The organism is Cryptosporangium arvum DSM 44712, assembly GCF_000585375.1.
Taxonomy (GTDB): domain Bacteria; phylum Actinomycetota; class Actinomycetes; order Mycobacteriales; family Cryptosporangiaceae; genus Cryptosporangium; species Cryptosporangium arvum.
Genome location: NZ_KK073874.1, coordinates 2336263 through 2561673 on the forward strand (window position 1 = coordinate 2336263; position 225411 = coordinate 2561673).

Annotated in this window: 221 protein-coding genes and 5 pseudogenes (2 of these 226 cut by a window edge); 145 read left to right on the plus strand and 81 right to left on the minus strand. The window is 71.9% G+C overall.

Features of this window, described 5'->3' with window-relative positions:
• A protein-coding gene (locus tag CRYAR_RS10885; protein ID WP_035850299.1) for a DUF4331 domain-containing protein crosses the window boundary here: on the minus strand, positions 1-209 show its beginning. 1189 nt of this gene lie to the left of the window's left edge; only the first 209 of its 1398 coding nucleotides appear in the window; the start codon lies at positions 207-209; the stop codon falls past the left edge of the window.
• Positions 210-358: 149 nt separating this feature from the next.
• On the opposite strand from CRYAR_RS10885, the gene CRYAR_RS10890 reads away from it, so the two are divergent.
• Together CRYAR_RS10890 and CRYAR_RS10895 are read left to right on the plus strand one after the other, a co-directional pair.
• On the plus strand, positions 359-1675 hold the full coding sequence (locus CRYAR_RS10890; protein ID WP_035850300.1) for a tetratricopeptide repeat protein: 1317 nt from the start codon (positions 359-361) through the stop codon (positions 1673-1675).
• A complete protein-coding gene (locus CRYAR_RS10895) occupies positions 1672-3189 on the plus strand; it encodes a nickel/cobalt transporter (protein WP_035850301.1) in 1518 nt (505 codons plus the stop codon). The genes CRYAR_RS10890 and CRYAR_RS10895 overlap by 4 nt, the downstream gene beginning before the upstream one ends.
• Before the next feature lie 216 nt (positions 3190-3405).
• On the opposite strand, the gene CRYAR_RS10900 is transcribed toward CRYAR_RS10895, so the two are convergent.
• Both CRYAR_RS10900 and CRYAR_RS10905 read right to left on the minus strand, forming a co-directional pair.
• Positions 3406-4047 carry a fasciclin domain-containing protein gene (locus CRYAR_RS10900; RefSeq protein WP_035850303.1) on the minus strand — a complete coding sequence of 214 codons (642 nt, stop codon included), beginning with the start codon at positions 4045-4047 and terminating at the stop codon, positions 3406-3408.
• Positions 4048-4105: 58 nt separating this feature from the next.
• A complete protein-coding gene (locus CRYAR_RS10905; protein ID WP_157017580.1) occupies positions 4106-5773 on the minus strand; it encodes a molybdopterin-dependent oxidoreductase in 1668 nt (555 codons plus the stop codon).
• Positions 5774-6436: 663 nt separating this feature from the next.
• Here CRYAR_RS10905 and CRYAR_RS50645 point away from each other — a divergent pair.
• A pseudogene (locus tag CRYAR_RS50645) lies at positions 6437-6520 on the plus strand (Uma2 family endonuclease); the annotation flags it as partial.
• A gap of 60 nt (positions 6521-6580) precedes the next feature.
• Here the strand turns inward: CRYAR_RS50645 and CRYAR_RS10910 are convergent.
• Positions 6581-6892, minus strand: a pseudogene (locus CRYAR_RS10910) (alpha/beta hydrolase); the annotation flags it as partial.
• A 149-nt stretch (positions 6893-7041) separates the two neighbouring features.
• On the opposite strand from CRYAR_RS10910, the gene CRYAR_RS10915 reads away from it, so the two are divergent.
• On the plus strand, positions 7042-7431 hold the full coding sequence (locus CRYAR_RS10915) for a hypothetical protein (RefSeq protein WP_051570020.1): 390 nt from the start codon (positions 7042-7044) through the stop codon (positions 7429-7431).
• A gap of 70 nt (positions 7432-7501) precedes the next feature.
• On the opposite strand, the gene CRYAR_RS10920 is transcribed toward CRYAR_RS10915, so the two are convergent.
• The gene (locus CRYAR_RS10920) at positions 7502-7855 is read right to left on the minus strand and encodes an ArsR/SmtB family transcription factor (protein ID WP_035850307.1); all 354 of its coding nucleotides are present in this window, start codon (positions 7853-7855) and stop codon (positions 7502-7504) included.
• Between the two features lie 80 nt (positions 7856-7935).
• Here CRYAR_RS10920 and CRYAR_RS10925 point away from each other — a divergent pair, with 80 nt between their 5' ends.
• On the plus strand, positions 7936-9141 hold the full coding sequence (locus CRYAR_RS10925) for an MFS transporter (RefSeq protein WP_035850309.1): 1206 nt from the start codon (positions 7936-7938) through the stop codon (positions 9139-9141).
• Here CRYAR_RS10925 and CRYAR_RS10930 read toward each other — a convergent pair.
• Positions 9138-11504, minus strand: a complete 2367-nt coding sequence (locus tag CRYAR_RS10930; RefSeq protein ID WP_051570021.1) for a tetratricopeptide repeat protein — start codon at positions 11502-11504, stop codon at positions 9138-9140. The genes CRYAR_RS10925 and CRYAR_RS10930 overlap by 4 nt on opposite strands.
• Before the next feature lie 327 nt (positions 11505-11831).
• Between CRYAR_RS10930 and CRYAR_RS10935 the strand changes: the two genes are divergently transcribed.
• Positions 11832-13043: an MFS transporter gene (locus tag CRYAR_RS10935; protein ID WP_063725892.1), complete on the plus strand. Its 1212-nt coding sequence runs from the start codon at positions 11832-11834 to the stop codon at positions 13041-13043.
• A gap of 186 nt (positions 13044-13229) precedes the next feature.
• Here CRYAR_RS10935 and CRYAR_RS10940 read toward each other — a convergent pair whose 3' ends face one another.
• Positions 13230-13778 (minus strand): TetR/AcrR family transcriptional regulator, encoded by a 549-nt coding sequence (locus CRYAR_RS10940; RefSeq protein WP_035850311.1) that lies wholly within the window; start codon positions 13776-13778, stop codon positions 13230-13232.
• Between the two features lie 114 nt (positions 13779-13892).
• Here CRYAR_RS10940 and CRYAR_RS10945 point away from each other — a divergent pair, with 114 nt between their 5' ends.
• The 4 genes from CRYAR_RS10945 to CRYAR_RS10960 all read left to right on the plus strand — a co-directional run bounded on the left by CRYAR_RS10945 (position 13893) and on the right by CRYAR_RS10960 (position 17596).
• Complete coding sequence (locus tag CRYAR_RS10945; protein WP_035850313.1) at positions 13893-15359, plus strand: FAD-dependent monooxygenase; 1467 nt, start codon at positions 13893-13895, stop codon at positions 15357-15359.
• Positions 15360-15441: 82 nt separating this feature from the next.
• Positions 15442-15591, plus strand: a complete 150-nt coding sequence (locus CRYAR_RS10950) for a hypothetical protein (RefSeq protein ID WP_157017584.1) — start codon at positions 15442-15444, stop codon at positions 15589-15591.
• Positions 15588-16937 carry a YcaO-like family protein gene (locus tag CRYAR_RS10955; protein ID WP_211247386.1) on the plus strand — a complete coding sequence of 450 codons (1350 nt, stop codon included), beginning with the start codon at positions 15588-15590 and terminating at the stop codon, positions 16935-16937. Before CRYAR_RS10950 ends, CRYAR_RS10955 begins: the two co-directional genes overlap by 4 nt.
• On the plus strand, positions 16934-17596 hold the full coding sequence (locus tag CRYAR_RS10960; RefSeq protein ID WP_035850319.1) for a TfuA-like protein: 663 nt from the start codon (positions 16934-16936) through the stop codon (positions 17594-17596). The genes CRYAR_RS10955 and CRYAR_RS10960 overlap by 4 nt, the downstream gene beginning before the upstream one ends.
• Here CRYAR_RS10960 and CRYAR_RS42955 read toward each other — a convergent pair.
• Positions 17575-18333: a class I SAM-dependent methyltransferase gene (locus CRYAR_RS42955; protein WP_051570023.1), complete on the minus strand. Its 759-nt coding sequence runs from the start codon at positions 18331-18333 to the stop codon at positions 17575-17577. The two genes, CRYAR_RS10960 and CRYAR_RS42955, sit on opposite strands and share 22 nt — an antisense overlap.
• A 279-nt stretch (positions 18334-18612) precedes the next feature.
• Between CRYAR_RS42955 and CRYAR_RS50125 the strand changes: the two genes are divergently transcribed.
• The 4 genes from CRYAR_RS50125 (at position 18613) to CRYAR_RS10980 (ending at position 21728) form a co-directional block, all read left to right on the plus strand.
• On the plus strand, positions 18613-18735 hold the full coding sequence (locus CRYAR_RS50125) for a hypothetical protein (protein ID WP_281174564.1): 123 nt from the start codon (positions 18613-18615) through the stop codon (positions 18733-18735).
• A 145-nt stretch (positions 18736-18880) separates the two neighbouring features.
• The gene (locus CRYAR_RS50650) at positions 18881-19303 is read left to right on the plus strand and encodes a UTRA domain-containing protein (protein ID WP_169745018.1); all 423 of its coding nucleotides are present in this window, start codon (positions 18881-18883) and stop codon (positions 19301-19303) included.
• A 65-nt stretch (positions 19304-19368) separates the two neighbouring features.
• Complete coding sequence (locus CRYAR_RS10975) at positions 19369-20493, plus strand: HesA/MoeB/ThiF family protein (protein ID WP_051570024.1); 1125 nt, start codon at positions 19369-19371, stop codon at positions 20491-20493.
• Positions 20490-21728 (plus strand): hypothetical protein, encoded by a 1239-nt coding sequence (locus CRYAR_RS10980; RefSeq protein ID WP_035850323.1) that lies wholly within the window; start codon positions 20490-20492, stop codon positions 21726-21728. Before CRYAR_RS10975 ends, CRYAR_RS10980 begins: the two co-directional genes overlap by 4 nt.
• Before the next feature lie 176 nt (positions 21729-21904).
• Here the strand turns inward: CRYAR_RS10980 and CRYAR_RS10985 are convergent, their stop codons facing one another.
• Positions 21905-22468, minus strand: coding sequence for a TetR/AcrR family transcriptional regulator (locus tag CRYAR_RS10985; protein WP_035850325.1), 564 nt, complete (start codon positions 22466-22468; stop codon positions 21905-21907).
• A 76-nt stretch (positions 22469-22544) separates the two neighbouring features.
• Here CRYAR_RS10985 and CRYAR_RS10990 point away from each other — a divergent pair, with 76 nt between their 5' ends.
• Positions 22545-23240, plus strand: coding sequence for an alpha/beta hydrolase (locus CRYAR_RS10990; protein WP_035850327.1), 696 nt, complete (start codon positions 22545-22547; stop codon positions 23238-23240).
• Between the two features lie 29 nt (positions 23241-23269).
• Here CRYAR_RS10990 and CRYAR_RS10995 read toward each other — a convergent pair whose 3' ends face one another.
• Both CRYAR_RS10995 and lysA read right to left on the minus strand, forming a co-directional pair.
• Positions 23270-24520 (minus strand): MFS transporter, encoded by a 1251-nt coding sequence (locus CRYAR_RS10995; RefSeq protein WP_035850328.1) that lies wholly within the window; start codon positions 24518-24520, stop codon positions 23270-23272.
• Positions 24521-24555: 35 nt separating this feature from the next.
• The gene (gene lysA, locus CRYAR_RS11000) at positions 24556-25941 is read right to left on the minus strand and encodes a diaminopimelate decarboxylase (RefSeq protein ID WP_035850330.1); all 1386 of its coding nucleotides are present in this window, start codon (positions 25939-25941) and stop codon (positions 24556-24558) included.
• Between the two features lie 357 nt (positions 25942-26298).
• Here lysA and kdpF point away from each other — a divergent pair, with 357 nt between their 5' ends.
• The 7 genes and pseudogenes from kdpF to CRYAR_RS50655 form a co-directional block, all read left to right on the plus strand.
• A complete protein-coding gene (gene kdpF, locus CRYAR_RS44545) occupies positions 26299-26388 on the plus strand; it encodes a K(+)-transporting ATPase subunit F (RefSeq protein WP_035850332.1) in 90 nt (29 codons plus the stop codon).
• Positions 26388-28046, plus strand: a complete 1659-nt coding sequence (gene kdpA / locus CRYAR_RS11010; protein WP_035850334.1) for a potassium-transporting ATPase subunit KdpA — start codon at positions 26388-26390, stop codon at positions 28044-28046. The genes kdpF and kdpA overlap by 1 nt, the downstream gene beginning before the upstream one ends.
• Before the next feature lie 3 nt (positions 28047-28049).
• On the plus strand, positions 28050-30122 hold the full coding sequence (gene kdpB / locus CRYAR_RS11015; protein WP_035850336.1) for a potassium-transporting ATPase subunit KdpB: 2073 nt from the start codon (positions 28050-28052) through the stop codon (positions 30120-30122).
• A gap of 58 nt (positions 30123-30180) precedes the next feature.
• Positions 30181-30765, plus strand: coding sequence for a potassium-transporting ATPase subunit KdpC (kdpC, locus tag CRYAR_RS11020; protein ID WP_035850338.1), 585 nt, complete (start codon positions 30181-30183; stop codon positions 30763-30765).
• 35 nt (positions 30766-30800) lie between these two features.
• Complete coding sequence (locus tag CRYAR_RS11025) at positions 30801-33323, plus strand: ATP-binding protein (RefSeq protein WP_035850340.1); 2523 nt, start codon at positions 30801-30803, stop codon at positions 33321-33323.
• Positions 33320-34015 (plus strand): response regulator, encoded by a 696-nt coding sequence (locus CRYAR_RS11030; RefSeq protein WP_035850342.1) that lies wholly within the window; start codon positions 33320-33322, stop codon positions 34013-34015. Before CRYAR_RS11025 ends, CRYAR_RS11030 begins: the two co-directional genes overlap by 4 nt.
• Before the next feature lie 95 nt (positions 34016-34110).
• Positions 34111-34353: pseudogene (locus CRYAR_RS50655) on the plus strand (SDR family NAD(P)-dependent oxidoreductase); the annotation flags it as partial.
• A 28-nt stretch (positions 34354-34381) separates the two neighbouring features.
• Here CRYAR_RS50655 and car read toward each other — a convergent pair.
• Positions 34382-37840, minus strand: a complete 3459-nt coding sequence (car, locus tag CRYAR_RS11040; RefSeq protein WP_035850344.1) for a carboxylic acid reductase — start codon at positions 37838-37840, stop codon at positions 34382-34384.
• 202 nt (positions 37841-38042) lie between these two features.
• Positions 38043-40025: an ATP-binding protein gene (locus CRYAR_RS11045; RefSeq protein ID WP_035850346.1), complete on the minus strand. Its 1983-nt coding sequence runs from the start codon at positions 40023-40025 to the stop codon at positions 38043-38045.
• 131 nt (positions 40026-40156) lie between these two features.
• Here CRYAR_RS11045 and CRYAR_RS11050 point away from each other — a divergent pair, with 131 nt between their 5' ends.
• Positions 40157-41041: a cyclase family protein gene (locus CRYAR_RS11050; RefSeq protein WP_035850348.1), complete on the plus strand. Its 885-nt coding sequence runs from the start codon at positions 40157-40159 to the stop codon at positions 41039-41041.
• Positions 41042-41052: 11 nt separating this feature from the next.
• On the opposite strand, the gene CRYAR_RS11055 is transcribed toward CRYAR_RS11050, so the two are convergent.
• From CRYAR_RS11055 to CRYAR_RS11065, 3 genes are all read right to left on the minus strand, one after another.
• Positions 41053-41901: an AraC family transcriptional regulator gene (locus tag CRYAR_RS11055; RefSeq protein ID WP_157017586.1), complete on the minus strand. Its 849-nt coding sequence runs from the start codon at positions 41899-41901 to the stop codon at positions 41053-41055.
• Positions 41902-41915: 14 nt separating this feature from the next.
• Positions 41916-42842, minus strand: a complete 927-nt coding sequence (locus CRYAR_RS46945; RefSeq protein WP_035850350.1) for an alpha/beta hydrolase — start codon at positions 42840-42842, stop codon at positions 41916-41918.
• Positions 42843-42916: 74 nt separating this feature from the next.
• Positions 42917-43333 (minus strand): MarR family winged helix-turn-helix transcriptional regulator, encoded by a 417-nt coding sequence (locus CRYAR_RS11065; RefSeq protein ID WP_035850352.1) that lies wholly within the window; start codon positions 43331-43333, stop codon positions 42917-42919.
• A 55-nt stretch (positions 43334-43388) separates the two neighbouring features.
• Between CRYAR_RS11065 and CRYAR_RS11070 the strand changes: the two genes are divergently transcribed.
• Positions 43389-44072, plus strand: a complete 684-nt coding sequence (locus CRYAR_RS11070; RefSeq protein WP_157017588.1) for an MFS transporter — start codon at positions 43389-43391, stop codon at positions 44070-44072.
• A 10-nt stretch (positions 44073-44082) separates the two neighbouring features.
• The gene (locus tag CRYAR_RS11075; protein ID WP_035850356.1) at positions 44083-44877 is read left to right on the plus strand and encodes an alpha/beta fold hydrolase; all 795 of its coding nucleotides are present in this window, start codon (positions 44083-44085) and stop codon (positions 44875-44877) included.
• A 27-nt stretch (positions 44878-44904) separates the two neighbouring features.
• Here CRYAR_RS11075 and CRYAR_RS11080 read toward each other — a convergent pair whose 3' ends face one another.
• Together CRYAR_RS11080 and CRYAR_RS11085 are read right to left on the minus strand one after the other, a co-directional pair.
• Entirely contained in the window at positions 44905-46872 is a 1968-nt protein-coding gene (locus CRYAR_RS11080; RefSeq protein WP_035850357.1) for a hypothetical protein, read from the minus strand.
• A complete protein-coding gene (locus CRYAR_RS11085; RefSeq protein WP_035850358.1) occupies positions 46869-47201 on the minus strand; it encodes a PadR family transcriptional regulator in 333 nt (110 codons plus the stop codon). The genes CRYAR_RS11080 and CRYAR_RS11085 overlap by 4 nt, the downstream gene beginning before the upstream one ends.
• Before the next feature lie 140 nt (positions 47202-47341).
• On the opposite strand from CRYAR_RS11085, the gene CRYAR_RS11090 reads away from it, so the two are divergent.
• Positions 47342-47878, plus strand: coding sequence for a SigE family RNA polymerase sigma factor (locus CRYAR_RS11090; protein ID WP_035861765.1), 537 nt, complete (start codon positions 47342-47344; stop codon positions 47876-47878).
• Positions 47871-49133 carry a hypothetical protein gene (locus CRYAR_RS11095; RefSeq protein ID WP_035850360.1) on the plus strand — a complete coding sequence of 421 codons (1263 nt, stop codon included), beginning with the start codon at positions 47871-47873 and terminating at the stop codon, positions 49131-49133. Before CRYAR_RS11090 ends, CRYAR_RS11095 begins: the two co-directional genes overlap by 8 nt.
• A 68-nt stretch (positions 49134-49201) precedes the next feature.
• On the opposite strand, the gene CRYAR_RS11100 is transcribed toward CRYAR_RS11095, so the two are convergent.
• Positions 49202-50128 (minus strand): SRA domain-containing endonuclease, encoded by a 927-nt coding sequence (locus CRYAR_RS11100; protein ID WP_035850361.1) that lies wholly within the window; start codon positions 50126-50128, stop codon positions 49202-49204.
• 79 nt (positions 50129-50207) lie between these two features.
• Between CRYAR_RS11100 and CRYAR_RS11105 the strand changes: the two genes are divergently transcribed.
• The 5 genes from CRYAR_RS11105 (at position 50208) to CRYAR_RS50135 (ending at position 52452) form a co-directional block, all read left to right on the plus strand.
• The gene (locus CRYAR_RS11105; protein ID WP_035850362.1) at positions 50208-50531 is read left to right on the plus strand and encodes a winged helix-turn-helix transcriptional regulator; all 324 of its coding nucleotides are present in this window, start codon (positions 50208-50210) and stop codon (positions 50529-50531) included.
• Between the two features lie 75 nt (positions 50532-50606).
• A complete protein-coding gene (locus tag CRYAR_RS11110) occupies positions 50607-51182 on the plus strand; it encodes an SDR family oxidoreductase (protein ID WP_211247388.1) in 576 nt (191 codons plus the stop codon).
• Entirely contained in the window at positions 51089-51454 is a 366-nt protein-coding gene (locus CRYAR_RS48545; RefSeq protein WP_211247389.1) for a Rossmann-fold NAD(P)-binding domain-containing protein, read from the plus strand. The genes CRYAR_RS11110 and CRYAR_RS48545 overlap by 94 nt, the downstream gene beginning before the upstream one ends.
• A 178-nt stretch (positions 51455-51632) precedes the next feature.
• Complete coding sequence (locus tag CRYAR_RS48550) at positions 51633-52202, plus strand: hypothetical protein (RefSeq protein WP_211247390.1); 570 nt, start codon at positions 51633-51635, stop codon at positions 52200-52202.
• A 127-nt stretch (positions 52203-52329) separates the two neighbouring features.
• On the plus strand, positions 52330-52452 hold the full coding sequence (locus CRYAR_RS50135) for a hypothetical protein (RefSeq protein WP_281174558.1): 123 nt from the start codon (positions 52330-52332) through the stop codon (positions 52450-52452).
• Positions 52453-52716: 264 nt separating this feature from the next.
• On the opposite strand, the gene CRYAR_RS11120 is transcribed toward CRYAR_RS50135, so the two are convergent.
• Positions 52717-53706: a HEAT repeat domain-containing protein gene (locus CRYAR_RS11120; RefSeq protein ID WP_035850364.1), complete on the minus strand. Its 990-nt coding sequence runs from the start codon at positions 53704-53706 to the stop codon at positions 52717-52719.
• 50 nt (positions 53707-53756) lie between these two features.
• On the minus strand, positions 53757-54512 hold the full coding sequence (locus CRYAR_RS11125; RefSeq protein ID WP_035850365.1) for a phosphotransferase: 756 nt from the start codon (positions 54510-54512) through the stop codon (positions 53757-53759).
• A gap of 37 nt (positions 54513-54549) precedes the next feature.
• Between CRYAR_RS11125 and CRYAR_RS51240 the strand changes: the two are divergent.
• Positions 54550-54765, plus strand: a pseudogene (locus CRYAR_RS51240) (helix-turn-helix domain-containing protein); the annotation flags it as partial.
• A 78-nt stretch (positions 54766-54843) separates the two neighbouring features.
• The gene (locus tag CRYAR_RS11130) at positions 54844-55521 is read left to right on the plus strand and encodes an alpha/beta fold hydrolase (protein WP_035861767.1); all 678 of its coding nucleotides are present in this window, start codon (positions 54844-54846) and stop codon (positions 55519-55521) included.
• Positions 55522-55636: 115 nt separating this feature from the next.
• Here the strand turns inward: CRYAR_RS11130 and CRYAR_RS11135 are convergent, their stop codons facing one another.
• Positions 55637-56032, minus strand: a complete 396-nt coding sequence (locus tag CRYAR_RS11135) for a VOC family protein (protein ID WP_035850366.1) — start codon at positions 56030-56032, stop codon at positions 55637-55639.
• 329 nt (positions 56033-56361) lie between these two features.
• Here CRYAR_RS11135 and CRYAR_RS11140 point away from each other — a divergent pair, with 329 nt between their 5' ends.
• The gene (locus tag CRYAR_RS11140; protein ID WP_035850368.1) at positions 56362-58239 is read left to right on the plus strand and encodes a penicillin-binding transpeptidase domain-containing protein; all 1878 of its coding nucleotides are present in this window, start codon (positions 56362-56364) and stop codon (positions 58237-58239) included.
• Here CRYAR_RS11140 and CRYAR_RS11145 read toward each other — a convergent pair.
• On the minus strand, positions 58192-58668 hold the full coding sequence (locus CRYAR_RS11145) for an AAA family ATPase (RefSeq protein ID WP_051572003.1): 477 nt from the start codon (positions 58666-58668) through the stop codon (positions 58192-58194). The genes CRYAR_RS11140 and CRYAR_RS11145 overlap by 48 nt on opposite strands.
• A 63-nt stretch (positions 58669-58731) precedes the next feature.
• On the opposite strand from CRYAR_RS11145, the gene CRYAR_RS11150 reads away from it, so the two are divergent.
• Both CRYAR_RS11150 and CRYAR_RS11155 read left to right on the plus strand, forming a co-directional pair.
• On the plus strand, positions 58732-59304 hold the full coding sequence (locus tag CRYAR_RS11150) for a hypothetical protein (RefSeq protein WP_051572005.1): 573 nt from the start codon (positions 58732-58734) through the stop codon (positions 59302-59304).
• 1 nt (position 59305) lies between these two features.
• Positions 59306-60712 (plus strand): dihydrolipoyl dehydrogenase family protein, encoded by a 1407-nt coding sequence (locus CRYAR_RS11155; protein WP_035850372.1) that lies wholly within the window; start codon positions 59306-59308, stop codon positions 60710-60712.
• Here the strand turns inward: CRYAR_RS11155 and CRYAR_RS11160 are convergent.
• From CRYAR_RS11160 to CRYAR_RS11170, 3 genes are all read right to left on the minus strand, one after another.
• The gene (locus tag CRYAR_RS11160; RefSeq protein WP_035861769.1) at positions 60700-61329 is read right to left on the minus strand and encodes a VanZ family protein; all 630 of its coding nucleotides are present in this window, start codon (positions 61327-61329) and stop codon (positions 60700-60702) included. The genes CRYAR_RS11155 and CRYAR_RS11160 overlap by 13 nt on opposite strands.
• 70 nt (positions 61330-61399) lie before the next feature.
• A complete protein-coding gene (locus tag CRYAR_RS11165; protein WP_035850373.1) occupies positions 61400-62176 on the minus strand; it encodes an SDR family NAD(P)-dependent oxidoreductase in 777 nt (258 codons plus the stop codon).
• Between the two features lie 39 nt (positions 62177-62215).
• A complete protein-coding gene (locus tag CRYAR_RS11170; RefSeq protein WP_035850374.1) occupies positions 62216-63097 on the minus strand; it encodes an SDR family oxidoreductase in 882 nt (293 codons plus the stop codon).
• An 86-nt stretch (positions 63098-63183) separates the two neighbouring features.
• On the opposite strand from CRYAR_RS11170, the gene CRYAR_RS11175 reads away from it, so the two are divergent.
• From CRYAR_RS11175 to CRYAR_RS42960, 4 genes are read left to right on the plus strand one after another with little or no spacing between them, the layout of a single operon-like run.
• Positions 63184-63756, plus strand: a complete 573-nt coding sequence (locus CRYAR_RS11175) for a TetR/AcrR family transcriptional regulator (RefSeq protein ID WP_035850376.1) — start codon at positions 63184-63186, stop codon at positions 63754-63756.
• Positions 63757-63761: 5 nt separating this feature from the next.
• Positions 63762-64592, plus strand: a complete 831-nt coding sequence (locus CRYAR_RS11180) for a macro domain-containing protein (RefSeq protein ID WP_211247391.1) — start codon at positions 63762-63764, stop codon at positions 64590-64592.
• 10 nt (positions 64593-64602) lie between these two features.
• Positions 64603-64929 (plus strand): CATRA system-associated protein, encoded by a 327-nt coding sequence (locus tag CRYAR_RS11185; RefSeq protein WP_035850378.1) that lies wholly within the window; start codon positions 64603-64605, stop codon positions 64927-64929.
• Positions 64913-66337 (plus strand): CATRA conflict system CASPASE/TPR repeat-associated protein, encoded by a 1425-nt coding sequence (locus tag CRYAR_RS42960; protein WP_051570027.1) that lies wholly within the window; start codon positions 64913-64915, stop codon positions 66335-66337. The genes CRYAR_RS11185 and CRYAR_RS42960 overlap by 17 nt, the downstream gene beginning before the upstream one ends.
• Here CRYAR_RS42960 and CRYAR_RS11195 read toward each other — a convergent pair.
• On the minus strand, positions 66319-67623 hold the full coding sequence (locus CRYAR_RS11195) for an AfsR/SARP family transcriptional regulator (protein ID WP_084700350.1): 1305 nt from the start codon (positions 67621-67623) through the stop codon (positions 66319-66321). The genes CRYAR_RS42960 and CRYAR_RS11195 overlap by 19 nt on opposite strands.
• 180 nt (positions 67624-67803) lie before the next feature.
• Between CRYAR_RS11195 and CRYAR_RS11200 the strand changes: the two genes are divergently transcribed.
• The 3 genes from CRYAR_RS11200 (at position 67804) to CRYAR_RS11210 (ending at position 69507) form a co-directional block, all read left to right on the plus strand.
• Positions 67804-68781 carry a caspase family protein gene (locus tag CRYAR_RS11200; protein WP_035861774.1) on the plus strand — a complete coding sequence of 326 codons (978 nt, stop codon included), beginning with the start codon at positions 67804-67806 and terminating at the stop codon, positions 68779-68781.
• Positions 68778-69041 (plus strand): hypothetical protein, encoded by a 264-nt coding sequence (locus CRYAR_RS11205; protein ID WP_035850381.1) that lies wholly within the window; start codon positions 68778-68780, stop codon positions 69039-69041. The genes CRYAR_RS11200 and CRYAR_RS11205 overlap by 4 nt, the downstream gene beginning before the upstream one ends.
• 151 nt (positions 69042-69192) lie before the next feature.
• Positions 69193-69507: a DUF4142 domain-containing protein gene (locus CRYAR_RS11210; protein ID WP_051570028.1), complete on the plus strand. Its 315-nt coding sequence runs from the start codon at positions 69193-69195 to the stop codon at positions 69505-69507.
• Here the strand turns inward: CRYAR_RS11210 and CRYAR_RS11215 are convergent.
• Together CRYAR_RS11215 and CRYAR_RS11220 are read right to left on the minus strand one after the other, a co-directional pair.
• On the minus strand, positions 69456-69677 hold the full coding sequence (locus CRYAR_RS11215) for a hypothetical protein (RefSeq protein ID WP_157017590.1): 222 nt from the start codon (positions 69675-69677) through the stop codon (positions 69456-69458). The genes CRYAR_RS11210 and CRYAR_RS11215 overlap by 52 nt on opposite strands.
• Before the next feature lie 15 nt (positions 69678-69692).
• Positions 69693-70586 (minus strand): SDR family NAD(P)-dependent oxidoreductase, encoded by an 894-nt coding sequence (locus tag CRYAR_RS11220; RefSeq protein ID WP_035850386.1) that lies wholly within the window; start codon positions 70584-70586, stop codon positions 69693-69695.
• Positions 70587-70684: 98 nt separating this feature from the next.
• Here CRYAR_RS11220 and CRYAR_RS11225 point away from each other — a divergent pair, with 98 nt between their 5' ends.
• The 3 genes from CRYAR_RS11225 to CRYAR_RS11235 all read left to right on the plus strand — a co-directional run bounded on the left by CRYAR_RS11225 (position 70685) and on the right by CRYAR_RS11235 (position 73236).
• The gene (locus tag CRYAR_RS11225; RefSeq protein WP_035850387.1) at positions 70685-71347 is read left to right on the plus strand and encodes a TetR/AcrR family transcriptional regulator; all 663 of its coding nucleotides are present in this window, start codon (positions 70685-70687) and stop codon (positions 71345-71347) included.
• 82 nt (positions 71348-71429) lie between these two features.
• Positions 71430-72473 carry an NAD(P)-dependent alcohol dehydrogenase gene (locus tag CRYAR_RS11230; RefSeq protein ID WP_035850390.1) on the plus strand — a complete coding sequence of 348 codons (1044 nt, stop codon included), beginning with the start codon at positions 71430-71432 and terminating at the stop codon, positions 72471-72473.
• A 79-nt stretch (positions 72474-72552) separates the two neighbouring features.
• Complete coding sequence (locus tag CRYAR_RS11235; protein ID WP_084700352.1) at positions 72553-73236, plus strand: DUF4352 domain-containing protein; 684 nt, start codon at positions 72553-72555, stop codon at positions 73234-73236.
• On the opposite strand, the gene CRYAR_RS11240 is transcribed toward CRYAR_RS11235, so the two are convergent.
• A complete protein-coding gene (locus CRYAR_RS11240) occupies positions 73217-74272 on the minus strand; it encodes an epoxide hydrolase family protein (RefSeq protein ID WP_035861776.1) in 1056 nt (351 codons plus the stop codon). The genes CRYAR_RS11235 and CRYAR_RS11240 overlap by 20 nt on opposite strands.
• A 62-nt stretch (positions 74273-74334) precedes the next feature.
• Between CRYAR_RS11240 and CRYAR_RS11245 the strand changes: the two genes are divergently transcribed.
• From CRYAR_RS11245 to CRYAR_RS11265, 5 genes are read left to right on the plus strand one after another with little or no spacing between them, the layout of a single operon-like run.
• Positions 74335-74754 (plus strand): CGNR zinc finger domain-containing protein, encoded by a 420-nt coding sequence (locus CRYAR_RS11245; protein ID WP_211247392.1) that lies wholly within the window; start codon positions 74335-74337, stop codon positions 74752-74754.
• Positions 74755-74776: 22 nt separating this feature from the next.
• Positions 74777-76525, plus strand: a complete 1749-nt coding sequence (locus CRYAR_RS11250) for a hypothetical protein (RefSeq protein ID WP_035850397.1) — start codon at positions 74777-74779, stop codon at positions 76523-76525.
• Positions 76526-76534: 9 nt separating this feature from the next.
• Entirely contained in the window at positions 76535-77263 is a 729-nt protein-coding gene (locus CRYAR_RS11255; RefSeq protein WP_035850400.1) for an IclR family transcriptional regulator, read from the plus strand.
• Between the two features lie 59 nt (positions 77264-77322).
• On the plus strand, positions 77323-78156 hold the full coding sequence (locus CRYAR_RS11260) for a fumarylacetoacetate hydrolase family protein (RefSeq protein ID WP_035850402.1): 834 nt from the start codon (positions 77323-77325) through the stop codon (positions 78154-78156).
• 1 nt (position 78157) lies between these two features.
• Complete coding sequence (locus CRYAR_RS11265; protein WP_035850404.1) at positions 78158-78907, plus strand: SDR family NAD(P)-dependent oxidoreductase; 750 nt, start codon at positions 78158-78160, stop codon at positions 78905-78907.
• Between the two features lie 98 nt (positions 78908-79005).
• Here the strand turns inward: CRYAR_RS11265 and aztA are convergent, their stop codons facing one another.
• Complete coding sequence (gene aztA, locus CRYAR_RS11270; RefSeq protein ID WP_035850406.1) at positions 79006-79611, minus strand: zinc ABC transporter ATP-binding protein AztA; 606 nt, start codon at positions 79609-79611, stop codon at positions 79006-79008.
• 47 nt (positions 79612-79658) lie between these two features.
• Here aztA and aztB point away from each other — a divergent pair, with 47 nt between their 5' ends.
• From aztB to aztD, 4 genes are read left to right on the plus strand one after another with little or no spacing between them, the layout of a single operon-like run.
• Complete coding sequence (aztB, locus tag CRYAR_RS11275) at positions 79659-80492, plus strand: zinc ABC transporter permease AztB (protein ID WP_035850408.1); 834 nt, start codon at positions 79659-79661, stop codon at positions 80490-80492.
• Positions 80489-81676: a PQQ-binding-like beta-propeller repeat protein gene (locus CRYAR_RS11280; RefSeq protein WP_035850410.1), complete on the plus strand. Its 1188-nt coding sequence runs from the start codon at positions 80489-80491 to the stop codon at positions 81674-81676. The genes aztB and CRYAR_RS11280 overlap by 4 nt, the downstream gene beginning before the upstream one ends.
• A complete protein-coding gene (gene aztC, locus CRYAR_RS11285) occupies positions 81673-82566 on the plus strand; it encodes a zinc ABC transporter substrate-binding protein AztC (protein WP_035850414.1) in 894 nt (297 codons plus the stop codon). Before CRYAR_RS11280 ends, aztC begins: the two co-directional genes overlap by 4 nt.
• A gap of 13 nt (positions 82567-82579) precedes the next feature.
• The gene (gene aztD, locus CRYAR_RS11290; protein ID WP_035850417.1) at positions 82580-83743 is read left to right on the plus strand and encodes a zinc metallochaperone AztD; all 1164 of its coding nucleotides are present in this window, start codon (positions 82580-82582) and stop codon (positions 83741-83743) included.
• On the opposite strand, the gene CRYAR_RS11295 is transcribed toward aztD, so the two are convergent.
• The 3 genes from CRYAR_RS11295 to CRYAR_RS11305 all read right to left on the minus strand — a co-directional run bounded on the left by CRYAR_RS11295 (position 83732) and on the right by CRYAR_RS11305 (position 85975).
• On the minus strand, positions 83732-84316 hold the full coding sequence (locus tag CRYAR_RS11295) for a TetR/AcrR family transcriptional regulator (RefSeq protein WP_063725696.1): 585 nt from the start codon (positions 84314-84316) through the stop codon (positions 83732-83734). The genes aztD and CRYAR_RS11295 overlap by 12 nt on opposite strands.
• Positions 84297-85160 carry an alpha/beta fold hydrolase gene (locus CRYAR_RS11300; RefSeq protein WP_035850420.1) on the minus strand — a complete coding sequence of 288 codons (864 nt, stop codon included), beginning with the start codon at positions 85158-85160 and terminating at the stop codon, positions 84297-84299. The genes CRYAR_RS11295 and CRYAR_RS11300 overlap by 20 nt, the downstream gene beginning before the upstream one ends.
• A 62-nt stretch (positions 85161-85222) precedes the next feature.
• Positions 85223-85975: a FadR/GntR family transcriptional regulator gene (locus tag CRYAR_RS11305; protein WP_211247393.1), complete on the minus strand. Its 753-nt coding sequence runs from the start codon at positions 85973-85975 to the stop codon at positions 85223-85225.
• A 107-nt stretch (positions 85976-86082) separates the two neighbouring features.
• On the opposite strand from CRYAR_RS11305, the gene CRYAR_RS11310 reads away from it, so the two are divergent.
• Positions 86083-86892, plus strand: coding sequence for an amidohydrolase family protein (locus tag CRYAR_RS11310; protein WP_035850421.1), 810 nt, complete (start codon positions 86083-86085; stop codon positions 86890-86892).
• An 11-nt stretch (positions 86893-86903) separates the two neighbouring features.
• On the opposite strand, the gene CRYAR_RS11315 is transcribed toward CRYAR_RS11310, so the two are convergent.
• Both CRYAR_RS11315 and CRYAR_RS11320 read right to left on the minus strand, forming a co-directional pair.
• The gene (locus CRYAR_RS11315) at positions 86904-88412 is read right to left on the minus strand and encodes an acyl-CoA synthetase (protein WP_035861784.1); all 1509 of its coding nucleotides are present in this window, start codon (positions 88410-88412) and stop codon (positions 86904-86906) included.
• Positions 88413-88414: 2 nt separating this feature from the next.
• A complete protein-coding gene (locus CRYAR_RS11320) occupies positions 88415-89209 on the minus strand; it encodes an SDR family NAD(P)-dependent oxidoreductase (protein ID WP_035850422.1) in 795 nt (264 codons plus the stop codon).
• A 130-nt stretch (positions 89210-89339) separates the two neighbouring features.
• Here CRYAR_RS11320 and CRYAR_RS11325 point away from each other — a divergent pair, with 130 nt between their 5' ends.
• The 4 genes from CRYAR_RS11325 to CRYAR_RS11340 all read left to right on the plus strand — a co-directional run bounded on the left by CRYAR_RS11325 (position 89340) and on the right by CRYAR_RS11340 (position 93346).
• Positions 89340-89963: a TetR/AcrR family transcriptional regulator gene (locus CRYAR_RS11325; RefSeq protein WP_035850423.1), complete on the plus strand. Its 624-nt coding sequence runs from the start codon at positions 89340-89342 to the stop codon at positions 89961-89963.
• Positions 89964-90069: 106 nt separating this feature from the next.
• On the plus strand, positions 90070-91587 hold the full coding sequence (locus tag CRYAR_RS11330) for an alpha/beta hydrolase (RefSeq protein WP_084700354.1): 1518 nt from the start codon (positions 90070-90072) through the stop codon (positions 91585-91587).
• Between the two features lie 32 nt (positions 91588-91619).
• Entirely contained in the window at positions 91620-92717 is a 1098-nt protein-coding gene (locus tag CRYAR_RS11335) for a sensor histidine kinase (protein ID WP_169745019.1), read from the plus strand.
• Positions 92705-93346, plus strand: a complete 642-nt coding sequence (locus CRYAR_RS11340; RefSeq protein WP_035850424.1) for a response regulator transcription factor — start codon at positions 92705-92707, stop codon at positions 93344-93346. Before CRYAR_RS11335 ends, CRYAR_RS11340 begins: the two co-directional genes overlap by 13 nt.
• On the opposite strand, the gene CRYAR_RS11345 is transcribed toward CRYAR_RS11340, so the two are convergent.
• Complete coding sequence (locus CRYAR_RS11345; protein ID WP_211247394.1) at positions 93343-93786, minus strand: NUDIX domain-containing protein; 444 nt, start codon at positions 93784-93786, stop codon at positions 93343-93345. The genes CRYAR_RS11340 and CRYAR_RS11345 overlap by 4 nt on opposite strands.
• On the opposite strand from CRYAR_RS11345, the gene CRYAR_RS11350 reads away from it, so the two are divergent.
• Positions 93772-94560 carry a CocE/NonD family hydrolase gene (locus CRYAR_RS11350; RefSeq protein ID WP_211247395.1) on the plus strand — a complete coding sequence of 263 codons (789 nt, stop codon included), beginning with the start codon at positions 93772-93774 and terminating at the stop codon, positions 94558-94560. The genes CRYAR_RS11345 and CRYAR_RS11350 overlap by 15 nt on opposite strands.
• 33 nt (positions 94561-94593) lie before the next feature.
• Positions 94594-94659, plus strand: a pseudogene (locus tag CRYAR_RS51245) (CocE/NonD family hydrolase C-terminal non-catalytic domain-containing protein); the annotation flags it as partial.
• Positions 94660-94672: 13 nt separating this feature from the next.
• Here CRYAR_RS51245 and CRYAR_RS11355 read toward each other — a convergent pair.
• Positions 94673-95422: a YdcF family protein gene (locus CRYAR_RS11355; protein ID WP_035850428.1), complete on the minus strand. Its 750-nt coding sequence runs from the start codon at positions 95420-95422 to the stop codon at positions 94673-94675.
• 146 nt (positions 95423-95568) lie between these two features.
• Between CRYAR_RS11355 and CRYAR_RS11360 the strand changes: the two genes are divergently transcribed.
• Genes CRYAR_RS11360 through CRYAR_RS11370 form a run of 3 tightly spaced genes read left to right on the plus strand, consistent with a single transcriptional unit; the run spans position 95569 to position 98346 of the window.
• Positions 95569-96354 carry a tryptophan 2,3-dioxygenase gene (locus CRYAR_RS11360; RefSeq protein WP_425389390.1) on the plus strand — a complete coding sequence of 262 codons (786 nt, stop codon included), beginning with the start codon at positions 95569-95571 and terminating at the stop codon, positions 96352-96354.
• A 1-nt stretch (position 96355) separates the two neighbouring features.
• The gene (locus tag CRYAR_RS11365) at positions 96356-97552 is read left to right on the plus strand and encodes a kynureninase (RefSeq protein WP_035850432.1); all 1197 of its coding nucleotides are present in this window, start codon (positions 96356-96358) and stop codon (positions 97550-97552) included.
• Positions 97549-98346, plus strand: coding sequence for a PaaX family transcriptional regulator (locus CRYAR_RS11370; RefSeq protein WP_035850435.1), 798 nt, complete (start codon positions 97549-97551; stop codon positions 98344-98346). The genes CRYAR_RS11365 and CRYAR_RS11370 overlap by 4 nt, the downstream gene beginning before the upstream one ends.
• On the opposite strand, the gene CRYAR_RS11375 is transcribed toward CRYAR_RS11370, so the two are convergent.
• Positions 98322-99677 (minus strand): PQQ-dependent sugar dehydrogenase, encoded by a 1356-nt coding sequence (locus tag CRYAR_RS11375; RefSeq protein ID WP_035850436.1) that lies wholly within the window; start codon positions 99675-99677, stop codon positions 98322-98324. The genes CRYAR_RS11370 and CRYAR_RS11375 overlap by 25 nt on opposite strands.
• A gap of 109 nt (positions 99678-99786) precedes the next feature.
• On the opposite strand from CRYAR_RS11375, the gene CRYAR_RS11380 reads away from it, so the two are divergent.
• Positions 99787-100152 (plus strand): hypothetical protein, encoded by a 366-nt coding sequence (locus CRYAR_RS11380; RefSeq protein ID WP_051570035.1) that lies wholly within the window; start codon positions 99787-99789, stop codon positions 100150-100152.
• On the opposite strand, the gene CRYAR_RS11385 is transcribed toward CRYAR_RS11380, so the two are convergent.
• Positions 100132-100665: a TetR/AcrR family transcriptional regulator gene (locus CRYAR_RS11385; RefSeq protein WP_035850439.1), complete on the minus strand. Its 534-nt coding sequence runs from the start codon at positions 100663-100665 to the stop codon at positions 100132-100134. The genes CRYAR_RS11380 and CRYAR_RS11385 overlap by 21 nt on opposite strands.
• 85 nt (positions 100666-100750) lie before the next feature.
• Between CRYAR_RS11385 and CRYAR_RS11390 the strand changes: the two genes are divergently transcribed.
• Positions 100751-101602: an SDR family oxidoreductase gene (locus CRYAR_RS11390; protein WP_051570036.1), complete on the plus strand. Its 852-nt coding sequence runs from the start codon at positions 100751-100753 to the stop codon at positions 101600-101602.
• Between the two features lie 6 nt (positions 101603-101608).
• Here the strand turns inward: CRYAR_RS11390 and CRYAR_RS11395 are convergent, their stop codons facing one another.
• Together CRYAR_RS11395 and CRYAR_RS11400 are read right to left on the minus strand one after the other, a co-directional pair.
• Positions 101609-102211 (minus strand): response regulator transcription factor, encoded by a 603-nt coding sequence (locus CRYAR_RS11395; protein ID WP_035850447.1) that lies wholly within the window; start codon positions 102209-102211, stop codon positions 101609-101611.
• Complete coding sequence (locus tag CRYAR_RS11400) at positions 102208-103302, minus strand: sensor histidine kinase (RefSeq protein WP_051570037.1); 1095 nt, start codon at positions 103300-103302, stop codon at positions 102208-102210. Before CRYAR_RS11400 ends, CRYAR_RS11395 begins: the two co-directional genes overlap by 4 nt.
• A gap of 107 nt (positions 103303-103409) precedes the next feature.
• Between CRYAR_RS11400 and CRYAR_RS11405 the strand changes: the two genes are divergently transcribed.
• From CRYAR_RS11405 to CRYAR_RS11415, 3 genes are read left to right on the plus strand one after another with little or no spacing between them, the layout of a single operon-like run.
• Complete coding sequence (locus CRYAR_RS11405) at positions 103410-104282, plus strand: ABC transporter ATP-binding protein (RefSeq protein ID WP_035850448.1); 873 nt, start codon at positions 103410-103412, stop codon at positions 104280-104282.
• Between the two features lie 3 nt (positions 104283-104285).
• A complete protein-coding gene (locus tag CRYAR_RS11410; protein ID WP_035850449.1) occupies positions 104286-105005 on the plus strand; it encodes an ABC transporter permease in 720 nt (239 codons plus the stop codon).
• Between the two features lie 33 nt (positions 105006-105038).
• On the plus strand, positions 105039-108101 hold the full coding sequence (locus CRYAR_RS11415; RefSeq protein WP_035850450.1) for an ATP-binding protein: 3063 nt from the start codon (positions 105039-105041) through the stop codon (positions 108099-108101).
• On the opposite strand, the gene CRYAR_RS11420 is transcribed toward CRYAR_RS11415, so the two are convergent.
• Positions 108077-108685, minus strand: coding sequence for a DJ-1/PfpI family protein (locus CRYAR_RS11420; RefSeq protein WP_035850454.1), 609 nt, complete (start codon positions 108683-108685; stop codon positions 108077-108079). The two genes, CRYAR_RS11415 and CRYAR_RS11420, sit on opposite strands and share 25 nt — an antisense overlap.
• Before the next feature lie 35 nt (positions 108686-108720).
• Between CRYAR_RS11420 and CRYAR_RS11425 the strand changes: the two genes are divergently transcribed.
• From CRYAR_RS11425 to CRYAR_RS11435, 3 genes are read left to right on the plus strand one after another with little or no spacing between them, the layout of a single operon-like run.
• Positions 108721-110052 carry an aminotransferase-like domain-containing protein gene (locus CRYAR_RS11425; protein WP_035850456.1) on the plus strand — a complete coding sequence of 444 codons (1332 nt, stop codon included), beginning with the start codon at positions 108721-108723 and terminating at the stop codon, positions 110050-110052.
• Between the two features lie 4 nt (positions 110053-110056).
• Entirely contained in the window at positions 110057-110506 is a 450-nt protein-coding gene (locus CRYAR_RS11430; RefSeq protein WP_245620431.1) for a DinB family protein, read from the plus strand.
• A 2-nt stretch (positions 110507-110508) separates the two neighbouring features.
• Positions 110509-110988, plus strand: a complete 480-nt coding sequence (locus tag CRYAR_RS11435; RefSeq protein ID WP_035850463.1) for an SRPBCC family protein — start codon at positions 110509-110511, stop codon at positions 110986-110988.
• On the opposite strand, the gene CRYAR_RS11440 is transcribed toward CRYAR_RS11435, so the two are convergent.
• Positions 110978-111676, minus strand: coding sequence for a CTP synthase C-terminal region-related (seleno)protein (locus CRYAR_RS11440; RefSeq protein ID WP_035850464.1), 699 nt, complete (start codon positions 111674-111676; stop codon positions 110978-110980). The two genes, CRYAR_RS11435 and CRYAR_RS11440, sit on opposite strands and share 11 nt — an antisense overlap.
• Positions 111677-111755: 79 nt before the next feature.
• Between CRYAR_RS11440 and CRYAR_RS50140 the strand changes: the two genes are divergently transcribed.
• The 3 genes from CRYAR_RS50140 to CRYAR_RS11455 are packed head-to-tail and all read left to right on the plus strand — an operon-like array spanning position 111756 to position 114072.
• Positions 111756-112628, plus strand: a complete 873-nt coding sequence (locus CRYAR_RS50140; protein ID WP_035850470.1) for a LysR family transcriptional regulator — start codon at positions 111756-111758, stop codon at positions 112626-112628.
• A 20-nt stretch (positions 112629-112648) separates the two neighbouring features.
• Complete coding sequence (locus CRYAR_RS11450; RefSeq protein ID WP_051570038.1) at positions 112649-113071, plus strand: MarR family winged helix-turn-helix transcriptional regulator; 423 nt, start codon at positions 112649-112651, stop codon at positions 113069-113071.
• Between the two features lie 23 nt (positions 113072-113094).
• Complete coding sequence (locus CRYAR_RS11455; protein ID WP_051570039.1) at positions 113095-114072, plus strand: zinc-binding dehydrogenase; 978 nt, start codon at positions 113095-113097, stop codon at positions 114070-114072.
• Between the two features lie 286 nt (positions 114073-114358).
• On the opposite strand, the gene CRYAR_RS11460 is transcribed toward CRYAR_RS11455, so the two are convergent.
• The 3 genes from CRYAR_RS11460 to CRYAR_RS11470 form a co-directional block, all read right to left on the minus strand.
• Positions 114359-116716, minus strand: coding sequence for a hydantoinase B/oxoprolinase family protein (locus CRYAR_RS11460; protein WP_035850471.1), 2358 nt, complete (start codon positions 116714-116716; stop codon positions 114359-114361).
• The gene (locus tag CRYAR_RS11465) at positions 116713-118824 is read right to left on the minus strand and encodes a hydantoinase/oxoprolinase family protein (protein WP_035850474.1); all 2112 of its coding nucleotides are present in this window, start codon (positions 118822-118824) and stop codon (positions 116713-116715) included. The genes CRYAR_RS11460 and CRYAR_RS11465 overlap by 4 nt, the downstream gene beginning before the upstream one ends.
• Positions 118825-118989: 165 nt before the next feature.
• The gene (locus CRYAR_RS11470) at positions 118990-119736 is read right to left on the minus strand and encodes a TetR/AcrR family transcriptional regulator (RefSeq protein WP_035850475.1); all 747 of its coding nucleotides are present in this window, start codon (positions 119734-119736) and stop codon (positions 118990-118992) included.
• 94 nt (positions 119737-119830) lie between these two features.
• Between CRYAR_RS11470 and CRYAR_RS11475 the strand changes: the two genes are divergently transcribed.
• From CRYAR_RS11475 to CRYAR_RS11490, 4 genes are read left to right on the plus strand one after another with little or no spacing between them, the layout of a single operon-like run.
• On the plus strand, positions 119831-120583 hold the full coding sequence (locus CRYAR_RS11475; RefSeq protein ID WP_035850478.1) for a maleate cis-trans isomerase family protein: 753 nt from the start codon (positions 119831-119833) through the stop codon (positions 120581-120583).
• An 11-nt stretch (positions 120584-120594) separates the two neighbouring features.
• Positions 120595-121236 (plus strand): VOC family protein, encoded by a 642-nt coding sequence (locus CRYAR_RS11480; RefSeq protein ID WP_157017592.1) that lies wholly within the window; start codon positions 120595-120597, stop codon positions 121234-121236.
• The gene (locus CRYAR_RS11485; RefSeq protein WP_035850479.1) at positions 121233-121481 is read left to right on the plus strand and encodes a hypothetical protein; all 249 of its coding nucleotides are present in this window, start codon (positions 121233-121235) and stop codon (positions 121479-121481) included. The genes CRYAR_RS11480 and CRYAR_RS11485 overlap by 4 nt, the downstream gene beginning before the upstream one ends.
• Positions 121478-122704, plus strand: coding sequence for an alpha/beta hydrolase family protein (locus CRYAR_RS11490; protein ID WP_035850480.1), 1227 nt, complete (start codon positions 121478-121480; stop codon positions 122702-122704). Before CRYAR_RS11485 ends, CRYAR_RS11490 begins: the two co-directional genes overlap by 4 nt.
• Before the next feature lie 370 nt (positions 122705-123074).
• On the opposite strand, the gene CRYAR_RS11495 is transcribed toward CRYAR_RS11490, so the two are convergent.
• Together CRYAR_RS11495 and CRYAR_RS11500 are read right to left on the minus strand one after the other, a co-directional pair.
• Positions 123075-123515, minus strand: coding sequence for a MaoC/PaaZ C-terminal domain-containing protein (locus CRYAR_RS11495; RefSeq protein WP_035850481.1), 441 nt, complete (start codon positions 123513-123515; stop codon positions 123075-123077).
• 20 nt (positions 123516-123535) lie between these two features.
• Positions 123536-125074: an FAD-dependent monooxygenase gene (locus CRYAR_RS11500; RefSeq protein WP_035850486.1), complete on the minus strand. Its 1539-nt coding sequence runs from the start codon at positions 125072-125074 to the stop codon at positions 123536-123538.
• Between the two features lie 102 nt (positions 125075-125176).
• Here CRYAR_RS11500 and CRYAR_RS11505 point away from each other — a divergent pair, with 102 nt between their 5' ends.
• Positions 125177-126802, plus strand: a complete 1626-nt coding sequence (locus CRYAR_RS11505) for a (2,3-dihydroxybenzoyl)adenylate synthase (protein ID WP_035850487.1) — start codon at positions 125177-125179, stop codon at positions 126800-126802.
• Positions 126803-126957: 155 nt separating this feature from the next.
• Here the strand turns inward: CRYAR_RS11505 and CRYAR_RS11510 are convergent, their stop codons facing one another.
• Entirely contained in the window at positions 126958-127881 is a 924-nt protein-coding gene (locus tag CRYAR_RS11510; protein WP_035850489.1) for an alpha/beta hydrolase, read from the minus strand.
• A 36-nt stretch (positions 127882-127917) separates the two neighbouring features.
• On the opposite strand from CRYAR_RS11510, the gene CRYAR_RS11515 reads away from it, so the two are divergent.
• The 6 genes from CRYAR_RS11515 (at position 127918) to CRYAR_RS11540 (ending at position 133263) form a co-directional block, all read left to right on the plus strand.
• A complete protein-coding gene (locus CRYAR_RS11515) occupies positions 127918-128295 on the plus strand; it encodes a MerR family transcriptional regulator (protein WP_035850491.1) in 378 nt (125 codons plus the stop codon).
• A gap of 64 nt (positions 128296-128359) precedes the next feature.
• Positions 128360-128884: a SigE family RNA polymerase sigma factor gene (locus CRYAR_RS11520; protein ID WP_051570041.1), complete on the plus strand. Its 525-nt coding sequence runs from the start codon at positions 128360-128362 to the stop codon at positions 128882-128884.
• Positions 128877-130118: a hypothetical protein gene (locus tag CRYAR_RS11525; protein WP_035850493.1), complete on the plus strand. Its 1242-nt coding sequence runs from the start codon at positions 128877-128879 to the stop codon at positions 130116-130118. The genes CRYAR_RS11520 and CRYAR_RS11525 overlap by 8 nt, the downstream gene beginning before the upstream one ends.
• Before the next feature lie 94 nt (positions 130119-130212).
• Positions 130213-131391 (plus strand): fumarylacetoacetate hydrolase family protein, encoded by a 1179-nt coding sequence (locus CRYAR_RS11530; protein WP_035850494.1) that lies wholly within the window; start codon positions 130213-130215, stop codon positions 131389-131391.
• Positions 131388-132809: an aldehyde dehydrogenase (NADP(+)) gene (locus tag CRYAR_RS11535; protein WP_035850496.1), complete on the plus strand. Its 1422-nt coding sequence runs from the start codon at positions 131388-131390 to the stop codon at positions 132807-132809. The genes CRYAR_RS11530 and CRYAR_RS11535 overlap by 4 nt, the downstream gene beginning before the upstream one ends.
• 4 nt (positions 132810-132813) lie before the next feature.
• The gene (locus CRYAR_RS11540; protein ID WP_035850498.1) at positions 132814-133263 is read left to right on the plus strand and encodes a nuclear transport factor 2 family protein; all 450 of its coding nucleotides are present in this window, start codon (positions 132814-132816) and stop codon (positions 133261-133263) included.
• Here CRYAR_RS11540 and CRYAR_RS11545 read toward each other — a convergent pair.
• Genes CRYAR_RS11545 through CRYAR_RS11555 form a run of 3 tightly spaced genes read right to left on the minus strand, consistent with a single transcriptional unit; the run spans position 133214 to position 136259 of the window.
• Positions 133214-134728 carry a tripartite tricarboxylate transporter permease gene (locus CRYAR_RS11545; protein WP_051572014.1) on the minus strand — a complete coding sequence of 505 codons (1515 nt, stop codon included), beginning with the start codon at positions 134726-134728 and terminating at the stop codon, positions 133214-133216. The two genes, CRYAR_RS11540 and CRYAR_RS11545, sit on opposite strands and share 50 nt — an antisense overlap.
• Positions 134728-135261, minus strand: a complete 534-nt coding sequence (locus CRYAR_RS11550) for a tripartite tricarboxylate transporter TctB family protein (protein ID WP_035850500.1) — start codon at positions 135259-135261, stop codon at positions 134728-134730. The genes CRYAR_RS11545 and CRYAR_RS11550 overlap by 1 nt, the downstream gene beginning before the upstream one ends.
• On the minus strand, positions 135258-136259 hold the full coding sequence (locus CRYAR_RS11555; RefSeq protein ID WP_051570042.1) for a Bug family tripartite tricarboxylate transporter substrate binding protein: 1002 nt from the start codon (positions 136257-136259) through the stop codon (positions 135258-135260). Before CRYAR_RS11555 ends, CRYAR_RS11550 begins: the two co-directional genes overlap by 4 nt.
• Positions 136260-136357: 98 nt before the next feature.
• Here CRYAR_RS11555 and CRYAR_RS11560 point away from each other — a divergent pair, with 98 nt between their 5' ends.
• Both CRYAR_RS11560 and CRYAR_RS11565 read left to right on the plus strand, forming a co-directional pair.
• Complete coding sequence (locus tag CRYAR_RS11560) at positions 136358-137995, plus strand: sensor histidine kinase (RefSeq protein WP_035861818.1); 1638 nt, start codon at positions 136358-136360, stop codon at positions 137993-137995.
• The gene (locus tag CRYAR_RS11565; protein WP_035850505.1) at positions 137992-138660 is read left to right on the plus strand and encodes a response regulator; all 669 of its coding nucleotides are present in this window, start codon (positions 137992-137994) and stop codon (positions 138658-138660) included. The genes CRYAR_RS11560 and CRYAR_RS11565 overlap by 4 nt, the downstream gene beginning before the upstream one ends.
• Here CRYAR_RS11565 and CRYAR_RS11570 read toward each other — a convergent pair.
• Positions 138642-139334 (minus strand): TetR/AcrR family transcriptional regulator, encoded by a 693-nt coding sequence (locus CRYAR_RS11570; RefSeq protein WP_035850508.1) that lies wholly within the window; start codon positions 139332-139334, stop codon positions 138642-138644. The genes CRYAR_RS11565 and CRYAR_RS11570 overlap by 19 nt on opposite strands.
• A 93-nt stretch (positions 139335-139427) precedes the next feature.
• Here CRYAR_RS11570 and CRYAR_RS11575 point away from each other — a divergent pair, with 93 nt between their 5' ends.
• Positions 139428-140852 (plus strand): MFS transporter, encoded by a 1425-nt coding sequence (locus CRYAR_RS11575; RefSeq protein WP_035850511.1) that lies wholly within the window; start codon positions 139428-139430, stop codon positions 140850-140852.
• Positions 140853-140866: 14 nt separating this feature from the next.
• On the opposite strand, the gene CRYAR_RS11580 is transcribed toward CRYAR_RS11575, so the two are convergent.
• Both CRYAR_RS11580 and CRYAR_RS48555 read right to left on the minus strand, forming a co-directional pair.
• Positions 140867-141298: an MEKHLA domain-containing protein gene (locus CRYAR_RS11580; protein WP_035850513.1), complete on the minus strand. Its 432-nt coding sequence runs from the start codon at positions 141296-141298 to the stop codon at positions 140867-140869.
• A gap of 4 nt (positions 141299-141302) precedes the next feature.
• A complete protein-coding gene (locus CRYAR_RS48555; RefSeq protein ID WP_035850515.1) occupies positions 141303-141515 on the minus strand; it encodes a hypothetical protein in 213 nt (70 codons plus the stop codon).
• Between the two features lie 59 nt (positions 141516-141574).
• On the opposite strand from CRYAR_RS48555, the gene CRYAR_RS11590 reads away from it, so the two are divergent.
• The 8 genes from CRYAR_RS11590 to CRYAR_RS11625 all read left to right on the plus strand — a co-directional run bounded on the left by CRYAR_RS11590 (position 141575) and on the right by CRYAR_RS11625 (position 148859).
• Positions 141575-142249 (plus strand): TetR/AcrR family transcriptional regulator, encoded by a 675-nt coding sequence (locus CRYAR_RS11590; RefSeq protein ID WP_035850516.1) that lies wholly within the window; start codon positions 141575-141577, stop codon positions 142247-142249.
• Positions 142250-142311: 62 nt separating this feature from the next.
• A complete protein-coding gene (locus CRYAR_RS11595) occupies positions 142312-143412 on the plus strand; it encodes an FAD-dependent oxidoreductase (protein ID WP_035850517.1) in 1101 nt (366 codons plus the stop codon).
• Positions 143413-143458: 46 nt separating this feature from the next.
• Positions 143459-144388, plus strand: a complete 930-nt coding sequence (locus tag CRYAR_RS11600) for a GntR family transcriptional regulator (RefSeq protein ID WP_211247398.1) — start codon at positions 143459-143461, stop codon at positions 144386-144388.
• Positions 144385-145656: an aspartate aminotransferase family protein gene (locus tag CRYAR_RS11605; protein ID WP_035850519.1), complete on the plus strand. Its 1272-nt coding sequence runs from the start codon at positions 144385-144387 to the stop codon at positions 145654-145656. The genes CRYAR_RS11600 and CRYAR_RS11605 overlap by 4 nt, the downstream gene beginning before the upstream one ends.
• A 66-nt stretch (positions 145657-145722) precedes the next feature.
• Positions 145723-147558, plus strand: a complete 1836-nt coding sequence (gene recQ, locus CRYAR_RS11610; RefSeq protein WP_245620434.1) for a DNA helicase RecQ — start codon at positions 145723-145725, stop codon at positions 147556-147558.
• Positions 147559-147603: 45 nt separating this feature from the next.
• Positions 147604-148125 (plus strand): RNA polymerase sigma factor, encoded by a 522-nt coding sequence (locus CRYAR_RS11615; protein ID WP_035850520.1) that lies wholly within the window; start codon positions 147604-147606, stop codon positions 148123-148125.
• Positions 148122-148565, plus strand: a complete 444-nt coding sequence (locus CRYAR_RS11620) for a hypothetical protein (protein WP_035850523.1) — start codon at positions 148122-148124, stop codon at positions 148563-148565. Before CRYAR_RS11615 ends, CRYAR_RS11620 begins: the two co-directional genes overlap by 4 nt.
• 60 nt (positions 148566-148625) lie before the next feature.
• A complete protein-coding gene (locus CRYAR_RS11625) occupies positions 148626-148859 on the plus strand; it encodes a hypothetical protein (RefSeq protein ID WP_035850526.1) in 234 nt (77 codons plus the stop codon).
• Positions 148860-149884: 1025 nt separating this feature from the next.
• On the opposite strand, the gene CRYAR_RS11630 is transcribed toward CRYAR_RS11625, so the two are convergent.
• Positions 149885-150514 (minus strand): hypothetical protein, encoded by a 630-nt coding sequence (locus CRYAR_RS11630; RefSeq protein WP_051570044.1) that lies wholly within the window; start codon positions 150512-150514, stop codon positions 149885-149887.
• Positions 150515-151037: 523 nt separating this feature from the next.
• On the opposite strand from CRYAR_RS11630, the gene CRYAR_RS11640 reads away from it, so the two are divergent.
• The 7 genes from CRYAR_RS11640 (at position 151038) to CRYAR_RS11675 (ending at position 158111) form a co-directional block, all read left to right on the plus strand.
• On the plus strand, positions 151038-151946 hold the full coding sequence (locus tag CRYAR_RS11640; RefSeq protein WP_035850531.1) for an ABC transporter ATP-binding protein: 909 nt from the start codon (positions 151038-151040) through the stop codon (positions 151944-151946).
• Positions 151943-152677 carry an ABC transporter permease gene (locus CRYAR_RS11645; RefSeq protein ID WP_035850533.1) on the plus strand — a complete coding sequence of 245 codons (735 nt, stop codon included), beginning with the start codon at positions 151943-151945 and terminating at the stop codon, positions 152675-152677. The genes CRYAR_RS11640 and CRYAR_RS11645 overlap by 4 nt, the downstream gene beginning before the upstream one ends.
• Before the next feature lie 43 nt (positions 152678-152720).
• Positions 152721-153950 (plus strand): sensor histidine kinase, encoded by a 1230-nt coding sequence (locus CRYAR_RS11650; protein ID WP_157017594.1) that lies wholly within the window; start codon positions 152721-152723, stop codon positions 153948-153950.
• Positions 153947-154579 carry a response regulator gene (locus CRYAR_RS11655; protein WP_035850538.1) on the plus strand — a complete coding sequence of 211 codons (633 nt, stop codon included), beginning with the start codon at positions 153947-153949 and terminating at the stop codon, positions 154577-154579. Before CRYAR_RS11650 ends, CRYAR_RS11655 begins: the two co-directional genes overlap by 4 nt.
• A gap of 381 nt (positions 154580-154960) precedes the next feature.
• The gene (locus tag CRYAR_RS11665; RefSeq protein ID WP_051570046.1) at positions 154961-155500 is read left to right on the plus strand and encodes a DUF6879 family protein; all 540 of its coding nucleotides are present in this window, start codon (positions 154961-154963) and stop codon (positions 155498-155500) included.
• 34 nt (positions 155501-155534) lie between these two features.
• Entirely contained in the window at positions 155535-157688 is a 2154-nt protein-coding gene (locus tag CRYAR_RS11670; RefSeq protein WP_063725698.1) for an ATP-binding protein, read from the plus strand.
• A 45-nt stretch (positions 157689-157733) separates the two neighbouring features.
• Positions 157734-158111: a hypothetical protein gene (locus tag CRYAR_RS11675; RefSeq protein ID WP_035850539.1), complete on the plus strand. Its 378-nt coding sequence runs from the start codon at positions 157734-157736 to the stop codon at positions 158109-158111.
• Between the two features lie 12 nt (positions 158112-158123).
• On the opposite strand, the gene CRYAR_RS50660 is transcribed toward CRYAR_RS11675, so the two are convergent.
• Positions 158124-158333, minus strand: coding sequence for a DUF397 domain-containing protein (locus tag CRYAR_RS50660; RefSeq protein ID WP_084700360.1), 210 nt, complete (start codon positions 158331-158333; stop codon positions 158124-158126).
• Positions 158334-158672: 339 nt separating this feature from the next.
• Between CRYAR_RS50660 and CRYAR_RS11680 the strand changes: the two genes are divergently transcribed.
• Positions 158673-159224: a hypothetical protein gene (locus CRYAR_RS11680; RefSeq protein ID WP_157017598.1), complete on the plus strand. Its 552-nt coding sequence runs from the start codon at positions 158673-158675 to the stop codon at positions 159222-159224.
• Positions 159225-159362: 138 nt separating this feature from the next.
• On the opposite strand, the gene CRYAR_RS11685 is transcribed toward CRYAR_RS11680, so the two are convergent.
• Positions 159363-159788 (minus strand): VOC family protein, encoded by a 426-nt coding sequence (locus CRYAR_RS11685; protein ID WP_035850541.1) that lies wholly within the window; start codon positions 159786-159788, stop codon positions 159363-159365.
• A gap of 64 nt (positions 159789-159852) precedes the next feature.
• On the opposite strand from CRYAR_RS11685, the gene CRYAR_RS11690 reads away from it, so the two are divergent.
• Positions 159853-160791 (plus strand): helix-turn-helix transcriptional regulator, encoded by a 939-nt coding sequence (locus CRYAR_RS11690; protein WP_035850543.1) that lies wholly within the window; start codon positions 159853-159855, stop codon positions 160789-160791.
• Here the strand turns inward: CRYAR_RS11690 and CRYAR_RS11695 are convergent.
• The 6 genes from CRYAR_RS11695 to CRYAR_RS11720 form a co-directional block, all read right to left on the minus strand.
• A complete protein-coding gene (locus tag CRYAR_RS11695) occupies positions 160778-161668 on the minus strand; it encodes a 2-hydroxyacid dehydrogenase (RefSeq protein WP_084701838.1) in 891 nt (296 codons plus the stop codon). The two genes, CRYAR_RS11690 and CRYAR_RS11695, sit on opposite strands and share 14 nt — an antisense overlap.
• Before the next feature lie 34 nt (positions 161669-161702).
• Positions 161703-162992 (minus strand): enolase C-terminal domain-like protein, encoded by a 1290-nt coding sequence (locus tag CRYAR_RS11700; protein ID WP_035861842.1) that lies wholly within the window; start codon positions 162990-162992, stop codon positions 161703-161705.
• A 23-nt stretch (positions 162993-163015) separates the two neighbouring features.
• The gene (locus tag CRYAR_RS11705; RefSeq protein WP_035850545.1) at positions 163016-164575 is read right to left on the minus strand and encodes an aldehyde dehydrogenase (NADP(+)); all 1560 of its coding nucleotides are present in this window, start codon (positions 164573-164575) and stop codon (positions 163016-163018) included.
• Between the two features lie 582 nt (positions 164576-165157).
• Positions 165158-165583, minus strand: a complete 426-nt coding sequence (locus CRYAR_RS11710) for an Hsp20/alpha crystallin family protein (protein ID WP_035850546.1) — start codon at positions 165581-165583, stop codon at positions 165158-165160.
• An 83-nt stretch (positions 165584-165666) separates the two neighbouring features.
• Complete coding sequence (locus tag CRYAR_RS11715; RefSeq protein ID WP_051570049.1) at positions 165667-166443, minus strand: neutral zinc metallopeptidase; 777 nt, start codon at positions 166441-166443, stop codon at positions 165667-165669.
• 78 nt (positions 166444-166521) lie between these two features.
• Positions 166522-167205 carry a hypothetical protein gene (locus tag CRYAR_RS11720; protein ID WP_035850547.1) on the minus strand — a complete coding sequence of 228 codons (684 nt, stop codon included), beginning with the start codon at positions 167203-167205 and terminating at the stop codon, positions 166522-166524.
• A 262-nt stretch (positions 167206-167467) separates the two neighbouring features.
• On the opposite strand from CRYAR_RS11720, the gene CRYAR_RS11725 reads away from it, so the two are divergent.
• The gene (locus tag CRYAR_RS11725) at positions 167468-168349 is read left to right on the plus strand and encodes an alpha/beta fold hydrolase (protein ID WP_035850550.1); all 882 of its coding nucleotides are present in this window, start codon (positions 167468-167470) and stop codon (positions 168347-168349) included.
• Here the strand turns inward: CRYAR_RS11725 and CRYAR_RS11730 are convergent.
• The 3 genes from CRYAR_RS11730 to CRYAR_RS11740 all read right to left on the minus strand — a co-directional run bounded on the left by CRYAR_RS11730 (position 168346) and on the right by CRYAR_RS11740 (position 171590).
• Positions 168346-169488 carry a TFIIB-type zinc ribbon-containing protein gene (locus CRYAR_RS11730; RefSeq protein WP_245620436.1) on the minus strand — a complete coding sequence of 381 codons (1143 nt, stop codon included), beginning with the start codon at positions 169486-169488 and terminating at the stop codon, positions 168346-168348. The genes CRYAR_RS11725 and CRYAR_RS11730 overlap by 4 nt on opposite strands.
• Positions 169485-170582 (minus strand): SPFH domain-containing protein, encoded by a 1098-nt coding sequence (locus CRYAR_RS11735; protein ID WP_035850551.1) that lies wholly within the window; start codon positions 170580-170582, stop codon positions 169485-169487. Before CRYAR_RS11735 ends, CRYAR_RS11730 begins: the two co-directional genes overlap by 4 nt.
• A gap of 180 nt (positions 170583-170762) precedes the next feature.
• Positions 170763-171590, minus strand: coding sequence for a mycofactocin-coupled SDR family oxidoreductase (locus tag CRYAR_RS11740; protein ID WP_035850554.1), 828 nt, complete (start codon positions 171588-171590; stop codon positions 170763-170765).
• Positions 171591-171815: 225 nt separating this feature from the next.
• Here CRYAR_RS11740 and CRYAR_RS11745 point away from each other — a divergent pair, with 225 nt between their 5' ends.
• The gene (locus tag CRYAR_RS11745) at positions 171816-173372 is read left to right on the plus strand and encodes an LLM class flavin-dependent oxidoreductase (RefSeq protein WP_035850556.1); all 1557 of its coding nucleotides are present in this window, start codon (positions 171816-171818) and stop codon (positions 173370-173372) included.
• On the opposite strand, the gene CRYAR_RS11750 is transcribed toward CRYAR_RS11745, so the two are convergent.
• The 6 genes from CRYAR_RS11750 to CRYAR_RS11775 all read right to left on the minus strand — a co-directional run bounded on the left by CRYAR_RS11750 (position 173358) and on the right by CRYAR_RS11775 (position 178128).
• On the minus strand, positions 173358-173753 hold the full coding sequence (locus CRYAR_RS11750) for an STAS domain-containing protein (protein WP_035850559.1): 396 nt from the start codon (positions 173751-173753) through the stop codon (positions 173358-173360). The two genes, CRYAR_RS11745 and CRYAR_RS11750, sit on opposite strands and share 15 nt — an antisense overlap.
• Before the next feature lie 136 nt (positions 173754-173889).
• Positions 173890-175014 carry a DmpA family aminopeptidase gene (locus CRYAR_RS11755; protein ID WP_051570050.1) on the minus strand — a complete coding sequence of 375 codons (1125 nt, stop codon included), beginning with the start codon at positions 175012-175014 and terminating at the stop codon, positions 173890-173892.
• Positions 175015-175056: 42 nt separating this feature from the next.
• On the minus strand, positions 175057-176070 hold the full coding sequence (locus CRYAR_RS11760; protein WP_035850563.1) for an NAD(P)/FAD-dependent oxidoreductase: 1014 nt from the start codon (positions 176068-176070) through the stop codon (positions 175057-175059).
• A gap of 22 nt (positions 176071-176092) precedes the next feature.
• On the minus strand, positions 176093-176599 hold the full coding sequence (locus CRYAR_RS11765) for an isoprenylcysteine carboxyl methyltransferase family protein (RefSeq protein ID WP_035861853.1): 507 nt from the start codon (positions 176597-176599) through the stop codon (positions 176093-176095).
• Complete coding sequence (locus tag CRYAR_RS11770; RefSeq protein WP_035850568.1) at positions 176596-177645, minus strand: type III polyketide synthase; 1050 nt, start codon at positions 177643-177645, stop codon at positions 176596-176598. The genes CRYAR_RS11765 and CRYAR_RS11770 overlap by 4 nt, the downstream gene beginning before the upstream one ends.
• 63 nt (positions 177646-177708) lie before the next feature.
• Positions 177709-178128, minus strand: coding sequence for an organic hydroperoxide resistance protein (locus CRYAR_RS11775; RefSeq protein ID WP_035850571.1), 420 nt, complete (start codon positions 178126-178128; stop codon positions 177709-177711).
• Positions 178129-178211: 83 nt separating this feature from the next.
• Here CRYAR_RS11775 and CRYAR_RS11780 point away from each other — a divergent pair, with 83 nt between their 5' ends.
• Positions 178212-178805, plus strand: coding sequence for a TetR/AcrR family transcriptional regulator (locus CRYAR_RS11780; RefSeq protein ID WP_211247399.1), 594 nt, complete (start codon positions 178212-178214; stop codon positions 178803-178805).
• Between the two features lie 54 nt (positions 178806-178859).
• Here the strand turns inward: CRYAR_RS11780 and CRYAR_RS48560 are convergent, their stop codons facing one another.
• On the minus strand, positions 178860-179555 hold the full coding sequence (locus tag CRYAR_RS48560) for a hypothetical protein (RefSeq protein WP_063725699.1): 696 nt from the start codon (positions 179553-179555) through the stop codon (positions 178860-178862).
• 242 nt (positions 179556-179797) lie between these two features.
• Here CRYAR_RS48560 and thrS point away from each other — a divergent pair, with 242 nt between their 5' ends.
• Positions 179798-181834, plus strand: a complete 2037-nt coding sequence (thrS, locus tag CRYAR_RS11790) for a threonine--tRNA ligase (RefSeq protein WP_051570051.1) — start codon at positions 179798-179800, stop codon at positions 181832-181834.
• 37 nt (positions 181835-181871) lie between these two features.
• Here thrS and CRYAR_RS11795 read toward each other — a convergent pair whose 3' ends face one another.
• Positions 181872-182432: an HIT family protein gene (locus CRYAR_RS11795; protein WP_035850573.1), complete on the minus strand. Its 561-nt coding sequence runs from the start codon at positions 182430-182432 to the stop codon at positions 181872-181874.
• 10 nt (positions 182433-182442) lie between these two features.
• Entirely contained in the window at positions 182443-184665 is a 2223-nt protein-coding gene (locus tag CRYAR_RS11800; protein WP_035861862.1) for an elongation factor G-like protein EF-G2, read from the minus strand.
• Between the two features lie 280 nt (positions 184666-184945).
• On the opposite strand from CRYAR_RS11800, the gene pgsA reads away from it, so the two are divergent.
• The 16 genes from pgsA to CRYAR_RS46955 all read left to right on the plus strand — a co-directional run bounded on the left by pgsA (position 184946) and on the right by CRYAR_RS46955 (position 200455).
• The gene (pgsA, locus tag CRYAR_RS11805) at positions 184946-185623 is read left to right on the plus strand and encodes a phosphatidylinositol phosphate synthase (protein WP_051570052.1); all 678 of its coding nucleotides are present in this window, start codon (positions 184946-184948) and stop codon (positions 185621-185623) included.
• Entirely contained in the window at positions 185620-186528 is a 909-nt protein-coding gene (locus CRYAR_RS11810; RefSeq protein ID WP_035850576.1) for a phosphatidylinositol mannoside acyltransferase, read from the plus strand. Before pgsA ends, CRYAR_RS11810 begins: the two co-directional genes overlap by 4 nt.
• 2 nt (positions 186529-186530) lie before the next feature.
• Positions 186531-187727 carry a glycosyltransferase family 4 protein gene (locus CRYAR_RS11815; RefSeq protein WP_051570053.1) on the plus strand — a complete coding sequence of 399 codons (1197 nt, stop codon included), beginning with the start codon at positions 186531-186533 and terminating at the stop codon, positions 187725-187727.
• A 34-nt stretch (positions 187728-187761) separates the two neighbouring features.
• Positions 187762-188301 (plus strand): hypothetical protein, encoded by a 540-nt coding sequence (locus CRYAR_RS11820; RefSeq protein ID WP_051570054.1) that lies wholly within the window; start codon positions 187762-187764, stop codon positions 188299-188301.
• Positions 188302-188364: 63 nt separating this feature from the next.
• The gene (gene pdxS, locus CRYAR_RS11825) at positions 188365-189279 is read left to right on the plus strand and encodes a pyridoxal 5'-phosphate synthase lyase subunit PdxS (protein ID WP_051570055.1); all 915 of its coding nucleotides are present in this window, start codon (positions 188365-188367) and stop codon (positions 189277-189279) included.
• The gene (gene pdxT / locus CRYAR_RS11830; protein WP_035850581.1) at positions 189273-189899 is read left to right on the plus strand and encodes a pyridoxal 5'-phosphate synthase glutaminase subunit PdxT; all 627 of its coding nucleotides are present in this window, start codon (positions 189273-189275) and stop codon (positions 189897-189899) included. The genes pdxS and pdxT overlap by 7 nt, the downstream gene beginning before the upstream one ends.
• On the plus strand, positions 189896-190645 hold the full coding sequence (locus tag CRYAR_RS11835) for a YebC/PmpR family DNA-binding transcriptional regulator (protein ID WP_035850584.1): 750 nt from the start codon (positions 189896-189898) through the stop codon (positions 190643-190645). The genes pdxT and CRYAR_RS11835 overlap by 4 nt, the downstream gene beginning before the upstream one ends.
• Before the next feature lie 54 nt (positions 190646-190699).
• Entirely contained in the window at positions 190700-191230 is a 531-nt protein-coding gene (ruvC, locus tag CRYAR_RS11840) for a crossover junction endodeoxyribonuclease RuvC (protein ID WP_035850585.1), read from the plus strand.
• Positions 191227-191826 carry a Holliday junction branch migration protein RuvA gene (ruvA, locus tag CRYAR_RS11845; protein ID WP_035850586.1) on the plus strand — a complete coding sequence of 200 codons (600 nt, stop codon included), beginning with the start codon at positions 191227-191229 and terminating at the stop codon, positions 191824-191826. The genes ruvC and ruvA overlap by 4 nt, the downstream gene beginning before the upstream one ends.
• Positions 191823-192917, plus strand: coding sequence for a Holliday junction branch migration DNA helicase RuvB (gene ruvB / locus CRYAR_RS11850; RefSeq protein ID WP_084700362.1), 1095 nt, complete (start codon positions 191823-191825; stop codon positions 192915-192917). The genes ruvA and ruvB overlap by 4 nt, the downstream gene beginning before the upstream one ends.
• A gap of 213 nt (positions 192918-193130) precedes the next feature.
• Entirely contained in the window at positions 193131-193679 is a 549-nt protein-coding gene (gene yajC / locus CRYAR_RS44555; protein WP_084700364.1) for a preprotein translocase subunit YajC, read from the plus strand.
• Between the two features lie 215 nt (positions 193680-193894).
• Positions 193895-195880, plus strand: a complete 1986-nt coding sequence (gene secD, locus CRYAR_RS11860; protein WP_063725701.1) for a protein translocase subunit SecD — start codon at positions 193895-193897, stop codon at positions 195878-195880.
• A 1-nt stretch (position 195881) separates the two neighbouring features.
• Positions 195882-197075 carry a protein translocase subunit SecF gene (secF, locus tag CRYAR_RS11865; RefSeq protein ID WP_035850587.1) on the plus strand — a complete coding sequence of 398 codons (1194 nt, stop codon included), beginning with the start codon at positions 195882-195884 and terminating at the stop codon, positions 197073-197075.
• Positions 197072-197653: an adenine phosphoribosyltransferase gene (locus CRYAR_RS11870; protein ID WP_084700365.1), complete on the plus strand. Its 582-nt coding sequence runs from the start codon at positions 197072-197074 to the stop codon at positions 197651-197653. The genes secF and CRYAR_RS11870 overlap by 4 nt, the downstream gene beginning before the upstream one ends.
• A gap of 153 nt (positions 197654-197806) precedes the next feature.
• Entirely contained in the window at positions 197807-200257 is a 2451-nt protein-coding gene (locus CRYAR_RS11875) for a RelA/SpoT family protein (RefSeq protein WP_084701840.1), read from the plus strand.
• A gap of 12 nt (positions 200258-200269) precedes the next feature.
• Entirely contained in the window at positions 200270-200455 is a 186-nt protein-coding gene (locus CRYAR_RS46955; protein WP_157017600.1) for a hypothetical protein, read from the plus strand.
• Positions 200456-201318: 863 nt separating this feature from the next.
• On the opposite strand, the gene CRYAR_RS11880 is transcribed toward CRYAR_RS46955, so the two are convergent.
• Positions 201319-202083, minus strand: coding sequence for a peptidylprolyl isomerase (locus CRYAR_RS11880; protein WP_084701842.1), 765 nt, complete (start codon positions 202081-202083; stop codon positions 201319-201321).
• A gap of 252 nt (positions 202084-202335) precedes the next feature.
• Between CRYAR_RS11880 and CRYAR_RS11885 the strand changes: the two genes are divergently transcribed.
• The 3 genes from CRYAR_RS11885 to aspS are packed head-to-tail and all read left to right on the plus strand — an operon-like array spanning position 202336 to position 206044.
• The gene (locus tag CRYAR_RS11885) at positions 202336-203019 is read left to right on the plus strand and encodes an MBL fold metallo-hydrolase (protein WP_035850595.1); all 684 of its coding nucleotides are present in this window, start codon (positions 202336-202338) and stop codon (positions 203017-203019) included.
• Positions 203016-204275: a histidine--tRNA ligase gene (gene hisS / locus CRYAR_RS11890; protein ID WP_035850597.1), complete on the plus strand. Its 1260-nt coding sequence runs from the start codon at positions 203016-203018 to the stop codon at positions 204273-204275. The genes CRYAR_RS11885 and hisS overlap by 4 nt, the downstream gene beginning before the upstream one ends.
• Positions 204272-206044 (plus strand): aspartate--tRNA ligase, encoded by a 1773-nt coding sequence (aspS, locus tag CRYAR_RS11895; RefSeq protein WP_035850598.1) that lies wholly within the window; start codon positions 204272-204274, stop codon positions 206042-206044. Before hisS ends, aspS begins: the two co-directional genes overlap by 4 nt.
• Here aspS and CRYAR_RS11900 read toward each other — a convergent pair.
• Positions 205999-208158, minus strand: a complete 2160-nt coding sequence (locus CRYAR_RS11900; protein ID WP_051570056.1) for an MMPL family transporter — start codon at positions 208156-208158, stop codon at positions 205999-206001. The genes aspS and CRYAR_RS11900 overlap by 46 nt on opposite strands.
• A 146-nt stretch (positions 208159-208304) precedes the next feature.
• Here CRYAR_RS11900 and CRYAR_RS11905 point away from each other — a divergent pair, with 146 nt between their 5' ends.
• The 12 genes from CRYAR_RS11905 (at position 208305) to aroQ (ending at position 221525) form a co-directional block, all read left to right on the plus strand.
• Complete coding sequence (locus CRYAR_RS11905; RefSeq protein WP_035861885.1) at positions 208305-209705, plus strand: replication-associated recombination protein A; 1401 nt, start codon at positions 208305-208307, stop codon at positions 209703-209705.
• Between the two features lie 90 nt (positions 209706-209795).
• A complete protein-coding gene (locus CRYAR_RS11910; RefSeq protein WP_035850600.1) occupies positions 209796-210221 on the plus strand; it encodes a DUF948 domain-containing protein in 426 nt (141 codons plus the stop codon).
• Positions 210221-210472 carry a hypothetical protein gene (locus CRYAR_RS11915; protein WP_035850601.1) on the plus strand — a complete coding sequence of 84 codons (252 nt, stop codon included), beginning with the start codon at positions 210221-210223 and terminating at the stop codon, positions 210470-210472. The genes CRYAR_RS11910 and CRYAR_RS11915 overlap by 1 nt, the downstream gene beginning before the upstream one ends.
• A 79-nt stretch (positions 210473-210551) precedes the next feature.
• The gene (gene alaS, locus CRYAR_RS11920) at positions 210552-213242 is read left to right on the plus strand and encodes an alanine--tRNA ligase (RefSeq protein WP_035850602.1); all 2691 of its coding nucleotides are present in this window, start codon (positions 210552-210554) and stop codon (positions 213240-213242) included.
• 96 nt (positions 213243-213338) lie between these two features.
• A complete protein-coding gene (gene ruvX, locus CRYAR_RS11925; RefSeq protein WP_084701844.1) occupies positions 213339-213791 on the plus strand; it encodes a Holliday junction resolvase RuvX in 453 nt (150 codons plus the stop codon).
• Complete coding sequence (gene mltG, locus CRYAR_RS11930; protein WP_035850604.1) at positions 213788-214966, plus strand: endolytic transglycosylase MltG; 1179 nt, start codon at positions 213788-213790, stop codon at positions 214964-214966. Before ruvX ends, mltG begins: the two co-directional genes overlap by 4 nt.
• Before the next feature lie 91 nt (positions 214967-215057).
• Positions 215058-215906, plus strand: coding sequence for a shikimate dehydrogenase (locus CRYAR_RS11935; RefSeq protein ID WP_051572017.1), 849 nt, complete (start codon positions 215058-215060; stop codon positions 215904-215906).
• 4 nt (positions 215907-215910) lie between these two features.
• Positions 215911-216690: a prepilin peptidase gene (locus CRYAR_RS42965; RefSeq protein ID WP_051570057.1), complete on the plus strand. Its 780-nt coding sequence runs from the start codon at positions 215911-215913 to the stop codon at positions 216688-216690.
• 1616 nt (positions 216691-218306) lie between these two features.
• A complete protein-coding gene (gene aroC / locus CRYAR_RS11945) occupies positions 218307-219488 on the plus strand; it encodes a chorismate synthase (protein WP_035850605.1) in 1182 nt (393 codons plus the stop codon).
• Positions 219485-219997: a shikimate kinase gene (locus tag CRYAR_RS11950; RefSeq protein ID WP_035850607.1), complete on the plus strand. Its 513-nt coding sequence runs from the start codon at positions 219485-219487 to the stop codon at positions 219995-219997. The genes aroC and CRYAR_RS11950 overlap by 4 nt, the downstream gene beginning before the upstream one ends.
• Positions 219994-221100, plus strand: coding sequence for a 3-dehydroquinate synthase (gene aroB, locus CRYAR_RS11955; protein WP_051570058.1), 1107 nt, complete (start codon positions 219994-219996; stop codon positions 221098-221100). The genes CRYAR_RS11950 and aroB overlap by 4 nt, the downstream gene beginning before the upstream one ends.
• Positions 221097-221525 (plus strand): type II 3-dehydroquinate dehydratase, encoded by a 429-nt coding sequence (aroQ, locus tag CRYAR_RS11960; protein WP_211247402.1) that lies wholly within the window; start codon positions 221097-221099, stop codon positions 221523-221525. Before aroB ends, aroQ begins: the two co-directional genes overlap by 4 nt.
• A gap of 40 nt (positions 221526-221565) precedes the next feature.
• On the opposite strand, the gene CRYAR_RS11965 is transcribed toward aroQ, so the two are convergent.
• Entirely contained in the window at positions 221566-223497 is a 1932-nt protein-coding gene (locus tag CRYAR_RS11965; protein ID WP_051570059.1) for a glycoside hydrolase family 9 protein, read from the minus strand.
• A gap of 311 nt (positions 223498-223808) precedes the next feature.
• Here CRYAR_RS11965 and efp point away from each other — a divergent pair, with 311 nt between their 5' ends.
• Together efp and nusB are read left to right on the plus strand one after the other, a co-directional pair.
• A complete protein-coding gene (gene efp, locus CRYAR_RS11970; RefSeq protein ID WP_035850610.1) occupies positions 223809-224372 on the plus strand; it encodes an elongation factor P in 564 nt (187 codons plus the stop codon).
• Complete coding sequence (gene nusB, locus CRYAR_RS11975; RefSeq protein WP_035850612.1) at positions 224369-224806, plus strand: transcription antitermination factor NusB; 438 nt, start codon at positions 224369-224371, stop codon at positions 224804-224806. The genes efp and nusB overlap by 4 nt, the downstream gene beginning before the upstream one ends.
• A 196-nt stretch (positions 224807-225002) precedes the next feature.
• Here nusB and bldD read toward each other — a convergent pair whose 3' ends face one another.
• Positions 225003-225411, minus strand: the 3' portion of a protein-coding gene (gene bldD, locus CRYAR_RS11980) for a transcriptional regulator BldD (protein ID WP_035850614.1). 68 nt of this gene lie beyond the right edge of the window; the window shows 409 of its 477 coding nt (coding positions 69-477); the start codon falls outside the window, past its right edge — the gene reads right to left on this strand; its stop codon occupies positions 225003-225005.

A 225411-nucleotide genomic window follows, 5' to 3' on the forward strand; every position in this document is an offset into this window, starting at 1 on the left:
ACCACGGTCACGGTGTCGGATGCGTCCGGGCTGACGAAGGCGTAGAGGTCGGTGTTGTCCAGGCTGGGAGTGCTCGCGATCAGGGGTGCCTCCCGGTGCGAGGAAGCCGTGCTCGGGGCTGGTGCGAGCGTGGCCAGGCACATCGCCGAGATGCCGAGCGAGGCGGCGGAGAGCAGCCTTCGGTACGGATCGGACTGGGCAGATCTCATTCTTCCCCCGTAGGCAGATGGACGATAGCGGCGGCGTCGCCGCTATCGCCTCTCCTTCGTAGCCCCATTTAGAGGGGTTTGGTTGATAAACGGCTTTAAACCTTCGTGTCGTCTTTACCTGGATCGTCGGCTAGCGCACGATCGGAGTCATGCGACGACGGTGGACGCGGCCGCTGCTGGTCACCGTGTTGACCGCGGTGGTTCTGCTCGGTGCCGGCGTCGCCCTGGGGCCGTGGCACCGGCTTGCCCCTGAGCGCGCCGCACCGGCCACCGCCGTCAGATCGCCGACGCAGGAGCTGGACGCTTATGTGGGACGCGTGCAGGCGCACCTCGCCGCGGTGCCCGGCGACTGGCAGGGGTGGGCTGCGCTCGGCCTGGCCCGCATCCAGCTCGGCCGTATCACCTACGACCCGGCGCACTACCAAGCGGCCGAGACCGCGTTGCGCCGCTCGCGCCAGGTGCGCCCGCAGGACAACGCGGCCGCGCTGACCGGGCTCGGCGCACTCGCGGCGGCCCGGCACGACTTCCGCGCGGCGCTGCGCTACGCGCGACTGGCAGTCGCCGCCGACAGCTACTCCGCCGACGCGTACGGGGTGCTCACCGACGCGAACATCGAGCTCGGCCGCTACCCCGAGGCCACCGCGGCGGTCCAGCGGATGCTCGACCTCCGCCCGGACACCGGGTCGTTCGCTCGCGCCTCCTACCTGTTCGAGCTGCGCGGCGACCAACGCCGGGCGGTCGAGCTGATGACCCGGGCCCGCGAGGTCGCCACCACGCTCGACGAGATCACGTTCGCGCTGACCCACCTGGGCGAACTGGCCTTCGGGGCCGGGGACACGGACACGGCCGCGGCCTACTTCGCCGAAGGGCTGGCACGCGTGCCCGGGCAGCCTGCCCTGCTCGCCGATCGGGCCAAAGTGTCCGCCGCCCGCGGCGACCTGACCGCGGCGATCAGCGACCTCCGTGCCGCCACCGCAACGCTCCCGACGGTGGATCACCTGATGACGCTCGCCGACACGCTGAACGCGGCCGGTCAGGCGGGCGCGGCCGGTCAGACCGACGACCTCATCCGCCTCAGCGCCCGACTACCCGCCGCGACCCCGGCGACCACCGACATCGACCTGATCCTGTTCGCCGCCGACCACGGCGACGCGCGGATGGCAGTCACCCGGGGCAAGGCGCTGCTCGCCGCCCGGCCCGGCATCAAAGTCGAGACCGCGTACGCCTGGGCGCTGCACGCCGCCGGCGACGACCGTGCCGCCCTCCACCACGCCGACCGGGGCCTGCGGCTGGGCACCAGAGACGCTCAGGCGCACTACTACCGGGCCATGATCCGCCTGGCCCTGCACGACCGCGCCGGAGCCCGCGCCGACCTGAGCCGGGCGCTGAGCATCAACCCGCACTTCTCGCTCCGTTACGGCCCCAGCGCCCGCGCCACCCTCGCCGATCTCGGAGGCCCCGCATGATCGGCCGAATCCTCGCCGTCCTGGTCATTGCCCTGGTGGGCGTGCTGATGCCGGGCACCCCGGCACAAGCCCACCCCCTCGGCAACTTCACCACCAACCAGTACGCCGGGCTGCGGATCAGCAGCACCGGCGTGGACGTCGACTTCGTGCTCGATCTCGCCGAGCTGCCCGCCTACCAGGCACGCACCATCGACATCGACACCGACCGGGACGGAACCGCGTCCTCGGCCGAGAACGACACCTACGCCGAACACACCTGTGCAGCCGCGGCCGCGGCCGCGGCAGTGACCGTCGGCGGCCGGAACGTGCGCCTTACCGCAGAGCCCGCCGGGTTGACCTTTCCCGCCGGCGCAGGCGGGCTCACCACCCTCCGCCTGCACTGCACCCTGCGCGCCGACGCGAGGATCACCACCACAACGGCGATCGGCTACCGCACGACGCTCTTCGCCGACCGGATCGGCTGGCGCGAAATCACCGCCCTCGGGGACCGCTACACCATCACCCGCTCCGACGTGCCCGCCGCCAGCGTCAGCAAGCGACTCACGGCTTACCCCACCGGGGCGGTCTCCGACGTGCGCTCGGCCACGCTCGCCGTCCGCCCGGGCGGCCCGGCCGCCGTCGATTCGCTCGCCCCTACCGGCGCGACGCAGGCCCGCGGCGTCGACCGGTTCACCACCTGGTTCACCAGCCTGATCGGGCACCCGCAGCTCACCCTGGGCGTCGGCGTACTCGCCTTTCTGATCGCCCTGGTGCTCGGCGGAGCGCACGCCGTCGCCCCCGGGCACGGCAAGACGATCATGGCGGCGTACCTCGTCGGCTCTCGAGGACGCGCGCGAGAGGCGCTGACGGTGGCCGGCGCGGTGGCCGCCACCCACACCCTCGGGGTGCTCGCCTTGGGAGTCCTGTTCGCCACCTCCCTGCAACTCGCCCCCGACGCCACATACGGGTGGCTTCGGCTGATCAGCGGCATCCTCGTCACGCTTGTCGGCGCGCACTTGCTCCACCAAGCCCTCCGCCGGAGGCGCGTCGTCGCAGTCACGCACGATCACCACACCGACGAACTCGTGCCGGCAGGTCACCTCGCCGCGCACCCGCACTCGCATGCCCCGCACTCGCATGCCCCGCGCACGTCCCATGTGCACAGCCACGGCGGGAGTCCGCACACCCATCACCTGCCCGGGCCCGGCGAGTCGCCGAACGTGCGGAGCCTGCTGGCCATGGGCTTCGCCGGCGGCCTGTCGCCGAGCCCGTCCGCGGTAGTGGTCCTGCTCGGCGCCGCCGCACTGGGCCGGGCCTGGTACGGCGTGCTGCTGGTACTCGCCTACGGGATCGGCCTGGCGGCCACTCTCACCGGCATCGGCTTCGCACTGGCCCACTGGAGTGAACGTCTGTACCGGTTCGGCACCGGCCGCCGGGGGACCCTGCTGACCCGGCGGCTACCCACCGCCACCGCAACCCTCATCGTGCTCGTCGGCCTCGGCATGACGTTTCTGGCGGTACCACAGCTCTTTTAGACGGCGGGGTACCGGTCTCCGTCCAGGGGCTCACGGTGGCAACGATCACGGTGCCGCGAACGCAGCCTCCGGGAGACCAGCGGGCCGGCGCCCGGTCGAGGATCGCGTCGCGCAGAGTGGGTTCGCCGTCCAGGGCGCGCTGCCGTCGTCGTCGACCTCCCCGGATACGCGACGGTGGTGACCCTGAGGGGTCACCACCGTCGAATGGGAATGGGGTTACTTCGGCATCAGCACCGTGTCGATGAGGTAGACGGTGGCGTTGGCGGTCTGGACGTTGCCGCAGACGACCTTGGCGGTGCCGTTCACGGTGAAGTCTTCGCCGCTGCCGGTGGCGGTGACGTCCTGGCCCTGGAGCGACTTGAAGGGCCCGGCGGTGCCGAGCTGGTCGGGCGTGATCTTCTGGCCGACCACGTGGTAGGTCAGGATCTTGGTCAGCGTGGCCTTGTCGGCCAGCACCTTCTTCAGGTCGGCTTCCGGGATCTTGGCGAACGCGTCGTTGGTGGGCGCGAACACGGTGACGTCCTTGGCGCTGTTGAGCGTGTCGACGAGCCCCGCGGTCTTGACCGCGGTGACGAGTGTCGAGAGCACCGGGTTGTTGCTGGCCGCGGTGGCGACCGGGTCCTGAGCCATGCCGGAGAAGGACCCGGAGCCGGAGGCGGGAACCGCGGAGCAGGCGGCGCCGAAGGGCGCGTCAGCCGACATGGCCGATTCGGACGGAGAGGCCATCGCGGTAGCGCTGGTGCTGTCGCTGGAGGTGGTGGCGGTGTCGGAGGAATCGTCGCTGCTGCAGGCCGCCATCGACAGGGCGAGGAGAGCCGCGGTAGTGACACCGAGAAGGCGAGTGCGAACGCGAGTCATGACGAAGGTCCTTTCGTTGGATCAACCGTGGTGTGCGAAAACGGACATCGGGTGGTCGTCACTCGACGGTGACGACCACCGAGTGCCAGCCGGTGGCGCCGTCAGGGAACGGTTTGGCGCGTTGTTCGGGTTGGGTGGCTCCGGTTCGGTCGGTCGCGCGGACCGCGAGGGTGTGCTGGCCGGGTGCGACCTTCGTGGCGTCCCAGTCCCAGCGCCATTGCCGCCAGGTGTCCGCGGACGGAACCGGGGCCAGCGTCGCGACGTTCCACTCGCCGCCGTCGACGCGGACTTCCACCCGCTCGACGCCGCGGTGCTGCGCCCAGGCGACCCCGGCGACCGTGACCGTTCCGGCTTTGGAGTTGGCCAGCGGGCGTGGGGTGTCGATCCGGGAGAAGGTTTTGATCGGGGCCTGGGCTTTCCAGCCGCGCTTGACCCAGTAGGGGTCGAAGTCGGAGAAGGACGTGAGTTCGATGTCGACCAGCCACTTGGTGGCCGACACGTAGCCGTAGAGACCGGGGACGAGCATGCGGACGGGGTAACCGCGTTCGATCGGCAGCGGTTTGCCGTTCATGCCGACGACGATCAACGCGTCGCGACCGTCGCGGACCACGGAGGTCGGGGTTCCGCACGTCCAGCCGTCGACCGATCTGGTGACGATCTGGTCCGCCCCGCCCTCGGGTTGCACCTCGTCCAGGAGCGCCTTCAGGGGGACGCCGAGCCAGCGGGCGGTGCCGGCCAGCGTCCCACCGACCTCGTTGGAGACGCACGACAGCGTGATCACCCGTTCGACGAGCTCACGGTCGAGAAGGTCCTGGTAAGTGAGTGTCATCGGGCTGCGCACCCGGCCGTGGATCTTCAGGCGGTACTCGTCGGTGGACAACTGCGGCACCGCCAGAGCCGTGTCGACCCGGTAGAAGTCCTTCTCCGGCGTCACGAACGGTGTGAGGTCGGGCAGCTTCAAGTCCACACCGGCGGGCAACGGCGGAGCGGGGTCGGCGGCGGCCGGCAGGGCCAGCTTGAGCCGCTCAGCGGCAACGTCGCGCAGACTGCTCAGGTAACGTCCGGCCACACCGAGCCCGGCCGAGACCACCAGCGCCGAACCTGCGAGCGACAGAAACCTCCGCCGTGAGGTCGCCGTCACGCCGTTGGGGGTTTTGGTGCGCATGGCGTCGGCGGCGCCGCTCGCGCCCTCGTCGGTGCGCATGGCGTCGGCGCGGCCGCTCGTGCGTTCGTCGTCCGGCGTCGGTTCGGCCGGGATCTCGGGTTTCGGCGATCCGGCGGGCGGTTGGGCGGACACCACTGCGGCCGCGCGGGGGGCGAGGAACAGCAACACGCCGACGCCGATCGCGGCTCCCACCAGCGCGGGCAGCGACGCCACCGGGCCGGCGCCGGGCCGGGTGACCGCCGCGACGACTCCCGCCACGCCGAACAGAGCGACGCCGGCCGCACCCAGCAACCGGTGGCGCAGTGACACCACGCCGCACACCACCGCGAACACCGCGAGGATGACGAACACCCCGGCGAGCAGCGCGACCTTGTCGTTCTGCCCGAACGTCTCGATGCCGAAGTCCTTGATCGGCCGTGGCACCAGATCGATGAACGCCAGACCGACCGCGACGACGGGCGACGAACCGCGTCCGACCGCCGCGGCCACCGGCTCAGCTACCCCGAGGGCAGCGCCGGCGGCGGCGACCCCCGTCAGGGCTCCGAACCCCAGCGTTCTCATCCGTGTCATGTGAGGTATTCGGAATCCGGCGCCGCCGGGATGGGTGTCACTTCTAGGTCGCCTGATGAGAACGCCCAGAGAATCGGTTCATGAAAATGATCTAACAGGACGAAATGGGATTTAGCTTGATAAAAATTTCTTATCGGACGTGAGTCAGCGTGTCGCGCGCCGGTTCGCGCAGGTGTCCGCCCCCATCTCCGGGCAGGTACGCAGTTGTCCGATCCGACGCCGGTGAGCGGCTCGATCGTGAGGAGACGCACCCTTCCGGGCCTACGACACCTTCTCGGCCCTACCGAGACGCGCAGAGGGTGCGGCCGGAGGTGGTCGACGCTCCGGGGGCTCACGCAACCGGCGCCGGTGTCTCAGTTCCGCGATGCTGACGCTATCGACGGAGTGGCCTGTGCTCGGCTCGGAGCGTTACCAGGCGAGCGCCGTCCAGCCCGTCCGATGACGCCTACTGCCACGGATCGCCGGACGAGGTGCCGCTCGCGTCAGAACAGCGCATCCGGTGCGATTGGCTGCGGCGACCGGCCTGCGTTGACGAGCGTGCTGAACGCGTCGGCCACTGTCGGCACGCCGTCAGCGAAGGGACGCGACAGCCGCCGGGGAGGCTTGTTCCCCACCGGCAGGCGGCGACGTCGGAGTCCGGCCCTGTGGATCGCGACAACTGATCGGATCGTGAAGGCGGAGCAGTACGCGACGGCTGGGATCTTCTATTACTGGCGGGTAGAGCAACCTCCGGCCGGTGGCTGGTCGGACCCGGAGGTGTACTCGACGTCGATCGATCGCAGCGCCCACTCGTGGACGTCATTGCGCGGCCCGGTTGTGGGCGGCGACCTCGCGGACCGCGTCGGCGATGGCAGCGGAGTCCTTCTTCAGCACCGCGCCATGGTTGCTGGCGACCTTGGCGCTGATCCGGATGTGAGGGTTCCGTGCGACGACCGCGTCGAGGCCGGCGCGGATCCGTTCCTGCTCGTCGCCCTTGCTTCCGAGAGACGTCCCGGACGGGACGACGTACCGGACCGGCACGGTGAGGGAGTCCAGCACGGGGCCGAGTTCCCGTTCGCGGGAGAGCTTGCCGAGCTCGATGTTGCTGTCGGCCATCTGGTCAGGGGACAGTTCCACATCGTTCCGGCCGGGATCGCGGTACCTTACGTCGCGGCTCTCGGCGGCACGCGGCTCGGGGTGGGAATTGTGCTGGCGGCCACCGCGACGGGCGCTGGGCTGTCCATGGCCTTCCTCGGCCGGTAGGTCCACCCGGGCGAAGGTTGCGGCTGCTCCACCCGCTGGCGTTGCTGGCGGCGGCTCCGCTGGCGGCGTGCGCGTTCCGGCCCGGTCTTGCGGTCACCGCGTTGCTGTGGCTGGCCGCGGGCGCCGGCGCGGGATACCAGTTGATCGCCAATGTCGCCTTCACCAGTGCGGTGCCGGACCAGTGGCGTGCGCAAGCGTTCGGCGTCGTCGGCACCGGGCTGGTGACCGGGCAGAGCGTCGGCGTGATCGGTGGTGGCGCGCTGGCCGAGGTCGTCGCCCCGCACGTCGTGGTGGCGATCGCGGGGATGACCGGGCTGCTCGGCGCGGGCATCCTGTCGTGCTCGAATCGGCGCTCCGCGATCGGCTCCGCGGAGGGGCAGCGGAGTGACCTCCGCGGCGCGGCGTAGGCGGACGCAGCCGGCACGATTCTGTGGGACGCCCGGCCGTACCGCGACACCTGCGCCAGGTGAGACCTGCCTACAGCGGGGTCGGATCGGCGGGCGACGAGTCGCCCCCGGTGGCGGCCAGGACGGAGGCCAGCAGGCCCGGGAAGCGTGCTTCCAGCTCGTCGACGCGCAGGCTGACCAGGCGTTCCCGGCCGTGCGCCACGTTCCGGATGATGCCGGCCTCGCGCAGCGTCTTGAGGTAGTGCGAGCGCGTGGACTTCGGGATCTCCCCGCCGAGCGTCTGGCAGCCCACGGTCTCCACCGGCCCGTCGGCGAGCTGCCGGACGATCGCCAGCCGCGACGGGTCGCTCAACGCGAACAGCACGTCGGTGAGGACGAAGTCGGCCGGCTCCGGGTGCGCCAGCTCACGCGTGGACTCAGGCATGGTTCCAGGATACTTGAACAGTCGCCGAGTGCGGCGTACGGTTCGATTCGTTCGAGAAAAGTGGAACCGTTGGAGGAACCGTGCGTTCGACACGGCACACGCTGGGCTTCTGGCTGGTCGCCGCGACCCTGTTCATGATCATGGTCGCCGCCAGCGCTCCGTCGCCGCTGTACGTCGTCTACCAGGCACGATGGCATTTCTCGACGCTGATGCTGACGGTGGTCTTCGCCGTCTACGTGGGGGCGCTGCTGGCCGCTCTGATCACGGTCGGGCGGCTCTCCGACCACCTCGGGCGCCGACCGGTGCTGCTGGCGAGTCTGGTGGTCGAAGCAGTCGGGATGGCGGTGTTCCTCTCCGCCGACGGGCTCGGCGGCCTGGTGCTCGCGCGCGTGATCCAGGGCCTGGCCACCGGGGCCGCCACCGGGACGATCAGCGCCGCGCTCGTCGACCTGCTACCACCGGGTCGGGCCCGGCTCGGCGCGATCCTGAACAGCGCGGCGCCGCTCACCGGCTTGGCCTTCGGCGCGTTGGCCTCCGGGTTGCTGGTGCAGTACGTGTCCGCGCCGGAGACCGTGGTGTTCGCCGGGCTGACGATCGCGTTCGTCCTGCTGGCGGTCCTCGTCGTCGCGCTTCCGGAGACGATCGAACGGCGTCCGGGAGCGCTCACCGCCCTGCGGCCGCGGCTCGGTGTGCCGCGCGAGGCCAGGGCGACGTTCGTCGCGACCTCGCCGGTGCTGCTCGCGACCTGGGCGATGGGTGGCCTCTACCTCTCACTCGGAGCCTCGCTGACGTCGGGCGTCCTCGGGGTGGAGAACCACGTCGTCGCCGGACTCGTCGTCTCGGTGCTCGCGGGAGCGGGCGCGGTCGCGGGCGTCGTCGCCAGTGACCGTGCGCCCGCGCGGGTGATGACGGTCGGGGCCGCGCTGCTCGCGATCGGCACGATCGGCTCGCTGATCGCGCTGGTCGACGGGTCGACGGTCGGGTTCTTCGCCGGGTCCGCGGTCGCTGGGCTGGGCTTCGGCTCCGGCTTCCTGGGCGCGCTGCGGTCGCTGGCTCCGCTGGCGGCACCGGCCGAGCGCGGTGGCCTGTTCGGCGCGATCTACACCGTGTCGTACCTGGGGTTCAGCGTGCCCGCGGTGATCGCCGGTGTGCTCGTGCCCCGGGTCGGTCTGCGCGAGACCGCAGTCGGCTACGGCCTGGTCGTGATCGCGCTCGCCCTGAGCGTCGTCGTTCCCCGCGTGTTCCGGATCCGACGCCCGGTCCGCGCCACCCCGGCCGCCGACTAGGGCCCCGTCCCGCGGCTTCGACAGCCGCCGATCGGGTCGTGGTCCCCGGTCGTGACCAGGTGAGCCAGCGCGGTGGTCGCCCGCTGCTGTTCGTCCGGGTTGTCGATCTCGAGCGCCAGCGCCAGCGCGGCCCGGTGGCACTCGGCTGCCTCGTCGCCGCGCCGCAGGCCGGCGAGTGCCCGGCCGAGGCCGTTGAGGGCGCAGCACTCGCCGTAACGCTCGCCCAGGTCGCGGAAGATCGTGAGGGCCTGCCGGTACCACTCGACCGAGGTTTCGCACTCGTCCAGGGCGAGATGGCCGTCGCCGAGGTTGGTCAGCGCGGTGGCCTCCCCGCCGCGGTGCCGCAGGTCCCGGAAGAGGACCAGCCCTTGCCTGCTGTACTCGATCGCCTCGGCCGGGTGTCCCAGCTGGGCGTGCGCGGCGGCCAGATTCGTCACCGTGTTGGCCTCGCCGACCCGGTCGCCGACCTGCCGGAACACCTCGAGTGCTCGGCGCTGGTACTCGGCGGCGAGGTCGCCGCGTCCGCTCGTGCTGTAGACGACGCCCAGGTTGCCGAGCGCGCGGGCCTCCCCGCGGAGGTCACCGGCCGTTCGGTGCACGGCGAGGGCCTGCCGGAGGTGGGAGACCGCGGTGGCGTAGTCGCCGAGCTGCCACCACGCCATCCCCAGGTTCGTCAGCGCGACCGCTTCGGCGACGTCGTCGCCGAGCTGCCGCGCGGCGTCCCGGGCCCGGGTGTGGACGGTCACGGCGTCCGCCGGGTATCCGCCGTTGTCGAGATAGGTGTAGATCGTTCCGGCCATCCGCACGACGTACTCCGCGCGACCGGCGCCGGCGGCCTCCGCACAGGCCGCGATCAGCGTCGTGCGCTCGCCGTCCAGCCACGCCCGCGCGTCAGTGGCGTCGGTGAACTCGAGGTGGGTCGCGGACGGCTGCGGCAGCTCCGGACGGCGGTGCCGCTCCGCGGGCGACAACGTGTTCATCGCCGCGGCTGCGGCGTGCAGGAGGTGGTCGAGGAGACGTGTCAGCGCGTCGCGCCGGTCGGACGGGCGCTCGTCGTCGCGGGCCCGCTCGGCCGCGTACGCCCCGACGAGGTCGTGCAGCACGTACCGCTCGGCGTCGGACCGCTGCACCAGGTGCTCGTCGACGAGGCCACGCAGCGCCGCGCCGGCCTCGTCCGGGCCGACGCCGAGCAGCGCCGCGCAGGCGTGGACGTCGAAATCCGGTCCGGGGTGGGCGGCCAGGCGCCGCAGCAGCGTCTGCCGGGGCGTCGGAAGGTGTTGGTACGACAGGTGCAACGCGAGTTCGACGCCGGTCTCCAGCCGCCGGTCGCGGGACCGTTCGTCGAGCCGGTCGGCGTGATCGGTCACGGTCCAGCCGGGCCTCCCCACCAACTGCCCGGCGACGACGCTGAGCGCGAGCGGCAGCCGCCCGCACCGGGTCGTGAGCCGCCGGTACGCGGTGGCGTCGGCGCCGATCGCGAGGCCTGGTGCCGCCGCGACCAGCAGGGCTTCGGCTTCCCCGGCGCTGAGCACGTCGAGGTCGAGCCGGACGTCCGCGTCGAGCCGCGGGAGCGCACGCCGGGAGGTGACGACGGTGACGGCGTCGCCACCCGCGGGGAGCAGGGGGCGGAGCTGCTCCTCGTCGGCGGCGTTGTCGAGCACCAGCAGCGTCCGGGTGCCGGCGAGGAGCTCGGTGAAGAGCGCGACCTTCGCGGGCAGGCCAGGGGGGATGCGGTGGCCGGGGCGGCCGAGCAGGCGCAGGAACGCGTCGAGAACGGCCCCCGGGTCCGCCGGAGGCTGCGCCGGATCCGGGTGGAAACCACGGAGGTCGACGAAGAGCGTCGTCTCGAACCGCTGCTCCGCGGCGAGCAGGTGGCCGGCGTGGATCGCGAGCTGGGTCTTGCCGACCCCGGCCATTCCGGTGATCAGGGCGACGAGCGACCCGTGGGCGGTGAGCCGCGCCAGCTCGGCGTCTCGGCCGACGAAGCCCGGTACGTCGTCGGGTAGCCGGTCGAGGACCCGCACCTGCGCCGCTGCCCGCGCCCCCGCGACCGCGGCGCGCAACGCCTGCTGCCAGTGCACGAGGTAGCCGGGCTCCGCGTGCAGCGCCTCGACGACCTCGAGGACCAGTTCCTCGTCGACGCGGCGCCGGCCGGCCTTGAAGCAGTCCACGACGGTGCCGCGCCGGGCGCGCTCGTGCTCCGGACGCCCGGTGGTCCGCCGGCGGCCGTTGATCCGCCGGGTGATCGTCTCGTACGAGGGGTCCCCGGCCCAGACCTTGAGTGCGCGCAGACACCCCGCCAGATCGTCGAGGCTGCGGGCGCGCCCGGGGTCGGGCAGCCCGCCGGTTTCCGCGACGGCCATGTGTCCCCTCCCCTGTGGACGGTGCGACGCCACCACTCTGTACGGACTCGTTTGGATTCCGCCACCCGGACGGGTGAACCGGGTCGGATAGCTCCTGCCTGCCGATCGCACGGGAGGAGATCGCCATGCGCGGCACCGATTGGGAGTGACGTGTCCTTCGCACGCTTCACGGGAGGAGGTCTGGCATGCGGATCACCGAGTGGGACTGACCGGTAGTTCGTTCCGGCCCGGAAGGAGATCGCCCATGCACGGCACCGACTGGGACTGACACCGACCCGGGTGGCGGAGTGGCCTCCGCCGCCCGGCCATCACTCGCGAAAGGTGACGATGCCCGGCGACCGGCGGACCACGGTCCTGCGCGACCGGGAGTTCCGGGGCCTCTGGCTGGCCCAGACGCTCTCGCGCCTGGGCGACCAGCTCGCCCGCGTCGCGCTCACCGTGCTGGTGTTCCAGACGACCGGGTCCGCACCGGCGGCAGCCGCGGCCTACGCGGTGACGATGCTGCCCTGGCTGATCGGCGGCCCGTTGCTGGGCTGGATCGGCGACCGGTACCCGCGTCGCGCGGTGCTGATCACCTGCGATCTCGCCGGCGCCGCACTGATCGCGCTGATGGCACTGCCCGGCCTCCCGCTGCCCGCGCTCTACCTCCTGCTGTTCGTGGCCACGCTGCTCGGGGTGCCGTTCTCCGCGGCCCGCTCGGCGTTGGTGCGCGACGTCTTCCCGGACGACGACCGCTACGCGTCCGCGACCGCGATCGGCGCGGTGACCGGGCAGTTCGCCCAGGTAGCCGGCTTCGCGGCCGGCGGGCTCCTCGCCGCAGCGACCACGCCGCGCCAGGCCCTGCTGTTCGACGCGTTGACGTTCCTCGTCTCGGCCGTGCTCGTCCGCCGAACCGTGGCCGATCGGCCGGCTGCCGCCGCGGGCCCATCGCGACCGGGGGAGCGCCACGCGCTCGCCGGAGTCCGGCTGGTGTTCGGCGACCGGCGCCTGCGTCGGCTGACCGGCTACGCCTGGCTGGCGACGTTCCACACGGTGCCGGCCGGTGTCGTCGCCCCGTACGCCGCGGGCTTCGGCGGCGGTGCCCGCACGATCGGCTTCCTCCTCGCCTGTACCGCGTCGGGGACCGCGCTCGCGATGGTCGGGCTGAGCCGGTGGGTCTCCGCCGACCGTCGGCTACTGCTGCTGGAGCCGCTGGCGGTGCTGGCCGGGGTGCCCTTGGCGCTCTGCGTCCTCGCGCCGGGCCCGGTGCTCACCGGCTTTCTCTGGGCGGTCTCCGGTGCCGGCGCCGCCTACCAGCTCGCGGCGAACGTCGCTTTCGTCCGTACGGTGCCCGACGACTCCCGCGCACAGGCGTTCGCGCTCGTCGCCGCCGGTCTGGTCGCCGGTCAGGGCGCCGGGGTGCTGCTCGCCGGCGCCCTCACCGTGGTCGTGCCCAGCCACCTGGTGGTCGCCGGTGCCGGCCTGCTCGCGACGCTCGGGGCGCTGGCACTCTGGTCCGCGAAGCAGCCGGCCGGCGTGACGATTACGTCCGCGGCGTGATCGACAGCGATCCGACCTCGGTAGGTTCTGCTCGTGGAGCGCGTTCGGCCGGCCGAGTCGCCGGGCGCCGATCCGCCTGCGGGAGTAGCGGACGGTTGTCCCCTGGATCCGCACGCCGTTGTGCGATCCCGCAGACGGGGGCCGGACCGTGCTCACCCGCGACGAGCGGTGTCCGCCCGGCGGTGCTCAGGCCGTTAGGTAGCGCGCGATGGTCGGCCCGAGCCAGTCGGCGAGTGTCGCGTCGTCCATGTCGACGAGGGCAGGCAGCCCGATGATGTGTCGGGCGACGGCGACACCGACGACCTGGGAGCCGATCATCGCGGCCCGCTCCTCCGGGCGGTCCACGGCGAGGGCGCCCAGCGCGGGCGCCACGTACTCGGTGAACATCTCGACAAGCGTGTCGGCGGCCGCGCGGTTGGACGCCGCCGCGCGGAGCAACGGCAGCAGACGGCCGTCGGGCCCCCAGTCGGCGACGAAGAACGGCACGAGCACGGAGGCCAGCCGCTCGGGTGGCACCCCCGACAGGTCGGGGATCCGCACGTCCACGCGGGACGCCTCGGCGAACAGGCCCGCTTTGTTGCGGAAGTAGTGCATGACGAGCGCCGGATCCACGCCGGCCGCGGTGGCCACCGACCGGATCGTCGTCCGGTCGAAGCCCCGCTCTCCGAACTGGAGGCGTGCGACGCCGAGAATCGCGGCTCGGGTGGCTTCGGGGTCAGAGCTTCGTGCGGCCACCGAACGAGCTTAAGCCCCACCCGGTCCGGTCCGGGCAACGGCAGTTCAACGGTTGTTGACCACGAATGCTAACCTCAGATCAACACGCGTTGAACAGCGGGCGGGAGGCGAACCGTGCGACCCGACGACGTCGACGTGCTGGTCGTCGGCGGAGGACCGGTGGGGCTCACGGTCGCCGGAGACATGGCTCGGTCGGGTCGCTCGGTGACCCTGGTGGAGCGACGGCCCCGGAGCAGTTTCTCGCGCCCCGCCGTCGCAACCCAGGCCCGCACGCTGGAACTTCTGGACAGTCGCGGGCTTGCCGACGCGTTACTCGAGACGGGTGATCCGATGCCCGCGGTCACCTTGTTCCGCGACGCCAGGCTCGAGCTCTCGCGCCTGCGGTCGCGGTATCCGTTCGTCCTGATCACGTCGCAGACCGACGTCGATCGGGTCCTCGGCCGCTACGCGTTCGAGCACGGCGCGACCATCCTCAATCGCGCGGAGGTGATCGCGGCCGAACAGGACGACGAGGGTGTCACCGCCACCGTGCGGCCGACGGACGGCGGTGAAGCCCGGACGGTCCGCGCCCGCTATCTGGTCGCGGCCGACGGTGCGCACAGCACGATCCGCGACGTGCTCGGCGTCGGATTCCCAGGCCGTTCGGTTCTGTCGTCCCTCGTGTTGGCCGACGTCAAGCTGACCGACGGACCCACCGGCACCGGGTTGGTACTCGGGTCCGCCCCGGACTGCTTCGGCTTTCTGGTCCCGTACGGGCGCTGGGACGACGAGGGTGCCTGGTTCCGGGCGTCGACCTGGGATCGGAACCGTCAGCTGCCGGACTCCGCTCCGGTCGCGCGCGACGAGATCGCCTCGGTGCTCATCCGTGCGATGAAGCGCGACGTCGGTCTCGTCGACGTCGGCTGGCGGTCGCGTTTTCACTGCGACGAACGCCAGGTCGACGCGTATCGCGTCGGCCGGGTGTTCTTCGCCGGCGACGCCGCCCACGTGTGCTCGCCGATGGGTGGCCAGGGCATGAACACCGGCATCCAGGACGCGGCCAACCTGTCCTGGAAGCTCGACGCCGTCCTCGGTGGCGCCGAGGACGAGGTGCTGGACTCCTACCACGACGAGCGGTACCCGGTGGGAAAGAGCGCGCTCCGGCGGTCCGGGGTGATGATGCGCGGCGTCACGTTGGAACCCCGACTCGCTCGCGTTGCCCGCGATCTGATCGCGTCGCGACTACTCGGCCTGCGGCGCGTGAGCGACCTGCTGGCCGGGAACTTCGCCGGCACCGAGATCCGGTATGCGCGCCGCCGCGGTCAGCATCCGCTCGTCGGTACCCGCGCAACCGAGGTTCCGCTGGTCGGCAAACGCCTGACGGAGGTGCAGCGCAGGCCCGGGTTCGTCCTGATCAGGCCGCGGAACTCCGGTCCGGTGGCGGCGGCGGAGGTCGTGCGGGTCGAGCGCACCGACGACGGTCCCGCCCTGCTGGTACGGCCGGACGGCTACATCGCCTGGGCCGGGACGCCGACCGACGGCGGCTGGGTGGAGGAGTTGCGCTGGTGGACCGGCGTCCGCGCAGCCGTGGTACCGCGGTAAAAGCGGTGTTACTTCCCTTGTGGACAAGTGGGGTACGGCTGATGCTGGTATGGACCCGTCCCCGTCCGAGGAAGGAATCGCCATGTTCACGAAGACAGACGAGACACTGACCGCGGTCACGCCGGAATTGCTGCAGGAGCTCCTGGTGAACGGTGAAGGAGCGGCGACCGACGACGCGCTCGAGGGCGGGTTCGTTCCGATCTGCGTCCAGCCGCCGTCGGCCCGCCGTTGACGGCATCGATCGCCGGTGGCGCGCCCGACGGGGCGCGCCACCATCCGGCCGCGAACCTGCGGACGCGGGTCCCGAAACACGAGGGCCGCGGACCGCACCGGGAGGTGCCGCCCGAGACCACCTGGTCGCGGGTCGAGCCCCACCTGCGCCGCGCCGGGGTGACCCGGCTGGCCGACGTCACCGGCCTCGACCGGGTCGGCCTCCCGGTCTACACCGCGGTGGTGCCCCGTTCGAACGACACCATCTCGGTGTACGCGGGCAAGGGCCCGACGCGGCTGTCCGCGAAGGTCTCCGCGGTCATGGAGGCGATGGAGCGCTTCGCCGCGTGGCTCCCGGTGCGCCCGGCGGTCGTGGCGTCCTACGCCGAGCTCGACGCCGCCGGCCGGGTGGCGGTCGATCCGCGGTCGGTGTGCGTGGAGACGACCGCGAGCTACCGACCGGACGGCCCGTTGTCCTGGGTCACCGGCTGGGACCTGCTGGCCGGCGAGCCCGTGCTCGTGCCGCAGGATGCCGCGGTCTACCAGCGGCGTCTGCACGAGCCGCCGACCTACCGCATCGCCACGACCAACGGCCTGGCCTCGGGCAACAGCATCGAGGAAGCCGTCTGCCACGCGCTCTGCGAGGTGATCGAGCGGGACGCGCTGACGCTCGCCGACCTGGTCAGCGGCCGGCTGGTGCAGCTCGCCGGGCGGCGCGGCCTGGACGCCACGGCGCTCGAGGAGCGTCACCCGGTGGTCGGCACCGACTCGCTCACCGGGCGCGCCGCCGAGGTCGTCGCCGCCTACGAGCGGGCCGCGCTCCGCGTCCGGCTGATCGAGATCACCAGCGACCTGCGCGTGCCCACCTACGTGGCGACCACCGAGGAGGACCTGGGGCCCGGCACGTCGCGGTGCCACTCGGGGTGGGGAACCCACCCGGACGCGGAGGTCGCGATCGTCCGGGCGCTCACCGAGTGCGCGCAGAGCCGGGCGGTCGACGTCCAGGCGATGCGTGAGGACATCAGCGCGCCGGGGGAGGAGGTCTCCCGCTACGAGCGCCACACCCGCCGGGCCCAGGTGGTCCGGCGCGACGACTGGGTGCGCCGGACCACCGAACCGGTCTCCGCCGCCGCCCGGCCGTCGTATCCGAGCGGCGACGTCGCCGAGGACATCCGGCTGATGCTCGGCCGCCTGCGCGACGCGGGGCTGCCCCGGGTCGTCGTCGTGGACCTGTCGCCGCCGGAGATCCCGGTGAGCGTGGTGCGTGTGCTGGTGCCCGGCCTCGAGTCGTGGGCGGTCGACCATTCGAAGGTCGGCGCGCGTGCCGCCGCGGTGTGGAACGCCGGGCTCGCCGAGGTGACGTCGTGAGCGCGGTGGTGTTCCTCGGCCCGAGCGTCGACCGGCCCACCGCGGCGGGGGTGTGGGACGTCGAGTTCCGTCCGCCGATCGCCCGCGGTGACGTCGACGCGGTGCTCGCGCGTCCGGAGCCACCGGCCGCGATCGGGATCGTCGACGGGCGCTTCCTCTCCGCGTTCAGCATCTCGCCGAAGGAGGTGCTGCGCGCGCTCGACGCCGGTGTCGCGGTCTACGGCGCCTCCAGCATGGGTGCGCTCCGCGCGGCCGAGTGCGCTCCGTACGGGATGATCGGGGTCGGCGCGATCTACGCCGAGTACGCGTCCGGACGCCTGGACGCCGACGACGAGGTCGCGCTCACCTACGATCCGGACAGCGGTCGGGCCCTGTCCGAGCCGCTCGTCAACTGGCGGCTCGCGCTCGCGCCGGCGGTCACGTCCGGCCGGGTGGACGCGGAGCTCGCCGCGCGGTTCCTCGCGACGGCGAAGGCACTGTACTTCCCCGAGCGGACGCTCCCGGCGGTGCTGGCCCGGATGACCGGCGCCGACCCCACCGGGCTCGCGGCGCTCGCCCACTACTTGAAGACCGACGCTCCCGACGCCAAGCGCGACGACGCGCTCGCGCTGCTGCACCGGATGGCGGCGGACCTGGGTCAGGCGGCACGGGCCACGTAGACGATCTTCACGTGCTCGTCCTCGCTGGCCGGAGCGACGAGCCGCGCGTCACGCCGCGACCAGCCGAGCGCGACCGCCAGCTCGAACCCGGCCCGGCGCAGCGCGTCCGCGATCTCGTCGCCGGAGTAGTAGCGCTCGTGGACGACCGCCTCGGAACGCGTCCAGGCGGTGCCGTCGCGGACGAACCCGACGACGCGGAGCTGCGCCGGACCGTCGGTGCCGGCGTCCGCGGGGCGGCCGAGCAGCGTGAAGAACGAGTCGGGGTGCTCGACGACGATCGCACCGCCGAACAGCGCCCCGAACGTGCTCCGGCTGTTCGTGTCGATCACCAGCACGCCGCCGGGCCGCAGCCGCTCCCGGCTGCTGCGCAGCGCGGTGACCAGGTCGTCCGGGCCGAGCAGGTGGTTCGCGACGTCGTCGATCCAGGTGACGACGTCGAACTCGCCCAGCTCCGCGGGCAGCAGGCGCATGTCGGCGACGACGAACTCGACCGGCAGGTCCTTGGCCCTGGCAACGTCGATCATCTCCGGGGCGAGGTCGCAGCCGGTGACGTCGTAGCCCTGCTGCTGGAAGGCGGCGCTGCTCACACCGGTGCCGCAGCCGACGTCGAGCAGCCGGTTACCGCCGGTACCCCGGGCCTCGATCTGCTCGGCGAGAGCCGCGGCCCACGCGTCGTAGTTGTCGCCCGCTTTCAGGACGTCGTAGAAGCGGGCCATCGCCGCGTAGTCGCTCGCCACCAGGAAAGTCTAGAGTGGACCGGGCCTTGGCCGGGCCTCAGCGCTGCGGTGGTCCTGCCGGGCCGGCGATCGAGCGCCACAGCCACTAGCCGAACGTCGGGGGGACAAAAACTGCGGCCGCTCGCAGGTGTGGTGGCACGCGGTGGAGAGCACCCTGCGCGCGGAACTGGTCCCGCCCATGCGGGACGTCATTCTGCGGCTATCGTCACTGGGCGGACACGCCCCACTCGCCGGCGCAGGACGCGCCGGATGGCGGATCGTCGATGAGGTGCAGCGCGCGTGAGCAAGGCGGAGAGCGCGATGGCCGGCAAGGCGATGAAGTACGACGTCATCGCCCGGGATCTGTCCGCTCTGATCGACACCGAGAAGCCGGCGACAAGCTGCCCAGCGAGGTGGAACTAGCCGCCACCTACGGGGTGTCGGCCATGACCGTGCGGCGCGCCATCCAGATTCTCACCCAGAGCGGCCGCATCGAAGGCGACACCGTCCGCGCCTCCCCGAGCAGCAAGCTGCTGTCCGCGTCCCTCGGCTGGCCACCCCGGAGGAGTTGCGGGCCTTCGAACTGCCGGACGAGTCCTCCGTCCTGCACATACCGCGGGTGCGCTTCGGCGACGACGTCCCCCTGTGCGTCGAGCACGCCACGCTGCCCGCCGAACGATTCCCCGGGCTCCTCGGCCACGACCTGCTGGCCTCGCTCTACGGCATCCTGCGCGTCAAGTACGGCGTCGAGGTCACCTGGACCCGCTCCGAGGTGGAGGCCGCCACGACCCCGCCGGACGCCGCACGACACCTGGGCATCAGCAGCCGCACCCTGCCCGCGCACCCGCGACCAGGACGGCGTCGTCATCGAACGCACCACCTCGCTGTACCGCGGAGACTTCTACACGCCGACGCTGGAAGCCGGACAACGTCCCTGACGCCGGCGAATCAACCCCAATGGTTTACATCTGTACCAATCAGTCCGAAGTAGATTGACAGCGAAATAACTCTCCTTTCAGGATGGTGGCGCTAGTTGCCGGACTCCACGGGGGAGCCATGCAGCGTCCACGCATCAAGCCGGAGCATGCCGCGAACCGGATCTCCGACGGTCGGATCCGGCTCGGTGGTCACATCTACGGCGTCGCGGCCGAGGTGGACGACCCGAGCGGTGCGGTCTGGACCCTGCTGGAGAGCATGGACGGCCACCGTGACGTCGAGCAGATCGTCAGCCGGGTCCGGGCCGCGCACCCCACCGAGTCCGAGGAGTCGGTCCGGGCGGGACTCGGGACCTTCGTCGGATCCGGGTACGTGGAGGACCTCGGCGCGCCCGACCCGCCCGAGCTGACCGAGCTCGACAAGGATCGCTACTCCCGCAGCCGGGCCTATTTCCGCTGGCTGGACACCACTCCCCGGGTGCGTAGCTGGGAACCGCAGGTGGCGCTGAGCCGGGCCCGGATCACGCTGATCGGTCTGGGCGGTACCGGTGGCACGGCGGCCATGGCGCTGGCCGCCAGCGGAGTGGCCCAGCTCCGCTGCGTCGACCCGGACGTGGTGGAGCTGTCGAACCTCAACCGCCAGGTGCTCTACGGCGAGGCGGACATCGGCCGGCCCAAGGTGGAGGCGGCGGCCGACCGGCTCGCGCAGCTGAACTCGGCCGTCGACGTGGTCACGTTCCAGGAGCGCGTCACCGGCTCGGCCGACGTCGAGCGGCTCGTCGCGGACTGCGACGTGCTGGTGCTCTCGGCCGATCGGCCGACGGCCCTGCGCCGGTGGACGAACCGAGCCTGCCTGGCCACCGGAACCCCCTGGGTGGATGCCGGCTACCACGGTCCGATGGTGCAGGTGGGGCGTTACGTACCGGGCGTCGGCGCGTGTTGGGAGTGCATCCGAACCGTCGACAACGACCACTACCGCGAGATCGACGTCAACCTGCGGGATGCCGAACCGCGGAACGAGGCGGTGGCCGACGCGGTCGCTGCACCCACCGCGGGCATCTCCGGGTATCTCGCGGCCCATCACGCGATGGCGCTGATCACGGGCGTCCCCTCGCTCCCCGCCGGCCGGATCGACGCACTGAACCTGCTCGCGCCGGAGGCGACGTTCGTCCGGGACGATCCGCGGCGGCCGGACTGTCCCGCCTGCGGGACCACCGACGCCGCCCGGACCGGGACCGAAGGATGAGCGCGCCGTCGGTGGTGAGCAGCGCGTCGCGAGTCCGGCTGCACAGCCTCCACCTGCGTGAGGACGACGGATCGTGGATCGTCGGGCGGGTCGAGACCGGTGACTTCATCGCGATCCCGCCGGTCGGACGCCGCGCGCTGACGCTTCTTCCGGACCACACGGTCGCCGAGGTCCAGACCCGCCTCCGCGACGAGACCGGCGACGAGGTGGACGTCGTCGATTTTGTGTCGTCGCTGGTCGAGATCGGGTTCGTCGCCGAGGTCGACGGCCACGACGTGGAGTCGGGCCCGGTGCCCCGGTCGATGCTCGCCCGGCTGCGTCCGGAGCACGTCCGGTGGCTGCTGCACCCGGCGACGGCGCTGGCCTGCGCTTTCGTGGTCCTGGTCGCGCTGGCCGCACTCGCGTTCGATCCCGGTCTGGTACCCGAGCCGCACGACCTGCTCTGGAGCACCCTCGGCTTCGCGGTCCTGCTCGGCAACCTGGCCATCGTCTGGACGCTGATCCTGCTCCACGAACTCGCGCACCTGTTCGTCGCCCGCGCGGCCGGCGCACCCGGACGGATGAGCCTGGGAACCAGGTTGCAGTTCCTCGCGGCCCAGACCGACGTCAGCGGGGTGTGGGCCGCGCCGCGCCGGGCCCGCTTCAGCGTCTATCTGGCCGGCATCGTCACGAACCTGGTCGTCGCCGCGGTCGCCGTGCTGGTGCGCGCGGCCGGCGTCGGAGGTCGTCCCGGTGAGGTGCTCGCCGCGGTGGCGTTGCTGTCGCTCAGCCTGATCCCGGCCCAGTTCCTGGTGTTCATGCGCACCGACCTCTACTTCGTCCTCCAGGACGTCGCCGGGTGCGCGAACCTGTACGCCGACGGTTCCGCCTACGCCCGCTTCCTGGTCGGCCGGCTGGTACGCCGGAGGACCGCGGAGGACGACCCGAGCCGCCGGCTGTCCGGTCGGGAGCGCACCGCCGTCCGGTCGTACACCGTGGTGCTGGTGGTCGGCACGATCGCCTGCCTCGCCATCGAGGTCCTGGTGACGCTGCCGGTGGCGATCGCCCTCTTCACCGCGGCCGTCGATACGGCACTGACCGGAGGAACGGCCACCCAGCTCCTCGATGCAGGCGCGGTGGCCTTCACCACCGTCCTCTTTGTCGTCCTGTGGACCCGCGCCTGGTGGCGACAACACGGGTCCCAGGTCCGCCGAGGGATGAGCCGCGTCCGCGGCTCCGGCACCGGAGGGAGGTGAACGGCCATGAAGAAGACCGAGACGAACAAGGTCGAGACGGTCAAGCCGGGCAAGCTCGGCAAGATCGAGATCAGGAAGCTCGACAAGATCGAGACGACGTCAGTCAACAGCAATCCGTCCGGATGACCGACGCGGGCGCGGGTGCCATCGACCACCGGTACCCGCGCCCGCGCCGTTCAGGGCGTCGCCTTCTCGTCGGCGCCGAGCAGGGTGAGGAAGTCGTCGAAGGCCTGATCGGCGCGGGCCGTTTCGCCGGTGGACTCGAGGTCCATGATCAGGCCGCGGATGACCGCGAGGACGAGCGTGCCGAGGTCGGGGCGGCCGAGGGCGGCCAGGCCGTCCTCGAATGGTTGCCGCCAGTCGGTGGTGGACTCGCGCCGGAAGCCCGGCCACAGCCGCTGCTCGGTGTCCTCGCGGAGCCGGCCGAACAGGCTGAGGTAGGGGCGGCCGTCGGGGCCGGTCATCGCTCGCCAGGCGCGGCGCAGCGTGCACAGGTAGGGCTCGTCCGGCTGCGGCGTCATCAGCTCCCCGAAGTATGTCCGCTGACGCGCTCGTGCCCGGACGAGGGTCTCGCGCAGCAGTTCGTCGCGAGTGCCGAAGTGGTAGATGAGCATGCGCTTCGACGTGCCGGCGGCCGTCGCGAGCGGCTCCAGGCGGTTGGGCAGGCCGTGGGCCAGCGCGTGGTCGACGCAGGCGTCGAGGATGCGGTCGCGAATCGCCGGCTGCTTGTGACGTCCCACGCCGCGACTTTTTCACGTAACAAACGGTACGTCTACCGTGGGACGAGGACGACCGACACCGAACCGGGGAGCAGAGATGCGTGTGGTTTTTGTGCATGGGGCCTGCGTGCGCGATGGCGCGTGGTGGTGGCACCCGACCGCCGCTGCGCTGCGTGAACGCGGTATCCAGAGCGTGGCCCCGGCGTTGCCGAGCTGCGGCGAGGGTGACCGTCCGGCCGGTCCGCAGGGCCCCGGACTGGCCGAGGACGTCGCCTCGGTCCGGGCGGCGCTGACCGCGACCGACGAGCCGACCGTGCTCGTCGGGCACAGCTACGGCGGCATCGTCGCCGCCGAGGCCGCGGCCGGGGTCGCGTCGGTGCGTCACCTGGTCTTCGTGTCGAGCTACCTGGCCGAGCCGGGCGAGTCGCTCTCCACGTTCGGTTCCGAAACGCCCCCGCCGTTCCTGGACTTCGACCCGGACGGGGGCACGTTCGGCGCGGTGCCGGAGCTGTTCGGCGAGACGTTCGTGCCGGACTGCCCGCCGGAGATCGTCCGCGACGGCGCGACCCGCCTGGTCCGGCAGACGATCACCGTGCTCCAGCAGCCCGTGCGGGCAGCGGGGTGGCACGACGTCCCCACCACCTACGTCGTGTGCGCCGACGACCGGGGCACCCCGGCGTCCGCGCAGCGGGAGTTCGCCCGCCGGGCCGACAAGGTCGTCGAGCTGCCGACCGGCCACCACCCGTTCCTCTCCCGGCCGGAGCTCGTGGCGGACCTCGTCGCGAACCTGTAGCGACGGCCCGCAGCCCCGGGCTGCGGGCTTCAGGCCCGGCCGGTGCACTCCCGGAGCACCGGCGGGGCGAGCTCGTCCTCGACGAACGTGGGCCGGGCGAGCGTGAACGCCGGGACGATCGCCACCAGGGCGACCGCGAGCAGGAACAGCAGCGGCAGGGTCCAGCCGTCGCTCACGTCGTGCAGCAGCCCGACGATCAGCGGGCCGAGAGCGCCGAGGGCGTACGCGACGCCTTGAGCGAACCCGCTCAGCGCGACGGTGCCGCCGTGGGTGCGGGTGCGGTCGTTGATGAGCACGAGGCTGACCGGGAACAGGATCGAGCCCGCGCCGATGAGCAGCACCCAGAGCAGCGTGAGGGTGGCCGGCGCGAGCAGAAGGCCGAGGTAGCCGAGCACGAAGCTCGCGACACCCGCGGCGATCAGCCAGCCGACGTTGCGCAGCCGCGCGACGAGGAGCGGCCCGATCAGCGCGATGGGGGTGCTGACGAGGCCGGTGACGGCGAGCAGCACACCGGCCTCGGTCGGCGTCGAGCCGGCGACGTCGCCGAGGATCACGGGCAGCCACGCGAACGCCGCATAGGTGCAGATCGTGCTGGTCGAGAACACGACCGTGATCGACCGGACCGCGCGGGAGCGCCAGAGCCGCGTGATGCGTGCGGGAGCCGGGGGCGCGAGCGTGAGGTCGTCCGCGCGTCGCCGGCGGCGCTCGCGCGCGAGGAGGACGAGCCACGGAACGAGCGCGACGACCGAGGTCGCCGCCCAGACGCCGAGCGAGAACCGCCAGCCGATCCGCTCGGCGACCGGAGCGGCGAGCGCGGCGGGCACGGCCGTGCTCACGCCGACGATGCCGACGTAGACGGCGGTCAGCAGCGCTATCCGGTCGGGGAAGTAGCGCCGCACGATCGGCGGCAGCAGCACGTTCCCGACGCCCGTCCCGGCGAGCGCGACGACGCTGCCGACGAGCAGCGTCGCGAAGTCCGGGGCGAACGCGCGCACGAGATGGCCGAGGGTCATGAGCAGCAGCGCGAGCACGATGCCACCGTCGAGGCCGACACCACGGGCGACACGGGGCGTGATGAACCCGGAGACCGCGAGCAGGATCGGCGGCAGCGTGCCGAGCAGCCCGACGCCGATGTTCGAGATCGGGACGTCCACCCGGATGTCAGCGAGGATCGGCGATATCGCCGCGACCGCCTGCCGGAGGGTGAAGGCGACGAGCACGATGCCCAGCAGCGCGGCCACGCGCCCCGCCCACCAGGGAAGACGGCGCTGCTCGGACACGGCCCGAGCCTAGCGTCGAACGGGCTCCGGCGATCTCAGCGGCCGGTCTCCGGGCGGCAGCCGGCGTCCCGGAGCAGCAGATCGTCGATGGTCTCCCGGCGGATCGCCACGTGGGCCTCGCCGTCGCGTACGACGACGAGCGGTGGGCGTCCGACCATGTTGTAGTTGTTGGCCAGTGAATGGTGGTAGGCCCCGGTACCGGGTACGGCGAGCAGTTCCCCCGGACGCACGTCGTCGGGTAACGGCACGTCGCGGGCGATGACGTCGCCGGGTTCGCAGTAGCGGCCGACGACCGTGGCGGCGGTGGTCGGGGCGCTGCTGATCTGGCCGACGCGGCTCACGGTGTACCGGGCGCCGTAGAGGGACGTGCGGAGGTTGTCACCCATGCCGCCGTCGACGGCGACGAGGCGTTGCCCGGCGGCGGTCCGCTTGATCGTGATGACGCGGTACAGGGTGACGCCGGCGCGGGCGACGATCGCGCGGCCGGGCTCCACCGTCAGACGGGGGAGCGGCAGGCGGTGGCGTTCGCACTCCAGCGTGAGCACCTGGTGGATGCGGTGGGCGAAGCCCTCGATCGCGAAGTCGTCGTCGCCGTGCCGGTAGGGCACGGCGTGGCCGCCGCCGAGGTCGAGCTCGGCCGGCCCCTGCTCCGGCAGGCCCCTCGCGGCCCGCTCGTCGCGGATCCAGGCGAGGAACGTGACCAGCTGGCTCAACGCCCGCTCGTAGCCGCCGAACCGGCTGACCTGGGACCCGATGTGGCAGTGCACGCCGGTCAGCGCCAGTGCGTGCTGGCCCAGGACACGGCGGGCGGCGTCGGCGGCCGCGCCGGTGGTCAGCGACAGGCCGAACTTCTGTTCCTCGACGCCGGTGGTGAGCGCGGAGTGGGTGCCGGCGTCCACGCCCGGAATCACCCGGAGCAGGACGCGCTGCGGGGTGGTGGCGAGGGCGGCCAGCCGGGCGACCTCGCTCACCGAGTCGATGACCACCCGGCCCACCCGGTAGTCCAGCGCGGACCGCAGGTCCTCGGCGGTCTTGGCGTTGCCGTGCAGCACGACGCGCTCCGGGGGGAACCCGACGGCGCGGGCGACGGCCAGCTCGCCGGCCGAGCAGACGTCCAGCGCGAGCCCTTCCTCGGCGATCCAGCGCGCGACCGTGCCGCAGAGCAGCGCCTTGGACGCGTAGGCGACCTCCGTGTCGCCGGTCCCGAACGCCCTCGTGTACCGGCGGCAGCGGGTACGGACGTCGGCCTCGTCCAGCACGTAGGTGGGGGTGCCGAACTGCTCGGCGACGGCCCGCAGGGAGACGCCGCCCACGAGCAGGTCGCCGTGCCGCCCGGGCCGGGTCGTCAGCGGCCAGATCTCGGGGGCGAAGCGGGTGGACAGCGAGGTGCGCAGGGACGGCAGTAACTCGGGAAGCGTCATCGGGTACTCGCCGGGTCTGTGCTTGTCATGACTCGATGGTCAGCCCGGTGCGGCGGTTCCGGAACCACCGTTGACGGTCTCTTGACGCCGGGAACGCCGTTCCTGACGCCGCGTTGATACCGGTCGTCCGGCGGCCGGGTGTCAAGGAACCGTTAAGGACGGCCCCGCCGGCGTTAGGGGAGCGTCAGCGGGCGGCTCGCCGCCCCGAGAGCGCTGTTCACTCCGTGGTGCGGGCATCGAGACCGGTGCTCGAACCTTTGGTTCTGGAGTGTTCGCCATGCTTGACCTGGCCTTTGTGGCCCTCGTCGTCGCGTTCTTCGCGCTCGCGACGCTCGTCGCGCGAGGGGTGGAAAAGCTATGAGCGTCGAGAACATCGTCGGGCTCGTCGCCTCGGTTCTGCTGGTCGGCTACCTGCTGGTGGCGCTCGTGCTTCCGGAGAAGTTCTGATGAGCGACGTCGCAGCCGGGCTGCTCCAGCTCCTCGCGCTCGTCGTCGCGCTGGGTTTCGCCTGGAAGTACCTCGGTGACTACATGGCGCGGGTGTACGACTCGCCCCGGCACAGCCGGGTGGAGACGGTGGTCTACCGGCTGGTGGGCGTGGACGCGGACGCCGACCAGCGGTGGCCGGTGTATCTGCGCAGCGTGCTGGCGTTCTCCGCGATCAGCGTGCTCGGCCTCTACCTGCTCCAGCGGCTGCAGGGCCACCTGCCGCTCTCGCTCGGGTTCGCCGGCATCGACCCCGCGCTGGCGTTCAACACCGCGGCCAGCTTCGTCGCGAACACGAACTGGCAGGCCTACTCGGGTGAGGCCGTGATGGGCCACCTCGTGCAGATGGCCGGTCTGGCCGTGCAGAACTTCGTGTCCGCCGCGGTCGGCATGGCGGTGGCGGTGGCGCTGATCCGCGGTTTCACCCGCAAGGGCACCGACCGGCTCGGCAACTTCTGGGTCGACCTGTTCCGGGGCTCGTTCCGGATCCTGCTGCCGATCGCGGTGATCGGCACGATCGTGCTCGTCGCCTCCGGGGTGGTGCAGAACCTGGCCTCGCCGCACGAGGTGACGACGCTGGCCGGCAACACCCAGTCGGTCACCGGCGGCCCGGTCGCCTCCCAGGAGGTGATCAAGGAACTCGGTACCAACGGCGGTGGCTTCTACAACGCCAACTCCGCCCACCCGTTCGAGAACCCGAACGCGTTCAGCAACTGGTTCGAGATCTTCCTGATCCTGCTGATCCCGGTCGCGATCACCCGGACGTTCGGCCGGATGATCGGTGACCGCCGTCAGGGCCTGGCGATCCTCGGCGTGATGACGACGATCTTCGCCGGCATGCTGGCGATCGTCTGGTCGTTCGAGGCGCGCCACCCGGGGCTGGCCTCGCAGCTGGCCGGCTCCGCGATGGAGGGCAAGGAGACCCGCTTCGGCGTCCCCGGCTCGGCCCTGTTCGCGGTCGCGACGACCGGCACGTCCACCGGCGCGGTCAACTCGTTCCACGACTCGTACTCGGCGATCGGCGGCGGCGCGATCCTGCTGAACATGCTGCTGGGCGAGATCGCGCCCGGCGGCGTCGGCTCCGGCCTCTACGGCATCCTGATCATGGCGATCCTCGCGGTGTTCATCGCCGGGCTGATGGTCGGGCGCACCCCGGAGTACCTCGGCAAGAAGATCCAGAGCCGCGAGATCAAGCTCGTCTCGCTCTACATCCTGGCGACGCCGATGGCGGTGCTCGTCGGCACCGGGCTGGCGATGGCCTTCTCGTCGACCCGCGGATCGATGCTCAACGACGGCCCGCACGGGTTCTCCGAGGTCTTCTACGCGTTCGCCTCGGGCGGCAACAACAACGGCAGCGCGTTCGCCGGTCTGTCGGCCAACACGCCGTTCTACAACACCGCGATCGGCCTGGCGATGCTGATCGGACGCTTCCTGCCGATGATCTTCGTCCTCGCGCTCTCCGGTTCGCTCGCCCGGCAACAGCCGGTGCCGGTCACCGCGGGCACGCTACCCACCCACCGGACGCTGTTCGTCGGCCTGCTGGTCGGCGTGATCCTCATCGTCACCGGCCTGACCTACTTCCCCGCTCTTTCTCTCGGCCCGCTCGCGGAGGGGCTCTAAACCATGACTCTCATCCAGGAACCCCCGGTCCAGACCCCGCCGTCACCACCCCGCCGGGTCGCGAACGGTCTGCTCGACCCGAAGCTGCTGCTCACCTCCCTCCCGGACGCGGTCAAGAAACTCGACCCGCGGGTCATGGTCCGCACGCCGGTCATGTTCGTCGTCGAGATCGGCTCGGTCATCTCCACGGTCTTCGCGATCGTCGACCCGAGCGTCTTCTCGATCGTCGTCGCGGTCTGGCTGTGGTTGACCGTCGTGTTCGCGAACCTCGCCGAGGCCGTCGCCGAAGGGCGCGGCAAGGCCCAGGCCGAGACGCTGCGCCGCACCAAGACCGAGACGGTGGCGCGGCGGGTGACCGGCGAGGAGGTACCGGCCACCTCGCTGGTCCCCGGTGACCTGGTCGTCGTCGAGGCCGGGCAGCTCATCCCCGGCGACGGCGACGTCGTCGAGGGCGTCGCGAGCGTCGACGAGTCGGCGATCACCGGCGAGTCCGCGCCGGTGATCCGGGAGTCCGGCGGCGACCGCAGCGCGGTCACCGGCGGCACCCGGGTGCTCTCCGACCGGATCGTCGTCAAGATCACCGCGAAGGCCGGCGAGAGCTTCATCGACCGGATGATCGCGCTCGTCGAAGGCGCGTCCCGGCAGAAGACGCCGAACGAGATCGCGCTCAACATCCTGCTCGCGAGCCTCACGATCGTCTTCCTGCTCGCGGTCGCGACGCTCCAGCCGTTCGCCGCCTACGCCGGCGCGGAGCAGCCCCTGATCATTCTGGTGGCCCTGGTCGTCTGCCTCATCCCGACGACGATCGGCGCGCTGCTCTCCGCGATCGGCATCGCCGGCATGGACCGGCTCGTGCAGCGTAATGTGCTCGCGATGTCCGGCCGCGCGGTCGAGGCCGCCGGTGACGTCAACACGTTGCTGCTGGACAAGACCGGCACGATCACCCTGGGCAACCGGGAGGCGACCGAGTTCATCGGAGTCGGGGAGGTGGCGCCGATGGAGATCGCCGACGCCGCGCAGCTCTCCAGCCTCGCCGACGAGACGCCCGAGGGCCGCTCGATCGTGGTGCTGGCGAAGAACGAGTACGCGCTGCGGGAGCGCGAGGAGGGTCTGGTCGCCAGCGCCACGTTCGTGCCGTTCACGGCCGAGACCCGGATGTCCGGTGTCGATCTTCCCGATCGGATGATTCGCAAGGGCGCCGCGTCGGCCGTGCTGAAGTGGGTCCGCGACAACGGCGGGCAGCCGGGTTCCGAGGTCGGCTCGACGGTGGACGCGATCTCGGCGGAAGGCGGCACCCCGCTGGTCGTCGCCGAGAAGGTCGGCGACGAACCCGCCCGGGCGCTCGGCGTCATCCGGCTCAAGGACGTCGTCAAGAGCGGCATGAAGGAACGGTTCGACGAGCTGCGCCGGATGGGCATCCGCACGGTGATGATCACCGGCGACAACCCCCTCACCGCGAAGGCGATCGCCGAGGAGGCCGGCGTCGACGACTTCCTCGCCGAGGCCACGCCCGAGGACAAGATGCGGCTGATCAAGACCGAGCAGGAGGGCGGCAAGCTCGTCGCGATGACCGGCGACGGCACCAACGACGCCCCGGCGCTGGCGGCCGCGGACGTCGGTGTCGCGATGAACTCCGGGACGTCGGCCGCGAAGGAGGCCGGCAACATGGTCGACCTCGACTCCAACCCGACCAAGCTCATCGAGATCGTCGAGATCGGCAAGCAGCTGCTGATCACCCGGGGCGCGCTGACCACGTTCTCGATCGCCAACGACGTCGCGAAGTACTTCGCGATCATCCCGGCGATGTTCGTGGTCGCCTACCCGAGCCTCGACACGCTGAACATCATGCGGCTGCACTCACCGGAGTCGGCGATCGTCTCCGCGGTCATCTTCAACGCGCTCGTCATCATCGCGCTGATCCCGCTGGCGCTGCGCGGAGTGCGCTACACGCCGTCGTCCGCGTCGTCGATGCTCCGCCGCAACCTGCTGGTCTACGGGCTGGGTGGGCTGATCGTCCCGTTCATCGGGATCAAGCTCATCGACCTCGTCGTCCAGTTCATCCCCGGCCTCTCCTGACCCCGCCGCCCGGGGCCGCACGGCCCCGGGCACCACGCTCGAAAGAAGAAATCTCCTCATGGCATCACGAGCACCGGCCGCGGTCCGGCAGTACGGCGCGGCGGTCCGAGCCCTCCTCCTGTTCACGGTCGTCCTCGGCCTCGCCTACCCGCTGCTGATGACCGGCGTCTCCCAGGTCGTGTTCCACGACCAGGCCAACGGCTCGATGACCGCGCACGGCTCCAGCCTGCTCGGCCAGTCCTTCACCGACGCCGACGGCAACCCGCTGAAGCAGTGGTTCCAGCCGCGCCCGTCCGCCGGCAGCTACGACCCGCTGGCGTCCGGCGCGTCGAACCTCGGCCCCAACGCCGAGGACCAGGTCAAGGCCGTGGACGAGCGCCGGGCTGCGGTCGCCGAGTTCGACGGCGTGGCCCCGGCCGACGTCGCCCCGGACGCGCTGACCGCCTCGGGCAGCGGCCTCGACCCGCACATCAGCCCCGAGTACGCCCGCCAGCAGGTCAACCGGGTCGCCGACGCCCGCGGCCTGTCCGTCGACGAGGTGCGAAAGCTCGTCGACGAGCACACCCAGGGCCGCATCCTCGGCTTCCTCGGAGAGGACCGCGTCAACGTCCTCGAACTGAACATCGCCCTCGACCAGCTCTGACCACCACGGCGGCCCCGATCACGAAAGGAGACACCATGGGACGCGGAGTACTGCGGATCTACCTCGGGGCCGCCCCCGGAGTCGGCAAGACGTTCAAGATGCTCGAAGAAGGCCGGCGTCGTGCGGAGCGGGGAGCCGACGTCGTCGTCGGGTTCGTCGAGACGCACGGCCGGGCCGAGACCGCGGCCCAGATCCGGGACCTCGAGGTCGTGGCGCGCCGGAGCATCACCTACCGGGGTGCCCAGTTCGAGGAGATGGACCTCGACGCGGTCCTCGCCCGGCGCCCGGAGATCGTGCTGGTCGACGAACTCGCCCACACCAAGGCCCGGGGCGGCAAGCGGTGGCAGGACGTCGAGGCGCTGCTCGACGCCGGTATCGACGTCCTGTCCACGGTCAACGTCCAGCACCTGGAATCGGTCAACGACGTCGTCCAGACGATCACCGGCGTTCCGCAGCGCGAGACCGTCCCGGACGCCGTCGTGCGCGCCGCCGACCAGGTCGAACTCGTCGACATGGCGCCGGACGCCCTGCGCCGCCGGATGGCCCACGGCAACATCTACCAAGCCGACAAGATCGACGCCGCCCTCGGCAACTACTTCCGGGTCGGCAACCTCACCGCGCTGCGTGAGCTCGCGCTGCTCTGGACCGCCGACAAGGTCGACGAGGCGCTCCGGAGGTACCGCGACGAACACGACATCCACGGGGTGTGGGAAGCCCGGGAACGGATCGTCGTCGCGGTGACCGGAGGCCCCGAGGGCGACACGCTGATCCGCCGCGCCGCCCGCATCGCCGCGCGCAGCCAGACCGGCGACCTGCTCGCGGTCCACGTCTCACGCAGCGACGGCCTCGCCGACGTCGACCCCGCCCGCATCGAGCGGCAGCGCGACCTCGTCGAGGACCTCGGCGGCACCTTCCACGCCGTCGTCGGCGACGACGTCCCCAGCGCGCTGCTCGACTTCGCGCGCGGCGCGAACGCGACCCAGCTGGTGCTCGGCACCAGCCGCCGTCCGCGCTGGCAGCGAGCGCTGTCCGAGGGAATCGGGACGCAGGTGGTCGCCGCGTCCGGGCCGATCGACGTCCACATGGTCACGCACTCCCAGGCCGCCGGGGCGCGCCGGCCGCACCTGCCCCGGCTCACCGGCGGCCTGACCGCGCGCCGCCGCTGGTACGGGTTCGCGATCGCGGCCCTCGGTCTTCCGCTGCTGACGTTCGTCCTCACCCTCGCCGAAGGCCACCTCGACCTGTCCAGCGAGCTGCTGCTCTACCTCGGCGCCGTGGTCGCGGTCGCGCTCGTCGGCGGCGGCTACCCGGCCGTGTTCGCGGCCGCCGTCGGGACGTTGCTCGTCAACTTCTACTTCACCCCACCGGTGCGGACCTTCACGATCGCCGAGTTCGACAACCTCATCGCGCTCGCCGTGTTCATCCTGGTCGCCTTGGCCGTGGCGGCCGTCGTGGACCTCTCCGCGCGGCGCGCCCGGCAGGCCTCCCGGGCGCAGGCCGAAGCCGAGATGCTCTCCGCGCTCAGCCGGGGTGTGCTCAATGGCGAGCGCGCGCTCGACGCGTTGCTCACCCAGGTGCGCGACGCGTTCGGCCAGGACTCGGTCACGCTGCTCGAACGGGTCGACAGCCGCTGGAACGTGGTCGGGTGCGCCGGCGCGGTCCCGTGCGCGGACATCGACGAGGGCGACACCGACATGCCGGTCACCGACACCCTGCACCTCGTGCTGCGCGGGCGTCGGCTCGCCGCTTCCGACCGCCGGGTGCTCGCCGCCTTCGCGGCCCAGGCCGTCGTGGCGATGCGTCAGGCCCGTCTCTCGGCGCAGGCCGCCGAGGCCGCCGAGCTGGCCGAAGGAAACACGATGCGCACCGCTCTGCTCGCCGCGGTGAGCCACGACCTGCGGACACCGCTCGCCTCGATCAAAGCCGCCGCCACCGCCCTGCGCCTGCCGACCGTCACCCTCGACGCCGAGGACGTCGACGAGCTGCACGCGACGATCGACGAATCCGCCGACCAGCTCGGCGGCCTCATCGACAACCTGCTCGACATGAGCCGGCTGCAGACCGGCGGGATCAACCCCCTGCGCCGCACGGTCAGCCTGGAGGAGGTCGTGCCCGGCGCGATCGCCGGCGCGGACCGGCGCAACGGCTGGCCCGCACCGGAGATCCGGGTCGAGATCTCCGAGGCGCTACCTCCCGTCCGCACCGACCCCGGCCTGCTCGAGCGTGCGCTGGCCAACCTCGTCAGCAACGCCGTCCGGCACGGCGCCGGGGCGCCGGTGGCGATCCGTGCGAGTGCGCACGCCGATCGCGTCGAGATCCGGGTCGTGGACACCGGGCCCGGCATCCCCGAGCCGGACCGGGACCGGATCTTCGCCCCCTTCCAACGCCTCGGCGACCGTCCGACCGGGAACGGCGTCGGTCTGGGCCTCGCCGTCGCCCGGGGTTTCGTCGAGACCGTCGGCGGCACGCTCGAGCCCGAGGACACACCGGGCGGCGGCCTCACGATGGTGGTGTCCCTGCCGACCGCTCGGCCGGCCGTTCCCGTCACGGCCCCATGACCAAAATCCTGGTGGTCGACGACGAGCCGCAACTCCTGCGGGCCCTGCGCATCACGCTGCGCGCCCGGGGCTACGAGGTCGACACCGCACCCACCGGTGCGGCCGCACTCCAGACCGCGGCGCGGCGACACCCCGAGCTGATCCTGCTCGATCTCGGCCTGCCCGACCTCGACGGCATCGAAGTCATCGAGGGGCTGCGGCCCTGGTACGACGGCCCCATCGTGGTGCTCTCGGCACGCCACACGACCGACGACAAGGTGCTGGCACTCGACGCCGGCGCCGACGACTACGTCACCAAGCCGTTCGGCATGGAGGAGCTGCTCGCCCGCCTGCGCGCCGCACTGCGCCGCGCCACCCCCGCGCCGGACGCGCTGGTCGTGACGACCGACGCGTTCACCGTCGACCTGGCCGCCAAACGCGTCACGGCCGGCGACCACGACGTGCGGCTGACGCCCACCGAGTGGGGCCTGCTCGAGGTGCTCATCCGCAATCCCGGCCGGCTGGTCAGCCACAAACAGTTGCTGAACGACGTGTGGGGGAGCGCGTACAAACAGGAGTCGAACTATTTGCGGGTGTACGTGGCCCAGTTGCGCCGGAAGCTCGAACCCGACCCGGCGCGCCCGCGGTATCTGCTCACCGAAGCCGGCATGGGCTACCGCTTCGAACCCGACCGCCGCCGCTCCACGGGCTGAACAGTGGTCACTGCCTCGGGTGCGCGGCTCCGGCCGAGTCGGGCGCGAGACTTGCCTCTGACGTCAGCGGCGCGAACTTCTATGCCACCGCCCGCCGGCCGGAGCTCGACACCCACTTCTGGGGCACGCTCGGCATGATCCGGGCCTTCGCGCCGCAACTGGCCGGCGGGGCGATCCTCAACGTGCTGTCCGCGATGTCCTGGTTCAACTATCCCGGGCACACCGCCTACGGGGTCGCGAAAGCTGCCGAGTGGAACCTCACCAACGGCGTCCGGCTCGAGCTGGCCGCCCAGAGGACGCTCGTCACCGCCGTGCACCTCGCTTCCCTCGCCGCCGACCCGGCCGACTTCTACGGCTGACCGCCGGTCAGAGCAGGCCGAGTCGGGTCAGATCGGCCAGGTACTTCCGGATCAGCTCGGCGGTCACGGGCGGGACTTCTCCCTTCACCCCCGACCCGGCCTTCCGGACCGCGTCCCGGAAGTGGTCGGTGGAAACGGGCGGGGCGGCGACCGGCCCGGTGGTGACGGCGAACGCCGGCAGCAGGGGGAGCAGGGACTGCTGCCGGCGCGGCCGGGGCAGACCCCGCAACGCGGCCTCGAAGCGTTCGAGCCACTCGCCGTAGTCGTCGATCCGGGTGATCGGGTATCCGGCTCCGGCGAGCCAGTCGACGTAGGTGTCGAGCGACGACCCCGCCGGCTGAGGGCTCATCATGTTGTAGGTCTCGAACCCGGGCGCCGGGCCGGCGCCGAGGGCAGCGATGAACTCGGCCACGAAGTCCACGGGCAGACCGCCGTAGTGCGCGGGCGTGGCCAGCGGCGGGAACGATCGCGGGGCCAGCCCGGTCATCGCCACACTCAGCAGCAGACGGGTGAACATGTCGGGGACGTTCAGCTGCCCGGGATAGCGGCGGTGGGCCAGCACGAGCCCGGGCCGGAACGTCGCCACCGGCAGTCCGTACGTGTCGTGAGCCTCTCGGAGCAGCACTTCCCCGGCCCACTTGCTGGTGGTGTAGCCGTTCGCGTAGCCCTCGTCCAGCCGACGGACCGGATCGGTGACGCGGATGTCGGCGGATTCCGGCTCGGAGCCGGTCACCACGCCGACCGTGGACACGTACGTGACCGGCTTGAGCTTCCCGGTCACCGCGAGCCGGATCACCTCCGCCGTGCCCAGCACGTTCGGGGCGAACAGCTGGGAGTAGGGAAGCACGTGGTTGACGAGCGCGCCGGCGTGCACGACGACGTCGACGTTCTCGGCGAGCTCCCGCCAGGCGCCGGCTCCGAGCCCGAAACGGGGTTCGCCGAGATCGCCGGCCACGACCGTCAGCGTGGCGTCGGCGTACGTCCGGTACTGCCGGGACGCTTCGGTGTCGGCCGCGCCGAACGCCGCGTCCAGCCGGGCCCGCGCGGCCGCGTCGTCACCGGCCCGGATCACGCAGACGAGCTTTCCGCCGACCGGGTGGAGACGGCGGAGCCACTCGAGCGCGAGAAAGCGGCCGAGATAGCCGTTCGCGCCGGTCAGCAGCACGGTACGCGGGACGTCGGCCGGTGGTGCCGGGGTTCGCGTGACGTCCGGGCCGAGGAACTGGTCCAGGGTCAGGTCGCCGGCCCGCACCTCGGTGGCTCCCGCTCCGTGGACGGTGACGGCGGTCGGACGTCCGCCGCCCTCCCCGCGATGCCGCTCGATGGACGTCGCCAGCGCCTTCAGGTCGTTGACCGGGCTGATGATCTCGGCCACCGGGACGGCGAACCCGTACACCTCGCCCAGCAGGGCCGACAGCCGGACGGCCGACACCGAGTCACCGCCGAGGTCGGCGAACCGGGCCGCCGGGTCCAGGTCATCGGCCGGAGCGCTCAGGACCGCGCGGGCGGCGGTCAGCACGGTGTCGAGTGCCGGCTGCCGGGGACCGTCGCTGCGCAGCCGCCGGATCTCGTCGGACTCGTGCCGCGCGAGTTCCTCGTAGCGGCGCTCGAGCCGTCCGCCGTAGCGTTCCTGCAGCTTGGATCGCACGAGTTTGCGGACGCCGGACAGCAGTCCGTTCCCGGTGGTGAACGGCTCGGTCTCGAGCAGGAAGTCCCGGGGGATCTCGTACCCCTCGAGCCCTTCGACCCGGCCCGTCTCCCGTAACGAGTCACGCACCAGCGCGGCGACCCGCTCCGGGTCGCCTCCGGTCCGGGTCAGCACCTCGGCGGTCGGCACGACGACGGCGAGCAGGTACGAGCGCTCGCTGTTGCCGTAGAGATAGATCTGCTGGATCACCGGCCCGGCCGCGAACACCGCCTCCAGGTGGGCGATCGCGACGAACTCGCCCTGGGACAGCTTGAGCAGGTTCTTGCGGCGGTCCAGGTAGACCAGTTCGTCCGGCCCCACCTCGGCGACGATGTCGCCGGTGCGGAAGAATCCGTCCGCGGTGAAGACCTCCGCGGTCGCGTCGGGACGGTGGTAGTAGCCCGGGAAGAGCGTGGCCGACCGGATCAGCAGTTCCCCCCGCGGATGGGGGCGGTCGGTGCCGAAGTAGTGCAGGTCAGGCACGTCCTCGAGCCGGTAGTCGAGCACGTGCTCCCGCATCACCCGGCCGTCGAAGAGCACCGCGCCGGCCTCGGTCGAGGCGTACCCGTCGGACAGCTTCGTCCCGAGCACCGAGGAGACGAGCGCCGCCAGCTGCGCGGAGAGCGGGGCCGAACCGCAGACGGCCCACAGGACGCGCCCGCCGAGCACGTCCTCGCGGAGCACCCGCCCGGCCTCGCGCTCGTCGGCGCGGTCGTCGGCCAGGAGCTGGTACTGCTGCGAAATCGCCTCGCAGATGCGGGGGACGAGCAGGAGAACGGTCGGCCGGACGAGCGCGAAGTCGTCGAACAGCGTCGAGAGGTCGCTGCGGGCCACGAAGAACGTCGTTCCGCCCCGAGCCAGCGTGCTGAACAGCACGGCGCGGCCGGCGAGATGGCTCATCGGCAGGAAACCGACGTCGATCAGCGGGAGCCCGGGACGCTCCGGGAAGAAGCCGCGCCAGAGTTCGGCGATCAGCCGCGCGGTGTACATCGCGCCCTTGGGCGAACCGGTCGTCCCCGACGTGTAGATGACCAGGGCGAGCCGATCGTCGTCGGCCGGTGGTGACGGCGCCGGGGGGAGAGCGGCGCCGCGGCCGAGCACCTCCGGCAGCGTCTCCACGACGACGCCGTGACCGGCTACGCGCTCGCGGAGCGCGTCGATCCGCTCCCGTTCGTCGTCCACGTCGGCGTGGTGCGCGAAAACCACCAACCGCCGCACCGACGTACCGGACTCGACGATGTCCGCCGCGGTGCCCAGGTGTTCCACGTCGACGGCCAGGACCCGGGGCGCCGTCTCGTGGACGAGCGGCAGCAACTGCCCGGGGGCCGATCCCCCCGGCAACGGCACACCGACCGCGCCGACCCGGATGAGCGCGAGCTCGACGGTGGCGTAGTCACCGCCGGTGGAGCCCAGCGTCGCCACGAACTCGCCGGGCCGGATCGGCTCGTGCTCGTCGTGGTGCCAGGCCGCGGCCAGCGCACCGGCCCGCCGCCAGAGCTCGCCGTAGCTGACCGTGTCGAACCGGGGCAGCAGGCGCCGGGTGGTCCGGCCGGTCGCCGGATCGAGCACGGCTTCGGTCGCGCGCTCGCCGTAGGCCGGCCTCTGCGCATAACCCGCCATCACCGTGGCGACGACGGCTTCGAGCGACATCGTCGGTTGCCGGACGAGCGCCGTGACGTGGTCGTCCGGTACGGCCGAAGCGAACTGTTCGTCCTGCTCCAGCAGAAGGGCTCGTCGCTCGGCAACCGTTGTCACGTCGCCCTGGTCGGTGTGCGTCATCAGCTACCTCGACGGCCGATCGCCGTGGTCGGAGTGGACAGTGTGAAGGCTTGGTGCTCCTGACGGTACGTGTCCACGGTGCCTCACCGTCCGGCCGGACGCCTCGGCAACGTATGCCTACTTCTCCGACCCGGGCCGGGCGGACCCCGTGTTCGGGCGGGTGCGGGCCCGAGGCGGGAGACTGCGAGCGACGTCGCCGGGATCAGTGATTGCCGGTTTCGTGCTGCCACAGCGACGAAGCGAGCGAGGCGATCGCGCGGTCCCGGTGGCGGCGGTAGGTGTTGAACGACAGATGCAGCTCGGAGGCGAGACGGTCCTGGGCGACGGTCGGCCGCAGGAAGGTCCGGGTCATCAGCTCGCTCGCGTCGTCCGGCAAGGCTCCGATCCCCGCCTCGATCATCTCCACGAGCGTGTCGACCGGAGTCCGGCCGGCGCGTGTGTTCCGGCGGATCATGCGTGAGCGCAGCAGCGGGTTCCGGCGCAACTGGTCCGGGGCGTGCAAACCGCGCACGGCGGAGCGGACGGCGTCGGTGAACTCGGATCGGGTCAGCACCGGTTCGTCGATGCTCCGCGCGGCGGGGCGGGCCGGCGCGCCCAGCTGGCGGGCGTGGAGGACCTCGGTCCATTCCGTGACCCCGGCCCGTCGCCAATCGTGGGCGTACACCGGGTAGCGCGATCCGCCGACCGTGAAGTCAGCCTCGGGAGCGGACCAGAAGTCCAGGAAATCCATCGTGGGCGTCCACAGCTCGGCGTTCTCGAGCGCGGCGACGAACGTCCACGCCATGTCGTCGGGTAGCTGAATGATGTCCAGCATCTGGTAGGCGACGAACAGGGTCAGCGCCGGCGAGGGGCGTTGGCCCTGCTCACGATCGAGGAAGAACCGCCAGATCCGGACGCGTTCGCCGGCTCGGGGCGCGCCGGATTTCGACGCGTACAGCCACATCGCGTCCACGCCCGGGTCAGCGCCGAGGTCGGCCTCGGTCACGTCGAGGCAGGCGGTGTAGCCGCACAGTTCGCCGGTAGCGGTGCGGAACACCCGGAAATCCGCGGGACGACGTTCCATCCAGTACGCCGCCAGCCCGGCCTGCTCGGCACCGTGCCATTCAGCGGTCATCGCGACGATCGGTGCCCGGTCGTCCGGCGTCAGCGTGTCCGCGGAGACCTGCATCGGCGGCGCCAACGTGCTCAACGCCTCGAGCCCGGAGCGGACGCCGTTCAGAACGACCGTCCGCACGAGCAGTTGCACGCGTTCGCGTTCGCCGGTCAGCGCTCCGACCTGGCGCTGGAACGCGGCGAGCTTGCGACGGTGCAGGTCGGCGTACCGGTCGGGGTCCCGCCAGCGCAGGTCGGCGTCGAGAACCTCACGGACCACGTCGTGCGGATGCAGCCCGTGCGCGCTCTCCTCGACGAACGTCCGGCTCCGCAACCAGGCGAACAGTTCGCTGACGTCGCCGCCGATCATCATGCGCAGGAGGTCCTCGGTCGTGACCGGCGCGTGCGCGCACACCTCCAGCGCCATCCGGTGCCGCGGGCTCGGAGCCTCGCCGACGATCCGCTCGATCAGCGCGCCCACCACGTCGGGAACGTCGCCGAGGGCACGCGGGTCGGCTCCCCGGCGCACCGCGTCGATCAGCAGGGACAGCGTGAGCGGATGGCCGCGGCTGATCGTCAGCAGCCGGTCCTGCGTCTCGGCGGGTAACCCCTGAGCGGCCAGCCACACGCGCCCGTCCTCGCCGGGCAGGTTGCCCAGCGTGACGACACGCAGCAGCGCACGCCAGGCCGGGTCGGCACGCCAGCGGGGCCCGGGGCCCTCGCGCCCGGCGATCACCACGAGACAGTTCGACGGCAGCGCGGGCAGGTACGTTTCGCGGACCCAGTCGTCGACGGGGCTCAGCAGCTCGTAGGTGTCGATCAGCAGCACCGGGCGCTCTTCACCGCTCGGCGCGGGCAGAGACGCTGCTCCGAGCGCCAGGTGCCGGGCGTCGACCCGGATCGGGTGGTGGCCGTGCTCCGCCGCCAGACGCGCGAACGCGTCGAGCAGAGTGCTCTTCCCCACCCCGCCCTGGCCGTGTACGAAGATCACGCCCGGAGCGTCCAGCGCCGCCCGGAACACCGCGATCTCCGCGTCCCGGCCGACGAACGACTGCCGCCGCAGTTCCTCCAGTTCCGCACCGAGCGTCGCCATGCCGACGATCGTAGAACACCTGATTTCGCACGGTCCGATCCGCGAAACAGGTCAGCAGTTGGGCACCGGATGGGCAGGCGGCGACCGGCCTTCCCTCGCCACGATGGGGACTTCACCATCGAAGGAGACCCATGAACGGCACGACCGCACCCGACTTCCCCAGCAACTGGGGACGGTGGGGCGACGACGACGAGCTGGGCGCCGTCAACCTCATCACCGACGAGGCCAGGGCCCGGGGCGCCGCGGAGGCCAGGACCGGCGTGACCGTGTCGCTGGCCCGGGTGACCACGCCGTTCCCGTTGACCGGCGGTCCGATGGGCGCCACCACGGCGTCGACGACCGCGGTGCAGACCGCGATGCTGTTCACCGGGTTCGGGGCACCCGCCATGGCCGAGGTGATGATCGTGACCACCCACCACGCGGAGGTCACCCATCTGGACGGCATGAGTCACTGGGTCGCGGGCGGCAAGGTCTACCCCGGCGTCGACGTGGCCGACAGCTCCGGCCCCACGGGCGTCCGCCACGGCGCCGCGGACGTCTACGCCGACGGGATCCAGACCCGCGGCGTGCTGCTCGACCTGGCCCCCGGCGGCCGCCTGGACCCCGGCCATCCGGTGACCGGCGCCGACCTGGACGCGGCCGCGGCCCACGGGGGTTTCGAGGTGCTGCCGGGCGATGCCATCGTGGTCCGCGGCGGCTGGGACCGGGTCAACGGCAGCGCGGAGCCCGAGCCGGGAATGACCGCGGACGCGATCCGCTGGATGCACGATCACGGGGTCGCGGTCTACGCCGGTGACATCGGCGACGCGCGCCCGCCGCTCCCGGACGACGTCCCCGGTGCGCTGCATTTCCTGGCGCTGGGCCGGCTCGCGATCCCGCTCGTCGACTGCGCCGAGCCGGAGGCGCTGGCCGCGATGTGCCAACGCCTGGGGCGCTGGACGTTCCAGCTCGTGATCGCGGTCCCACGCATCGCCGGAACCACCGGCCTGCCGGTGAACCCGATCGCGGTGTTCTGACGCCGCGTCGGTCAGAAGTCCGCCGTCGGTGACGTGCCGAAGGCCCGGCGGTAGTCGCGCGTGAACTGGGACGGGCTCGCGTACCCCACCGCGGCCGCGATCCGCCCGACCGTGTCCGATCGTTCCACCACGCGGCGGCGGGCCTCCATCAGCCGCAGTCGCTTGTGGTACGAACCGGGGCTGGTGCCGGTCGCGGCCTTGAAGAGGCGGTAGAGCGACGTGACGCTCATGTTCGCGTGCGTCGCGGCGCGGCCGACGTCGAGCGGTTCGTGGAGGTGCTCGTGCATCCACTGCGTGAGCTCGTGCACGAGACCCAAGGCGGAGTGGGTTCTGGTCAGCTCGACGAACGCTCCTCCGTTCGGCCCGGTGAGGATGCGGTACCAGATCTCCCGCTTCACCCCGGCGGCGAGAACGCGTGCCGCGTCCGGGTCGTGGGCCAGCTCGAGCAGGCGCGACACCGGATCCAGCACGGATCGGGGGAGCGGGTTGACCGCGACCGATTCGGCCGGCGACGACGGCAGCTCTCCCAGTTCCGCGATGAGGGCGGTGACCAGCTGCTGGTCGAAGGGGATCTCGAGGGCCCGGTACGGGAAGCGGTCCGATGCGGCGACGACCTCGGCCAGGGCCGGGATGTGCGCGGCCGTGGTCACCAGCTCGCCCGGGCCGTACGAGATCTCCCGGTCGCTGAGGAGAATTCGCTTGGCGCCCTGGAACACCAGGTAGAGCATCGGCTCGAAGATGACCGGAGCCGGTGGGGCGACGTCGGTGGCGACGTGCACCCGGACGCCCAGCGCGGGGACGTCGGTGGTGGCGGTGGGCGCGATGTCCCCGAGCCGGCGGCTGATCTCATCCAGGCCCACGTGCGTACGGTAGTTCACTCCAGATGCGTCGCGAACCAGTCCAGGATGCGATCCGGGTGACGCTGGAACCACTTGTACCCGTCCCAGCGGCTGGGGGTGTCGTGGATCCAGAACATGTCCTTCACCGCGGCGCCGATCGCCTCGTACGTCTCCTCGAGGTCCGAGGGCTTGGTGATCACGTCGTCGTGAACACCGTAGGTCAGGGTCGGCACGAGCACCGAGGGCGCCCACGCGCGGGTGTAGCCGTCGGTCAGCCGGCCGCCGGTGATCAGGTGGTACCGGTGATCGACCTCGTCGGCGTACTCGGCCAGGCCGACGCTCTCGAGGCGGGTCTCCAGGTACACGCGCGGGGAGAGCAGCAGCGGCGCCACCAGGCACCGCACGTCGTCGAACTCGGCCGGGTCGGTGTGGAGGGCCCGGAACGTGGCGTTGGCCCCCATGCAGCGGGCGAAGATCCCCAGCGTCATCCCGGACAGCTCGGGGTGTGACCGGACGTAGCGCATGGTCCCGACGACGTCGCGGGCCTCGAAGAGGGTGCTCAGGGACAGCCGGCCGTTGGCCTCACCGCTGCGCCCCGAATTGCGGAAGTCGAAGGCGAGCACGTTGTACCCCGCCTCGTGGAGCAGCTGGTAGTCCCGGATGAAGTTGATCTCGGTGTCGTTCCCGGGGCCGAAGGCCGACTTCCACGGCTCGACGTGCGACGGGAAGCCGTAGCGGCTGAAGCCGAACGCGTGCATGGCCACGATCAGCTTGTCGGACCCCGCACAGGGGATGAACCAGGCCTCGAGCGGCACACCGTCGGCTGACGGGTAGGTCAGATCCTGGTACTCCAGGCCCTCGTCCGCAGGCGTACGGAGCACCGGCGATCGCGCGACGTACGCCAGGCCTTCGGCGTACGCGTCCAGGGTGGCGGCCAGATCGACGTCGGCGAGTGATGTCATGCGGTCGACGCTAGGGCCGGGACGGACGACCGGACAGGGCTCCGATTTCCACCTTCTTGCCTGATCCTGTCATTTCAGTCGTCGTCCAGCGCCTTGCTCAACAATTCGTAGAGCGTGGCCCGCTCCTCGGCGTCGAGCTTTCCGATCGAATCCGCGAAGACACCGTCGGCCACCTGATCGCCGGCCAGTCGCACCTCGTCACCGGCCGGAGTGAGCCGGTGTCGGACCTTGCGTCCGGGACCGGCGACGCGCTCGATGAGACCGCGATCCACCATCCGTTTTGCCAGCTCACCCATCGACTGGTCGGTCTGGAAGGTGAGCTCGGCCAGCTGGTGCAGCGACGCGCCCGGGTTGGCCTGCAGGTGGCGGAGCGTGTCCCACTGCACCAGCGACACGCCGAGCGGGGCCAGCCGCCGGTTCATCGCCCGGTGGTGCTTCCACTGGAGGCGCTTGACGGCCAGGCCGACCTGCTGCAACGGGATGTCGTCCATGGATCGATTCTATCCAAGGTTGCGTACCTAAGGACCCTGATCTAAGGTTCCTTATATGAGCGCTGACGCCGCGTTACGGAGGCGAACCACCGTCGGCTTCGCCGCAGCGGCGATGCTCGTCAGCTACCTGCCGTTCTCAGCGGTCAACGGCGCCCTCGGTGCGATCGGCCGAACGGCCGACGCCGGCACGTCGAGCCTGCAGTGGGTGACCGACGCCTTCACCGTCGCGCTGACCGGCGCGGTGCTGTCCGGCGGGTTCGACGGCGTGCAGCTTCTCCGGGTCGGTCAAGCCGTCGCGGGTGTCGGTGCCGGTCTGGTCATGGCGGCGTCGCTGTCGCTGATCGCGGCCACCGCGCCCGATCCGGCCGCCCGCACCCAGGCCATCGCGCTCTGGGCCGCGGCCAACGTCGCCGGGCTCGGCTCCGGTCCGTTCCTGGCCGCCGCCGTACCGTCCTGGCGATGGCTGTTCGTGCCGACCGCACTTCTCGCTGTCGGCGCCGCGGCCTACGGCCCGCTCCGGTCCCGCGAGATCGTCGACGACGAACCAGGGCGCCCTGACCACCTGGGGCAGGTCACCGGGACCATCGGCATCGTCGTCCTCGCCGCCGTCTTCGTCGTGGAACGTCGGGTGGTCAACCCGGTCCTGCCCCCGGCGCTGTTCTCCTCGCCCGGGTTCACCGCCGCCGGGGCCGCCGCGGCCGCCGCACTGTTCGCCATTCCCCGTACCACCATCCACTAGGGAGTTCCTCGTGACCGTCCACTCGCTCACCGTCCCCGGCGTCGGCACCGTCGAACTGACCGTCACCGAACGCGGCGAAGGCCACCCGTTCCTGCTGCTGCACGGCGGCGGCGGACCGATGACCGTCACGCCGTGGGCCGACCGGCTCTCCGACGCCGAACACGCCCGGGTGCTCACCCCGATCCACCCCGGCTTCAACGCCACCCCCCGCCCGGCCGCGCTCGCTTCGATCCCGGCGCTGGCCACGACGTACGTCGCGCTGCTCGACGAGCTGGCGCTCGAGGACGTGACGGTCGTCGGCAACTCGATCGGCGGCTGGATCACCGCCGAGATGATGCTGCTGCACTCGCCCCGGATCAGCAGCTACGTGCTCGTCGACGCGGTGGGCATCGAGGTGCCCGGTCACCCGGTCGCCGACTTCTTCTCGCTGACGATGTCCGAACTGGCCGAGCGCAGCTACCACGACCCGGCGAAGTACGGGATCGACCCGGCGACGCTGCCTCCGCGGGCCCGGGAGGCGATGGCCGGGAACCGCGTGGCCATCGAGCTGTACGCGGGCCGGGAGATGACCGACCCGACGCTGGCCGGCCGGCTCGGCGGGGCGGCGGCCCCCGCGCTCGTCGTCTGGGGTGACGCCGATCGGATCGGCGACCCCGACTTCGGCCGCGCGTACGCCGCGTCGATCCCCGGAGCGGGTTTCACCGTACTTCCGGAGACCGGCCACCTGCCGCAGATCGAAACCCCCGAGGCGCTGATCGAGGTCGTGTGGGCCTTCGCGGACGCGCACGCCACGATGAAGCCCTGACCTGTTCTCCGGTCGCCCCGGCGCGGGTCAGCCGGCGGCGCTCGGAAGGGGCCCCGATGCCTCCGGCCCCGGTGATTCCGGCCGGGACCGCGTCGGGGCCAGAGCGCGCGGCCGGGGCAGCGGCGGGCGAGCCCGGCGGACCAGCAGCCCCGCGGCGGCGGCCGCGCCCGAGATCGCCAGCACCGCGCAGCCGGGCACCAGGGAGATCCCGTCGGCCGGATAGCTCGTCCCGTTCCACCGGAACAGCGCCTCGGCCGGCCCGGACACGCCGCCGTAGACGAAAGCGGCGTAGAGCGCCGGGGTGACGAGCGTCAGACCGGCCCACCGCGCCACCGCGGTCCACCGGCGACTGCCTTCGCGATGCAGCAGGATCCAGGCGACGACCGGCAGGTAGAGGATCTCGAGCAGCAGGAAGACGTCCGGCTGCTCGTCGCCGTAGACGTGCTGAACCACGCCCGAGCCAACGCTCAGCGCCGCGGCGACCAGGGCGAACAGCGCCGTGGCGGCCCCGGATTCCCGGCCGCGGGCGGTCCGGGCCGCGAGCACCGCGACCACCCCGAACGCGAGCATCACCGCGGTGGTGAGGATCGGCAGCCCGAGCGGCAGGAACGGATGGTTCACCAGCGGCGTGGACTGCGCCCCGAGCAACGGCCAGCACACGGCGGCGGCGATGGCGGTGGCGGTGAGCCGTTGCCGTACCACCGCATGGGGGTACGACGGTCCGGCCAGTTTTGCGGCCGAGACCGCGGCCACCCCGCCCACCGCCAGCGCCAGCGCGAAGGCACCGAGCCCTTCCGCGCCGAGCCGCTCACCCAGTCCGTCGGCGCCGAGAAGCGCGACGCCCAGGACACCGGCCGACGCGACCGCACGCGGACGGTCGACGACCGCGAGGAACAGACACACCGCGGCCAGCAGGATCGACGCCCAGCGCAGTTCGGCGACCCAGAGGTAGAGCTCGCCGTCGCCTCCCGGCATGGGCGCCGCCGCGGCCGTCCCGGGCATCGCCGGGGTGAGGACGGTCAGGGTGTACGCCCAGGCCACGACCGCGAGCGCCAGCCCGGTGAGCCCGGCGGCCGCGGCCGGTCGCCCGATCCGGACCGGTGCCGGCGTCGTCTCCGGCGGCGTCGCGGGGATCCGTCGGCTCCGGGTGAGCCCGAAGCTCAGCACCAGCAGCGAGAACATCGGCAGCTGGGTCAGGACGTCGGACGCGTGCACCAGCAGGTACAGGGTCTCGTCGGCGTTCCCGGGCGTCGGCGCGGCGAACGTCGCCCGTCCCGGCAGCACCCCGACGAGATACCGCAGCGCCGCGGCCGGTCCGACGACCGTCGTGAGAACCAGCGGCAGCGCGACGGCCGCGGCCGCCAGCACGACGGCCACCACCGTTCCGGGCACCGCGTACGCCATCGCACGACGTCCCGGCGCCGCCGCGGCCCGGCGTGTCACCCAGACCATCAGCGGTGCCCAGACCAGCACCGCGACGACGGGGATCCACACCGGAACCGTCGCCGCGAGGCCCGCCGCCACGATCACCGTCGACGCCGGCCAGACCGCGTACGCCCGGTTGTCCGGCGTCGACGTCCGGCGGGCCAGCCACCAACCGGCGAAAACCGCGAACCCGAACGGCACCACCGAGGTGACCGGCAGCGCCCGCTCGTACACCGGGCTGGTCAGATCGAGGCCGAACAGCCCCATCGCCGCGCGGTACACCATGCTCGACAGGCCGCGCACGATGATCGTCGCCAGGCCGGCGAGGAACAGTGCCGCGAACGGGCTCAGCGCGCCCACCCGCCCCGGAACGTGTTCGCGCCACCCGCGAGGCACGCCGTTCTCGTCCGGAATCGGTGGGGAGAACGCCAGGCTGGCGACGAACGTCAGCCGGCGTAACCCGGCGGCCGGGCCGTCGATCGCCCCCATCTCGCCCCGCCACTCCCGCTCCATGTCGTCGCGGATGTCGGCCGGCCACCGCTGTGCGGCCCGGCGCAGCAGCCAGTTCATACGGTCCTCGGATTCGGCCGGACGGTGGCGCCGGAACCCCCGAGCTGCTGACGTAGCGCGGCCAGCTCGATGCGCGCGGTCTCCAGGCCCTCCGGGGTGAGCCGGTAGTACCGCCGGGCCGGGCGTCCGGCCGCAGCGGGATCGACGTCCTCCCAGGTCGCGGTCACCCATCCGGCTCGCTGGAGGCGCAGCAGGATCGGGTAGAGGGTGCCGCTCGGTTGGCCGGTCGCTCGCATGAGGTCCAGCCCGTAGCGGTCGGAGCTCGGGTCGTCGAGGAAGGCCGCGAGCACCCGAGCCATGCCGGTCGTCAGCCGAGGCGGGGAGTCCATGGCCGGAATCCTACATAGGGTCTCTAACGGTTCTCTACATAGGGTCTGGTTTTTTTGCGCGGGGACCGGCGTGCAACGGGTCGGCTCACGGCGGCGTTCAGGGGAACGACCAGGACGACAGCTCGACGGGGATGATGCGGATGGACCGGGACGCCGACGACGAGTTCGTGCGGTTCGTCAACGAACGCAGCCGATCGCTGTTGCGGTACGGCTACGTGTTGGCCGGCGATCCGCACACCGCCGCCGACCTGGTCCAGGAAGCACTGCTCCGGCTCCGCACCGCCTGGGCCCGCGGCAAGGGCCGGGAACATCCCGAGGCCTACGCGCGGGTCACCATGGCCCGGCTGCACATCAGCTGGTGGAGGCGCCGCCGCGGCGAGCAGCTCATCGCCCTGGTGCCCGACCGCACCACGTGGGATCCCGGCTTACGCCGGGTGGAGGACGACACCGGCCTCTGGTCGGCCCTGGAGGTGCTCGGCCGGCGGCAACGCGCCGTGATCGTCCTCCGTTACTACGAGGGCCTCGACGACGACGAGATCGCGGAGATCCTCGGCATCACCAGGGTCACCGTCCGCAGCCAGGCCCTCCGCGGTCTGCGCCGGCTACGCAGCCACTTGACCGACGACCGGGTCGCCGCGCTCGGCGTCGTCGACAACGAGAGGAGCAACCGTGCCTGACGCGTTCGAAGCCTCCCTCGCCGAGGTCCTCCACCGGGCCGCGGACGCGGCCCCGGAACCCGTCTCGGACGCCGGCGAAGCACTGCTGCGTGAAAGCGTCCGCCGAACCGGGCTTCCGCGCGCCCGGATGCTGACGCTCGCGGCCGCGATCACCGTGGTGATCGTCCTGGCCGCCGTCGTCACGGTGCTCAAGCTCGTCTCCGGGGACGAGGACATGCGTCCGGTCACCCCGCCGGTGCGGATCGTCCACTCCGACTACGAGGACGGCGCCCCGCTCGCCGACGTCTGGCCGGACGCCGTCCGGACTGTCCCGGCCACGATCCCGATCAACGGCCGGCCGAACCCGTTCAACGTCGAGGGCGTGCTCCCGGACGGCCAGTTGCTGCTCACCCCGGTCGGCGACGAACCCGGCATCGCGCATCTGTGGGCGCTGAACCCGTCGACCGGCGCGGCCCGGCCGGTCAGCGCGTCCGGCGAGTGGGTCGTGGTCGTCGGGCAGCAGATCGACGCGGGGGAGGCCCGCTGGATCGCCTGGATCAGCCAGCCCCCCGGTGCCGTGGAGCCCGACTCTCCGGTCTACCTCTGGTACGCGCCCGCGTCCGGCGGGAAGGCGCGCAAAGCGTCGAGCGCGCCGATCAGCACGTCGGGTGGGGTCGACCTGAGCGCGGTCCGGGTCTTGATCGACGGGGACACGCTCATCGTCACCCCGGCGTTGACGAAAGAGAAAGGCCAGGCCGAGAGCGCGGTCCGCACGGTTCGCATCGGGGAGAATCGGATCCGGACGGTGCCGGACGCGGCCGGGATGACCGTGGTGCAGTGGCCGTGGCTCAGCGACGCCCGCACGCCCGGTCATCGGACGATCCGCAACGCCGAAACCGGGCAGGTTCGGCCGGCCCGGCTGCCGGCGGACTGGACCGACGTCGACTGCTCGCTCTCGTGGTGCGTCGGGCGACGAGGGGACCGCCTCGTCGTCGCCCGGCGTGACGGCTCGGACGCCCGCCCGCTGGCGAACGGCGGACCCGCCCTCGGCGTCGTCCGCGATCGGTTCCTGTTCGTCGCCGGCCGCACCGTCTACGACCTGCAGACGAAGAAGACGCTGACGTTGCCGGCCGCCGCCGGCGGGCCGGACACGGTGTGGCAGCCGCTCGGCATCATCGGCGAAGGCGGCGGGACGCCGATGCTCGCCTGGGCGACGTCCGACGCGACCGGGCAGCTGGAGTCGTACCTCCTGATCGACACCCAGGCCATGGTCTGAGCGATTGCCGCGGGCCGGGGAGCACTGGCTTTCCGGCCCGCAGCCTCAGGTTGCCGGTAAGGCAGCGGTCATGAGTTCGCCGGCGTGCTCTCTCCGGGATCGACGCGCACGAAGACGCCGGGCGTCGTGGACTCGTAGATGCAGGCGATCTCGCTACCGTGAAGAAGCTCGACCAGGTCAGTGCCCGGGTCTGACGGTAGTAGGACCGCTCGTGATTTGTGGTCGACGTGTCGGGCATAGTCGAGAATCTGGCCCAGGGCCAGCCGTACGTGGTTGCGTGACGCCGAGCTCTTTGCCTCGACGAGCTCCGAGCGCCCGTGATCGAAGAGATCGGTGTAGAGAGCGTGGCCGAGATCCGGGAGCGTGATCTGTTTCCGCGTCACCTTCCACCCGGCAGCCTCGAGAAACGCCACGTAGCGCGAGACGAGGTCCGCCTCACGCCGTTCAGCGAGCGTCGGTTCCCGGTTGGGCTCGGTCTGGAAGGTTTCGGCGCGGTGTTCTTCCATCGGCACGTCTTTGACGGTCGGCTTGCTTGCCTCCGGCTCGACCGGCTCCGGTTCGGGTGCGTCCGCATCCAGGGGCAAGAGCCGAAACACGATAACTTTTCGCAGGTCACCGTGGCGGTCCGGTGCTTCCTCGGCATACCAGGGATGGCCCTCGTCGATACGGAACTCGCCGACGTAGCGCACGCGGGAACGGCCGGCTTCCTCGAAGAGCCGCGGCCGTAGCCCCAGCTCGGCGTGGTCGCGCAACTGGAGGTTGCCCCGCTTGAAGACCTGATCGCCTTGCTGGCCTTCACCGGTGTAGTGGTAGACCCCGTCGGCCTTCCAACCATCGAAGTTGTAGCCGTAACGGCTGCCGGTCGAGGATGAGAAGAGCAGGAGATTGTCACTGCCGCCGGCACGGGTCATGCCATTCTGGCGCGAGCCGCCCCCAACGACCTCATGGACCTCTCGTCGTGTCATTTCGGCTCCGGGGCCGAGATCCCAAGGCATGTATCGGACCGTAGAGCAGACCTATGACAATTCCGAGCTTTCTCCAGCGCCACGGAACTGGTTCCTGGAATGAGATGCCGTGACCGAGTACGACGTTCTGCTGGCTGACTGCCCGGCACGCACCGCGCTGGAGTTGATCTCGGGGACGTGGATGATCGTCGTCCTGGTGGGGCTCGCGCACGGCCCGCAGCGGTACTCCGATCTGCGGCGACGGTCGGGTGGGATCACCAAGAAGATGCTTTCCCAGACGCTGGCCAGGGCCGTCGACGGCGGCCTGGTCCGGCGGCCGGACCAGCGTGGTGGTGCCTACGCGCTGAGCGCGCTGGGCGAGTCCCTGCTCGTACCGGTGACCGCGCTCACCACCTGGGCCGAGACGCACGCCGACGAGCTCGCCGAACGCTGAGAACGCTGGGCACCTCGGGGTTCCCTCGCGCCTCCTACCGTTGACCACAGTGGCCGGATGGTGGGAGAGGAACTCATGACTCACGACGACGACGCTGTCCTGGTCGCCGGGGCGACGGGCAACGTGGGCGGCGCGCTCGCCCGGCAGTTGCTCGCCGCCGGGCGGCCGGTCCGCGCGCTGGTCCGTCCGGGTTCCACGCGCCCGGTGCCCGCCGGCGCCGTCGCGGTGGAGGCCGACCTCACCGACCGCGCCGGCCTGCGCCGGGCCTACGCCGGCGTCCGGGCGGCGTTCCTGCTCGCCGGTTACCCGGACATGCCGGGCATCCTGGCCGATCTGCGCGCCGCCGGCGTCGAACGTGTGGTGCTGCTCTCCAGCGGCTGCGTCCCCGGCGGCGACCTGGACAACGCGGTCGTCCGCTTCAACGTCGTCTCGGAAGCCGCGGTGCGCGACAGCGGACTGGCGTGGACGGTGCTGCGGCCCAGCGGCTTCATGTCCACACCCTGCAATGGGTGGATCAACTGCGGTCCGGCGACGTGGTGCGCGAACCCTTCGCCGACGTGCCGATCGCCGTCATCGACCCGGACGACATCGCCGCGGTCGCCGCCGCGGTGCTCCGGTCGCCGGGGCACGACCACCGCAGTTACCGCCTGACCGGGCCCGAGACGCTGCTGCCCGGCGAGCGGGCGGCGATCCTCGGCGCCGTGCTCGACCGTCCGATCCAGCTCCGGCCGGAGCCCGACGACCAGGCGCGGGCGCGGATGGCCGAATCGATGCCGCCGGAGATGGTCGACGCGTTCTTCCAGTTCTTCCGCCGCGGAGGCTACGACGACTCGCAGGTCGACGACGTCGCGCCGACGCTCATCGGCCGTCCGCTCCGGACCTTCCACGACTGGGCCGACGCCCACGCCGCCGCGTTCCGCTGACCAGCGTGCCGATCCGCCCCCGCGGCGCGCGCACGGCCCCCGCCCGAACTCGCGCCGTACCAGCGACGTTCGGCGGCGTGGACGACCCAGCGCGCACGAGGCAACAGTTCTCCGGCTGACGGCCTACCTCGACGTCCACCCATGGATCGGATATCCATGGGTGGACCGCGGAACTTGGATGGGAGACACGGTGTCGCTGCGGGACGTGCTCGACGACGCCCAGCGGCTTGCCTGGTCGTCGGGTCCGCTCCGCCGGGTCGGCCCGCTGAGGTTCGGGATGACCACCGACGACGTGCGCACCGCGCTGTCGGGCACGCTCAGCCTTGCGGCGTCGCAAGAGCGGATCCCGGGTGGCGGCGGCTGGGCCGAGTACGAACTTCGGGATCCGACGGCGTTCGGGCCGGCCGTGACCACCTACTACGACGAGTCGGACCGGCTGGCGGGTGTCGCGGTCAGCGCACTCTGCGGACCCCAGGTGGCAGTGGACGGCCTGCGGCTGGTCGGCCGCACACCGTCGCGGCTCGAGGACGAGTTCCGCGCCTATTTGGCCTCCCACGACCTGACGCTGCGTTACTCGCAGTTCGCCCATCCCTGGGCGCCGGAACTCGGGCTGGTCCTGCGGGTGCAGCGAGCCGGAGACCTCGTCCTGAGCCGACCCGTCTTCGTCGCCCCGAGTTGGGCCGAGCGGTGCGGCGACACCACCGAGGGCGCGATCCCGATCGAGGAGTGGCAGACCTTCGAGTGGTGATCGCCCTGCGAGTGTTGGGAACCGAACGTTCAGGACGTCACGCCGCCGATCGAGCACCGCTCGGATCCGCGCGAGAGTAACCACACCGCAGGGGGAACACACACAAACTTTCTGGAGGCTGGACGACATGAGCGACTGCTACGACTACAACCAGTGCAACGACTGGGACTACAACGAGTGCAAGCCGCGCCGTCGTCGCCACCACAAGAAGCGGTACAACGACTGCTGGGACTACAACCCCTGCAGCTGACGTCTTTCGCCATCGAAGCCCGGAGCGCACATCGCGCGCCGGGCTTCGTCGCGTCCGCCCTCGGAAGACGGACGGGTTCCGCGCGATGACGGGGCTGATGGACGACGTCGTGACGCCGATCGAGGTCGTGACCGACGGCCGGATCAACGCGCCGAACTCCGGCGCGTTCGGACCGCACGACGCTTGTCGTCGACGACGTTCCCGTCGGGCCCGACGGCGCGATCACGGCAATCGACCGGGCCGCGGTGACCGCCCTCGCCGCCGCTAGTACCTCCGGAGCGCTTCCCGGTCGGTGGGCAGCCCGACCTCGCCGAGTACGGCGTCGCGCTCGACGTCGCTGATCTGCCAGAAGTAGTCGTTCGCGGCGAGCACCTGGAGATAGGCGCGTTGAGGACCGCGGAGCGGTTCGGCGGGCGGCTGCGGAAACGCCGCGTGGAGCAGGCGGCCCCAGGTGCGGTCCGGGGAGCACGCGGGTGACGCCCGGCCGACGCTCAGCGCGATCGGCAGCAACTCAGCGAAGTCGTCGGTGCAGCGGGTCGCGGCCTCCACCAGCAGGGCGCTCATCTCGTCGCCGGCGTGCGGAGGCGCGGGGTGTCCGTCGATCCACGAGTCGCAGTCCGCCGGATCGGCCAGAGCCGCGGTGAGGACGGGCAGCGTGCGCGGATCCGTGGCCACCGCCGGCGAGAGCGCGGCGCACGCGCGGACCACCCGGGAGGGATCGGTCAGTAGTTCGGCGGTGTCGGCACCGGCTCCGGCGAGCCCCAAGACGCAGTGGACCCGCGCCTCGGCGCCGTGGTCGCGCGCGCCGGTCCACAGGTGGTGGAGCGCCTGATCCGGCACGCCGCCGCCGGCCAGCGCGGCCCAGGACGCCGTGGCGTACAGCGCGGCGCGGCGTTCGTGCGGGTCGGCCGCGTCCAGCCACGGCACGAGCGCCGGGAGCACGACACCGGCGCGGGCGGCGCACGCGGATCCGAGGCGGCTCACGACGACGTGGTCGGGCGCGTGGTCGGGTTCCCACACGACCTCGTAGAACGGCAGCTCGGGATCGTCGCGCCGCACGTAGTCGACGGTCAGCGGGTCGGCCTGGAAGGACGAAGCCCGGGCCGCGACGTGACCCAGAAATTCCAGGAGCGCAGTGCGCTCCGGGACCACCGGCAGCACTTCGACGATCCGTGCGACGAGCGGACCGGCCTCAGTGGACAGTGATCCCTGGTGCACGGCCCGATCGAGCTCTTGTCGGCCGACGTCGGTCATGGCATCGATGAATAGCGCCCGGCTCCCCGCTGGGGCAAGACCTCGTGCGGCTACCGGGTGAGAGCTCGGATCCAGTGGTCGACGTGGTGGTCGAGGTAGTCGGCAGTCGTCCGCCAGTGCTCGCCGTCCTCGCGCCAGAGACGAAGCCAGGGCTGTTCGCCGCGCGCGGCGCCGTGGCACAGCAGGTCGTACATGGCGCGGGCCCGCGGGCCCAGCATCCGGGCCAGCGCGGGCCGGTCGGCGTCGGCCAGACCGTACCCGTCGACCACGAGGGCCAGGCGTTCGGCGGCCCGGTCGACGGGTCGGTCCGGGCGGAGGCCGGCCAGGGTCTGCGCAGCGTAGGCCAGCTCCCAGAGCCGCGACCCCGGCGCCGCGGTGTCCCAGTCGATGAGCACCCAGCCGCGCGGCGAGCGGACCAGATTCCACGGGGCGACGTCGTGGTGGCACAGCAACTCGTCCCGGTCCGGCGGGATGACGCGGTTCCAGGACGCGTCGGCCGGTGGGACGAAATCCGCTACCGCCCGATGGAAGTCGGCGAGGAACGCGCCGATCGGCCGGAGCTCGGAGGGGGAGTACGTTCCGGCCGGATCGCCGGTTTCCCCCGGCACGTACTCCAGAACCTGCCGATTCCGCTCGTCCCGGCCGAGCGGGCGCGGTGCGCCACGGAACCCGACCTGCTCCAGGTGCCGGAGCAGCGCGTCCACGGCATCCGTCCACGGCCCGGCCGGGCGACGCACGGTGTCCCCGACCCGGACGACACCCGCGGTCACCCGCCCGCCCAGCGGAACCTCGGCCGTACCTCCCATACCGAAATTCTGACGCACGTCCGGCCGGGAGGCAGCGTTGCTCGCTCGCGGTGCACGCCATTCCCGGGATCACCCCGGGTTCGCGTCCCGCGCCGCCCGCGACGACGTCTGGGCCCCGGCGCTGACCCCGCAGGAAGCGGAGATCGCCGCCCTGGCGAGCGAAGGTCTGTCTCACCCGGAGATCGGCGCCCGGCTCTTCATCACCCGCCGCACCGTGCGGTACGCCCTGCGGAAAGTCGTCGCGAAGCTCGGGATCACCCGTCGGTTCACAAATCGTTCACCGCTTCGGGATCCACTGCGGTACCCCTCAGCGCCACCAACGGGAGTCCTGATGATTCGTAACGTCGTCCTCGTCCACGGAGCCTGGGCCGACGGCTCGGGCTGGCGAGCCGTCCACGACCTGCTGACCGCCGACGGCTACTCGGTGAGCGTCGTCCAGCACCCCACCGTCTCCCTGGCCGACGACGCCGCGATCACCCGGCGCGTCCTCGACCAGCAGGACGGCCCGACCGTCCTCGTCGGCCACTCCTACGGTGGCGCGGTGATCACCGAGGCCGGCACCCACGAGAAGGTGGCCGCGCTGGTCTACGTGGCGGCGTTCGCACCCGACCAGGGCGAGTCGGTGAACACGCTGATCGCCGACCCGCCGCCGGGAGCGCCGACGCCGCCGATCCTGCCCCCGGTGGACGGCTTCCTGCTGCTCGACCGGGAGAAGTTCCCGGCCGCGTTCGCCGCCGACCTGCCGGCCGACGACGCCCGCTTCCTGGCCGACTCCCAGCTGCCCTGGGGCCTGGAGGCCGTCGGCGGTCCGATCACCGAGCCGGCCTGGCGCTCCACCCCGAGCTGGTACCTGGTGGCGGGCGACGACCACATGATCCCGCCGGTCGCGCAGCGGGCGATGTCCGAGCGCATCGGGGCGACGGTGACCGAGGTGGCCAGCAGCCACGCGGTCTACGTCTCCCACCCGGAGAGCGTGGTCGCGCTCGTCCGCGCGGCCGCCGGCGCCTGAGCACCCCGGGCCCGGCGGTGCTGAGTACCCCGGGCCCGGCGGTGCTGAGTACCCCGGGCCCGGCGGTGCTGAGTTCCCCGGGCCCGGCGGCGAGCGGCCGCCGGGCCCTTCGGCGTCAGACGACGTTGTCGTACGGCTGGGTGATGACCTCCAGGTAGTGCCCGGACGGGTCGAGGAAGTAGACGCCCCGCCCGCCGTGGTCGTGGTTGATCTCGCCCGGTTTGGTGCGTGCCGGATCGGCCCAGTAGTCGATCCCGGCCGCGGTGATGCGTCCGAAGATCCCGTCGAACGACTCCTCGGGGACCAGGAACGCGTAGTGCTGCGGCGCGACCTCGAGGTGCGGCGGCATCGTCGCGAAGTCGAGCGTCACGCCGTTGCCGAGCGCGAGCGGCAGGAACGGCCCCCAGGCCGTACCGAGCTCGACGCCGAGCACGCCGGCGAGGAAGCGCGCCGACTCCTCGCGGTCGCGGGCGCCGACGATCGTGTGGTTGAACTGGATGGATGTGGACATGCTGCGGTTGCCTCCAGCGGCTGAGTGCGTGCCTTCGATGAATGGGCGAACGCACCCGCACGCCTCCACGGGTTCCGTGGAGTGCGGGAGGAAGTCAGGGGAGACGCGCAGGCGCCGAGAAGGTCAGCCGCGCCCTGTGAACGTAAACGTCACGTGATCATCCCCTTGGCGTCGCGGTGCCGGCGGCCCGACCGCCGATGGGACCGGCGGCGCGGCACGGCACCGAGCCATCAGTACACCGGAATACTTCGAGCGCGGTCAAGAACCGACGTTGCGGCCGCCCCATACCCTTCCGATCTGTCCACAACCGGACCGGAGACACGCCACCGATGAACGTTCTGAAAGGCCGTGCGGTTCTCGCTGCCCTCGGCGTCCTGGCCGCTGTCGCCCTCACGGCGTGCAGCGCGGACAACGACCCCGAGCCCGCGGTCGACGCCTTCCTCAAGAATTGGCGGCAGGGCCAGCTCGGCAAGACCAGCTTCGTGGACCCGGACGGCAAATCCGTCCCGGCCGCCGATGTCACGGCGCAGCTGACCAAGCTGACCGGCGAGCTCGCGGCGGCCCCGACGAAGCTCGAACGCGCCGGCGACGCGAAGGTGAAGGACGGGAGAGCAGTCAGCCCGGTCCAGGTGACCTGGACCCTGCCGGGTCCGGTGACCTGGACCTACCGGACCGACGTGCGGCTGCGCGAGCGCGACGACACCTGGGACGTCACCTGGGAGCCGGCGCTCGTCCACAAGAAACTGAAGGCGGGCGACACGCTCGGGACCAAGCGCGAGGAAGCACCGCGCAGCGGCATCCTCGACCACACCGGAGCCCCGATCGTGAGCCCGCGGCCGGTCGTCTCGGTGCTGCTCGACCCGGCCAAGGTCACCGACCCCGCCGCGGCCGTGAAGCAGCTGGGCGCTGCGTTCGCGACGATCGACACCGAGGTCGACCTGGCCGACCTGCCCGGGCGGCTGGCCAAGGCCAAGCCCGGCATCGCGGTCGACGTCGTCGTGCTGCGTCAGGAGGCGTACGACAAGATCGCGTCGCGGATCACCGCGATCACCGGCGCCACCGTCGTGAAGTCCACCCGCGACCTCGCGCCCACCCGGCAGTTCGCCCGGGCGCTGCTCGGCTCGGTCTCGGACGCGACCGAAGAGGACATCAAGGAGAAGCCCGGCCTCTACGCCGTGGGTGACCACGTCGGGCACGGCGGGCTGCAGTCCGCGTTCGACCAGCGTCTGCGGGGCGTCCCCGGGGTGACGGTCGTGGTGAACCCGGCCGGGACCGCGCTGTTCACCAGCGCACCGAAGCCCGGCGTGGCCGTCCGCACCACGCTCGACCAACGCGTCCAGACCGCCGCCGACGCCGCGCTGGCGGACCTTCCGCAGCAGAGCGCGCTGGTCGCGATCCGGATCAGCGACGGCTCGGTGATCGCGGCCGCCAACGGGCCGGACGGCGGGTCGTTCAACGCCGCGTTCGAGGCCAAGGTCCCGCCGGGTTCGACGTTCAAGATGGTCTCGACCCTCGGCCTGCTCGATCAGGGGGCGGTCACGGCCGACGCCACCGTCGCCTGCCCCAGCCACCTCGCCGCCGGCGGCCGGGAATTCAAGAACTTCGACGACTTCGAGCTGGGCGACGTGCCGTTCCGCACCGACTTCGCCAAGTCGTGCAACACGGCCTTCGTCGCGCTGGCGCCGAAGCTCGGGCCCGACGGACTGGCCGACGCCGGTCGTCTGCTCGGTCTGGAGTCGAAGTACGGGCTGGGCCTACCGGCCTTCTCCGGCAAGGTCTCCACCGGCGGCGACGCGGCCGAGCGCGCCGCGGCGGCGTTCGGCCAGGGCCGCACCGTGGTGAGCCCGCTGGCGATGGCCTCGGCCACCGCCGCGGTGGCGTCCGGCCGGTGGACGCCGCCGTCGCTCACCGGGAAGTCGGCCGTGGCCCCCGGGCCGCAGCTCAAGACCACCACGGTGGAGCCGCTGCGCGCGATGATGCGCCAGGTCGTCACCGACGGCACCGCGACGTCGCTGCGTGACGTGCCGGGCAGCCCGGTGTACGGCAAGACCGGAACCGCGGAGTTCGACAACGATCCCGAGCACGCGCACGCGTGGTGGGTGGGCTGGCAGGGCGACGTCGCGTTCGCGGTGTTCGTCGAGAACGGCGGTCACAGCAGTTCAGTCTCGGTGCCGGTCGCGGAGAAGTTCCTCCGTGGGTTGAAGTAGCCGTTCGATCTCCCCGACGACGTCGGCCAGCGGGCGCCGGGTGTCGAGTTCCCGCGTCGCCCCGCGCCGGAGGAGCGGTTCGACGGTGCTGACGTAACCCGCGATCTCGGCCCGCTGCGCCGCCGTCCGGCCGTAGGGGTTCGCGCGGCGTCGCCGGACGCGGTCGAGCAGTACCGGCAGCGGCGCGCTGAGCAGGACGACGTGGTCGAAACGGTCGTAGAACCGCCCCTGGTTGTCGACGGTGCCGGAGACGACCACGTCGTCGTTCGCCGCGAGGAGCCGCTCCATCCGGGGCTCGTCCCAGGTGCCGTCGGGCTGCGTCCACCCGTCGTAGTCGGTGTCGACCGCGTGGTGCCCCCGGGCCCGGAGCGCGTCGAGCACCGACGACTTGCCCGCCCCGGACATTCCGGTCACCAGGATTCGCGCCACGGTCACCAGTCTAGAGAGATAGAACGTTCGTTCTTGACGAACGCGGCTTCGCCGGTCATCGTGATGGAGACAGAACGTTCGTTCTCCTTTGGAAGGGCAGAAGTGACCACCCTCGCGCCATCCGCCGCCCCGGCCCTGCGCCGCCTGTACCTCGTCCGCTTCGGGTTCGCCGTGGTCTGGGCGATCCTGCTGACGTCGACCGGGGCGGACCTCAACCCGGTCAGCGTCGGCCTGCTCGTCCTCTACCCGGTGTTCGACGTCGCCGCGGCCGTCGTGGACCTGCGCTCGTCACGCACCTCCACGCTCGCGGTGAACGCCGCGGTCAGCGCGCTCGCGGCGGTCGGGCTGGCCGTCGCGGCCGCGGCCGGTGTCCCGGCGGTGCTGCGTGTCTGGGGTGCGTGGGCGATCGTCTCCGGGCTCGTCCAGCTCGTCGTCGGGGTCCGCCGGCGTGCGCTCGGCGGCCAGGTGCCGATGATGCTCGCCGGCGGGATCTCGGTGCTGGCCGGCGCGTCCTTCGCCGCGATGGCCGGCGCGGACGACCCCGCGGTCGCCGGGGTCGCCGGGTACGCCGCCGTCGGAGGCGTGTTCTTCCTCGTCTCGGCGCTGCGGCTGGGCCGCGCCGCCCGGGGGAACTGACATGTTCGACGTCATCGTGATCGGGGCCGGACCGGTCGGGGAGAACGTCGCCGATCGGGTCGCCCGGGGCGGACTGAGCGTCGCGGTCGTCGAGCGGGAGCTGGTCGGCGGCGAGTGCTCCTACTGGGCGTGCATGCCGACCAAGGCCCTGCTCCGCAGCACGGCCGCGCTCCGTGCGGTGAACCGGTTACCCGGAGCGCGCGAGGCGGTGACCGGGCCCGTGGACGCCGCCGCCGTGCTCGCCCGTCGCGACTCGTTCGCGTCGAACTGGGCCGACGACGGTCAGGCGGCCTGGCTCGACCAGGCCGGCGCCCGGCTGTTCCGCGGCCAGGGGCGGATCAGCGGAGCCCGCGCGGTCGAGGTCACCGCCGCGGACGGCACGGTCACGTCGCTGACGGCGCGGCACGCGGTCGTCGTCGCGACCGGCAGCAGCGCGCTCGTGCCGGACGTCGCCGGTCTGCGTGCGGCGGCGCCGTGGACCAGCCGGGAGGCCGCCGCGACCACCGTGGTGCCCGGCCGGCTGGCGATCGTCGGCGGCGGTGTCGTGGCGTCCGAGCTGGCGACGGCCTTCGCCGGCCTGGGCTCCGCGGTGACGATGCTGGCCCGTGACGGCGTACTCCCGGCCGCCGAGCCGTTCGCCGGCGAGCTGGTCACCGGGGCGCTGCGTGACGCCGGGGTGTCGGTGCGCCCGGGCGCCGAGCTGCGGTCGGCGGAGCGCGCCGCCGACGGGACCGTCCGGGCCGCGCTCACCACCGGTGAAACGGTCGAGGCCGACGAACTGCTGGTGGCGGTCGGCCGCACGCCGAACACGAGCGACCTCGGCCTCGACCGCGTCGGCCTCACGCCCGGTGGCTGGCTGCGGGTCGACGACGCGCTGCGTGTCGTCGGGGTGGACGGCTGGCTGTACGCGGCCGGGGACGTCAACCGGCGCGCGCTCCTCACCCACCAGGGCAAATACCAGGCTCGCGCGCTGGGCGACGCGATCGTGGCCCGCGCCGCCGGGGGAGCCGTCGACCACGGCCGGTGGGGACGGCACGCGGTCACGGCCGACGAGGCGGCGCCACAGGTGATCTTCACCGAGCCGGAGGTGGCGTCGGTGGGGCTGACCGCGGCCGCGGCGGAGGCGGCCGGGCTCCCGATCCGGGTCGTCGACCACGACCTCGGCGCGGTCGCCGGGGCCGCGGTGCACGCCGACGGCTACCGGGGCCGGGCGCGGATGGTCGTCGACCGGGACCGGAACGTGATCGTCGGCGTCACGCTGGTCGGGCCCGACGTCGCCGAACTGCTGCACGCGGCGACGATCGCCGTGGTCGGCGAGGTTCCGCTGGACCGGCTGTGGCACGCGGTCCCGGCGTTCCCGACGATCAGCGAGGTCTGGCTGCGCCTGCTCGAGGCCTACGGCCGCTGACGGTCCCGCCACCACGGACGGGAGACCAGCGCGGCCAGCGCGGCGCCGACCGCGTTGACGAGCACGTCGTCCACCGACGACACCCGGTCGAGCCGCAGCACGTACTGGGCGGTCTCGACCAGGGCCGAGCAGGCCGCGCCGAGGGCCAGCACCCGCGGCACGGACGCCAGCGCCGCGAACCGCATCGGGGCGAAGAACCCGAGCGCGGCGAAGATCAGCAGGTTGCCGGCGATCCCGAGCGGACCCATCGCGACCAGGTCCAGCAGCGGGACCAGGCTCACCCGGCCGGGAACGGTGCCTGCTCCCGGGCCGGGCATCAGCGCCAGCCAGAGGAACGGCACCGTCCCGTAGACCATCCCCACCTCGGCCACCGAGACGACCGTCGGCGCCCGGCGCGCACGGGCCAGCACCCACGCGACGAGCGCCGCCACCGGCACCCCGAGCAGCGTCATCAGCAGGACGCCGTTCTCGGTGTCGTAGCAGCCGTGCCAGTGCCCGGTCAGGCAGCGCGGGGCCGACATCGTCAGCGGCCGGCGCAGCACGACGACCAGACCGGCGATCGTCGCGACGAGGAGCACGACCCGGCGGCGTGCGGACAGGGTGGCGCTGTGGTTCACCACCCCATCCCAGTGCACGCACCGTATCGGCGGCGTATGCGGTTTCCGATACGCCGGCGATAGCCGGCCGCTACTTCGGAGGCATCCGGATGCCTCCGTCGACGCGGATGACCTCCGCGTTCATGTAGCTGTTGGTGATCAGCTCGACGACCATGCTGGCGAGCTCGTCGGCCACGCCGAGGCGCTTCGGGAAGAGCACGTTCTTGCCGAGGTTGGCCTTGAACGCCTCGGAGGCCTCGCCCTCGCCGTAGATCGGGGTGTCGATGAGCCCCGGGGCGATCGTGTTGAGCCGGACGCCGACCGCCGCCAGGTCCCGCGCGACCGGCAGTGTCATGCCGACGATCCCGCCCTTGGAGGCGGAGTACGACGCCTGGCCGATCTGCCCGTCGAACGCGGCCACCGAGGCCAGGTTGACGATCGCGCCGCGGCCGCCGTCGGCGTCGGGCTCGTTGCGGCTCATCGCGGTCGCGGCCAGCCGTACGACGTCGAAGGTGCCGATCAGGTTGATCGCGATCACCTTGCGGAAGGCGTCGAGGTCGTGGGCGGAGTCGAACTCGCCGTCGCGTCCGACGGTGCGCTGGGCCCAGCCGATACCGGCGGAGTTCACGACCGCGCGGAGCGGGCCGAGTTCGGTCGCGGCGTTCACGGCCGCCTTGATCTGGTCGGTGTCGGTGACGTCGACCGTGAGGAAGACGCCGCCGATCTCCTTCGCGAGGGCCTCGCCCTTCTCGGCCTGCAGGTCCGCGACCACGACGGTCGCACCCTTCGCAGCGAGCTGACGGGCCGCGGCGGCACCGATGCCTGACGCGCCACCGGTGACGATGGCGCTTGCGCCGTTGATGTCCATGGCACTCGACTGTAGTGAACCGCGGTTCTGGTTCCGGACCTATTCGGAAAGGTGTTCCAGGTCATCCAGCAGGCTCGGGTGCGTGGGCTCCCAGCCGAGCACCGCCCGGGTGTGGGCACTCGAGGACGGCTGGTCGGCGGCGAAGATCGGGCCGAGCGGGCCGTAGGTCTCCTCGGCGACCGGCTCGACCGGCAGCCCCAGCCGGCGGCCGATGACCGCCGCGATGTCCCGGACCTGATCGCCCTCGTCGGCCACGGCGTGCCAGGCGCTGCCCGCCGGTGCTTTCTCCAGCGCGAGCCGGAACAGGACCGCCGCGTCCAGGGCGTGCACGGCCGGCCAGCGCTGGGTCCCGTCGCCGGGATAGCCGGAGACTCCGGTGCGGCGCGCGATGTCGGTCAGCAGGCCGGCGAATCCGCCCTTGCCCTCGTGGTGGACGGTTCGGGGCAACCGCACCGCGCTGCTCCGGACCCCGCGCGACGCCAGCGCGAGCACGCCGTTGACCGAGCGGGCCCGCCCGCCGACCGGCCCGTCGAGCGGCAACGGGTCCTCCTCGGTGGACAGCCGGCCGGTCACCCACGGCGTGCCGGAGACCGTGACGTACGGGCGGTCGCTTCCGGCGAGCTCCTCGCCCAGCGTGGCCATCGCCGCGCTCTCCTCGGCGACCGCGCGGGCCAGGGCGTCGGGGCCGCTGAAGTCGTTGCGGAACGCCAGGTGGACGACGCCGTCGGCCCTGGCGGCGCCGGCGCGCACCGCGTCCAGGTCGGCGAGGTCGCCGAGGAGCGGCTCGGCTCCGGCCGCCTCGACGGCGCGCGCGGACGCTTCGGCGCGGGCCAGCGCGACGACGGAGTGACCGTGGCGCCGGAGCTCGGCGACGACGGCGGAACCGACCAGGCCGGTGCCGCCGGTGACGAATACGTGCATGGAACGCTCCCGGGTAGTGATGGGACTCTTGTCCCGTCACTGTACTCCGGTGATGGGACAATGGTCCCATCGCATAGAATGAATCCATGGCTCGTTGGGAACCGGGGGCGCGCGAGCGGCTCGTGCTGGCCGCCGTCGACCTGTTCACCGAGCAGGGCTACGACGCCACGACCGTCACGCAGATCGCCGAGCGGGCCGGCGTCACCAAGAGCACGTTCTTCCGGCACTTCCCCGACAAGCGCGAGCTCCTGGTCGCCGGGCAGGACGCGCTGAGCCGCCTGCTGGCCGAGGGCATCACCGAGGCTCCGGCCGGCGCGAGCCCGCTCCAGGCGGTCGCGGCCGGTCTCGAGCGGGCCTCGAGCATGATGGGCCCGATGAACCGCGAGCTCGGCCCCCGCCTGAAGGCCGCGGTCGCGGCCAGCGCGGAGCTGCAGGAACGGGACGTACTCAAGCAGGTCGGCCTGGCCACCGCGATGACCGAGGCCCTGGCCGCCCGGGGCGTTCCCGGCCCGACCGCCCAGCTCGCGGGCGAACTGGGCGCGCTCGCGTTCAAGCACGGCTACGCCCGGTGGTCCGAGGCCGACACCGAGAGCGGCCTGGCGTCGTACGCACTGGCGGCCCTGGACGAGTTGCGCGCGGCGAGCGCGTCGCTGGGCTAGCCGCGGTGACGCGCCTGCCGAGGCTGGTCCGGGGTGTCCTCGGGACACGGCGGGGCCTGCAGGCCTTCGCCGTGCACACGCTCGTCGCGTTCGGTCTGGTCTCGGCCGTGCTCCAGTTCGTCGGGCAGTTCACCAGCGGCCCGTTACCGCAGCCGGTCGGCCTCATCCTGGCCAGCCTCGTGGTCTGCCTGCTGTGGGGCTGGTGGCAGGCGCTCCCGCCGCGCCGCATCGTGCACGAGTTCCGCCGGCCCGACACCTCGGTCGTCATCGAGGTCGGCGACCTGCTCGACCAGGAGTGCGCGATCGTCGTCGGCTTCACCGACACGTTCGCCACCCGCGTCGGCCCCGGCGGTATCGCGGCCTCCAGCCTGCAGGGACAACTGCTGGAACGCCGGTACGACGGCGACGCCGACCGGCTGACCGCGGAACTCGGCGACGCGCTGCCCGAAGCCGGTCCGTCGGCGCGGTATCCGATCGGGACGGTCGCGGTGCTCGGCGGCGGGCCGTTCCCGGTGTACGCCGTCGCCTACAGCCGGTTGGACGGCTCCGGCATCGCCCGCGCCACGCTGCTGGGGTTGTGGCTGAGCCTCGGCCGGCTCTGGGAGAGCTTGGACCGCAACGCCGAGCGGGCACCGGTGGCGATGCCGATCATCGGGTCCGGGCTGGCCCGGGTCGACGCGCTCGACCAGGAGAGCCTGCTGAAGATGATCCTGCTGTCCTTCGTGGCCCGATCGCGTCAGGGCGTCGTCTCGCGTGAGCTGCGTGTCGTCATCGACCCCCGGTCACAGCACCGGGTCGACCTGCGGGAAGTCGCCGCGTTCCTCAAGACCCTCTAACATTCCGCGCATGCCCGGTTCGGAATCGGTCAGCACGCTCCCCGCCCACCTCGTCGACGAGTTCCGGCACGTGCTGGCCGACCTGTCCGGGCGCTGGCTGCTCCCGTCCGCCGACTGGGAGGCGGTCGAGTCCTGGGTGGGCCGAGGCGAGGACGCGTTGCGCACCGGCGACCGCGACGAGTTCACCCAGGTGGTCCGCGAGCTGGCGTTCTACGGTTCCGGGCGCGCCGTCGACGCGAGCCGGGGCTCCCGGGAGGGCCCGCCGCCGCGGCTGCGTGAACGGACGCGTCGCATCATCCACACCCTGCGACCGCCCGCGCATGACGAACCCCGCTGAGCCGGAGCTCGTCGTCCACGTCTTCGCGCCGGTCGACGGCCCGCGCGCGGCGGAGGGCTACGCCGCGGTGCGCGAGCTCTGGCGCCGGTGCCGCACCGAGCTGGGGATGACCTCGGCGCTGTCCGGGTCGGGGCCGAGCACGGATCTCCCCGCGACGCTCGACGAACTGCCCGACCTCACCGCGCAGAAGGCTCCGGACCGTCTCTACCAGGCGATCCTCCGCCGGTTTCCGACCTCGCTCAGCCTCTCGGTACTGCTCTCGCCGGGTGACGCCGGTGGATGGTCCGATCTCGAGCGGGAGTGGGCCGGGGTCGCCGGGTCGCCGTCGGACGCCCTGATCGGCGTCGCCTACCTGTATCTGGGCAAGGTGAGTGGCCTCGACGGCGTGGCGACCACGGAGCTCGACGGGCCCGAGGACCGGTCCGAGCGCCGGTTCCAGGTGCTGGCCGGCCCGGCCGACGACGAGCGGTTGAGCGCGTGGACCTGGTCCGACGGCACCACCGCGATGCCGCCGTTCGCGCGGTACCTGCGCCACGCCGCCTCGGTCCGCTACCAGCTGCGCGCCTGGCAGGCCGCCGACGAGATGCGCCGCGTCCAGGAGCGCCTGGACCGGGGTGCGCCGCTCGCGGAGGCCCGGGCGGACCTCGCGTTCTGGATGGCGGCCGTGCCGGACCTGGACCGCAACCTCGAGCACGCCGCCGCCGACATGCGCCAGGTGCCCGGCGTCGATCCGGCCGTGGCCGAGGACGACTTCGGCCTGATCGAGTGGTTCCGCCAGGGCCTCGCGGACGATCTCGCCCACCTGCGCGGCGTCGACGACCGGGCGCGCGCACTCTCCGCACTACCGTCGAAGGAGCCGGCCACGGTGACAAACGCACGCGATGTCTTCGTCATTCACGGACGCGACGAGGAGGCCAGGCGCGCGCTGTGGAGCTTCCTGCAGGCGATCGACCTGCACCCGCTGGACTGGGAGGACGTCGTGCGTCGCACCGGCAGCGCGGCGCCCTACATGGGGGAGGTGCTGGAGCAGGCGTTCCGCGACAACCAGGCCGCGATCGTGCTGCTCACGCCGGACGACGGCGCGTACCTGCACCCCGATCTGCAGGGCGCGCACGAACCGCACCACGAGCGGGTCGCCACCGGCCAGGCGCGGCCGAACGTCCTGCTGGAGGCGGGCATGGCGCTGGCGTTGCAGCGCGAGCGGACGATCGTCGTCGAGATCGGCGCGCTCCGGCCGGTGTCGGACATGGGTGGTCTCAACGTCATCAAGTTCGACGGAACCGTGCGCAGCCTGCAGAAGATCGCCGGGCGGCTGGCCGGCGCGGGGTGCGCGGTCAACACGGGCGGCACCGACTGGCTGGACGTCAGCCGGTTGGCGAACCTGGCCGCCTACTCGCGGTCGTTCTGAGCGCGCAGGAACGCGGCCACCTCGAGCAGGTCGACGCGGTCGAGATCCTCGACGCGCAGCACCAGACGCAACTCCCGGCTGACGACCTGCCGGCGCGAGTGACGCAGGAACGACTCGATCAGCAGCGTGACCAGCTCGGTGCGGTCCGTGCCGTCGAGGCGCGCGAGACCGGACCCGAGCAGCGGCACGGCCAGCGGCTCACGCTGGCCGTAGCGCACCGCGGCGTCCCAGAGCCGGTCGAGGCTCGCCCGGAAACTCTCCAGGTCCGAGCGCGCGACCAGGTCGTTGCCCATGACGCTGTACGCGACGCAGAAGAAGCGCCGGTCGTCGCGATGGAGCACGGCCACCGTCCCGAGCGGGTAGCGGGCCCGCTTGCCACGGCGTTTGTCCTCCCGGCGTTCGACCCGCTCGGGCCGGGCTCCCCGTAACGCCGACCGGAGGTCGCGGTTCAACCGGCCGGTGTCACCGTCGTAGGCCCAGTGCAGGAACTGCCCCTGCACGGTCGCGCGGCTGATCACGACGTTGCGGTCGGTGGACGTGTCGAACGTGTCGCAGAACCCGATCACGAGCTGGGCGTCGCGCTGGGCGAACAGGTCGTCGGCCCGGATCGTCACCCGGGTACCCAGGCCCGGGAAGTCGCGGTGCTCGACGCCGGGCCGCCGCTCGGCGACGCGCCGCCGGAGGCGGGCCACGGCGTCGGCCGCCCCGGGCAGGTCCGGACGCCGGTCGAGCAGCGCCGCGCCGGTGGACAGGGCCTTCTCCGGCTGCCCGATGTCCGCGTACGCCGTGACGAGGTCGAGCGTCGCGGTGTCCTGCAGTTCACGGAGGGCGCGGATGGCCGGCTGGGCGAACGGGTAGCGCTCGGTGTCGAACAGCGGCCGTCCGCGCCACAGCCCCAGCGCCTGCTCCAGCAGCGTGACCGCGTTGACCGGCGTCTCCCGGCGGGCCCGTTCGACCAGGTCGCGGAAGGCATGCACGTCGACGTCGGCGCGGGGGATCGTGAGCCGGTACGCCGACACCTGCCCCGCCTCGGTGACGAGCGCCGACGGGTCGGCCAGGATCTTGCGCAGCTCCAGGATGCGCTTCTGGACGCTGATGCGGTCGGCGCGGGTGAGGGCGCGCCGGTCACCCCAGACCGCGGTGAAGATCTCGTCGACGGTGAGCGGCTCGCGGTCGGCGAGGACCAGCCGGGTCAGCACCGCGGTGGTGAGCGGGGTCGGCCGCACCACCCGGTCGGAGACGCGGATCTCGGCCGGGCCGAGCAGGCTCACCGAGGGGCGTGACATCCGGCCCCCGGAAGCACATCGGAAGCACTTCGGAAGCGGCCGGGGCCTTGAGTCGCCAGCGGATTCACGGGTCTCATTCTAAATCGGAACGGTCGATGCTCACCGTCCTCGAGGAGGGGCGAGGACGGCGAGTGATCGGCGTACTCTCTGCGGTCACGGGTGGGGATCGGAGGGGACACCATGCGTAAGGCACTGATCGTCGGGATCGACAACTACCAGCGGCTCTCCCCGCTGTCCGGCTGTGTCCGGGACGCGCACGCGGTGGCCGGCGTCCTGCGGCGCAACGCCGACGGGTCGCCGAACTTCGTCGAGCCGCGGGTCGTCACCGCGCCCGCGCCCTCGGGCACGTTCTCGCGCGCGCGCCTGCGTGGGGCGGTGGAGAACCTGTTCGACGGCAAGCCGGAGATCGCGCTGTTCTACTTCGCCGGCCACGGCTGGATCGACGACACCGGCGGGTTCCTCTGCGCCAGCGACACCACGGCCGGCCACGACGGGCTGGCGCTGACCGACGTGATGACGTTCGCGCACCGGTCCGACGCGCAGAACAAGGTGATCATCCTGGACTGCTGCCACGCCGGTGTCGCCGGTGAACGTGCGCTGAGCCGGGGTCTGTCGGAGATCGCGACCGGCATGACCGTGCTGACCGCGTCGACCGCCGACCAGTACTCGGCCGAGACGCACAGCGGCGGCGTCTTCACCACACTGCTCGTCGACGCGCTGCAGGGCGCCGCCGCGAACCTGATCGGGGCGATCACGCCGGGCAGCATCTACGCCCACATCGACCAGTCGCTCGGCCCGTGGTCGCAGCGGCCGGTGTTCAAGACGAACGTCGACAACTTCGTGCCGTTACGAACGGTCGTGCCCCCGATCTCCGTCGCCGACCTGCAGGCGCTCACCACCCACTTCTTGACGCCCGACTACCGGTTCCCGCTGGACCCGAGCTACGAGCCGGAGCGCTCGACGGATCAGCACTCGCTCCCGGCGCCCGATCCGGCGCACACGGCCGTCTTCCCGGTACTGCAGAATTACGTGAAGGTCAACCTGGTCCGCCCCGTCGACGCGCCGCACATGTGGCACGCGGCGATGGGAGAGAAGTCGTGCGAGTTGACCGTGCTGGGCAAGCACTACTGGCGGCTCGTCGACAAAGGACTTCTGTGACGCTGCGTTCCGAACGCCTCCTCGAAGAGCTGGCCGCCGTCGAACACGAGCGGTGGGCGCATTGGCAGCGCTACCTGCACTCCCGGGGCGAACGGGCCGCCGACGGGTCGCTCGTTCTCCCGGCCGAACTGGTGGAGCGCTGGGAACGCCAGATCGCGACGCCGTACGCGGAACTGAGCGAGGCGGAGAAGACGAGCGATCGCGAACAGGTGCTCCGCTACCTACCGGTCATCGAGGCCGTGCTGAACGACACCGACTAACTATTTGCAGGGTTGAACGTAACCCTCCGCAGCCGCGTCCTCCTGGCCGCGGTCGCGACCGCGTGGATCTTTCGGGCCGACTTCGGGGGGATCGGCGGCGGCCGAGACCACCGACCGGGCCGGGAGCCACTCCGGACACACCGCCGCGCCGGTGGACGCGCTGCTCGCCCCCTCGTCCGGGCCCGTCGCCGAGCTCGACAAGCTGCTGCTCGTGAAGGTGCGCCAGGCCGACCTGTGGGAGCTCCCGGCCGGCCGGTTCGCCCCGGAGAACGGCTCGAAAGAGCAGGTCAAGCGGGCGGGCAAGCACCTCGTGGAAGGCCACTCCCGTCTCGACCAGATGGTGCGCGAGATCGCCGCGGCGCCGAACGTGCCGATCCCGGACGAGCCGATGGCCGATCAGCAGTCGTGGCTGCGTCACCTGGAGACGAGCAAGGGCGACTCCGTCGCCGACGACGTCCTGCCCTGATCGGCCTCGAGCCGGCGCCACCACTCCGCGTCCCGCAGTTCCCCGGCCGCGGCGACCAGGCCGTCGAGCGCGTTCGTGACGAGGTCGGGCCGGTCGACGGCGACCCGCGCGGTGAGCACCCGGCTCGCTCCCATCAGCGCGTCCACGAGCGCTGGTGCTGCTTCTGGCATCCGGGCTCCCTACTCCTACACCGGGAACGTTACGCCGGTGAGGTCTTCGGAGACCGACCACAGTCGCTGTTGGAGCGCCACGTCGTAGGACTGCGGGCTGGACGTGACCAGGTGGGGAGCGCCGCGGACCTCGCCGACGCCGTCGGGGCCGTAGTACTGCCCGCCGAGGACCGCGGGGTCGGCCGCGGCACGCAGCGAGGGGAGCGCTCCCTGCGGCGGCTTCTGCGTGACCACCGGAGCCAGCAGCGTCAGCGTTCCCCGGAAGAGCGCGGGGGAGTTGCGCAGCAGCTCGGTGCTGGACATGCCCGGATGCGCGGCCACGGCCGCGGTGGTGCCGTGGGTGGCGAGCCGCCGCTGCAGTTCGTAGGTGAACATCAGGTTGGCGAGCTTGGACTGCCCGTAGGCGGCGGCCCGTCCGTACGAGTGCTCCCACTGCAGGTCGTCGAAGTGGATCGCGGCGCGGATGCGGTGGCCGACGCTGCTGACCGTCACGACGCGGGAGCCGGGCACGGGCAGGAGCCGGTCCAGCAGTAAGCCGGTGAACGCGAAGTGGCCCAGGTGGTTGGTGCCGAACTGCAGCTCGAAGCCGTCCCGGGTGGTCTGTTTCGGGGTGTACATCACGCCGGCGTTGTTGATCAGCAGGTCGATGCGGGGGTATGCGGAGCGCAGGGAGTCCGCGGCCGTGCGGACGGACTCCAGCGACGAGAGGTCCAGCGCCTGCACGGTGACGTCACCGTGGATCCGGGCCGCAGCCTGCGCGCCCTTCGCGGTGTCCCGCACGGCCAGCACCACCGATGCGCCCCGCTCCGCCAGCGCCCGGGCGGTCTCGTAGCCCAGGCCCGTGTTGGCGCCGGTCACCACCGCGACGCGGCCGGTCTGATCAGGGATGTCACGCTCGGTCCAGGTCATGTCGTCCTCCTAAAGCACCGCCGGTCTGTTGGGTCCGACAGTAAGAGACCGGCGGTCTCCAGTCAAGAGACCGCCGGTCTGCAAGCTAGAGTGGGTGCATGACGTTCCAGCGAGCGCGCAGCGAGGAGCAGCGCGAGGCCCGCCGCCGCGCGATCCTCGACACCGCCGCGGCGATGCTCGACGAGATGCCGGTGGCCGAGCTGAGCCTCAACGAGCTGAGCCGGCGCGTCGGCCTCGCGAAGTCGAACGTCCTGCGCTACTTCGAGAGCCGCGAGGCGGTGCTGCTCGAACTGCTCGACCGTTACCTCGAGACCTGGCTGGTCGAGCTGGCCGACGAACTGGCCGCAGGCGTCGATCCGCGGGCGGGCGTCGAGGAGCGGTCGGCGCAACTGGCCGGTGTGCTCAGCCGGTCGCTCGCCCCGCGCGTGCGGATGTGCGAGCTGTTCGGCGCGCAGGGCTCGGTCCTCGAGCGCAACGTCTCGCTCGAGGTTGTGGTGCGTTACAAGCGGGCGTCACTGCAGCGGCTGACGACGATGACCGAGCTGGCGTCGCTGTACGTGCCCGAGCTCGGCGGCTCGGCGCAGCTGTTCTGCCTGAACACCATGGTCGTGGCGGGCGCACTGTCGGCCTACGCGTCGCCGCTGCCCGCGATCGTCGCCGCCTACGAGGCCGAGCCCGAGCTCGCGGTGATCGACCTCGACGTGCGCGAAGGCCTCCGCCTGGCGATCACGATGGCGCTGCTGGGCGCCGTGCCCCGCTGAGGGCCGGCGGTTCGGCGCGCGGTGGCCCGAACCGGCCTCCCGCTATCGTTGAGCTCGAACTTCGTGCTCAGGGGAGTAGCTCATTCGTACCGTCAATGCCATCGCCGCGACCTCCGCCACCGACCCGCTGGTCCGTACCACGATCGAGCGCCGTGACCTCGGTGCCCGAGATGTCCTCATCGAGATCCGCTACGCCGGCATCTGCCACTCCGACATCCACACCGTGCGGAGCGAGTGGGGTCCGGTGACCTACCCGCTGGCGGTCGGCCACGAGATCGTCGGCCGGATCGCCGAGGTCGGGGCAGACGTCAGCAGGCACGCCGTCGGCGACCGGGTCGGCGTCGGGTGCATGGTGAACTCGTGCCGCGAGTGCGAGCCCTGCCGGGACGGTCAGGAGCAGTACTGCCTCGGCGGCGCCACCATGACCTACGGCGGCGTCGACCGTGACGGCAGCGTCACCCAGGGTGGCTACTCGACGCACGTCGTCGTGGACGAGGACTTCGTCCTGCGGGTGCCCGAGTCGATTCCGTACGAGGCGGCGGCGCCGCTGCTCTGCGCGGGCATCACCACCTACTCGCCGCTGCGGCACTGGAAGGCCGGCCCCGGCTCGAAGGTCGCCGTGGTGGGACTGGGCGGCCTCGGCCACATGGCGGTCAAGATCGCCGCCGCGCTCGGCGCCGAGGTGACCGTGCTCTCGCAGACGCTGAACAAGAAGGACGACGGGCTGGCGTTCGGCGCGAAGCACTACTACGCCACCAGCGACCGGGACACGTTCAAGACGCTCCGGAACAGCTTCGACCTGATCATCAACACGGTCAGCGCCTCGATCCCGATGGGGTCCTACCTGCGCCTGCTGCGCCTGGACGGCACGTTCGTCAGCGTCGGCGCGCCGCCGGATCCGCTGGAGGTGCCCGCGTTCGCGCTGATCGGAGCGCGGCGCTCGTTCGCCGGCTCGAACATCGGCGGTATCGCCGAGACCCAGGAGATGCTCGACTTCTGCGCCGAGCAGGGCATCGCACCCGAGGTCGAGGTGATCGGCGCCGACGCGGTGAACGAGGCCTACGAGCGGGTGCTCTCCTCGGACGTGCGGTACCGCTTCGTGATCGACGTCGACACGCTGCGCTGAGCCGCATCGCGCCGCGGTAGCGGCCGGGTCGCACGCCGCCCTCGGGTGGGCGTGCGGCCCACCGCTACCGTTCGGGTCCATGTCGTACCCTCCCGATCCGTACGGTCAGCCCCAATACGGCCAGCCTCCGTACGGTCAGCCCCAGTACGGTCAGCCCCAATACCCGTACGGCAACCAGCCGCCGCCCGGCCCGGCCCCCTACGGGGCGCCGTCCGGGTACGGGCAGTTACCGCCGCCGAAGAAGTCGAGCGGCGGCGTGATCGCGATCGGTATCGGGGTCGCGCTGCTCGCGGTGTGCCTGGTCTGCGGCATCGCCGGCGCGATCTACCTCGCCAACGGCGGCGGGAACGAGGCCCGCGACACCGCCGGCCCCGGCGGCGAGCGGACCGGCCGGCTGAACGAGCCGGTCAAGGACGGCGACCTCGAGTGGACGGTGAAGTCCGGCGAGTGCGGGAAGACGGCGATCGACTACGTGAAGGCCGCCCAGCAGTTCTGCGTCTACCAGGTCACGGTGAAGAACACCGGGCGGGCGCCGGTGCCGCGCGGCCTCGGTTTCTACGAGGCCTACGACGCCGCCGGCCAGATGTACGAGTTCAACCTCCTCGCCTCCACGACGGCGACCGAGAACGACCCGCGGGAGTTCGCGCCCGGCGCCACCGCGAACCTCAGCCTGGTGTTCGAGGTCGCCACCGGCGCGACGCCCACGAAGATCCTGCTGCGTGACAGCACCGGCGCGGACGGCGTCACCGTGGCAGTGCGGTGAAGAACGCGGTGATGTCGTCGGCCAGCAGCGCCGGCTCCTCGTGCGCGGCGAAGTGGCCTCCGCGCGGCATCAGCGTGTAGCGGGCCACCGGGTAGGTGCGCTCGACCCAGCTGCGGGGCTTGCGCGCGCCGAGGTCGGCGGGGAAGCGCGCGTACGCGGTCGGCACGTCGACCCGCGACACCGTCGGAACGAGCTGGTGGGCCCGCTCGTAGTAGGGCCGGAACGACGTCGAGATCGAGTTCGTGAACCAGTACAGCGACGCCTGGGTGAGCACGAAGTCGTCGCTGAACGCCGCGAAGTCGTCGCTCCAGGCCCGGTACTTCTCGAGGATCCAGGCGAGCAGGCCCGACGGCGAGTCGGAGAGCCCCTGGGCCAGCGTCAGCGGACGGGTCTGCTGCTCGTGCGAGTACCCGCGCTCGGCCTCGGCCCAGGCGTTCTCGGCGTCGAGGTAGGCGCGCTCCTCGTCGGTCAGGCCGGCCGGGTCGTACGCGGCCGGGTTCGCGGTGTCGAGCAGGTGCAGGCCGGCCACCGCCTCCGGGTACGCCTGCGCGAGCCGGCTGGCGTCGCCGGCGCCGATGTCCGAGCCGTGCACGCCGTACCGGGAGAAGCCGAGCTCGTCGTGCATCAGCGTGTGCCAGAGGTCGTGGGTGTGCGGCGCCTCGGCCAGCGCGGCTCGCTGGGGCGCGGTGCCGTAGCCCGGCAGCGAGGGGACGATCACGGTGAACCCCGCCGCCGCGAGACGTTCCGCCACGTCGACGAGTTCGAGGAACGTGCTCGGCCAGCCGTTCGCGAGCAGGAGCGGGAAACCCTGGCCGAAGCGCAGGTACGGCACGGGGCCGACGTGGTGCGGCAGCGCGTTGATGGCCGCCTCGTGTTCGCGCCAGTCGTAGTCCGACGCCCAGTACTCCACCAGCCGGCGCAGGGTGCCGCCGTCGGTGCCCGCTTCCCACGGCGGGAGGGGCCACGGCGTCGCCCAGCGGGTGTTGCGTAGCCGGGTGCGGAGATCGGTCAGGTCAGCTTCCGGGATATTCAACACCACTGAAACCTATTGCCGGTGTCGCAATGTTGTCAACACCGCTATCCGGTTATAGTGGTGTCGTGCAGCGGGTCGTGGACTTCCTCAACACGCTCGACGAGCGGACGTTCAGCCGCCACGGCGAGCACCACGTCCCCTCCGACGCGCTCGAACCCGGCGACGCCGTCACCCTGCGCACCGCGCTCCGGCAGGCACTCTCCGGCGGGGAGCCGGATCTCACCGCTTTTCCCCTGCGTCTCACCGGCAACCTGCGCCTGACCGCCGACACCGGCACGCCGTGGCTCGACCCGGTCGTCGAGAGCGTCGCGGTGAGCGTCGCGACCGGAGACTGGAAGCGACTCAAGCTCTGCGCCGCTCCCGACTGCCGCTGGGCGTTCTACGACACCTCGCGCAACGGCCGCGGGCGCTGGTGCGACATGGAGGTGTGCGGCAATCGCCACAAGACCCGCACCTATCGCGAGCGCCGCCAGCGGGCCGGGTGATGTGGGGCGCCAGAATCAACACGTGGTTGCGAACACCGAGGACGACCTCCGCCTGCTGCGCGCCTACGAACCGGTGCTGCGGTTCACCCGGGGTGAGTACTTCTTTCCCATCTCGGTCGAGCACTACGTGGCCCAGGCCGGGCTCTGGCGCACCGAGGCCGGTGTCGGCCAGGTCGAGGAGATTCCGGCCGGCGGGCTGACGCTGGCCAAGCTGGCCGACGCGGGCGGGGCCGAGCAGGGCCTGCGGCTCTCGCTCTCGGGTATCGGGGGCAACGGCAAGGGACTCGACGTCTCGCACATCCCGCTCCGGGAGCGCCCGCCGCACCTCGCGCGGGCCAGCCGGCTGGCCTCGGTCGGGCTGACCGCCCGGCTGATCGACACCGCCAACCGGGCGTCGCTGCTGTTCCGGGGCAGCGTTCCGGGCGGCAGCGCGGCGCGCTCGTTCCTGCTCCAGCGCGAGCACCTGCGGCCCGACCTGCCGACGTACTACGGCCGCGTGTTCCGCGACGACCCCTGGATCGTCTGCCAGTACTGGTTCTTCTACAGCTTCAACAACTGGCGGTCGGCCTTCGGCGGGGTCAACGAGCACGAGGGCGACTGGGAACAGGTCACCGTCTACCTCGACGGCACCTCCTCCGACGAGCTGCCCCCGCCGCGCTGGGTGGTGTTCGCGGCGCACGACGAGGTCGGCGACGACCTGCGCCGCCGCTGGGACGATCCGGATCTGAGCCTGATCGACGGCCATCCGGTGGTGTTCGCCGGGGCCGGCTCGCACTCCGGGGCGTACCTGCCGGGGGACTACCTGATCACGGTGCGCCCCCCACGGCTCGGCGGTGTCGTCGACGCGCTGCGCTGGACCTCGCGCCACGTCGTGCCCTGGTCGCTCAAGGACCGGCACGGCGTCGGCATCCCGTACGTCGACTACGCCCGCGGTGACGGCCGGGCGATCGGCCCCGGTCAGCCCGAGTGGTGGCGCCCGGTCCTGATCGACGACGACACCGACTGGGTCCGCAACTACCGGGGGCTCTGGGGACGGGACACCCGCGACCGCCTCGGCGGTGAGCGCGGCCCGGCCGGTCCCCGCTATTCGCGCGACGGCAGCGTCCGGGCGTCCTGGGGCGACCCGGTCGGTTGGGCCGGCCTGGCCAAGGTCGCGCCCAGCCCGGCGTCGGAGCGGGAGCTCGTCGAGGTGCGCGCCCGGCGCAACGCCGACCGGGTGGCCGCGCTCGACCGCGAGATCGCCGAACTGCGTCAGGAGCTCTCGGTCGACGCCGCCGGGCTGCCGGTCGCGGCGCCCGAGGTGACCGCGCTGGCCGGGCGGGAGAAGAAGCTGCTGGGGCTGCGTATGGAGCGCATCCGGCTGGCCGACGAGCAGGTCCACATCGACGCCGCCCCGGCCCAGCATCCGCACGCCCACCTGCGTCACCGCCGGATGCCGATCGAGCCGATGTTCGGGCTCCGGGCCCGGTTCAGCTCCTGGTGGGCGGTGCTCAGCACGCCGCTGATGCTGCTCGCCGTCGCCGCCGTGTCGACGCCGCTGATCCGCCGGGGCCCCGACGCCGCGCTGGTGCTCCTGCTGGTGCTGGTGGCGGTCGAGGGTCTGGTCAAGAAGAAGCTGCTGGCCGTGCTGCTGCGCCTGCTCGTCGCGGTCGTCGCGGTCGCGGTGCTGGCCGTGCTGTGGTTCGAGGGGCGCTACGTGGTCACGTTCGTGTTCCTCGGCGCGGCCCTGCTCGTGCTCTCGGTCAACGTCCGCGAAGCCCTGCGTCGTTAGGCTGGGTGCATGACCCCGGCACCCGGCGCGCTCGATCGTGGGCTCGGCATCCTGCGGCTGGTCGCGCAGCACCGGCGGATGCCGGTGGCCGGCATCGCCGACGCGCTCGGGCTCAGCCGCGCCACCGCCTACCGCCTGGTGGAGCGCCTGCGTGACGAGGGTTGGCTGATCAGCGAGGGGCACGGTGGCCCGGTCCGGCTCGGCCCCACCGCGGCCCAGCTCGCCGCGGCCGCGCTCGAGTCGGTGAACCTGCGTGACGTCGCGATCCCGGTGCTGCGTGAACTCGTCGAGGCCACGGGGGAGACCGCGAACCTCGCGGTGCCGAACGGGGCCGAGATGGTGTTCGTCGCCCGCGAGCAGCCCGTGCGGACGGTGAGCGTCGTCGCGTACACCGGCTCCACCCGCCCCTTCCACACCACGTCGCTCGGGCGGGCGTACCTCATGGCTCTGCCGGCGCCCCGGCGGGCGGAGCTGGTCACCGACGCGGACCTGGAGCGCAAGCTCGACACGATGCGTGCCCGCGGCTGGTCCGAGGACCGGCGCGAGTTCGACCCCTCGAGCTGCTGCTGCGGCGCTCCGATCCGTGACCACACCGGCGAGCCGGTCGCCGCGCTGAGCGTCGCGGGGGTGGCCGAGCGGATGGATCCGGTGCTCGACGAGGTCGGGCCGCAGGTCAGGGACGCCGCCGCGCGAATTTCGGCCAGCCTCGGCTATCTCCCGCCGCTCTCGGCGGGCTAAGGTAATTCCAGATTAGTGAGATTTAGTCTCAATCACTGAGAATTCGGAGGGCCGCCCGCATGCGCCTCGCCCACGCCCGCACCGCCGACGGTGACCAGCCCGTCGTCCACCTCGACGACCGGTGGTACGACCTGCGCCCGCTGCACGCCGCCGTCACGCCCGCGGTGCTCGCGCCCGACGCGCTGGCCGCCATCCGGGCCGCGTCGCTCCCGGCGGTGGAGGAACCCACCGAGTTCGCCCCGCCGCTCGCCGGCATCGGCAAGATCCTCTGCATCGGGCTCAATTACACCGACCACGCCGAGGAGACCGGCGCGACGCCGCCGGCCGAGCCGATCCTGTTCATGAAGGCGCCCGACACCGTCAACGCCCCGAACGACGACGTGCTGATCCCGCGCACCTCGGTGAAGACCGACTACGAGGTCGAGCTCGCGATCGTCATCGGCAGCACGGCCCGCTACCTGGCCTCGCCGGACGAGGCGCTGGCGCACGTCGCCGGCTACGCGATCAGCAACGACGTCTCCGAGCGCACGTTCCAGATCGAGCGCGGCGGTCAGTGGGACAAGGGCAAGAACTGCGAGACGTTCAACCCGTTCGGCCCGTGGATCACCACGTCCGACGACATCGCCGACCCGCAGGACCTCGGCCTGAAGCTCTGGGTCAACGGTGACCTGCGCCAGAACGGCAACACCAGGAACCAGATCTTCGGCGTCGCGCACGTCGTCTGGTACCTGAGCCAGTTCATGACGCTCTACCCCGGCGACGTGATCAACACCGGCACGCCCGCCGGTGTCGCGATGGGCCGGTCCGACGGGCAGTTCCTGCGTGACGGCGACGTCGTGGAGGTCGAGATCACCGGCCTGGGCCGGCAGCGCCAGACCTTCCGGTCGGCCTGAGGTGGCCGAGCTCGACGGTGTCCGGGCGCTGGTCACCGGGGGAGCGTCAGGCATCGGGCTGGCCATCGCCACGGCTTTCCGGGACGAGGGCGCCCGCGTCGCGGTCCTCGACGTCGCCGACGCCGGTCCCGCCGATGTGGTGTACGTCCGGGCCGACCTCACCGACGACGACGCCGTGCGCGCCGCGGTGGCGTCGGTGGCGTCTCGGCTCGGTGGCCTGGACGTGCTCGTCAACAACGCGGGAACCGGGGCCCAGGGCTCGGTGGAGCAGAGCACCGACGCCGAGTGGCACCGGGTGCTCGACGTCAACGTGGTCGGTACCGCGCGGGTGTCCCGGGCGGCCTGGCCGCACCTGCGCGAGTCCGCGCGGGCGGCGATCGTCAACACCGCGTCGATCGCCTCGACGGCCGGGTTGCCGCAGCGTGCGGTGTACTCGGCCAGCAAGGGTGCGGTCTCGGCGCTCACCCGCGCGATGGCGGCCGACGGCATGCCCGACGGGATCCGCGTCAACGCGGTGAACCCCGGAACCGCGGACACCCCGTGGGTCGGCCGTCTGCTCGAGGGCGCACCGGACCCGGCGGCCGAGCGGGCCGCCCTGGAGGCGCGCCAGCCGCACGGGCGCCTGGTGAGCGCGGAGGAGATCGCCCGGGCCGTGGTGTATCTCGCGTCGCCGCGGTCGGGCTCGACGACCGGCGTCGAACTGGCGGTCGACGGCGGCATGCAGGGCCTGCGCCTGCGTCCCCGCACCTAGGTCGGCGCGAGCCCGTAGGTCGCGCGCTCGTCGGGAGTCGGCGTTGCCGGTGACGCCCGAGCGGTGTCTCGCTGCGAGCGGGATCCGCGGGGCACGGCCTAGCCGAGCGTCAGCAACTCGTCGGCCAGCGCCGATTCGGCCGCGTCGTGGCTGGCCAGCACCATCGCGGCCCCGGCGGCCCTGCGCTCGGCGAGCAGCTCGTGCACGCGCTGCCGGCTCGCCGCGTCGAGCGCGGCGGTGGGCTCGTCCAGCACGTACACCTCGGCGTCCTGGACCAGTGCCTGAGCCAGCAGCGTGCGCTGACGCTGCCCGCCGGAAAGCTCCCGGAGCCGCCGCCCGGCCAGGTCGGCGAGGCCGAGCCGGTCGAGCATCGTGTCGGCGGCGAGCCGGTCGGCCCGGCCCAGCCGCCGCAGCGGCCGGAACCGTCCGATCCGGACGCACTCGGCGACGGTCAGCGGTAACGCGTCGATGTCGCTGGTGCGCTGGGGCAACAACGACAGCCGGGCGCCACCGGCCCGGCGTACGCGCCCCTCGGTCGGCGACTCGACCCCCGCCAGCAGGTGCAGCAGCGTGCTCTTGCCGGACCCGTTCGGACCGGTCACGGCGAGCATCGACCCGGCCTCGACGCCGAGCGTCACCCCGCTCAGCACCGGCACCCCGCCGTAGCGGAAACCCACGCCCTCCGTACTGACGACCGCGCTCATCCGACCCCCTTAATGACAACGATTGTCATCTTCATTATAGTGGCCGCGTGACGTCATCCCTGCTCGAACCGTTCACGGTGCCGTTCGTGGTCCGCGCTCTCGTCGGCGGAGTGCTGCTGGCGGCGGTCTGCGCCCTCGTCGGCGTCTGGGTCATCGCCCGGGGAATGACGTTCCTCGGCGAGGCGATGAGTCACGGCATGCTGCCCGGCGTCGCGATCGCGTCGGTGCTCGGCGGCAGCCTCGTGGCCGGGGCGGCGGCCAGCGCGCTCGCGATGGCGATCGGCGTCAACGCGCTCCGGCACAGCCGCGAGTTCGGGCGCGACACGAGCATCGGGCTGCTGTTCGTCGGCATGCTCTCGGTCGGCGTCATCGTCGTCTCGCACTCGCGGTCGTTCGCGACCGACCTGACCGCGTTCCTGTTCGGCGACGTCCTCGCGATCCGGTCGGCCGACCTGGTGCTGCTCGCCGGGGCCGCGCTCGTCGTGGCCGCGGTGTCGGCCCTCGCCTACCGGCCGTTCCTGGCCCTCACGTTCGACCCCCGCAAGGCGCGGACGCTCGGCCTGCGGCCCGGGCTCGCGAACGCGGTGATGCTGGTGCTGCTCACGATCACGATGGCGGTGGCCTTCAGCGTCGTCGGAACGCTGCTCGCGTTCGGGTTGCTGATCGCGCCGTCGGCGGCGGCCCTGCTGATCGCCCGGCGGTTGCCCGCGGTGATGGCCACCGCGTTCCTGCTCGGCTCGGCTGCCGTCCTGATCGGTCTGTGGATCTCCTGGTTCGCCGCCACCGCCGCCGGAGCCACGATCGCCGCGGTCGCCGTCGCCCTGTTCTTCGTCGTGCTCACCGTGCGGCGGGTCGTTTCGGCAACGAAAGGACAACTGTGACCATCCACCGACTGCTCGCCGCGGCCGTCGCCACGCTTACGCTCGCGGCCTGCGCCGACGCGACGGAGCCGGCCGCGGAGGCGACGCCGGGAGCGGCCGCGGGAGCGACGCCGGGAGCCGCCGCCGAGGCGACGCCGCACGGTTACGTCGCCGGCGCCGAGGAGTTACCCGAGCCCCGGCCTGCGCTCGCGTACGCCACCCGCGGCGCCGACCGGCTGCACCTGCTCGACCTGACCGACGAGACCGAGAAGCACGTCGATCTCCGGATCGGCGCGCAGCGGCTCGTCGAGGACGGCCGCTTCGTCTACGTCGACGCCGGGGACGGGCGCCTGGAGATCGTCGACGCCGGGGTCTGGACCGTCGACCACTCCGACCACGTCCACTACTACCGGGCCCCGGCGCGCTCCCTCGGTGTGCTGACGCTCGACGCGCCGGTCACCACGATCGCCGGCGCCGGCGCCTCCACCGCGATCAGCACCACCGGCGGACGGGTCGTCGTGCTCGACCGCCGGAAGCTGGAGTCCGGCGAGATCGTCGAACGCACCACGCTCCCCACCGCCGCGCTGGCCGTCCCCTATGCCGACGCGCTGCTCGTCGCCACCGGCGGCCGCGTCGTCGCGACGGACGCCCGAGGCCGCCGGACCGGGGATCTCGCGGTGCCGTGCGCGGCGCCGCGCGGCTGGGCCGCCCTCCGCGGCGGCGTGGTCATCGCCTGCGAGAGGAGCGTGGTCCGGGTCAAGCAGCGGGGCGGGAAGCTCACCGCGACGACGCTGCCCGCGCCCGGCGCCCCGCTGCCCTCGAGTGGTTTCACCTACCGTCCCCGCGGCAACGAGGCCGCCACCACCGACGGCACCGGCATCTGGACCGTCGACGCGGCCAAGGCCACGCTGCGGCGCGTGCCGGGGCGGCGGGACCTGACGGCCGTCGCGCCGCCCGCGGACGGCGCCACCGTGCTCGCGCTCGCCACGAACGGCACGGTGACGAGCGTCGATCTGAACGACGGAACCGTGCTCGCGACGGCCGCCGTGCGCGGTGCGTCGCTGACGCTCGACGTCGACCGGGCGTACCTGACCGAGCCGCGTGCCCGCGCCGTCCACGAGCTCGACTACCGCGACGGGCTGCGGACCGCCAGGACCCTGCGCGTGCGCGAGCGGCCGGACCTCGCCGTGGAGGTCGGCCGATGAGAGCGCTGCTGGCCGTGTTCGTGCTGCTCGGCGTGGCCGCCTGCACGGCGCCCGACGACGGTGGGCCCCGGATCGTGGTGACGACGAACATCCTCGGCGACGTCGTGCGCGCGGTCGTCGGGGACGAGGCCGACGTCACCGTGCTGATGAAACCCGACGCCGATCCGCACTCGTTCGCGATCTCGGCCCGCGAGGCCCGGGCCATGCAGACGGCCGATCTGCTGATCCACAACGGACTCGGGCTCGAGGAGGGCATCGCCAGGCACGTGGCGGCCGCCGGTGTCCCCACCGTCGAGGTCGGCGCCCTCGTCGACCCGATCGAGTACCGGGACGGCGACGCCGCCGGGCTCCCCGACCCGCACTTCTGGACCGACCCGGTGCGGATGGTCGCCGCGGTGCGCCTGCTCACCGACGAGATCGTCGACCACGCCGACGTCGACGCGAGCGCCGTCCGCGCGCGGGCCGAGGACTACACGGCCGAACTCGACGCGCTGCACGCCGATCTGCGCCGGCGGTTCGCGGCGATCCCGGCCGCCCGCCGGGTCCTGGTCACCAACCACCACGTGTTCGGCTACCTCGCCGAGCGCTACGACCTGACCGTGGTCGGCGCGATCATCCCGAGCGGCACCACGCTCGCGTCCCCGAGCGCGTCCGACCTGGCTTCGCTGACCACGGCGATCACCCGGCACCGGGTGCCCGCGATCTTCGCCGACACCTCCCGGCCCGCCCGCCTCGCCGAGGTGCTGGCGTCCTCGGCCGGCCTCACCGTGCGCGTGGTCGCGCTCCACTCCGAATCCCTCAGCGGCCCCGACGGTGACGCCGCGACCTATCTGGCGCTGATGCGCTTCAACGCCGACGCGATCGTCGGCGGCCTGACCCGCACCAACTGAAGGAGAAAGACCAGTGAAACGACCCACGACCCTCGGCGCGGCCGCACTCACCGCCGCCGTCCTGGCGCTCAGCGCCTGCGGGGACGAACCCGAAGCGGCGGCGGCCGCGAAGCCGGTGAAGCAGCCGGTCACCGTCACCTACGACGGCGGCATCCTGGTGCTCGACGGCGAGTCGCTCGCCGTCGCGCACCGGATCGACCTCGACGGGTTCAATCGCGTCAACCCGGCCGGCGACGACGAGCACGTGTTCGTGTCCACGACCGACGGCTTCCGGGTGCTCGACGCGGTCGACGGCACGATGACCGGCATCAGCTATCCGGGCGCCAAGCCGGGGCACGTGGTGCGCCACGGTGACCGCACGATCCTGTTCACCGACGGCACCGGGGAGGTCAACAGCTTCGACCCGGCCGACCTGGCCCAGGGCAAACCCTCGGGGCGCACGTACCGGACCGCGACCCCGCACCACGGCGTGGCGGTGGAGCTGGCCGACGGGACGCTCGTCGTGACGCTCGGCACCGAGGAGTCGCGGCCCGGCGCGATCGCCCTCGACGCCACGGGGAAGGAGATCGCCCGCAACGAGGACTGCGACGGGGTCCACGGCGAGGCCGTCGCCAAGGACGACGTCGTCGCGCTCGGCTGCAACGACGGCGTGCTGCTCTACAAGGGCGGAAAGTTCGTCAAGGTCGACGGCGGCCGGGAGTACGCCCGCACCGGCAACCAGTCCGGCAGCGACGTCTCACCGGTCCTGCTCGGTGACTACAAGGTGGAGCCGGACGCCGAGCTCGAGCGTCCGACGCACTTCTCGCTCATCGACACCGCGGCGAACCGGCTCCGCGCGGTGCCGATGCCCGCCGGTGTCAGCTACACGTTCCGCTCGCTGGGCCGGGGTCCCGGGGGCGAGGCGCTGATCCTCGGCACCGACGGCAAGCTGCACGTCGTCGACCCGGTCTCGGGCCGGTTCACGCACGCGTGGCCGGTGGTGGCGCCGTGGCAGGAGCCGCTGGACTGGCAGCAGCCCCGCCCGGCGTACTTCGTGCGCGGCACCGACGCCTACGTCTCGGAGCCGGCGGCGAAGATGGTGCACCGGCTCGACCTGACCACCGGCGAGATCACCGGGTCGGTCACGCTCGACGGCGTGCCGAACGAGATCAGCGGGACGCTGCCGTCAGCGCGGTAGCAGGCCCGAGAGCAGTGCGGTGAGCACTTGCTCGGACCCGGCCCGGGCCCGGGCCGGGTCGGGGTGGTGGGCGATCAGGAGCGCCGCCTCGATCACCGCGCTCAGCACGAGCTGGGCCGCCGTGGACACGTCGTGCCGCACCCCGGCTGCACGCAACGCGTCGACGAGGACGCCGAGCCCGTGCGCGGCCTCGATCGCCCGCCAGCGTTCCCACCCGAGCACGGCCGGCGCGTCGGTCAACGCGATGCGGACGACGTCGGGCCGGGCGCAGAGGTCGAGGAACCTCGCCAGCCCGAGCCCGAGGGCCGCGCTCGGATCGGGCGCGGACCGCAGCGCGGCGACGACCTCGGCGGTGACCTCCGCCTCCAGGTTCTCGAAGACCGCCGCGAACAGCTCCTCCTTGCCGCCGTAGTGGTGGTAGAGCGCACCGCGGGTCAGCCCGGCGGCGGCGACGATCTCGTCGGCGCTGACGTGGGCGTAGCCGCGCTCGGCGAAGAGCGTGCGGCCGGCGGTGACCAGCTGGGTCCGGGTGGTCTGTGACCGGTCCTGCTGGCTACGGCGCGGGGGCGGCATGGGCGGTGGCGAACTCCACGATCAGGCGCGCGAGCGGCTCGGGCTGGTCTTCCGGGACAAGAGTGTAGGTGTCGGGGATCGCTACCAGCCGCGCGTGGCCGAACAGCGCGGCGAGCCGCCGCCCGAGCTCGAGCGGGAAGAGCCGGTCGTCGGCGGCCCACGCGAGCAGCACCGGGCCCGGGAAGTTCGCGAGCGCCGGAGCCGCCGCGAGCGTGTGCCTGCGGTGCACGTGACGCAGCGCCCGGCGCAGGTCGGCCCGGATCGCCGCGGACTCCCGGGCCGGGCCGAAGTACCCGGCCGCGACGTCGTCGGGGAACCGGCGACGGGCCAGCCGTCCGAACGCGATCGGCGAGTTCCGGACGGCGCGGACGCCGAGCAGCCGGGTCAGCAGCCAGGTGGCGGCCCGGCTGCGGGCGTAGACCGGCAGCAGCCCGAAGATCGCCGGCGGGAACACCTCGAGCGCGTCCGACGGCGTGAACACGACCCGCGCGATCCGGTCGTTCGCGCCCCCACCGGCCAGCAGGAGCTGGGTGTACGCGCCGCCGGTGTCGCTGGCGACGAGCGTGACCTCGCGCAGGTCCAGCCGCTCGAGGAACGCCCCGATCAGCGCCGCGACGCCGGGCGGGGAGAGGTCGGCGGCCGGTACCGGCGCGGTGTGCCCACCGAGCGGCCAGTCGGGCACCACGCAGCGGAAACCCGCCGCGGCGACGGCCGGGGCGACGGCCCGCCACAGCTCCCCGTTGACGAAGAGCCCGTGCACGAACACCACCGGGGGACCGGCGCCGGTGTCGCGGTACCGGATCCGCGCGCCCGCCACCGAGGTCTCGTCCACGGCCGCCTCCATTACATACATGGTGAATGTATGTTTCGACGATAGCAGTCGTTCCCGCTCCGCGGCGGCGGAATTCACCCCCGGCGCAGGGCTCCGTGCACCGCGGGGCGGCGGCGATTCCAGGAGCCGACGATGTGGGTACGCATCAGCGCGCCGGCCCGCTCGGCCTCACCGGCCCGGATCAGCGCCTCGATCTGCCGGTGTTCGCCCATCGACCGGTCGAGGCCCTCCACGGTCGGGGTGCCGTTGTAGCGGCTCGAGAGCCGGGCCTTGCCGTGGATGCTGTGGATGATCGCGTGCCCCAGCCGGTTGCCGGACGCGGCCATGATCAGCTCGTGGAACACCACGTCCTCGGCGGCGTACCGGTCGGGGTCGCCGAGGTGGGCGGCCAGCACCTCGATCTGGTCGGCCAGCGCCTGCTGCTGCTCCGCGGTGATCACCCGGGCCGCCACCGCGACCATGTCGCTCTCCAGCGCCGCGCGCACGCTGACCAGATCGTCGAGGATGCCGAGTTCCCGGTCGTGCCGGATCTGGGCCTCGAGCACGATCGGGTCGAGCAGGTTCCAGCCCGGCGCCTCCAGCACCCGGGTGCCGCGCCCCGGCGTCGCCCGGACCAGTCCTTTCTCCTCCAGGAGCTTGATCGACTCACGCACCACCGTGCGTGAGACGCCGAACTCCTCGCACAGTTCGGGCTCGGTCGGGAGCGCACTGTCCACCTCGTACCTACCGGCGACGATCCGGTCGACCAGGTAGGTGACGACGGTGTCGCCGAGGCGCCCCGAGCGGCGGGGCTGGATCGGCCCGAGCGGGCCACCGAAGTCGGTCACCACGACAGACTACCTCTTGCGGCATACGTTATTCATATGATGAAATTCTCCGCCGGAACGGATCAACCGTCCCGATTCCCGACGAGCTGTGGGCGGAGCTGGACTGAGTGCGGATCGATGCTCACCACCACCTGTGGGACCTCTCCCGGCGGCCGCAGGAGTGGCTCGAGCCGCTGGGCCCGATCCACCGGTCGTTCGGAGTGGACGATCTGCCGCCGGGCTTCGATCACACGGTGCTGGTGCAGGTGCTCGCCGACCTGGACGAGACCCGTGAGTTCCTGGCGCTGGCGGCGGCGTCGGACCGGATCGCCGGGGTCGTCGGCTGGGTCGACCTGACCGCGCCCGACGTCGGTGACGTGCTCGATTCCCTGCCCGCCGGCCTGGTCGGCGTGCGCCACCTGGTGCAGGCCGAGCCCGATCCGCGCTGGCTGCTCCGCCCCGACGTCCAGCGGGGCCTCCGGGCGGTCGGCGCCCGCGGCCTCGTCTACGACCTGCTCACGCTCCCCCCGCAGCTGCCCGCCGCGATCGAGCTCGTGACCACGCTGCCGGACGTGCGGTTCGTGCTCGACCACCTCTCGAAGCCTCCGCTGGCCACCGGTGACCTCGCGTCCTGGGCCGGCGAGCTGCGGAGGCTCGCGGCGGCGCCCAACGTGGTGGCCAAACTGTCCGGTCTGGTCACCGAGGCGAACTGGGCGTCCTGGTCGGTGGCGGACCTGCGACCGGCCGTCGAGGTGGCGGTGGAGTCGTTCGGCCCGGACCGGCTGATGTTCGGCTCCGACTGGCCCGTCTGCCTCCTGGCCGCCCCCTACGCCGACGTCGTGAAGGCCACCGAGGAGCTGGTCGCCGACCTCTCGGCGGACGAGCGCGCGGCGATCTTCGGCGGCACCGCGGCCGCGACGTACGGGCTCGTGCCCTAAGGCCGTCCCCGTCAGGCGAAGGTCTGCTTGATCTCGTTCTTGAGGATCTTGCCGACCTTGGAGCGGGGCAGGTCGGGCCACACCTCGATCTGCTTCGGCGCCTTCACGCTGCCGATGCGTCGTTTCACGAACGCGGCGAGCTCGACCGGGTCGATCTCCTGGCCCCGGCGCGGCTGGACCACCGCGGTGACCCGCTCGCCCCACTTCTCGTCGGGCAGCCCGATCACCGCGCAGTCCTGCACGGCCGGATGGGCCATCACCGCCTGCTCCACCTCGGTGGAGTAGACGTTGAAGCCGCCGGTGATCACCATGTCCTTGGCCCGGTCGACGATGAAGAGGAAGTTGTCCTCGTCGAGGTAGCCGATGTCACCGGTGTGGTGCCAGCCGTGCGTGCTCGCCCGTTCCGAGGCGGCCGGGTCCCGGTAGTAGCCGCGCATCACCAGCGAGCCGCGCACCACGATCTCGCCCCGCTCACCCCTCCGGAGCAGGGCGCCGTCCTCGGCCATGATCCCGACCGTCACCAGCGGGGTCGGGCGTCCGGCCGAGGAGAGCTTGTCGGTCGCGACCGAGCCGTCCGCGCGGAAGTGGTCGCGCGGAGCCAGCGTCGAGATCATCATCGGGGCCTCGGTCTGCCCGAAGAGCTGGCCCATCACCGGGCCGATCCGGCGCAGAGCCTCGGCGAGCCGTGCCGTCGACATCGGTGCCGCGCCGTACCAGAAGCACTGCAGCGAACTCAGGTCCGCCCGGTCCAGGTCGGCGTGGTCGAGCACCAGGTAGATCAGCGTCGGCGGCAGGAACGTGTGGGTCACGCGGTGGCGTTCCACCAGAGCCAGGAACGCGCCGACGTCGGGCGCGCGCATGACGACGATCTCGCCGCCGAGCGCGAGCACCGGGAAGCACAGCACCCCGGCCGCGTGGGTGAGCGGCGCGAGCGCGAGGTAGGTCGGGCGGCCCTCGAACGGGTAGCTCATCAGCGTCAGCGCGGTCATCGCCTCGAGGTTCGCGCCGGTGAGCATGACGCCCTTGGGGCGGCCGGTGGTGCCCCCGGTGCCGACGAGCATCGCGAGGTCGTCGACCGCGGGCCGGTCCGGCTCACCCCCGGCGACAAGGAACTCGTCCCAGGTGAGCGCACCCTCGACGTCGCCGTCCAGGCAGACGAGCGTCAGCGGGAGCTCGAGCCGGGTCACCAGCGGCGCGAACGAGGCCTGGAAGATCAGCACGCCGCACTCGAAGAGCTCGAGCAGCTCGCGGGTCTCCGCGGCCTCGTTGCGCGGGTTGATCGGGCACCAGACCGCGCCGGCCCGGCTGATCCCGAAGACGCAGGTGAACGCGATCGGATCGTTCGCCGACAGGATCGCGACCTTGTCACCGGGTGCGACGTTCTGCCGGGCCAGCGCCGCGGCGATGCGGAAGCTGAGCTCACGCACCTGCGCGTAGGTGCTGGACCGGCCGTCGGTCGTGAGGCAGGGTGCGTCGGGCCCCAGCGACGCACCCTTGTCGAGGTAGTCGACGAGCCGCACGGTCACATCCCCATGCCGCCGTCGACCGGCAGGCCGGCGCCGTTGACGAAACGGGACCCGTCGGAGGCGAGGAACACGACCGCGTCGGCCATGTCGGTGACCTCGCCGAGCCGGCCCGACGGAGTGAGCGCGACGACCGCGCCGACCGCCTCCTCGGGCGAGGCGAACAGGCCGAGCCGGGCGACGTCGTTGGCCAGACCGGCGCCCATCGCGGTGGGAACCAGGCCGGGGTAGATCGTGTTGACCCGGACGCCGTAGCCCATCCGGCCGGACTCCGCGGCGGCGACCCGGGTCAGCCGGTCCACTCCGGACTTCGTCGCCGAGTAGACCGCGATGCCGGGGAACGCGATCGTGGCGGCGACCGAGGCGACGTTGACGACCGAACCACCGTGACCGGCGACGCCGCCGGGGCGCATCGCGCGGAACGCGTGCTTGATGCCGAGCGTGGTGCCGAGGAGGTTGATCTCGAGCTGCCTGCGGATCTGGTCGGCCTCGACGTCGACGAGCAGGCTGGTGATCTCGACACCGGCGTTGTTGACGAGGATGTCCAGGCCGCCGAGGCGCTCGGCGGCGGTGGCGACCGCCGACTCCCAGTTGGCGTCGTCGGTGACGTCGAGGTGGACGAAGCCGTGGCCCTCGCCGAGCGACTCGGCGACCTTGGTGCCCAGCTCGTCCTGGAGATCGGCGACGATCACCTTCGCCCCGGCGGCGGCCAGCGCTAAGGCCATCCCCTCGCCGAGTCCCTGCGCTGCTCCGGTGACGAGAGCCTTGCGTCCGGTCAGGTCGAAAACGGTCATGAGGCGCTCCGTTGCGGTCATGAAGTGGCGGGATCCCAACTTACGGCTCGGTGCTTGACGGTTGTCAAGACTTCTTTGGTCAACTGTCAAGACATGCGTAGGATCGGGTCCTACGCACGGGGAGGGCAGGATGGCGGCGGCGCGCACGGCGCGGAAGGTCCCGGCGGACAAGTACGACGAGCGGCGCACGCAGCTCGCCGAGTCGGCCCTGCTCACGCTGGGAGAACTCGGGTACGCGCGGAGCAGCCTGCGCGAGATCGCGAACAACTCCGAGTTCAGCCACGGCGTCGTGCACTACTACTTCGCCGACAAGCTCGAGCTGATCATCTACTGCGTCCGCTACTACAAGGCGCGGTGCGTGACGCGCTACGACGCGGTCGTCGCGGAGTCGTCCACCCCCGAGCAGCTGATCGACGCGTTCGCCGCCAAGCTGGTCGAGACGATCGTCGACGAGGCCCCGATGCACCGGCTCTGGTACGACCTGCGCACCCAGAGCATGTTCGAGGAGGGGCTGCGCGAGGCGGTCCTGATGATCGACCAGACGCTCGAGGAGATGATCTGGCGGGTGGTCGCCCGCTACTCCGCACTGAGCGGCCGGGAGGTCCTGACCGGTCCGGACGCCGTCTACGGCCTGCTCGACGGCGTCTTCCAACGCGCCCTGCTCGGGCACCTCACCGACCGCCCCGGCGCCCTGGACGACCTGCGCGACCAGGTCCGCTCCCTGCTCCCGCTGCTGCTGGTCACCGGGAAGTAGCCGCCGGGGGTGGTGCCTGCACCACCCCCGGATGCACGCGCGGGCACCATCGTTCGGCGGCGCCGTTCTCCCTAGCGTTTTCCCTGGTCGATCCAGGGAGAGAGTCGTGAAGAAGCTGATGATCGCCGCGCTGGTGGCGCTCGCCGCGGTGGCGGGGTGCGCACCGCCCGGAGCCCGGCCCGAGCCGCGGGCCGCACCGCCGGCTCCGTCGGCGCCGCCGGCGATTCGCTGGGGCGCGTGCCCGGCGCCGGCCGCCGGTGTTCCGACGAGCCCGGCGCTGACCTGCGGCACGATCCGGGTGCCGCTCGACCACCGGCGCCCGGACGGGCCGCGGATCACGCTCGCGGTGTCGCGGCTCGCGGCCGGGGACCCGGCGAAACGGCGGGGTGCGCTGCTGCTCAACCCCGGCGGCCCGGGCACCGAGGGCCTGCACCTGCCGGCCACGTTCGCGCAGCTGACCAGCCCCCGGGTGCGCGCCGCGTACGACCTGATCGGGTTCGACCCGCGGGGCGTGGGACGCAGCACGCCGGTCACCTGCGGGCTCACCACCGCGGAGATGGTGCCGACGAGCCCCTACCCGGCCCCGGACGGCTCGATCGACGCGAACATCGCGTTCGCACGGTCGGCCGCCGCGCGCTGCCGGGCCCGCTCGGGGGCGCTGCTGCCGTACCTCACGACCGCGAACACGGCCCGCGACCTGGACCTGATCCGGCGCGCGCTGGGGGAGGAACGGGTCTCCTACTGGGGCGGGTCGTACGGCAGCTACCTCGGCGCGGTCTACGCGTCGCTGTTCGCCGGGCGCACCGACCGGATGGTGCTCGACAGCGCCGTCGACCCCGAGCGGATCTGGTACGACGAGTTCCGGCAGCAGAGCGCCGGGATGGCGGCCCGTTTCCCGGACGCCGCCCGTGCCGCGGGGCTGAGCGTCGCCGAGGCCACCGCGCTCTACCAGGGGGTCGCCGCGGCGCTGGACCGGGCACCGGCACGCGTACCCGGTTCGCCGGTCGTGTTCTCCGGGGACGTGTTCCGCTACCTGACGTTCAGCCTGCTCTACCAGGACGCCGCGCTCGGGCCGCTCGCCCAGGCCTGGCGGGCGGGCAGGCACCTGGCGGCCGGGGTGGCGTCCACCGAGGAGACGGCGCTGCTGGCCCAGATCCTCGCGAAGATCACGCCCAGCGCGACGACGTCACCGGGGGTGCCCGCCGACAACGCGATCGCGTCCGCGTACGCGGTGGCCTGCGGCGACGTCCGCTGGCCGACGACGCTCGACACGTACCGGCGCGCGGTGGCCCGCGACCGGGCGGCCTACCCGCTCAGCGCCGGTTTCCCGGCGAACCTGTGGCCGTGCGCGTTCTGGCCGACACCGCCGATCGAGGCGCCGGTGAGGATCGCCGACCACGGCCCGCGGATTCTCGTCCTGCAGAACGAGCGTGACCCCGCGACGCCGCTGGAGTCGGCCCGGGGAATGCGCCGGGCGCTGGGCGAGCGCTCCCGGCTGGTGACGGTCGCCGCCGGCGGACACGGGGTCTACGGCGTGCGCGGCCCCGACGCGTGCGAGAACGTCGTAGCCGACGCGTATCTTCTCGACGGGTCATGGCCGACGAAGGACGTGCGGTGCAGCTAGTCACGAGGTGGGCCCGCGACACCATCCGCTTGGTGGGCGCGGGTCTCGCCGCGTGCCTGCGCACGTTCGGCCTGGCGCTGAGCCTCGTCGGCGTCGGGCTGGTCTTCCTGGACGCGACGCTGGCCGCCACCGTGCGTGCCGCCGCGCGCCGGCAGGGGCGCACCGTCTCGGTGCCGCGTCTGCGGGCCAGGCTCGCCGATCCGGCCACCTGGCGCGCGGTCGGGTGGCAGGCCGGGCTCGGGCTCGTGCTGCTGCCCGCCGGGGTGGCCGCGCTGGTGCTCGCCCTCGGCGGTGTCGCCGGCGTGCTCGCCCCGGTGCTGGAGGCGGTGCCGCACCCGGGCGAGCTCTCCCTCAACGGCCGGGTGATCGCCGACCAGCGCACGGCGTGGGTGGTGTGCGCGCAGGGCGTCGTGCTGGGCGTCGCGGCGTACGGGCTCGGGCGGCTGCTGGTGGCCGCGGAGGCGGCGCTGGCGAGCGCACTGCTCCGCCCGTCGGTGGAGAACGCACGCATCGCCGAGCTCACCGAGAGCCGCGCGCAGAGCGTCCGCGCGGCCGAGCAGGAGCTGCGCCGCATCGAGCGTGATCTGCACGACGGCGCGCAGGCGCACCTGGTCGCGGTCGCGCTCGATCTCGGGCTGGTCGAGCAGCTGGTCGACGACGAGCGGGCCCGCCGCCTGGTCGCCGAGGCCAGGGCCGGCGCGGCGGCGGCGCTCGAAGGCCTGCGCGAGATCGTGCACGGCATCCATCCGCCGGTGCTCGCCGAACGTGGCCTGGCCGGCGGGGTGCAGGAGCTGGCGCTGGCCGCGGCGCTCCCGGTCGAGGTCGAGGTGGAGCTGCCCGGGCGGCCCCCGGCGCCGGTGGAGTCCGCGCTGTACTTCACGGTGGCGGAGCTGCTGACGAACGCGGCGCGTCACGCGGGGGCGCGCCGGGCGTCGGTGGTGCTGCGTCGCGACGGCGACGCGATCCGGCTGACCGTGCGCGACGACGGCCACGGCGGCGCGCGGCCCCGGCCGGACGGCGGGATCGCGGGGTTACGGCGGCGCCTGGCCGCGTTCGACGGGCAGCTGGCCGTGACGTCGCCGGTCGGCGGGCCCACGATCATCGAGGTGAGCGTGCCGTGCGAGTCGTGATCGCCGAGGATCTCGCGCTGCTGCGCGACGGGTTGGTGCGCCTGTTCACCGCGTACGACGACACGGTGGTCGCGGCCGTGAGCAGCGGGCCGGAACTGCTCGACGCGCTGGTGGAGCACCGGCCGGACGTCGCCGTGGTGGACGTCCGGCTGCCTCCGACGTTCACCGACGAGGGCCTGGTCGCCGCGATCGAGGCCCGCCGCCGGATTCCGGGGTTACCGGTGCTCGTCCTCTCGCAGTACGTGGCCCAGCTGTTCGCACGCGAGCTGCTCTCCGACGGCGCCGGTGCGGTCGGGTACCTGCTCAAGGACCGCGTCGGCGACGTCACCCGGTTCGTGGAGTCGGTGCGCGCGGTCGCGGCCGGCGGCACCGTGATGGACCCGCAGGTCATCGCCAAACTGCTGGCCCGCCCGACGCACGCGGGCGCGCTCGGCCGCCTGACGCCGCGCGAGCACGAGGTGCTCGCGCTGATGGCCCAGGGCCGCAACAACGCGGCGATCGCCGCGGCGCTCACCGTCACCGAGAAGGCGATCCAGAAGCACATCAACGCGATCTTCGCGAAGCTCGACCTCACCTCCGCCGACGAACACCGCCGGGTCCGCGCGGTGCTGACGTTCCTCGATTCCTAGCCGAGGATCTCGCCGTCCTGCAGGTACCGGGAGACGCCGAACCGGAGGGCCTCGCAGGCGGCGGAGAGACGCGGGCGGCCCTGCTCGGGGAGGAGCTCGCCGGCCTCACCGGGGTCGCAGAAGGCGGACTTGCGGGCGCGGATGGCTTCGGTCTGGGCGTCGGAGAGGGTGCCGGCGTCGAAGATCAACGTGAGGTGGTCGTCCACGTAGTCCACGACGAGCAGGCGGGTCGGCGGCCGGTCGAGCCCGAGTCCTTCGTGGAGGGCCCGCTGGGCGGCCGTCCAGGGCGACTCGTGCGCCGCGACGTCGCTGCCGGGCAGGTCGTCGTCGACGAGCAGGACGCGGCCCTGCTGGTCACGCACGAGTACGTCGGCGACGACGCGCTTGCCGGGCTGATCGGGGTTACGTTCCTGGAGGGGCAGTACTTGAGTCTGGGTCACAGGGAGCACGTTCCCGGGAGGACGCGGAATGAATCTCGTCAGCCGACCGCGCTCGTGCGCACCCCGTACGGGCGGGGCGGGGCGTTCGGCACCGGGATCGCCCGTCCGCTGGCCGAACGCGGGTACCAGGTCGTGATCCAGAGCACCCGCGGCGGGTTCGGCTCCGGCGGCACGTTCGACCCGATGCGCCAGGAGCGCGCCGACGGGATGTCGCTGGAGACGCCGGTCGGGTGGGGCGTGATGGTCAGCGTGCAGGAGCGCCGGTTCGCCGCGCTGCGGCAGTTCGCGCAGGAGCGCAGGACCGCCCGCGCGTTGCGGACGCTCCCGCTGGCCTCGGCCGACGTCGCCGCGAGCGGGGTGCGGTCGCAGTACGTGCAGGACGTGCTGGCGCACGACGCGACCGCGACGCGGTGGGCCGGGCTGGACCACACCCACCGGGTGGCCTCGGTGACCACGCCGGTCAGCTCGATCGCCGGCTGGTACGACATCTTCCTGCCCGGTCAGCTGCGTGACTTCCGGATCCTGCGCGAGGCCGGAAACCCGGCGCGGCTGACCGTCGGACCGTGGACCCACGTGGACTTCCACAGCACGCCGTCCACCGAGGCGATCGGCTTCGGGCTCGCGCACGCGCGCGGCGAGGAGCCGGAACCGCGGCCGGCGGCGTGCGCCTGGTCCGCGGCGGGGGAGCCGGGCGGGTCGACAACACCGCGCTCGAGGCCCGGCCGGACGTGCTCACGTACACCACACCGGTGCTCGAGAGCGACGTCGAGGTGATCGGGGAGGTCGGCGCCGGTGAGCCGCGCCGACGTGCGCCTGTGGCCCACCGCGTACCGGTTCCGCCGGGGTCACCGCATCCGGGTGCAGGTCTCGAGCGGCGCGAACGCCGCTAGGCCCAGCGCGGGTCGGCCGCCCGCGATTCGCCCACGCCGGCCGCGAGCAGCGCCGCGTGGGCCTCGCGGACGGGGGCCGGCACGTCGACGTGGGCGATGAAGCCGCGGCCGGCCGGGCCGTACCCGTGCTCGTCGTCGGTGAGGCGGGGAACTTCGCCCATCAGCAGCGTGAGGTACCGCTCGGGGCTCCACATCCCGAGCGGCGGGTTCACGATCCGCAGGTGCTCGTCCACTCTCGCCTGGTGCGCGGCGAAGTTCACGACCTCCAGGTCCGGCGCCAGCAGGCGGAAACACGCGTGCATCCGCAGCTGCATCGACGCGTCCTGGATGATCACGATCCGCCGGTGCGGCACCCGCTCGGCGGCCAGCAGCTCCAGCGCGTTCCGGACGTTGGTACCGCAGTTCGTCGACGCGGTCTCGAGCCGGTCGGCCTCCACGCCGTGCCGCTCGCGCAGGTACCGGTCGAAGAGCGCGGCCTCGCTGCGGCCGTCCACGTCGTCCCACCCGAGCACGTTCCGGCACGTGTCGCGCAGCGCGTCGGTGGAGTGCCCCTGGCCCCCGACGATCACGAAGTGCCCGGCCACGCGGTCCGCGATCGCCCGGGCGAACACGTCTCCACCGGCCAGGATGCTGCCGCCGAACAGGATCACGACGTCGACGGGCCCGAGCGCGTCCGGCGTCAGCTCCGCGACGTCCCGGCGGGCACAGAACTCCACCAGCGTGTTGACCGCGACCCCGGGTTGCACGGGCCCGATCCTAACGAGCCAACGGACGGCGTGGCATTTCACTAGTCTTACGCCCGTCACGATAGTGAGATATCGTGCCGGGGGTGAGCATCGAGCATGGGCAGCGACCGCTGGAGAGCGGCGTGCGAACCGACTTCCGCGACGCGATGAGCTACGGCTCCTATCTACGTCTGGACCTGGTGCTGGGGGCGCAGCAGCCGCTCAGCACCCACCACGACGAACTGCTGTTCATCGTCCAGCACCAGACCTCCGAGCTCTGGCTCAAGCTGATGCTGCACGAGCTGCGCTCCGCGCGTGACCTGCTCGACGCCGATCAGCTCTCCTGGTCGCTCAAGCGGCTCGCACGCGTCAAGCGCATCCTCGAGACGATGACCGAGCAGTGGGCCGTGCTGGCCACGATGACGCCGAGCGAGTACGGCGAGTTCCGCACGATCCTCGGCCCCTCGTCGGGGTTCCAGTCCCACCAGTACCGCGCGGTCGAGTTCCTGCTCGGCAACAAGAACGCCGACATGCTCGCGGTCTTCGAGTCCGACCCGCCGGCCTGGGAGACGCTGCACACGCTGCTCGAGGAGCCCAGCCTCTACGACGCGTTCCTGCGGCTGCTGGCCCGCCGGGGCTACCCGGTTCCGAAGCCGATCCTCGACCGGGACGTGCGTCGGGCCTGGGTCGAGGACCCGGAGCTGATCCCGGTCTTCGAAGGTGTCTACGACGACCCGGCCGCGGCCTGGGACGTCTACGAGGCCTGCGAAGACCTGGTCGACCTCGAGGACGCGTTCCAGTTCTGGCGCTTCCGGCACCTGAAGACCGTGCAGCGCATGATCGGCACCCAGCCCGGCACCGGCGGGTCGTCCGGCGTTCCGTTCCTGCGCCGCGCGCTCGACCTCACGTTCTTCCCCGAGCTCTACAGCGTCCGCGCCCGGATCGGAGGCTGACATGACGAACGCCACCGAGCACGACGCCGCCGACCCGCTGGCCCCCTACCGCGACCGGTTCGTACCGGCCGACGTCGTCGCCTACCTCGACGGCAACTCGCTCGGGCGTCCGCTGCGCGTCACCCGGGACAACCTGGTCCGGTTCGTCGACGAGGTCTGGGGCGAGCGGCTGATCCGCGCCTGGGGCGAGGGCTGGATGCAGACGCCGACCGACCTCGGCGACACGCTCGGCCGGGTCACGCTCGGTGCGGCCCCGGGCCAGACCGTCGTCGGCGACTCGACGACCGTGATGCTCTACAAGCTGGTCCGCGCCGCGCTCGACGCCCGCCCCGGCCGTACCGAGATCGTGCTCGACACCGACAACTTCCCGACCGACCGGTACGTCCTGGAGGGCATCGCCGCCGAACGCGGCGCGACGCTGCGCTGGATCACGGCCGACCCGGCAGCGGGGGTCACCGCCGACCAGGTGGCCGCGGTCGTCGGGCCCGGCACCGCGGTCGTGGTGCTCAGCCACGTCGCCTACCGCTCCGGCTACCTGGCCGACGTCCCGGGCATCACCGAGGTCGTCCACGACGCGGGGGCGCTCGTGGTCTGGGACGTCTGCCACTCGGTCGGCGTCGTCCCGCTGCAGTTCGACGCGTGGAACGTCGACCTCGCGGTCGGCTGCACGTACAAGTACCTCAACGGCGGCCCGGGGGCGCCGGCGTTCGCCTACGTGGCCACCGCGCTGCACGGCGTCGCGCGCCAGCCGATCCAGGGCTGGATGGGCGCGGCCGACCCGTTCGCGATGGGTCCCGGCTACCAGCCGGCGGCCGGGGTCCGGCAGTTCGTCAGCGGGACGCCTCCGGTGGTCGGCATGCTGCCGATGCGCGACATGCTCGACCTGATCGAGGAGGCCGGCCTCGGCGCGGTCCGCGCGAAGTCGATCGCGCTCACCGAGTTCGTGCTGGCGTTCACCGACGAGCACCTGGTCGGCAAGGGGGTCCGGGTCGCCACCCCGCGCGACGCCGAGCGGCGCGGCGGCCACGTGACCCTCGACCACCCGTCGTTCCGGGAGCTCGTGCCGCAGCTCTGGAAACGCGGCGTGATCCCCGATTTCCGCATGCCGGACGGCATGCGTATCGGGCTCTCCCCGCTCTCCACCAGCTTCGCCGAGGTCGAGCGCGGCCTGCGGATCGTGGCGGAAGCCCTGTCGTGATCCTCGACGACATGGAGTCGTCGCCGGGCAGTACGACGTCGCTGCTGCGCACGATCGTCGGCACGTCGCTGCGCCGGCTCGGGGGCTGGATCAGCGTCGCGCACCTGGTCGAGCTGGGGGCGGCGGTCGGCCTTCCGGACGCCCGCACCCGCACCGCGCTCGCCCGGATCAAGGCCAAGGGCCTGCTCGACGCCGAGCGCCGGGGCGGGGTGCCCGGCTACGCGATCGCCGCCGGCGCGATACCCATGCTCGAGCGCGGCGACCGGCGGATCTTCCGGCCCCGGTCGATGGGCGACGAGGACCGCTGGTGCCTGGTCTCGTACTCGGTGCCGGAGGAGAGCCGCGACCTGCGTCACCAGTTGCGTCGGCGGTTGACCTGGATCGGGTGCGGTGCGGTGTCGCCGGCGCTGTGGATCTGCCCGGAGTACCTCACCGACGAGGTCGAGCAGATCCTCGCCGACCTGGGGCTGGCCGGGAACGCGACGGTGTTCCGGGCCGAGGTGCGCGGTGCGGTGGACGCCGCCCGCTGGTGGGACCTGGACGCGATCCGGGCCCGGCACGAGGCGTTCCTGGTCGCGTGCGCGGCGCCGGTCGGCCACACCGCGGAGGAGGCCTTCCGGGCCTGGATCCACGGCCTCGACGCCTGGCGGATCATCCCGTACGTCGACCCCGGCCTGCCGGCCCGGTTACTCCCGGGCGACTGGCCCGGCCACCGCAGCGTCGCCGTGTTCCTCGAGCTGCGTGACCGGGTCCTGCCGCGAGCCCAGGCCTATGTGGACGGCGTGACGCGGTAGACCGCGCCGGCGGCGTCGTCGCTGACGTAGATCGCCTTGTCGGAGCCGGCGATCGCCATCACCGGGCGGCCCCAGCGGGAGCCGTCCTCCAGCTGGAAGCCGGTGAGCAGCGTCTGCTGGGCGTCGAGGGTGCCGTTGCGCCAGGGGAAGAACGACACCTCCGGCGGGCGCGGGGGCTTGCGGTTCCACGAGCCGTGGACGCCGACGAGCGCGCCCGGCCCGTAGTCACCGCCGACGTCGGCGAAGCTCAGCCCGAGCGGGGCCGAGTGGGCGCCCATGCCCTGCTCGGCCGGGGCGAGGCTCGCGCAGTCCAGCTTGCTGCCGTCCGGGTTCAGCTCGTCGTCGTTGACCAGCGGGCGCTTGGTGTAGCCGAGCGGGGAGTCCTTCTCGCCCGGCTTCAGGTCCGGGTCGGGGTTGCAGTACGGCCAGCCCAGGTCGCGGCCCTGGGTGAGCTTGGCCAGCGGCTCCAGCGGGTGGTCGTTGACGTACTCCTGGATGACGTCGCCGTTGTCGGGCGAGCCGTCGCCGTCGATGTCGGTCTTGTGCGGGTACTGGAGGTTGTCGCGGTGGTTGACCGCGGTCCAGACGCCGCCGTCCGGGTCGATCGCGAGCCCGGTGCCGTTGCGGACGCCCCGCGCGAACGTGGTGGGGTCCCCGCCGGCGGCCGGGGCGGTGAGGATCGTGGCGCGCTCCGGGTCGGAGTCGCGGTCCTCGGCCGAGATGTTGCCGGTCGAGCCGACCGAGATGTAGAGCTGCCGTCCGTCCTTGCTCACCGCGACGCTCTTCAGCGCGTGGGCGTAGGCGCCCTTGAGGTCGGAGCTCTTCGCGTCGGGCAGATCCTCGACCACGACCTTCTTGCCGGAGAGCTTCCCGTTCCCGTACGTGAAAGCGTCGATCTGGTCGCTCTCGGCGACGTAGAGCGTGGAGCCGTGGAACGCCAGTCCGTGGGGCTGGTTCAGGCCCTCGATCAACGGGCGCTGGGTCGGGGCGGCGTCGCCCTCGCCCGGCACCAGCTCGATGACGTCACCGAACTTCGGGCGCGAGACCAGGACGCGGTTGTCCGGCGTCCAGGCCAGCAGGCGGGCGCTGGGCACGCGGGCCCAGACCGAGACGGTCCAGCCGGGTGGGGCCTGTAACTCGCGGGGCTGGTCGAAGGGGGCCTCCTCGGTGCCCGGCAGCGCCTTCACGGTCGTCGTCTCCAGCTCGGGGCCGGCGGGCGTGGCCGGGGCGGCCGACGGCGGACTCTCCTCGGGATCCGCGTCGGAGGAGGTACAGGCGGCCAGCGTGAGCGCCAGCCCGCCGGCGATGACCGCTCGCGCGATCGACTTCATGAAAAATCTTCTCCCCGTATCGACTGCTGTCTCTGTCTCATCAGGAATGACCTTCTTGAACATGACTAATCCACTCGACCAAACGGTTGCCTTCGGATTCACTGTCCGGGTGGAAACGGACATCCGGGGTGCACTCGCGTCTGCGCTGAAGAGCGCGCTGAAGCAACGGGACCGGGAAGCGCTGTCGGTGTACCGCACCGCGCTCGCCGCGATCGCCAACGCCGAAGCCGTCTCCGCTGGTGAGGAGCACCGGGCCGGGGCGATCGAGGCGTCGGTGACGGGAGTGGGCGGCGCCGAGGTGGCGCGGCGTGAGCTCACCGAGGACGACGTGGTCACGATCGTCCGGAACGAGATCGCCGAGCGGCGGTCGGCGGCGTCGGCGGTACGGAGCGCGAACCCGGTCGCGGCCGAGCGTCTCGAACGCGACGCGTCCCTGCTGGAAGCCGTGGCCGGCTCAGGGGCGGATGCCGGTTAGCGCCAGCGTCGTCAGGCGCTCGGCCGTGTCCGGGTGGTTCTCGGTGGCCAGCGAGACCGCGTTGACGAGCGTCAGCAGGTCGCCGATCGTGACGCCGGGCCGCACCGCCCCGGCCGCCCGGGCCCGCTCCAGCAGGGTGGCGCCCGCGTCGGCGAGCATCGCCTCGCATCCGCTGCTCGACGGAACCGCCAACCCGCCGGCCAGCATCGACGCCGCCAGCCCGCGCGTCGTCGCACCGTAGACCGCGAGCGCGCGGAGCCAGTCGGCCAGCGCCACCCCTGGGTCGTCGGCGTCCACGAGCCCGGTGGCGCGTGCGCAGATGCCCTCGATGCGGTCGTGGAACACCGCGTCGAGCAGCGCCTGCCGGGACGGGAAGTGCCGGTGCAGGGTCGCCGAGCCGACGCCGGCCCGGCGCGCGATCTCCTCCAGCGAGGCGCCCGCGCCCGACCGGGCGATCTCGGCCTCGGCGGCGGCCAGGATCTGCTCGTAATTGCGTCGCGCGTCCGCTCGCATCGACCCCTCCGTTGACAACTGGGGTGACCCCCCGGTTATCGTAGCGGACGTAAACGGGGTGGTACCCCAGTTATGGAGGCACTAGATGCGTACAGTTCTCGTCACCGGCGCCAGCACCGGCTTCGGCCGGGTCACCGCGGAGGCACTCGCCCAGCGTGGCCACCACGTCTTCGCCGGTGTGCGTGACGTCGGTGGCCGCAACGAGAAGGTCGCGGCGGAGCTGCGTTCCGGCGGCGTCACCGTGGTCGAGCTCGACGTGCTCGACCAGGCGTCCGCCGACGCCGCCGTGGCCGCGGTCGTCGAGGCCGACGGCCGGCTCGACGCGGTGATCAACAACGCCGGGCGCATGTTCGCGGGCCCGGTCGAGGCCTTCACCGCAGCCGAGATCCAGACGATCCTCGACGTCAACGTGCTCGGCCCCGCGCGGGTGGCCCGGGCGGCGTTGCCGGTCCTGCGCCGGCAGGGCCGCGGGGTCCTGATCCAGAACGGCTCGCTGGCCGGGTGGGTCGCGATGCCCTACACCGGCCTTTACGCGGCCAGCAAGGCCGCGGTCAAGGCGCTCGTCGAAACGTGGCACCACGAGCTGGCGCCGTTCGGGGTCGAGTCGGTGACCGTCGATGCGGCGCCCTACCCCACCAACATCGGGGCCAACGCCGGTTCGCCGTCCGAGCTGGACCGGGTGGCACCGTACGGCACGAACTTCAACGGCTTCCTGTCCGACGTCATGCGGCGCGCCCGGTCGAGCGAGCCCGGTGACCCCCGCGAGGTGGCCGACGCGTTCGTCCGCCTGGTCGAGATGCCCGACGGCACCCGCCCGCGCCGCACGATCGTCGCGCCGGTCTCCGAGCGCGACGCGGTCACCGCGGCCGCCACCGCCGCCGACGCCGCCACCGGGGCCGTGGCCACCGGCATGGGCGTCGATTCCCACCTGGTCTGAGCGGGGTCAGAGCCAGTCGTGCTCGCGGGCGTAGCGGGCGGCGTCGTGGCGGGTCCTGGTCTGGGTCTTCTGCATGGCGTTGGAGAGGTAGTTGCGTACGGTGCCCGGGGCCAGGTCCAGCCGGGCGGCGATCGCGGCGACCGAGTAGCCCTCGCCGGTCACCCGCAGCACGTCGAGCTCGCGGTCGGTGAGCGGGCAGTCGTCGACGACCGCGAGCGCGGACACGTCCGGGTCGATCCAGCGCTTACCCGCGTGCAGGGCCGCGATGACCGACGCGATGTGCGACGGTTCGGCCGACTTGCTCACGAACCCCTGCACGCCGAGCTTCAACGCCTTGCGCAGCACACCGGGGCGGGCGTGCCGGGTGAGCATCAGGATCACCTGCTCCGGCCGGGTGCGCCGGATCTCCGCGACCGCGCCGAGCCCGTCCACCCCGGGCATCTCCAGGTCGATGACGAGCACGTCGGGCTCGTGACGCACGGTCTCCTCGACCGCCGACGAGCCGTCCGCGGCCTCGGCGAGCACGGTGATGTCGCCCTCCAGCGGCAGCAGCGCCGCCAGCGCCTTGCGCAGCAGCGCCTCGTCGTCCGCGAGCACCACGGTGGTCACCGGAAGCTCGCCTCCGTCGTGAACTCGCCGGCGTGCGCCCGGGCGGTGAGCGATCCGCCGTCCTCGGCGACCCGCCGGCGCAGCGCGGAGAGCCCGCGCAGCTCCGGGGGGCCCTCGGCCGCGCCGTCGTTGACGATCGTGATCGCGTGCGCGGCGAGCACGATACGCACCCGGGTGGCCTGGGCGTGCCGCAGGATGTTCGTCGTCGTCTCGCGCAGCACCTGGCCGAGCAGCTCGCTCACCCGGGCGTCGGCCTCGGCCTCCCGGGTCACCCGCACCCGGATCCCGGCCGCCTCGAACAGGTTCTTCGCGTTCTCCACCTCGGCGGCGAGGTTGAGCCGACGCTGCGCGTACGCCAGGTCCTTGGTCTGCTGGATCGTGTCGCTGACCAGCCCGTGGATCTCGCGCAGCTCCTCCTCGGCCCGCTCCGGGGCGTCACGCACGAGCTTCCGCGCGAGCGTCGCCTTCAGTTTCACCACGTGCAGCGTGTGGCCCTGGATGTCGTGCAGGTCGCCGGCGAAGCGCACCCGCTCCCGGATCACGGCCAGCTCGGCCTCCCGCGCCCGTGACGCCTCCAACTCGCGGACGACGTCGTAGAAGCGCTCGCCCGCGAGGCACAGCACACCCGAGACCGTGGTCAGCGCGGCCGGGACGACGACGAACGACACCAGCGCGTCGCCGCCGTCGACGAGCACCCGTAGCGCCCCGACCCCGGCGACGAAACCCAGCAGCCCGGCGAACGCGGCGAGCCGCCGCCGCGGCAGCTGCGGGACCGCGAGCGAGCCCACGGTCGCGGCGCCCCAGTAGGCGTTGGGACTGCCGATCACCAGCACCCCGAGCACCCAGACGACCCCGGCGACCGCCAGCAACGGCACCGCGAACCGCCGGAGATCGTTCGCGGTCCACCGCTCGAACGCCACGATCGCGGTCCCGACCCCGACCGCGAGCGGGATCGGGTGCCACCACGCGTGCGTGTCCAGCACGATGAGGACGGCCGCGGCCACCACCAGCGGCGGGAACGACGTCACGAGGTTGAGCCGCCGCAGCCGCCCCTGCGTCGGCTCGGTGAAGCTCAGCGTTCTCGTGCTCATCCCTCCAGTATTCGGGGATCCGGGAAACGCACGAGTGACACCACGTCACACGATGACGTGACACGGTGCCCCTGACCGCGCGGCCCGGATCCCGGTGCGATCGAGCCATGTCAGTCATCGAAGTCGAAGCGCTCAACCTCAGCTACGGCGACTTCCACGCCGTCAGGGACGTGTCGTTCGAGGTGCGCAGCGGGGAACTGTACGCGCTGCTCGGCACGAACGGAGCCGGCAAGACGTCGACGCTGGAGACGATCGAGGGCCACCGCGCCCCCACGTCCGGCACCGTGCGTGTCTTCGGGCACAGCCCGCGCGACCGGCGTGCCGTCCGGCCGCGGATGGGCGTCATGCTGCAGGAGAGCGGGTTCTCCCCGGACCTGACCGTGCGTGAATCGGTCGGTCTGATCGGCGCGCTCACCCACCGCACCGACGACGTCGGGCGCGTGCTCGACCTCGTCGGGCTCACCGGGAAGGCCGGGACGACGGTGTCCCAGCTCTCCGGGGGCGAGAAGCGGCGGCTGGACTTCGCCACCGCGGTCTTCGGCACCCCCGAGCTGATCTTCCTCGACGAGCCGACCACCGGGCTGGACATCCAGTCCCGGGACGGCCTGTGGGAGACCGTCGACCGGCTCCGCGAGAAGGGCGCCACGATCGTGCTCACCACCCACTACCTGGAGGAGGCCCAGCAGCGCGCCGACCGCATCGGCCTGATGCACCGGGGCGCGCTACGGCGCGAGGGCACGGTCTCCGAGCTGACCCGGACCCTGCCGTCGGTGATCCGCTTCCGGCTGCCGCCCGGCGTGGGCGTGCCACCGCTGCGTGCCTCCCGGCAGAGCGACGGGCGGTACCTGATCGAGACGCACGAGTTGTCGAAGGAGCTGTACCTGCTGCTCGGCTGGGCGCACGACGCCGGGGTCGAGCTGCACGACCTCGAAGCCGGGCCGACCCGGCTCGATGACGTCTTCCGAGCACTGGAGAGCTGAGCCATGTTCGCCATCGCACGCAGTGAGCTGATCCAGATCTTCCGCAACCGCCTGGTGCTGGTCAGCGGGTTCATCATGCCGGTGGCGGTCGGCGCGTTCTTCGTCTACCGCCACGAGGTGTTCGGCGAGCTCGCCAGCCTCGGCTACATCGCGGCGGTCGTCGCGTGCACGGTCGGGGCGTTCGGGCTCTACACCAGCCTGGTGACGACGCTCGCGTCACGTCGGCAGAATCTGTTCCTGAAGCGGTTGCGGTCCACCGCGGCCGGTGACGCCGGGATCCTGGTCGGGTTGGCGCTCCCGGCCACCGTGCTGGCGCTGGTCCAGGCCGTCGGCATGCTGATCGTGCTGGGCGCGGTGGCCGGTGGGCCGTCGAACCCCGTCGTCGTCGCGGTGGCGGTCGTCGCCACGTTCGCGATGATGCTCGGGCTGGGCCTGGCCACCGCGGGGCTGACCAACTCGCCGGAGCACGCCCAGGTGACGACGTTGCCGGTCAGCCTCGGCGTGATCGCGGTCGCCAGCTGGGTCGGGATCGCCGGTACCGAGTCGCTCACGCTGCTCAAGCGCCTGCTCCCCGGCGGAGCGGCCACCGAGCTGATCGTCGGGGCCTGGAACGGTGGGGTCGCGGTGGGCGAGTCGCTGCTCCTGCTGGCGCCGACGCTCGCCTGGGTGTTCGTGGCGCTCACGCTGGCGGCCCGGATGTTCCGCTGGGAGCCCCGCCGCTGAACCGCGCTCCCGCCGGACCGGCAGGATGGACGCGTGACGGCGTTACGGCTGGCGGTGCTCGGGCCATTGCGGATCTGGCGTGGTGACGTCGAACTCGATCCCGGCCCGCGCCAGCAGGTCTATCTCCTGACGCTGCTGCTGGCCCGGGCCGGCCGGCCGGTCAGCGCCACCGAGCTGATCGAGCTGATCTGGGACGACGACCCGCCGGCCACCGCGCTCAACACCGTCCAGAAGTACGTCGGCAGCCTGCGCCGCCTGCTCGATCCGTCGCTCCTGCGGCGGCGCGGGAACGGGTACGTGTTCGTGGCCGGCCCCGAGACGCTGGACCTGGTCGCGTTCCGGCAGCTGATCGCCGAGGCGCGGCGGTCGGGTGACCTGGACCGGTACGTGGCGGCGCTGAAGCTCTGGCGCGGCCCGGCGGGGGAGGGCCTCGACCACGGCCCGGCCGCGACCGCGGTGTTCGCCGCGCTGGACGCCGAGTTCTTCGACGCGTGCGTCGCGGCGGCCGAGCTCGCCGGGTCGCTCGGCCGGGCCGAGCGCGTACTCCAGCCGCTGCTGCTCGCCGCGCTGATGGCTCCGTTGCACGAGCCGGTGCAGGCGAGCCTCGTCGCGGTGCTGGCGGCAGCCGGGCAGCAGGCCGAGGCGCTCGCGGTGTACCGGGCCGTCCGCGACCGGCTCGTCGGTGAACTGGGCATCGAGCCCGGCCCGGCGCTGCGCGCGGCGCACGCGCGCGTGCTCGAACGATCCCCGGTGCCCACACCCGGCCGGGACGCGCCTGCGCTCGTCGGCCGGCGCGGCGAGCTCGCGGTGGTGCGTGACGCCCTCGACGCGGCGTTCGCCGACGAGGCCGGGCTCGTGCTGGTCGAGGGCGAGCCGGGGGTGGGTAAGACGTCGCTGCTGGAGGCGGCGGCCGCGGAGGCCGAGCGGCGCGGCGCCATGGTCGTCTGGGGACACTGCGTCGAGGGGGAGGGCGCGCCGTCGATGTGGCCGTGGGTGCAGGCGATCGGCGCGATCGTCGACGGCCGGCCCGACGCGGAGCGGGAGAAATGGCTCGCCGGTGAACTCGGGCGCCTGCTGGAGCCGCGTGACGACGTCCTCGGCGAGCCCCGGGGCGGCGTGCTCACGGTGCCGGTGCGCTCGGACACCGGCGCCCAGTTCCGGCTGTTCGAGCGGGTGCTCGCGCTGCTCGCCCAGGTGGCCGCCCGGCAACCGCTGTTGCTCGTGCTCGACGACCTGCAGTGGGCAGACGTCGCCTCGTTGCAGTTGTTCGGGCATCTGGCGGCGCGACCGCCGCGCCGCACGGTCGTCGTCGGCGCGCTCCGCGATCGCGCGCCCGTTCCCGGCGCCGAGCTGACCCGCGTGCTCGCCACCGCCAGCCGCAACCCGCGGCACCGCCGGACCCGGCTCGGCCCGCTCGGCCCCGGCGAGGTGGCCGAACTCGTCGTCCGGGAGACCGGCCGCCCGGTGAGCGCGGAGCTCGCGCGCCGGGTGCACGAGCGGACGGCGGGCAACCCGTTCTTCGTCCGGGAGCTCGCCCGGCTGCTGGCGTCGTCCGGTGCGGCCGCCGGGCTGCCCGCCGGTGTGCGTGACGTCGTCGTGGACCGGATGGCCGGGCTGGACGCGGTCTCCGGCGAGCTGCTGCGTATCGCCGCCCTGATCGGCCGGGACGTAGAGCTCGGGCTGCTCGCCCGGGCGGCCGGCCTCGGCGTCCCGGACTGTCTCGACCGCGTCGAGCCGATCGAAGCGCTCGGCCTGCTCGCCCCGGTACCGGGCGACTCGTTCGCGCTGCGGTTCCCGCACGACCTGATCCGCGAGTCGGTGCTCCGGACGACACCGGCGGCGATCGTGCCCCGGCTGCACCTGCGGGTCGCCGACGCACTGGACCGCGAGGACGACGTGGAGACGCTCGCGCACCACCTGGCGGCCGCCGGGCCGCTCGCCGACCCCGGGCGAACCGCGAAGGCGCTGGTGGGGGCGGGCCGTCGCGCGGCGGCCAAGTCGGCGCTGGCGACGGCCGAGCGGCAGCTGCGCTCGGCGGCGGGGGTCGCGCGCGCGGCCGGCCGGGACGAACTGGAGCTGTCCGCGCTCTCCCAGCTGATCGCCGTCGTCGGGATGCGGTCGGGGTACGCCGGATCGGCGCTCGACGAGCTCGACCGGGCCGAGCAACTGGCCCGGGGCCTCGGCCGGGAGCGGGACGCCACCGACTTCCTCTATTCGCGCTGTGCCACCTACTCGCAGACCCTGCAGTTCGAGCGGGCCCGGCCGCTCGCGCGCCGGCTGCTCGAGGACGGCGAGGCGTCCGCCGACCCGATCGTGCGCGGCTACGGGGTGCACGCCTGGGGCATCCACCAGTGGGACCTCGGCAACATCGGCGAGGCCTACCGGTACCTGCGCCGGCTGGACGTGGGGGGCCGGGCGGACCGCGAGACCCATCGGCTCCGCCACGACCTGCTGGGCTTGTCGCCGGCGATCCTGGCCCAGGTCACCGCGTTGCACGGAGAGGTCGACGCCGCGCGCGAAATGTTCGAGACGGTCGCGGCCGCCGCCGGGGACGATCCGCACGCGGTCACGCTGACCGCGAGCTTCACGTCGACGACCGCGATGTTCGTCGGTGACCCGGCCTGGGCGCTGAGTGCCGCGGAGCGCGGCATCGCGGCCGACCCCGGCTTCTCGTTCGTCTTCTACGGCGCCTACCTGCGGATGAACCGCTGGTGGGCGCACGCGGTCACCGGCCGGGACCCGGCCCGGGCCGCGGCCGAGATCGAGGCGCTGATCACCGCGACCGTGCTCGACCCACCGCTGACCGGGGTGTCCACCCGGTTCGGGCAGCTCGCCGAGGCCTGGCTGGCCGCCGGCGAACCGGACCACGCGGCCGCCGCACTCGACCGCGCCGAGGACCTCCTCACCACGTACGGGCAGCGCTACGCCGAGGGCCACATCCTGCTGCAGCGCGCCCGGCTGCTGCAGGCCAGGGGCGCCCCGGCCGACGCGGTCCGGGCGGCGGTCGAGCGGGCCCGCGCGGTCTCCACGCAGCGCGAGGCGCACCTGTTCGCGCGCCGCGCCGCCGCCGTTCAGGACACGGGCACCGGCAGGTAGGGGGCGATGGCGCGCCGGGCACGCTCGACGTACTCCTCCTTCTCGCCGACCGGGGCGACGTAGTGCAGCGCGTCCCGGGCGGCGTCCGCGCCGACGAGCCGGGTGACGACCCACCCGGCCAGGTACTGCGACGCGAGGCACCCACCGGCGGTGGCGACGTTGCCGTCGGCGTAGAACGGCTGGTCGAGCACCTCGACGCCGGCGGCGACCACCCACGGCTTGCTGGCGAGATCGGTGCACGCCGGAACACCGGAGAGCAGCCCCAGCCGGGCCAGCACGAGCGCCCCCGAGCACTGGGCGCCGACGAGCTGCCGGGCCGGGTCGAGCCGCGCGAGCGTGGCCATGATCGTGGGGTCCTCGACCACCTCGCGGGTGGCGATGCCGCTGCCGACGAGCACCGCGTCGGCGTCGCCGGCCTCGTCCAGCGTGGCCATCGACTCGATCACGACGCCGTTCATCGACCGCACGGTCGGGGTCGGGGCGGCGATCGTGGCCCGTAGCCCCGGTATGCGGTTGAGCACGCCGAGTGCGATGAGCGAATCGAGCTCGTTGTATCCGTCGAAGGTCAGGATCGCGATGTGCATGCAGTCACGGTATCCATGACAGTCCAATAATTGTCATGCATACAATTCCGTCCGTGTCCCGGTACAAAGCACTCGTCGACTCCTTCGCGGCGGACATCCGAAACGGCGAACTCGCGCCGGGCACCCGGCTGCCCACGCACCGCCGGCTCGCCGCCGACCACGGCATCGCGGTCGTGACCGCCACCCGCGTCTACGCCGAGCTCGAAGCGATCGGCCTGGTCAGCCGCGAACAGGGGCGGGGCACGTTCGTGCGTGACCTCGCCCTGCCCGCCGGGCTCGGCGTCGACCAGGAGGTGGTGGCCGCGGACGCGGTCGACCTCAACTTCAACTACCCGTCGCTGCCCGGGCAGACCGACCTCCTGCGCCGGGCGCTGCGCGATCTGGCGACGTCGGGCGACCTCGAGGCGCTGCTGCGCTATCAGCCGCACCGGGGCCGGCCGGCCGACCGCGCGGCGGTGGCGCACCATCTGCGCCGGCGCGGGCTCGAGGTCGATCCCGCCCGGGTGCTGATCGTCAGCGGGGCCCAGCACGGGCTGGCCGTGGTCGGGCTGGGCGCGTTGAAGCCGGGGGACCTGGTGGCCGTCGACCCGCTGACCTACCCGGGGTTCAAAGCCCTGGCGCAGTCGTTGTCGCTGGAACTGGTGCCGGTGGCCGGCCTGGACGCGCTCGCGCGGCTGTGTGCCCGCCGACCGGTGCGCGCGGTGTACACGATGCCCACGCTGCACAACCCGCTCGGCACGGTGATGCCGCTCTCGTCGCGGGCCGCTCTGGCCGATCTCGCTCACCGGCACGACCTCCTGCTCATCGAGGACGGGTCGTACGCGTACCTGGAACCCGATCCGCCGGCGCCGCTCGCGGCTCTGGCGCCGGAGCACACGGTGTACGTGTCGGGGCTCTCCAAGAGCGTGGCCACCGGGCTGCGGGTCGGGTTCGTCGTGGCCCCGCCGGTGCTGGGGCCCGCACTGGAGCGGGCGATCCGGCTGACGACCTGGAACACCCCCGCGCTCAGCACCGTGATCGCGTGCCGCTGGCTGGAGGACGGGACGGTCGACGACCTCGAGGTCCGCAAGCGCGCGGACGCGGCGGCGCGCCAGGACGTCGCACGGTCGGAGCTGGCCGGGCTGACGCTCGTCGGCCACCCGTCCTCGTACTTCACCTGGCTGCCGCTGCCCGACGACGCCCGCGCCGACCGGCTGGCCGTCACCCTCGGCCGGGCGCGGATCTCGGTGACGACCGCGGAGCCGTTCAGCGTGGCCTCACCCGCGCCGCGGGCCTTGCGCCTCGCGCTGGGCTCCACCGACCTGGAGAGCCTGCGGGTGAGCCTGCGGACCGTCCGCCGGGTGGTGCTCGAGGATGCGTTCCAATAGACCGATGTACGAGACCTTCCTCGATGAACACCGCGCCGAGATCGTCGCGTCGCTCGACGGCCTGACCGAGGAGCAGGCCCGCCGCCCGCTCGTGCGGTCACGGACCACGCTGCTCGGGCTGGTCAAGCACCTGATCTTCGTCGAGAAGGTGTGGTTCGACGAGGCGATCACCGGGCGGTCGCGGGCGGAGATCGGCATCGGCGCGTCGCCGGACGAGTCGTTCGTGCTCGAGGACGGGGACACGATCGCGAGCGTGGTGGCCGAGTACGAGCAGACCTGCGCGGAGTCGCGCCGGGCCGCCGCGGCGCTGTCGCCCGACGACGTGGTGACCGGCAACCGTCGCGGTCCGCTGCCGATGCAGTGGGTCTACCTGCACATGCTGCGCGAGACCGCCCAGCACTGCGGCCACGCCGACATCCTCCGGGAACAGATCCTCGCGGCCGAGGGGGCGTAGCGATGCCGGTGGTGGAGGCCTCGATCACCGTTCCGGTCCCGCCGGAGGTCGCGTTCGCCGTGTCGCAGACCACGGCCCCGATCCGGTACCGGTGGGATCCGTTCGTGCGCGAGCAGCACTTCGTCGACGGCGCCACCGCGCCCGGCAAAGGCGTGCGGACGTTCACCCGGTCGCGGCACGGCTTCACGATGGTCAGCGAGTACGTCTCGTTCGCGCCGCCGACGCACGTCGGGATGACGATGGTGCGCGGACCCTGGTTCTTCGAGCGGTTCGCCGGTGGGTGGCGGTTCGCGCCCGCCGCCGAACCCGGGCACACGGTGGCCACCTGGCGGTACAACTTCCAGTGCCGTCCCGGCTGGCTGCGGCCGGTGGCCCACCGGATCGGCAGTCGGCTGCTCGGCCGCGACATCCGGCACCGGATCGTCGGCTACGCGGCCGGCTGCGCCGACCCGGTGGTCCTCGCGGCGGCGGTCACACCCTGACGCCCGCCAGTGCCGCGTCGGTGAACGCGTGGATGAGCGGGTGGGCCCAGTGGAGGTCCGACGAGAGCTCGGGCTGGAACAGCGAAGCCAGGAAGAACGGGTGGCCGGGCAGCTCCACCATCCGGGCTGTGCCCTCGTCGTCCACCGCCGAGAACACCAGCCCCGCCGCCTCCAACCGGGCCCGGAACCGGTCGTCGAGGCCGTAGCTGCAGAAGAACCGCTCGACCCGGCGGCCGGCCCCGAGCACCTGCGCGGCCCGGGTGCCGGGTGCCACGATCACGTCCGCCTCCTCGCCGAGCAGCGAACAGTGCAACGCGACGATGAGCGGCTCCGCGCCGGCGTCGAGCGGCTGCTCGGCGTGCTCGACGTCGAGACCGCACACCGAGCGGGCGTACTCCAGCAGCACGTGCTGGAAGCCCCCGCACGTGCCCAGGAACGGCACCCCCGACGTCCGGGCCACGGTCACCGCGTGCAGCACCCCGTCCCGGTCGACGTAGGGGCCGCCGGGCACGGCCCAGATCCCGTCGAACCCGGCGAGCCCGGTCAGCCGGGCCGCGTCGGTCGAGGCGATCCAGTACACGTCGACCTCCCGTTCGCCCGCGGCCTGACGCAGTGCGTCCGGGATCCGCCCGTGCGCCAGGACGTGCGGGGAACGGTCGCCGATCAGAGCTATTCGCGCGGGTCTCATGGGTCCAGCGTCGGGGCCGGGCGAGATGGAGTCCAACGATGATTTGGCGCCCGGACATCACGATTCCTAATGTCGCGCCATGGACCTGCGTCACCTGCGGTCGTTCGCCACGGTCGCGCGTACCGGCTCGTTCACCGCGGCCGCCGCCGAGCTCGGCTTCACGCAGTCGGCGATCTCCCAGCACGTCGCCGCCCTCGAAGCCGACCTGGGACGACGGCTCCTGCACCGCCGCCCGGTGCGGCTGACCGAGGCGGGCACCCGCCTGCTGACCCACGCGCAGCACCTCCTGCTCCGCGCCGACGTCGCCCGCCAGGAGATCCTCCGCCGGAACGCCCACCGGCCGGCGACGATCGCGGTGACCCCGCTGGCGGCCGGCGATCGACTCCTCGGCGCGCTCGGCCTCGTCGACCTGGTGGAAGTGGTTCTCGGCTCGGCCGACGAGGCCGTGAGCCGGCTGGCCGCCGGCACCGTCGACGCGGCCGCCGTGGACGGTGTGACCGCCCCCAACGGTCCGCTGGGAGTGACCGAGCCCGGCGTTCTGACCCGCGCGTTGATCGCCGAGACGCGGCTGGAGGTGCTGCTGACCGCCGACCACCCGCTCGCGACCGCCGGCGGGGTCGACCTGGACTCGGTGCGTGACGCGCGCTGGATCGACGCGCCGGACCTGCGCTGCGACGTGCCCGGGGCGGCGGCCCCCACCACGACCGGCCGCCTGCGTTACCGCGGCACGGACCTCAGCCTGCTGGCCCGGTTGGTGGCCCGCGGGCACGGGCTGGCGTTGCTCCCCAGTGGACTGGCTCCGGAGACCGCCGGTGTCGCCCGGGTGCCGCTCGTCCGCCCGGACGTGGTGCACCGCACCGAACTGCTGGTTCCCCGCGGTCGGGCGGACCAGCTGAGCGCGCTGCTCGCCGGGGTGGTCGCGGGCGAATTCACGGAGAATCTCCACGAGTAGGCGCCGGTAAGCTTCGCCCTGTGGCGGTGGACGAAGTAGCGGCGTCGTTGCTGTACCAGGTGATGGCCGTGGCCGGTCAGGTCACCGGCCGGATGCAGGAGGGCCTCGAGCGGCTGGAGCTGACCGGGCCGACCGCGAACCTGCTGTGGGTGCTCGATCCCGAGGGTGACCCGCAGTCGCTGCGTAGGCTCGCCACCCTCCTGCACTGCGACCCGTCGAACATCTCGCTGCTCAGCGCGCAGCTGGAGGAGCGCGGGCTCGCCGAGCGACGCCCGCACCCCCGCGACGGCCGGGTGCGGACGCTGGTGCTGACCCCCGAGGGCCGGAAGGTCCGCCGGCGCCTGCTCGACGTCGTCGCCAAGCGCTCGCCGTTCGCCGAACTCGACGCCACGGAGCAGCGGGTGCTGCAGGGCCTGTTGGCCAAGGCGCTCAAATCTGCTTGAGAAACTCATGTACCTTCTCAGGTATGAACAGCGATCCTCGGCGGGTACGGCTGACCGCGGCCGGTGGCCCCGACGTGCTCCGGGTGGAGCCCATGTCGGTGCCGGAGCCCGGCCCGGGGCAGCTCCTGGTGGCGGCGGAAGCCGCCGGGGTGGCCTTCAACGACATCTCCACCCGGGAGGGGCTCAACCCCGGCCCGAGGCCCGACGTGCTGGGCTTCGACGTCGTCGGCCACGTCGAGAAGGTGGGGGCCGGCGTCGAGGACGTGGTCGTCGGCCAGCGGGTCGGCGCGCTGGTCGGCGTGGGCGGGTACGCGACCCACGTCGTGGTGGCCGCGGGACGGGCCGCGCCGCTCCCCGAGGGGCGGCCCGCCGAGGAACTCGACGCGCTCGTGCTCAACTACCTGACGGCCTGGCAGATGTTCCACCGCGTGGTCGAGCCGGCCCCGGGGCAGGCGGTGCTGGTGCTAGGCGCGGCCGGCGGCGTCGGGTCGGCGCTGTGCCAGATCGCCCGGGCCGCCGGGGTCGAGGTCTACGGCACCTCGAGCCCCGCCCGGCGGGCCCGGGTCGAGGCCAACGGCGCCACCTGGGTCGCGGACGCGGCGGTCGTGCCGGTGAAGGTCGCGGCCACCTTCGACCCGGTGGGCGGGCCGTCGCTCGCCCGTTCGCGCCGCGCCACGAGCCGTTCAGGCGTCGTCGTGTCCTACGGCTTCAGCTTCGCCACCGGGGCCGGGTACTCCCGGGTCGGCGCGATGGCGCGGACGGTCGGTGCGCTGGTCCGGGCAAAGCTCACGCCCGGCGCGCGGGTGGCGGTGCACACGGTGGAACGGGTCGTGGACAAGGATCCGGCGGGATTCCGGGCGGACGTGACCGCGCTGGTCGAGCAGTTGGAGGCCGGAGTTCTCCGGCCGGAGGTGACGGTGCTGCCGCTCGACCGGGCCGCGGAGGCACACCGCCGCCTCCAGAACCGTGAGGTGCAGGGAAAGCTAGTGCTCGTTCCCTGAGGGGGCGGGTGCGCGGTCTTGGTCCGGGGTGGGGGCGGGTCTTGGTCCGGGGTGGGGGCGGGTCTTAGTCCGGCGTGGGGCGTGGGTCTCGTCCGGAGTGGGGGCGGGTCTCGGTTCGGAGTCGGGGCGCGGGTTTTGGTCCGGGGTGGGGGGCGGGTCTTAGTCCGGCGTGGGGGCGCGCTTCTTGAGCCGGAGTGGGGCGCGTGTGTTGGGCCGGAGTGGGGCGCGTGTGTTGGGCCGGAGTGGGGCGCGGGCCGAACCCTCGGAGGGGCCGGCCCGCGCGGAATCACACGCCGGCGAAGCGGGCGATGTCGGTGCTGTGGTCGACGTGGACCTTGGGAACGACCCCCGAGTACACGGCGGTGTAGCAGCCAGGACAGGACAACTGCCGGAACACCACCTCGTCGTCGATGTAATCCCTCGGGTCGGAGACGATCTGCGGCCCGGCCTCGGTAACCGGACCGTCGTAGCGCAGCAGAGCCAGCTGCGTGTCGGTCGTGGTGTCGGCGAGCTTCTGACCACAGTGCGCACACCCGACCAGCGAACCCGACATGACGAGGTTGTCATCGATACGCCGCGCCGTGGCCAGGTCGACAGTCCCAGCCGGATCCGAAGCCTGATCCGAAGCCGGATCCGGAGCCGAAGTCGCAGCCGGATCCGGAGCCGGAGCCGCTCCGGATCGTGAGCCTCGGGCCTCGGCGAGCTCACGCCGCCGTTCCGCGGTGGCCTCCACATCCGCCGACCCGTCGGCGGCCAGCACGACACCGTAGACGTCCGCGGCCGCCCCGGGCGTGACCTTGAACTCGCGGACATCGGCCGCGACCGCCTCCGGGTCACGCCGCAGCGGGTCGCCGTACCCGCCACCGCCCTGCCAGTTCATGTAGAGCACCTCGCCGGGGGCCAGGTACGACTGGGCGTAACAGGGCGCGATCTCGGCCTCGCCGCCGAAGTCCTCCACGGACTGCGGGATCCTCCCCTCGGCCAGCGCCCGGTGGACGTCGGCGCCCCGCACGAGCACCTCGAGCCCGGTGTTGCCGGGATAGCCGCCGGCGAGCCCGTTGTTCTGGGCCACCGCCTTCCCGGCGGACGCGAACACCACGCCGGCCGGCACCTGCGAGCCGTGGAGCGCCACGGCGAGCGACGCGCTCACCCCACCGCGCTGACGGCCCGGACCACCGGAATCCGCCTCTTCCCGCCGCCACAGGGTCAGCAGCGGATAGAGGAACTCGGTCATCTCCACGTCGGGGATCCGACCCATCGGGATGCAGAACAGGCCACCGGTGTCCATGCCGTCGAGCTCGGGGCGGGCGCCGTACCCGCCGGCCATCGGCTCCATCATGATGTTCAGGAACGGCACCGGCGCCTCACCGCGCTGGTCGAGCCCGGCGACGACCGCCGTGTCCCAGGTGCCGCAGCAGGCCGCCTGGACGCTCTTGCCCAGATCGGGGGAGCAGTCGAGTAGCTGCGAGAGACACTCGGCGACCAGCGTTCCGGTCAGCCAGGCGGGCCCGATCGGACCCCGGCCGACCGCCGCCGGGAACGTGGCGTTGTTGATCGTGCCTTCCTCGGAGATCAGGTCGAAGCAACGCATCAACCCGCCCGCCGACCACGGGATGTCCTGCGCGAGCATCGGTAGCAGCGCCAGCATCACGCCGCCTCGCATGCCCGCGTAGGTGCAGTTGATGACGCCGGCCTGCGGATCGGTGCCGGTGAAGTCGAACGTCAGCCGGTCGTCCTGTTTGACCATCGCGACCGTGATCTTGTGGACGCCGCGGTCACCCTCGTGCGACTGGTCCTGGTAACCGGTGGCCTTCCAGGTGCCGTCGGGCAGCGAGCGCAGCTTGTCGCGCAGCCGGCTCTCGGCGTCGGACATCATCCGCTTCATCACGGCCTTGACGGTGTCGGCCCCGTACTGGTCGATGACCTCGTGCAGGCGCTTGCGGCCGACGGTGTTGGCGCCGATCTTGGCCCGCAGGTCGAGGCTGACCAGCATCGGCACCCGGGACCGGCGGATCCACAGGTCGGCGACGTCGTCCTGGAGCGCGAAGTCACGGACCACCTTCACCGGTGGCGTGGGCAGCGCCTCGGAGAACACGTCCTGTGCCGCCGGGCTGAACGAGCCGAGGCCGACGCCGCCCAGATCGGGCTCGTGGCAGATCGCGCTGGTCCAGGCGAAGAGCTTGCCGTCGTGGAAAACCGGCTGGTAGACGATGACGTCGTTCTGGTGCAGGCCGCCGCCGACCCAGGGGTCGTTGCAGAGGAACATGTCACCCTCGCGGATGCCGGGGTTGGTGGCCCGGTTGCGCAGCGTCCAGTAGATCGCCAGGTCGACGGCGCCGACCAGCATCGTGTTGTAGAGGCCTACCTGAACTTCTTGACCGACCTCGTCGCAGATCGCGAAGTCGAAGTCGTTGGCGTCGGTGACGATCGGGGACCCGGACATGCGCTGCAGCGCTTCGCCCATCTCCTCGGTGACCGACCAGAGCCGGTGGCGGATGACCTCGTAGGTGAGCGGGTCGAGGCCGTCGATCTGGTCCTGGGTGACGGAGTGGACGGGCAGGCTGTCCGGCAGTTCCGCGGCGAGTGCGTCGGGGTCGACGGGTCGGCTCGCGAAGCGCTCGGAACCGGGGATCGGCATGGTCATGAGCGGGTCTCCGTGGTGATCGTCAGGTTGCCGAGGTGGTCGACGGTGCCGCTCATGCCGGGCGGCACGACGACCGTGGTCGTCGGCACCTCGATGACGGCCGGCCCGGCGACGACGTGTCCGTGCCGCAGGGCGCGGTAGTCGTAGACGGGCGTGTCGACGTATCCCTGCCGCGGATCGAGGCAGATTTTGCGGACGTCGGACCGCGCGGCCGCCGGGTCGGGCGTATCGGCATCGGCGAGCTTCGGCAGCTGCGGGTTGAACGGCAGGATGCCGGTGGCTCGGACGCGGAACGTGATGGCCTGGATACCGGCGGCGCTGAAGCCGGTGCCCTCACCGAAGAGCTCGGCGTACCGGCGCTCGAAGTCTTTCGCCACCGTGGACATCGCGCCGTCGTCGAGCCTGCCCTCGGGCACCGTGACCGACACTTCGGCCAGCTGCGAGGTGTAGCGCAGATCGATCGAGCGGACGTACTCGATGCGGTTGTAGCGCAGGCCCTGCCGCTCGAGGTCAGCCGCCAGCGTCGCTTCCAACTCGTCGAAGTGACGCTGGACCTGGGCGGCGGGCAGCGGCATCTGACCGGGGTCGGACACCTCGCGGGCCAGCACGATGTCCGAGGAGGCCAGACCGTAGGCGGAGAACGCCGATGCGACCGGGCCGAGGGGCACGACGACCTCGCGGACGCCGACCTCGGCAGCGTACGAGGCACAGTACGCGGGGCCGGCCCCGCCGAACGCGTAGAGCACGAACTCGCGCGGGTCGTGCCCGGCCTCGACGACGGTCTTGCGCAACAGGTCGCCGGTCTGGGCGTTCTGGATCGCGTAGATCGCGGCGGCGGCGTCCTCGACGCTGAGTTTCAAGGGTTCGGCGATCTTCGTCCGGATGGCCTCGCAAGCGGCCTGGAGGTCGAGTGCCTTGCGCCCTCCGAGCAAGCCGGACTCGGGCAGGATGCCGAGAACCAGGTTGGCGTCGGTGTTCGTCGGTTCGGTGCCGCCGGCGCCGTAGCAGGCCGGGCCCGGCACCGACTGGGCGCTGCGCGGGCCTACGCGCAGGTTGCCGCCGGCGTCGATCCACGCGATCGCGCCGCCGCCGGAGCCGATCGCGTGCACCTCGAGCGTGGGGACGTTGATCGGGTGGTGGTTGATCACCGTGGTGCTCGTGCGCACCGGCTCGCCGTCGACCACGAGCCCGACCAGGAACGTGGTGCCGCCGACGTCGGTGGAGATGATGTTGCGATGGCCGAGCTGCTGACCCAGTGAGACCGCGCCGACGACACCGCCGGTCAGCACCGAGCCGACCGTGCTGATCGCGGCGCGGGGCGCCTCGGCCGCCGCGATCGCGCCGCCGTTGCTCTGCATGACCAGCAGCGGGCCGGTGAGGCCCTCGGCACGCAGCCGCTCCTCCAGCGTGCCGAGGTAGCTGCGCAGGCCCGGGCCGATCTGGGCGCTCATGATCGTCGTCGAGCTGCGGGCGAACTCGCGGATCCGCGGGCTGACCTCGCTGGAGAGCGCGACGAAGACGTCCGCGTCGATCTCGTGCACCAGCTCGCGGATGCGTTGCTCGTGGGTGGGGTTCTTGAACGACCAGAGCAGTGACACCGCGATCGAACGGATGCCTTGGTCGAGCAGGCCACGCACCGCGACACGCACCGATTGCTCGTCGAGCCCGACGATGACGGTGCCGTCGCGGTCGAGACGCTCGACGACCTCGACCGCGTGCCGCTTCGGGATCAGCGTGTGGCTCTTGGTCTGGCCCAGCACGTTCTGGAGCTGGTCGGGCGAGGAGCCGAGGTAACGACCTTCGACGTTCATGATGAAGATCGAGTCGCGGTGGCCCTGCGTCGTGATGAAGCCGACCGGCGGCACGTTGCCCATGACCAGAGCGTTCAGCGACGACGTGGTGCCGTGGGCGATGTGGTGGGTCTTCGCGAGCATCTGCTCGAGCGGCTCGCCGAGGTTCTCGGCCAGCACCGCGAGGACATCCATGACGCCCTGGGAGTAGTCCGGCGGCGTCGACGGAGCCTTGGCCGCGACCAGGTTGCCCGAATCGTCGTCGAGCACCGCGTCCGTGAAGGTCCCACCGACATCCACACCGATGACGTAAGCCATGTCAGTCCGCCTTGCGTTCTGTGTCTGGGCTCACACAACATAAGCAACCGCTGACGCCGCCGTCAATAGGTCGACGCAGGTGTAAATATTGCTGCTGGGTGGGGTGGTGGACGCATGCGTATGCCCCCCGGAGTGGTACTCCGGGGGTGGGGACGTGCCGCGGTGCTAGAGGAGCCGTTCGAGGCGGTCGAGGTCTTCCCGAACCGCGGACAGGGCTTCGGCGGTCGACTGGGGTGCGCGCCCGTCGTCGCGGCCGCGGAGGCCGGCGACCGCCATGTCGGCGAGCTCGTCGCACACCTTCACCAGGTCGTCACGGCCGCCGGGGCGGTACCACCACGCCACCCAGTTCGCCATGCCCAGGGCGCCGAGGGCGGCGACCCGCGGATCCACGGTGCGGAACACCCCGCTGTGCACACCCTCCTCGATCACGCCCGCGATCGATTTGAGCACCGAGCGGCGTCCGGCCTCGTGCGTGGTGGCGATCTCCACCGGCAGATCGGCCTCGGACCGGACCAGCAGCCGGAACCGGTCGGCGTGCTCGCCCTGCCGCCGGGCGGTGCTCGCGACGATCGAGTGGAGCTTCTCGGCCGGCCCGGTGTCGGTGCGCTCGGCCTCCGCCGCGATGTCGGTCGCCGCGTCCTGGGTGATCTCGGCGACCAGCTTGGCCAGCAACTCTTCCTTGCTGCTGACGTAGTGGTAGAGCGCCGGGCGGGTGAGGCCGACGGCGTCGGCGATGTCCTGGAAGTTGGTGCCGGCGAAGCCCCGCTCGGCGAAGAGCCGGGTGGCGTGGACGTAGATCTCCTGCTCGATCAGCCCCCGGCGGGTGTTCGTGCGGGCCTCGGCGGCCTTGAGGACGGTTCGGCGTGCGCGCTTCGCGGGCAGCTTCGCGGGGTCGCCCTGACTTCCGGTCATGAACGGTCACGTTATCAATTCGTCGGCCGTGTCCAACGCGGCGGTGCTGACGCAAGCGTTGACTTTTCGTCGGGCGCGTTGAAAAATCGTGTCCATGAAGCATGTGCGTGTAGGGCTCGTCGTCCCCAGCTCGAACGTCACCGTCGAGACCGAGATGCCGGCGGTACTCAGCCGTCACCCGGCCGCGACGTTCTCGTTCCACGCGAGCCGGATGCGGATGGCCCGCGTCTCCCCGGAAGGTCTCGCCGCGATGAACGCGCAGCGGGAGCGATGCGTCCTCGAGCTCGGCGACGCGGGCACCGACGTATTGCTCTACGCCTGCCTGGTCGCATTGATGGCCGCCGGGACGGGGGAGCACCAGCGCGTCGAAGGGCTGGTCGCCGAGCAGCTGGCGACCGGCGGTGCCGACACGCTCGTCCGGTCGAGCGCCGGTGCGCTCACCGAGGGGTTGCGTGCGCTCGGCGCCCGCCGCATCGCGCTGGTCACGCCGTACCTGCGTTCACTGGCCGAGAAGGTCGTCAGGTATCTGGAGGCCGAGGGTTTCGAGGTCGCCGACTGGCGTGCGCTCGAGGTCGAGGACAACGTCGCGGTCGGCTGCATCCCCGGTGACCGGGTGATGGACGCCGCGCGCTCCCTCGACCTCACCGGTGTCGACGCCCTGGTGATCTCCGCGTGCGTGCAGATGCCGTCGCTGGGGCTGATCGACGCGGCGGAGAAGGAGTTCGGGTTGCCGGTCCTGTCGGCCGCCACCGCCGGTGCCTACAGCATCCTGCGCGCCACCGATCTGCCGGTGGCGATCTCCGGCGCCGGTTCGCTGCTCCGCGCCGATGTCCCCGTCCCGGCCTGAGAGAGGTCCTCGTGGAACACCTCGTTCGCGGCGTCGATCACGCCGCTTTCCCGACGTTCGATCCGGCCGGCACGGTCAAGTTCTATCGCGACACCCTCGGCTTCCCGGTCGTGCACTCGATCTGTGCGGCCGGCTGGGGGCCGGAGGCCCACCCGGACTTCATCCACTTCTTCTTCGACATCGGCGGCGGGGACAGGCTCGCGTTCTTCTACTACTTCGGTCTCCCCGCGCCCGACACCAGCGGAGGCCAGGGCGATGTGTACGCCCGCTTCGGCGACGACACCCCGCTGTTCTTCGTGCGCTCCCGCCACCTGGCACTGCACGTCGACTCCGAGAAGCACCTGCTCGAGTACCGCCGACGGCTCGATGCCAGTGAGTGGCCGGTCGAGATGCAGATCCAGCACGAGACGATCGAGTCGATCTACACCCACGACCCGAACGGCTACATGGTCGAGATCACCCGCGCGATGCGCCCGGTGACGCCCCAGGAGGACCTCGACGCCAACCTGACGATCGACGCGCTCGTCGACGTCGTCGCGCGGCCGGGAGCCGGGATGGATGATCTGCTGGTGCGCAAGGCCGAACTGATCGTCGAGCGGGCCGCGCAGTGGCAGGAACAGCACGCCGCCCCGGAAGGGCCGGTGCGCTCATGACGAATCGGCTGTTCGTGCTCGACGTCCCGGAGAACATCCCGGTCGTGGCCGTCGCTGAGGCTTTGCCCCAGGTCACGATCGACCGGGTGGGGCCGTACTTCGTACTCGAGTCCGATACGCCGATCTCGATCGATCGGCGGAGCACCGGCGTGCGGCACGCGGTCTGGTACAGCTGCGTCGCCGGCCTGGCGGGCTGGCGGATCGCCCAGTGGGACAAGGACGCGCTCCGGACGGAAGACCGGTGACCCGGGGCCTCGGTGCCGGGCGGTACGCCGATCCGGTCCTCGCCGCGGACGCCCCCACCTCGGTGCACGAGCTCACCACCGTCGACGGCGCGCACGTCACCGGAGTGCTGAGGGTGCCGCCGGGCGCGCGGACCGTCGTGACGCTCATGCACCCGCGCCAGGACGTCACACACCACGCGCTCGTGCCTCACGTGCTCGCGTCCGGCCGCGCCGTCTGGACGCAGGGGTCACGCTCGCCGAACAACGACCTGAATCTGCTGCACGAACAGGCTGTTCTCGACTTCGCGGCCGGCCAGGTGTTCCTGCGTGAACGCGGGTTCGAACAGATCGTCACCCTCGGGCACTCCGGTGGTGCCACCCTGGCGGCGTTCTACTGCCAGCAGGCGGCGCTCGCTCCGGGTCAGCGTCTCGCGACCGCGCCGTCCGGCCGCCCGGTCGCGCTGAACGACGCGACGATGCCGCTACCCGACGGCGCCGTGTTCCTCGCGCCGCACCCCGGGCAGGGCGCCCTGCTCCAGAGGGTCATCGATCCCTCGGTCGTGGACGAGAACGACCCACTCGCCGTCGATCCCTCGCTGGATCCGTTCGCGGTAGCCAACGGCTTCCGCGAGGCACCCGTGTCGGCGGAGTACGAGCCGGAGTTCATCGCGCGCTACCGCGCGGCGCAGGCGGCTCGGGTGCGACGGATCGATGCCGCCGCTGCGGCCCTCGTCGCTGAAGGCCGGGCCGCCAACCGCGCGTTCAAGCGCTCGGGCGACGCGGGGGAGCGGCGCCGTGCTCTGGCGCCGCGAATCGTCACGGTGCACCGCACCGACGCCGACCTGCGCAATGTCGACCTCTCGATCGATCCGAACGCCCGCCCGTACGGCTCGCTGTTCGGCCGTCGGCCCGATCTCACCAACTTCGGGTTGGTCGGGTTCGGCCGGATGTCCACCGCCGAGGCGTGGATGTCGACGTGGAGCACCACCACCACGAACGCGGACTTCCTACGGTGCGCACCCGGCGTCACGGTGCCGACGCTGCTGCTGGAATTCACCGGCGACCAGGCGTCGTTCCCGTCCGACATCGCGGCGTTCGCGACGGCGCTCGGTGCCTCTGACCTCACCGTCGATGCGGTCCCGGGCACCCACTTCGGCCGCGAGCTGACCGCTGGCGCCCCGTCAGGCAACGAACTCGCCTCCGCGGTGATCCACCAGTGGCTGGCCGCCCGCTTCCCCGCCTGACCGCGCTCCTCCCCACAATGACCCCGTACTGCCCGCAGTGCCCGCGCCGCGCCGGCTCGGCCTCGGTGGCGCACGGCATCAGCGTCGCTGCGCGCACTTGCTCGGCTTGGCGAGGTCCGCGGTCTCTCGCGAAGCGACCACGTGCTGATCGGCCGGCCTGACCCGGGGGCCGAGTCGGACCGCGTGGGCGGCGGGCACGAGTACCGGAGCAGGTGCTCCACCGGCTTCCTCACGCCCAGAGGCTGGGCTGCTTCGAGTGGGCTGGGCTGCTTCGATTGGGCCGGGCTGCTTCGAGTGGGCCGGCGCAGTCTCCCCGTGCGATGAGGGCCGGGCCTTCGGGCGCGGGTGGTCTGCCGGTTCTCGGGTCCGCTTAGGCGGAGCGGCGGAGGTACATCTCGAAGACAGCGTCCAGGACCGGGCGGCGGTCGGACCCTACGAGCCGGCCGCGGACAGCCACCAGGGCTCGCTCCGGACCGCGAGGGGTGACCTCTTCGACCACCAACGAGCCGGTCAACGTCGAACCGTCGGTCACCGGAGCGGTCAGTTCGATCGAGCGGATCCGCCGCCCGGCGATGACGTCCCAATGCTGGTAGGCACCGAGCACCGCGAGGCGCTGCAACACCCCGAGCGTGTGCAACCCGCTCGCGATCACCTCGCCGAAATAGCTCTCGGCTGCGGCGGACGGGTCGACGTGGAAGCTCTGCGGATCCCACTGCCGGGCGAACTCCACGATCTCGTCCGCCGTGACGGTGTAGCTCCCGAGATCGATCTCGAGCCCGACCACGAGGTCCTCGGCCCGGAGCAGCGCCACCCCGCCTCCTCCGCCTCGAATCAGTCGATCAAGTCGACCCGGTCAACGCGCCCGCTCACGAGCGCCGCGGCCGCGAACTCGGACCAGCGCCGGTTGACCCGAGCAACCACGACGCTAGCAGTCTCCCGGCGGACACGTTCTCCCACGTCGAACAGCGTGAGGACCGCCTCCCGGTCATCATCGGCGACCAGCACGACCGGTCCCGAGGAGCCTCGGACGCGCGCGAACAACGCCTCGGCGGCCGGGCCCCACGCATCGGCACATCCCACGTGCAGCGGAGCGTTGTCCGGTGCGCTGCCGGCCGCGTCGGCGGTGGTGGGCACGCCTGCGGTGGTGGGTATGGCTGTGGAGCGGGCCCTCGGGTGGCGGCTCAGTACCCACGGGGCTCGATCGGAGTCGGGGACGTCGGCGGGGTCGCAACCGGCGTACTGCGCCAACCCGGCTCGCACGACGTCGGGGGCGAGTGCGCCGAACCGGTCGAGCGTGACCTTCCCGGCGCGCGTCATGTAGGCGATCAGCAACTCCTCGACCGGTAGGTCGAGCCGGTCGGGAAAGGACTCCCACCAGCGCATGCTGCGGTGCGCGGTGGCCTGCAGGTGCTCGACGGCGGGCCGGCGCTCCTGCTCGAACTGCCGCAGCGCGACCGGGAGGTCGTCGGCCTCGTCGAGCGCGCGGACCAGCGCGATGCCGTCTTCCATCGCGAGCTTCGTGCCGGACCCGATCGAATAGTGCGCGGTGTGCACCGCGTCGCCGAGGAGGACGACGTTGCCGTCGTGCCAACGGGCGCACGTGACCGTGCGGAACCGCAGCCAGCGGGTGCGGTTGCCGATGAGCGGATGGCCCTGCAACTCGTCGTGGAACGCCTTCGCGAGGTAGCCGAGAGAGTGCTCGTCGCTGGCGTCGAGCGCCGTCTGCTCGGTGGAGACGTCGAAGCCGGCGCGGCGCCAGGTGTCTTCGTCGGTCTCGACCAGGAACGTGCTGCGGTCGGCCCGGTAGGGGTAGGCGTGCGCGACGAACGTGCCGAACTCGGTGGTGACCGGCCGGAACACGGCGCTGGGCAGCGCGAAGTCGGTGCCGGCCCACAGGTACAGACCGCGGTGGGTGGAGATCTCCGGACCGAACCCGGCCGTGCGGGTCGCGCTGTTGACGCCGTCGGCGGCGATGACGAGGTCGGCGTCGAGATCGGCGGCCGACACGCGGGCCCCGGAGTGGATCCGCACGCCGGCCGCCTCGGCGTGCCGCCGGAGGATGTCGAGCAGGGTGGACCGGCCGATCGCGATCAGGTTGCCGACCGGCAGCGTCACTTTCCGGTCGCCGACGGCCATCGCCATGTCGTGCGCCCAGGCGTTGTCGACGATCTCGGCGAAGCTGGCCGGGTCGGCGGCGTCGAGGTTGCGCTGCGTACGGGTCGCGAGCCCGACGCCGAAGCCGAACGTCTGGCCGGGGGGACTCTGCTCGTAGACCTCGACCGAACACCCCGGACGGCTCAGCTTCAGGAGCCTGGCGACGTACAGACCGCCGGGGCCTCCGCCGAGTACGGCGACGGATCGCAGGTTCACGGCGACTCCTTGTCGGACGACTGATCCGACATCACTGTAAGTCCGTTCGACGTTTGCGTCAATCTTTTGACATCAGCGTTCGACAACGCTAAGTTGGGGACCATGAGCAGCACCGATGAGCTGGTTCGATACCCCGCCGAGGTCGGCGCGCGCTATCGAGCCGCGGGCGCGTGGGGCACACGGTCGCTCGCCGCGGAGTTCCGGGCCGTCGCGGACCGCGTTCCCGATCGGGAGGCCGTCGTGGCCCCCGACGGCCGGCTCTCGTATCGCGAACTCGACGAGCGGGCCGATCGGCTGGCGCTCGGTCTCGCCGAGCTGGGCCTGCGGCCGGGCGGCCGGGTCGTGCTGCAGATCGGCAACCGGCTGATGTCCGTCGTGGCTTGGTACGGCTTGCTCAAGGCCGGTCTGGTGCCGATCTGCTCGCTTCCGGCTCATCGCGAGCACGAGATCTCCGGCGTCAACCGGAAGACGGGCGCGGTGGCGCACCTGGTCGAGGCGGGCGGCCGGTTCGACCTGGTGGAGTTCGCGCGGCGGCAGCGCATCGGCGTGCCGCTGACGATCGGCGCGGCGGACGGGCCCAACCGCCTCGAAGACCTCATCGACCGCTCGGACCCCGCGGCCGCCCGAGCGGCGGTCGACCGGATCCAGGCCGAGATCCACCCCGACGACGTCGCGGTCTTCCAGCTCTCCGGCGGCACCACCGGCGTCCCGAAGATCATCCCGCGTCTGCACGCCGAGTACTGGTACAACGCACGGGCCTACGCGGAGGCGTCCGGGTGGGACGAAACCACCCGCAACGGTCACCTCATCCCCGTCATCCACAACGCGGGCATTGTGTGCGGGGTCCACGCACCGCACAGCGTGGGCGGCTGCACCCTGCTGACCTCGCCGGCGCTCGACCAGGCGCTGCCGATGCTGGCCGCCGAAGGGGTCACCGACGTCCTGTTCGGCCACGGCCACTACGGCGCGGTCGGCCACCCGGTCTTCCCACGGCTCGTGCCGAGCTTGCGGCGCGTCGTGCTCTCCGGTGCGAAGGTGCCGCTGCCGCTGTTCGAAGCCCTCGAAGCACACGGGCTGTGGGCCGGTCAGCTGTTCGGCATGGGGGAGGGGTTCTTCGCGCTCAGCAGTGCCGAGGCCCCGCGCGAGGCCCGCCTCACCACGGTCGGCACGCCGATCTCGCCCCTCGACGAGTTCCGGGTGCTCGACCCCTCCTCCGAGGACGAGGTTCCCGACGGTGAGGTGGGTGAACTCGCCTGCCGAGGGCCGTACACGCTGCGCGGTTACTTCGACGCACCTGACGTCAACAAGGTCGCATTCACCTCCGACGGTTTCTACCGCACCGGGGATCTAGTCGCCGTGCGGACGTTCGGTCGTGAACGTGCCCTGTCGGTGGAGGGACGGATCAAGGACGTCATCAACCGGGGTGGAGAGAAGATCAGCGCCGAGGAGGTGGAGGTGCTGCTGTTGCGGCACCCGGGGATCCGGGAAGCGGCGATCGTCGCGATGCCCGACGAGCGTCTCGGTGAGCGGGCCTGCGCCTACTTGGTGCCCACCGAGGGCCGGCTGACGCTGCCGGATCTGCAGGAGCACCTCGCCGCCCTCGGTGTGGCGAAGTTCAAGTGGCCCGAGCGGCTCGAATGGGTTCCGGCACTGCCGAAAACGGCGGTGGGCAAGCTCGACAAGAAACTCCTCCACCGCCAGATCGCGGCGAAACTACTCGAGAGCTAGCCCGGCCCGGCCCCAGAGCTACGGCCGGCCCGAGAGCTACGGCCGGCCCGAGAGCGACGGCCGGCCCGAGAGCGACGGCCGGCCCGCGAGCAATGGCCGGCCCGTTCGAGAGCCAGACCAGGCCCGCCCGACAGAACGAACCGCGACCACCCAACTCACCGAGCAACGGCACCGGACAACCCCGCTCGCACCGCCGCGGACACCTCGGCGAGGGCCGCGGCTGAATCGTCGAACGGATGCCGGAGAAATTCATGGATCATGCCGTCGTAGCGCGAAACCCGCACCGGCACCCCGGCCGCGGCCAACCGCTCGCCGTACAGCTCACCCTCGTCCCGGAGCGCGTCGTACTCCGCCGTGAGGATGAACGCCGGCGGCAACCCGCGAAGATCCTCCTCCAACACCGGCGACACTAGCGGATCGAGCTTGTCCTCCTCCCCGCGCAGATAATGATCCATGAACCACGACTGAGCCTCCCGGCTGACGTTGCCGTACTTCCCGGCGAACCGGGTGATCGAGTAGTTCGTGCGCCGGAAGTCCAGATCCGGATAGATCAGCAGCTGGAACGCGATGGGCAGCACACCCCGGGCCTTCAGCGTCACCACCGCGGCGAGGTTGCCGCCCGCGCTGTCGCCGGCCACCGCGAGCCGGGCCGGGTCGACGTCGAGTTCGCGGGCGTTGGTGGCGACCCACCGGGTCGCGGCGAAGCCCGCCTCGATCGCGGCCGGGAACCGGTGCTCGGGTGCGAGGGGATAGTCGACCGACACGACGACGCAGCCGGACCCGGTGGTCAGGGCGCGGGCGAGGCCGTCGTGGGAGTCGAGGTCGCCGAGCACGTAACCGCCGCCGTGGAAGAACACCACGACCGGGAGCGGGCCCGGACCGGCCGGGCGGTAGATCCGCACCGGGGTGCCGTCCGCCGTCACCCGGTCGCTGACGTCGGCGACGGGCTCCGCCGGGAGTGTCGACGCCAAGCGACGCGCACCGGCCCGCGCCTGCTCCGGTGTCACGGTGTGCAGACCGGCGAACCCGATACCGGCGAGCCGATCGAGATGATCCTGAACCTGTGGGTGCAAGGGCATGCCCCCACCCTCTGACTTGAACTACGCTTCAAGTCAATGACCAAAATGGATATCGCCGAAGTCGCCGCGAGCACCGGGCTGACCGCGTCGGCGCTGCGGTTCTACGAGCGGCAAGGGCTGATCGAGTCGAGCGGGCGCAACGGGCTGCGTCGCACGTTCGATCCCGGTGTGCTCGACCGGATCACGTTCATCGGCTGTGCCCGCGCGGCCGGTTTCACGCTGGCCCAGATCGGTCGCTTCCTCGTCGCGACGCCCGGCGACGACGAGTTGCGCGCACGGATGGCCGAGAAGGCGCGCGAGCTCGAACAGGACATCGACCGGCTGACCCGGATGCGCGACAGCCTGCGCCACGCCGCCACCTGTACCCACGCGCCCCTGGTGGAGTGTCCGGAGTTCAAATCCCGGATGACGTAGTGCAACAGTTCGTCGGCTCCCGTGCGTCCCGGTTGTGAACTCACGGGGAACGGGGACGGTGCCGATGGGCCGCGCGGCCGACGACGAAGCGTTCGAAGCCTTCGTCAACCAACGCAGCCGGGCGCTCCTGCGGTACGGCTTCCTGCTGGCCGGGGATCCCCACACCGCCGCCGACCTGGTGCAGGAAGCGCTGCTGCGCCTCCGGGACGCCTGGGAACACGGCCGCGGCCAGGAGCATCCCGACGCCTACGTCCGCACCACGATGTACCGGCTCCACATCAGCTGGTGGCGCCGGCTGCGCCGCGAACACGTCAGCGAACGGGTCCCGGACACCGCGGTGATCGACCCGGGTCTGCGCCGGGTCGAGGACGACACCGGCCTCTGGCCGGCCTTACGGACGCTCGGCCGGCGGCAGCGTGCCGTGCTCGTCCTGCGCTACTACGAAGGCCTGGACGACGACCGGATAGCCGAGTTGCTCGGCATCAGCAGGGTCACCGTCCGCACCCAGGCGATGCGCGGTCTGCGCACCCTGCGCGAGCAGCTGACCGAAGAAACCGTCCCCACCGGCCCGAGGAGGAATCGTGGCTGAGACCGTCGAGGCCGCCCTCGCCCGGTCGCTGGACCGGGCCGCCGAGGCCGCCCCCGAACCCGCGCCGGACCTGGCCGCCGCGCTGACCCGCCGCTACCACCAGCGCACGTCCCGGCGATCGAGCGGGCGCAGCCGGCTGATCGTCGTCGCGGCCGCGTTCGCCGTGGTGGTGGTGCTCGCGACCGCGATCACCGCGGTACGGACGATCCGTGATCAGCACCCACCGACCACCGTGGCCGACGCCCGGGCGCTGGCCTTCCTCGGGCCGGCGGCTCCGGTGGTGGAGCGCGCCGACTACCCCGACGGCGCGGCGATCGACCAGGTCTGGCCCACGGCGTGGGGCGAGGTGTCCGGCACGCCCCCGATCGCCCGGTTCCTGCCCGGCGGCCGGGTGCTGACCGCGGGCCCGGAGAGCCCGATCGTGTCCCTGGACGCCACGACCGGCGCGAAGCGAGCGATCAGCCCGGCCGGTCAGTCGTACTTCGCGATCGGCGAACCGGCGAACGCCGGCGCCGAGAAATGGATCGTCTGGGCGGTCCTGGCGGCGGGCGGACGAGCGGAGATCTGGCGGGCCCCGGTCGACGGGGGCGCGGCGGCCCGCGTCACGACGCTGGAGCCGATCACGAACGTCCGGCCGACCGAGCTCCGCCTGACGGTCGTCGACGACGTCGTGCTGATCGACCCGTATCCCGGCGTGACCGGACGCGGCAACGTCGGCGTGCTTTGGGTGCCGCTCGACGGCAGTTCCGCGCCGGCTCTCATCCCCGGCTCCCACGACTACCGGTACCTGCAGTGGCCGTGGTTCGGGTCGACCGCGGTCATGAACAACTCGACGATCTGGAACGCCGTCACCGGCGAACGGCTGACCACCCCGCTGAACTGGGAGTCGATGAGCTGCTCGAGGTCGTGGTGCGTCGGGCGCGAACAGAACGTCGTCCTCGTCGGCAGGCACGACGGTTCCGACGTGCGCAAGCTCGCGCTCGCCGCCGGCCGGAGCACCTACCGGATCGTCGCCGACCGCTTCGTGGTGGGCACCTTCGCCGCCAACGGCGGGTCGATGTACGACCTGGTCGCGCGCAAATATCTGACGCTGCCCCCGGCGGCCCGGTCGGAGCAGTGGGAGACCGCCCAGCTCAGCGGCGCGACCAGCACCAACCCGTTCTACGTCTGGACGGTGACCGCGCCCGGGCGGCCGACCTCGCTGCGCGTCCTCCAGGTGGGGAAGATGCGGTAGCCCGGCCCCCGAACGCGGTGCTGGACCGGCGCGGGATGATTGTCACGACGATCGCGGCCGAGCCGCCCGCCGCCGTCATTCACCGGAGGTAACGATGAACTGGCCTCCCACGGCCGCACTGCCCGCCGACGCCGACGCGGCCACGCTGGTCGGGCGGGTGTGGCGGCCGGGCCTCGGTCCGTCCGTCGTGGCCGTCCGCGGCGGGGAGCTGGTCGACGTCACCGGCGCGTTCCCGACCGTCCGGGAGCTCACCGAGAGCCCGGATCCGGCCACGGCGCTGGCCGACGCACCGGGCGAACCTCTCGGCCCGCTCGCGGAGATCCTCGCGAACACCCCGCCGGAGACCCGGGACGCCACCCGGCCGCACCTGCTCGCCCCGGTCGACCTCCACGTCGTCAAGGCCGCCGGCGTCACGTTCGCCGCCTCCATGCTCGAGCGGGTGATCGAGGAACGGGTCCGCGGCGACGCCGGTGCCGCCGCCGACGCCCGTGCCGACATCCACGCGCTCATCGGCACCACCACGCCCCGGCCCGGCTCGCCGGAGGCCGCGAAGCTGCGTGAGGTGCTCGTCGCCGAGGGCCGCTGGAGCCAGTACCTCGAGGTGGGCCTCGGCCCCGACGCCGAGATCTTCACCAAGGCGCCGGTGCTGGCCGCGGTCGGCACCGCCGTCGACGCCGGGGTGCGCCGCGACTCCACCTGGAACAACCCGGAGCCCGAGGTCGTGATCGTCGTCTCGTCGGCCGGCGCGGTCGTCGGCGCCACGTTGGGCAACGACGTCAACCTGCGTGACGTCGAAGGGCGTTCGGCATTGCTGTTGCCGCAGGCCAAGGACAACAACGCCTCGGCGGCGCTCGGCCCGTTCCTGCGTCTGTTCGACGCCGGCTTCGGGCTCGACGACGTCCGCGTCGCGACCGTGACGCTCACCGTCGACGGCGAGGACGGCTACCACCTCGACGGCGAGTCCTCGATGGCCGAGATCAGCCGCGACCCGGCCGAGCTCGCCGCCCAGCTGATGCGCAGCCACTGCTACCCCGACGGCGCCGTGCTGTACCTCGGCACGATGTTCGCGCCCACGGCCGACCGGCACACGCCCGGGCTCGGGTTCACCCACGACGAGGGCGACGTGGTGACGGTCGCGTCGCCCCGGCTGGGCACGCTGACCAACCGCATCCGCCCCGCCGACGCCTGCGAACCGTGGACGTTCGGGCTCGCGGACCTGATGCGGAGCCTGCGAGAGCGATACGTCCGGGAAGCACCTGAGGAGCGTTCATGAGCACCGTAGAGGCACTGACGTCGGCGGCCGCGGCGGCGGCGCCCGAGCTGGACGCGCTGGGGCGCGCCGGGCGGGCCCGGCTGTTGCGCGCGGCGGCCGACGAGATCGAGACCCGGCGGGACGCGCTGATCGCGACCGCCGCGCGCGAGACGCACCTGGGCGAGGCGCGGCTCAACGGTGAGGTGACGCGCACCGCGTACCAGCTGCGCGTGTTCGCCGACGTCCTCGACGAGGGCTCCTACCTCGAGGCCACGATCGACCACGCCGGCGACACCCCGATGGGCCCCGGCCCCGACCTGCGCCGCCTCCTGGTGCCGCTCGGCCCGGTCGCGGTGTTCGGGGCCTCGAACTTCCCGCTGGCGTTCTCGGTGCCGGGCGGCGACACGGCCTCGGCGCTCGCGGCCGGGTGCCCGGTCGTCCTGAAGGCCCACGAGTCGCACCCCGACACGTCGGTGTCGGCATTCGAGGCGCTGCAGGCGGCGGTGGCGGCCGTGGGCGCCCCGGCCGGGACCGTCGGGCTGGTCCACGGCCGCGAAGCGGGCGCGGAGCTCGTCACCGACCCGCGGATCACCGCGGTCGGCTTCACCGGCTCGCTCGGCGGTGGGCAGGCCCTCCGCGCGCTGATCGAGACGCGCCCGGAGCCGATCCCGTTCTACGGCGAGCTCGCCAGCCTCAACCCGCTCGTCGTGACCCCGGCCGCGGCCGCGGCCCGCGCCGAGTCGATCGCCGACGGGCTGGTCGCCGCGGTCACCGGCTCGCTCGGCCAGCTCTGCACGAAGCCGGGCCTGATCTTCGTCCCCGCCGACCCGGGAGGCGACGCGCTCGTCGCCCGGATGGCCGCCGCGCTCGCCGAGGTCCCGGCCGGGCCGCTGCTCAACGACCGGGTCGCGGAGGGCTTCGCCACGATCGGCACCGCGCTGCGCTCCCGGCCCGGGGTCGCCACCGCCGCCACCGGAACGGGGGAGGGCGCCCTCCCGGCGCTCCTCACCGTCGAGGCCACGCACTTCACCGCCGACCTGGCCGAGGAGTGCTTCGGCCCGCTCGCGCTGCTCGTGCGCTACGAGTCGGAGAAGGAGCTCGTCGAGGTGCTCTCGACGCTTCCCGGCTCGCTGACCGGCACGATCCACTCGGCCGACGGCGACGACCTGGCCCCGCTGCTGGCCGTGCTGCGGCCGCGCGCCGGGCGCCTGCTGTTCGACGCCTACCCGACCGGCGTCCTGGTCGCCTGGGCGCAGACGCACGGCGGCCCGTGGCCGTCGACGAACACCGTGCACACCTCGGTGGGCCCGACCGCGATCCGCCGTTTCCTGCGTCCGCTGACGTGGCAGAACGCGCCCGAGCACGTGCTGCCGGAGGAACTGCGCGACGGCTTCCGGGGCATTCCGCGCCGGGTGGACGGCGTGTTGCGGATAGGTTGAGGGGGTGCGCCCGCCCCTGCCGCCGTTCACCGCCGAGACCGCCGCCACCAAGGTCCAGGCGGCCGAGGACGCCTGGAACACCCGCGATCCCGAGCGGGTGTCCCTCGCTTACACCGAGGACTCGGTCTGGCGGAACCGGGACACGTTCCTCACCGGCCGGGCGGCGATCGTCGAGTTCCTCACCGCGAAATGGGAGCGGGAACTCGACTACGCCCTGCGCAAGTCACTGTGGGCGTTCGCTGGGAACCGGATCGCGGTGCGCTTCCAGTACGAGTGCCGCGACTCCTCGGGGCAGTGGTGGCGCAGCTACGGCAACGAGAACTGGGAATTCGACGAGCAGGGCCTGATGCGCCGCCGCGAGGCGAGCATCAACGACCTGCGCATCACCGAGGACGAGCGGCGCATCATCGGTCCGCGTGCTCCCGGTGACGAGTCCGAACTGCCGTTGCAGTGAGGCGTCGCAGCACCGGCCAGAGCAGGATCACCGCGATCGTCACGTAGATCACGTACGACAGCGCGCCGCCGAGCAGACCGGACGGGTCACCGCCGGAGAGCTGGAGCGCCATCCGGCCCTGCCGTTCGGCGATCGGGCCGAGGATCACCCCGACGATGAGCGGCAGGACCGGCAGCCCGAACCGGCGCATCCCGAAGCCGATCAGGCCGAGCACCAGCAGCAGGAGCAGGTCGAACGGCTGGGCGTTGACCGCGTACGCCCCCATCGAGGCGAAGAACAGGATCCCGGCGTACAGGTACGGGCGGGGCACGCGCAGCAGTTTGGCCCAGAGCGGGGCGAGCGGCAGGTTGAGCACCAGGAGCATCAGGTTGCCGATGAACAGGCTCGCGATCAGCGTCCAGACCAGCGACGACTCGCGTTCCAGCAGCAGCGGGCCGGGCTGGATGCCGTAGCTGGTGAGCGCGGCGATCATGACCGCGGCGGTGGCGTTGGTGGGCAGGCCCAGCGCGAGCAGCGGCACCAGCGTGCCGGCGGCCGACGCGTTGTTCGCGGCCTCCGGGCCGGCGACGCCCTCGATCGCGCCCCGGCCGAACTCCTCCGGGTGCCGGCTGAGCCGTTTCTCCAGTGTGTACGAGAGATAGGTCGGGATCTCGGCGCCGCCGGCCGGCATGACGCCGAACGGGAACCCCAGCCCGGTGCCGCGTAACCAGGGACGCCACGAGCGGCGCCAGTCCTCGCGGCCCAGCCACGGCCGACCGACCGGGATGACCTGCCCGATCGTGTGACGCAGGTGCGCGGCCACCCAGAGCGTCTCGCCGACCGCGAAGATACCGACGGCGACGACGATGACGTCGATGCCGTCGGCCAGCTGCGCCAGGTCGAGCGTCAGCCGCTGCTGCCCGGTGACCCGGTCGATCCCGATCAGCCCGATCGTGAGGCCGAGCAGCAGCGCGGCGAAGCCCCGGATCCGGGACGCGCCGAGCACCGCGCTGACCGCGATGAAGCCCAGCAGCATGATCGCCAGGTAGTCGGGCGCGCCGAGGCTGACCGCGAACGTGACCATCAGCGGGGTCACCAGCACCAGCAGCAGCGTGCCGATCGTGCCCGCGACGAACGAGCCGATCGCCGCGGTGGCCAGGGCCTGGGCCGCGCGGCCGGCCTTGGCCATCTTGTTGCCCTCGATCGCGGTGACCACCGACGACGACTCGCCCGGCGTGTTCAGCAGGATCGACGTCGTGGAACCGCCGTACATACCGCCGTAGAGGATGCCGGCGAACATGATGAACGCCTGTGTCGGCTCCAGCCCGTAGGTCAGCGGGAGCAGGAGCGCGACCGTCATGGCCGGTCCGATGCCGGGCAGGACGCCGACCGCGGTGCCCACCGTCACGCCCAGGAGCGCGAACAGCAGGTTCAGCGGCGTCACGACGCCGGCGAATCCGTCGAGCAGGCTGCTCAGATCGTCGATCACAGGATTCCCTGCAGTATCCCGGCGGGCAGGGCGACGCCCAGCCCGATCGCGAACCCGTAGAACGTGGCCAGCGCGAGCGTGACCGCGACCGCCAGCGACACCAGGTGCCGGCGCGCGCCGAGAGCGAACGCGGTGCCCCAGAACAGCAGGGAGCCGCTGATCACCCAGCCCAGCGGTTCGATCAGCACGGCGTTGAGAGCGAACGCGGCGAGCACCAGCACGACCGTCCGCCAGTCGATGGGCGAGCCCGGGTCGACGTCCTCGCCGCCCTCCGGCTCGCCCCGGCCGCCGCGGGCCACGTCGATCGCGTAGAGCACGGCGACGATCAGCAGCAGCACTCCGATCAGGATCGGCACCGGCCGGGGCCCGATCGGGTCGTTGCTGTTCGTCGCCGGATCGGTGCGTGCGGCGTCGATCAGCACGAGGACGCCGACGACGGCGAGGAAGGCGCACACCCCGTACTGGGCGCGGTCGGGCCGTTCCTCGGCCGGCGCCGCGGGCTCGGCGGGCGCCGCGGGCTCCGTGCTCACGTCAGGCCGAGGCTGGTCAGGATGTCGGCGACGGCCTTGTCCTGCTCGGTGAGGAACGTCGCGAACTCGGTCCCGGTCGCGAACGCGTCGGTCCAGCCGTGTTTGGCCAGCTCCGCCTTCCAGGCGTCGGTGCCGTGCATCCGGGTCAGCACGTCGATCCACCGCTGCTTGTCCGCATCGGAGATCCCGGGGGGTGCCACGATGCCCCGCCAGTTGGTGAAGACCAGGTCGATGCCCGACTCCTTCAGCGTCGGCGCGTCCTTCACCATGTCGAGACGGCTCTCGCTGGTCACCGCGAGCACGCGGACCTGACCGGCCTCGATCTGGTCGAGGAACTCGCCGACCCCGCTGGCTCCGAACGCGATCTTGCTGCCCAGCAACGCCGGGAGCAGTTCGCCGCCACCGTCGTAGGAGACGTAGTTGACCTGCCGCGGGTCGATACCGACGGCTTTCGCCAGCTGCATCGGCAGCAGGTGGTCCGGGCCGCCGGGCGAGGAACCGCCGCCGACCGCGATCTTCTTCGGGTTCGCCTTCCACGCGGCGACCAGGTCGTCGATCGTGCGGTACGGCGAGTTCTTGGGCACGACGATGGCGCCCGACTCCTCGATCAGCTTCGCGATCGGCGTCGTCTCGGTCAGCTTCGCCGGCGACTTCTGGGTGTAGGACGAGCCGACCACACCCAGGCCCATCTGCATGACCAGGTCGCCGTTGCCCTTCTCGTTGACGATGCGCTGCAGCCCGACCACCCCGCCGGCGCCGGAGAGGTTGAAGACCTCGACCCCGACGGCGATCCGGCTGTCCTCCATGACCTTCGCGAGGGTCCGCGCGGTCGTGTCGTAGCCGCCGCCGGGGCTGTTCGGCACCAGGATCCGCAGGCCGCTGACGGGTTTCCCGGACGTCCCGCCCGCGCCGTCCCGGTCGGCGGTCGCGCCGCACGCGGTCGTGGCCAGCAGGGTCATCGCGGCGAACGCGGCCAGCACCCTAGGCGTTCTTTTCATCGCGATTTCTCTTTCGTTTCGGGAGCGTCCGACGCGATGATGATGAGCCCCACCGATGCCGTCATTGCGTTGTGTAACCAGTGGAGGTTTTATTCATTGTGGTCGTGACGTCGCGGCGTTCCACGCTCGCGGGCCAGCTCCTGGCGCTCCAGCTCGTCGTCATCGTCGTGGTGCTGGTCGCCATCGCCGCGCTGTCGGTGGCGCAGTCCGCGGCCACGTTCGACCGGGTCGAGGGCCGGCGGGTCGCGGCACTGGCCGAGCAGCTCGCCGACAACCCGCTGGTGCGCACGCAACTCGGAGAGCCGGCGCCGGGCGAGACGCTGGCGCCGCTGGTGCAGACGATCCGGACCCAGTCCGGCGTCACCTCGGTCACGATCGCCGACGCGGACGGGATCGTGGTGAGTTCGACCGATCCGCTGCTGACGCGGGGGCGGTTGCCGCTGGGCAGCGCCGGGGTCGCCGACGGCCGGAGCTGGTCGGGCGAGCTGCGGCTCAACGGCTCCCTGGAACTGGTCGCGCAGGTGCCGGTGCTGGGCGCCGAACCGCAGAACCTCGGCCGGCAGCTCGGCGTCGTGGTGATCGGCGAGGCCTCGCCCACCCTGCAGCAGCGGGCCCTGGACGCGTCGTCGCACCTGGCGATCTACCTCGGGCTGGCCAGCGTCGTCGGGCTGCTCGGCTCCTGGTTGCTCGCCCGGCGCATCAAACGCCAGACGCTCGGGCTCGAGCCCCGCGAGATCGCCGGGCTGGCCGAACACCGCGAGGCGATGCTCTACGGCATCGCCGAGGGCGTCATCGCGCTCGATCCCCACGACCGCGTCACGCTCGTCAACGCGGTCGGTCTGCGCCTGCTCGACCTGCCGGAGGAGTGCGTCGGCGCGACGCTCACCGAGCTGGGCGTCGAGGGACGGCTGGGGGAGGTGCTCACCGGCGGCGCGCGCGACGAGGTCGTGCTGCGTCGCGGCCGCGTGCTGGTGCTGAACCGGATGAGCGTCACCAAGGACGGGCGTCGGCTCGGCTCGGTGACCACGCTGCGTGACCGCACTGAGCTCGCCCAGCTGGAGCGGGAGATGGGCTCGTTCCGCAGTTCGACGGAGTTGTTACGGGCGCAGGCCCACGAGTTCGCGAACCAGCTGCACACGATCTCGGGGCTCATCCAGATCGGCGAGTACGACGAGGTGGTGCAGTACGTCGAAGCGCTGGCGGACCACCGCGAGTCGCTGGACCTGACGCTGACCAGCCGGATCCACGACACCGCGGTCGCGGCGCTGCTGATGGCGAAGTCCGCGCAGGCGGCCGAGCGCCGGGTCCGGCTGCGCGTCTCTGAACGCACCGGGCTGGGCCGCCTCGAGGCCGAGGACGCCGCCGACATCGCCACCGTGGTGGGCAACCTCGTCGACAACGCGCTCGACGCCGCCGCGGTAGCCGACGCCGGGGACGACGCCTGGGTCGAGGTCGAGCTGCGTCACGACACCTCGACGGTGGAGATCGTCGTGCGTGACTCCGGTCCGGGGATCGCGCCCGAGCTCGCCCAGGAGGTCTTCACCCGGGGGTTCACCACGAAGGCCGCCGAGGGCGGCGAGCGGGGGATCGGCCTGGCCCTCACCCGGCTCGTCTGCAAGCGCCACGGCGGTGAGGTGTCGGTCGCGAACACCCCCGACGGCGCGATGTTCGTCGCTCGTCTGACCGTCGGGCGCCCGATGGAACCGGTCGACGCCCGCGAGCGCGTGGACGCATGATCACCGTGCTCGTCGTCGACGACGACTTCCGGGTGGCCCGGATCCACTGTGGTTTCGTGGAGCAGGTCGCGGGCTTCGCCGTGGTCGGTGTCGCGCACACCGGCCGCGAGGCCCTCGACGCGGTCGCGGCCCTGCGTCCCGATCTGGTGCTGCTCGACCTCTACCTGCCGGACGTCTTCGGCCTCGACGTGCTGGCCGAGTTGCGCACGTCGGCCCACGACTGCGACGTCCTCGTCATCTCCGCGGCCCGGGAAGCCGACGCCGTGCGCGGGGCCGTCCGCAACGGGATCGTCAACTACCTGCTCAAACCCTTCGGCTTCGACGATCTGCGCCGCCGGCTGCAGCAGTACGCCGCCCAGCGGGCCGGCCTCTACGCGACCGAGCTGGAGAACCAGGCCGACATCGACCGCGCGCTCTCGCAGGCCGCGCGCTCGGCGACGCAGGCGCTCCCCAAAGGACTGAGCGCGGAGACGGCCGCGCTCGTCGAGCGGACCGTGCGCGCCGCCGCCGTGACGCTGTCGGCCGCCGAGTGCGCGGACCGGGCCGGCATCTCCCGGGTCAGCGCCCGCCGCTACCTCGAGTTCCTCCGCGACACCGGCCGGGTCACGGTCACGCTTCGGTACGCACAGGGCCGCCCCGAACGACGCTACCGCTGGTCGGACTGACCCGGCTGCACCCCGCGCACACCCTCGATGAACAGGTCCAGGCCGAGCTCGAAGTAGGCCGGCTCGTTTCCGCAGTCGGTGAACGCGTCGGCCGAGGCCACCATGTTCGGGAACCGGTCCGGTGACAGCGCCTGCAGCGACGCCCGCTTCAGCCGGATGTGGTCCTCGCGCGCGGCCGGGTCCTCGCCGACCATCAGCCCCGGCTCCTGGGTCACCAGCGCCACGATCGTCTGCAGCGCGTGGCCGGAGAGCTGGGCCGACTGCTCGGGCGTGAACCCCGCGCCGCGCAGCAGGCCGAGGGCGCGCTCGGCCAGCTGCAGGCCCGGCTCGGAGAGCAGGAACCTCGTCTTCACCAGGTCGGCGACGGCCGGGTGGGCGCGCAACACGGTGAGCAGCTCGGACAACAGGTGACGCAACTGCTCGTGCCAGGGCCCGCCGGACCCGGCCGGCAGCGTCACGTCGGAGAGCACCTTCTCGGCGATGCCGTCGAGCAGCCGGTCCTTGTCCTTGAAGTGCCAGTACAACGCCATCGGCGTGACGCCCTGGTCCTGGGCCAGCCGGCGGATGGTCACCGCCTCGAGCCCTTCGGCGCCGGCGAGCGCGATCGCGCAGTCGACGATCCGCTCCCGCGTGAGCCGCTCCTTGACCGCCGCATCCGCCCGTTTTCTCGCCACGATTGACAACTATACGGCGTACATGTTTCGCTCTCAACCGTTCCTATACGACGTACATGTACGTCGTACGTGAGTAGACGAGGCGAATCAGCTATGCGACGTAGTCCGTGGGCCACCCTGGTGGTCCTGGCCCTGGCCCAGTTCATGGTGGTGTTGGACGTCACGATCGTGAACGTCGCGCTCCCCGACATCCAGGCCGACCTGGCCTTCACCCCCGACAACCTGCAGTGGGTGATCAGCGCGTACACGCTGGTCTTCGGCGGTTTCCTGTTACTCGGCGGGCGGGCCGCGGACCTGCTCGGCCGGCGGCGCCTCTTCGTCGCCGGGCTCGCGCTGTTCGGCGTCACCTCGTTGGTCGGTGGGCTCGCGCAGTCCCAGGAGGTGCTGATCGGCGTCCGCGCGCTGCAGGGTCTCGGCGGGGCGCTGCTCTCACCGGCCGCGCTGTCGATCCTCACGGTCACCTTCGCCCACGGCCGGGAACGCAACATCGCGCTCGGCATCTGGGGTGGCCTGGCCGGTCTCGGCGGCACCCTCGGCGTGATCGCCGGTGGGGTGCTCGTCGACAGCGCGGGCTGGGAGTGGGTGTTCTTCGTCAACGTGCCGATCGCGGCCGCGCTGGTGCTCGTCACGCCGGCGATCATCAGCGAGAGCCGGGTGCGGACCGGCGGGCCGCGGACGTTCGACGCCGCCGGCGCCGTGCTCGCGACCGGCGGTGTGCTGGCGCTGATCTACGGTGTGATCCGGGCCGAGCCGCTCGGCTGGAGCGCCGGTGAGGTCGTCGGCTCGCTGGTGGCGGCCGTCGTCCTGCTGGCCGCGTTCATCGTCGTCGAGCGCCGCTCCGCCGCACCGCTGGTGCCGATGCGGCTGTTCCGCTCCCGCGGGCTGAGCACCGCCACCGCCGCGCTGGCGCTCAACGGCGCCGCGTTCCTGGCGATGTTCTTCCTGACCGCGATCTTCCTGCAACAGGTGCGCGGCCTGTCGGCGCTCGAGACCGGGTTGCAGTTCCTGCCGATGGGCATCGCCGCGATCGTGGCCGCGGTCGGCGCCTCCCAGCTGGTGGCGCGGGTCGGCACCCGGCCGGTGATGTTCGTCGGCGCCGGGATCAGCGTCGCCGGGCTCTGGTTGCTCTCCCAGGTCGACGCCCGGGGCGACTACGCCACCGACCTGCTGCCCGGGTTGATCCTGTTCGGCGTCGGGATCATGGCGGTCGGTACGGCGGCGCAGATCGCGGCCGTCGCCGACGTGCGCCACGACGAGGCCGGCGCCGCGTCCGGCGTCGTCTCCTCCGGGTACCAGGTCGGTGGTGCGCTCGGGCTGGCGATCATCACCACACTGTCCACGTCGCACGTCACCGATCTGGTCTCGTCCGGTACCGCACCGGCGCAGGCGCTGGTGGAGGGCTTCCACCGCGGGCTGCTGGTGGCGGCCGTCTTCGCCGGCGTCAACCTGGTGATCGCGCTGGCGTCGCCGCAGCTCACCCCGGACGCCGAGCAGCTGGCCGAAGCTGTGGCGGTCTGACCGCGGGCCGCTCGCTACCCGTCCGACCAGCGGCGGATCAGAGCGGCCTGCCCCACCCGCTCGGAGCCGGGCGTGATCAGGTTCCAGACCGTCACGTCGTCGATCCAGAAGCGACGGCCCGACTTCGTGACGCGCGGCCCGCGGTAGTCGTCGGTGTAACCCTGGCGCCGCACCGCGTCCAGGAGCGCGGCCCGGGCGTTCCGGTCCTCCTCGCCGGCCGACAGCCGCGACGGCAGGCCGACGAACTCGTCCCAGCCGTACTCGAAGTGCTCCTGCGCGGTGCGGTTGGCGTACACGAAGACCGGGTCGGGCGAGGTGTCGTGGGCCAGCAGGCCGAACGGTGCGTCGTACAGCCACGCGGCCACGTCGGACACCTCGTCCGGCACCAGCCTGCCGCCCACAAGCGTGGCGTAACTGCTGGTGAGCAGTTCGGCTAAGTTGTCCATCCGGTCAGTGTCCCGGGCGGTCGATCCGTTCGAGCCAGCGGTCCAGCGGTGCGGTCTCGACCGGTTCGAGCGCCCCGGTCCCGGCCGGCGCCGGCCGCGCACGCAACTGGCGCGCCGCGGCCCGGCGGGCGTACCGCGCGAACCCGGCGTCGGCGAAGCGCGTCGAGCAGGCCGCGTTCGTCGCCGAAGAGCCGGTAGCGCACCGGCTGGGTGACACCGGCCTCCTCGCTGGGTCAACGGCCAGGTCGTGCGCGCTGACCCCTTGACGGAACGAACATGTTCGTTACGATCATGTTCATGCCACCGCGGAGGACACCCGTCAGCCGTCGCGACCGACCGGCCAAGCCGCCGCTCAGTCGCGACGGCGTGGTGGCGGTCGCGCTGGGCATCCTGCGCGAGGAAGGCCTGGAGCGGGTGACGATGCGGCGGCTGGCCGCGGAGCTCGACACCGGGCCGGCCTCGCTGTACGTCTACGTCCAGAACATGGCCGAACTGCACGGCGCCCTGCTCGACGCGTTGCTGGCCGACTTCCCGCTGACCGCGTCCGACCCGGTCGACCTGCTCGTCGACTACACGACGCTGCTCCTGGAGTACCCGAGCCTGGCGCGCTCGGTGCTCACGCTCTGGCCCTCCGGGCCCAACTACCTGCGTGTCATCGACGCACTGCTCGGCCGGTTGGCCGCGGCCGGCATCGCGCCGCGACCGGCCGCGTGGGGCGTCGACATCCTGCTCCAGCACGCCACCGCGAGCGCGGCCGAACACGGCACGCGTCGGGAATCGCCGGTGGCCGACGGTGAGTGGGAGGGGCTGCGTGCCGCGGTCCGGGACGCGCCGGACGCGACCTACCCGCACATCGCCGCGCACCGGGACGCACTGGTGTCCGGTGCGGGTGAACAGCGGCTGCGCTGGGCGTTCGCCGCGCTGGTGAACGGAATCGCCGCGACCGGGTGACGGTCGTGTGCCCATCACGAACATGTTCGTCACGAACACGTTCTTCAGATCGAGGAGAAATCATGCACATCGCGATCGTCGGAGCAGGTCTCGGTGGCCTCACGCTGGCCCGGGTCCTGCACGTCAACGGCATCGACGCCACCATCTACGAACTGGAGGCGTCCGCCGAGGCCCGCACCCAGGGCGGAATGCTGGACATCCACGAGGAGGACGGCCAGCGAGCCCTGCGCGACGCCGGCCTGCACGAGCGGTTCCGGGCCCGGGTGCACGGGGGCGGCGAGGCGACCCGGGTGCTCGACCGGCACAACACCGTGCGGCTCGACGAGCCCGACGACGGGCAGGGTGGCCGGCCCGAGATCGACCGCGGGCACCTGCGCCGGCTGCTGCTGGATTCGCTGCCCGAGGGCACGATCCGGTGGGGGAGCAAGCTGGTCGGGGCGGCACCGCTCGGGGACGGGCGCCACGAGCTGACGTTCGCGGACGGATCCACGGTGGTCAGCGACCTGCTCGTCGGTGCGGACGGCGCCTGGTCACGGATCCGGCCGCTGGTGTCGGCCGCGGCCCCGGCCTACACCGGGATCTCGTTCGCCGAGGTGGACCTGCTCGACGCCGACCGTCGTCACCCCGGCCCGGCCGCGGTCGTCGGCGGCGGAATGCTGTTCGCGCTCGGCCCCGACCGGGGGTTCCTCGCGCACCGGGAGGCCGACGGAAGCCTGCACGTCTACGTGGCGCTGCGGAAGCCGGCCGACTGGATCCGCGGAGCCGACCGGGCCGCGCTGCTGGACGAGTTCGCCGGGTGGGCGCCGGAGCTGCGGACACTGATCGCCGAGGCCGACGGTCCGATCACCCCGCGGACGATCCACGCGCTGCCGATCGGTCACCGGTGGGACCGGGTTCCCGGGGTCACGCTCATCGGTGACGCGGCGCACCTGATGTCCCCGTTCGCCGGCGCGGGCGCGAACCTCGCGATGTTCGACGGGTCGGAGCTGGCGCGGGCGATCGTCGCGAACCCCGGTGACGTCGAGGCCGCGCTCGCCGCCTACGAGGAGCCGATGTTCGTCCGCAGCGCGGAGATCGCCGCGGAGGCCGCCGGAACGCTGGAGATCTGTTTCCGCGCGGACGCTCCGCAGGGCCTGCTGGACCTGTTCGCCGGAGTGCAGTGACCTACTACAGTGCCACTATGACTAGGCCAAAAGCATGATCGCCGGGATGAGCGTCAGCCGGCACTCGGACGTGCCGGTCTACCGGCAGATCGTGTCCCAGCTGACGCTGATGATCGAGATGGGGCTGCTGACCGACGGCGAGCGGCTCCCCGGGTCGCGGCTGCTGGCCAGCAACCTCGGCATCAACCGCAACACGGTCGCCCACGCCTACGGCGAGCTGCGTGAGCTCGGGCTGGTCGAGCCGCGGGGCCGCAACGGCATGGTCGTGGTCGGGGGAAAGGGCGCGCGGACGTCGTCGGAGGCGCGCAACCGGGCGCGGGAGATCCTCGCGGCCGCGGCCCGCGAGTGCCTGCAGCTCGGGCTGAGCGCCCCCGAGATCCGCGACCTGATCGGCGGCCTGGCCGCCTGGGAGGCCGAGAAGGTACTCGCGGTGTCGTTCGTGGAGTGCAACCGCGAACGCGCGGAGTACTTCGCGGCCGAGCTGGCGGCCCGGCTCGCGGTGCCGGTGAAGCCGCTCGTGCTGGGCGAGTTCGACGCCGACGCCGAACGCCCCGACCTGGTCCTGACCACGTTCTTCCACCTGGCCGAGGTGCGCGGCCGGCTGCGCGGCCCGTCCACCGAGGTCGTGGCGATCGTGGCGGCGCCGCACATCCGGACGCTCGTGCAGATCGCCGAGGTGCCGAAGGACCGCACGGTGGGGGTGCTGTACTCGACGAACGACCAGGCCGTGAGCATCCGGGACTCGCTGGCCCAGGCCGGCGTCACGAACGTCGTGGTGCTCTCGGGCACCGGCGACGCCGAGCTGCGTGGCGTCGAGGCGGTGATCGTTCCGAGCGAGCTGCCGGAGCTGGCCCGGGCGCTGGCGGCGAAACGGGTGCGGGTGATCGAGTACGGCAACGTGCTGGACGCCGCGTCGGTGCGGATGGCCGCGGAGGTGATGCGTGAACTCCAGCTCGCGCGTAGTCTGCGGGAATGAGTGGCACAGATAGCTATGACACAAACCTCGTGCGGTACAGCCCCGGGTTCTCGCCGCGGGTGATTTCGCGGGCCGCGGGGTCGTACGTCTACGACGTGTCCGGCGCGCCGATCCTCGACTTCACGTCCGGGCAGATGAGCGCGGTGCTCGGCCACTCCCACCCCGACGTCGTCGCGGCCGTGACGGCGGCGGTCTCGAACCTCGACCACGTGTTCAGCGGGATGCTCACCACGCCGCTCCTCGAGTTCGCGTCCCGGCTGGCCGGCACTCTTCCCGCCGCCCTGTCGAAGGTGCTGCTGCTCACCACCGGGGCGGAGTCCAACGAGGCCGCGCTGAAGATGGCCAAGGTCTTCACCGGCAAGTACGAGGTGGTGTCGTTCGACCGGTCGTGGCACGGCATGACCGCGGGCGCCGCGTCGCTGACGTTCTCGGCCGGGCGCCGGAGCCTCGGGCCGGCGATGCCGGGCAGCCTCGTGCTGCCGACGCCGGATCCGGTGCGCTCGCCGTTCCGCGCCGCCGACGGGTCGCACGACTGGCGCACCGAGCTCGAGTACGGCTTCCAGCTGATCGACCGGCAGTCCAGCGGGAGCCTCGCCGCGTGCCTGATCGAGCCGATCCTCTCCTCGGGTGGGCTGATCGAGCTGCCGGTGGGCTACCTCGCGCGCCTCGCGGAGCTGTGCCGCGAGCGCGGGATGCTGATGATCCTCGACGAAGCGCAGACCGGGCTCGGCCGCACCGGGACGATGTACGCGTTCGAGCGCGACGGCGTCGTGCCCGACCTCCTCACGCTCTCGAAGACGCTCGGCGCGGGGCTGCCGGTCGCGGCGGTCGTGACCTCCGACGAGATCGAGCAGGTCTGTCATGCGCGGGGCTTCTTGTTCTTCACCACGCACGTCTCGGATCCGCTCGCGGCGTCCGTCGGGCTCGCGGTGCTCGACGTGATCGAGCGCGACGGCCTGGTCGCGCGGTCGGCGGCGCTCGGCGAGCACCTGCGCGAGCGCCTGCTCGGCCTGCGCGAGCGCCACGACGTCGTGGTGGACGTGCGCGGGCGCGGGCTGCTGCAGGGCATCGAGCTCGGCGGAGACTCCCCGGAGAAGCTGGCCGCCGCGGTCACCGACGAGTGCCTCCGGCGAGGCCTGCACGTCAACATCGTGCAGTTGCCGGGGATGGGCGGCGTCATGCGGATCGCCCCGCCGCTGACGATCAGCGACGCCGAACTCGACCACGGCACCGACGTCCTCGACGCCGCGATCGCCGCCGTCGGATGAGGCCTCTGTCCACAGGGAGGAAGCGCCGGGCCGAAGTTGTCGGCGGGGGCTCCTAGGATCGTTGCCGTGGACGCGCCGACTACCCCCCTGGACGTGCTGCGCCGAACCTTCGGCTACGACGCCTTCCGCGGCGAGCAGCAAGAGATCATCGACCACCTGGTCGGCGGTGGAGACGCACTCGTGCTGATGCCGACCGGCGGCGGCAAATCGCTCTGCTACCAGATCCCCGCGCTGGTGCGCGATGGCGTCGGCGTCGTCATCTCGCCGTTGATCGCGCTCATGCAGGACCAGGTCGACGCGCTGACCGCGCTCGGCGTGCGGGCCGGGTTCCTCAACTCGAGCCAGCAGCTGGAAGAGCGCCGCACGGTGGAGAAGGCGTTTCTCAGCGGCGATCTCGATCTGCTCTACCTCGCGCCGGAAGCGCTGGCCGGCGGCTCGTCGGCCACCATGCGCCTGCTGGAGCGCGGCTCCATCTCGCTCTTCGCCATCGACGAGGCACACTGCGTCGCGCAGTGGGGCCACGACTTCCGGCCCGATTACCTGGCCCTGTCGATGCTCCACGAGCGCTGGCCCGAGGTGCCCCGCATCGCGCTGACGGCCACGGCGACGTCGAACACCCGGGCCGAGATCGCCACCCGCCTCCAACTCGACGACGCCCGGCATTTCGTCGCGAGCTTCGACCGCCCCAACATCCGGTACCGCATCGCGCCCAAGGCCGAGCCGCGCAAGCAGTTGCTCGAACTGCTGCGCACCGAACACCAGGGCGACGCGGGCATCGTCTACTGCCTGTCCCGGGCCTCGGTGGAGAAGACCGCCGATTTCCTGGTCGCGCAGGGTATCCCGGCGCTGCCGTACCACGCCGGCCTCGACTCCCGTACCCGCTCCGAGAACCAGTCCCGCTTCCTCCGCGAGGACGGGCTGGTCATGGTCGCGACGATCGCGTTCGGCATGGGCATCGACAAGCCGGACGTGCGGTTCGTCGCACACCTCGACCTGCCGAAGTCGGTCGAGGGTTACTACCAGGAGACCGGCCGGGCCGGGCGGGACGGGCTGCCGTCCACGGCCTGGCTCGCCTACGGCCTGCAGGACGTCGTCCAGCAGCGCAAGATGATCGACGGCTCCGAGGGCGACCTGGCCCACCGCCGGATGCTGGCCCAGCACCTCGACGCGATGCTGGCACTGTGCGAGACCGTCGACTGCCGACGGTCGCGGCTGCTGGCCTATTTCGGTCAGGAGGGCACCGCCGAGTGCGGCAACTGCGACACCTGCCTGGAGCCACCCGAATCCTGGGACGGCACGGTGCCGGCGCAGAAGCTGCTCTCCACGATCGTCCGCCTCGACCGGGAGCGCGGGCAGAAGTTCGGCGCCGGTCAGTCGATCGACATCCTGCTCGGGCGGCAGACCGAGAAGACCACCCGCTTCAACCACGACGCGCTGAGCGTCTTCGGCATCGGCACCGAGCTGAGCGAGCCGCAGTGGCGCGGGGTCGTCCGGCAGCTGCTGGCGCAGGGTCTGCTCGCGGTCGAGGGCGAGTACGGCGTGCTCGGGCTCACCGAGAAGAGCGGGCCGGTGCTCGGCGGCCAGCGCAAGGTGATGATGCGGCGCGAACCCGAGCGGGTGAAGTCCCGCGGCGGCGGCACGAAGGTCGCCAAGGGCAAGCCCGCGGTGGATCTCGCGCCCGAAGCCCAGGGCGTCTTCGAGCGGCTGCGTACCTGGCGCGGGGCGGCGGCCAAGGAACAGGGCGTGCCCGCGTACGTCATCTTCCACGACGCGACGCTGCGCCAGATCGCCACCGATTCGCCGGCGTCGCTGAGCGCGCTGAGTCAGGTCAGTGGCGTCGGCGAGAACAAGCTGGCCAAGTACGGCGAGCAGATCCTGGAGGTCCTCGCGGAGAGCGCGTGAACCTGGCGTCCCGATCCTCCGACTGAACCGGGTGAGGAGGCCGGGATGACCGATGAACTGCTTGTGGTGCGCTCCCAGCTCGGCGAGCGCGACGCGTTCGCCGACCTGGTGCGCGCCTGGCACGACCCACTGACCAACTACGTCCGGCGCATGCTGGGGGCGGGGCGGTCGGACGACGTCGTGCAGGAGGTGTGGCTGGCCGTCGTGCGCGGCCTGCCCCGGCTGCGCGACCCGGTCCGCTTCCCGCCGTGGCTGTTCAGCATCGCCCGCCGCGCGGTGACGAACCGCCTCCGCGACGAGTACGCCCGCCCGGAACTCGGCGCCGAGGTCGAGGGCGTCGGACCCGACATCGACGATGCCGTGCTCGATCGGGCCGCGGTGGTGGCGAGTGTGGGCGCGTTACCCGTGCGTGAGCGGGAGGTCGTGGTCCTGTTCTACCTGCTCGACCTGTCCCTGGAGTCCTGCGCCGAGATCTGTGGGATCCCGGTCGGCACCGTCAAATCGCGCCTGTCCCGGGGCCGCCGGATGTTGCGCGACGAGTTCACTCAGAAAGGGTTCGCGCGATGAACGCCGAGGACGTCGTCTCCCGTCTCGACCGGCGGCTGTCGTTGCGCCGCCGCGTCGCCACCGTGGCCGTGGCGCTGGCCGGTGCCGCGGTCGCCGCGGTCGTTCTCGCCCTCTGGGCCACCGAACCGCACCTGCCCGCGCGCACCCAGGTGGCGTTCGGCGTGATCGCCGCCGGCGGGCTCGGGTGGGTCGGGTACGGCGCCTGGGTGCTGCGCCGCCGCACGCCGCTGCTGGCGCTCGACCGGGTCGTCGCCGGCTGGCTGGCGTTGGCGGTCACCATCGCGGTCGGGCTGACCGTCACGGCGATCGCGCTCTCCCGGGGGCGCGGCGAGTTCACGGTCCTCGCGGGGGCGTTCGTGCTGGTCGCGGCCATCAACGTCGCCCGGGCCCGCGCGTACCGGGGGAAGCTGCTGCGCCGCAAACGCGAACTGGGCGGCTGACGGGTGTATCAGCGGGCCGCGGTCCGGCTCTGTCTCCGGGAGAACCCCGGGGAGGGATCGATGGAGCACACCGAGCGGCTGGCGATCGTCCGGCTCGCGGCCACGTACCACGACACGCTGGGACGGGTACAGACCGCGACCCAACTGGACGCCGTCCTCCGGCTGGGTCGCGAGCTGTCCACCACACTCCCGGCCGATCAGGCCGAACTCTTCGCCCGCCTCTGCCGAGCCCGCGACGCAGCCACCCGAGGAGCCGCCGGGCGCATCCCTCACCCCCGCAAACCCTCCAACTAGCTCCCCACAGCTAGTTCCCCACAGCGCGCTGCGCGGCGGTGGCACTCGGCGCGCTTCAGCGGTGGCGCGTTGCGGGGTGATGGCGCGTTGCGGAGTGACGGCGCGTTGTGGGGTGGCGGCGCGTTGTGGGTGTGCTGCGATGGCACGCTGCGGTGGCGCGTTGCGGGCCGTGTGGCGGTGGCGCGTTGCGGGCTGTGCGGCGGTGGCGCGCTGTGTGCTGTGCGGCGATGGCATTCTGCGGCCCGTGTGGCGACCGAGTCCCGAGAAGGCGCCTGCAGTTGACCGATCCGTGATCAGTGCACTGACCACTCGGGATCAACGGTTCAAGGGCGCGGGCCGCACAGTTCCTGGCCCGACGACAGCTTCCCGGGCCTACGCCGATTTCCCGGCCCTACCGCAGCCTGCTTAGGCCCGAGAACGGTCGAGACCCCCAGAACTCGTGGAGGTCGAGGCAGCGAACCCGGCCGTAGTCAGCGGTCAGCGCTCCGTACCGCGCCAGCGCTCCGCCCCGCCCGGCCCCGTGCTCGTGACGCGTCGTGTCCCGTGCTGCGACAGCGCCCCGCGCCCTGCACTCCTGCGCTGCGTCTGTGCTACTGCGCGCGCTCTTATGGTCCCGTGCCGTTCCCCGTGCCGTGCCTCGTGCCGTGCCTCGTGCAGTGCCGTGCCCGTGCCCCGTGCCCCGCCGCTGCGTTGCGCTCGTGCGTTGCGCCCCGCCCCGCGCTCCGCCCCCATGCCCCGCCCCGCGCTCCGGCTTGCTTCAAGCAGGCGTGTTGCATCGGCGCCAAGCAGGCGTTTTTCGGTTTGGGGTGGGCAAGCTGGCTGGTTACCGTGGTGATGAGCCCGCACTGTCGATGCGCCCGCCTCTGCGTCGGCGTTGAGGAAGCCGGCCCAGTTCGAGTCAGGCCGGGTGCGCCTCGCCGGGGTCCGCGGGGTTCCACGGGCCCCGGCTTGAGGGTCGGCGAGGCGAGTCGGACCTGGCCAGCCGGTCCGTCCTCGTCGTCCTCAACTACCCGGATCGCCCCTCGTCAGCCGTAGTCGGGGCGCGTCGCCGCCGATGGCCTGGAGAACTCGTGCCAGAACAGCCGGTCGGCGTCGGCCTTCGCTTGCCGCTTATTCGTCCCCGATCGAACGCACCGCGTGTCCGACGGCGGCTGGACCAGCACGGCGTCGAGATCGGCGACGTTCGTCGGATCCACGCGGTAGATCCCCTGAACTTCGTTCGTCCGAAGCAACTCGCCGTCCGGCCCGAGGTGTCGTAACGTCCGGCTTCCTCGTGTGGACCGGTAGGTCAGGCGCCGCAGGGCCTCTACTGCCATCGGCGCATCCAGACGCAGCGGCGTGCCCTCGCACCCAAGCACGGCCTCGGACATGCAGCTATCGATCAGAAAGCGCCACTGCGGGAAAGCGTCACTCAACGCGAACACATCGGCGGTGACGAGCCGTTCGACCGTCATCTTTCCGAGGACGAACAGCCGCTTCGCGGAGACGGTCACCGGATACAGCACGTCGCCGGCGGCTACCCCTGCGCGAGCGAAGCTGGGTAAGGACTGGTGCCGACCTCCGAACAGAATCTCCAGCGACGTGCCCGCCTCCGCTCTCGGCTCCGCCGCCTGGCAGCGGCCGCTGGGCCAGAAGACCGTGTAGGCATCGCTCACACCGCGAGCCTAGTTACGACGAGGGGAACAGGCCCAGGAGGAGGTCGGCTGGAGACGCTGGTTCCTGATCCGAACACGACTCACTCGAATACGCCATGCTGCCAGTCGTTTTCCGCGCCCTGCCCCTGCGTGCCCTGCGCCTCCGCGCCGTCCTTTGTGCTCTCCCGCTCCGCTGGCACCCTTGTGCTCCCGCGCTTCGCTCTGCTCTCCGCACCCAGCTCTTCGCTCTGCGTCCTGCCCTGTCCGGTGCCCTGCGCTCCGCGCCGGAACAGCCCCGCCCTGCGACAGCCCCGTGCGGCAACGGCCCCGTGCCGGAACAGCCCCGCGCCGCGACAACCGCGCGCCGGAACAGCCCCGCGCCGCGACAGCCCCGCGCTCCGGTGGAAGGGATCGATCCGCCGGATGGAAGTGGGGTCCTCCAGATGGAGGAGGTGGGGATCCATCCGTCGGCGACCGGCTGGCGCATGCCCCCGCCGGCGCATTCGCTCGAAGCTAGAGGCACCCCAGAAGGAAGGAGCCCCCAATGCCCGCCATCACCGCACGCGGACTCCGCAAGAGTTACGCCGGCCGGACCGTCGTCGACGGCATCGATCTGGACATCAACGAGGGCGAGATCTTCGCCGTCCTCGGCCACAACGGCGCCGGCAAGACCACCACCGTGGAGATGATCTCCGGCGTCCGTCACCGGGACGGCGGCGAGGTCAATGTCCTCGGCCTCGATCCGGACCGCGACGCCGAGAAGCTGTCGCACCTCGTCGGCGTGCAGCTGCAGGACTCGCAGCTGCCGGACAAGATGCGCGTCAGCGAAGCGATCGAGCTGTACTCGTCCTTCTACCGCAACCCGGTCGACGGCGGCGACCTGCTCGAGCGGCTGCACCTCACCGAGCACCGCAACCGGCCGTTCGCGAAGCTCTCCGGCGGTCAGAAGCAGCGCCTGGCGATCGCGCTCGCGCTGGTCGGGCGGCCCCGCGTCGCGGTGCTCGACGAGCTGACCACGGGCCTTGACCCGAAGGCCCGCCGGGAGACGTGGGGGCTGATCGAGGGCCTGCGCGACGACGGCGTCACGGTCGTCCTCGTCACCCACTTCATGGAGGAGGCCGAGTTCCTCGCCGACCGCCTCGCGCTGTTCGAGAACGGGAAGATCGTCACGGTCGACACCCCGGCCGGGCTGATCAACCAGCGGACTGACGGCCGCCAGGAGATCAAGTTCCGCCTCGACGAGGACCCCCGCGACGTGATGGACGACTTCCGCGCGCTGGCCGACGTCCGCACCGTCCAGGTGCAGGGCCAGAACATGATCATCACCGGCACCGGCGACGTCATCCTCGCGGTCACCGCCCACATCGCCCGCGCCGGTCTCACCGCCCGCGACCTGCGCGTCCACCAAGCCACCCTCGACGACGCCCTGCTGACCTCCGGGAGCCAGTCATGATCAAGACCCTCGTGAAGACCGAGTTCCGCCTCCTGCTGCGTGAGCCGATCCTGCTGCTCTGGACCACCGGCTTGCCGATCATCGCGTTCACGGTGCTGGCGCTCGTGCCCGGCACCAGCCGCCCCACCGACTCCCTCGGCGGCCTCAGCTACGCGCAGGTCTACCTCGGCGTCATCGCGCTGATCGCGCTGGCCCTGCTGACGACGATGAGCCTGCCCGCGGTACTCGGCTCCTACCGGGAACGCGGGATTCTCAAGCGACTCTCGGTCACCCCGATGCGGCCCTGGCGCCTGCTCGCCACCCAGATCGGCATCAACCTGGCCGTCGTGCTCTCCACCGTGGCCGTCATGCTGATCGTCGCCACGCTCACGTTCGACGACGGTTTCCCCGGCAACCCGCTGGGCTGGCTGATCACGTACCTGCTGGCCGCCGGGTCGCTGCTCGGCCTGGCCGCGCTCGTCGCCGCGCTCGCGCCGTCGTCGAAGGTCGCGAACGCGATCACCAGCATCCTGTTCTTCCCGCTGATGTTCTTCGCCGGCCTGTGGATCCCGCTGCAGACGATGCCCGGCTGGCTGCGCACGATCTCGGAGTTCACGCCGCTGGGCGCGGCGAGCCAGGCCCTGGCGACCTCGATCGACGGCGATTTCCCCGCGGTGAAGTCCCTGCTGGTGCTCCTGGCCTACGCGGTCGTGTTCATCGGTCTGGCGGTCCGTACCTTCCGCTGGCAGTAGCCGCGGACGTCAGAATGAGCAACGACCCGACGAGGAGGCAGCCGTGAGCGCACTGGGGATCGATCCGGTGGCGGAGCCGAGTCTTCGCCGCTGGATGCCGCTGGCGCTGCTCGCGGCCGCCACCCTGATCGCCGTCGCGGACACGTTGATCCTCGACCGCGGCCACGAGCGGCTCCCGTTCATCTTCGGTGTCACCGCGTTCACCGCGACCTGGATTCTGGTCTGTCACCCCTCGGTGCGCGACATCCCCTCCACGTACCTCGTGGTGCGGCTCGTCCTCACCGCGGTCCTCGTCGGACTCAACCCGTGGTACGGCATCTACGCCTGGTACGGGTATGTCGAAGCGCCGAACTACCTGCCCGAGCGGTTGGTCTACCCGGCGACCGGCGCCTTCGCGCTGATCGCGTCGGCCAGCTACATCGGCGGCTACCCGACCACGCCGGTCCTGATCGTGGTCTGGCTACTGCTCAGCGCCGGAAGTTTCGCCCTGGTGTGGTACCTGAGCCGGGCGGTCATCAAGTCGCGGGAGCAGGAGATCGAGCGCGCCCACATGCTCGAGGAGCTCACCGTCACCAACAAGCGTCTGGAAGAGACGCTCGTCGAGAACCGTGGGCTGCAGTCGCAGCTGATCAGCCAGGCCCGCGAAGCCGGTGTGCTGGACGAGCGGGCCCGGCTGGCCGGCGAGATCCACGACACGCTCGCGCAGGCCCTGACCGGCATCATCCGCCAGCTCGAGGTCGCCGACCGCGGCGGCGAGCTGGCTCCGGGCCCACGTCCGCATCTCGACCTGGTCGCCGAGCTCGCCCGCGACGGGCTCGCCGAGGCCCGCCGGTCCCTCCGTGCGTTACGCCCTGGTCAGCTGGAAGGATCAACACTTCCGCAAGCCATCGGCGACGTCGCCCAGCGCGCCGGCCTGCCGGTGGAGGTCGACGTCGCGGGGGCCGTTCGGGTGCTCCCGCCGGACCAGGAGGTCGTTCTGCTGCGCACGGTGCAGGAAGCGCTGACAAACGTGACGAAACACGCGGGCGCCACGCGGGTCGGGGTGACGCTCACCTACTTCGAGGACGCGGTGACGCTCGACGTCCGCGACGACGGGGTGGGGTTCGAGCCGGACACGGTCGGCATGCGCGCGGACGGCACCGGCCTGGGCCTCACCGCGATGCGCGAGCGCCTGGCCCGCGTCGACGGGTCGCTGGTCGTGGAGAGCGCTCCGGGCGAGGGCACCGCGCTGGTGGCGACGCTGCCCGCCGCGTCGAAAGTGGAGGTCGTGTGATCCGGCTCCTGCTCGCGGACGATCACCCGGTGGTGCGTGACGGCTTACGCGGCATGTTCGACAGCGTCGAGGACATCGAGGTCGTCGGCGAGGCCTCCGACGGCGAGCAGGCGGTTCTGCAGGCGGTCGCGCTGCGGCCGGACGTCGTCGTGATGGACCTGCGCATGCCGGGCGGTGGCGGCGTGGAGGCGATCCGCGAGCTGCGCCACCGCGGCGTCGCGGCCCGGGTCCTGGTGCTGACGACGTTCGACGAGGACGCCGACGTGCTGGACGCCGTCGCCGCCGGCGCCACCGGGTACCTGCTCAAGGACGCGCCCGGCGACGAGCTGCTGCGTGCCGTGCGTAGCGCGCACCGCGGCGAGGCGGTGTTGTCACCCGCCGTGGCCAGCCGCCTGATGACCCGCGCCGCGTCGCCGCCCCCGGTCGCCGCGTCTCCGGGCCTGAGCAAGCGGGAGCTCGAGGTGCTGCGGCTGGTGGCGGCCGGAGCGACGAACCGCGAAGCGGCCAAGACGCTGTTCATCTCGGAGACGACGGTCAAGACGCACCTGCTGCACCTGTTCGAGAAGCTGGGCGTCCGTGACCGGGCCTCCGCGGTCGACGCCGCTCACCGCGCCGGGTTGTTGAGCTGATACGGGGCCCGAGAGTCGGGGTGAACACGAAGGTATGACCACTACCTGAAGTGTTCTGTAGCATCAATAATCGCACGGTCACCACTTTTCGGGAGCCGGCAATTTAAGTTCGGTGCGATGCCGCGATTTAAGGCGGTTAATCGCTTATCCTATCGATACCCAAATGGGCTTCGAGGGGATTCGTATGCGACTTCGCCTCCTTTTCACCGGCAGCAACATCGGTAGCTGTCCGGCCTTATATGAAACGGACACGGGTGATATAGCGGTTCAAGGCGAAGAGCTCCGCGACAAAGCGGCGATTGCCGACCTCCGCGACGTGTTGCCTGGTGAGGGCGTGGTCGTAGTTCCGCGTTCGCTTCTGGATTGGTACAAGGCGAATGGGTGATCGTAATCAGGGTTCATCGGGGATACGACCGACTGCACGAGTTCTTCGTGACCTTCACGCACTCGGCCTTCCGGCTCGAAGTGCGTCGGTCCTACGGCATGGACGAGGTCGAGCGGGCCCACTTCCTTGATTTCCTGCACGGGGGTAAGCCCGGCTGGGAATGGATGAAGCCGTGGTTCGACGTCATCGGGCCCCGGCTCAATGACGGCCGGATCATGCGGCGTGTCCGGGTCGCGGATGATCCGCCGAGCGACTACGTGAAGTTCGAGATGTACATGACGCCGGTCAACGTCAGGCACGGCGAAGCGATCCGGTATCTCGAGCGCTCCGCCGCGGGTCGCCTCGGACTTCCCACGTACGACTACTGGCTGTTCGATGCGAGGTCGGTCGTGGTGATGGTCTTCGACGGGGACGACCAACTCACCGGTGTCGAGGTCGATGAGGAGCCTGCCGTCGTGCAGCAGCACCTCCGGTGGGGTGAGGCGGCGTGGGGGTGCTCGTGGCCCGTCGGCGAGTATGCCGGGGGTGCCGGCTGACTGCCGGGCGCAGCATGGGGGAGACGAGTGAGCAATGAGCGGAGCGAACGAATCGGGATCGAGAAACGAGCTGTCCGGCTCGACTTCTTCGTCCGTGCAAGCTCAGACCATCAACGGCCCGGTGCACATCGGGTCGTACCTGTCGGTGCAGGACCTACCCTCGCCCCGTCAGCTACCGCCGGACATACCCCACTTCATCGACCGGGAAGAAACGCTCCGTCGGCTGGACCTCAAGCTGTCCGTCGGAGTGCGATCCGCTGACCAACCGGTCACGGTCGTTATCTCGGCGATCGCCGGAGCAGGGGGCATCGGGAAGACTGCGGTCGCCGTCCACTGGGCGCACCGGGTACGCCATCAGTTTCCCGACGGGGATCTCTATCTGGACTTCCAGGCCTACGGAAAAGGCCCCGCCATCAGTGCGGACGAGGCGTTGGACGCGTTCCTTCGCGCGTTGAACGTCCCGACCGAACGGATTCCCCAGACCACCCACGAGCGAGCGGCTCTATTCCGCACCATATGTAGTGGACGTCGCCTTCTGTTGCTGCTGGACAACGTCGGCTCGGCCGAGCAGGTCCGGCCGTTGATGCCGGCCTCGACGACCTGCGTGGTCGTCGTGACCAGCCGCAACACGCTTCGCGGGCTTGGCGTCCGGGAGGGAGCAAGCCGGATGCAGCTCGACGCGTTGGCTCCCGATGCCGCCGCCCGGCTGCTCGCCGAAATCATCGGCGCGGAGCGGGTCGAGGCGGAGCACGCGGCGGCCGCGGAGATCGCGGCCTACTGCTCGTTTCTTCCCTTGCCGCTCCGCGTGGTCGCGGAACGAGTGCTGGATCGGCCGGGCACCTCGCTGACCGAGATTTCCCATGAGTTGTCGGTCGAGCGCGAACGGCTCGATCTGCTGTCTCGGAGCGAGGACGACCTCGCGGCCGTGCGCACGGTTTTCATGTGGTCGTATCAGAATCTGCGCATCGAAGAGCGCATTTTCTTCGCCTATCTCGGGCTGCACCCCGGGGTTGAGATGTCCGTGGACGCCTGCGTGGTACTCAGTGGCGTCGAACGGGGGCGGGTGGTCCTGCTTCTCGATTCGCTCACCAGCTCGAATCTGATTCAGGAACGAGATACGAAGCGCCATCGAATGCACGATCTCGTTCGTTTGTTCGCCGCCGAGCGCGCGGAGGCGGATCTGACGTTGGAACGGCGCAGAAATGCGTTGCGCAACATCTACCTCTGGTATCTGACCCGCAGCTGGGCCGCCTACCGGATCATCGTCCCGCAGGGGTGGACGTTCCCGATCGACGAAAGTGTCGACCTGCCGGGTGCGCGATCGTTCCGCGACCTGCCGGACGCGCTCGCCTGGTGCGAAACCGAGCGCGTGAATCTGGTCGACAGCGTTCGCCAGTCGAAGCGTTTCGGACTCGTACGGGTGTGTTGGCAACTAGCCGTCTCAGCCAGCGCTTTCCTCGAACGTGGGTCCTATCTGGAGAATTGGGTGCAGGTCAGCCAGATCGGAATCGACGCTGCGCGCGACGATGCGGACATGACCGCCCGCACGCATTTGATTCTGCTGCTGGCCGACGCTCATCGCCACCGTCGTGACTTCGAACTCGCCTTGGAGCGCTACAGCGAGGGGTACGAGCTCAGTCTTCAGAACGGAGACCGCTGGCGGGCAGCGTTCGCGGTGCGTGGCCGCGCGATGGTGCTGCAGGAGAAAGGCGAATTCCAGCAGGTGCTCGACGCGGCCGAGCGGGCTCGGGAACTGTTCGAGCAGATCGGCGAGTCGCGAGGACGCGGTCTGGCGCTGCTGAGCATCGCTGGTGCCTACAACGGGCTGCGCGACTATCAGCGTGCGGGCGAGTATTGCCAGGAAGCCTTGGCGATCTTCGAGGAGATCGACAACCGGTGGAGCATCGCGGCGGCTCGCCTGGAGTTGGGTCGCTCCAACGTGGGTCAGGGCGCACCCGACCAGGCGCGAGCTCAGTTCGACGCCGCCGCCGATCTCTACGGGGGCTTGGGCGATCGGCAGGCGCGGGCGGAGGCGCTCGCGGAGTCAGGGCGTCTGGCGCTGAGTGTCGGTGACGTCGAGCAGGCGCGGACCACGTTCACGGAGGCGCGTGCGCTCTTCGAAGCCATGGGCGATCCACGGGCTGCCAGTGTCGATGCGCAAGTGAAGTCGTTGTCGCCGGAACAGTAGTTTGTCATTTCGGCAACGCCTATTGTGGAGAGAGATGGAGGAGCCATGGAACCCGCCGAGATCGGGGCGATACTCGGGGCGGTACTCAGCGGCGCCGGCGGAGAAGCCGGCAAACAGGCGTGGGTTTCGCTCACGCAATTGCTCCGCCGACGCCGGATCGCTGTGGAGCTTCAGGAACCGGTGGGTTTCCCCGAGCTCGACGCCCGTCGTCGTCAAGAGATCGTGAGCGAGCTCGGGTTCAGCGTGGCCGAAATGGCCGACCGCGACACCGAGTTTCGCGACGAAATCGAGGCGTGGGTAGCCGATTGGCGAAGTCTGTCCCGAACGGCCACATCGGAATCGACAAATATCGTGAGTGGAGGAGTTCAACACGGGACCGTCGTTCAAGCACACCGGATCGATGGCGGAGTGCATATCAAGTAGCGCGGCGAGACCCTACTGCGGTTCGTCGCACCCTGGACGGTCGAATCGCCCGCTTGCCGCCGCGGCACGAAAGTCTTCCCATTCACGGCGGGTCAACTCCAGAACGAGGCCGTCCGGATACCGAGAATTGCGGAGTAGCGTTCCGCGGTGGGAGAAGGCAACCTCGACGCAGTTGGCCACGTTGCTCTTCGTGCTCTTACGGAAGAACAATTTCTCGACCATGGGCGGTTCCCGTCGTTCACGTGAACAGTATTCACAGACGACGCGCACGCCACTACTGGCGCGCCCGGTCAAGCGCGTCGCATCGATTACTGTACGCCAACTCGTTCCACGAATGTAACGAGGAAGATGGCCTTTTTAGGCTGGCTATTCAGTAATAAATTAGGCATAACGGATAAATCATTTATAGCCTTCGCGTACCGTGTGAGTCGGGCTGTCTGCGGCGACTCGACACCTCGGACAGGCGCCCCGGATCGCTCGGATCGGACGCGTTTCCCAAGAAAACGGACGGGGTTCTGCGTGGACGTGACTTACCCCCACCGGGTATCTCATCCTCGGAGTATGACAACACAAGCGGTAGCTCGCCCGACGTCCGTGTTGCACCGCTGGCCCACTGTGCTCGCGCTCGCGTGCGCGGCGCTGACGCTGTCCGACGGGGCCGCCGAGCCCGGTGTGGGGGTCGCGCTGGTGGTGGCCGCGGCCGGGTACGTCGCGCTCGCCGCTCTCGATCGACGGGCGTTGACCTGGCCGGTCGTCGTGGTGCTGTTCGTCGGTGTGGTCGCTCTCCGCGCGTTCGAGGTACCCGAGCTGCCGGTGCTGGCCGTGATCGCCGTGGTCGGGAGTGCGGTCGTGGCGGTGCGGCGGCGCGAGCGATGGCACCTGCTTCAGGTACCGGTGGGGCTGATGGGGCTCGCGGTGTTCGTGGTCGCGCTCGAGGTGCCCACCGCGGCCGGGGCGGTCGTCGTTGCGGTCGGCCTGCTCGGGCACGCGGCTTGGGACGCGGTGCTCTGGCGGCGCGACTCGGTGATCAGCCGGTCGTTCGCGGAATGGTGCGGCGTCTTCGACGCGGTCGTCGCCGTCGGCCTCCTCGCGCTGGTAGCCACCGGATACTAAGCCACCGTCCGGCCCGCCGCCACTGGCCCACTGGCGCTGGCCGGCTCGCGTCGGCCGGCCGGGCCGCACCGGCTGCTCTCACCCGCCGGTCCGCACCGGCTCGCACCGGCCCGCCAAGCGGCGGGCCGGTGCCGAGGGTCAGGACCCGGAGTACTCGGCCTCGACGTCGAGCACCCAGGTGACGCCGAAGCGGTCGGTGAGCATGCCGTAGAGCGGCGACCAGCCCGCCGGGGCGAGGTCCTCGACGATCGTCGCGCCCTCGGACAGGCCCTTCCAGAAGGCCGAGACCTCGTCGGCCGACGTGCCGCGGATCGACACGAAGAACGAGTTCGCGCCCCGCTCGAACGGCCGGCGGACCTGCACGTCGTAGGCCATCACGCGGAAGCCGTTGCCGGCCTCGACCTGGCCCCAGGTGATCCAGTCCGCCTCGGCCGGGTCCTGGACGCTGTGGGCGTCGGAGTAGGTGGCGAGCACGATCTCGCCGCCGAAGATCGAGTGGTAGAACTCCAGCGCCGCCCGGGCGTCGCCGCGGAAGTTCAGGTGGGTCGTCGTGTTGATCGTCATGAGGTGAACTGTGGTCGCAGTAGCGGTCAACTACTGACCTCTACTTCCGGGCAGAATCGATGCCATGGGTCACACGTCGGCGCGGCTGCTCGCGTTGCTCTCGTTGCTGCAGGCTCGCCGCGACTGGCCGGGGGAGGCCCTCGCCACCCGGCTGGACGTGAGCCCGCGCACCGTGCGCCGCGACGTCGACCGGCTGCGTGAACTGGGGTACCCGATCCGAGCGGTCAAGGGTCCCGACGGCGGGTACCGGTTGGACGCCGGTACCCAACTGCCACCACTGCTGTTCGACGACGAGCAAGCGGTCGCGCTGGCCGTGGCGCTGCGGATCGCGGTGACGTCCGGGGCCGGCATCGAGGAGGCGGCGGCGCGTGCGCTCACCACCGTGCGCCAGGTGATGCCCGCACGACTGCGTCACCGCATCGACGCGCTGGAGCTGACCGCGGTGGGCAGCGCACCCCAGGCTGACACCGCCGTGCTGCTCGCCGTCGCGGCCGCGATCCGGGCCGACGAGGTCCTCCGGTTCGACTACTCGGGAGCCGTCCGGCGGGTCGAGCCACACCACCTGGTGACGCGGCGCGGGCGCTGGTACCTGGTGGGCTGGGACCGTGACCGCGACGACTGGCGGACGTTCCGCGTCGATCGGATCGTGCCGCGGATCCCCACCGGACCCCGGTTCACCCGGCGTGAGATCCCCGGCGGGGACGTCGCGACGTTTATCACGGCGCGGTTCCGGGGCTCGGACACCCCGGAGTGGCCGTGCCGGGGCGAGGTGGTGCTGGCGGCCGCGGCCACGGCCGTGGCCCCGTTCGCCGGGGACGGCGTGGTCGAGGCCCTCGGCCCGGACCGCTGCCGGCTGGTGGCCGGATCGTGGTCGTGGATCGGCCTCGCCGCGAGCCTCGGCCGCTTCGACGCCGACCTCGAGGTGATCGGCCCGCCGGAGCTACGCCGGGCCTTCGCCACCCTGGCCCGGCGCTACGACGCCACCGCGCTCAGACCGGGGTGACGAGGGTCCCGGTCTCCAGGAACGAGCGCAGGTTCGCGAGCGTCAGGTCGGCCATCGCCGCCCTGGTCGCGACCGTCGCGCTGCCGACGTGCGGCAGCAGCACGACGTCGTCGCGGTCGAGCAGTTCCGGCGGCACGTGCGGCTCGTCGGTGAAGACGTCGAGCCCCGCGCCGCCGAGCTTCCCGGCCGTGAGCAGCGCGACGAGCGCCGGCTCGTCCACCACGCTGCCCCGAGCGACGTTGACGAGCACCCCGTCCGGGCCGAGCGCCTCCAGCACCTCCCGGCCGATCAGCCCCCGCGTACCCGTGCCGCCGGTCACGGCGACCACGAGCACGTCGACCGAGGCCGCCAACCGCACCAGCGACGGCTCGTACCGGTACGGGGAATCGGGCACCGCACGCCGGTTGTGGTACGCGATCGGGCAGTTGAACGCCTCGAGCCGGGTGGCGATCGCGGTACCGATGTGGCCCAGCCCCACGATGCCGACCCGCGAGCCGCTCACCGTCCGCTGCAGCGGGTACGGCCCGTCGGTGGCCCACCGGCCGGCCCGCACGTAGCGGTCGCTCGCGCTGAAGCGACGCAGCACGTCGATCATCAGGCCGACCGCGGTGTCGGCCACGCTGTCGTCGAGCACGCCCGGGGTGTTGCTGACGAGGATGCCCCGCTCCCGTGCGGTGGCGACGTCGGTGCCGTCGTACCCGGCCCCGAAGTGCACGATCGCGCGGAGCCCGGGCAGGGCGTCGAGCAGCGCGGTGTCCACCCCGGCGTGCCCGCCGGTCACCACCACCCGGACCGAGTCCGCGTAGGACGCCAGCCGCGCGGGATCGTGCACGACCGCGTCGTAGTCGCGCGCCAGCACGTCAGCCACCGCCGGCATCAGCCGGCCGACCTGCAGAACCGTAGTCACGTCCTCATCGTGCCAGCGCGGGGCGTTTGGGATCGAACGTCCACCCCGGGATCAGGTGCTGCATCGCCACCGAGTCGTCCCGGCTGCCCAGCCCGTGCGTGAGGTACAGCTCGTGGGCGGCGGCCAGCCGCGAGCGGTCCAGCTCGACGCCGAGCCCCGGCCGGGAGGGCACCGCGATCTCCCCGTCGACGATCGCGAACGGCTCCCGGGTGAGGCGCTGCCCGTCCTGCCAGATCCAGTGCGTGTCGATCGCGGTGATCTGTCCGGGTGCGGCCGCCGCCACGTGCGTGAACATCGCCAGCGACACGTCGAAGTGGTTGTTGGAATGAGATCCCCAGGTCAGGCCCCAGGCGTCGCACAGCTGCGCGACCCGCACGCTGCCGGCCATCGTCCAGAAGTGCGGGTCGGCGAGCGGGATGTCGACGGCGCCGAGCTGCACCGCGTGGGCCAGCTGACGCCAGTCGGTGGCGATCATGTTCGTCGCCACCGGCAGCCCGGTCGCGCGCCGGAACTCCGCCAGCACCTCCCGCCCGGAGTACCCGTCCTCGGCGCCGCACGGGTCCTCGGCGTACGCGAGGACATGACGCAACGACCGGCCCAGCCGGACCGCCTCCGGCAACGACCAGGCGCCGTTCGGGTCGAGCGTGATCCGCGCGTCGGGGAAGCGCTCAGCCAGCGCGGTGACGGCGGCGGCCTCCTCGGTGCCGTCGAAGACGCCACCTTTGAGCTTGAAGTCGGTGAACCCGTACCGTTCGCGGGCCGCCTCGGCCAGCCGCACGACGTCGTCGGGCGTGCGTACCGGCCGGTCGCGCGCGCCGAACCACCCGGGTTCCGCGGACGACCGGTAGCCCAGGCCGGCCCCGTCGCCGACGTAGAACAGGTACCCGAGCACCGGCACGTGATCGCGCCGGCGCCCCTCGCCGAGCAGGTCGGCCACCGGCACCGACAGGTACTGGCCGAGCAGGTCGAGCAGCGCGGACTCGATCGCGGTGAGCACGTGCACGGTCGTGCGCAGATCGAACGTCTGCCGGCCCCGCCCGCCCGCGTCGCGCCCGGCGAAGGCGGTGCGCACCGCGTCGAGCACCGCGTGGTGGCGTCCGAGCGGCGTGCCCACGACGAGCGGCTCGGCCTCGACGAGCGTCGAGCGGATCGCCTCGCCGCCGGGCACCTCGCCCAGCCCGGTGTTGCCCGCGCTGTCGGTGAGCACCACGACCGTGCGCGTGAAGTACGGAGCGTGCGCGCCGCTGAGGTTGAGCAGCATGCTGTCCGCCCCGGCCACCGGCACCACCTCCATGCCGACGACGACCGGCGGGCCGCTCACCGCGGCACCCCGTCGACCGTGCGGCGCAGGCCGAGCGTGTTCTCGTCGTCGAGCCCGGGTGGCCGCAGCGCGGGCGGAAGGTTCTGGTACGCGACCGGCCGCAGGAACCGTTCGATCGCGGCCGTGCCCACCGAGGTGCTCCGCCCGTCGGAGGTGCTCGGGTACGGGCCGCCGTGCACGGTCGCCGACCCGACCTCGACGCCGGTGGGCCAGCCGTCGAACACGATCCGGCCGGCCAGCAGCTCCAGCGAGGGCAGCAGCGACGCGGCCAGGTCGAGGTCCTCGGCCGCGGCGTGCACGGTCGCGGTGAGCTGCCCCTCCAGCGCGTCGATCACCTCGGCGAAGCCGGTGACCCGCACCACCAGCGCGGCGGCGCCGAACACCTCGTCCTGCAGGCCGCGGTCGGCGAGGAACGCGTCCGCGGTGGTCGTGAACAGGTGGGGTGTGCTCAGCCCGGGCGACCCGGGCCCGGCGGCGACCTCGGTCACGAGCGGATGCTCGCGCAGCCGGGAGACCCCGTCGTCGTACGCGGCCCGGATGCCGGCGGTGAGCATCGCCGCCGCGTCCACCTCGGCGATCGCGGCGGCCGCGGCGCCGAGGAACTCGTCCAGGCCGGGCCCCTCGATCGCGAACAGCAGGCCCGGGTTCGTGCACAGCTGGCCGGCGCCGGTCGTCAGCGACGTCACGAACGCCGCGCCCAGCTCCGCCCCGCGCGTGGCCAGCGCGCCCGGCAGCAGGAACACCGGGTTGACGCTCGACATCTCGGCGAACACCGGGATCGGCACCGGCCGGGCCGCGGCCGCCGCCGTCAGCGCGGTACCGCCGGACCGGGAGCCGGTGAACCCGACCGCCCGGATCCGCGGGTCGCGCACGAGCGCGACGCCCAGGCTCTCCCCGTCGCCGAAGAGCAGGGAGAAGACGCCCTCGGGCAGACCGAGGGCCGCCACCGCGCCCTGGATCACCCGGCCGACGAGCTCGGACGTGCCCGGGTGGGCGCTGTGCGCCTTCACCACGACCGGACATCCCACCGCCAGCGCCGACGCGGTGTCGCCGCCCGCGACCGAGAACGCCAGCGGGAAGTTCGACGCCCCGAACACGGCGACCGGCCCGGTCGGGACGCGACGCTGCCGCAGGTCGGGGCGGGGGAGCGGGGTGCGCTCGGGGAGCGCGGGGTCGATACGCGCGGAGATCCAGCTGCCCTCGCGGGCGAGCGCGCCGAACATCCGCAGCTGACCGGTGGTTCGGGCCAGCTCACCACGCACCCGCGGCTCGGCGATGCCGGTCTCGGCGGCCACCCGGGCGACGAGCGGCTCGGCGATCTCCTCGAGCCCGGCCGCGATCGTGTCGAGCAGCGCCCCGCGCTGCTCCCCGGTGGTGCTCCGGTAGACGCCGAACGCGGCCGCGGCCAGCGACGCCGCCGCGGCCACGTCGGCGGCGTCTCCCAGCCCGTACGACGGCGCCAGTGCGTCCCCGGTCCGTGGGTCGCGGCCGTGCACGGTTCCCGCCGTGCCCCGGACCGCGCGGGCCCCGATCAACATCTCGCCGGTGAGCTCCATGGGTCGACGCTAGGCACCAGGGTCGATACCTGTCCAAGTCGAAAAGAGCATCAAATGATGCCCACCGCCTCTGATGCCCCCGATCCGTGCCCCGCTCGCCTCCTCCGGACGGGCCGCTCCGGACCTGGCCGCGTCCACCGGCACGATCGCCGGACCGGCGGAGCGCTCCGCGGTGCCCTCATCAACGGCCTCGCCCGGCAGGGGAAGGTCCTGGACGCGATCTCGGTCGAGCGGGTGCCGGGCGAAGCGGAGAACGACTGTCCCGGCCCGGCCCGAGACGGCGGCGCCCGGACGGGCGCCGCCGGATCGATACGTGCTCCTCTCCGTGAGTGGGCGGTGAGCGTTCGGTGCGGTGCGGAGTGCCGCTCGGGTGGCGTCCGGGTCCCATGCGACGGCCGGGCCACCCCGGGAACCAGCCCGGCGGGCCGGGCTCGGGCCGCGGGAACGGCGGCTCCGGCGGCTCCGGCGGAAGCTCCCAGACCGCGTCGATCAGGGCCTCGAACTCCGCCCGGACGAGCTCCGGATCAGCGGTGACCAGCGCCAGGAAATCGACGTCCACGTCGGTGGCGTCCATGGCCGGCGTCAGGCGTCGATCTGCTTCCGGTCCGGCTCGGCGTGGGCGATCGCGATCTTGCGCGGTTTCGCCTGCTCGCGCACCGGGATGCGCAGCGTCAGCACTCCGTCGGCGTACGCGGCCCGGATGCGCTCGGGATCCAGGGTGTCGCCGAGGAACAACTGCCTGGTGAAGACGCCCAGCGGGCGCTCGCGGACTTCCATCTCGGCGGGCTGCTCGGCGTGCGGACGGCGCTCGGCCCGGACGGTCAGAACGTTGCGTTCCACGTCGAGCTCGACGGCGTCCGGGGAGACACCCGGCAGGTCGAACTCGACCACGAACTCGTCGCCGAGGCGATAGGCGTCCATCGGGATCACTGCGGGCTTGGACCAGGTCGCGGGGATGCCGGCGAAGAGCTGGTCGAGCTGCCGGAACGGGTCGGTGCGCATCAACATGGCGTCCTCCTCGAATCCAATAGTGGGTTCGTCAACGCGCACCTCAGTAATAGCACGTCATCGGAACGATGACAAGAGAAAAGTCATCGGGGTGACGACGGAACTAGGCGGACGCCGCTCAGGCTGTCCAAATGGCAGGCGCCGTACGAACTCCGGTAGCCCCGGCTGAACGCGGCGAGCCGGTCGGCGTTCGAACCGTGCGCGGTCGGGTCGAACCACGGCACGCCGTCGGGGTCGGCGATCGTCATGATCGACGTCATGATCTCGTCCGCGTCGCCGCGCTCGAGTTCGATCGTCCCGGCCCGGGTCGAGTCCCCGATCACGGCGCCGGCCAGGCAGTCGGCCTGCAACTCGTAGACGCGGCTGACGAGCCGGTTCGTGTTCACCCGGGTCTGGACCGCGTGGCCGTACTCGTGGGCCAGCAGGAGGTACAGGAAACCGTCGCCGATCTTGTCGTACCCGGCGCGCACGAAGTTGACGTCGTAGCCGAGCAGGTCCGACGGCGGGCAGTAGAACGCGTTGTTCGTCGAGAGCGGCTGGCCGGCGCAGCTCAGCTCACCGTCCTTCGTGTACGGCCGGACGTCCTTCACCGGTGCGAAGGCCACGTTGTTCGCGGTGAACTCCTGGCGCCAGTACGCGGTGACGAGCTCGAGCGCCTGGGTGAACTCGGTGTCGAACTCCGTCGACGGGCTCGCGGCGGCCGACACCGGCGTCGTGGGGCTCGCCCCCGCCGGTGCCGCCCCACCCGTGGCCGGGGAGCCGGACCCGGCCGACGGCGAGCCGCAGGCCGCGGTCACGAGCACCGCCGCCGCGCCGATCGACGCCGCCAGCCGACGCATCCAGAACTGTGGTCCGCGCATGGTCCGTTCCCCTGTCTCCACTGTCGTCGACAGCACTGAAGCAGGGCGGGGGAGCGTCGTTTGTTTGCGTGACGACAGTCAGCCGGTCGAACCGCCGTGATCCGCGTTACGGTGCTCGCGCGTGCTGCCGCGGACCGCGTCGGTGCGGTCGATCAGCTCGTCGATCGACCGGGCCAGGTCGGGGTGGCTCTCGCCGAGCGTCTCCCGGGCGTCGCGCAGCGGGGCGAGCAGCGCGGCCGGGTCGTCCTCGCCGAGCGTGCGCCGCACGACCTCGACGTTGCGCCGAGCCGTCTCGGGCGGGTCGCTCAGCTCCGCGACCCTGGCGGCGATCCGGCGCAGCGCGACCGCGTGCCGCCGCGCCCAGTCCAGCACCGCGCGGTCCTCGGCGCGCCGGTCCCGTTCGTTCTGCACCCGCTGGTCACGGGTGTCGCCGGCCTCGTCCGGCCGGGCCGGGCGCAACCGCAGATAGCGACGCTCGGCGGCCTGTCTGCTGGCCACGCCGAGCGCGGGCGCGAGGTCGTTCCAGCTGACGCCGAGCGTCCGGGCGGCGTCGATCAGCCGGGGTTCCCAGTCCGCGAGCTCGACGCGCAGCGCACGCAACATGCGCAGCGCGGAGAGGATCGTGGCGGCGTCGGCCGACTCGGCGTCCTCCGGCTGGGGCAGGACGCCGTGGACCAGGCGCACCAGGTCGGCCGCCGCGGACTCGGGGATCGCCGCGTCCGTGAAGTGCGCCCGGAGCGCGTCGTCGGGTTGAGCCGCCACCGTCGTCCTCCCGATGACGAAGTGTGTCGCGTCAGTCTAGAGCGGCGGCAGCGGCAGTGACGTCTCCCGCACCGCGTCGTCGGCCTCGTGCAGGTGCGCACGATGTTCGTCGAATCGTTCGGCCAGTGCCCGGTCGGTCGTCACAGCACTCCGACGTGAATGAAGACGTGAACGTAACGGAGTCAGTAGCGAAACCCCGTTCTGTGGAGTAACAAAACAGTCTGTTGCGACCGCTACTACTCACCGTCAAAGGGGCGCACCCATGTTGGAGACCTTCACGCTCCACAAGCACCAGTTTGACCAGTATCGGGGCGAGATCGCGACGCGGTCGGGTCCGGCCAGCTTCGTCGACACCGGCGGCGGTGGCATTCCGGCGTTGTTCGTCCACGGCGTCGGCACCAGCAGTTATCTCTGGCGGAACGTGTTCGCCGAGCTGGTCGGCGATCGCCGGTGCATCGCGATCGACCTGCCGCTGCACGGGCGCACCCCCGCCTCGGCCGATCAGGACTTCTCCCTGCCGGCGCTGGCCGAGTTCGTCGCGCACTGCTGCGACGCGCTCCGGCTCGCCCGCGTCGACCTGGTGGCGAACAACACCGGCGGCGCGGTCGCCCAGATCTTCGCGGTGCGCCACCGCGAGCGGCTGAACTCCCTCACGCTCACCAACTGCGAGGCGCACGACAACGTCCCGCCGACGGCGTTCCTGCCGACCGTGCTGCTCGCCCGGGCCGGGATGCTCGCCCGCACCGGGCCGCCGCTGCTGCACGACCTGCCCCGGGCCCGCGAGCTGGTGTACGGCGTCGGCTACCAGGACGTCGACGCCTTACCCGAGGAGATCGTGCTGGCCAACCTGACCCCGCTGATCGGCACGCACGAGGCCGCCCGCCAGTTCCAGCGGTTCCTCACCTCGCTCCGGGCCCCCGACCTGCTCGCGGTCGAGCCGGAGCTGGCCCGCCTGAACGTGCCGACCCAGATCGTGTGGGGCACCGCCGACATCTTCTTCGGCCGCCGGTGGGCCTACTGGCTGCGGGACACGATCTCCGGCGCGTCCCGGGTGGTCGAGATCCCCGGCGGCAAACTCTTCTTCCCCGACGAGCGCGCCCGCGAGTTCGCCGCCACGCTGCGCCGGCACTGGGCCCGCCCTTAACGACGCAGGACGAAGAACAGAACGACAGCGGTGACGACGAGCAGCGCGGCGATGACGGCGAGGGCGATCTTCACCTTGCTGTACGGACGCTGACCGGCGACCTCGGCCGTGCGGCCGTTGATCAGCACCTGGAACGAGCGGCCCGCGTACAGGTACACGCACACCCACACCGGCAGCAGCATCAGCTTGAACATCACCCGCGAATAGCTGGTGTTCACCGAGTGGACGCGCTGCTCGTCGCCCCCGATGTCACGCCGGCAGTCCTGCTCGATCACCGACGCCATCCGGCCCCGCGCGACGCCCATGCCCTCCTCGGGCTCGACGTCGTAGCGCAGCGTCTGGTGCCCGGCGAGGTAGTCGGGGTCGTAGGGCTTGGACTCCGGCAGCGGCCACGGCTCCAGCGCGTCGAGATGATCCGACGGCACCTTGGACGTGCCGCGCACCAGGACGTCGTCGAAATCGCGGGAGACGTGGCCGCTCGCCGGCCACCACCGGGTCTTGCGGACCTGGCGGGTCTCGGTGCGCTCCTGCCCGTCGCTGTCCCGGACGGTGTACGTCTCGGTCTCGTAGTAGTACTCGCCGCGCTCGCCGGTGTAGTGCGAGGACGTGTTCGCGTCGTACGTCCAGTGCGGCAGGTAGGTGCTGCGGACCGACTCGGCCGTGGTGACCTTCTTCAGCGCGTTGGGCGCGAACCAGCGGCTCTTGACCCAGCCCTGCAACGCCTCGCGAACGCGGGGGCGGTCGACGCTGAACGGCAGCACCGCCTCCGGGACGACCATCTCGCCGCCGTCGACGCTCGCCACGACCGGGGCGCCGCAGAACTGGCACCGGTCGGAGATCGCGTCGGACTCGGTGACCGCGCCGCACCCCGGGCAGGTGAACACGTACGCGGCCAGCGTGGCGACGGGCTTGCGCGGCAGCCGGACGAACTCGTCCCAGGCGTGCTCGCGGACGACGCGGTCGGCGGCGATCTCGATGTGCTGCGCGCTGCCGCAGTAGGGGCAGCGCAACGACTCGGTGCCGGGCGCGAACTCCAGCGTCGCCCCGCAGTTGGTGCACGGGAACACCCGCTGCGTCGACGCGGGCGCGCCGGACCGCGGCGCGCCCTGGTCGGGCGCGCCGCCGTGGGGCGCGGTCACTGCGGCGGGAGGGGCGGCGGGACGGAGCCCAGCACACCGGCCAGCTCGGGCACCTGCTCGGCCGGCACCCACTGGGCCATGCCGGTCTTCCACACCAGCGTGGTGCGGGTGAGCGCGCCCGAGGCGACCTGGGCGGCCAGCGCGGCCTGGTCGTAGGGCCCGGCCTGCTGGCCGCCGACGCCGAGGTACCACTGCGCCTGGGCGGGCAGCGGGGGAGGCCCGGCGGCCGGGGCGGGAGCCGGATTCAGCGACTGCGCCATGCGTTGCCCGGCCGCCATCCCGAGGCCCAGCCCGAAGCCCTCGCCGGCACCGCCGCCCGGGTTGTTCGCGGCGTCCTCGATCGCGTTCGCGGTCTGGAACTTCGTGTACTGGTCGAGGTCGCCGAGCACGCCCATCTGGGTGCGCTTGTCCAGCGCCTGCTCGACCTCCGGCGGCACCGAGATGTTCTCGATGATGAACTTCGGGATCACGATGCCGATCGGCGCGAGCTCCTCGCTCAGCACCGAGGCGAGCCTCTGCCCGATCTGCTGCTGGTGCGCGGCCAGATCGATCATCGGGACCTGCGCGGTGGCGAGCGCGCTGCCCAGGTGGCTGACGGTCAGCTGGCGCAGGTACTCGGCGACCTCGTCGGTGCGGAACTGCGGATCGGTGCCGACGAGCTCGGTGAGCAGCCTCTTGGGGTCGGCCACCCGGACCGCGTACGAGCCGAAGGCGCGCAGGCGCACGACGCCGAACTCCGGGTCGCGGACCGTCACCGGGTTCTGCGTGCCCCACTTCATGTCCGTGAAGACCCGGGTGTTGACGAAGTACACCTCGGCCTTCCACGGCGAGTCGAACCCGTACTTCCAGCCCTTGATCGTGCTCAGGATCGGCAGGTTCCGGGTCTCGAGCGTGTAGGTGCCCGGCCCGAACGCGTCCGCGATCTGGCCCTCGTTCACGAACACCGCGACCTGCGATTCGCGGACGACGAGCTTGGCGCCCATCTTGATCTCGTTCTGGTAGCGCGGAAACCGCCAGACGATCGTGTCGCGGCTGTCGTCCAGCCACTCGATGATGTCGATGAACTCGCCGCGGATCTTGTCCATCAGGCCCATCGGATTCTCCCCACCTTCTCCAGTCGCACGACCTGTGTAGCAGGCGGTTCCGGCAGCTGGATAAGCGGCTGATCTGATTCGGCCCGGTTTGCCCGGCGCCAGAGTCAACTATTCATCAGGTCCGCCGCCCCGCGGCTCGACGTGGGAGGGTGCCGGGAGCGCGAACTCCCGGCACGCCACCTACAGCTGACCCCCGGCGTCGACGTAGTGCGTGGTGCCGGTGATGTAGCGCCCGGTGTCGGCCACCAGGTACAGGATCGCGTTGCTGATGTCGCTCGGGTCGAGCGCGACCACCGGGAGCTTGTTCAGCTCCTTGGCGGCCACGTCGAAGTCCTCGCGGGTCGGGTTCTCCAGGTCCGGGCGGAAGAGCCGGTAGGTCGGGTCGTTGAGGATCATCCCGGTGGCCACCGTCGTCGGGTGCACGGTGTTGACCCGGATGCTCTCCGGGGCCAGCTCCTTGGCCATCACCTTCGCCAGCATCACGATGCCGGCCTTGGCCGCGGAGTAGTGCGCGGTGTTGGCGTTGACCCAGGTCGCGGCGAGCGAACTCGTGATCACGACCGCGCCGCCCCGGCCGCCGGCCTGGATGTGCGGCACCGAGGCCTTGACCGTCTTCCAGACGCCGGTCAGGTTGATCTCGATCATCTCGTCCCAGACCGTCTCGTCCATCTCGAGCGTCGGTGCGGGCGTGGAGATGCCGGCGTTGGCCAGCACGATGTCCAGACGGCCGAGCTCGGCGACGCCCTGGTCGACCGCGGCCTTCAGCCCGGCCAGATCGCGGACGTCGACCTGCGCGGCGATGATGCGCCGGTCCAGCGCCTCGACCTCTTTCACGGTCTCGGCCAGGTCCTCGGGTGTGGCCATCGGGTAGGGGACGGTCTCGGCCTGTGCGCAGAGGTCGATCGCGATGATGTCGGCGCCCTCGCGGGCCAGCGTCAGCGCGTGGCTACGGCCCTGGCCCCGGGCGGCGCCGGTGATGAACGCGACTTTGCCGTCGAGCTGTCCCATGTCGGGCTTCCCTTCGTCGGGAGGTTGTCCACTCCGACGCTATGCCTAACGGACATCTGTCGTCTAGCGCGCCCGAACCCGTTCTCAGCTGGGTCTTTGCCTTTTCGTCACGGAGTGCCACAAACCACTCGCGAATCTTCGCCGCGAGCTCGCCCGCGCTCGTCCCGGGAGGCGCGGAGGGGAGTGTTCTGTCAAGCAACTCTTCTGTGTGGCAGACTAATTGCCATGACTGACTACGGACACGACCTGGTGTTCGGCACGTTTCTCACGCCGAGCGCCGAGGACCCGGGGCGCGTCGTCGCGCTGGCCCAGCTCACCGAGCAGCTCGGGTTCGACTTCGCCACCGTGCAGGACCACCCGTACCAGGCCCGCTTCCTCGACACGTGGACGCTGCTCTCGGTGATCGCCGCCCGCACGACCACGTTGCGGGTCGCGCCGAACGTCGTCAACCTGCCGTTGCGGCCGCCGGCGGTGCTGGCGAAGAGCGTCGCCTCGCTCGACCTGCTCAGCGGCGGCCGGGTGGAGCTCGGCCTCGGGTCCGGTGCGTTCTGGGACGGGATCGCCGCGCTCGGTGGGCGCAAGCTCAGCCCGGCCCAGGGCGTCGACGCGCTCGCGGAGGCGATCGGCGTCATCCGGGCGCTCTGGGCGCCGGGCGGGTCGGTCCGGCTCGACGGTGAGTACTACCCGGTCCGCGGTGCGCACGCCGGGCCGGCGCCGGCCCACGACGTCGGGATCTGGCTCGGGGCGTACAAGAAGCGGATGCTGGCGCTGACCGGCCGGGCGGCCGACGGGTGGCTCCCGAGCAGCCCCTATGCCGGGCCGGAGAAGCTGCCGGCGATGAACGCCGCGATCGACGCCGCCGCCGCGGACGCCGGGCGGGACCCGCGGGAGATCCGCCGCCTCTACAACATCACGCCGCAGTTCACCGCCGACCAGCTGGCCGAGCTCACGCTCGAGCAGGGGATGAGCGGCTACCTCGTAATGGGGGACGACCCCGAGGTGGTGCGCCGGTTCGCCGCCGAGGTCCTACCCGCCGTCAAAGCCCAGGTCGACGCCGAGCGCGCGCGCCGCGCGGCCGCACCACCCTCCTCCGCCGCGAACACTCCGCCCGCGGCGAGCACCCCGGGCATCGAGCCCGCGGCCACCGGTACGGTCGCCTCCCGGTCCGGGCGCCCGCTCCCCACCGGCCTGGGCGTCACCCCGACCCCCGACGACGGCGTGCGCTTGTCCGGCGTCACCCTCTGGGACGAGACGGAACGCCCCACCGGACCGGCACCCGACCCGGGCCGCGCCTACACGGCGGCCCAGCGCGCCTCCGGGCAGCACCTGATCGACGTGCACGACCACCTGCGCTCCGAGCTCGCGACCGTGCGCGACCTGATCGAGCAGGTCGCGGCCGGCCTCACCGATCCGGGTGCGGCCCGGTCGGCGATCAACGCGATGACGATGCGCCAGAACAACTGGACGCTCGGCACGTACTGCGAGTCCTACTGCCGGGTGGTCACCACGCACCACACGCTGGAGGACACCGCCCTGTTCCCGCGGCTACGGCGGGCCGACGCGGGGCTCACGCCGGTCGTCGACCGGCTGGCCGCCGAGCACGTGGTGATCCACGACGTGCTGGAGCGGGTCGATCGGGCGTTGGTCGGCCTGGTCACCGACGAGAAGGACATCGACCAGGTGCGGGCCGAGGTCGACCTGCTCTCGGACACGCTGCTCTCGCACCTGGCCTACGAGGAGCGCGAGCTGGTGGAGCCGCTGGCCCGGCTAGAGATCATCTGACCAGTGCCACCCGGCCTCGGCCTCGTCGGTGACGAGGCCGGCCAGGCCGACCACCTCCAGCACCCGCCGCACGAACAGGGTCGGGCGCGTGAGCACCAGCTGCGCGCCGTGGCGCCCGGTGGCCCGCGCGCCGGCCTCGAGGCACCGCGCGCCGGGCCCGCCGATCCAGGGCACCTGGAGCAGGTCGGCGATCACCAGGTCGACGGCGTCGACCCGGGCCGCCGCGACCAGGAGCTCCAGCAACTGGGGTGCGCTGCCCTCGTCGAGGGTGCCGGAGAGCTGGAACAGCGCCCAGTGGTTCGCCTCGTCCACCGCGCGCGAGACGTCCAGGGTGCCGTCGGTCGAGACGAGTGGCGCGAGGACGTCGGGCCGGGGGGACATCGGGAGAAAGGTGCACTGTCGGTGCTCGACCACTACGTCTCCCCGGGTCCGGTACGCGTGCAGAGGGCACTACCTGGTCGTCACTCTGCGACGTACTCGTCCCCTTCGCGATCCGCGGGTAACGAATCGTGCTAAATCATATCTTCCCGGGTGCGGAGAACGCGCCCCGCACCACGTCGTGCGGAAGGGCCGGCACGTGTGACCCCCGGAAACCGGTCATGTCGTCGTTCGCGACGAGCGCGTTCAGGACCGCTTCCTCGACCGCCTGCACCGCGGCCTCGTAGAACGCGTCGATCCGCCCCCAGGGCACGAACCGCAGGTGCTCGTACTCGTCGTCGCCGACCGGTCCGGCGGGGAAAGTGCTGGTCAGCGCGCCGGCGTTCGCGGTGGAGAAGGCCAGGAACAGGTCGCCGGAGAAGTGGCTCCCGGTGGTGCCGGTGCGGCCGATGCCGAGCGTCGCCCGCCGGGCGAGCGCACCGCACTGGCCCGGGAGCAGCGGCGCGTCGGTGGCGAGCACCACGATGACCGACCCGGCTCCCCGCGGCGCGGCCGGTGGCGGCTCCGGGGCCCCGGAGGGCTCGGCGAAGCGGATCGGGGTTCCGCCGATCGTGAGCTCGTGGCGGGCCCCGTGGTTGGCCTGGACGAACGCGGCGACCGTGTAGTGGTCGGGGCCGTACCCGAGCACCCGGGACGCGGTGCCGGAACCGCCCTTGAAGCCGTGACAGATCATGCCGGTGCCGCCGCCGACGCTGCCCTCCTCGACCGGGCCGATCCGGGCGGCGTCGAGGGCGGCGACCGCGTGCCCGGGCCGGACATGACCTCCGTAGAGGTCGTTGAGCCGGCCGTCGTAGGTCTCGGCGACCACCGGGAGAGCCCACTGCGTCGTGAGCTCGGGGCGGTTGCGTTTCAGCCACTCGACGACACCGGCGTGCGCCGGGCCGACCGCGGCCGTGTTCGTGATCACGATCGGCGAGTTCAGCGCGCCGGACTCGGCGATCCAGGCGGTGCCGGTCATCTCGCCGTTGCCGTTGAACGAGTGGGTGCCGGCGGCGCACGGCACGCCGACGCCGTCGCGCCCGCGCGGGAAGACCGCGGTGACGCCGGTGCGGACGCTCTCGCCCTCGACGAGCGTCGTGTAGCCGACCTCGACCCCGGCGACGTCGGTGATCGCGTTCCAGCGCCCGGGCGTGCCGGCGAGGGGGATGCCCAGGGCGCGGGCGCGCGGCCGCCCCGAGGGCGTGGACAGCAGGTGATCGGCCATGCGGGCATGATCGCCGACCCACCGGCCGGCTCGGGGCGCGGGTCAGCGGGCCAGGTGGTTCACCAGCGTGGTGAACGTCCGCGGGAGGCGGGCGGCGGCGGGCACGATCGCCCGGGAGAGCAGCGGGCGGTTGCGGGCCCAGAGCAGGCCGCCGGTGAGCAGGCGGTAGCGGCGCGACGCGGCGGCCCAGCGGCGTTCGTAGTCACCGGGACGGTCGGCGGCCACGCAGGCGACGAGCTCGGCCGCGCCGGCCCACGCCACCGCGAGACCTTCGCCGGTGAGCGCGTCGACATAGCCGGCGGCGTCGCCGACCAGCAGGACCCGGCCGTGGACCCGGGCCGACACCCGCTGGCGGAGCGGGCCGGCGCCGCGCACCGGGCCGGTGGGGGAGTGCAGCTTCGCGGCGAGGGCCGGGAACCGCGCCAGCTGGTCGGCGTAGGGGCCGCGCGCGGTGGTCAGGATCGCGACGCCGACCAGCTCGGGGGCCACCGGCGTCACGTACGCCTCGGCGCCGGGCGCCCAGTGCACCTCGACGAGGTCCGCCCACGGAGCGACCGCGTAGTGCTGCCGGAGCCCGTGGCGGGACGGCCCGCGCGACGGGCGTTGCAGCCCGAGCGCGCGGCGGATCGGCGAGTGCAGGCCGTCGGCCGCGGCCAGGTACCGCGCCCGGAAGCCCGCGGTCTGCACGCCGTCGGCGTCCTGGGTGATCCGGCCGGCCGCGCGGGGCACGATCTCGATGCCGGCCGCGGCCACCGCGTCGGTCAGGTGGGTGTGCAGCGTGGTCCGACGCACGCCCCGGCCCGCGCCGGCTCCGAACAGCGCGTCGACGCCGCGCCGGGCGTCGGCGTAGTGGATGCCGCGGAAGGGCAGGCCGGGAACCTGGACGCCGAGCTCCGAGAGGAGCTCGACCGCGTGCGGCATCAGCCCTTCGCCGCACGCCTTGTCGATCGGTAGCGCCCGCGGTTCCAGCACCGTGACGCTCAACCCGCTCCGCGCGGCCAGCAGTGCCGTGACCAGCCCGGCCGGCCCGCCGCCGGCGACGAGGAGGTCGATCATGGCCGGCCGGTCCCGCGGCGCGTCACACCGTGGCGGCGCGCAGGGCCGCGTTCTCGGCGCGGATGCGCACGGTGAGCAGGCCCGCGTTGAGCACGGTGAAGACCAGAGCGGTGAGCCAGGCCGAGTGCACGAGCGGTAGCGCGAACCCCTCCACCACTACCGCGACGTAGTTCGGGTGCGCGAAGAAGCGGTACGGACCGCCGGTGACCAGCGGCATCCCCGGCACGACGATGATCTTGGTGTTCCACTGGTGCCCGAGCGTCCGGATGCACCACCAGCGCAGCGCCTGCGCGGCCACCGCCAGCACCAGCATCGGCCAGCCCAGCCAGGGCAGGAACGGGCGGTGGAAGGCCTCGGCGAGGCAGCCGGCCAGCAACGCGGTGTGCAGCACGACCATGAACGGGTAGTGGCCGGCGCCGTACTCCCGGCCGCCCCGCTCCAACGCCCACCGCTTGTTGCGTACCGCGACCACCAGCTCGGCGAGACGCTCCACGCCGACCAGCAGCACCAGGACGACGTAGAAGGTCACCACCGCAGCAACACCAGTTCCGCCGAGAAGCCAGGTCCCATCGCGATCAGCATGCCGGGTGTGCCGGGCTCCGGTGGGCGATCGACCAGAGTGTCCCGGAGGATGTGCAGCACCGACGCCGAGGAGATGTTGCCGATCCGGCGCAGCGAGTTCCAGCTGGCGCCGAGCGCGCCCTCGGGAAGCTCCAAACCGGACTCGATCGCTTCCAGCACCTTCGGCCCGCCGGGGTGGCAGACCCAGGTCGTGATGTCCTTGCGGGTCAGCTCGTGCTCGGCGAGGAACTCGTCGACGCCCAGGCGCAGGTGCTTCTCGGCCAGCGTGGGCACCTCGGTGCCGAGCACGACCTTGAGGCCGTTCGCGCCGATGTCGAACCCCATCGTGCGCAGCGTGTCGGGGTAGAGAACGCTCCGGGTGGCGAGCACGGTGGGCCCGTGCACCGGCCGGTCCGGGCCGACCGCGACCACCGCGGCCGCGCCGTCGCCGAACAGGCCGCTGGCGACGAGGTTGGTCGGCGACCGGTCGTCGTACTGGACGGTGAGCGAACACAGTTCGACGGTGACCAGCACCGCGACCTGCTCCGGCCAGGCACGGACGTAGTCGTGCAGGCGGGAGATGCCGACCGCGCCGGCCGCACAGCCGAGGCCGACGATCGGCGTGCGCTTGACGTCCGGTCGCAAGGCCAGCCGCCCGGCCAGGTGCGCGTCGAGCGACGGGATCGCGAGGCCGGTGGAGGTCACGGCCAGGATCGTGTCGACGTCGTCCACAGTGAGCCCGGCGTCGGCGAGCGCGCCCTGGACCGCGCGGGTGCCGAGGTCGATCGCGCCCCGGAGGAACGCGTCGTTGGCGGCGCCGAAGTCCGGTAACGGGTACTGCTCGAGCGGAAGCGTGAGGTGCCGGGTGGCGACACCGGAGGATCGGTGGACACGCTCGAGGAACCGGCGCTGGTTGTCGTCGAGCCCGCACGCCTCGGCGACCGCGTCGGTCAGTTCGGCTTGCGGATAGCGGTAGTCGGGCAGGACGCCGTGGACAGCGGCGAGCTGTGTCATTACTCGACCGTAAGCGGTTCGAGTCGATACCGCCCGTCAACAAGGCCCACGGCGTCCCGACGGCTATTCGACGACCAGTTCCACCGGGATGTTGCCGCGGGTGGCGTTGGAGTAGGGGCACACCTGGTGGGCGGCCTCGACCAGCTCACGGCCGGCGTCGCCCTGGAGCGACTCGGGCAGCTCGACGCGCAGCGTCACGGCCAGGCCGAAGCCGCCGTTGTCGGTGGGGTTGAGGCTCACCTCGGCGGTGACCGACGCGTCCTTGGCGTCGATTTTGCGCTGGGCGGCGAGCATCCCGAGCGCGCTGGAGAAGCACGCGGCGTACCCGGCCGCGAACAGCTGCTCCGGGTTCGTGCCGGCGCCGCTGCCGCCCATCTCCGTCGGGAACGAGAGCTGGACGTCGAGCTTCCCGTCGCTGGTGCGGGTGCGCCCGTTCCGGCCGTTGCCGTCGGCGGTGGCGATCGCGGTGTAGAGCGCTGACATGTCGTCGTCCCTTCGCTTGGTATCCAGACAGACCTGTCTGTACGAGCCCCAGACTAGACAGATCTGTCTGGTAACTTCAAGGAGTGCCGTCGATCCCCCTCGAACTGCCCGGTGCCCTCGCTCCCGCGCCCGGGGGGCGTCCGCGTGACCGGGTACTGGCCACCGCGAGCGTGCTCTTCTACACGGTGGGCATCCGCGCGGTCGGGATCGACCGGATCATCGCCGAGGCCGGCGTGGCGAAGGCCACCTTCTACCACCACTTCCCCACCAAGGACGCGCTGGTCTGCGCGTACCTCGCCGACCTGCACGACCGGCAGGCCGCGGCGTTCGCCGCGCTGGCGTCGTCGGTCGGGCCGGTCGACGCGGTGCTGGTGATGTTCGACGCGCTGGGCGAGTTCACCTGCGGCCCCGGCTTCCGGGGGTGCGCGTTCGTCAACGCCGCGGTGGAGTACCCCGACCCGGCCAGCCCGGTGCGCGCGGTCGTGGCCGACCACCGCCGCTGGTACGCCGACGCGGTGCGCGACGTGCTGGTCGCGGCGGAGCACCCGCGCCCCGCCGAGACGGCCCGGATGCTCGTGATGCTGCGCGACGGCGTGGTGATCGGCGGCCAGGTCGACGACCCGGCGGCGGTGAGGGCCACGCTCCGGGCCGCGGTGACGGCGCTGGTCGCCGCCTGAGACGCGCGAACGCCCCGCCGCGGGTGCGGCGGGGCGTCCGGAGACCGCGGAGAACTAGCTCGCCGGGGTGGTCGGCTGCGGGGTGACGACCGACGGGTCGGTCGCGGTCTGCGTCGTCGTGGTCGTGGTCGTCGTCGTGGTGGTCGTGGCCGGAGCCTCGTCCGCCGCGGCGGTGTCCGGGACCTGCGCCGGGTCCGGGGCGTCGGTGACGGTGGTGGCCGTGTCGACGGTGCCGTCGGCGTCGGTGTCGGAGTAGACCGTGTCGAACACACCGTCGTCGTCGGTGTCCACGACGACGGCGTCCACGTCGCCGTCGTAGTCGCTGTCGACCTCGACGGCGTCGAAGTCACCGTCGTTGTCGGTGTCGGCGGCCGTGGCGTCGATGACGCCGTCGCCGTTCTGGTCGACGACCGCGTAGTCGAAGTCGCCGTCCCCGTCACGGTCGTAGAGCGCGGTGTCCGCGACGTGGTCGCCGTCGGTGTCCACGATCGCGTAGTCCACGTTGCCGTCGCCGTTGGTGTCGCTCACCACGACGTCGACGTACCCGTCACCGTCCGTGTCGGCCGCGACCGTCTCCGCGGTGCCGTCGTGGTCGAGGTCGAGCGCCGCGTACGCCGTGCCGTCCTCGTTCTGGTGCAGGTAACCGTCGACGGTTCCGTCGCCGTCGTAGTCCAGCGGCACGTCGTTGTCGGCGATCGTGCTGGTGGGGGCGTCTGCGCCGTGGTCGATCGTGTCGCCGCTGTCGCTCATCGTTCGTCCTGTTCTCGGTGAGGGGTGAGAGGTGGGGTAGGTGCTTGACGACGACACTAGGGGTGACACCAGGTGCGGGGATCCCGGTTTCGTGCCACCCGACCGGCGATCGGGCCCGTGAGTCGCGCACCCGACAGCGTCCTGGCCGCTGTTGGGAGGCCACGGATAACCGGTGCGGGGTACGGGCGGCTCCCCGACTAGCATCGGAGCGTCACATCGACTGAGATCCGAGGAGACCGATCGTGTCCGCAGCACAAGCCGTCCACGCGCCCGCCCCCGTCGTGGTGCCGGCCGGGACGACGGCCGCGGACGCGCTGGTGGCGGCCGGGGTTCCGGTCGAGGGCGGTGCCGCCGCCGTGGTCGTCCGGGACGCCGAGGGCGCTCTGCGTGACCTCGAGTGGGCGCCCGATGCCGACGCCGAGGTGGAGCCGGTGTTCCTGGACTCGCCCGACGGGCTGAACGTCCTGCGCCACTCCACCGCGCACGTGCTCGCCCAGGCCGTGCAGGACGTCTTCCCCGGCACCCTGCTGGGCATCGGCCCGCCGATCGAGAACGGCTTCTACTACGACTTCCTGCCCGAGAAGCCGTTCACCCCCGACGACCTGAAGCGCCTCGAGAAGCGCATGCAGGAGATCATCAAGTCCTCGCAGCGTTTCCACCGCCGGCCGATCACCGACGACGAGGCCCGCCACGAGCTCGCGCACGAGCGCTTCAAGCTCGAGCTGATCTCGCTGAAGGGCTCGGCCGACGCCGAGGGCGCGAACGTCGAGGTCGGCGAGGGCGCGCTGAGCATGTACGACAACCTCGACCGCAAGACCGGCGAGCGCGTCTGGACCGACCTGTGCCGCGGCCCGCACCTGCCCACCACCCGCAACATCCCGGCGTTCAGCCTGATGCGCTCGGCCGCGGCCTACTGGCGTGGCAGCGAGAAGAACCCGCAGCTGCAGCGCATCTACGGCACCGCGTGGCCCTCGCGCGAGGCGCTGAAGGACTACCTGAACCTGCTGGCCGAGGCGGCCAAGCGCGACCACCGCAAGCTCGGCGCCGAACTCGACCTGTTCAGCTTCCCCGACGAGCTGGGCTCCGGCCTGCCGGTGTTCCACCCCAAGGGCGGCATCATCCGCCGGGAGATGGAGAACTACTCCCGGCAGCGGCACGAGGAGGCGGGGTACGCGTTCGTCAACACCCCGCACATCACCAAGGGCCACCTGTACGAGGTGTCGGGCCACCTCGACTGGTACGCCGACGGCATGTTCCCGCCCATGGAGCTCGAGGGCGCGAACTACTACCTCAAGCCGATGAACTGCCCGATGCACGACCTGATCTTCCGGTCGCGCGGACGGTCCTACCGCGAGCTGCCGCTGCGCATGTTCGAGTTCGGCACCGTCTACCGGTACGAGAAGTCCGGAGTCATCCACGGCCTCACCCGCGTGCGGGGCATGACCCAGGACGACGCGCACATCTTCTGCACCCAGGAGCAGATCTCCGAGGAGCTCACCTCGCTGCTGAAGTTCGTCCTCGAGCTGCTCAAGGACTACGGGCTCGACGACTTCTACCTGGAGCTCTCGACCAAGAACCCGGAGAAGTACATCGGGGACGACGCGGTGTGGGAGCGCGCGACCGAGACCCTGCGCCGGGTCGCGACCGACTCCGGGCTCGACCTGGTGCCCGACCCGGGCGGCGCGGCGTTCTACGGCCCGAAGATCTCGGTGCAGGCCCGCGACGCGATCGGCCGCACCTGGCAGATGTCGACGATCCAGCTCGACTTCATGCTGCCGGAGAAGTTCGAGCTCGAATACCAGGCCGCGGACGGCAGCAGGCAGCGGCCGGTCATGATCCACCGCGCGCTGTTCGGCTCGATCGAGCGGTTCTTCGGTGTGCTCACCGAGCACTACGCCGGGGCGTTCCCGGCCTGGCTCGCGCCGGTGCAGGTCGTGGGCATCCCGATCGGCGACAACCACGTGTCGTACCTGTCGGACTTCACCGCCCGCCTGCGGTCGCAGGGCGTGCGCGTCGAGGTCGACAGCTCGTCCGACCGCATGCAGAAGAAGATCCGGAACGCGCAGAAGCAGAAGGTGCCGTTCATGGTGATCGCGGGCGACGACGACGTGGCCGCAGGCACCGTCTCGTTCCGCTACCGCGACGGTTCCCAGCGCAACGGCGTCCCGCTGGACGCTGCGGTCGAGCACGTGGTCGAGGTGGTGCGCTCGCGCACCAACGAGAGCCCGTCGGCGCCGCCGGAGACCGTGGTCGCCGAAGGCGTGATCGCGGAAGCGTAGAGCTCCGACCCTCGGAGCCCGCTCGGAGCGACGCCGGTCAGCGTCGTTCTGAGCGGGCCGCCACCGGGGGCCAGGCGCTCGCCAGCAGGGCCCGGGTCTCGCCGAGGAGCTCGGGCAGCACCTTCGTCTGGCCCACCACCGGCATGAAGTTCGTGTCCCCACCCCACCGCGGCACCACGTGCTGGTGCAGGTGGGCGGCGATTCCCGCACCGGCCACCGAGCCTTGGTTCATCCCGATGTTGAAGCCGTGGGCACCGGACACCTTGCGGACCGCACGCATGGCGTCCTGGGTGAGCGCGCCCAGTTCCGCGACCTCGTTCACGTCGAGGTCGGTGTAGTCGGGCACGTGCCGGTACGGCACGACCATGAGGTGACCGGAATTGTACGGATACAGGTTGAGCAGGGCGTAGACCGTGCGACCCCGGGTGACGATCAGCCCGTCCTCGTCGGAGAGCGTCGGCATGACGCAGAACGGGCAGGCGTCCGCGTCGGGCTTGGTGTCGTTCTTGATGTACGCCATCCGGTGCGGCGTCCACAGCCGCTGGAAGTGATCGGGGTCGCCGGCCCCCTGCTGGTGTTCGATCTCCGGGCCCGTCATGCCTGCGATCTTACGAATCGCCGCCGAGCGCTTGGGCGACCAGGTTCGGCGGCATCGGCTCGTAGCGGGCGAACGCGCGGGTGAACGTCGCGGTGCCGGAGGTCAGCGAACGCAGCTCGGGGGAGTAGCGGGTGAGCTCGGCCGCGGGCACCTCGGCGTGGACGACGGTGCGCTCGTGCTCGTCAGGTTCCGTGCCGAGTACCCGGCCGCGGCGTCCGGACAGGTCGCTCATCACCGGGCCGACGTAGTTGTCCGGCACCGTGACGTCGACCTCGTCCACCGGTTCGAGCAGGCTGATCGCCCCCGACGTCGCCGCCTCGCGCAGCGCCAGCGCCCCCGCCAGCTGGAACGCCGCGTCCGACGAGTCGACGCTGTGCGCCTTGCCGTCGACGAGCGTCACCCGGATGTCGACGACCGGGAACCCGGCGACCAGGCCGCGCTCCATCTGCTGGCGCACGCCCTTCTGCACCGACGGGATGTACTGGTGCGGCACCGCGCCGCCCACCACCCGGTCGACGAACTCGAACCCGCCGCCGGTGGGCAGCGGTTCGATCTCGAGGTCGCAGATCGCGTACTGGCCGTGGCCGCCGGACTGCTTGACGTGCCGCCCGTGCCCCTTCGCCGGTCCGCCGAACGTCTCCCGCAGCGGTACCCGCACCGGCTCGGTGTCCAGGTCGACGCCGCCGGACCGCAGCCGGTCGAGCACGACGTCGGCGTGGGCCTCGCCCATCGTCCAGAGCACCAGCTGGCCGGTCTCCGGGTTGCGGTCCATGCGCAGCGTCGCGTCGCCGGCGATCAGCCGGGACAGGTTCTTGGCCAGCGCGTCCTCGTCGCTGCGGGTCTTCGCCACCACGGCGACCGGCAGCAGCGGCTCGGGCAGGTCCCAGGGAGCGACGAGCAGGGGGGTCTCGCGCGACGAGATCGTGTCGCCGGTCTCGGCGGTGCCGACCTTCGTCAGCGCGCAGAGGTCACCGGCCACCGCGTACGGCACCTCGCGCAGCGACGTACCGAGCGGGGAGTAGAGGTGCGCGGCGCGCTCGTCGGCGTCGTGCTCGTCGTTGCCGTCCCGGACGCCGTGCCCGGAGACGTGCACGGTCTGCTCCGCGCGCAGCGTCCCGGAGAAGACGCGCACCAGCGAGACGCGGCCGACGTACGGGTCGACGGTGGTCTTCACGACCTCGGCGACGAGAGGCCCGGCGGGGTCGGCGGTGAGCATGTCGTACGGTTCGCCGTCGACCGTGGTGACCGCGGGCGCCGGCCGCTCGTCCGGCGGCGGGCAGGCCCGCACGATGCCGTCGAGCAGCTCCATCAGCCCGACGCCGGTACTCGGGTCGGCCGGGAGCACCGGGTAGAACGAGCCGCGCGACACCGCGGTCTCCAGGTCGGCGATCAGGACGTCGGGGTCGATCTCCTCCCCGGCCAGGTACCGGTCCATCAGGGTCTCGTCCTCGCTCTCGGCGATGATCCCCTCGATGAGGTTGTTGCGTGACTCCTCGATCAGCTCGAGGTGCTCGGGGTCGGCCGGCCGCAGTACCGGTGGGGTGCCCTCGCTGTAGTCGTAGATCTGCTGCGTGATGAGGCCGAACAGCCCGGCGGTCCGGGTCTGCTCGCTCGCGCCGTCGATACCCCCGAGGAAGTCGGCGAGCGACTGCTTGCCCGGCGTGGGCGCGGCGCCCTCGACGGCCTCGTGGACCGGGAGGTACAGCGGCAGCACCCCGTCGCCGAACACCCGCTGGCAGATCGCGACCGACTCGTCGAAGTCGGCCCTGGGGTGATCGAGGCGGGTGACGACGACCGCGCGGGGCATGCCGACCCGCGCGCACTCCTCCCAGAGCGCGATCGTGCTGGCGTCGATGCCGTCGACGGCCGAGATCACGAACAACGCGGCGTCGGCCGCGCGCAGGCCCGCGCGCAGCTCCCCGACGAAATCGGCGTAGCCCGGGGTGTCGAGCAGGTTGATCTTCACGCCCCGGTGCACGACCGGAGCGAGGTTCAGCGTCACCGACCGCTGCTGGCGGACCGCGGCGGGGTCGACGTCGCAGACCGTGGTGCCCTCGACCACCGACCCGGCTCGGCCGATCGTGCCGGTCGCCACGAGCAACGCCTCGACCAGCGTGGTCTTCCCGGCTCCGGAGTGACCGACCAGGACGACGTTGCGCAACGACCGGGGGTCGTCCACGACCGGCCCGGCGGAGCCCGCCCGGTCGGGGCTTCCTGCCACTTTCTGTGCCATCGGGGCCTCCTCGCGCTCGCCGGGACGCCGGGGCGGCGGCCAGAGCGCGTGTTCCGGCCGCGCCACCGGAGACAGGTCCGTGTGACCGATCCCACACCGCTGCCCCCGTAAGGGCAAGACCCGGGTGGTTGTGAACCGGACTGCACCGATCCGTCGGGCAATTCTTTCGCGTGCCCCTCCGGCCCCCTGAGTAAGGCAGACCTCACCCGGCGCCGAGGGAGGAGGTGGCCTGGTCGCGGGCTATCGTGGACCGGCCCCCACCCTTCGAGAACGGATCCGCATGCTCAGTCAGGCGCGTGACCGGATTCAACGTGTCACCGGCCCGATCGGAACCGCACTGGTGCGCACGGGCCTGACCCCCGACGCCATGACCCTGATCGGCACGACCGGTGTCGTGCTGTCCTCGATCTTCCTGGTCGTCCCCGGGCACGTGCTGGCCGGGGGGCTCGCGATCACGTTCTTCGCGCTCACCGACATGCTCGACGGCGCCATGGCCAGGGCCCGCGGCTGGTCCAGCCGCTGGGGCGCGTTTCTCGACTCGACCTGCGACCGGCTCGCCGACGCGTCGATCTTCGCCGCGGCGGCCTACTGGTTGTTCCGCGAGGACCGCGACTCGGCCGGTATCGCCGCGCTGCTCTGCCTGATCACCGGCGTGCTCGTCTCGTACGCGAAGGCGCGGGCCGAGGGGCTCGGGCTGACCGCGAACGTCGGCATCGCCGAGCGCACCGAGCGCCTGGTGCTGGTGGGCCTCGGCGGCGTCCTCGAGGTGCTCGGGGTGCCCGGCGGGATCGAATGGATCCTGTGGCTGCTGACCGCGCTGGCCGCGTTCACCGTCGGCCAGCGGGTGCACGCGGTCTGGACCCAGACCAAGGACGACCGCGTCCGCCCCGACCGGCGCCTCGACACCGGTCCGGTGCCGCCGCCGAACGGCTACACCGAGTCGCCGGTGACCGAATGAACGCGCGGGTCACGGGGGCGGCCTACGCCGCCGGCTGGAAGCTCGTCCGGGTACTGCCCGAGCGGCCGGTGCGTGCGCTGTTCGAGGCCGGTGCCGCGCGGTACGCCCGGCGCGGCGGCCCGGCGCCGAAGCGGCTGGCCGCGAACCTGCGCCGGGTGGTGGGCCCCGACGCCGACATCGAGGCGCTGACCGAGCGGGCGATGCGGTCCTACGCGCGTTACTGGCACGAGGCGTTCCGGCTGCCCGAGTGGTCGGAGAAGGACATCGAGCAGCGGTTCGTGCTGGAGAACGCCGACGTGCTCGACAAGGCGGTCGCCGGCGGGAAGGGCGTCGTCGTGGCGCTGCCGCACGCCGCGAACTGGGACCTCGCCGGTGCCTGGGCGACGCTGCACGGCATCCCGGTCACCACGGTCGCCGAGCGGCTCAAGCCCGAGGACCTCTACCAGCGGTTCCTCTCGTTCCGGCGCGCGCTGGGCATGGAGATCCTGCCGCTCACCGGAGGCGTCCGGCACCCGCTGGACGTGCTGGCCGAACGGATCCGCGAGGGCCGCGTCGTCGTGCTGCTCGCCGACCGCGACCTGTCCTCGCGCGGCGTCGAGGTGAGCTTCTTCGGCGAGACGACGAAGATGCCCGCCGGTCCGGCGATCCTGGCGCTGCGCACGGGCGCGCCGCTGTTCGGGCTGAAGGCCTGGAACGACGGCCCGGTCACCCGCGCCCGCGTCATCGGCCCGCTGGAGGTGCCCGACGAGCCGGACGCCCACCGCGACACCGCGCAGATCGCGGTCGTGACCCAGCGGATCGCCGACGCGCTCGCCGAGGGCATCGCCGAGCACCCGGAGGACTGGCACATGCTGCAGCCGCTCTGGCTGGCCGACCTGCCGGCGCGCAAGAAGCGTACGGGCTGACGATGCGGGTCGGGATCGTCTGCCCCTACTCCTTCGACGTGCCCGGCGGTGTCCAGGCGCACGTGCGTGACCTGGCCGAAGCGCTGCTCGGCCTGGGTCACGAGGTGTCGGTGCTGGCGCCGGCCGAGGAGCCGGCCGACGGCGGGCAGGCGCTGCCGCCGTACGTCGTGGCGGCCGGGCGTGCGGTGCCGGTGCCCTACAACGGCTCGGTGGCCCGGCTGGCGTTCGGCCCGCTCTCGCTGGCGCGGGTGCGGCGCTGGCTGCGCGACGGCCGGTTCGACGTGCTCCACGTGCACGAACCGATCGCCCCGTCGCTCTCGCTGCTGGCCTGCGTCGCGGCCACCGGCCCGATCGTGGCGACGTTCCACACCGCGACGCAACGCTCGCGCACCCTCGCCGCGGTGCACAGCGCGCTGCAGCCGGTGCTGGAGAAGATCACCGCCCGGATCGCGGTGTCGGCGCTGGCCCGGCGGGTGCAGGTCGAGCACCTCGACGGCGGCGCGGTGGAGATCCCGAACGGGGTCGCGGTCGCGCGGTTCGCCGACGCCCCGCCGCTGCCCGGCTGGCCCGGCGAGGGCGGCGCGCTGGGGTTCCTGGGCCGCTTCGGCGAGCCCCGTAAGGGCTTCACGGTGCTCGCCGACGCCTTCGCCCGGCTCGCGCCGGACCGGCCGGGCCTGCGGCTGCTGGTCGCCGGCCCCGGCGACGCCGACGACGCCCTGGACGCCCTGCCCCGCGCGCTGCGCCCCCGCGTCACGCTGCTGGGCACGGTCTCGGAGACCGACAAGGCGCGGATGCTGAGCAGCGTCGACGTCTACGTGGCCCCCAACACGGGCGGGGAGTCGTTCGGCATCATCCTCACCGAGGCGATGGCCGCAGGCGCGACGATCGCGGCCAGCGATCTCGACGCGTTCCGGCGCGTGCTCGACGACGGGCGGGCCGGCGCGCTGTTCCCGACCGGGCAGCCGGCCGCGCTCGCGCACTGCCTGGGTGAGCTGCTCGACGATCCGGCGCGGCGGCGGGCGCTGGCGGCGGTGGGCCAGTCGACCGTGGCCGCGTTCGACTGGCCGGTGGTGGCGGCCCGGGTGGTCGACGTCTACCAGAGCGCGATCGCCGCCTACCCGAGCGAACCGACGGTCACCGATGCGGACGAAGTCTCCACTCTGCGGTTGCCTCATTACCTTCGGGAACGGCTGCGGTAACACTCCCGATTCACCGACCCGATAGAGTCGGCCCGTGGACTGGCCGGTCGTCATCGTCGTGGCGCTGGTGTTCGTCCTGTTGTACGTCTGGTGGCTGGCCCGCCGCATCGCCCGGCTCACCGCCCGCACGGCCGCCGCCCTCGACGCGCTCGAGGAGCAGCTCGGCCGCCGCGCGAAGGCCGCCGCCACGCTCCCCGGCGCCTCCGACGTGGCCACGGCCGCGCTGACGAGCGGCACCCCCGACACCGACGGGCGCCAGGGCGCGGAGAACGACCTGGTCCGCGAGCTACGTCAACTCGGCACCGCGGCGCTCGACGCACCCGGCCTGCTGGCCGAGAACCGCCGGCTCGTCGTCGCCAGGCAGGTCTACAACGACGCCGTCCGCGACACCCGCGCGCTGCGCACCGCACGCGTCCCGCGCATCTTCTGGCTCGCGCGCAGGCAACCGCTCCCGCAGTACTTCGACGTCGACGAGCTGGACCTGGACGCGCTGGAGAGCGACCGTCGCGAGCGCGAAGCCGTGCGCAGGGCCGCCGCGGAGGATGTCGGCAGGGCCACAAGCGGCCAGTCGTAACCCGGTCGCCCGCAGAGCTAGCATGGACTGATCGCCCAGACTCCCGCACTCCCGAAAGGCCGGATAACCGTGTCCGCCCAGCCCCAGAACCCCGCAGGTACGACCGGTACCGCCCGAGTGAAGCGCGGCATGGCCGAGATGCTCAAGGGCGGCGTGATCATGGACGTCGTCACGCCGGAGCAGGCGAAGATCGCCGAGGACGCCGGTGCGGTCGCGGTCATGGCACTGGAGCGCGTGCCGGCCGACATCCGCGCCCAGGGCGGCCTGGCCCGGATGAGCGACCCCGACATGATCGAGGGCATCGTCTCGGCCGTCTCGATCCCGGTGATGGCCAAGGCGCGGATCGGGCACTTCGTCGAGGCGCAGGTGCTGCAGGCGCTCGGCGTCGACTACGTGGACGAGTCGGAGGTGCTCACCCCGGCCGACGAGGAGCACCACATCGACAAGTGGGCCTTCACGGTTCCGTTCGTGTGCGGTGCGACGAACCTGGGTGAGGCGCTGCGCCGCATCGCCGAGGGCGCGGCGATGATCCGCTCCAAGGGCGAGGCCGGCACCGGCAACGTCGTCGAGGCCACCCGGCACATGCGCTCGATCCGCACCGAGATCCGCCGGCTGACGACGCTCGACGAGACCGAGCTGTTCGTCGCCGCGAAGAACCTGCAGGCGCCGTACGAGCTGGTCAAGGAAGTCGCGCAGCTCGGCAAGCTCCCGGTGGTGCTGTTCACCGCGGGCGGCATCGCCACCCCGGCCGACGCCGCGATGATGATGCAGCTGGGCGCCGAGGGCGTGTTCGTCGGCTCCGGCATCTTCAAGTCCGGCGACCCGGCCAAGCGCGCCGAGGCGATCGTCAAGGCCACCACGTTCCACGACGACCCCGACGTCATCGCGAAGGTCTCGCGGGGCCTGGGCGAGGCCATGGTCGGCCTCAACGTCGACACCTTGCCGGTCGACCAGAAGTACGCGAACCGCGGCTGGTGATCGGGGTCTTCGCCCTCCAGGGCGACGTTCGTGAGCACGTGGCGGCGTTGCGGGCGGCCGGTGCCGAGGCGGTGCCGGTGCGCCGGCCCTCGGAGCTGGCCGAGGTCGACGGCCTGGTGATCCCGGGCGGCGAGTCCACCGTGATGAGCCGGCTGGCGACGGTGTTCGAGCTGCGCGAGCCGATCCGGGCGCGGATCGCGTCCGGGATGCCGGTGTACGGGTCCTGCGCGGGGATGATCATGCTCGCCTCCGACGTGCTCGACGGGCGCTCCGATCAGGAGAGCTTCGGCGGTATCGACATGGTCGTGCGTCGCAACGCGTTCGGCCGCCAGGTCGACTCATTCGAGACGGATCTGGACTTCGAGGGCGTCGACGGCGAGCCGGTGCACGCCGTCTTCATCCGGGCACCATGGGTTGAAAAGGTCGGTTCGGACGTCGAGGTGCTCGCCCGGGTCAGCGGCGGACCGGCGGACGGTAGGATCGTCGCCGTTCGGCAGGGCAACCTGCTGGCGACTTCCTTCCACCCGGAGCTGACGGGTGACCTCCGCGTGCACGATCTGTTCGTGCGGATGGTCCAGGAGGCGACGGACGACCGAGCGACCGAGGAGGCAGTACGGTGAGCGGCCACTCCAAATGGGCTACTACGAAGCACAAAAAGGCCGTCATCGACGCCAAGCGCGGCAAGATGTTCGCCAAGCTGATCAAGAACGTCGAGGTCGCGGCGCGCACCGGCGGCGGCGACCCGGGCGGTAACCCGACGCTCTACGACGCCATCCAGAAGGCGAAGAAGAGCTCGGTCCCGAACGACAACATCGACCGCGCGGTCAAGCGCGGCTCCGGGGCCGAGGGCGGCGGAGCCGACTACCAGAACATCACGTACGAGGGCTACGGCCCGAACGGCGTCGCGGTGCTCATCGAGTGCCTCACCGACAACCGCAACCGGGCCGCGTCCGAGGTGCGCATCGCGATGACCCGCAACGGCGGCGCGATGGCCGACCCGGGCAGCGTCGCGTACCTGTTCCACCGCAAGGGCGTCGTCATCGTGCCCAAGGGTGAGCTGTCCGAGGACGACGTCCTGATCGCGGTGCTCGAGGCCGGCGCCGAAGAGGTCAACGACCTGGGCGAGGAGTTCGAGGTCGTGAGCGAGCCGACCGACCTGGTCGCGGTCCGCACCGCGCTGCAGGACGCCGGCATCGACTACGACTCGGCCGAGTCGAGCTTCGTGCCGAGCATGCAGATCCCGCTCGACGCCGAGGGCGCGCGCAAGGTCTTCAAGCTCATCGACGCCCTGGAAGACAGCGACGACGTGCAGAACGTCTACGCGAACTTCGACGTCTCCGACGAGGTCATGGCCGAGGTCGGCTGACCTGAGTATGGTTTGATCCTCTCCGTACGAACAACTGTACGGAGGTGGACGGGCTTGCGCGTGCTCGGAGTCGATCCGGGGCTCACCCGCTGCGGGGTCGGTGTGGTGGACGGTGCGCCGGGCCGGAGGTGCGGTCTCGTCCACGTGGACGTGATCCGCACGCCGGCCGACGCCGAGCTCGGCCACCGGCTGATGGCGATCGCGGATGCGCTGGCCGCCGCGATCGCGGAGTTCCAGCCGGACTACGTCGCGGTGGAGCGCGTGTTCGCGCAGCACAACGTGCGTACGGTGATGGGCACCGCGCAGGCCGCCGGGCTGGCGCTGGTGGCGGCCACCCGGGCCGGTGTGCCGGTCGCGATGCACACGCCGTCGGAGGTCAAGGCCGCGGTCACCGGGTCGGGCTCGGCCGACAAGGCGCAGGTCGGCACCATGGTGGCGCGCATCCTCGGCCTGAGCGCGATGCCGAAGCCGGCCGACGCCGCCGACGCCCTGGCCCTGGCCATCTGCCATCTGTGGCGCGCACCCCAGCAGGCCCGCCTGGCCGCCGCGCTCGAGCGCGGCCGCTCCCGGGCGGTGGGCGAGTGATCGCCTCGGTGCGCGGTGACGTGGCCGCGGTGGGCCCCGACGGGGCCGTGGTCGAGGTCGGCGGCGTCGGGATCGCGGTGCACTGCACGCCGGCGACGCTCTCCGGGCTGCGGATCGGGTCGTCGACGCGGTTGGCGACGAGCCTCGTCGTGCGCGAGGACTCGCTCACCCTCTACGGCTTCGCCACCGACGACGAGCGGATGATCTTCGAACTGCTGCAGACCGCGAGCGGCGTCGGCCCCCGGCTGGCCCTCGCGGTGCTCGCCGTCCATTCCCCCGACGCCGTGCGGGTGGCGATCGCGAGCGCGGACACCGCGGCTCTGACGCGGGTCAGCGGCATCGGCAAGAAAGGCGCCGAGCGGCTCGTCCTGGAGCTGCGCGACAAGATCGGCTCGGTCGACCCGGTCGCCGTGCCCGGCCTCGCCCCGGCCGGCGGCTGGCAGGAGTCGGTGCGCGACGGCCTGACCGGGCTCGGCTGGTCGGCCAAGGAGGCCGAGGACGCGGTGGTCCTCGTCGCCGCCGATTTCGAGGGCCGGCCGGTGGAGGTCGCGACCGCGCTCCGCCGGGCGATCCAGGTGCTGGGGAAGAACCGGTGACCGCCGACGACGTCGTGTCGGCGTACGCCGCGCCGGAAGAGCGCGACGTCGAGACCAGCCTGAGGCCCCGGCAGCTCGACGAGTTCATCGGGCAGCACCGCGTCCGCGAACAGCTGGAAGTCCTGCTGCGCAGCGCGCAGCGGCGCAACCGCCCGCCCGATCACATCCTGCTCTCCGGCCCCCCGGGCCTGGGCAAGACCAGCCTCGCGATGATCGTCGCGGCCGAGCTCGGCAGCGCGATCCGGGTCACCAGCGGCCCGGCGATCGAACGCTCCGGCGACCTCGCCGCGGTGCTCACCACGCTCGCCCGTGGCGACGTGCTGTTCATCGACGAGATCCACCGCATCGCCCGCCCGGCCGAGGAGCTCCTGTACTCGGCGATGGAGGACTTCCGCGTCGACGTCGTCGTCGGCAAAGGACCCGGCGCCACCGCGATCCCGCTCGACGTGGAGCCGTTCACGCTGGTCGGGGCCACGACCCGGTCGGGCCTGCTGACCGGACCGCTGCGTGACCGCTTCGGCTTCGTCGCGCACCTGGACTTCTACGGTGCCGCCGACCTGGAACGGGTGCTGGACCGGTCGGCGGCCATCCTCGGTGTCCGGATCGACACGGCCGGCGCGGCGGAGATCGCGGGCCGCTCCCGGGGCACGCCGCGAATCGCCAACCGGCTGCTGCGCCGGGTGCGCGACTACGCGGAGGTGCGGGCGGACGGAATCGTCACCGAGGACATCGCCCGCGCCGCGCTCGCGGTGTACGAGGTGGACCGGGTCGGTCTCGACCGGCTCGACCGCGCGGTGCTCGACGCGCTGGTGTCGTCGTTCGGCGGCGGGCCGGTGGGGCTCTCGACGCTCGCGGTGGCGGTGGGGGAGGAGCCGGGCACCGTCGAGGAGGTCGCCGAGCCGTTCCTGGTGCGTGCGGGGCTGCTCGCCCGCACACCCCGCGGTCGCGTCGCGACGCCGGCCGCCTGGGCGCACCTGGGCCGGACCCCACCTCCCGGTTCCCCGGCCGCGCTCGCCGCCGGTTCCGCCGCGGTCGCGGATCCGTCCGACCCCGGGGACCTGTTCGGCGGCAGCTTCCGCGCCGCGCCCTGACCGCCGGGACACGATTCGACGACGATTCCGGCGGGATCAATTGGCCCGGAACGATGGCCCGCAGTGGGGCGTTGACGATCCGTCGTGGTGGAAGCCGGCGACGCGACCGGCCGTGTCGGGTTACCGAGTGACGGTGTCCGGAGCGTCTGCTACTAGACTTCCGCAGTCGCACCCCCGTACGACCCCGCTAACGAATGTACGAAAGGGCTATCCGTGCCTGCTGTAGCCGCAGAACAGTCCCAGGGCGGTGGGAGCATTTTGCCGCTGCTGCTCCTGGTCGGTGTGTTCGCGCTGATGTACTTCCTGGTCATCCGACCGCAGTCGCAGCGCCGCAAGCAGATGACCCAGATGCAGAGCACGGTCGAAGAGGGCGCGCCGGTGATGACCCTCGGCGGCCTCTACGGCACGGTCGTGACCGCGGACAGCGAGTCGGTCGTCCTCGAGGTCTCGCCGGGTGTGACGAACCGGTACGCGCGTCAGGCCATCGCCAAGGTGCTCTCGGACGAGGAGGCCGTGAAGGCCGGCCTCGCGCCGAACGAGGCCGAGTCGTTCGACGACGCCGTGGACGAGGACGACGTCCCGGTGACCGACGCCGCGGTCGTGGACACCACCCCGGCCGTGGACACCACTCCGGCGGTCGACACCACCCCCGTCGTCGAGACCCCGGCGCCCAAGGCTCCGGAGGCGCCGGCCGCGCCGAGCGACCCCACCGCCGACCCGCGCCCGGCCTCCGGGGCCGACAGCAGCACCGACCGCCGTTGATCATCGGCCGGTGGCGCGATCGGAGTAGCGTCGTGCCACCGGCCGCACCCGGCACGGGCCGACACGGCGCGGACCGACCGGATAGCGTCACCAATCGGACGTACCGCTACGCGGCCGGGCCGGACCGGCCGGGCCGCACACGAGCGCGGCGGTAGCGCGAACTCACCCGGGGCAGCAGGAATTGCCGCCCGGAGCACTGAAGGAGACCTTTCAGCGTGGCACCACCTCGCGGACAGCTGCGTGCCGGGCGGTATCTCGCCGTCCTCGCGGTCATCGTGATCGCGCTTTACGCGCTCGTGTTCCTTCAGGGCAAGGGGTCGGTCAGCGACAAGCTCACCCCGCGACTCGGTCTCGACCTGCAGGGCGGCACCACGGTGACGCTCCACGCGGCGCAGGAGAACGGCAAGGCGCCCGACGCCGAGCAGCTCGAACAGGCGCGCCAGATCATCGAGAACCGCGTCAACGGCACCGGCGTCGCCGAGGCCGAGGTCGTGACCGAGGGCGACAGCAACATCGTCATCAACGCCCCGGGCGAGAACAACGACGCGATCAAGCAGGTCGGCGAGCCGGCCCAGCTGCGTTTCCGCGCGGTCCTCGAGTCCGCGCAGGACATCGACGCGATCAAGGCGACCGCGTCGCTCGCGGCCACGCCGGCCCCGTCGACGTCCGGCACCGCCACCCCGAACCCGTCCGGGAGCGCGAACCCGTCCGGGAGCGCGAGCCCATCGGGCAGCGCCTCGCCGCCGGCCCAGACCAACGCGAGCCCGTCCACCTCGGGCGGCGGTGGCGGCGGCGGTTCGGTACCGCAGGCCGCGCCGGCCGCGGTCCCGGCGGCCGAGGACACGCCGAGCCCGACGCCGTCGACCGCCGGTTCGGCGAGCCCGGCGCCGAGCACGTCCGCGAGCCCGTCGGGCAGCGCCAGCCCCACCCCGGCCGCGACGCCGACCTCGGCGAGCCAGGCCGCGCTGCAGAAGTCCGCGCTGGCCAAGTTCCCGAAGGACGCCGCGACCTACGTGCAGCAGGGCACCGCCCAGGACTTCGCCGGTGCGGCCACCAACCCGCAGCTCGCCGCGGTCTTCGAGCCCGGTGCGGCGAAGCTGACCGAGGCCGAGGTCGCCGCGCTGCCGGTCGACTGGCAGTACAAGGTCCCGTGGATCACCTGCAAGATGCTCGACGAGCGTCCGGCCGGTTCGATCGACCCGATCAACCAGCAGGTCGTCGCCTGCCAGGACACCACGAAGTACAAGCTGGAGAAGGCCGGTGTCGTCGGCACCGACATCAACACCGCGAGCTTCACGTTCAACCAGCAGCAGGGCGGCTGGGTCGTCAACCTGAAGTTCACCAGCAACGGCCAGGACAAGTGGACCGCGCTGACCAAGGCGACGCTGCAGAAGCAGGTCGCGGTGGTGCTCGACAACGAGGTCATCTCGGCGCCGACCACCAACGAGGTCATCACCGGTGACACCCAGATCAGCGGTCAGTTCACCAAGGCCGACGCGCAGGACCTGGCCGCGAAGCTGAAGTTCGGCGCGCTGCCGCTGTCGTTCACGGTCGAGACCGCGGAGACGATCAGCCCGACGCTCGGCATCGAGCAGCTCGAAGCCGGTCTGCTCGCCGGCGGCATCGGCCTGGCGCTGGTGGTCGTCTACTCGCTGCTCTACTACCGGGCCCTGGGCCTGGTGACGATCGCCAGCCTGGCGATGTCCGGCGCGATCATCTACGCGGCGATCATCCTGCTCGGGCGCCAGATCGGCCTCACGCTGACGCTCGCCGGGGTCGCCGGCTTCATCGTCGCGGTCGGTATCACCGCCGACTCGTTCGTCGTCTTCTTCGAACGTCTGAAGGACGAGGTGCGCGACGGCCGCAGCGTCCGCTCGGCCGTACCGCGGGCCTGGGTCCGCGCCCGGCGGACGATCCTGTCGGCGGACGCGGTCTCGTTCCTCGCCGCCGCGGTGCTCTACATCCTGGCCGTCGGCGCGGTGAAGGGCTTCGCGTTCACGCTGGGCCTGTCCACGCTCGTCGACGTCATCATCGTTTTCCTCTTCACGCACCCTCTGGTCGCCCTCCTCTCCCGGTCGCGCCGGTTCACGTCGCCGCGCTTCTCCGGGCTGGGTACGCTGCGTAAGGCCTCCGACGCACCTCCCGTCGGAGCGGCCGGACGGCGCGCGACCGCCCGTCGTGTCAGCCCGAAGGAGTCCTGAGATGGGACTGGCCGGACGCCTCTACCGGGGCGAGACGAACTTCGACTTCATCGGTACGCGCAAGCGGTGGTACATCGCGTCGGTGGTGATCGGGGTCCTCCTGATCGGCACGATCGCGATCCGGGGCTTCAACTGGGGCATCGAGTTCTCCGGTGGCACGTCGTTCGTGTTCAAGCAGCCGAGCGGCGTGTCGCTCGAGCAGGTCTCGGAGACGATCGACGAGACCGGCGTCGAGGTGCAGACCGGTCAGGAGGCCGGCCGCGGCGGCGACGCGAAGTTCGTCATCAAGACCGCGTCGCTGAGCCCGGAGAAGACCACCGAGGTCAAGAACGCGCTGGCCGACACGTACGACCTCAACGCCAACGACATCACCGACAACGCGGTGAGCTCGTCGTGGGGCGGGCAGGTTACCGACAAGGCGCTGATCGCCCTCGTCGTGTTCCTCGTCCTGGTCGCGGCGTACCTGGCGATCCGCTTCGAGGCCAAGATGGCGGTCGCGGCGCTGCTGGCGCTGCTGCACGACCTGCTGCTGACGGCCGGTATCTACTCGATCGTCGGGTTCGAGGTCACGCCGTCGACGATCGTCGGTCTGCTCACGATCCTCGGTTTCTCGCTGTACGACACGGTCGTCGTGTTCGACAAGGTCTCCGAGGACACCCGCGGCATCGTCGGCGGTTCGCGCATCGACTACGCCCAGGCCGCGAACAACGCGGTGAACGAGACGCTGATGCGCTCGATCAACACCTCGCTGATCTCGCTGCTGCCGGTCGGCGGTCTGCTCTTCGTCGGGGCCGGCCTGCTCGGCGTCGGCACGCTCAAGGACCTCGCGCTGGTGCTGTTCGTCGGTCTGGCGGCCGGGGCCTACTCGTCGCTGTTCCTGGCGACGCCGTGGCTCGTCGACATGAAGGAGCGCGAGCCCCGCTACCGGGCGCTCAAGGAGCGCGTCGCGAACAAGCGCGCGAACGCGGCGAAGGCCACGCCGGAGACGACCGCGGACGAGGACGCCGACGACCTGGTCGACGACGCGACCGAGGTCGACGAGGACGCGGACGACGACAGCGATCGCGAGCCGGCCGCTGCCGCCGCGGCCGCCCGCACGAACCGCAACGCCACCCGGCCCGCGCAGCAGCAGAACCGCCGCCGCGCCGGGGGCAACCGCCCCGGTCGTCCGAGCGGAAGCCGCAAGAAGCGATGACCGTCCCGTCCCACGGGCCCATCGCCGGTCGGGTCGGCGGCGGGCCGGTGACGCCCGCTGCGGTGAGTGACCTCATCTCCGCGCACGTCGTCGACGTCCCCGACTTCCCGAAGCCCGGGGTCGGCTTCAAGGACCTCACCCCGCTGTTCGCCGACGGACCGGCGTTCGCGCAGGTGATCGACGTGGTCGCGACCGAGCACGGCGGCGCGTTCGACGTCGTCGCCGGCATCGAGGCGCGCGGGTTCGTGCTGGCGGCGGCCGTGGCCTACGCCAGCGGCGCGGGCCTGGTGCCGATCCGGAAGGCGGGGAAGCTGCCCCGCAAGACGGTGTCGGCCGCGTACGCGCTCGAGTACGGCGAGGCGGTGCTCGAGGTCCATGCCGACGCGTTCGAGCCCGGCGCCCGTGTGCTGCTCCTCGACGACGTGCTCGCCACCGGCGGTACCGCTGCGGCCGCGATCTCGCTGGTCGAGCAGGCCGGCGGCGAGATCGTCGGGTTCTCGGTGCTGATGGAGCTGGCGTTCCTGGACGGACGTGCGCGCCTGGGTGGGCGCGAGGTGCACGCGCTGCTGACGGTATAGAAGTTCTTCTTTCCGGTCTCGGGTGGCCGGGCGGGGGGCGCAGCGGGTCGGGGCATCAACCGTCCGGTCATCGTGTTGTGACCGGTAGGGCAGCAGTCGCTGTCCTGGGCTCCTGTGGAAGGCGGCGCGGCCGGTGTCGGCCGTCCGCGTAGCATGGAGAGAGCTCGATGCGTCCAGCAGAGGGAGCGGCCTGTGTCAGACGTCGCGCCGACGGTCGCCGGTGGCCAGCGGGATCCCGTCCCGGCCCCCGGTCCAGACGCGGCTGCGCCCAGCGGCGCACTTCCGCATGCTGATTCCGCGGTCGCCGCGGTGTCCGCGAACGGATCCGGCGCGGAGCCGGGCGGCATCGGGGCGCCCACCGGCCGGCGGGTCCGCGCCGCCCTGGCGCGCTTCAGCGCCCCCTCGTGGCAAGGCGCGGTGAACGTCGTTCTCGAGCCGCTGGTGGCCACCCACCGCGGTGCCCACCCGAAGGCCGACGTCCGGCTGCTGCAGAAGGCCTACGACGTCGCCGAGCAGTTCCACCGCGGTCAGCTGCGCAAGTCCGGCGATCCGTACATCACCCACCCGCTCGCGGTCGCGACGATCCTCGCCGAGCTGGGCATGGACACCACCACGCTGGTCGCGGCGCTCCTCCACGACACCGTGGAGGACACCGGCTACACGCTCGAGCAGCTGCACGCCGATTTCGGCGGCGAGGTCGCGCACCTCGTCGACGGCGTCACCAAGCTCGACAAGGTGCAGTTCGGCGACGCCGCCGAGGCCGAGACGATCCGCAAGATGGTCGTCGCGATGGCCCGCGACCCCCGCGTCCTGGTCATCAAGCTCGCCGACCGGCTGCACAACATGCGCACGCTGCGCTTCCTGCCGCGCCCGAAGCAGGAGAAGAAGGCGCGCGAGACGCTCGACGTGCTGGCGCCGCTGGCCCACCGGCTGGGTATGAACACGGTCAAGTGGGAGCTGGAAGACCTCGCGTTCATGACCCTGTACCCGAAGCGGTACGAGGAGATCGCGCGGCTGGTGCAGGAGCACTCGCCGGCGCGTGACCGGGGTCTGGCCGACGTCACCTCGCAGGTGCAGAACGACCTGAAGAACGCGAAGATCCGCGCCACCGTGGTCGGGAGGCCGAAGCACTACTACTCGATCTACCAGAAGATGATCGTGCGCGGCCGCGACTTCGCCGACATCTACGACCTGGTGGGCATCCGCGTCCTGGTCGATTCGGTGCGCGACTGCTACGCCGCGCTCGGCGTCATCCACGCGTCCTGGCAGCCGGTCCCCGGCCGCTTCAAGGACTACATCGCGATGCCGAAGTTCAACATGTACCAGTCGCTGCACACGACGGTCATCGGCCCCGAGGGCAAGCCGATCGAGTTGCAGATCCGCACGCTGGCGATGCACCGCACCGCCGAGTACGGCATCGCCGCGCACTGGAAGTACAAGGAGACCAAGGGCGCCGAGGTCGCCGGTCCGCCGGCCACCGTCGACGACATGGCCTGGCTGCGTCAGCTGCTCGATTGGCAGCGCGAGGCGAGCGACCCGGGGGAGTTCCTTGAGGCGCTGCGCTTCGACCTGGGTGGCCAGGAGGTCTACGTCTTCACGCCCAAGGGCGACGTGGTGGCGCTGACGAAGGACTCGACGCCCGTCGACTTCGCCTACGCCGTGCACACCGAGGTCGGGCACCGGTGCATCGGCGCCCGGGTCAACGGCAAGCTGGTGCCGCTGGAGAGCACGCTCAACAACGGCGACACCGTCGACATCTTCACGTCGAAGTCCGAGAACGCCGGCCCCAGCCAGGATTGGCTGAGCTTCGTCAAGAGCCCCCGGGCCCGCACGAAGATCCGCCAGTACTTCGCCAAGGAGCGCCGCGAGGACGCGATCGAGTCCGGCAAGGACGCGTTGCAGCGGGTCATGCGCAAGCAGGGCCTGCCGCTGCAGCGTCTGCTCGGCGGCGACGCGCTGCTGACGATCGCCCGTGATCTGCACCTGTCCGACATCAGCGCGCTCTACGCCGCGGTCGGGGAGAACCAGGTGTCGGCGCAGGCGGTCATCCAGCGGGTCGTGGCCTCGCTCGGCGGGGCCGAGGGCGCCACCGAGGACCTGGCCGAGACCGCGCGTCCGGCCAAGCACCGCTCGCGCCCGGCCGGCCCCGGCGATCCCGGCGTCATCGTCAGCAACGCCGGCGACGACGTCTGGGTGAAGCTCGCGAAGTGTTGCACGCCGGTGCCGGGGGATTCGATCCTCGGGTTCATCACGCGCAGCGGCATGATCAGCGTGCACCGGGAAGACTGCACGAACGCGTCCGACCTGAAGGCCAAGGAAGAGCGCCTGGTCGAGGTGTCGTGGGCACCGACCGCCGGGTCGACGTTCCTGGTCGCGATCCAGGTGGAGGCGCTCGACCGGCACCGCCTGCTGTCCGACGTCACGAAGGTGCTCTCGGACGAGAAGGTCAACATCCTGTCGGCGACGGTGAGCACGACCCGCGACCGGGTGGCGGTCTCGAAGTTCACGTTCGAGATGGCCGACCCGAAACACCTCGGGCACCTGCTCCGCGTGGTCCGCCGGGTCGAGGGTGTGTACGACGCGTACCGTGTGACGTCAGGCTAAGGAGGCGCCGCTGTGAGTATCGAGCGCAGGTTGCCCAGCAAGGTCGCAGGCGAGCCGTTGGAGCCGGGCAAGGTCCGGGCGAAGATCGTCGGCCTGGAGACGTTCCGCGAGACGGGGTCGCTCCAGGCCACCACGTCCCCGGCGCCCGAGCCCCCGCCGGACATGGGCAACGCCGAGTCGGCGAACTACCGGGGCTGAAGCCGAGCGCCCGCACGCCCCCCGCGCGCGGGCGCTCGATCGTTTCCGCAGCAATCCTGCGGGGCGAGCTCGGCCGGTGGTGCGTCAAGTCCTGCGGGCGCCCTCGGCCGGTGCCGCGGCAACGCCTGCGGGGTGCGCTCGGCTGGTGGCGCGGCGAATCGGGCCTGCGACGAGTTGCCGGGCCTGAACCGCCCGTCGTAGGCCCGCTAACGCGTCACGCTAGCTGGTGATTGTCAGAGCGAACGCTCCTTGGTGTTCTGTTTCTGAGCGGTGGGGCCGGTGCAGGCCCATTCGGCGGCCAGGTTCGGGTCCGGAGCCGAGGTCGGGAGCAGCGGTCGGGACCGGGCGACGGCGACGCCGCAGGTAGGGAACCAGGGGCGGGTGGCGGTCTCCGTGCGCTCAACGGGCAGGATTTCGGTGTAGGCCAGGCGGGAACGCCGCCGATGCCCGGGTGTAGGGATCTACAGCGCAGTACCTCTTGCGGGCCATGCGTGGTGGCGCGCTGATTGCGGCAGCCGTGGAACGGCGCGTTCATAGCGGCGGATAGGTGCCCCGGTGGCGCGGGTCGAGGCAGGCTCGGCGCGGGTCGGGACGCGATGGACGGTGGCCGGGGCCGGACCCGGTCGGGCGGCGATCCGGGCGGGTCGCACCCGGTGGGTGACCCGGGATCTTGATGATCCGCCGGTCGGTCCGGGCCGGTGAACGGTGCGGGAGGCTGGATCGATCGGTGTCGTGCCGGCCGGACCGTGCCGGCGACAGCGGATCGCCCACCGGGCCGAGATGCTGCACGTCTGGAGGCGGCCCGCGAACGTGGCGCGGCCCGCTTCCGAATACCGGAAGCGGGCCGCGGAACGGAGAGAAAGTCAGCTCGCCGCGGGGCTCACCGTCAGCGTGTTGATCGTGACGGCCTGCTTGGGCTTGCCGTCGCCCGGGTTGCTGGGGTCGGCGGGCGTGACGCCCTTCTCGGCGGCCTTCACGATCAGGTCGAGACCCTTCGTGACCTTGCCGACCACCGTGTAGTCGGCCCCGAGCGAACCGTCGGGGATGTCCTTGTACACGATGAAGAACTGCGAACCGACCGAGATCGCCTCGGAGCTCTTGGCCATCGCGATCGTGCCGGCCGGGTACGGCGGGTGCTGGTTGGTGGGCAGGTTCTCGGTGCCGTAGCGGTAGGCCGGGCCACCGGTACCGTCCGCGAACGGGTCTCCGCACTGCAGCACGAAGATGCCGGCCGTCGTCAGCCGGTGGCACGAGGTCTTGTCGTAGAACTTCTTGCCCGCGAGGAACGCGAAGCTGTTGCTGGTGCACGGCGCGGAGGCCTGGTCGAGGCTGAAGTCGACCTGGCCGATGTTCGTCGTCATCGTGACCGTGCGCGTCCCCGTCTCGGGGATGTTCGTGGTCGGCGGCGTCCCGACGTCCTTCACCTGGCCGGTGCTGCTGTCGGCCTTCTGGTAGGTGCACTGCGGGCCGGACGCCTCGGTGGCGGTGTCGGTCTTCTTGTCGTCGTCACCACCGAGGTTCGCGATCAGGAAGCCGACGCCGACCACCACGAGCAGGAGCGCGAGGCCCGCACCCACGGCGGCCTGGGTCTGACGGCGCCGCTTGGCCGCCGCGGCCCGCCGGGCCATCTGCCGTTCGAGTTTGGCGCGGGCCAGCTGCCGCTGGCGATCCTTCGTCGGCACTCCGTGCTCTCCGTTCGGGTCCTGGTCTCGCAGGGGCGGGCCGAGGAGACCCGCGTGAGGCGGGCCGGGCCCGCGCGTGCGGCCGAGTGTACGGCGCGCCCCTAGGGAAGGGCCTAATACCCCGCGAGAGAAACGCGGTCGGTCCCCGGCCATCACCATCGGTAGGCTGGTACAAACAGGCCCGAAGAAAGGACTCTCGTGCTCATCGCCGGATTTCCGGCCCCCGCGCTCGGCACCAACTGCTGGATCGTCGCCCCTGCGGCCGGCGAGCAGTGCGTGATCATCGACCCGGGGATCGGTGTGGTCGACCAGCTCGAGGACGTCCTGACCGAGCACCGGCTGCATCCGGCGGCGGTGATCCTCACCCACGGTCACATCGACCACACGTTCTCGGTGGCTCCGGTCTGCGGCGCGAAGGACATTCCCGCCTACATCCACCCGGCCGACGCCGACCAGCTGGCCGACCCGTGGAGTTACATCGGGGCGCCGAAGGGCACCCCGATGTTCGGCCTCGAGTACACCGAGCCGAGCGACGTCAAAGCGCTTGCCGACGGCGGGACGATCACGCTCGCCGGGGTGGAGATCACCACCACGCTGGCCCCCGGCCACACCCCGGGCTCACTGGTGTTCGGTGTCCGGACGCCCGACGCCCCGGTGCTGTTCTCCGGTGACCTGCTGTTCGCCGGCTCGATCGGGCGGGTCGACCTGCCCGGCGGCAGCGCCCAGGCCATGCTCGAGTCGCTGAAGAACGTGGTGCTGCCGCTGGACGACGCCACCGTGGTGAAGCCCGGCCACGGCCCCGACACCACGATCGCGCGCGAGCGCGCCATGAACCCCTATCTGCTGCAAGTGGCAACTGACCTTCCGAGGACCGGACTGTGACCAGCTTTACCGCTCCGAAGGGAACCTTCGACACCCTTCCCCCCGACTCCGCGACGTTCCTCGCGGTCCGGGACGCCCTCACCGCACCGCTGCGCCGGGCCGGCTACGGCTACATCGAGACGCCGGTCTTCGAGGACACCGCGTTGTTCGCCCGCGGCGTCGGCGAGTCGACGGACGTCGTCAGCAAGGAGATGTACACGTTCACCGACCGGGGCGGCCGGTCGCTGACGTTGCGCCCGGAGCTGACCGCGGGCCTGATGCGGGCGTTCATCGAGCACAAGCTGTACGCCGGGCAGCTGCCGGTGAAGCTGTACGCGGTCGGGTCGAACTTCCGCTACGAGCGGCCGCAGGCCGGGCGGTACCGGCACTTCACCCAGGTCGACATGGAGGCGCTCGGCGTCGACGACCCGGCGCTGGACGCCGAGGTCGTCGCGCTCGGGGTCGCCGGGTTCGCCGAGCTGGGCCTGACGAACTACGAACTGCAGCTCACGTCGCTCGGTGACGCCGGCTGCCGTCCGCAGTACCGCGAGAAGCTCCAGGAGTTCCTGGCCGGGCTCGACCTCGACGAGGAGACCCGCCGGCGCGCCGGCCTCAACCCGCTGCGGGTGCTCGACGACAAGCGTCCCGAGGTGGCCGCCCAGCTCACCGAGGCCCCGCTGATGGTCGACCACCTCTGCGACGACTGCCAGAAGCACTACGACGAGGTCCGCGAGCACCTGCGCGACCTCGGCATCACGTGGACGGAAGCGCCGCGGCTCGTCCGCGGTCTGGACTACTACACGAAGACGACGTACGAGTTCGTCCACAACGGACTCGGTGCGCAGTCGGCGATCGGCGGCGGCGGGCGCTACGACGGGCTCTCCAAGGAGCTCGGCGGGCCGGACGTGTCCGGCATCGGCTACGCGGTGGGCGTCGACCGGACGCTGCTCGCGATGCGCGCCGAGGGTCTGGTCGGCGAGCCGCAGGCAAAGGTCCGGGCGTTCGTGGTGCCGCTCGGCGACGAAGCCCGCCGCCGGGGCCTTCAGCTGCTCACCGAGCTGCGCAACGAGAACGTCGCCGCCGACTTCGCGTTCGGCGGCAAGAGCCTCAAGGGCGCCATGAAGGCCGCCGACCGCTCCGGTGCCCGCTACGCGGTCGTGCTCGGCGAGCGCGATCTCGCCGACGGCACCGCGCAGTTGAAAGACCTGACCACCGCCGAGCAGCGGGCCGTACCGCTGACCGATCTCGCCCGCACCGTCAAGGAGCTCCTGTCGTGACCACCTACCGCACCCATAAGGCCGGCGCGCTGCGCGCCGAGCACGCGGGGCAGACCGTCACCCTCTCCGGGTGGGTGGCCCGCCGCCGTGACCACGGTGGGGTCATCTTCGTCGACCTCCGGGACGCCTCCGGCTACGTCCAGGTCGTCCTGCGCGAGGAGGAGGGGCACGCGCTGCGGTCGGAGTACTGCGTCCGCATCACCGGCACCGTCCGCGCCCGGCCGGAGGGCAACGAGAACCCCGACCTGCCGACCGGTGCGATCGAGGTCGTCGCGGACGAGCTCACCGTGCTCAGCGAGGCCGCCCCGCTGCCGTTCCCGATCGACGGCCAGGCCGCAGGCGAGGTCGGCGAGGAGGCCCGCCTCAAGTACCGCTACCTCGACCTGCGCCGTTCCCAGCAGGCCGCGGCGCTGCGGCTGCGCAGCCAGGTCAGCGCGATCGCCCGCCGCGAGCTCGGCGAGCGCGAGTTCGTCGAGATCGAGACGCCGACGCTGACCCGCTCGACGCCGGAGGGCGCCCGCGACTTCCTGGTGCCCGCGCGCCTGCAGCCGGGCTCCTGGTACGCGCTGCCCCAGTCGCCGCAGCTGTTCAAGCAGCTGCTGATGGTGGCCGGGATGGAGCGGTACTACCAGATCGCCCGCTGTTACCGGGACGAGGACTTCCGCGCCGACCGGCAGCCGGAGTTCACCCAGCTCGACATCGAGATGTCGTTCGTGACCCAGGACGACGTGATCGAGGTCGGCGAGGCGGTCGTGTCGGCGATCTGGCGCGAGGTGGCCGGGTACGAGATCCCGCTGCCCCTGCCGCGCCTGACCTACGCCGACGCGATGACCCGGTACGGCTCGGACAAGCCCGACGTCCGATTCGGCAACGAGCTCGTCGACCTGACCTCGTACTTCGCCGGGACGAGCTTCCGGGTGTTCCAGGCCGCGCACGTCGGTGCGGTCGTGATGCCCGGCGGCGCGGCCCAGACCCGCAAGGAGCTCGACGGCTGGCAGGAGTGGGCCCGCGCGCGCGGCGCGAAGGGCCTCGCCTACGTGCTGTTCGACGCCGAGACCGGCGAGACCCGCGGCCCGGTGGCCAAGAACCTCTCCGAGGAGCACCTGGCGGGCCTGGCCGACGCGGTCGGCGCGAAGCCCGGCGACGCGGTGTTCTTCGGCGCGGGGGAGCGCTCCGGCACGCTCGAGCTGCTCGGCGCGGCCCGGCTGGAGATCGGGCGCCGCTGCGGGCTGATCGACGAGTCCCGCTGGGAGTTCCTCTGGGTCGTCGACGCGCCGATGTTCGAGCCGGTCGGCGGCGGCGAGATCGGCGTCGAAGGCGCGCAGGGCGCGTGGACGGCCGTGCACCACCCGTTCACCTCGCCCAACGCCGACTGGATCGGCCGGTTCGACGAGGCGCCCGGTGAGGCGCTGGCCTGGGCCTACGACATCGTGCTCAACGGCAACGAGATCGGTGGCGGCTCGATCCGTATCCACGACCGGTCGGTCCAGGAGCGGGTGTTCCAGGTGCTCGGCCTGACCGAGGAGGACCAGCAGGGCAAGTTCGGCTTCCTGCTCGAGGCGTTCAAGTACGGCGCGCCGCCGCACGGCGGTATCGCGCTCGGCTGGGACCGCCTCTGCGCGCTGCTGGCCGGCGTGGACTCGATCCGCGACGTCATCGCGTTCCCGAAGCTCGGCTCCGGCGGCGACCCGCTGACCGGTGCCCCGGCGCCGATCTCCCCGCGTCAGCGCAAGGAGGCCGGCGTCGACGGGAAACCGTCGAAGGCCTGACGTTCGTCGGGCGGCGCCTCCCGGAGCCCGTACCGCTCGTGGAGGCGCCGTAACGGCTTCGGCGCCCACCAGTTCGCCTCGCCGAGAAGCGCCATCGTCGCCGGTACCAGCAGGCACCGCACGACGGTGGCGTCGACGGCCACCGCGATCGCCATCGCGACGCCCAGCTCCTTGATCGCGAGCATCCGCCCGGCCGCGAACCCGGCGAACACGATGATCATCAGCAGCGCCGCCGACGTGATGATCTTCCCCGACCGTTGCAGTCCGATCTCGACCGCGCGGTCGTTGTCCATTCCGGCGTCACGCAGTTCCTTGATGCGTGCGAGCAGGAACACCTCGTAGTCCATCGACAGCCCGAACGCGAAGCAGAACACCAGCACCGGGACGAACGGCTCCAACCCGCCGGTGGGCGTGAAACCCAGGAACCCGTGCAGGTGCCCGTCCTGGAAGATCAGCTTCAGCGCCCCGAACGACGCCGCGAGCGACAGCACGTTCATCACCAGCGCCTTGATCGGCACCAGCAGCGAGCCGGTCATCGCGAACAGCAGCACGAACGTCGCCACGACCATCAGCGTCACCGCCCACGGCGCGTACCGGCGCACCTCGGCGAGGAAGTCGACGAGCACCGCGGTCTCGCCGGTGACCCAGATCCGGAACGGTGGTCGGTCGGCCCGGATCTCGCCGACGAGCCGCCGGCCGATCCGGTCGTGCCCGCTCGCCTCCGGCACGACGTCGATGCTGGCCAGGCCCTCGGTGACCTGGGTCGGGGGCATGACCCGGGCGATGCCGTCGTACTCGCCCGGCAGCCGCGCCGCCCAGAGGGCCAACTCGCCGCGGCTGGTGCTCGCCACGACCGTGATCGGCGGCGCGTCCTGGCCGGGGAACCGGTCGGCGGTGATCTCGGCGAAGCGCCGCGCTTCGAAGCCCTCGGGCAGCAGGTTCGCGCTGCTGTTGACGAACGTCACCGACGCGAACGGCAGCCCGGTGGCCAGGAGCGTCGCGGTGAGCAGCACGGTGGCGACCAGCGGGCGGCGGCGGGTGAGCCGGGCCAGGCGGGCGAACGTGCCGTCGTCGCTCGGGCGCTCCGGGCGGTGCCTGCCGACGCCGACGCGCCGCGAGGTCATCCCGAGCAGCGCCGGCACCAGCGTCACGCCGGCGAGCAACGCGAACAGCACGACGCCGACGCCGGCCGCGCCGATGCCGCGGAAGATCGGGCTCGGGAACACGAACAGGCCGGCCAGCGAGAGCGCGACCGTGAGCGCGGAGAACGTGATCGTGCGCCCCGCCGACGCGACCGTCCGCTCGATCGCCGCGGGCACCGTGCGCTTGGCGTACCGCTCCTCGCGGAACCGGTTGACCATCAGCAGCGCGTAGTCGATCGACAGGCCGAGCGCGAGCACCGTGCTCACCGACAGCACGTTGGGGTCCAGGTCCATCAGCCGCAGCAGGCCCAGCATCACGAGCATGCCGCAGGCGATCGACGCCAGCGCCCCGACGATCGGGATGCCCGCGGCCACCGCGCCGCCGAAGATCGCCACCATCGCGAGCAGCGTGAGCGGCAGGGCGATGAGCTCGCCCTTCTCGGTGTCGCGGCGGGTCTGCTCGTTGATCTCGCGCTGCAGCAGCGCCGGTCCGCCGACCGTCACCCGCACGCCGGGGATCGCGTGCAGGCGATCGGCGATCGCCTGTTCGATGCGGTGCTGCGCGTCGACGGACAGGTCCCTTCTCAGGTCGACGACGATCAGCGCCGCGTTCCGGTCGTCGGCGACGAACAGCGCCCGGCCCTGCTCGGGGAGCTGCGGGGAGAACGGGTCGAGGACCCGGCCCACGCCGTCCGTGCGGCCGAGGTCGTCGCGGGCGTCGGCGATCGGGGTCTCGAGCGTCTCCACGGGGGCCCCGTCGACGACGGCGGAGACCCGGCCGCCGAACTCGGAGTGATCGGCCAGCAGCCGCGCGGCGAGCACCGACTCCATCGACTCCGACGCCTGCTGGCCACCGCCGAGCCGGTCGGTGACCCGGCCGGTGTTCGCGATGCCGGCGACGAACACGAGCAGCCAGAGCACCACGACGAGCTTGCGGCGGCGATAGCAGAACCGCCCGAGACGCGCGAACACTGGGACTCCTGGCGACGTTGCCACCGGCCACTGGTTACCCGACGGTACGGTGCGCGGGTGGCGCCCGCACCGTAGTTCCCGGGATGTCCCGCTTCGCGCGGTGGCTGTCCGCCGGGGCGGCCGGGGGCGCGGATAGGGTCGGGACCGTGGAGACCGAAAGTCTGTTCGACGGGCTCGCGGAGGACCCGGCGGCTCCGGTCGCGCCCCCACCGCGCCCGGCGCGCATCGCGGGTGCGGTGGACGCCGACCGCGTCGACCCGCACGCGCCGCTGGCCGTGCGGATGCGCCCGCGGACGCTCGACGAGCTGGTCGGGCAGCGGCACCTGCTCGCACCCGGCTCCCCGTTGCGTCGGCTGGTCGAGGGCGACGCGCCGCTCTCGGTGATCCTCTGGGGTCCGCCGGGCGCCGGGAAGACCACGATCGCGCACCTGGTCTCGCGGGCCACCTCCCGGCGGTTCGTCGCGCTCAGCGCGCTGTCGGCCGGGGTGAAGGACGTGCGCGCGGTGATCGAGCAGGCCAAGCTCGAGCGCCGCCGCGGGGTGTACACGGTGCTGTTCGTCGACGAGGTGCACCGCTTCTCCAAGACCCAGCAGGACTCGCTGCTGGCCGCGGTCGAGGACCGCACGGTCACGCTGGTGGCGGCCACGACCGAGAACCCGTCGTTCTCGGTGGTGGCGCCGCTGCTGTCCCGCTCGCTGCTGCTCACGCTGATGCCGCTGGACGCCGACGACATCCGCGAGCTGCTCCACCGTGCGGTGACCGACGAGCGCGGCCTGGGCGGCGCGGTCACGCTCGCGCCGGAGGCCGAGGACCACCTCGTCCGCCTGGCCGCCGGCGACGCCAGGCGCTCGCTCACCGCGCTGGAGGCCGCCGCCGACGCCGCGCTGGCCGCCGCACGCGCCGACATCGACCTGGCGACCGCCGAGGCCGCGGTGGACAAGGCGGCCGTGCGCTACGACCGCGACGGCGACGCGCACTACGACGTCACGAGCGCGTTCATCAAGAGCATGCGCGGCTCCGACGTCGACGCCGCGCTGCACTGGCTCGCGCGGATGCTCACCGCGGGGGAGGACCCGCGCTTCATCGCCCGGCGGCTGATGATCTTCGCCAGCGAGGACATCGGCATGGCCGACCCCACCGCGCTGCAGACCGCGGTCGCCGCGGCCCAGACCGTGCAGCTGATCGGCCTGCCCGAGGGCCAGCTCACGCTCGCGCACGCGGTCGTGCACTGCGCCACCGCTCCGAAGTCGAACGCGGTCACCACCGCGATCAGCGCCGCGCTCGGCGACGTCGCCGCGGGTAAGACCGGTACCGTGCCGCCGGCGCTGCGCGACGCGCACTACCCGGGCGCGAAGGCACTCGGCCACGGACAGGGCTACCGGTACCCGCACGACGACCCGGCCGGCGTCGTGGCGCAGCAGTACGTGCCGGACGAGCTGGTCGGCCGCGACTACTACCGGCCGACCCGGCGCGGTGTCGAACGCCCGATCGCCGAACGCCTCGACCGCATCAGATCCGTGATTCGGGGTAAGACCGACCCATCCTGAAGCGACGCGCGAGGTCCCTGCGCCGAGCGTGATCGCCGCAGGCGGTAGGGTCTGTTCACCCCGCGCCCACTCACCCAAGGAGACTCGCCGGTGTCTCTCGGCGGAATCGCGGCCATCATCGCCGCCGTTGCGTTCGTCCTTCTGGTCGGTGCGCTCGCCGTGCCGCTGATCAAGCTCGGCCGCACGGTCGACGCGGCCACGAAGGCCATCACCGACATCACCGAGCAGGCGGTGCCGATCCTGGCCAGCGCCCACGTGACCGTCGAAGGCGTGAACCAGACGCTGGGCGGTGTGAACCACCAGCTCGACAAGGTGGACACGCTCACCGACCACGTCGGCGCCGTGACCGGCAGCATCGCCCAGGTCACGACCCTGTTCGGCGCCACCGTGTCCGGCCCGCTGGTGAAAGCCGCGGCGTTCAGCTACGGCGTGCGGTCCGCGCTGCGGGCGCGCAAGGCCACCGAGGTCGAGCGCGAGATCCGCGACGAGCTGAAGAAGCGGCGGAGGGGCGCCTGATGCGGCGGCTGTTCTGGATCGGCGTCGGCGCCGCGGTCGGCATCCTCGTCGTCCGGAAGATCAGCCGGACGGCGGAGGCCTACAGCCCCAAGGGGCTGGCCGACTCCGCCCGCGGCTCGGCGATCGGCCTGCTGGATTCCGTGCGTGACTTCCTCGAGGACGCGCGCGTCGCGATGGCCGAGCACGAGGTCGAGCTGACCCGCGCCCTGCAGGAAGGCACCGCGGAAGGCGGAGCCCACCGCGCGCCCTAATTGGGCAGCGCCTTCCCGTCCCGGCGAGAGATAGTGTCGGGACGGAATACCCCCTATCGGAACCGACGGACACCTGGCGATGAAGACCTCTGAGATCCGGCAACGCTTCCTCGATCACTTCGCGAACCGTGGCCACACCGTGGTCCCGAGCGCGGGGCTGATCGCCGACGACCCCAACCTGCTGTTCGTCAACGCAGGGATGGTGCCGTTCAAGCCGTACTTCCTCGGTCAGGTGACCCCGCCCTACCCGCGAGCGACGAGCGTCCAGAAGTGCGTGCGGACGCTCGACATCGACGAGGTCGGCAAGACCACCCGGCACGGGTCGTTCTTCCAGATGAACGGCAACTTCAGCTTCGGTGACTACTTCAAGGACGGAGCGATCCGCTACGCCTGGGAGCTGGTCACCAACTCGATCGCCGACGGGGGGTACGGCTTCGACGAGTCGAAGCTGTGGGTCTCGGTCTACGAAGAGGACGACGAGGCCTACCGGCTCTGGAACACCGAGGTCGGCGTTCCCGAGTCGCGCATCATCCGGCTCGGCAAGGGCCCGAACTTCTGGTCGATGGGCGTGCCCGGGCCGTGCGGTCCGTGCTCGGAGATCCTGATCGACCGCGGCCCGGAGTACGGCCCCGAGTACGTGAACACCCCCGGGGTCGAGCCCGACGGCGACCGGTACCTGGAGTTCTGGAACCTCGTCTTCATGCAGTACGAGCGGGGGCCGGGGCAGGGCAAGACCGACTACCCGATCCTCGGTGACCTGCCGGCTCAGAACATCGACACCGGCATGGGCATGGAGCGGGTCGCGTTCCTGCTGCAGGGCGTCGACAACTTCTACGAGGTCGACGAGGTCCGCCCGATCCTCGACCGCGCGGCCGCGCTCTCCGGCAAGCGCTACCCGGCGCACGAGCAGCACGACGGGCACCCCAACCCCGACGACGTGCGGCTGCGTGTCGTCGCCGACCACGTCCGCACCGCGCTGATGCTGATCGGCGACGGCGTCACCCCCGGCAACGAGGGCCGCGGCTACGTCCTGCGCCGCATCCTGCGCCGCGCGGTGCGCTCGATGCGTCTGCTCGGCTACGAGGACCCGTCGTTCCCGGAGCTGTTCCCGGTGGCGCGCGACGCGATGAAGGCGTCCTATCCGGAGGTCGAGACCGACTACACGCGCATCGCCGGGTACGCGTACGCCGAGGAGGACGCGTTCCGCACGACGCTGCGCTCGGGAACCACCATCCTGGACACCGCGGTCGCCTCGACCAAGTCCGGCGGGGGCTCGCAGCTCTCCGGCGCGTCGGCGTTCCAGCTGCACGACACCTACGGGTTCCCGATCGACCTCACCCTGGAGATGGCGGCCGAGCAGGGCCTCACCGTCGACGAAGAGGGCTTCCGCCGGCTCATGTCCGAGCAGCGGCAGCGGGCGAAGGCCGACGCGCTGGCGCGCAAGACCGGCCACGCCGACACCTCGGTGCTGCGCTCGATCCTCGACCGCACCGGCCCGACGAACTTCACCGGCTATCTCGAGGTGGAGCGCGAGGGGCGGATCGGCGGCATCGTCGGCAAGGACGGTGCGGTACGTGGCGGCGCCGGCCAGGGCGAGGAGGTCGAGGTCGTCCTCGACGCCACGCCGTTCTACGCCGAGGGCGGTGGCCAGCAGCCCGACCAGGGTGTGATCGTCACGCCGGGCGGCAAGTTCGAGGTGTTCGACGTCCAGCAGCCGCTGCCGGGCCTGTACGTGCACCGCGGCACCGTCGTCGACGGGGAGATCAAGGTCGACGACCCGGTGCTGGCGACGATCGACGTCGACCGCCGCCGGGCGATCTCGCGCGCGCACACCGCGACGCACCTGATCCACACCGCGATCCGGGGTGCGCTCGGCGAGTCCGCGACCCAGGCCGGTTCGCTGAACGCGCCCGGGCGGCTGCGGTTCGACTTCAACACGCCGGGCGCGGTGCCGCAGTCGGTGCTCTCCGACGTCGAGGACGAGGTCAACGCGGTACTGCTCGACGACCTCGAGGTGCGCGCGTTCATCACGTCGCAGGCCGAGGCGCGGCGGATCGGCGCGATGGCGCTGTTCGGCGAGAAGTACGGCGACGAGGTGCGTGTCGTCGAGGTCGGCGAGTACGCCCGCGAGCTGTGCGGCGGCACCCACGCGGCGCGGTCCGGGCAGCTGGGCGTCGTCAAGCTGCTCTCGGAGGCGTCGATCGGATCCGGTGTGCGCCGGGTCGAGGCGCTGGTGGGCCTGGACGCGTTCCGGTTCCTCGCGAAGGAGCACCTGCTGGTCTCGAAGCTGGCCGAGCAGTTCAAGGCCAAGCCCGACGAGCTGCCCGACCGGGTGGCGTCGGTCGTCGCCCAGCTGCGTGACGCCGAGCGCGAGCTGGAGAAGCTGCGTGCGGCCGCGGTGCTCAGCGGGGCCGGTGACATCGCGTCCCGGGCCCTGGACGTGCAGGGCGTCGCGGTCGTCGCGGTCGAGGCGCCGGAGGGTACGGCCGGCAACGACGTGCGGTCGTTGACGCAGGAGATCCGCGGCCGGTTGGCGGCCGACCGTCCGGGTGTCGTGGCCGTGGCCGCGCGCGCGAACGGCAAGGCGTCGCTGGTCGTCGCGGTCAACCAGGCCGCGCGCGACCGCGGGATCTCGGCGTCCGCGCTGGTGAAGGGCGCGTTGTCGGGCCGCGGTGGTGGCAGCGACGACCTGGCGCAGGGCGGCGGTGTGCCGGCCGACGCCGCGCCGACGGTGCTCGCGTCGATTTCCGAGCTGGTGGCGTCTGCTTGAGCCCCGATTCGGGCCTGGTTTGCCCTGGCGGACCAGGCCCGGAGGGCCGATAGGGCACAATCTTGTGATGTGGAAGCGCTCTCGGGGTTCACACCCGTGAAACGTGGTGTCAGGATCGGCGTCGACGTCGGTTCCGTGCGGGTCGGTGTCGCGGCGAGCGACCCGTCCGGCATCCTGGCGTCCCCGGTCGAGACGGTTCGCCGGGACCAGCGTTCCGGAACCGACCTGGACCGGATCGTGGCCCTGGTCGCCGAGTACGAGGCGATCGAGGTCGTCGTCGGCCTGCCCCGCTCGCTCTCCGGAGCCGAGGGTGCGGCAGCGGTGGCAGCCCGTGAGTACGCTGCCCTATTGGCCGAACGGCTAGGTGATTCTCCGCATCCGGTGCCGATCGAGTTGTCCGATGAACGGCTGACGACGGTCATCGCGGGACGTACTCTCTCTCAGAGGGGCGTACGCGGGAAGAAGCACCGAGCCGTGGTGGACCAGGCCGCCGCGGTACTCATCCTCCAGGCCTGGTTGGACGCGGAGCGGAGTGCGGATCAACCGTGAACGACCTCGACCTCGTGCCGTTCACGGATGAGTCCGGCGGCTACGGCCCGGGCAATCCCGGACGCCACCGCCGCAAGAAGGAACGCAGCGGCGGCCGGACGTTAGTGGCTCTGGCGGTCGTGGTCGCGGTCCTCGGCGGGCTCGCGTTCGGTGGTTGGTACGGCGTCACCAAGGTGCGTGACTTCTTCACCGCCGACGACTACCCGGGTCCGGGTAACGGCTCGGTGATGATCGTCATCAACCAGGGCGACAACGTCACCGACATCGGCAACACGCTGTTCGAGAACGACGTCGTCGCGAGCGCGAAGGCGTTCGTCAACGCCGCGGCCGACAACCCCGACTCCACGTCCAGGCTGCAGCCCGGCAACTTCAAGCTCAAAAAGCAGATGAAGGCCGAGGACGCGCTGCTGGTCCTGATGGACCGGAACAACCGGGAGAGCGGGCCCCGGGTGACGATCCCCGAGGGCCTGGCCGTGGTGGAGATCCTGCCGCTGCTGGCCAAGGCCACCGACATCCCGCTGACGGACTTCCAGGAGGCGGTGAAGGACCCGGCCGCGCTCGGCGTGCCCGAGTGGGGCGGCCCGAGCCCCGACAAGCTGGTGCTCGAGGGCTTCCTGTTCCCGTCGACGTACGAGCTCACCGGCAAGGAGACCGCGCAGAGCCTGCTGCAGGAGATGGTCAAGCTGGCCGTACAGGCCGCGACCAAGGACGAGCTCGCCACGAAGGCCAAGGAGCTCGGCGTCACCGAGTGGGAGATGCTCACGATCGCGTCGCTGATCGAGCAGGAAGGCATCGACGACGACTTCGGCAAGGTGTCCCGGGTGATCTACAACCGGCTCAGCCAGGAGACCGGTGCGCTCACCTACCTGCAGTTCGACTCGACGACGCAGTACTGGCTGATCATCACCGGCAAGGGCCGCAAGAAGATCGTCACCGACGCCGAGCTGAAAGACCCGGACAACAACTACAGCACGCACGTCGACCGGGTCCAGGGCCTGCCGCCGACGCCGATCGGCAACCCGGGTGACGCCGCGCTGAAGGCCGCCGCCAACCCGGAGCCGGGCGACTGGACGTACTTCGTGGTGACGTCCAAGGACGGGCACTCGTCGTTCACGAGCAACTACAACCAGCACCTGGCCAACATCGAGAAGTGCCGGCAGGTCGGTCGCTGCTGACGCGGCGCCGCAGGCCTGTGGACGGCGTCCGCGGGCTCGCGGCGGGAACGCCTAGGGTGGGCGCGTGTCCACGTTCTCGACGGCGTCACCGGTGCCCTCCGCGGCCGGCTCCCCGGCCGGCGCGGTGCGGAGGGCCGCGGTGCTCGGGTCACCGATCGCGCATTCCCTCTCCCCGGTGCTGCACGCCGCCGCCTATGAGGCGCTCGGCCTCACCGCGTGGTCGTACACCCGGGTCGAGTGCGCCGAGGAGGGGTTGGCGGGCTTCGTCGGCGCTCTCGGCCCCGAGTGGGCCGGGTTGTCGCTCACGATGCCGCTGAAGCGGGCCGCGCTCGGCGTCGCCACCGAGGTCAGCCCGGAGGCGGCGGCGATCGGGGCGGCGAACACCCTGCTGCTCGCGCCGGGCCGGCGCCGCGCCGAGAACACCGACGCGCCCGGGATGGCCGACGCGCTGCGCGAGGCCGGCCTGCGCTCGGCGTCGGCGCCGCTGCTGCTCGGAGCCGGCGGCACCGCCCAGGCGGCGCTCGCGGCGCTGGCCGGCCCCGTCCCGCTCGCGGCCGCCCCGGTCACCGCGCTCGTGCGCTCACCGCACCGGGCGGCGGAGCTGCGCACCACCGCCGAGCGGCTCGGCATCACGCTCGACGTCCGCCCCCTGGACGAGGCCCCGTCCCGGGTGGCCACTGCCGATCTGGTCATCTCCACCCTCCCGAAGGGCGCGGCCGACCCGCTCGCCCACGCCGCCCTACGCCCGGCCGCCGTGGTGTTCGACGTCGTCTACGACCCGTGGCCCACCGCCCTGGCCGCCGCGGCCGCCGCGGCCGGCTGCCGGGTGGTGTCCGGGCTCGACCTGCTCCTGCACCAGGCCGGGCACCAGGTCCGGCTGATGACCGGCCGCCCGGCCCCGATCGAGGCAATGCGCGCCGCCCTGGCGCTGGCCCGCTGAGCCGATGGAGCCGCTGGTCAGCGCGGGGGTGGTGGCGCTAGCGGGGTGGGGTGCCGGGCCGTGGCTCGCCGACGCGCTCGAACGGGTGGCGGTGGTGGCCACCGGCCCGGTCGCGGGCGAACCGGTCCTGGCCCACGCGGCCGCCGCCACTGTCCTGTCCGCCGATCCACCGGCCCGCTCCGACCGAGCCCCCAGCACGAGCCGGGGCTCGGGTCGGGGTGGTGCTGCCCGTGCCGTTGGTTTCTTCGCTCCGGCGGCGAGGGGGAGGGCGGCCGGGGTGGCCGCGGCGGCGGTGGGCGGAGTGGTGGCGTGGGCGGTGGAGGCTCCGGAGCTGGCCGGAATGGTGTTCCTGGCCGGGCTCGGCCTCGTCCTGGCCGCGGTCGACGTCCGCGCGCACCGGCTGCCCGACGCGCTCGTCCTGCCGGCCTACCCGATCCTCGCCGCGCTGCTGACGACCGGCGCGCTGCTCGGCGGCACCGGCCCGGCCCCCCTGGTGCGCGCGGCCGAGGCCTCCGCGGTCGCGTTCGGCGTCCTGTACCTGCTCGCGGTGGTGGTCCCGGCCGGCTTCGGCTACGGCGACGTGAAGCTCACCGGCCTGCTCGGCGCGGCCCTCGGCTGGTACGGCTGGCCGGAGCTGGCCACCGGCCTCACCTACGGCTTCGTCTACGGCGGCCTCGGCGCCGCCGCCCTGCTGGCCACCCGCCGCTTGTCCCGCACGGACCGCCTGGCCTTCGGCCCCTTCCTGCTGGCCGGGGCCCTCACCGCCCTGTGCACGGCCGGCTGAGCACCACACCTCCGCCCCGCCCGCGCTGCATTCCCCCAGCGGCAAGCCCTTGCTCCGGTGGGCACGCTCTCGTTCTGATGGGCACGCTCTCGTTCTGGTGGGGAGGCTCGTTTCGGTGGGGAAGCTCTCGTCTCGGTGAGCATGCCCTTCGTCCCAGGGGGCCTCGCGCTGGGCGGCAGTTGCGCGCTCGGCGGGCGAGCCCTCATGGCCACTCGGTAGCTTCGCCCCCAGCGGGCAGGGCTCCGCCGAGCGGTGCTTCTCTCGGCGGGCAGGCCCCCAGCTCGGCGGTGTTGCTCTCGGCAAGCGAGCATCCGCTCCGCTCGGTTAGCCATAGTTTTCGTACGACTCGGCAGCGCCGTCCTCGGGAGGCGAGCCCTTCACGCCTGCGCGGCGGCGGCGCTCTCGGCAGTTGGGCCAACTTGCTCGGGCAGCACTGCTCCCGGCAGGTAGTCCGCGTAGCTGCGCAACAGCGCCGCCCCGGCGGGTAGCCCGCGTAGCTGCGCGACGGCGTCGCTCCCGGCGGGTAGCTCGCGTGGCTGCGCGACGGCGCTGCTCCCGGCAGGCAGTCCACGTAGCTGCGCGACGGCGCTGCTCCCGGCGGGTCGCCCGCGCGACGGCGCTGCTCCCGGCGGGTAGCCCGCGTAGCTGCGCGACGGCGCTGCTCCCGGTAAGCGGGCCGTCGTGCATGCGACTGACGCCGCCAGCGGTAGCCCACCTGCACGGCGGCGCAGCCCGCGAGTCCGGCCTCGTGCCTGCTCGGGAGCGTGCTCCTGGCGGTTGCCTCGCCCGGGCTCGGCAGCGCGGCTCCGACAGAACGGGTACTCACTCGCCGCCGGGTACCACCTCACTCGGCGAGCGAGTCCTCGTGCCCGTTCAGCAGCGCCGCCCTCGGCTGGTGAGCCGTCGCCCCACTCGGCCCCGCCGCCTCGGCGGCCAAGCCTCCGCAGCTACTCAGGAGCGCCGCCCTCCGCAGGCGAGCCTTCGTCTTCCGTGGCAGCGCCACCCGCCGGGCCTGACTTCCGTGTACATGAGTAACGGCCGCTCTCGGCGGACCTCGCATGTGCGCGGCGGCGCTGCCCGCGAGGCCGGCACTCGTGCCTGCTCAGCAAAGTGCCCGCGGCGATGGCCCCGCCTCGGCTGGTCAGCGCCGCCCGCGGGGCCGGGCCTTCCTGCCTGTGCGTCAGAGCAAGCAGGCCACTTCGACGCGGCCGAGTTCCCCGCCTCATCGCTAGCGGTGGGACTCGCTCCGGCCCGACACCTCCACGTCATGGCGAGCAGGCACTTGCTCCGGCCCACCTCCTCCGCCTCTTGGCGAGTGAGCACCTGCTCCGCCCGATATCTCGGCCTCATCGCGCGAGCACTCGCTCCGGCGCGACACCTTCGCCCGTCGTGGGCGAGCACTGGCCACGCCCGGTGCCCGAGCGCGAGCGGACACTCGCTCCCGCCGCACACCGCCTCACCCGGCGAACGAGTCCTCGTGCCGGCCCACCCGACCACCGCGCACCCCGCTCGGCAGCGGCACCCTCGCCGACGAACACACCGCGCGCGTGGTCACACTGCGGGACGACGCCTTGCGGCGCGGCTGCGTCCGCCCCGGTCGTGGAACACTGCACGTTATGTTGCGCTGGATGACCGCCGGCGAGTCCCACGGACCCGCCCTCGTCGCGATGCTGGAGGGCCTGCCCGCCGGCATCTCGGTGACCACGACCGAGATCTCCGAACAGCTCGCCCGTCGCCGCCTCGGCTACGGCCGCGGGGCCCGGATGAAGTTCGAGCAGGACCAGGTGGAGATCCTCGGTGGCGTCCGCCACGGGTCCACGCTCGGTAGCCCGGTCGCGATCCGGATCGGCAACACCGAGTGGCCCAAGTGGGAAGAGGTCATGTCGGCCGACCCGGTCGACGAGGAGATCCTCGCCGGGCTGGCCCGCAACGCGCCGCTCACCCGGCCCCGCCCCGGGCACGCCGACCTCGCCGGTATGCAGAAGTACGGCTTCACCGACGCCCGTCCGATCCTCGAGCGCGCGAGTGCCCGGGAGACGGCCGCGCGGGTGGCTCTCGGCACCGTGGCCCAGTCGCTGCTCCGCCAGGCGCTCGGCGTCGAGATCGTCAGCCACGTCGTCGAGCTCGGCTCGGTCGCGGTCAAGGACGGCACCGAGTCGCCCACCCCGGCCGACCGGGAGCGCATCGACGCCGACCCGCTGCGCTGCGCCGACCCGGACGCGTCGGCCCGGATGGTGGCCGAGGTGGATGCCGCGAAGGCCGACGCCGACACGCTCGGCGGCATCGTCGAGGTGCTCGCCTACGGGCTGCCGCCGGGCCTGGGCAGCCACGTCCAGTGGGACCGCAAGCTCGACTCCCGGCTGGCCGCCGCGCTGGTGAGCATCCAGGCGTTCAAGGGCGTCGAGATCGGCGACGCGTTCACCCAGGCGCGGTCCCGCGGCTCCAAGGCCCACGACGAGATCGTCAACACCCCCGACGGCGTCCGGCGCCTCTCCGGCCGCGCCGGTGGCCTCGAGGGCGGCATCACCACCGGTGAGGTGCTGCGGATCAAGGGCGCGATGAAGCCGATCGCGACGATCTCGCGCGCGCTGCAGACCGTCGACGTCACGACCGGGGAGGCCGCCAAGGCGATCGCGCAGCGCAGCGACGTCTGCGCGGTGCCGGCCGCGGCAATCGTCGCCGAGGCGATGGTCGCGCTCGTGCTGGCCGACGCCACGATGGAGAAGTTCGGCGGCGACTCGGTCGAGGAGATCCGCCGCAACCTGGCCGGTTACAAGGCCGCGCTGGTGATCGAGTGAGCCCCACGGTCGTGCTGGTCGGCCCGCCCGGTGCGGGCAAAACGACGGTCGGCGGGCTGCTCGCCGAGCGCCTCGGCGTCACCTTCCGCGACGTCGACCACGACATCGAGGCGAGCGCGGGCAAGCCGATCAGCGAGATCTTCGTCGACGACGGGGAGCCGGCGTTCCGCGCGCTGGAGGTGGCCGCGGTCGCGGCGGCGCTCGGGTCGCACGACGGGGTACTGGCCCTCGGCGGCGGTGCGGTGCTGGCCGAGACCACCCGGGAGGCTCTGCGCGGTCACCGCGTCGTCCACCTGAACGTGGGTCTGTCCGACGCGGCCGAGCGGGTCGGGCTGAACACCGCCCGCCCGCTGCTCTCGCTCAACCCGCGGGCGACGCTGCGCACGCTGCTCGCCGAACGCGCCCCGATCTACGCGGAGGTCGCGACGATCGCCGTCGACACCGACGGCCGGACCCCGGAGGACATCGTCGCCGACGTGGTGGAGCAGCTGAACGAGGTGAGCGCGTGAGCGACGTGACGACGATCCACGTCGGCGGCGACCAGCCGTACGACGTGCTGGTGGGGCACGGGATGCTGGGCGAGCTGGCGCCGCTGCTGCAGGGCGCGCAGCGGGTCGCGGTGATCCACCCGGGCGCCCTGCGCACCACCGGCGAGGCCGTCCGCGACGACCTGCGCACGGTCGGCTTCGAGGCTCACTCGCTGGAGATCCCGGACGCCGAGGACGGCAAGACGCTCGAGGTCGCCGGGTTCTGCTGGGACGTACTCGGCCAGGCCGGCTTCACCCGCACCGACGCGATCGTCGGCCTCGGCGGTGGCGCGGTCACCGACCTCGCCGGGTTCGTCGCCGCCTGCTGGTTGCGCGGGGTCCGCGTCGTGCAGGTGCCGACGACGCTGCTCGGCATGGTCGACGCCGCGGTCGGCGGCAAGACCGGCATCAACACCGCGGCGGGCAAGAACCTGGTCGGCGCGTTCCACCCGCCGGCCGGTGTGCTCGTCGACCTGGCGACGCTGGCGACGCTCCCGAAGCACGAGCTGGTCGCGGGCATGGCCGAGGTCGTCAAGACCGGCTTCATCGCCGACCCGCGCATCCTCGAGCTGATCGAGGCCGACCCGGCCGCGGCCACCGACCCGGCGTCGCCGGTGCTGCGTGAGCTGGTCGAGCGGTCGATCCGGGTCAAGGCCGACGTGGTCTCGGCCGACCTGCGCGAGTCCGGCCTCCGCGAGACGCTGAACTACGGGCACACGCTCGGTCACGCGATCGAGAAGAACGAGCGGTACCGGTGGCGGCACGGTGCGGCGGTGAGCGTCGGCCTGGTGTTCGCGGCTGAGCTCGGGCGCCTGGCCGGCCGCCTCGACGACGCGACGGCGGACCGCCACGCGGCGGTGCTGAAGCTGCTCGGGCTGCCGCTGACGTACCCGGCCGCGGCGTGGCCGAAGCTGCTCGACTCGATGCGCGTGGACAAGAAGTCGCGCGGCAACCGGCTGCGGTTCATCGTCCTCGACGGCCTGGGGAAACCGACCGTGCTGGAGGACCCGGACCCGGGTGTGCTGGTGGCGGCGTACTCGGCGGTGGGCACCGAGAGCAGCCCCGGTCCGGCGGTGCAGCTGTGACCCGCGTGTACGTGCTGAACGGCCCGAACATCGGCCGGCTCGGCACCCGGGAGCCGGAGATCTACGGCGCGGACACCCACGACGACCTCGTGGCGCTGTGCGTGAGGACCGGCGAGGAGCTGGGGCTCGACGTCGTCGTGCGGCAGACCGACGCCGAGCACGAGATGCTCGGGTGGCTGCACGCCGCGGCCGACGAGCGGGCGCCGGTGGTGCTCAACCCGGGCGCGTGGACCCACTACAACATCGCGGTCCGCGACGCCTGCGCGATGCTCGTGGCGCCGCTGATCGAGGTGCACATCAGCAACGTCCACAAGCGCGAGGAGTTCCGCCACCACTCGGTGATCTCCCCGGTCGCCACCGGCGCCATCATCGGCCTCGGCCTCACCGGTTACACGCTGGCGCTGCGTCACCTCGCCGCGGTGTGAGCCCCGGGGGCGGAGGCCTCGGCCCCCGCCCCCGATCGGGTCACAGCCGTGACTCGAGGGTCACCGCCAGGAGCGCGGTGGCGGTGAAGTCGATCGCGGGTTCGACGCTGGAGTAGGCGTGGGGCTGGTCGACGAAGCGGGCGTCCTGCCCGTCGAACCGGCTCACGTCGACCCCCGTGCAGTCCTTCGCGGTCGACGACCTCGTCAGCGACTTGAACGCGCTCGCCGCGTTCGGCCCGTTCAGCACCGCTCCGGTCGCGATCTTGCCCTTCCCGCTCAGGTCGCCGGCCAGGTTCGCGATCTGGTGGTGGATGCACTTCGGGTACGTGTTCCCGACGCCGACCACCAGCGACAATCCCCACCCGTTGGTCCCGAGCGCGATGTTGCGCTGCGCCGTGCCGAACGCGTCGTACGAGTCGTCCTCGGCCGCCCGGCGGTACAGCGCCGCGACCGCGCTCCAGCCGAACGTCTTCGTCGTGAAGTCCGACTGGGTCATCGGCGCCGCCGCCCCGATCGGGCTCTTGCGTGCCGCCGAGACCCCGGTCTCCAGCCGCGTCTTCAGGTCGGCGATCAGCGCCTCCGGCGTCACACCGGCAGGCTTGTTGCCGGTCTCGGCCATCAGCCCGTACAGCTCGGCGTCGGCCACCGGCCCCACGTCGTAGAGGTTCAGCGGCTGCTTGCTCCCGGAGCCGGTCATCTGCCCGGCCCATTGCGCGGCCTGCCCGGCCCACGTCGACCAGCGGTCGTCCCCGAGCACGAACCCGGCCCGGGCGACCTCGGTCGCGCCCAGCGCCATGTCGTCGGTCCAGGTGCTCTCCGCGTAGTACGAGCGCGGGTACGTCGTCAGCAGCGTGCCCGGGTCGTCGGTGTCGGCCAGGCTCAGGATCTTCGCGGCGGCGTCCAGGTGCGCCCGTGCGCGCGTCGGGTCGTCGCCGGCCTCGACCTGCGCGGCCAGCGCGAACGCCGACGCCACCCGCCCGGCCAGGTTGGGGCTGATCAGCTCGCCGGGGGAGTTGGCCCGGAACACCGGCCGGTTGCGCAGGTAGCGCTTCCCGTCGCCGGACGCGCTGTCGTCGTCCTGCGGGAGCCGCCAGACGTCGTGGTCGCCGACGATCCCGTCGACGCCGCCGCTGCCCAGCCCGACCTGCAGGTACAGCGTGCCGGTCTTCTCGTCCCACATCTTGTCGAGCCAGTCCATGCCGAACGTCGTCTCGTCCGAAAGGCCCTCGATCGCCTTGCCGTTGCCGATGCTGGCGTCGCCGCCCCGCTGGGCCAGCTGCATCAGCGTCAGCGCGTACGCGGTGGTGTGGGTGAACTTGAGGTAGTCGCCGGCGTCGAACCAGCCGCCGCTGACGTCGACGGTCGGCGCGCCGTCGACCGTGCTCAGCCCGGCGCCGAGGTCGTCGCCCTCGGAGAATTCGGGTGCCTCGTAGACGGCCGCCGCGTCGTCGTGCAGGTGGGACGCCCGCCGGGGGATCGGCTCGGACAACACGTCCTCGCCGTCGCGCTGAACCCCGAAGAACTGCACGGTGTCGGCCGCGACCTGGCCGAACAGTTCTTTGCTCGCCCCCACGACGAACACCTGCGAGGCGGCGGTGACCCCACCGCTGACCCGGATGCGGTAGGTGCCCGCGGTGCGTAACTCCGAGACGTCGATCGGGTAGGTGGCCGGGTACCGGGTGCTCCAGGAGCCGCGGTCCTCGCCGACCGTGCCTTTCATCGCGACCGAGCCGTCCTGCCGCTCGACGAGGAACGCGGCGTCGTCGGCCTGGCGCGGAGCCAGCAGGACCGCGATCTTCGTTTCCGTGGTGCCGTAGCCGACCTGGTCGGTACGGACGACGGCATCGGTGGGGCCCACCGGCTCCCAGCTGCCCACCGGTGCGTCTTGGTCTGGTGCGGCGTCCTCGTCGGGATCGTCGCCCGTGCAGCCGGCGACCAGCGCCAGCGTGGTCAGGACGGCGGCTGCCCCCACGAGTAGCCGGGATATGACCGCTGGGCGGCGGTTATGCACGAGTTCCCTTCCTGCTGTTTCGGTCCGACCCCGCTCGGGTCGGTCGGTGCTGGCCAGCCGGGGGACGGACCTGCGGCCGTCAGCCGACCACCTCCCGGCAGACGTGGAGCCGGTAGGGTCGACTATCGGATACAGGTAGTATCTGGTGACCTGACAAGCGGGTGGCAGCCGCCGCCCCGCTTCTCAGTGAATCCCTACGACTTGCGCACCGGTTTTCCCCACTGCGCCCCGCGCTGGGCAGGCCGGCCGACCAGGAGACGAAGAGCTTCCGCATGGCCACCACGAACGACCTGAAGAACGGCATGACGCTGAACCTCGACGGTCAGCTCTGGAACGTCGTCGAGTTCCAGCACGTGAAGCCCGGCAAGGGCGGCGCGTTCGTGCGGACGACGCTGAAGAACGTGCTGACCGGCAAGGTCGTCGACAAGACGTTCAACGCCGGCGTCAAGGTCGACACCGCGAACGTTCACAAGGCCGCGATGTCGTACCTGTACAAGGACGGCGGGGACTTCGTGTTCATGGACTCGGAGACCTACGACCAGATCACGGTCCCGGCGGGCACCGTCGGCGGCAACGCCGACTACCTGCTGGAGAACGCCGAGGTCACGGTCGCGCTGCACGACGCGACGCCGCTCTACGTCGAGCTTCCGGCCTCGGTCGAGCTCGTCGTCGCGCACACCGACCCGGGCCTGCAGGGCGACCGGTCGACCGGTGGCACGAAGCCGGCCGAGCTGGAGACCGGCGCCACGATCCAGGTGCCGCTCTTCGTCAACACCGGCGACAAGCTGAAGGTCGACACCCGCGACGGACGGTACATCGGCCGGGTCACGGGGTGACCAGTCCCACCTCGAAGGACCCGGAGAAGCGTTCGGCGCGCCGGAAAGCACGCAAGCGTGCCCTCGACATCCTGTTCGAGGCCGACGTCCGCGGCACCGAACCGCTCGCGACCGCTCGCGACCGGCTCGCGCAGTCCGACCCTCCGGTCCCGCAGTACGCGGTCACGCTCGTCGAGGGCGTGACCACCAATCGGGCACGGCTGGACGAGCTGATCGCGACGTACGCCGAGGGGTGGACGATCGACCGGATGCCCGCGGTCGACCGGAACCTGCTGCGGCTCGGCATCTACGAGCTGCTGTTCCGCGAGGACATCCCGGACGCGGTAGCGATCGACGAGGCCGTCGACCTGGCCCGCGAGCTCTCCACCGACGAGTCCCCGAGGTTCGTCAACGGCCTCCTGGGCCGCCTACAACTAGTCAAAGCCGAGCTTTAGGGGCGGCCCGCTCAGAACGACGCTGCCGAGCGGGCGGCAGGACTTGAGTATCAGCTATACGCGGCGTCCTGCCGCCCGATCGGCAGCGTCGCCCTGAGCGGGCTCCAGGTCAGAGCAACGACGAAGCCCCCCGCGCCTGTGGCGCGGGGGGCTTCGTCTCGTTCCAGCCGACACCCCCGGCTGGAACCGGGGGGACCTACGGGCGGATCGGCGTCGCGACCAGCACGTTCCACTCGGTGAGCTTCTCGATCAGGCCGGCCGGCGAGAGGTCGAACACGATCGCGAGCGTGCGGAGGTCGTCGGCGCGGATCGAGAGCACCCGGCCGTTGTAGTCGCCGCGCTGCTGCTGGATGCTGCGGGCGAACCGCTGCACCGCACCGAGCTCGTCACCGGGCAGCTGCTCGAGACGCTCGAGGTCGATGACGACCTTGCTCGCGCCCTCGTGACGGCCGGGGCCGTCGCCGGGGAGGAGCTCCGCGATCGGAACCCGGTAGAACTCGGCCAGCTCGTTGAGGCGGGCGACGGTCACGGCACGGTCGCCGCGCTCGTACGACCCGACGACCACGGCCTTCCAGCGGCCGCCGGACTTCTCCTCCACCCCCTGT

Coding starts and splice junctions, on each gene's coding strand:
- CRYAR_RS10890 (WP_035850300.1), top strand. CDS start 359: ATGCGACGACGGTGGACGCGGCCGCTGCTGGTCACCGTGTTGACCGCG.
- CRYAR_RS10895 (WP_035850301.1), top strand. CDS start 1,672: ATGATCGGCCGAATCCTCGCCGTCCTGGTCATTGCCCTGGTGGGCGTG.
- CRYAR_RS10900 (WP_035850303.1), bottom strand. CDS start 4,047: ATGACTCGCGTTCGCACTCGCCTTCTCGGTGTCACTACCGCGGCTCTC.
- CRYAR_RS10905 (WP_157017580.1), bottom strand. CDS start 5,773: ATGAGAACGCTGGGGTTCGGAGCCCTGACGGGGGTCGCCGCCGCCGGC.
- CRYAR_RS10920 (WP_035850307.1), bottom strand. CDS start 7,855: ATGCCTGAGTCCACGCGTGAGCTGGCGCACCCGGAGCCGGCCGACTTC.
- CRYAR_RS10930 (WP_051570021.1), bottom strand. CDS start 11,504: ATGGCCGTCGCGGAAACCGGCGGGCTGCCCGACCCCGGGCGCGCCCGC.
- CRYAR_RS10935 (WP_063725892.1), top strand. CDS start 11,832: ATGCCCGGCGACCGGCGGACCACGGTCCTGCGCGACCGGGAGTTCCGG.
- CRYAR_RS10950 (WP_157017584.1), top strand. CDS start 15,442: ATGTTCACGAAGACAGACGAGACACTGACCGCGGTCACGCCGGAATTG.
- CRYAR_RS10975 (WP_051570024.1), top strand. CDS start 19,369: ATGCAGCGTCCACGCATCAAGCCGGAGCATGCCGCGAACCGGATCTCC.
- CRYAR_RS10980 (WP_035850323.1), top strand. CDS start 20,490: ATGAGCGCGCCGTCGGTGGTGAGCAGCGCGTCGCGAGTCCGGCTGCAC.
- CRYAR_RS10990 (WP_035850327.1), top strand. CDS start 22,545: ATGCGTGTGGTTTTTGTGCATGGGGCCTGCGTGCGCGATGGCGCGTGG.
- lysA (WP_035850330.1), bottom strand. CDS start 25,941: ATGACGCTTCCCGAGTTACTGCCGTCCCTGCGCACCTCGCTGTCCACC.
- kdpF (WP_035850332.1), top strand. CDS start 26,299: ATGAGCGTCGAGAACATCGTCGGGCTCGTCGCCTCGGTTCTGCTGGTC.
- kdpA (WP_035850334.1), top strand. CDS start 26,388: ATGAGCGACGTCGCAGCCGGGCTGCTCCAGCTCCTCGCGCTCGTCGTC.
- kdpB (WP_035850336.1), top strand. CDS start 28,050: ATGACTCTCATCCAGGAACCCCCGGTCCAGACCCCGCCGTCACCACCC.
- kdpC (WP_035850338.1), top strand. CDS start 30,181: ATGGCATCACGAGCACCGGCCGCGGTCCGGCAGTACGGCGCGGCGGTC.
- CRYAR_RS11025 (WP_035850340.1), top strand. CDS start 30,801: ATGGGACGCGGAGTACTGCGGATCTACCTCGGGGCCGCCCCCGGAGTC.
- CRYAR_RS11030 (WP_035850342.1), top strand. CDS start 33,320: ATGACCAAAATCCTGGTGGTCGACGACGAGCCGCAACTCCTGCGGGCC.
- car (WP_035850344.1), bottom strand. CDS start 37,840: ATGACGCACACCGACCAGGGCGACGTGACAACGGTTGCCGAGCGACGA.
- CRYAR_RS11045 (WP_035850346.1), bottom strand. CDS start 40,025: ATGGCGACGCTCGGTGCGGAACTGGAGGAACTGCGGCGGCAGTCGTTC.
- CRYAR_RS11050 (WP_035850348.1), top strand. CDS start 40,157: ATGAACGGCACGACCGCACCCGACTTCCCCAGCAACTGGGGACGGTGG.
- CRYAR_RS46945 (WP_035850350.1), bottom strand. CDS start 42,842: ATGACATCACTCGCCGACGTCGATCTGGCCGCCACCCTGGACGCGTAC.
- CRYAR_RS11065 (WP_035850352.1), bottom strand. CDS start 43,333: ATGGACGACATCCCGTTGCAGCAGGTCGGCCTGGCCGTCAAGCGCCTC.
- CRYAR_RS11070 (WP_157017588.1), top strand. CDS start 43,389: ATGAGCGCTGACGCCGCGTTACGGAGGCGAACCACCGTCGGCTTCGCC.
- CRYAR_RS11080 (WP_035850357.1), bottom strand. CDS start 46,872: ATGAACTGGCTGCTGCGCCGGGCCGCACAGCGGTGGCCGGCCGACATC.
- CRYAR_RS11085 (WP_035850358.1), bottom strand. CDS start 47,201: ATGGACTCCCCGCCTCGGCTGACGACCGGCATGGCTCGGGTGCTCGCG.
- CRYAR_RS11090 (WP_035861765.1), top strand. CDS start 47,342: ATGGACCGGGACGCCGACGACGAGTTCGTGCGGTTCGTCAACGAACGC.
- CRYAR_RS11100 (WP_035850361.1), bottom strand. CDS start 50,128: ATGCCTTGGGATCTCGGCCCCGGAGCCGAAATGACACGACGAGAGGTC.
- CRYAR_RS11110 (WP_211247388.1), top strand. CDS start 50,607: ATGACTCACGACGACGACGCTGTCCTGGTCGCCGGGGCGACGGGCAAC.
- CRYAR_RS48550 (WP_211247390.1), top strand. CDS start 51,633: ATGGGAGACACGGTGTCGCTGCGGGACGTGCTCGACGACGCCCAGCGG.
- CRYAR_RS50135 (WP_281174558.1), top strand. CDS start 52,330: ATGAGCGACTGCTACGACTACAACCAGTGCAACGACTGGGACTACAAC.
- CRYAR_RS11120 (WP_035850364.1), bottom strand. CDS start 53,706: ATGACCGACGTCGGCCGACAAGAGCTCGATCGGGCCGTGCACCAGGGA.
- CRYAR_RS11125 (WP_035850365.1), bottom strand. CDS start 54,512: ATGGGAGGTACGGCCGAGGTTCCGCTGGGCGGGCGGGTGACCGCGGGT.
- CRYAR_RS11130 (WP_035861767.1), top strand. CDS start 54,844: ATGATTCGTAACGTCGTCCTCGTCCACGGAGCCTGGGCCGACGGCTCG.
- CRYAR_RS11135 (WP_035850366.1), bottom strand. CDS start 56,032: ATGTCCACATCCATCCAGTTCAACCACACGATCGTCGGCGCCCGCGAC.
- CRYAR_RS11140 (WP_035850368.1), top strand. CDS start 56,362: ATGAACGTTCTGAAAGGCCGTGCGGTTCTCGCTGCCCTCGGCGTCCTG.
- CRYAR_RS11150 (WP_051572005.1), top strand. CDS start 58,732: ATGGAGACAGAACGTTCGTTCTCCTTTGGAAGGGCAGAAGTGACCACC.
- CRYAR_RS11155 (WP_035850372.1), top strand. CDS start 59,306: ATGTTCGACGTCATCGTGATCGGGGCCGGACCGGTCGGGGAGAACGTC.
- CRYAR_RS11165 (WP_035850373.1), bottom strand. CDS start 62,176: ATGGACATCAACGGCGCAAGCGCCATCGTCACCGGTGGCGCGTCAGGC.
- CRYAR_RS11170 (WP_035850374.1), bottom strand. CDS start 63,097: ATGCACGTATTCGTCACCGGCGGCACCGGCCTGGTCGGTTCCGCCGTC.
- CRYAR_RS11175 (WP_035850376.1), top strand. CDS start 63,184: ATGGCTCGTTGGGAACCGGGGGCGCGCGAGCGGCTCGTGCTGGCCGCC.
- CRYAR_RS11185 (WP_035850378.1), top strand. CDS start 64,603: ATGCCCGGTTCGGAATCGGTCAGCACGCTCCCCGCCCACCTCGTCGAC.
- CRYAR_RS42960 (WP_051570027.1), top strand. CDS start 64,913: ATGACGAACCCCGCTGAGCCGGAGCTCGTCGTCCACGTCTTCGCGCCG.
- CRYAR_RS11195 (WP_084700350.1), bottom strand. CDS start 67,623: ATGTCACGCCCCTCGGTGAGCCTGCTCGGCCCGGCCGAGATCCGCGTC.
- CRYAR_RS11200 (WP_035861774.1), top strand. CDS start 67,804: ATGCGTAAGGCACTGATCGTCGGGATCGACAACTACCAGCGGCTCTCC.
- CRYAR_RS11215 (WP_157017590.1), bottom strand. CDS start 69,677: ATGCCAGAAGCAGCACCAGCGCTCGTGGACGCGCTGATGGGAGCGAGC.
- CRYAR_RS11220 (WP_035850386.1), bottom strand. CDS start 70,586: ATGACCTGGACCGAGCGTGACATCCCTGATCAGACCGGCCGCGTCGCG.
- CRYAR_RS11225 (WP_035850387.1), top strand. CDS start 70,685: ATGACGTTCCAGCGAGCGCGCAGCGAGGAGCAGCGCGAGGCCCGCCGC.
- CRYAR_RS11235 (WP_084700352.1), top strand. CDS start 72,553: ATGTCGTACCCTCCCGATCCGTACGGTCAGCCCCAATACGGCCAGCCT.
- CRYAR_RS11255 (WP_035850400.1), top strand. CDS start 76,535: ATGACCCCGGCACCCGGCGCGCTCGATCGTGGGCTCGGCATCCTGCGG.
- CRYAR_RS11260 (WP_035850402.1), top strand. CDS start 77,323: ATGCGCCTCGCCCACGCCCGCACCGCCGACGGTGACCAGCCCGTCGTC.
- aztA (WP_035850406.1), bottom strand. CDS start 79,611: ATGAGCGCGGTCGTCAGTACGGAGGGCGTGGGTTTCCGCTACGGCGGG.
- aztC (WP_035850414.1), top strand. CDS start 81,673: ATGAGAGCGCTGCTGGCCGTGTTCGTGCTGCTCGGCGTGGCCGCCTGC.
- CRYAR_RS11295 (WP_063725696.1), bottom strand. CDS start 84,316: ATGCCGCCCCCGCGCCGTAGCCAGCAGGACCGGTCACAGACCACCCGG.
- CRYAR_RS11300 (WP_035850420.1), bottom strand. CDS start 85,160: ATGGAGGCGGCCGTGGACGAGACCTCGGTGGCGGGCGCGCGGATCCGG.
- CRYAR_RS11320 (WP_035850422.1), bottom strand. CDS start 89,209: ATGACCGTTTTCGACCTGACCGGACGCAAGGCTCTCGTCACCGGAGCA.
- CRYAR_RS11325 (WP_035850423.1), top strand. CDS start 89,340: ATGGCGGCGGCGCGCACGGCGCGGAAGGTCCCGGCGGACAAGTACGAC.
- CRYAR_RS11360 (WP_425389390.1), top strand. CDS start 95,569: ATGAGCTACGGCTCCTATCTACGTCTGGACCTGGTGCTGGGGGCGCAG.
- CRYAR_RS11365 (WP_035850432.1), top strand. CDS start 96,356: ATGACGAACGCCACCGAGCACGACGCCGCCGACCCGCTGGCCCCCTAC.
- CRYAR_RS11375 (WP_035850436.1), bottom strand. CDS start 99,677: ATGAAGTCGATCGCGCGAGCGGTCATCGCCGGCGGGCTGGCGCTCACG.
- CRYAR_RS11385 (WP_035850439.1), bottom strand. CDS start 100,665: ATGCGAGCGGACGCGCGACGCAATTACGAGCAGATCCTGGCCGCCGCC.
- CRYAR_RS11390 (WP_051570036.1), top strand. CDS start 100,751: ATGCGTACAGTTCTCGTCACCGGCGCCAGCACCGGCTTCGGCCGGGTC.
- CRYAR_RS11400 (WP_051570037.1), bottom strand. CDS start 103,302: ATGAGCACGAGAACGCTGAGCTTCACCGAGCCGACGCAGGGGCGGCTG.
- CRYAR_RS11405 (WP_035850448.1), top strand. CDS start 103,410: ATGTCAGTCATCGAAGTCGAAGCGCTCAACCTCAGCTACGGCGACTTC.
- CRYAR_RS11410 (WP_035850449.1), top strand. CDS start 104,286: ATGTTCGCCATCGCACGCAGTGAGCTGATCCAGATCTTCCGCAACCGC.
- CRYAR_RS11420 (WP_035850454.1), bottom strand. CDS start 108,685: ATGCACATCGCGATCCTGACCTTCGACGGATACAACGAGCTCGATTCG.
- CRYAR_RS11425 (WP_035850456.1), top strand. CDS start 108,721: ATGCATACAATTCCGTCCGTGTCCCGGTACAAAGCACTCGTCGACTCC.
- CRYAR_RS11430 (WP_245620431.1), top strand. CDS start 110,057: ATGTACGAGACCTTCCTCGATGAACACCGCGCCGAGATCGTCGCGTCG.
- CRYAR_RS11435 (WP_035850463.1), top strand. CDS start 110,509: ATGCCGGTGGTGGAGGCCTCGATCACCGTTCCGGTCCCGCCGGAGGTC.
- CRYAR_RS11440 (WP_035850464.1), bottom strand. CDS start 111,676: ATGAGACCCGCGCGAATAGCTCTGATCGGCGACCGTTCCCCGCACGTC.
- CRYAR_RS50140 (WP_035850470.1), top strand. CDS start 111,756: ATGGACCTGCGTCACCTGCGGTCGTTCGCCACGGTCGCGCGTACCGGC.
- CRYAR_RS11455 (WP_051570039.1), top strand. CDS start 113,095: ATGAACAGCGATCCTCGGCGGGTACGGCTGACCGCGGCCGGTGGCCCC.
- CRYAR_RS11460 (WP_035850471.1), bottom strand. CDS start 116,716: ATGACCATGCCGATCCCCGGTTCCGAGCGCTTCGCGAGCCGACCCGTC.
- CRYAR_RS11465 (WP_035850474.1), bottom strand. CDS start 118,824: ATGGCTTACGTCATCGGTGTGGATGTCGGTGGGACCTTCACGGACGCG.
- CRYAR_RS11470 (WP_035850475.1), bottom strand. CDS start 119,736: ATGACCGGAAGTCAGGGCGACCCCGCGAAGCTGCCCGCGAAGCGCGCA.
- CRYAR_RS11475 (WP_035850478.1), top strand. CDS start 119,831: ATGAAGCATGTGCGTGTAGGGCTCGTCGTCCCCAGCTCGAACGTCACC.
- CRYAR_RS11485 (WP_035850479.1), top strand. CDS start 121,233: ATGACGAATCGGCTGTTCGTGCTCGACGTCCCGGAGAACATCCCGGTC.
- CRYAR_RS11505 (WP_035850487.1), top strand. CDS start 125,177: ATGAGCAGCACCGATGAGCTGGTTCGATACCCCGCCGAGGTCGGCGCG.
- CRYAR_RS11510 (WP_035850489.1), bottom strand. CDS start 127,881: ATGCCCTTGCACCCACAGGTTCAGGATCATCTCGATCGGCTCGCCGGT.
- CRYAR_RS11515 (WP_035850491.1), top strand. CDS start 127,918: ATGACCAAAATGGATATCGCCGAAGTCGCCGCGAGCACCGGGCTGACC.
- CRYAR_RS11520 (WP_051570041.1), top strand. CDS start 128,360: ATGGGCCGCGCGGCCGACGACGAAGCGTTCGAAGCCTTCGTCAACCAA.
- CRYAR_RS11530 (WP_035850494.1), top strand. CDS start 130,213: ATGAACTGGCCTCCCACGGCCGCACTGCCCGCCGACGCCGACGCGGCC.
- CRYAR_RS11535 (WP_035850496.1), top strand. CDS start 131,388: ATGAGCACCGTAGAGGCACTGACGTCGGCGGCCGCGGCGGCGGCGCCC.
- CRYAR_RS11555 (WP_051570042.1), bottom strand. CDS start 136,259: ATGAAAAGAACGCCTAGGGTGCTGGCCGCGTTCGCCGCGATGACCCTG.
- CRYAR_RS11565 (WP_035850505.1), top strand. CDS start 137,992: ATGATCACCGTGCTCGTCGTCGACGACGACTTCCGGGTGGCCCGGATC.
- CRYAR_RS11575 (WP_035850511.1), top strand. CDS start 139,428: ATGCGACGTAGTCCGTGGGCCACCCTGGTGGTCCTGGCCCTGGCCCAG.
- CRYAR_RS11580 (WP_035850513.1), bottom strand. CDS start 141,298: ATGGACAACTTAGCCGAACTGCTCACCAGCAGTTACGCCACGCTTGTG.
- CRYAR_RS11590 (WP_035850516.1), top strand. CDS start 141,575: ATGTTCGTTACGATCATGTTCATGCCACCGCGGAGGACACCCGTCAGC.
- CRYAR_RS11595 (WP_035850517.1), top strand. CDS start 142,312: ATGCACATCGCGATCGTCGGAGCAGGTCTCGGTGGCCTCACGCTGGCC.
- CRYAR_RS11600 (WP_211247398.1), top strand. CDS start 143,459: ATGAGCGTCAGCCGGCACTCGGACGTGCCGGTCTACCGGCAGATCGTG.
- CRYAR_RS11605 (WP_035850519.1), top strand. CDS start 144,385: ATGAGTGGCACAGATAGCTATGACACAAACCTCGTGCGGTACAGCCCC.
- CRYAR_RS11615 (WP_035850520.1), top strand. CDS start 147,604: ATGACCGATGAACTGCTTGTGGTGCGCTCCCAGCTCGGCGAGCGCGAC.
- CRYAR_RS11620 (WP_035850523.1), top strand. CDS start 148,122: ATGAACGCCGAGGACGTCGTCTCCCGTCTCGACCGGCGGCTGTCGTTG.
- CRYAR_RS11625 (WP_035850526.1), top strand. CDS start 148,626: ATGGAGCACACCGAGCGGCTGGCGATCGTCCGGCTCGCGGCCACGTAC.
- CRYAR_RS11640 (WP_035850531.1), top strand. CDS start 151,038: ATGCCCGCCATCACCGCACGCGGACTCCGCAAGAGTTACGCCGGCCGG.
- CRYAR_RS11645 (WP_035850533.1), top strand. CDS start 151,943: ATGATCAAGACCCTCGTGAAGACCGAGTTCCGCCTCCTGCTGCGTGAG.
- CRYAR_RS11670 (WP_063725698.1), top strand. CDS start 155,535: ATGAGCGGAGCGAACGAATCGGGATCGAGAAACGAGCTGTCCGGCTCG.
- CRYAR_RS11675 (WP_035850539.1), top strand. CDS start 157,734: ATGGAACCCGCCGAGATCGGGGCGATACTCGGGGCGGTACTCAGCGGC.
- CRYAR_RS50660 (WP_084700360.1), bottom strand. CDS start 158,333: ATGGTCGAGAAATTGTTCTTCCGTAAGAGCACGAAGAGCAACGTGGCC.
- CRYAR_RS11680 (WP_157017598.1), top strand. CDS start 158,673: ATGACAACACAAGCGGTAGCTCGCCCGACGTCCGTGTTGCACCGCTGG.
- CRYAR_RS11685 (WP_035850541.1), bottom strand. CDS start 159,788: ATGACGATCAACACGACGACCCACCTGAACTTCCGCGGCGACGCCCGG.
- CRYAR_RS11690 (WP_035850543.1), top strand. CDS start 159,853: ATGGGTCACACGTCGGCGCGGCTGCTCGCGTTGCTCTCGTTGCTGCAG.
- CRYAR_RS11695 (WP_084701838.1), bottom strand. CDS start 161,668: ATGCCGGCGGTGGCTGACGTGCTGGCGCGCGACTACGACGCGGTCGTG.
- CRYAR_RS11700 (WP_035861842.1), bottom strand. CDS start 162,992: ATGGAGGTGGTGCCGGTGGCCGGGGCGGACAGCATGCTGCTCAACCTC.
- CRYAR_RS11705 (WP_035850545.1), bottom strand. CDS start 164,575: ATGGAGCTCACCGGCGAGATGTTGATCGGGGCCCGCGCGGTCCGGGGC.
- CRYAR_RS11710 (WP_035850546.1), bottom strand. CDS start 165,583: ATGTTGATGCGCACCGACCCGTTCCGGCAGCTCGACCAGCTCTTCGCC.
- CRYAR_RS11715 (WP_051570049.1), bottom strand. CDS start 166,443: ATGCGCGGACCACAGTTCTGGATGCGTCGGCTGGCGGCGTCGATCGGC.
- CRYAR_RS11725 (WP_035850550.1), top strand. CDS start 167,468: ATGTTGGAGACCTTCACGCTCCACAAGCACCAGTTTGACCAGTATCGG.
- CRYAR_RS11735 (WP_035850551.1), bottom strand. CDS start 170,582: ATGGGCCTGATGGACAAGATCCGCGGCGAGTTCATCGACATCATCGAG.
- CRYAR_RS11740 (WP_035850554.1), bottom strand. CDS start 171,590: ATGGGACAGCTCGACGGCAAAGTCGCGTTCATCACCGGCGCCGCCCGG.
- CRYAR_RS11745 (WP_035850556.1), top strand. CDS start 171,816: ATGACTGACTACGGACACGACCTGGTGTTCGGCACGTTTCTCACGCCG.
- CRYAR_RS11750 (WP_035850559.1), bottom strand. CDS start 173,753: ATGTCCCCCCGGCCCGACGTCCTCGCGCCACTCGTCTCGACCGACGGC.
- CRYAR_RS11755 (WP_051570050.1), bottom strand. CDS start 175,014: ATGGCCGATCACCTGCTGTCCACGCCCTCGGGGCGGCCGCGCGCCCGC.
- CRYAR_RS11760 (WP_035850563.1), bottom strand. CDS start 176,070: ATGATCGACCTCCTCGTCGCCGGCGGCGGGCCGGCCGGGCTGGTCACG.
- CRYAR_RS11770 (WP_035850568.1), bottom strand. CDS start 177,645: ATGACACAGCTCGCCGCTGTCCACGGCGTCCTGCCCGACTACCGCTAT.
- CRYAR_RS11775 (WP_035850571.1), bottom strand. CDS start 178,128: ATGTCAGCGCTCTACACCGCGATCGCCACCGCCGACGGCAACGGCCGG.
- CRYAR_RS48560 (WP_063725699.1), bottom strand. CDS start 179,555: ATGAGCGACAGCGGCGACACGATCGACCACGGCGCAGACGCCCCCACC.
- CRYAR_RS11795 (WP_035850573.1), bottom strand. CDS start 182,432: ATGACGGGCCCGGAGATCGAACACCAGCAGGGGGCCGGCGACCCCGAT.
- CRYAR_RS11800 (WP_035861862.1), bottom strand. CDS start 184,665: ATGGCACAGAAAGTGGCAGGAAGCCCCGACCGGGCGGGCTCCGCCGGG.
- pgsA (WP_051570052.1), top strand. CDS start 184,946: ATGCTCAGTCAGGCGCGTGACCGGATTCAACGTGTCACCGGCCCGATC.
- CRYAR_RS11810 (WP_035850576.1), top strand. CDS start 185,620: ATGAACGCGCGGGTCACGGGGGCGGCCTACGCCGCCGGCTGGAAGCTC.
- CRYAR_RS11815 (WP_051570053.1), top strand. CDS start 186,531: ATGCGGGTCGGGATCGTCTGCCCCTACTCCTTCGACGTGCCCGGCGGT.
- secF (WP_035850587.1), top strand. CDS start 195,882: ATGGGACTGGCCGGACGCCTCTACCGGGGCGAGACGAACTTCGACTTC.
- CRYAR_RS11870 (WP_084700365.1), top strand. CDS start 197,072: ATGACCGTCCCGTCCCACGGGCCCATCGCCGGTCGGGTCGGCGGCGGG.
- CRYAR_RS11875 (WP_084701840.1), top strand. CDS start 197,807: ATGGAGAGAGCTCGATGCGTCCAGCAGAGGGAGCGGCCTGTGTCAGAC.
- CRYAR_RS11880 (WP_084701842.1), bottom strand. CDS start 202,083: ATGGCCCGGCGGGCCGCGGCGGCCAAGCGGCGCCGTCAGACCCAGGCC.
- CRYAR_RS11915 (WP_035850601.1), top strand. CDS start 210,221: ATGCGGCGGCTGTTCTGGATCGGCGTCGGCGCCGCGGTCGGCATCCTC.
- alaS (WP_035850602.1), top strand. CDS start 210,552: ATGAAGACCTCTGAGATCCGGCAACGCTTCCTCGATCACTTCGCGAAC.
- CRYAR_RS42965 (WP_051570057.1), top strand. CDS start 215,911: ATGGAGCCGCTGGTCAGCGCGGGGGTGGTGGCGCTAGCGGGGTGGGGT.
- aroC (WP_035850605.1), top strand. CDS start 218,307: ATGTTGCGCTGGATGACCGCCGGCGAGTCCCACGGACCCGCCCTCGTC.
- efp (WP_035850610.1), top strand. CDS start 223,809: ATGGCCACCACGAACGACCTGAAGAACGGCATGACGCTGAACCTCGAC.